The sequence below is a fragment of the Streptomyces sp. NPDC037013 genome (assembly GCF_055607265.1).
Genome location: NZ_JBVJRV010000005.1, coordinates 506,605 through 737,290, shown reverse-complemented (window position 1 = coordinate 737,290; position 230,686 = coordinate 506,605). Strand labels below are relative to the sequence as shown.

186 protein-coding genes, 2 pseudogenes and 1 riboswitch (2 of these 189 running past the window's edge) are annotated in these 230,686 nt (G+C 71.9%); of the genes and pseudogenes, 110 read left to right on the top strand and 78 right to left on the bottom strand.

Annotated elements, in window-relative coordinates:
- The 6 genes from ACZ7DY_RS22170 to ACZ7DY_RS22145 form a co-directional block, all read left to right on the top strand.
- On the top strand, positions 1 to 451 hold the 3' portion of the coding sequence (locus tag ACZ7DY_RS22170; RefSeq protein WP_471137667.1) for a helix-turn-helix domain-containing protein. It extends 455 nt beyond the left edge of the window; the window shows 451 of its 906 coding nt (coding positions 456–906); its start codon lies beyond the left edge, outside the window; its stop codon occupies positions 449 to 451.
- Positions 452 to 589: 138 nt separating this feature from the next.
- Positions 590 to 2,062 carry a 30S ribosomal protein S12 methylthiotransferase RimO gene (gene rimO / locus ACZ7DY_RS22165; protein WP_471137666.1) on the top strand — a complete coding sequence of 491 codons (1,473 nt, stop codon included), beginning with the start codon at positions 590 to 592 and terminating at the stop codon, positions 2,060 to 2,062.
- The gene (gene pgsA, locus ACZ7DY_RS22160) at positions 2,059 to 2,757 is read left to right on the top strand and encodes a CDP-diacylglycerol--glycerol-3-phosphate 3-phosphatidyltransferase (RefSeq protein WP_471137665.1); all 699 of its coding nucleotides are present in this window, start codon (positions 2,059 to 2,061) and stop codon (positions 2,755 to 2,757) included. The genes rimO and pgsA overlap by 4 nt, the downstream gene beginning before the upstream one ends.
- Positions 2,754 to 3,398: a CinA family protein gene (locus ACZ7DY_RS22155; RefSeq protein ID WP_471137661.1), complete on the top strand. Its 645-nt coding sequence runs from the start codon at positions 2,754 to 2,756 to the stop codon at positions 3,396 to 3,398. Before pgsA ends, ACZ7DY_RS22155 begins: the two co-directional genes overlap by 4 nt.
- Positions 3,399 to 3,507: 109 nt before the next feature.
- The gene (locus tag ACZ7DY_RS22150) at positions 3,508 to 3,882 is read left to right on the top strand and encodes a helix-turn-helix domain-containing protein (protein WP_055564110.1); all 375 of its coding nucleotides are present in this window, start codon (positions 3,508 to 3,510) and stop codon (positions 3,880 to 3,882) included.
- A 187-nt stretch (positions 3,883 to 4,069) separates the two neighbouring features.
- Positions 4,070 to 4,540 carry a Dps family protein gene (locus ACZ7DY_RS22145; protein WP_471137659.1) on the top strand — a complete coding sequence of 157 codons (471 nt, stop codon included), beginning with the start codon at positions 4,070 to 4,072 and terminating at the stop codon, positions 4,538 to 4,540.
- 584 nt (positions 4,541 to 5,124) lie between these two features.
- Here ACZ7DY_RS22145 and ACZ7DY_RS22140 read toward each other — a convergent pair.
- The 3 genes from ACZ7DY_RS22140 to ACZ7DY_RS22130 all read right to left on the bottom strand — a co-directional run bounded on the left by ACZ7DY_RS22140 (position 5,125) and on the right by ACZ7DY_RS22130 (position 11,684).
- Entirely contained in the window at positions 5,125 to 5,952 is an 828-nt protein-coding gene (locus tag ACZ7DY_RS22140; protein ID WP_471137657.1) for an SDR family NAD(P)-dependent oxidoreductase, read from the bottom strand.
- 78 nt (positions 5,953 to 6,030) lie between these two features.
- Positions 6,031 to 6,831, bottom strand: a complete 801-nt coding sequence (locus tag ACZ7DY_RS22135) for an Fpg/Nei family DNA glycosylase (protein WP_471137656.1) — start codon at positions 6,829 to 6,831, stop codon at positions 6,031 to 6,033.
- A 167-nt stretch (positions 6,832 to 6,998) separates the two neighbouring features.
- The gene (locus ACZ7DY_RS22130) at positions 6,999 to 11,684 is read right to left on the bottom strand and encodes an ATP-dependent helicase (protein WP_471137655.1); all 4,686 of its coding nucleotides are present in this window, start codon (positions 11,682 to 11,684) and stop codon (positions 6,999 to 7,001) included.
- A 79-nt stretch (positions 11,685 to 11,763) separates the two neighbouring features.
- Between ACZ7DY_RS22130 and ACZ7DY_RS22125 the strand changes: the two are divergent.
- The 3 genes and pseudogenes from ACZ7DY_RS22125 (at position 11,764) to ACZ7DY_RS22115 (ending at position 13,767) form a co-directional block, all read left to right on the top strand.
- Positions 11,764 to 12,656: pseudogene (locus ACZ7DY_RS22125) on the top strand (AraC family transcriptional regulator).
- A gap of 134 nt (positions 12,657 to 12,790) precedes the next feature.
- Positions 12,791 to 13,462: an AzlC family ABC transporter permease gene (locus tag ACZ7DY_RS22120; RefSeq protein WP_471137740.1), complete on the top strand. Its 672-nt coding sequence runs from the start codon at positions 12,791 to 12,793 to the stop codon at positions 13,460 to 13,462.
- A complete protein-coding gene (locus ACZ7DY_RS22115) occupies positions 13,459 to 13,767 on the top strand; it encodes an AzlD domain-containing protein (protein WP_471137654.1) in 309 nt (102 codons plus the stop codon). Before ACZ7DY_RS22120 ends, ACZ7DY_RS22115 begins: the two co-directional genes overlap by 4 nt.
- A 26-nt stretch (positions 13,768 to 13,793) precedes the next feature.
- Here the strand turns inward: ACZ7DY_RS22115 and ACZ7DY_RS22110 are convergent, their stop codons facing one another.
- Positions 13,794 to 14,759 carry a hypothetical protein gene (locus ACZ7DY_RS22110; RefSeq protein ID WP_471137653.1) on the bottom strand — a complete coding sequence of 322 codons (966 nt, stop codon included), beginning with the start codon at positions 14,757 to 14,759 and terminating at the stop codon, positions 13,794 to 13,796.
- 79 nt (positions 14,760 to 14,838) lie between these two features.
- Here ACZ7DY_RS22110 and ACZ7DY_RS22105 point away from each other — a divergent pair, with 79 nt between their 5' ends.
- The 6 genes from ACZ7DY_RS22105 (at position 14,839) to ACZ7DY_RS22080 (ending at position 22,504) form a co-directional block, all read left to right on the top strand.
- Positions 14,839 to 15,033 carry a DUF3046 domain-containing protein gene (locus ACZ7DY_RS22105; protein WP_471137652.1) on the top strand — a complete coding sequence of 65 codons (195 nt, stop codon included), beginning with the start codon at positions 14,839 to 14,841 and terminating at the stop codon, positions 15,031 to 15,033.
- 175 nt (positions 15,034 to 15,208) lie between these two features.
- Positions 15,209 to 16,486 (top strand): AI-2E family transporter, encoded by a 1,278-nt coding sequence (locus ACZ7DY_RS22100; protein WP_471137651.1) that lies wholly within the window; start codon positions 15,209 to 15,211, stop codon positions 16,484 to 16,486.
- 358 nt (positions 16,487 to 16,844) lie between these two features.
- A complete protein-coding gene (gene recA / locus ACZ7DY_RS22095; protein ID WP_471137650.1) occupies positions 16,845 to 17,972 on the top strand; it encodes a recombinase RecA in 1,128 nt (375 codons plus the stop codon).
- Positions 17,973 to 17,975: 3 nt separating this feature from the next.
- Entirely contained in the window at positions 17,976 to 18,758 is a 783-nt protein-coding gene (recX, locus tag ACZ7DY_RS22090; RefSeq protein WP_471137649.1) for a recombination regulator RecX, read from the top strand.
- 510 nt (positions 18,759 to 19,268) lie between these two features.
- A complete protein-coding gene (locus tag ACZ7DY_RS22085) occupies positions 19,269 to 19,961 on the top strand; it encodes an ArsR/SmtB family transcription factor (RefSeq protein ID WP_471137739.1) in 693 nt (230 codons plus the stop codon).
- On the top strand, positions 19,958 to 22,504 hold the full coding sequence (locus ACZ7DY_RS22080) for an FtsX-like permease family protein (protein WP_471137648.1): 2,547 nt from the start codon (positions 19,958 to 19,960) through the stop codon (positions 22,502 to 22,504). Before ACZ7DY_RS22085 ends, ACZ7DY_RS22080 begins: the two co-directional genes overlap by 4 nt.
- Positions 22,505 to 22,534: 30 nt before the next feature.
- On the opposite strand, the gene ACZ7DY_RS22075 is transcribed toward ACZ7DY_RS22080, so the two are convergent.
- The 8 genes from ACZ7DY_RS22075 to ACZ7DY_RS22040 all read right to left on the bottom strand — a co-directional run bounded on the left by ACZ7DY_RS22075 (position 22,535) and on the right by ACZ7DY_RS22040 (position 29,476).
- Positions 22,535 to 22,945 carry a rhodanese-like domain-containing protein gene (locus tag ACZ7DY_RS22075; RefSeq protein WP_471137647.1) on the bottom strand — a complete coding sequence of 137 codons (411 nt, stop codon included), beginning with the start codon at positions 22,943 to 22,945 and terminating at the stop codon, positions 22,535 to 22,537.
- On the bottom strand, positions 22,942 to 23,481 hold the full coding sequence (locus ACZ7DY_RS22070) for a cupin domain-containing protein (protein WP_471137646.1): 540 nt from the start codon (positions 23,479 to 23,481) through the stop codon (positions 22,942 to 22,944). The genes ACZ7DY_RS22075 and ACZ7DY_RS22070 overlap by 4 nt, the downstream gene beginning before the upstream one ends.
- A gap of 79 nt (positions 23,482 to 23,560) precedes the next feature.
- Positions 23,561 to 23,647, bottom strand: coding sequence for a putative leader peptide (locus tag ACZ7DY_RS22065; RefSeq protein ID WP_336621184.1), 87 nt, complete (start codon positions 23,645 to 23,647; stop codon positions 23,561 to 23,563).
- Between the two features lie 156 nt (positions 23,648 to 23,803).
- The gene (locus ACZ7DY_RS22060; RefSeq protein WP_471137645.1) at positions 23,804 to 25,471 is read right to left on the bottom strand and encodes an FAD-dependent monooxygenase; all 1,668 of its coding nucleotides are present in this window, start codon (positions 25,469 to 25,471) and stop codon (positions 23,804 to 23,806) included.
- Positions 25,472 to 25,954: 483 nt separating this feature from the next.
- Positions 25,955 to 26,965, bottom strand: a complete 1,011-nt coding sequence (locus tag ACZ7DY_RS22055) for an amino acid ABC transporter permease (protein ID WP_471137644.1) — start codon at positions 26,963 to 26,965, stop codon at positions 25,955 to 25,957.
- Positions 26,962 to 27,609, bottom strand: coding sequence for an amino acid ABC transporter permease (locus tag ACZ7DY_RS22050; RefSeq protein WP_471137643.1), 648 nt, complete (start codon positions 27,607 to 27,609; stop codon positions 26,962 to 26,964). The genes ACZ7DY_RS22055 and ACZ7DY_RS22050 overlap by 4 nt, the downstream gene beginning before the upstream one ends.
- A 119-nt stretch (positions 27,610 to 27,728) precedes the next feature.
- Complete coding sequence (locus tag ACZ7DY_RS22045; RefSeq protein ID WP_471137642.1) at positions 27,729 to 28,649, bottom strand: glutamate ABC transporter substrate-binding protein; 921 nt, start codon at positions 28,647 to 28,649, stop codon at positions 27,729 to 27,731.
- 47 nt (positions 28,650 to 28,696) lie between these two features.
- A complete protein-coding gene (locus tag ACZ7DY_RS22040) occupies positions 28,697 to 29,476 on the bottom strand; it encodes an amino acid ABC transporter ATP-binding protein (protein WP_471137641.1) in 780 nt (259 codons plus the stop codon).
- A 284-nt stretch (positions 29,477 to 29,760) separates the two neighbouring features.
- On the opposite strand from ACZ7DY_RS22040, the gene ACZ7DY_RS22035 reads away from it, so the two are divergent.
- Both ACZ7DY_RS22035 and ACZ7DY_RS22030 read left to right on the top strand, forming a co-directional pair.
- Complete coding sequence (locus tag ACZ7DY_RS22035) at positions 29,761 to 30,450, top strand: response regulator transcription factor (RefSeq protein ID WP_471137640.1); 690 nt, start codon at positions 29,761 to 29,763, stop codon at positions 30,448 to 30,450.
- A 16-nt stretch (positions 30,451 to 30,466) separates the two neighbouring features.
- Positions 30,467 to 31,870 carry a sensor histidine kinase gene (locus ACZ7DY_RS22030; RefSeq protein ID WP_471137639.1) on the top strand — a complete coding sequence of 468 codons (1,404 nt, stop codon included), beginning with the start codon at positions 30,467 to 30,469 and terminating at the stop codon, positions 31,868 to 31,870.
- Between the two features lie 46 nt (positions 31,871 to 31,916).
- Here the strand turns inward: ACZ7DY_RS22030 and ACZ7DY_RS22025 are convergent, their stop codons facing one another.
- Positions 31,917 to 32,912 (bottom strand): TAXI family TRAP transporter solute-binding subunit, encoded by a 996-nt coding sequence (locus ACZ7DY_RS22025; protein WP_471137638.1) that lies wholly within the window; start codon positions 32,910 to 32,912, stop codon positions 31,917 to 31,919.
- A 138-nt stretch (positions 32,913 to 33,050) separates the two neighbouring features.
- On the opposite strand from ACZ7DY_RS22025, the gene miaB reads away from it, so the two are divergent.
- On the top strand, positions 33,051 to 34,541 hold the full coding sequence (gene miaB, locus ACZ7DY_RS22020) for a tRNA (N6-isopentenyl adenosine(37)-C2)-methylthiotransferase MiaB (protein WP_471137637.1): 1,491 nt from the start codon (positions 33,051 to 33,053) through the stop codon (positions 34,539 to 34,541).
- Positions 34,542 to 34,708: 167 nt separating this feature from the next.
- Complete coding sequence (locus ACZ7DY_RS22015) at positions 34,709 to 35,455, top strand: class III extradiol dioxygenase subunit B-like domain-containing protein (protein WP_471137636.1); 747 nt, start codon at positions 34,709 to 34,711, stop codon at positions 35,453 to 35,455.
- Positions 35,456 to 35,719: 264 nt separating this feature from the next.
- Here the strand turns inward: ACZ7DY_RS22015 and ACZ7DY_RS22010 are convergent, their stop codons facing one another.
- Positions 35,720 to 36,016 carry an antitoxin gene (locus tag ACZ7DY_RS22010; RefSeq protein ID WP_471137635.1) on the bottom strand — a complete coding sequence of 99 codons (297 nt, stop codon included), beginning with the start codon at positions 36,014 to 36,016 and terminating at the stop codon, positions 35,720 to 35,722.
- Between the two features lie 25 nt (positions 36,017 to 36,041).
- A complete protein-coding gene (locus tag ACZ7DY_RS22005; protein WP_471137634.1) occupies positions 36,042 to 36,422 on the bottom strand; it encodes a hypothetical protein in 381 nt (126 codons plus the stop codon).
- Between the two features lie 182 nt (positions 36,423 to 36,604).
- On the opposite strand from ACZ7DY_RS22005, the gene miaA reads away from it, so the two are divergent.
- The 6 genes from miaA to hflX all read left to right on the top strand — a co-directional run bounded on the left by miaA (position 36,605) and on the right by hflX (position 44,692).
- Positions 36,605 to 37,543: a tRNA (adenosine(37)-N6)-dimethylallyltransferase MiaA gene (gene miaA, locus ACZ7DY_RS22000; RefSeq protein WP_471137633.1), complete on the top strand. Its 939-nt coding sequence runs from the start codon at positions 36,605 to 36,607 to the stop codon at positions 37,541 to 37,543.
- 107 nt (positions 37,544 to 37,650) lie between these two features.
- Positions 37,651 to 38,112 (top strand): hypothetical protein, encoded by a 462-nt coding sequence (locus tag ACZ7DY_RS21995; RefSeq protein WP_471137737.1) that lies wholly within the window; start codon positions 37,651 to 37,653, stop codon positions 38,110 to 38,112.
- A gap of 103 nt (positions 38,113 to 38,215) precedes the next feature.
- Complete coding sequence (gene dapF / locus ACZ7DY_RS21990) at positions 38,216 to 39,094, top strand: diaminopimelate epimerase (RefSeq protein ID WP_471137632.1); 879 nt, start codon at positions 38,216 to 38,218, stop codon at positions 39,092 to 39,094.
- Between the two features lie 142 nt (positions 39,095 to 39,236).
- The gene (locus ACZ7DY_RS21985; RefSeq protein ID WP_471137631.1) at positions 39,237 to 41,378 is read left to right on the top strand and encodes a RelA/SpoT family protein; all 2,142 of its coding nucleotides are present in this window, start codon (positions 39,237 to 39,239) and stop codon (positions 41,376 to 41,378) included.
- Positions 41,379 to 41,479: 101 nt separating this feature from the next.
- Positions 41,480 to 42,964 carry a M1 family metallopeptidase gene (locus tag ACZ7DY_RS21980; RefSeq protein WP_471137630.1) on the top strand — a complete coding sequence of 495 codons (1,485 nt, stop codon included), beginning with the start codon at positions 41,480 to 41,482 and terminating at the stop codon, positions 42,962 to 42,964.
- Between the two features lie 237 nt (positions 42,965 to 43,201).
- Positions 43,202 to 44,692, top strand: a complete 1,491-nt coding sequence (hflX, locus tag ACZ7DY_RS21975) for a GTPase HflX (RefSeq protein ID WP_471137629.1) — start codon at positions 43,202 to 43,204, stop codon at positions 44,690 to 44,692.
- Between the two features lie 100 nt (positions 44,693 to 44,792).
- On the opposite strand, the gene ACZ7DY_RS21970 is transcribed toward hflX, so the two are convergent.
- Both ACZ7DY_RS21970 and ACZ7DY_RS21965 read right to left on the bottom strand, forming a co-directional pair.
- Positions 44,793 to 46,004 carry a trypsin-like serine peptidase gene (locus ACZ7DY_RS21970; protein WP_471137628.1) on the bottom strand — a complete coding sequence of 404 codons (1,212 nt, stop codon included), beginning with the start codon at positions 46,002 to 46,004 and terminating at the stop codon, positions 44,793 to 44,795.
- A 212-nt stretch (positions 46,005 to 46,216) separates the two neighbouring features.
- Complete coding sequence (locus tag ACZ7DY_RS21965; protein ID WP_471137627.1) at positions 46,217 to 47,449, bottom strand: trypsin-like serine peptidase; 1,233 nt, start codon at positions 47,447 to 47,449, stop codon at positions 46,217 to 46,219.
- Positions 47,450 to 47,979: 530 nt separating this feature from the next.
- Between ACZ7DY_RS21965 and ACZ7DY_RS21960 the strand changes: the two genes are divergently transcribed.
- The 5 genes from ACZ7DY_RS21960 (at position 47,980) to ACZ7DY_RS21940 (ending at position 56,280) form a co-directional block, all read left to right on the top strand.
- Complete coding sequence (locus ACZ7DY_RS21960; protein WP_471137626.1) at positions 47,980 to 49,353, top strand: diaminobutyrate--2-oxoglutarate transaminase family protein; 1,374 nt, start codon at positions 47,980 to 47,982, stop codon at positions 49,351 to 49,353.
- A gap of 109 nt (positions 49,354 to 49,462) precedes the next feature.
- Positions 49,463 to 51,439 (top strand): IucA/IucC family protein, encoded by a 1,977-nt coding sequence (locus ACZ7DY_RS21955; RefSeq protein ID WP_471137625.1) that lies wholly within the window; start codon positions 49,463 to 49,465, stop codon positions 51,437 to 51,439.
- Between the two features lie 36 nt (positions 51,440 to 51,475).
- Complete coding sequence (locus tag ACZ7DY_RS21950; RefSeq protein WP_471137624.1) at positions 51,476 to 52,213, top strand: GNAT family N-acetyltransferase; 738 nt, start codon at positions 51,476 to 51,478, stop codon at positions 52,211 to 52,213.
- 58 nt (positions 52,214 to 52,271) lie between these two features.
- Positions 52,272 to 54,269, top strand: coding sequence for an IucA/IucC family protein (locus tag ACZ7DY_RS21945; protein WP_471137623.1), 1,998 nt, complete (start codon positions 52,272 to 52,274; stop codon positions 54,267 to 54,269).
- A 40-nt stretch (positions 54,270 to 54,309) separates the two neighbouring features.
- A complete protein-coding gene (locus ACZ7DY_RS21940) occupies positions 54,310 to 56,280 on the top strand; it encodes an ATP-dependent DNA helicase (RefSeq protein ID WP_471137622.1) in 1,971 nt (656 codons plus the stop codon).
- 92 nt (positions 56,281 to 56,372) lie between these two features.
- On the opposite strand, the gene lexA is transcribed toward ACZ7DY_RS21940, so the two are convergent.
- Positions 56,373 to 57,155, bottom strand: a complete 783-nt coding sequence (gene lexA / locus ACZ7DY_RS21935; RefSeq protein WP_471137621.1) for a transcriptional repressor LexA — start codon at positions 57,153 to 57,155, stop codon at positions 56,373 to 56,375.
- 496 nt (positions 57,156 to 57,651) lie between these two features.
- Here lexA and nrdR point away from each other — a divergent pair, with 496 nt between their 5' ends.
- Both nrdR and ACZ7DY_RS21925 read left to right on the top strand, forming a co-directional pair.
- The gene (nrdR, locus tag ACZ7DY_RS21930; RefSeq protein WP_471137620.1) at positions 57,652 to 58,197 is read left to right on the top strand and encodes a transcriptional regulator NrdR; all 546 of its coding nucleotides are present in this window, start codon (positions 57,652 to 57,654) and stop codon (positions 58,195 to 58,197) included.
- Between the two features lie 138 nt (positions 58,198 to 58,335).
- On the top strand, positions 58,336 to 61,230 hold the full coding sequence (locus ACZ7DY_RS21925) for a vitamin B12-dependent ribonucleotide reductase (protein ID WP_471137619.1): 2,895 nt from the start codon (positions 58,336 to 58,338) through the stop codon (positions 61,228 to 61,230).
- A 175-nt stretch (positions 61,231 to 61,405) separates the two neighbouring features.
- Here ACZ7DY_RS21925 and ACZ7DY_RS21920 read toward each other — a convergent pair whose 3' ends face one another.
- Entirely contained in the window at positions 61,406 to 61,981 is a 576-nt protein-coding gene (locus ACZ7DY_RS21920; protein WP_471137618.1) for a TerD family protein, read from the bottom strand.
- A 135-nt stretch (positions 61,982 to 62,116) separates the two neighbouring features.
- Between ACZ7DY_RS21920 and ACZ7DY_RS21915 the strand changes: the two genes are divergently transcribed.
- Both ACZ7DY_RS21915 and ACZ7DY_RS21910 read left to right on the top strand, forming a co-directional pair.
- The gene (locus ACZ7DY_RS21915) at positions 62,117 to 62,938 is read left to right on the top strand and encodes an arylamine N-acetyltransferase family protein (RefSeq protein WP_471137617.1); all 822 of its coding nucleotides are present in this window, start codon (positions 62,117 to 62,119) and stop codon (positions 62,936 to 62,938) included.
- A gap of 33 nt (positions 62,939 to 62,971) precedes the next feature.
- Positions 62,972 to 63,577: a YdbC family protein gene (locus ACZ7DY_RS21910; RefSeq protein WP_471137616.1), complete on the top strand. Its 606-nt coding sequence runs from the start codon at positions 62,972 to 62,974 to the stop codon at positions 63,575 to 63,577.
- Between the two features lie 76 nt (positions 63,578 to 63,653).
- Here the strand turns inward: ACZ7DY_RS21910 and ACZ7DY_RS21905 are convergent.
- Positions 63,654 to 64,265: pseudogene (locus tag ACZ7DY_RS21905) on the bottom strand (TetR/AcrR family transcriptional regulator); the annotation flags it as partial.
- A gap of 347 nt (positions 64,266 to 64,612) precedes the next feature.
- Here ACZ7DY_RS21905 and abc-f point away from each other — a divergent pair.
- From abc-f to ACZ7DY_RS21885, 4 genes are all read left to right on the top strand, one after another.
- Complete coding sequence (gene abc-f, locus ACZ7DY_RS21900; RefSeq protein ID WP_471137615.1) at positions 64,613 to 66,223, top strand: ribosomal protection-like ABC-F family protein; 1,611 nt, start codon at positions 64,613 to 64,615, stop codon at positions 66,221 to 66,223.
- A 34-nt stretch (positions 66,224 to 66,257) separates the two neighbouring features.
- The gene (locus ACZ7DY_RS21895) at positions 66,258 to 66,917 is read left to right on the top strand and encodes a histidine phosphatase family protein (RefSeq protein ID WP_471137614.1); all 660 of its coding nucleotides are present in this window, start codon (positions 66,258 to 66,260) and stop codon (positions 66,915 to 66,917) included.
- A 12-nt stretch (positions 66,918 to 66,929) separates the two neighbouring features.
- Positions 66,930 to 67,838: an ADP-ribosylglycohydrolase family protein gene (locus tag ACZ7DY_RS21890; RefSeq protein ID WP_471137613.1), complete on the top strand. Its 909-nt coding sequence runs from the start codon at positions 66,930 to 66,932 to the stop codon at positions 67,836 to 67,838.
- 568 nt (positions 67,839 to 68,406) lie between these two features.
- The gene (locus ACZ7DY_RS21885; protein ID WP_471137612.1) at positions 68,407 to 69,897 is read left to right on the top strand and encodes a DUF4153 domain-containing protein; all 1,491 of its coding nucleotides are present in this window, start codon (positions 68,407 to 68,409) and stop codon (positions 69,895 to 69,897) included.
- Between the two features lie 206 nt (positions 69,898 to 70,103).
- Here ACZ7DY_RS21885 and ACZ7DY_RS21880 read toward each other — a convergent pair whose 3' ends face one another.
- Positions 70,104 to 71,663, bottom strand: a complete 1,560-nt coding sequence (locus ACZ7DY_RS21880; protein WP_471137611.1) for an MFS transporter — start codon at positions 71,661 to 71,663, stop codon at positions 70,104 to 70,106.
- Between the two features lie 133 nt (positions 71,664 to 71,796).
- Here ACZ7DY_RS21880 and ACZ7DY_RS21875 point away from each other — a divergent pair, with 133 nt between their 5' ends.
- The 3 genes from ACZ7DY_RS21875 (at position 71,797) to ACZ7DY_RS21865 (ending at position 74,057) form a co-directional block, all read left to right on the top strand.
- A complete protein-coding gene (locus ACZ7DY_RS21875) occupies positions 71,797 to 72,411 on the top strand; it encodes a TetR/AcrR family transcriptional regulator (RefSeq protein WP_471137735.1) in 615 nt (204 codons plus the stop codon).
- Between the two features lie 151 nt (positions 72,412 to 72,562).
- Complete coding sequence (locus ACZ7DY_RS21870) at positions 72,563 to 73,264, top strand: ribonuclease HII (protein WP_471137610.1); 702 nt, start codon at positions 72,563 to 72,565, stop codon at positions 73,262 to 73,264.
- A 79-nt stretch (positions 73,265 to 73,343) separates the two neighbouring features.
- The gene (locus ACZ7DY_RS21865) at positions 73,344 to 74,057 is read left to right on the top strand and encodes a hypothetical protein (RefSeq protein WP_471137609.1); all 714 of its coding nucleotides are present in this window, start codon (positions 73,344 to 73,346) and stop codon (positions 74,055 to 74,057) included.
- A gap of 306 nt (positions 74,058 to 74,363) precedes the next feature.
- Here the strand turns inward: ACZ7DY_RS21865 and ACZ7DY_RS21860 are convergent, their stop codons facing one another.
- Complete coding sequence (locus tag ACZ7DY_RS21860; protein WP_471137608.1) at positions 74,364 to 75,002, bottom strand: hypothetical protein; 639 nt, start codon at positions 75,000 to 75,002, stop codon at positions 74,364 to 74,366.
- 300 nt (positions 75,003 to 75,302) lie between these two features.
- On the opposite strand from ACZ7DY_RS21860, the gene ACZ7DY_RS21855 reads away from it, so the two are divergent.
- The gene (locus tag ACZ7DY_RS21855; protein ID WP_471137607.1) at positions 75,303 to 77,462 is read left to right on the top strand and encodes a RecQ family ATP-dependent DNA helicase; all 2,160 of its coding nucleotides are present in this window, start codon (positions 75,303 to 75,305) and stop codon (positions 77,460 to 77,462) included.
- Positions 77,463 to 77,510: 48 nt separating this feature from the next.
- Here ACZ7DY_RS21855 and ACZ7DY_RS21850 read toward each other — a convergent pair whose 3' ends face one another.
- Positions 77,511 to 78,458, bottom strand: coding sequence for a methionyl-tRNA formyltransferase (locus ACZ7DY_RS21850; protein ID WP_471137606.1), 948 nt, complete (start codon positions 78,456 to 78,458; stop codon positions 77,511 to 77,513).
- Between the two features lie 283 nt (positions 78,459 to 78,741).
- Between ACZ7DY_RS21850 and ACZ7DY_RS21845 the strand changes: the two genes are divergently transcribed.
- The 8 genes from ACZ7DY_RS21845 (at position 78,742) to ACZ7DY_RS21810 (ending at position 99,054) form a co-directional block, all read left to right on the top strand.
- A complete protein-coding gene (locus tag ACZ7DY_RS21845; protein WP_471137605.1) occupies positions 78,742 to 80,115 on the top strand; it encodes a lysine N(6)-hydroxylase/L-ornithine N(5)-oxygenase family protein in 1,374 nt (457 codons plus the stop codon).
- A 120-nt stretch (positions 80,116 to 80,235) separates the two neighbouring features.
- Complete coding sequence (locus ACZ7DY_RS21840) at positions 80,236 to 81,294, top strand: FecCD family ABC transporter permease (protein WP_471137604.1); 1,059 nt, start codon at positions 80,236 to 80,238, stop codon at positions 81,292 to 81,294.
- Between the two features lie 65 nt (positions 81,295 to 81,359).
- On the top strand, positions 81,360 to 82,421 hold the full coding sequence (locus ACZ7DY_RS21835; RefSeq protein ID WP_471137603.1) for a FecCD family ABC transporter permease: 1,062 nt from the start codon (positions 81,360 to 81,362) through the stop codon (positions 82,419 to 82,421).
- A 69-nt stretch (positions 82,422 to 82,490) separates the two neighbouring features.
- Positions 82,491 to 83,330 carry an ABC transporter ATP-binding protein gene (locus ACZ7DY_RS21830; protein WP_471137602.1) on the top strand — a complete coding sequence of 280 codons (840 nt, stop codon included), beginning with the start codon at positions 82,491 to 82,493 and terminating at the stop codon, positions 83,328 to 83,330.
- A 111-nt stretch (positions 83,331 to 83,441) separates the two neighbouring features.
- On the top strand, positions 83,442 to 84,491 hold the full coding sequence (locus tag ACZ7DY_RS21825) for an iron-siderophore ABC transporter substrate-binding protein (protein WP_471137601.1): 1,050 nt from the start codon (positions 83,442 to 83,444) through the stop codon (positions 84,489 to 84,491).
- Positions 84,492 to 84,537: 46 nt separating this feature from the next.
- The gene (locus ACZ7DY_RS21820) at positions 84,538 to 86,340 is read left to right on the top strand and encodes an ABC transporter ATP-binding protein (protein ID WP_471137600.1); all 1,803 of its coding nucleotides are present in this window, start codon (positions 84,538 to 84,540) and stop codon (positions 86,338 to 86,340) included.
- A 56-nt stretch (positions 86,341 to 86,396) separates the two neighbouring features.
- Positions 86,397 to 97,352 (top strand): amino acid adenylation domain-containing protein, encoded by a 10,956-nt coding sequence (locus ACZ7DY_RS21815; protein ID WP_471137599.1) that lies wholly within the window; start codon positions 86,397 to 86,399, stop codon positions 97,350 to 97,352.
- Complete coding sequence (locus tag ACZ7DY_RS21810; protein WP_471137598.1) at positions 97,342 to 99,054, top strand: ABC transporter ATP-binding protein; 1,713 nt, start codon at positions 97,342 to 97,344, stop codon at positions 99,052 to 99,054. Before ACZ7DY_RS21815 ends, ACZ7DY_RS21810 begins: the two co-directional genes overlap by 11 nt.
- A 259-nt stretch (positions 99,055 to 99,313) precedes the next feature.
- On the opposite strand, the gene ACZ7DY_RS21805 is transcribed toward ACZ7DY_RS21810, so the two are convergent.
- Complete coding sequence (locus ACZ7DY_RS21805) at positions 99,314 to 100,435, bottom strand: alpha/beta hydrolase-fold protein (protein ID WP_471137597.1); 1,122 nt, start codon at positions 100,433 to 100,435, stop codon at positions 99,314 to 99,316.
- A 219-nt stretch (positions 100,436 to 100,654) separates the two neighbouring features.
- Here ACZ7DY_RS21805 and ACZ7DY_RS21800 point away from each other — a divergent pair, with 219 nt between their 5' ends.
- Positions 100,655 to 100,879, top strand: coding sequence for an MbtH family protein (locus tag ACZ7DY_RS21800; RefSeq protein WP_471137596.1), 225 nt, complete (start codon positions 100,655 to 100,657; stop codon positions 100,877 to 100,879).
- A 72-nt stretch (positions 100,880 to 100,951) separates the two neighbouring features.
- The gene (locus ACZ7DY_RS21795; RefSeq protein WP_471137595.1) at positions 100,952 to 102,583 is read left to right on the top strand and encodes an amidohydrolase; all 1,632 of its coding nucleotides are present in this window, start codon (positions 100,952 to 100,954) and stop codon (positions 102,581 to 102,583) included.
- 86 nt (positions 102,584 to 102,669) lie between these two features.
- On the opposite strand, the gene helR is transcribed toward ACZ7DY_RS21795, so the two are convergent.
- A complete protein-coding gene (helR, locus tag ACZ7DY_RS21790; protein WP_471137594.1) occupies positions 102,670 to 104,922 on the bottom strand; it encodes an RNA polymerase recycling motor ATPase HelR in 2,253 nt (750 codons plus the stop codon).
- A 326-nt stretch (positions 104,923 to 105,248) separates the two neighbouring features.
- Between helR and ACZ7DY_RS21785 the strand changes: the two genes are divergently transcribed.
- Positions 105,249 to 105,779, top strand: a complete 531-nt coding sequence (locus ACZ7DY_RS21785) for a GNAT family N-acetyltransferase (protein ID WP_471137593.1) — start codon at positions 105,249 to 105,251, stop codon at positions 105,777 to 105,779.
- A 136-nt stretch (positions 105,780 to 105,915) separates the two neighbouring features.
- Here ACZ7DY_RS21785 and argB read toward each other — a convergent pair whose 3' ends face one another.
- From argB to argC, 3 genes are read right to left on the bottom strand one after another with little or no spacing between them, the layout of a single operon-like run.
- On the bottom strand, positions 105,916 to 107,022 hold the full coding sequence (gene argB, locus ACZ7DY_RS21780; protein WP_471137592.1) for an acetylglutamate kinase: 1,107 nt from the start codon (positions 107,020 to 107,022) through the stop codon (positions 105,916 to 105,918).
- Positions 107,023 to 107,045: 23 nt separating this feature from the next.
- Positions 107,046 to 108,197, bottom strand: a complete 1,152-nt coding sequence (argJ, locus tag ACZ7DY_RS21775; RefSeq protein ID WP_471137591.1) for a bifunctional glutamate N-acetyltransferase/amino-acid acetyltransferase ArgJ — start codon at positions 108,195 to 108,197, stop codon at positions 107,046 to 107,048.
- Positions 108,194 to 109,234 carry an N-acetyl-gamma-glutamyl-phosphate reductase gene (gene argC / locus ACZ7DY_RS21770; protein ID WP_471137590.1) on the bottom strand — a complete coding sequence of 347 codons (1,041 nt, stop codon included), beginning with the start codon at positions 109,232 to 109,234 and terminating at the stop codon, positions 108,194 to 108,196. Before argC ends, argJ begins: the two co-directional genes overlap by 4 nt.
- Positions 109,235 to 109,510: 276 nt before the next feature.
- On the opposite strand from argC, the gene ACZ7DY_RS21765 reads away from it, so the two are divergent.
- Entirely contained in the window at positions 109,511 to 111,154 is a 1,644-nt protein-coding gene (locus ACZ7DY_RS21765; RefSeq protein WP_471137589.1) for a DUF4192 domain-containing protein, read from the top strand.
- A gap of 231 nt (positions 111,155 to 111,385) precedes the next feature.
- Positions 111,386 to 113,494, top strand: coding sequence for a glycogen debranching N-terminal domain-containing protein (locus ACZ7DY_RS21760; RefSeq protein ID WP_471137588.1), 2,109 nt, complete (start codon positions 111,386 to 111,388; stop codon positions 113,492 to 113,494).
- 78 nt (positions 113,495 to 113,572) lie between these two features.
- Here the strand turns inward: ACZ7DY_RS21760 and ACZ7DY_RS21755 are convergent, their stop codons facing one another.
- The gene (locus ACZ7DY_RS21755) at positions 113,573 to 115,018 is read right to left on the bottom strand and encodes an MFS transporter (RefSeq protein WP_471137587.1); all 1,446 of its coding nucleotides are present in this window, start codon (positions 115,016 to 115,018) and stop codon (positions 113,573 to 113,575) included.
- Positions 115,019 to 115,432: 414 nt separating this feature from the next.
- On the opposite strand from ACZ7DY_RS21755, the gene ACZ7DY_RS21750 reads away from it, so the two are divergent.
- The 5 genes from ACZ7DY_RS21750 to ACZ7DY_RS21730 all read left to right on the top strand — a co-directional run bounded on the left by ACZ7DY_RS21750 (position 115,433) and on the right by ACZ7DY_RS21730 (position 122,669).
- The gene (locus ACZ7DY_RS21750) at positions 115,433 to 116,194 is read left to right on the top strand and encodes an NUDIX hydrolase (protein WP_471076770.1); all 762 of its coding nucleotides are present in this window, start codon (positions 115,433 to 115,435) and stop codon (positions 116,192 to 116,194) included.
- Between the two features lie 232 nt (positions 116,195 to 116,426).
- Positions 116,427 to 118,637: an ATP-binding cassette domain-containing protein gene (locus tag ACZ7DY_RS21745; RefSeq protein ID WP_471137586.1), complete on the top strand. Its 2,211-nt coding sequence runs from the start codon at positions 116,427 to 116,429 to the stop codon at positions 118,635 to 118,637.
- Between the two features lie 162 nt (positions 118,638 to 118,799).
- Positions 118,800 to 119,684 carry a FadR/GntR family transcriptional regulator gene (locus tag ACZ7DY_RS21740; protein WP_471137585.1) on the top strand — a complete coding sequence of 295 codons (885 nt, stop codon included), beginning with the start codon at positions 118,800 to 118,802 and terminating at the stop codon, positions 119,682 to 119,684.
- A 467-nt stretch (positions 119,685 to 120,151) separates the two neighbouring features.
- Positions 120,152 to 121,696 carry an RNA polymerase sigma factor gene (locus tag ACZ7DY_RS21735; protein WP_471137584.1) on the top strand — a complete coding sequence of 515 codons (1,545 nt, stop codon included), beginning with the start codon at positions 120,152 to 120,154 and terminating at the stop codon, positions 121,694 to 121,696.
- Between the two features lie 142 nt (positions 121,697 to 121,838).
- Positions 121,839 to 122,669 carry a S1 family peptidase gene (locus ACZ7DY_RS21730; protein ID WP_471137583.1) on the top strand — a complete coding sequence of 277 codons (831 nt, stop codon included), beginning with the start codon at positions 121,839 to 121,841 and terminating at the stop codon, positions 122,667 to 122,669.
- Between the two features lie 165 nt (positions 122,670 to 122,834).
- On the opposite strand, the gene ACZ7DY_RS21725 is transcribed toward ACZ7DY_RS21730, so the two are convergent.
- Positions 122,835 to 123,065 carry a DUF7455 domain-containing protein gene (locus ACZ7DY_RS21725; protein ID WP_127911237.1) on the bottom strand — a complete coding sequence of 77 codons (231 nt, stop codon included), beginning with the start codon at positions 123,063 to 123,065 and terminating at the stop codon, positions 122,835 to 122,837.
- 441 nt (positions 123,066 to 123,506) lie between these two features.
- Here ACZ7DY_RS21725 and ACZ7DY_RS21720 point away from each other — a divergent pair, with 441 nt between their 5' ends.
- From ACZ7DY_RS21720 to ACZ7DY_RS21695, 6 genes are all read left to right on the top strand, one after another.
- Positions 123,507 to 125,630 (top strand): DNA gyrase/topoisomerase IV subunit B, encoded by a 2,124-nt coding sequence (locus ACZ7DY_RS21720; RefSeq protein WP_471137582.1) that lies wholly within the window; start codon positions 123,507 to 123,509, stop codon positions 125,628 to 125,630.
- A gap of 211 nt (positions 125,631 to 125,841) precedes the next feature.
- Complete coding sequence (locus ACZ7DY_RS21715) at positions 125,842 to 126,348, top strand: DUF1453 domain-containing protein (protein WP_471137581.1); 507 nt, start codon at positions 125,842 to 125,844, stop codon at positions 126,346 to 126,348.
- Positions 126,345 to 127,490 (top strand): sensor histidine kinase, encoded by a 1,146-nt coding sequence (locus ACZ7DY_RS21710; protein WP_471137580.1) that lies wholly within the window; start codon positions 126,345 to 126,347, stop codon positions 127,488 to 127,490. Before ACZ7DY_RS21715 ends, ACZ7DY_RS21710 begins: the two co-directional genes overlap by 4 nt.
- Complete coding sequence (locus ACZ7DY_RS21705) at positions 127,487 to 128,224, top strand: response regulator transcription factor (RefSeq protein ID WP_471137579.1); 738 nt, start codon at positions 127,487 to 127,489, stop codon at positions 128,222 to 128,224. The genes ACZ7DY_RS21710 and ACZ7DY_RS21705 overlap by 4 nt, the downstream gene beginning before the upstream one ends.
- 130 nt (positions 128,225 to 128,354) lie before the next feature.
- Positions 128,355 to 128,918, top strand: coding sequence for a DUF485 domain-containing protein (locus ACZ7DY_RS21700; RefSeq protein WP_471137578.1), 564 nt, complete (start codon positions 128,355 to 128,357; stop codon positions 128,916 to 128,918).
- Positions 128,915 to 130,507 carry a solute symporter family protein gene (locus ACZ7DY_RS21695; RefSeq protein WP_471137734.1) on the top strand — a complete coding sequence of 531 codons (1,593 nt, stop codon included), beginning with the start codon at positions 128,915 to 128,917 and terminating at the stop codon, positions 130,505 to 130,507. Before ACZ7DY_RS21700 ends, ACZ7DY_RS21695 begins: the two co-directional genes overlap by 4 nt.
- Positions 130,508 to 130,548: 41 nt before the next feature.
- On the opposite strand, the gene ACZ7DY_RS21690 is transcribed toward ACZ7DY_RS21695, so the two are convergent.
- The gene (locus ACZ7DY_RS21690; RefSeq protein WP_471137577.1) at positions 130,549 to 131,226 is read right to left on the bottom strand and encodes a response regulator; all 678 of its coding nucleotides are present in this window, start codon (positions 131,224 to 131,226) and stop codon (positions 130,549 to 130,551) included.
- Positions 131,223 to 132,977 (bottom strand): sensor histidine kinase, encoded by a 1,755-nt coding sequence (locus tag ACZ7DY_RS21685; protein ID WP_471137576.1) that lies wholly within the window; start codon positions 132,975 to 132,977, stop codon positions 131,223 to 131,225. The genes ACZ7DY_RS21690 and ACZ7DY_RS21685 overlap by 4 nt, the downstream gene beginning before the upstream one ends.
- Before the next feature lie 247 nt (positions 132,978 to 133,224).
- On the opposite strand from ACZ7DY_RS21685, the gene ACZ7DY_RS21680 reads away from it, so the two are divergent.
- Complete coding sequence (locus ACZ7DY_RS21680; RefSeq protein ID WP_471137575.1) at positions 133,225 to 134,148, top strand: hypothetical protein; 924 nt, start codon at positions 133,225 to 133,227, stop codon at positions 134,146 to 134,148.
- A gap of 33 nt (positions 134,149 to 134,181) precedes the next feature.
- Here ACZ7DY_RS21680 and ACZ7DY_RS21675 read toward each other — a convergent pair whose 3' ends face one another.
- On the bottom strand, positions 134,182 to 135,123 hold the full coding sequence (locus ACZ7DY_RS21675; protein WP_471137574.1) for a sucrase ferredoxin: 942 nt from the start codon (positions 135,121 to 135,123) through the stop codon (positions 134,182 to 134,184).
- 87 nt (positions 135,124 to 135,210) lie between these two features.
- Positions 135,211 to 136,497: a citrate synthase family protein gene (locus tag ACZ7DY_RS21670; protein ID WP_471137573.1), complete on the bottom strand. Its 1,287-nt coding sequence runs from the start codon at positions 136,495 to 136,497 to the stop codon at positions 135,211 to 135,213.
- A gap of 120 nt (positions 136,498 to 136,617) precedes the next feature.
- Between ACZ7DY_RS21670 and ACZ7DY_RS21665 the strand changes: the two genes are divergently transcribed.
- On the top strand, positions 136,618 to 137,823 hold the full coding sequence (locus tag ACZ7DY_RS21665; RefSeq protein ID WP_471137572.1) for a citrate synthase/methylcitrate synthase: 1,206 nt from the start codon (positions 136,618 to 136,620) through the stop codon (positions 137,821 to 137,823).
- 73 nt (positions 137,824 to 137,896) lie between these two features.
- On the opposite strand, the gene ACZ7DY_RS21660 is transcribed toward ACZ7DY_RS21665, so the two are convergent.
- The 4 genes from ACZ7DY_RS21660 to ACZ7DY_RS21645 all read right to left on the bottom strand — a co-directional run bounded on the left by ACZ7DY_RS21660 (position 137,897) and on the right by ACZ7DY_RS21645 (position 140,011).
- Entirely contained in the window at positions 137,897 to 138,598 is a 702-nt protein-coding gene (locus ACZ7DY_RS21660; protein ID WP_471137571.1) for a DUF6082 family protein, read from the bottom strand.
- Between the two features lie 126 nt (positions 138,599 to 138,724).
- Positions 138,725 to 138,976 (bottom strand): hypothetical protein, encoded by a 252-nt coding sequence (locus ACZ7DY_RS21655; RefSeq protein WP_471137570.1) that lies wholly within the window; start codon positions 138,974 to 138,976, stop codon positions 138,725 to 138,727.
- A gap of 125 nt (positions 138,977 to 139,101) precedes the next feature.
- Complete coding sequence (locus tag ACZ7DY_RS21650; protein ID WP_471137569.1) at positions 139,102 to 139,338, bottom strand: hypothetical protein; 237 nt, start codon at positions 139,336 to 139,338, stop codon at positions 139,102 to 139,104.
- A 97-nt stretch (positions 139,339 to 139,435) separates the two neighbouring features.
- Positions 139,436 to 140,011, bottom strand: coding sequence for a DUF6082 family protein (locus ACZ7DY_RS21645; RefSeq protein WP_471137568.1), 576 nt, complete (start codon positions 140,009 to 140,011; stop codon positions 139,436 to 139,438).
- Positions 140,012 to 140,325: 314 nt separating this feature from the next.
- On the opposite strand from ACZ7DY_RS21645, the gene ACZ7DY_RS21640 reads away from it, so the two are divergent.
- On the top strand, positions 140,326 to 141,453 hold the full coding sequence (locus tag ACZ7DY_RS21640) for a CobW family GTP-binding protein (RefSeq protein ID WP_471137567.1): 1,128 nt from the start codon (positions 140,326 to 140,328) through the stop codon (positions 141,451 to 141,453).
- Between the two features lie 14 nt (positions 141,454 to 141,467).
- Here ACZ7DY_RS21640 and ACZ7DY_RS21635 read toward each other — a convergent pair whose 3' ends face one another.
- Positions 141,468 to 143,921 carry a DNA gyrase/topoisomerase IV subunit A gene (locus tag ACZ7DY_RS21635; RefSeq protein ID WP_471137566.1) on the bottom strand — a complete coding sequence of 818 codons (2,454 nt, stop codon included), beginning with the start codon at positions 143,919 to 143,921 and terminating at the stop codon, positions 141,468 to 141,470.
- A gap of 223 nt (positions 143,922 to 144,144) precedes the next feature.
- Between ACZ7DY_RS21635 and ACZ7DY_RS21630 the strand changes: the two genes are divergently transcribed.
- The 4 genes from ACZ7DY_RS21630 to ACZ7DY_RS21615 all read left to right on the top strand — a co-directional run bounded on the left by ACZ7DY_RS21630 (position 144,145) and on the right by ACZ7DY_RS21615 (position 148,947).
- Entirely contained in the window at positions 144,145 to 145,506 is a 1,362-nt protein-coding gene (locus tag ACZ7DY_RS21630) for a M16 family metallopeptidase (RefSeq protein WP_471137565.1), read from the top strand.
- Positions 145,503 to 146,888 (top strand): M16 family metallopeptidase, encoded by a 1,386-nt coding sequence (locus ACZ7DY_RS21625; protein WP_471137564.1) that lies wholly within the window; start codon positions 145,503 to 145,505, stop codon positions 146,886 to 146,888. Before ACZ7DY_RS21630 ends, ACZ7DY_RS21625 begins: the two co-directional genes overlap by 4 nt.
- A gap of 217 nt (positions 146,889 to 147,105) precedes the next feature.
- Positions 147,106 to 147,268: riboswitch (cyclic di-AMP (ydaO/yuaA leader) on the top strand.
- A 12-nt stretch (positions 147,269 to 147,280) separates the two neighbouring features.
- Positions 147,281 to 148,084 (top strand): M23 family metallopeptidase, encoded by an 804-nt coding sequence (locus ACZ7DY_RS21620; RefSeq protein ID WP_471137563.1) that lies wholly within the window; start codon positions 147,281 to 147,283, stop codon positions 148,082 to 148,084.
- A gap of 170 nt (positions 148,085 to 148,254) precedes the next feature.
- The gene (locus tag ACZ7DY_RS21615; protein WP_471137562.1) at positions 148,255 to 148,947 is read left to right on the top strand and encodes a GntR family transcriptional regulator; all 693 of its coding nucleotides are present in this window, start codon (positions 148,255 to 148,257) and stop codon (positions 148,945 to 148,947) included.
- A gap of 145 nt (positions 148,948 to 149,092) precedes the next feature.
- Here ACZ7DY_RS21615 and ACZ7DY_RS21610 read toward each other — a convergent pair whose 3' ends face one another.
- The gene (locus ACZ7DY_RS21610) at positions 149,093 to 149,374 is read right to left on the bottom strand and encodes an HPr family phosphocarrier protein (RefSeq protein WP_030021209.1); all 282 of its coding nucleotides are present in this window, start codon (positions 149,372 to 149,374) and stop codon (positions 149,093 to 149,095) included.
- 155 nt (positions 149,375 to 149,529) lie between these two features.
- Between ACZ7DY_RS21610 and ACZ7DY_RS21605 the strand changes: the two genes are divergently transcribed.
- The 4 genes from ACZ7DY_RS21605 (at position 149,530) to ACZ7DY_RS21590 (ending at position 154,946) form a co-directional block, all read left to right on the top strand.
- Positions 149,530 to 152,352, top strand: a complete 2,823-nt coding sequence (locus tag ACZ7DY_RS21605) for a bifunctional acetate--CoA ligase family protein/GNAT family N-acetyltransferase (protein WP_471137561.1) — start codon at positions 149,530 to 149,532, stop codon at positions 152,350 to 152,352.
- Positions 152,353 to 152,465: 113 nt separating this feature from the next.
- On the top strand, positions 152,466 to 153,053 hold the full coding sequence (locus ACZ7DY_RS21600; RefSeq protein ID WP_471137560.1) for a DUF5998 family protein: 588 nt from the start codon (positions 152,466 to 152,468) through the stop codon (positions 153,051 to 153,053).
- Positions 153,053 to 154,240 carry an alkaline phosphatase family protein gene (locus ACZ7DY_RS21595; protein ID WP_471137559.1) on the top strand — a complete coding sequence of 396 codons (1,188 nt, stop codon included), beginning with the start codon at positions 153,053 to 153,055 and terminating at the stop codon, positions 154,238 to 154,240. Before ACZ7DY_RS21600 ends, ACZ7DY_RS21595 begins: the two co-directional genes overlap by 1 nt.
- Before the next feature lie 43 nt (positions 154,241 to 154,283).
- Positions 154,284 to 154,946, top strand: a complete 663-nt coding sequence (locus ACZ7DY_RS21590; RefSeq protein WP_471137558.1) for a thymidine kinase — start codon at positions 154,284 to 154,286, stop codon at positions 154,944 to 154,946.
- A 1-nt stretch (position 154,947) separates the two neighbouring features.
- Here ACZ7DY_RS21590 and ACZ7DY_RS21585 read toward each other — a convergent pair whose 3' ends face one another.
- Entirely contained in the window at positions 154,948 to 155,673 is a 726-nt protein-coding gene (locus ACZ7DY_RS21585; RefSeq protein WP_471137557.1) for a VOC family protein, read from the bottom strand.
- Positions 155,674 to 156,119: 446 nt separating this feature from the next.
- Here ACZ7DY_RS21585 and ACZ7DY_RS21580 point away from each other — a divergent pair, with 446 nt between their 5' ends.
- The gene (locus tag ACZ7DY_RS21580) at positions 156,120 to 156,947 is read left to right on the top strand and encodes a sulfurtransferase (protein WP_471137556.1); all 828 of its coding nucleotides are present in this window, start codon (positions 156,120 to 156,122) and stop codon (positions 156,945 to 156,947) included.
- Between the two features lie 141 nt (positions 156,948 to 157,088).
- Here ACZ7DY_RS21580 and sepH read toward each other — a convergent pair whose 3' ends face one another.
- A complete protein-coding gene (gene sepH, locus ACZ7DY_RS21575) occupies positions 157,089 to 158,189 on the bottom strand; it encodes a septation protein SepH (protein WP_471137555.1) in 1,101 nt (366 codons plus the stop codon).
- A gap of 463 nt (positions 158,190 to 158,652) precedes the next feature.
- Between sepH and ACZ7DY_RS21570 the strand changes: the two genes are divergently transcribed.
- Positions 158,653 to 159,909: a hypothetical protein gene (locus ACZ7DY_RS21570; RefSeq protein WP_471137554.1), complete on the top strand. Its 1,257-nt coding sequence runs from the start codon at positions 158,653 to 158,655 to the stop codon at positions 159,907 to 159,909.
- Positions 159,910 to 159,916: 7 nt separating this feature from the next.
- Here the strand turns inward: ACZ7DY_RS21570 and ACZ7DY_RS21565 are convergent, their stop codons facing one another.
- The gene (locus ACZ7DY_RS21565; protein WP_471137553.1) at positions 159,917 to 161,242 is read right to left on the bottom strand and encodes a D-arabinono-1,4-lactone oxidase; all 1,326 of its coding nucleotides are present in this window, start codon (positions 161,240 to 161,242) and stop codon (positions 159,917 to 159,919) included.
- Positions 161,196 to 162,440 (bottom strand): MFS transporter, encoded by a 1,245-nt coding sequence (locus ACZ7DY_RS21560; protein WP_471137552.1) that lies wholly within the window; start codon positions 162,438 to 162,440, stop codon positions 161,196 to 161,198. The genes ACZ7DY_RS21565 and ACZ7DY_RS21560 overlap by 47 nt, the downstream gene beginning before the upstream one ends.
- Positions 162,441 to 162,609: 169 nt before the next feature.
- Between ACZ7DY_RS21560 and ACZ7DY_RS21555 the strand changes: the two genes are divergently transcribed.
- Entirely contained in the window at positions 162,610 to 163,737 is a 1,128-nt protein-coding gene (locus ACZ7DY_RS21555; protein ID WP_471137551.1) for a ferrochelatase, read from the top strand.
- An 11-nt stretch (positions 163,738 to 163,748) separates the two neighbouring features.
- Positions 163,749 to 164,564 (top strand): inositol monophosphatase family protein, encoded by an 816-nt coding sequence (locus ACZ7DY_RS21550; protein WP_471137733.1) that lies wholly within the window; start codon positions 163,749 to 163,751, stop codon positions 164,562 to 164,564.
- 92 nt (positions 164,565 to 164,656) lie between these two features.
- Here ACZ7DY_RS21550 and ACZ7DY_RS21545 read toward each other — a convergent pair whose 3' ends face one another.
- Complete coding sequence (locus tag ACZ7DY_RS21545; RefSeq protein WP_165283794.1) at positions 164,657 to 164,830, bottom strand: hypothetical protein; 174 nt, start codon at positions 164,828 to 164,830, stop codon at positions 164,657 to 164,659.
- Between the two features lie 312 nt (positions 164,831 to 165,142).
- Between ACZ7DY_RS21545 and ACZ7DY_RS21540 the strand changes: the two genes are divergently transcribed.
- The 4 genes from ACZ7DY_RS21540 to ACZ7DY_RS21525 all read left to right on the top strand — a co-directional run bounded on the left by ACZ7DY_RS21540 (position 165,143) and on the right by ACZ7DY_RS21525 (position 168,698).
- Positions 165,143 to 165,796: a response regulator transcription factor gene (locus ACZ7DY_RS21540; protein ID WP_471137550.1), complete on the top strand. Its 654-nt coding sequence runs from the start codon at positions 165,143 to 165,145 to the stop codon at positions 165,794 to 165,796.
- Between the two features lie 6 nt (positions 165,797 to 165,802).
- On the top strand, positions 165,803 to 167,050 hold the full coding sequence (locus ACZ7DY_RS21535; protein ID WP_471137549.1) for a sensor histidine kinase: 1,248 nt from the start codon (positions 165,803 to 165,805) through the stop codon (positions 167,048 to 167,050).
- A gap of 396 nt (positions 167,051 to 167,446) precedes the next feature.
- Positions 167,447 to 167,743: a DUF4193 domain-containing protein gene (locus ACZ7DY_RS21530; RefSeq protein WP_030357326.1), complete on the top strand. Its 297-nt coding sequence runs from the start codon at positions 167,447 to 167,449 to the stop codon at positions 167,741 to 167,743.
- 13 nt (positions 167,744 to 167,756) lie between these two features.
- Positions 167,757 to 168,698 carry a hypothetical protein gene (locus ACZ7DY_RS21525; protein WP_471137548.1) on the top strand — a complete coding sequence of 314 codons (942 nt, stop codon included), beginning with the start codon at positions 167,757 to 167,759 and terminating at the stop codon, positions 168,696 to 168,698.
- A gap of 32 nt (positions 168,699 to 168,730) precedes the next feature.
- Here the strand turns inward: ACZ7DY_RS21525 and ACZ7DY_RS21520 are convergent, their stop codons facing one another.
- Positions 168,731 to 169,183 (bottom strand): DUF3093 domain-containing protein, encoded by a 453-nt coding sequence (locus ACZ7DY_RS21520; protein WP_471137547.1) that lies wholly within the window; start codon positions 169,181 to 169,183, stop codon positions 168,731 to 168,733.
- Between the two features lie 58 nt (positions 169,184 to 169,241).
- Between ACZ7DY_RS21520 and ACZ7DY_RS21515 the strand changes: the two genes are divergently transcribed.
- From ACZ7DY_RS21515 to ACZ7DY_RS21460, 12 genes are all read left to right on the top strand, one after another.
- On the top strand, positions 169,242 to 169,826 hold the full coding sequence (locus ACZ7DY_RS21515; RefSeq protein ID WP_471137546.1) for a PaaI family thioesterase: 585 nt from the start codon (positions 169,242 to 169,244) through the stop codon (positions 169,824 to 169,826).
- Positions 169,823 to 170,365, top strand: coding sequence for a dUTP diphosphatase (gene dut / locus ACZ7DY_RS21510; RefSeq protein WP_471137545.1), 543 nt, complete (start codon positions 169,823 to 169,825; stop codon positions 170,363 to 170,365). The genes ACZ7DY_RS21515 and dut overlap by 4 nt, the downstream gene beginning before the upstream one ends.
- 1 nt (position 170,366) lies before the next feature.
- Positions 170,367 to 171,137 carry a DUF3710 domain-containing protein gene (locus ACZ7DY_RS21505; RefSeq protein ID WP_471137544.1) on the top strand — a complete coding sequence of 257 codons (771 nt, stop codon included), beginning with the start codon at positions 170,367 to 170,369 and terminating at the stop codon, positions 171,135 to 171,137.
- Positions 171,138 to 171,287: 150 nt separating this feature from the next.
- The gene (locus ACZ7DY_RS21500; RefSeq protein WP_471137543.1) at positions 171,288 to 174,440 is read left to right on the top strand and encodes an FtsX-like permease family protein; all 3,153 of its coding nucleotides are present in this window, start codon (positions 171,288 to 171,290) and stop codon (positions 174,438 to 174,440) included.
- Positions 174,441 to 174,854: 414 nt separating this feature from the next.
- Positions 174,855 to 177,662, top strand: coding sequence for a hypothetical protein (locus ACZ7DY_RS21495; protein ID WP_471137542.1), 2,808 nt, complete (start codon positions 174,855 to 174,857; stop codon positions 177,660 to 177,662).
- On the top strand, positions 177,655 to 178,605 hold the full coding sequence (locus ACZ7DY_RS21490) for an ABC transporter ATP-binding protein (RefSeq protein WP_471137541.1): 951 nt from the start codon (positions 177,655 to 177,657) through the stop codon (positions 178,603 to 178,605). The genes ACZ7DY_RS21495 and ACZ7DY_RS21490 overlap by 8 nt, the downstream gene beginning before the upstream one ends.
- 126 nt (positions 178,606 to 178,731) lie before the next feature.
- Positions 178,732 to 179,964, top strand: a complete 1,233-nt coding sequence (locus tag ACZ7DY_RS21485; RefSeq protein ID WP_471137540.1) for an alginate lyase family protein — start codon at positions 178,732 to 178,734, stop codon at positions 179,962 to 179,964.
- 138 nt (positions 179,965 to 180,102) lie between these two features.
- The gene (locus tag ACZ7DY_RS21480; RefSeq protein WP_471137732.1) at positions 180,103 to 180,771 is read left to right on the top strand and encodes an ABC transporter ATP-binding protein; all 669 of its coding nucleotides are present in this window, start codon (positions 180,103 to 180,105) and stop codon (positions 180,769 to 180,771) included.
- Between the two features lie 144 nt (positions 180,772 to 180,915).
- Positions 180,916 to 183,462 (top strand): ATP-binding protein, encoded by a 2,547-nt coding sequence (locus tag ACZ7DY_RS21475; RefSeq protein ID WP_471137539.1) that lies wholly within the window; start codon positions 180,916 to 180,918, stop codon positions 183,460 to 183,462.
- 32 nt (positions 183,463 to 183,494) lie between these two features.
- A complete protein-coding gene (locus tag ACZ7DY_RS21470) occupies positions 183,495 to 184,178 on the top strand; it encodes a response regulator (protein ID WP_471137538.1) in 684 nt (227 codons plus the stop codon).
- A 106-nt stretch (positions 184,179 to 184,284) separates the two neighbouring features.
- Complete coding sequence (locus ACZ7DY_RS21465; RefSeq protein WP_355804503.1) at positions 184,285 to 184,683, top strand: OB-fold nucleic acid binding domain-containing protein; 399 nt, start codon at positions 184,285 to 184,287, stop codon at positions 184,681 to 184,683.
- A 3-nt stretch (positions 184,684 to 184,686) separates the two neighbouring features.
- Positions 184,687 to 185,415: a DUF3159 domain-containing protein gene (locus ACZ7DY_RS21460; RefSeq protein WP_471137537.1), complete on the top strand. Its 729-nt coding sequence runs from the start codon at positions 184,687 to 184,689 to the stop codon at positions 185,413 to 185,415.
- Positions 185,416 to 185,618: 203 nt separating this feature from the next.
- On the opposite strand, the gene ACZ7DY_RS21455 is transcribed toward ACZ7DY_RS21460, so the two are convergent.
- The 4 genes from ACZ7DY_RS21455 to ACZ7DY_RS21440 form a co-directional block, all read right to left on the bottom strand.
- A complete protein-coding gene (locus ACZ7DY_RS21455; RefSeq protein WP_062770899.1) occupies positions 185,619 to 186,296 on the bottom strand; it encodes a potassium channel family protein in 678 nt (225 codons plus the stop codon).
- Positions 186,296 to 186,964, bottom strand: coding sequence for a potassium channel family protein (locus tag ACZ7DY_RS21450; RefSeq protein ID WP_471137536.1), 669 nt, complete (start codon positions 186,962 to 186,964; stop codon positions 186,296 to 186,298). Before ACZ7DY_RS21450 ends, ACZ7DY_RS21455 begins: the two co-directional genes overlap by 1 nt.
- A gap of 257 nt (positions 186,965 to 187,221) precedes the next feature.
- Positions 187,222 to 187,461 (bottom strand): hypothetical protein, encoded by a 240-nt coding sequence (locus tag ACZ7DY_RS21445; RefSeq protein WP_471137535.1) that lies wholly within the window; start codon positions 187,459 to 187,461, stop codon positions 187,222 to 187,224.
- Positions 187,461 to 187,793, bottom strand: coding sequence for an ArsR/SmtB family transcription factor (locus ACZ7DY_RS21440; RefSeq protein WP_471137534.1), 333 nt, complete (start codon positions 187,791 to 187,793; stop codon positions 187,461 to 187,463). Before ACZ7DY_RS21440 ends, ACZ7DY_RS21445 begins: the two co-directional genes overlap by 1 nt.
- A 217-nt stretch (positions 187,794 to 188,010) precedes the next feature.
- Here ACZ7DY_RS21440 and ACZ7DY_RS21435 point away from each other — a divergent pair, with 217 nt between their 5' ends.
- From ACZ7DY_RS21435 to ACZ7DY_RS21425, 3 genes are all read left to right on the top strand, one after another.
- Positions 188,011 to 190,404, top strand: coding sequence for an MMPL family transporter (locus tag ACZ7DY_RS21435; protein WP_471137731.1), 2,394 nt, complete (start codon positions 188,011 to 188,013; stop codon positions 190,402 to 190,404).
- Positions 190,405 to 190,629: 225 nt separating this feature from the next.
- On the top strand, positions 190,630 to 192,714 hold the full coding sequence (locus ACZ7DY_RS21430) for an APC family permease (protein ID WP_471137533.1): 2,085 nt from the start codon (positions 190,630 to 190,632) through the stop codon (positions 192,712 to 192,714).
- Positions 192,715 to 192,828: 114 nt separating this feature from the next.
- Complete coding sequence (locus ACZ7DY_RS21425) at positions 192,829 to 194,172, top strand: class I SAM-dependent RNA methyltransferase (RefSeq protein ID WP_471137532.1); 1,344 nt, start codon at positions 192,829 to 192,831, stop codon at positions 194,170 to 194,172.
- Between the two features lie 193 nt (positions 194,173 to 194,365).
- On the opposite strand, the gene ACZ7DY_RS21420 is transcribed toward ACZ7DY_RS21425, so the two are convergent.
- From ACZ7DY_RS21420 to ACZ7DY_RS21410, 3 genes are all read right to left on the bottom strand, one after another.
- A complete protein-coding gene (locus ACZ7DY_RS21420; RefSeq protein WP_471137531.1) occupies positions 194,366 to 194,605 on the bottom strand; it encodes a hypothetical protein in 240 nt (79 codons plus the stop codon).
- 102 nt (positions 194,606 to 194,707) lie between these two features.
- On the bottom strand, positions 194,708 to 195,097 hold the full coding sequence (locus ACZ7DY_RS21415; RefSeq protein ID WP_471137530.1) for a hypothetical protein: 390 nt from the start codon (positions 195,095 to 195,097) through the stop codon (positions 194,708 to 194,710).
- A gap of 943 nt (positions 195,098 to 196,040) precedes the next feature.
- Complete coding sequence (locus tag ACZ7DY_RS21410) at positions 196,041 to 196,619, bottom strand: DUF5994 family protein (protein WP_471137529.1); 579 nt, start codon at positions 196,617 to 196,619, stop codon at positions 196,041 to 196,043.
- A gap of 828 nt (positions 196,620 to 197,447) precedes the next feature.
- Between ACZ7DY_RS21410 and ACZ7DY_RS21405 the strand changes: the two genes are divergently transcribed.
- From ACZ7DY_RS21405 to ACZ7DY_RS21390, 4 genes are all read left to right on the top strand, one after another.
- Positions 197,448 to 198,452 carry an acyl-CoA desaturase gene (locus ACZ7DY_RS21405; RefSeq protein ID WP_471137528.1) on the top strand — a complete coding sequence of 335 codons (1,005 nt, stop codon included), beginning with the start codon at positions 197,448 to 197,450 and terminating at the stop codon, positions 198,450 to 198,452.
- A 33-nt stretch (positions 198,453 to 198,485) separates the two neighbouring features.
- Positions 198,486 to 198,926: a DUF5994 family protein gene (locus ACZ7DY_RS21400; protein WP_471137527.1), complete on the top strand. Its 441-nt coding sequence runs from the start codon at positions 198,486 to 198,488 to the stop codon at positions 198,924 to 198,926.
- Positions 198,927 to 199,230: 304 nt separating this feature from the next.
- Positions 199,231 to 199,719: a DUF5994 family protein gene (locus ACZ7DY_RS21395; protein ID WP_471137526.1), complete on the top strand. Its 489-nt coding sequence runs from the start codon at positions 199,231 to 199,233 to the stop codon at positions 199,717 to 199,719.
- 143 nt (positions 199,720 to 199,862) lie between these two features.
- Complete coding sequence (locus ACZ7DY_RS21390) at positions 199,863 to 200,861, top strand: slipin family protein (RefSeq protein WP_471137729.1); 999 nt, start codon at positions 199,863 to 199,865, stop codon at positions 200,859 to 200,861.
- A gap of 478 nt (positions 200,862 to 201,339) precedes the next feature.
- Here the strand turns inward: ACZ7DY_RS21390 and ACZ7DY_RS21385 are convergent, their stop codons facing one another.
- From ACZ7DY_RS21385 to ACZ7DY_RS21370, 4 genes are all read right to left on the bottom strand, one after another.
- A complete protein-coding gene (locus ACZ7DY_RS21385) occupies positions 201,340 to 201,771 on the bottom strand; it encodes a hypothetical protein (protein WP_471137525.1) in 432 nt (143 codons plus the stop codon).
- The gene (locus ACZ7DY_RS21380; protein ID WP_471137524.1) at positions 201,771 to 202,397 is read right to left on the bottom strand and encodes a hypothetical protein; all 627 of its coding nucleotides are present in this window, start codon (positions 202,395 to 202,397) and stop codon (positions 201,771 to 201,773) included. Before ACZ7DY_RS21380 ends, ACZ7DY_RS21385 begins: the two co-directional genes overlap by 1 nt.
- A 92-nt stretch (positions 202,398 to 202,489) precedes the next feature.
- Positions 202,490 to 202,663 carry a CsbD family protein gene (locus tag ACZ7DY_RS21375; RefSeq protein WP_471137523.1) on the bottom strand — a complete coding sequence of 58 codons (174 nt, stop codon included), beginning with the start codon at positions 202,661 to 202,663 and terminating at the stop codon, positions 202,490 to 202,492.
- Positions 202,664 to 202,965: 302 nt separating this feature from the next.
- Entirely contained in the window at positions 202,966 to 203,148 is a 183-nt protein-coding gene (locus ACZ7DY_RS21370; protein WP_471137522.1) for a hypothetical protein, read from the bottom strand.
- Between the two features lie 401 nt (positions 203,149 to 203,549).
- Between ACZ7DY_RS21370 and ACZ7DY_RS21365 the strand changes: the two genes are divergently transcribed.
- The 4 genes from ACZ7DY_RS21365 to ACZ7DY_RS21350 all read left to right on the top strand — a co-directional run bounded on the left by ACZ7DY_RS21365 (position 203,550) and on the right by ACZ7DY_RS21350 (position 205,051).
- Positions 203,550 to 203,792: a hypothetical protein gene (locus ACZ7DY_RS21365; RefSeq protein ID WP_471137521.1), complete on the top strand. Its 243-nt coding sequence runs from the start codon at positions 203,550 to 203,552 to the stop codon at positions 203,790 to 203,792.
- Positions 203,793 to 203,880: 88 nt separating this feature from the next.
- Entirely contained in the window at positions 203,881 to 204,231 is a 351-nt protein-coding gene (locus tag ACZ7DY_RS21360; protein ID WP_471137727.1) for an ANTAR domain-containing protein, read from the top strand.
- Positions 204,232 to 204,276: 45 nt separating this feature from the next.
- Complete coding sequence (locus tag ACZ7DY_RS21355; protein ID WP_471137520.1) at positions 204,277 to 204,633, top strand: PRC-barrel domain-containing protein; 357 nt, start codon at positions 204,277 to 204,279, stop codon at positions 204,631 to 204,633.
- A 64-nt stretch (positions 204,634 to 204,697) separates the two neighbouring features.
- A complete protein-coding gene (locus tag ACZ7DY_RS21350) occupies positions 204,698 to 205,051 on the top strand; it encodes an ANTAR domain-containing protein (protein ID WP_471137519.1) in 354 nt (117 codons plus the stop codon).
- A gap of 238 nt (positions 205,052 to 205,289) precedes the next feature.
- Here ACZ7DY_RS21350 and ACZ7DY_RS21345 read toward each other — a convergent pair whose 3' ends face one another.
- Positions 205,290 to 206,633, bottom strand: coding sequence for a diacylglycerol/lipid kinase family protein (locus ACZ7DY_RS21345; RefSeq protein ID WP_471137518.1), 1,344 nt, complete (start codon positions 206,631 to 206,633; stop codon positions 205,290 to 205,292).
- A 125-nt stretch (positions 206,634 to 206,758) separates the two neighbouring features.
- Here ACZ7DY_RS21345 and ACZ7DY_RS21340 point away from each other — a divergent pair, with 125 nt between their 5' ends.
- A complete protein-coding gene (locus tag ACZ7DY_RS21340; protein WP_471137517.1) occupies positions 206,759 to 207,589 on the top strand; it encodes a DUF1206 domain-containing protein in 831 nt (276 codons plus the stop codon).
- Positions 207,590 to 207,676: 87 nt separating this feature from the next.
- Here the strand turns inward: ACZ7DY_RS21340 and ACZ7DY_RS21335 are convergent, their stop codons facing one another.
- The 4 genes from ACZ7DY_RS21335 to ACZ7DY_RS21320 form a co-directional block, all read right to left on the bottom strand.
- Complete coding sequence (locus ACZ7DY_RS21335; protein ID WP_471137516.1) at positions 207,677 to 208,393, bottom strand: GAF and ANTAR domain-containing protein; 717 nt, start codon at positions 208,391 to 208,393, stop codon at positions 207,677 to 207,679.
- Positions 208,394 to 208,477: 84 nt separating this feature from the next.
- Entirely contained in the window at positions 208,478 to 209,239 is a 762-nt protein-coding gene (locus ACZ7DY_RS21330) for an ANTAR domain-containing protein (RefSeq protein ID WP_471137515.1), read from the bottom strand.
- Positions 209,236 to 209,868, bottom strand: coding sequence for a hypothetical protein (locus ACZ7DY_RS21325; RefSeq protein ID WP_471137514.1), 633 nt, complete (start codon positions 209,866 to 209,868; stop codon positions 209,236 to 209,238). The genes ACZ7DY_RS21330 and ACZ7DY_RS21325 overlap by 4 nt, the downstream gene beginning before the upstream one ends.
- Positions 209,869 to 209,903: 35 nt before the next feature.
- Positions 209,904 to 210,341, bottom strand: coding sequence for an STAS domain-containing protein (locus ACZ7DY_RS21320; RefSeq protein WP_471137513.1), 438 nt, complete (start codon positions 210,339 to 210,341; stop codon positions 209,904 to 209,906).
- A 462-nt stretch (positions 210,342 to 210,803) separates the two neighbouring features.
- On the opposite strand from ACZ7DY_RS21320, the gene ACZ7DY_RS21315 reads away from it, so the two are divergent.
- Positions 210,804 to 211,478 (top strand): phosphatase PAP2 family protein, encoded by a 675-nt coding sequence (locus ACZ7DY_RS21315; protein WP_471137512.1) that lies wholly within the window; start codon positions 210,804 to 210,806, stop codon positions 211,476 to 211,478.
- A 44-nt stretch (positions 211,479 to 211,522) separates the two neighbouring features.
- Here the strand turns inward: ACZ7DY_RS21315 and ACZ7DY_RS21310 are convergent, their stop codons facing one another.
- The 16 genes in view from ACZ7DY_RS21310 to asnB are tightly spaced (at most 30 nt apart) and all read right to left on the bottom strand, a layout consistent with a single transcriptional unit that may run on beyond the window.
- Complete coding sequence (locus ACZ7DY_RS21310; RefSeq protein ID WP_471137511.1) at positions 211,523 to 212,887, bottom strand: glutamate-1-semialdehyde 2,1-aminomutase; 1,365 nt, start codon at positions 212,885 to 212,887, stop codon at positions 211,523 to 211,525.
- A gap of 7 nt (positions 212,888 to 212,894) precedes the next feature.
- Entirely contained in the window at positions 212,895 to 213,446 is a 552-nt protein-coding gene (locus ACZ7DY_RS21305; RefSeq protein ID WP_471137510.1) for a dTDP-4-dehydrorhamnose 3,5-epimerase family protein, read from the bottom strand.
- Positions 213,443 to 214,681, bottom strand: a complete 1,239-nt coding sequence (locus tag ACZ7DY_RS21300; protein WP_471137509.1) for a polysaccharide pyruvyl transferase family protein — start codon at positions 214,679 to 214,681, stop codon at positions 213,443 to 213,445. Before ACZ7DY_RS21300 ends, ACZ7DY_RS21305 begins: the two co-directional genes overlap by 4 nt.
- Entirely contained in the window at positions 214,678 to 215,625 is a 948-nt protein-coding gene (locus ACZ7DY_RS21295) for a glycosyltransferase family 2 protein (RefSeq protein ID WP_471137508.1), read from the bottom strand. The genes ACZ7DY_RS21300 and ACZ7DY_RS21295 overlap by 4 nt, the downstream gene beginning before the upstream one ends.
- Entirely contained in the window at positions 215,622 to 216,932 is a 1,311-nt protein-coding gene (locus ACZ7DY_RS21290; protein WP_471137507.1) for a hypothetical protein, read from the bottom strand. Before ACZ7DY_RS21290 ends, ACZ7DY_RS21295 begins: the two co-directional genes overlap by 4 nt.
- Positions 216,929 to 218,203, bottom strand: a complete 1,275-nt coding sequence (locus ACZ7DY_RS21285; protein ID WP_471137506.1) for a DUF4910 domain-containing protein — start codon at positions 218,201 to 218,203, stop codon at positions 216,929 to 216,931. Before ACZ7DY_RS21285 ends, ACZ7DY_RS21290 begins: the two co-directional genes overlap by 4 nt.
- Positions 218,200 to 219,225: an NAD-dependent epimerase/dehydratase family protein gene (locus ACZ7DY_RS21280; RefSeq protein ID WP_471137505.1), complete on the bottom strand. Its 1,026-nt coding sequence runs from the start codon at positions 219,223 to 219,225 to the stop codon at positions 218,200 to 218,202. The genes ACZ7DY_RS21285 and ACZ7DY_RS21280 overlap by 4 nt, the downstream gene beginning before the upstream one ends.
- 3 nt (positions 219,226 to 219,228) lie before the next feature.
- A complete protein-coding gene (locus ACZ7DY_RS21275; protein WP_471137504.1) occupies positions 219,229 to 219,876 on the bottom strand; it encodes a PIG-L deacetylase family protein in 648 nt (215 codons plus the stop codon).
- Positions 219,873 to 220,667 (bottom strand): sugar phosphate nucleotidyltransferase, encoded by a 795-nt coding sequence (locus ACZ7DY_RS21270; RefSeq protein WP_471137503.1) that lies wholly within the window; start codon positions 220,665 to 220,667, stop codon positions 219,873 to 219,875. Before ACZ7DY_RS21270 ends, ACZ7DY_RS21275 begins: the two co-directional genes overlap by 4 nt.
- Positions 220,664 to 221,914, bottom strand: a complete 1,251-nt coding sequence (locus tag ACZ7DY_RS21265) for a class I SAM-dependent methyltransferase (protein WP_471137502.1) — start codon at positions 221,912 to 221,914, stop codon at positions 220,664 to 220,666. The genes ACZ7DY_RS21270 and ACZ7DY_RS21265 overlap by 4 nt, the downstream gene beginning before the upstream one ends.
- Positions 221,911 to 223,155, bottom strand: a complete 1,245-nt coding sequence (locus ACZ7DY_RS21260; RefSeq protein WP_471137725.1) for a glycosyltransferase — start codon at positions 223,153 to 223,155, stop codon at positions 221,911 to 221,913. The genes ACZ7DY_RS21265 and ACZ7DY_RS21260 overlap by 4 nt, the downstream gene beginning before the upstream one ends.
- Before the next feature lie 8 nt (positions 223,156 to 223,163).
- Positions 223,164 to 224,390, bottom strand: coding sequence for an O-antigen ligase domain-containing protein (locus tag ACZ7DY_RS21255; RefSeq protein ID WP_471137501.1), 1,227 nt, complete (start codon positions 224,388 to 224,390; stop codon positions 223,164 to 223,166).
- A 1-nt stretch (position 224,391) separates the two neighbouring features.
- Entirely contained in the window at positions 224,392 to 225,924 is a 1,533-nt protein-coding gene (locus ACZ7DY_RS21250; RefSeq protein ID WP_471137500.1) for a right-handed parallel beta-helix repeat-containing protein, read from the bottom strand.
- An 11-nt stretch (positions 225,925 to 225,935) separates the two neighbouring features.
- Complete coding sequence (locus ACZ7DY_RS21245; RefSeq protein ID WP_471137499.1) at positions 225,936 to 227,885, bottom strand: alginate lyase family protein; 1,950 nt, start codon at positions 227,883 to 227,885, stop codon at positions 225,936 to 225,938.
- Positions 227,882 to 230,092: a bi-domain-containing oxidoreductase gene (locus ACZ7DY_RS21240; protein WP_471137498.1), complete on the bottom strand. Its 2,211-nt coding sequence runs from the start codon at positions 230,090 to 230,092 to the stop codon at positions 227,882 to 227,884. The genes ACZ7DY_RS21245 and ACZ7DY_RS21240 overlap by 4 nt, the downstream gene beginning before the upstream one ends.
- Before the next feature lie 30 nt (positions 230,093 to 230,122).
- On the bottom strand, positions 230,123 to 230,686 hold the end of the coding sequence (gene asnB, locus ACZ7DY_RS21235) for an asparagine synthase (glutamine-hydrolyzing) (RefSeq protein WP_471137497.1). The gene runs 1,365 nt beyond the window's last position; the window shows 564 of its 1,929 coding nt (coding positions 1,366–1,929); the start codon falls outside the window, past its right edge; its stop codon occupies positions 230,123 to 230,125.

Here is a 230,686-nt window from a genome sequence, read left to right as displayed (position 1 = left end):
GATCGTCGCGGTGATCGGCTTCGTCGGCTTCACCGCGTTCCGCGGCGGCGACGACGGCGACAGCTCGCAGTCCGTCGCCGAGGGCTCCACGCCCGCCCCGGCCAAGACCCCGCAGAAGCCGAAGCCGCCCGCCAAGCCGGCCGACCCCAAGCCCGACCCGTCGAACAGCGCCATCGCCGGCGTGCCGCGCGACAAGGTCACGGTCAAGGTCGTCGCCCCGGACGGCCGCAGCTGGATCTCGGCCAAGGACCACAACGGCCGCACCCTCTTCGACGGCGTCCTGGAGCAGGGTCAGGACAAGACCTTCCAGGACAAGCAGAAGATCGACCTGGTCCTGGGCGACGCGGGCGCGATCGAGCTGTACGTGAACGGCAAGCAGGTCGACAACGAATTCGAGCCCGGTCAGGTCGAGCGCCTGTCGTACACGAAGGGCGATCCGCAGGCCGGCTGACCAAGCCCCGCGGGGCGTCTGACCAGCGACGCTCCGCCGGGTGAGGGGACAGACGGATGAAGCGCCGCCGGCCCGGGGCCGACCGGCGGGTAACCCTGGCGGCCGGTGCCGGGGCGGGGACGAAGTAGTCTTGAGACCATGCCCGAACGCCGCACCGTCGCCCTTGTCACTCTTGGCTGCGCCCGTAACGAGGTGGACTCGGAGGAGCTCGCAGGCCGCTTGGAGGCGGACGGCTGGCAGCTCGTCGAGGACGCCGAGGACGCGGACGTCGCCGTCGTCAACACCTGCGGCTTCGTCGAAGCCGCCAAGAAGGACTCCGTCGACGCCCTCCTCGAAGCCAATGACCTGAAGGGTCACGGCAAGACCCAGGCCGTCGTCGCGGTCGGCTGCATGGCCGAGCGGTACGGCAAGGAGCTCGCCGACGCGCTCCCCGAGGCCGACGGCGTGCTCGGGTTCGACGACTACTCCGACATCTCCAACCGCCTGCAGACCATCCTGAGCGGTGGCAGCGTCGAGGCCCACACCCCGCGTGACCGGCGCAAGCTGCTGCCGATCAGCCCCGCGGAGCGCCAGGACGCCGGGGCCGGTGTCGCCCTGCCCGGGCACGCCCCCGTGGCGGCCCCCCAGGACCTGCCCGAGGGCGTCGCGCCCGCGTCGGGGCCGCGCGCCCCGCTGCGCCGCCGCCTCGGCACCAGCCCCGTCGCCTCCGTGAAGCTGGCCTCCGGCTGCGACCGGCGCTGCTCGTTCTGCGCCATCCCGTCCTTCCGCGGCTCCTTCATCTCGCGCCGCCCCTCCGACGTCCTCGGCGAGACCCGCTGGCTCGCCGAGCAGGGCGTCAAGGAGGTGATGCTCGTCTCCGAGAACAACACCTCGTACGGCAAGGACCTCGGCGACATCCGTCTCCTGGAGACGCTCCTGCCCGAGCTGGCCGCCGTCGACGGGATCGAGCGGGTGCGCGTCAGCTACCTCCAGCCCGCCGAGATGCGCCCCGGCCTCATCGACGTGCTCACCTCGACCGAGAAGGTCGCCCCCTACTTCGACCTCTCCTTCCAGCACTCCGCCCCCGGCGTGCTGCGCGCCATGCGGCGCTTCGGCGACACCGACCGCTTCCTGGAGCTCCTGGACACCATCCGGAGCAAGGCGCCGCAGGCCGGCGTGCGCTCCAACTTCATCGTCGGCTTCCCCGGCGAGAGCGAGTCGGACGTCGCGGAGCTCGAGCGGTTCCTGACGGGCGCCCGCCTGGACGCCATCGGCGTCTTCGGCTACTCCGACGAGGAGGGCACCGAAGCGGCCACGTACGACGAGAAGCTCGACCAGGACGTCGTCGACGAGCGGCTCGCGCGCATCGCGCGGCTCGCCGAGGAGCTCACCTCGCAGCGTGCCGACGAGCGGGTCGGCGAGACCGTCGAGGTCCTCGTCGAATCCGTCGACGAGGAGGAGGGCCCGCTCGGCAGGGCCGCCCACCAGGCCCCCGAGACCGACGGCCAGATCCGTCTGACGGGCGCCATCGCTGGGGGTGCCCTGGAGGTCGGCCGTATGGTCGTGGCAAAGGTCGTCGGCACGGAGGGCGTGGACTTGGTGGCCGAGTGTCTCGAGGAGGCCGGCAGATGACCGGAGTCCCGGCATCCGCGAGCGGCTCCGGCGCGCAGGGCGCTCCGGGCGCCACGCCGGTGCGGGGCGGGAAGCTGGGCGCCGCGGCGGTCAACCAGGCCAGCCTGTGGAACGTCGCGAACCTGCTGACCATGGTCCGGCTGCTGCTCGTGCCCGGCTTCGTCATGCTGCTCCTAGGCAACGGCGGATACGACCCGGCCTGGCGCTCCTTCGCCTGGGCCGCCTTCGCCGTCGCCATGATCACCGACCTCTTCGACGGCCACCTGGCACGCACGTACAACCTGGTCACGGACTTCGGGAAGATCGCCGACCCGATCGCCGACAAAGCGATCATGGGTGCCGCGCTGATCTGTCTCTCCTGGCTCGGTGACCTTCCCTGGTGGGTGACCGGCGTGATTCTCGGGCGTGAGCTCGGCATCACGCTGCTGCGGTTCTGGGTGATCCGCTATGGCGTCATTCCGGCCAGCCGGGGCGGGAAGATGAAGACGCTGGCGCAGGGCACGGCGGTCGGGATGTACGTCCTCGCCCTGACCGGGCCGCTCGCCTCACTGCGCTTCTGGGTGATGGGGCTCGCCGTGGTGCTGACCGTGGTGACCGGGCTCGACTATGTGAAGCAGGCCGTCGTGCTGCGCAGGCAGGGCAGGGCCGAGGCGCGTGCCGCGGCCGCCGAGGCCGCCCGGGAGGCGGCGAAGTGACGTCCCGCGGGCTCTCGTCCGGCGAGACGCCGGTGGCCGGTCTGCTGCACCTGCTCGCCGCGCGCGGCGAGACGCTCGCCGTCGCCGAGTCGCTGACCGGGGGCCTGGTGGCCGCCGAGATCACGGCGACGCCCGGGGCCTCGAAGGTCTTCCGCGGGTCCGTGACCGCGTACGCCACCGAGCTCAAGCGGGACGTCCTCGGCGTCGACGGCACTCTGCTGGACGAGCGCGGGGCCGTGGATCCCGAGGTGGCGCGGCAGATGGCGGCCGGCGTGCGCCGGGTCCTCGGCGCGGACTGGGGGATCGCGACCACCGGGGTCGCCGGGCCCGACGCGCAGGACGGCCGGCCGGTCGGCACCGTGTACGTGGCGGTTTGGGGGCCGGATTCGGCCGTTGTTCCGACCGAAAACGGGGGCAGGCGGCCGGAACTCGCGGTTTCCGGATCGAATCCCGAAAACATGCGCGGTTACGCCGATGGCGGAGCCGCCGGCAAAGTCGCTGCCCTGCGGTTGAACGGTGACCGTTCGGAAATCCGTAGGGAGAGCGTACGGAGCGTGCTTACGCTGCTTCTCGAGCAGCTGTCCGGCGAACGTGCCGAGAATGGGCGGGCACAGGATACGGAACAGAACGGGGGGAATTGATGTTTGCAGCCCTGAGTGAACACGACATCGCTCCCCGCACGGCCGCCGCGCGAGGCGGTACGGTGGGGCGTGAAGGATGCGGCTACGCGGTCCGAGGAGGGAGCCACCGATGATTCTGCTCCGTCGCCTGCTGGGTGACGTGCTGCGTCGGCAGCGCCAGCGCCAGGGCCGTACTCTGCGCGAAGTCTCCTCGTCCGCCCGAGTCTCGCTCGGCTATCTCTCCGAGGTGGAGCGGGGGCAGAAGGAGGCTTCCTCCGAGCTGCTTTCCGCGATCTGCGACGCGCTTGACGTACGGATGTCCGAGCTCATGCGTGAAGTGAGCGACGAGTTGTCGCTCGCCGAGCTGGCTGAGTCTGCAGCAGTCCCGGAGCCGGTGCGCGCACCGGTTCGCTCGATGCTCAATTCCGTCTCCGTGGCCGGCGTGCCACCGGAACGGGTCACGATCAAGGCACCCGCGGAGGCCGTGGACGTCGTCGCGGCGTGATGGCGCGCTGCTCTCAGGAGCAGCCTCCCGAAGTGTGTGGAAGCCCCGACCGGGTACTCGGTCGGGGCTTCTGTGTTGTTCGAGGTGGACCCTACGTGACCGCTGTTACACGAATCGACCTATTTGGCGCTTTTATGACATGGTTGGTGGGGATTTACCTCATTCGCTCGTGAGTTGGAGGAGACAGATGTACGTCGTGAAGAGCCCGCTGTCCGATGCGGATCTGAAGACGGTCTCGGAGGCCCTGCAGGGCGCGCTCGTGGACCTGGTCGACCTGTCGCTGGTGGCCAAGCAGATTCACTGGAATGTGGTCGGCCCGCGCTTCCGCTCCGTGCACCTGCAGCTGGACGAGGTCGTGGACACGGCCAGGCAGCACTCCGACACGGTGGCCGAGCGCGCCTCCACGCTCGGCGTCTCGCCCGACGGGCGCGCGGCCACCGTGGCGCAGAGCACCGGCATCGGCGCGGTCCCGGACGGCTGGGTCAAGGATGTCGACGCCGTCGGGGCGCTCGTGGACGCGCTCGGCGCGGTGATCACCCGAATGCGTGAGCGTGTCGACGCGACCGGCGAGGCGGACCCGGTCAGCCAGGACATCTTCATCGGGATCACGGCCGACCTGGAGAAGCACCACTGGATGTTCCAGGCCGAGAACGGCTGACCGGACGACGCGTCCGGGAGGGCGCTCCGCCGAGGGGCGCTCTTCGCGTTCTCACGGGGTGGTGCCGCCGTTCGTGCGCCGTGCGGCTTCCGGCGACGGCGGCACGCCCTCCCGTGGGGTGAACCCGGGCGCTTAGCGTCGTCCTCGCGTCGAGCGGGAGGTGGCATCTGTGGCAGCGGTGAGCGGGACGGTCATAGGGACGGTCATATCCTGGCGCACCGTGCGGTGGGTGCCCGCCCTCGTGTTCGGTGCGCTGTGGTGGTGGGGCGTGCTGCGGCTCGCCCTCGTACCTGAGGCGGGTGTTCTCGAAGGGGCGGTCGCGGCCGGGGGGTGGGGCCTGAGCGTATTGCCCGTCCACTGCGTCTCGAGGTCGCGGGCGACGGGGGTGGCGGGGGCGGATGGATCGACGGGATCGGTCGGGTCGGATGGATCGGCTGGGCAGGTTGGATCGGCCAAGCAGGGGGACCCGCGGGCGCGTGGCCTTCTGCGGCGGTGGGTGAGTGAGCGAGTGGTGCCGGCCTGGTGGGGGTCGGCGGACGCGGAGGCGGGGCCCGCGCGTGGGACGACGACCGCGTGGGAGCGGATCACCAGGGCATGGCGACGCCGCCGTTCGGGCGGAGGATCTGGCCCGTCGTGAAGGACGAGGCGTCGGACGCCAGGTGCAGCACGGCGTGCGCGACGTCTTCCGGTTCGCCCACGCGGCCCAGGGGTGACATGCGGGCCATGATCTTCTCGGTGTGAGGGCGGGGTTCGGGCGCGGTGGCGGTGGCGGTGTCGCTGGCTGTGGCGGTGTCGGTGTCGGCGCGGGACGTCATGGGGGTGCGGATCCAGCCCGGTGCGACGGCGTTGACGCGGATGCCGTGCGGGCCGACTTCCGTGGCCAGGGTCTTGGTGAGCTGGACGACGGCCGCCTTGGCCGCGCCGTAGCAGAGGAGGCCGGGGCCGCCGGTGTCCACGGCGCCCGATGCCATCGTGATGATGCTGCCGCCGGAGCCCGTCTCGATCATGGTGCGGGCCGCGGCCTGACAGGCGTACAGGACACCCTTGAAGTTGATGTTCAGGACGCGGTCGAGGTCCTCGTCGCGGGTCTCCAGGACCGGGCTGCTGTGCATGACGCCGGCGATCGCGGCCATGACGTCCAGGCGGGGGCCGGTGTTTCCCTCTGCCGCGGCGGCGCTCACCGCTCGCTCGACCTGACTCCTGTCCGCGACGTCCAGCGGATACGTGTGTGCGGTGCCGTCGGCCGCCTTGATGAGGGCGGCGGTCTCATGGAGTCCCCGCTCGTCGATGTCAGCGCAGTGGACGGTGGCGCCCGCCTGCGCGAGGAGCAGAGCCGTGGCGCGTCCTATGCCGCTGGCGGCGCCGGTGACGAATGCGGTGCGTCCGGTGAGGTCGTACGCGGGGACGGGCATGACGGGACGGTACGGCTACATCTGACGGGTCGTCAACTGGTCGGGGAGGGCACTGCGTCGGGGATGTGGGAGGCGGGATCAGGGGGTGGGCCCCTGCTGGCAGGTGGGGCACCAGTAGGTGGGGCGGCTGCGGGAGCCGTCGCCTTGTTCGCCGAGCCGGATCGGGGTGCCGCAGCGCATGCAGGGGCGGCGCGCGCGGCCGTACACGTACAGGCGGTGGCCGTTGCGGTCGCGGCCGGTGGTGGTGCGCGAGGGCCGTTCGCGGTTGGCCTCCAGGAGCTTCTTGGAGAGTGCGGGGACGCGGGCCGCCGTCTCCTCGGAGAGCTCGCCGACGGGGAGCCAGGGTGTGACGCCCAGGAGAAAGCAGATCTCGCTCTTGAAGACGTTGCCGATGCCCGCGAGATTGCGCTGGTCCAGGAGTGCTTCGCCGAGCGGGCGGTCGGGTGCGGCCAGCAGGTTGGTCAGCGCGCGCTCCGGGTCCCAGTCGGGGCCGAGGAGATCGGGGCCCAGGTGGCCGACGGCCTTCTCCTCTTCGCTGGTGCGGAGCAGTTCGAGGACGGGGAGGCGGTATCCGACGGCGGTCCGTTCGGCGGTGCCGAGGATCGCCCGGATCTGGTGCCCGGGGCCGCCGCTCCAGCGCTCGTCGGGGGCGTACAGCCGCCAGGAGCCGTCCATCCGGAGGTGTGAGTGCAGGGTGAGGCCGCCCTCGATGCGGGTGAGCAGGTGCTTTCCGCGGGGGGTGACGTCCAGGACGGTGCGCCCGGTGAGGTCGACGGTCGCCAGCTTGGGCACGCGGAGGTCGGAGCGCGTGAGGGTGTGCCCGGCGAGGGCGGTGTGCAGGCGCCGGGCCGCTTGGAGGACGGTGTCACCTTCGGGCATGGATCCAGAGTGGCATGACGTGGGGCGGGGCGGCGGCTTGGTGGCCGGCACGTCCGCCCCTGGGTGCGGTCACAGGCCGCTCACCGCTCATGCGGGATGGGTGCACGGTGGCATGGCAGCCCGGGTGTACGAGCGGTACGGGTGTACGCGCGGCACCCGCACCGGCGTCACGCGCGCAGGCGCAGGCCGCGCGGGGTGGCGTGGAAGCCGGCTCCTTCCAGGAGAGGGGCGAAGGGGGAGGTCAGAGCGGCGGTGCCGTTGACCCGCTCCACCGTGACCGTGCCCAGGGAGCCCGCCCGGGCCGCCGCGGCGAGGGCCTCGGCGGCGGCGTGCAGTCGGGGGTCATCGGCGATCGGGTCCTCCGGGGAGGCGGGCCAGGCCAGCAGTGTCTTGCCGCCGCGCTCCATGTAGAGGGTCAGGTCGCCGTCGACCAGGACGACGAGGGAGCCCGCCTTGCGGCCGGGCTTGTGTGTCGTGTCCTGCGGTGGTTCGGGCCAGGGGAGCGCGGCGCCGTACGCGTTGGCCGGGTCGGCGGCGGCGAGGACGACGGCGGCCTGCGCGTCGGTGGCGCGTGTGCCGTCCGTACGGTCCCGGGTGTTGGCGGTGGCGCGCAGCCGGTCCACCGCGCCGTCCATCGCGAACTGGGCGGCGCCCAGCCCTTCGACGACATAGCCGCGCCGGGCCTGGCCGGTGTCCTCGAAGGCCGACAGGACGCGGTACACCGCGGAGAAGCCGCCCTCGACCCCTTCGGCGGCGACCGCGCCGCGGGTCACCACGCCGTGCCGGTCGAGGAGGGTGCGGGCCAGGGCGTGGGCGCGCAGGGTCGGGTCGGGCTCCCGGGTGGGGAGCAGGGACCAGCGGCCCGCGGCCGTCGGGGGGCCGGTGCGGGAGGTGGGGCGGGCGGCCCCGGTCAGGCTGCCGTAGCGCCCGCGCGGGATGCTGCGTTTGGCGCGGTGGGCGGTGGCTCCCGCGGTGCGGCCCGAGCCGAGGAGCGAGCGCATCGGGGACAGCGTGTCGTTGGTGAGCCGGCCGGACCAGGCCAGCTCCCAGATCGCGTCGGCCAGTTGGGGGTCGAGCACCTCCGGGTGGGTGGTGGCGCGGACCTGGTCGGCGATCTGGCGGAAGAAGAGGCCGTACCCCCCGGAGAGGGTGTCAAGGACCGACTGGTGCAGGGCGCTGAGCTCCAGGGGGTGCGCGGGGGGCAGGAGCAGGGGCGCCGCGTCGGCCAGGTAGAGGGAGACCCAGCCGTCCTTGCCGGGCAGGGAGCCTGCGCCGGCCCAGATCACCTCGCCGGACGCGGTCAGTTCGTCGAGCATGGCCGGGTGGTAGCCCGTGACGCGTGACGGCAGGACGAGCTTTTCCAGCGCGGAGGCGGGGACGGTGGCGCCCTGGAGCTGTTCGACGGCGCGCACCAGGCCCTCGACGCCGCGCAGGCCGTGGCCGCTCACGCTCTGCCACTGGGGCAGGAACTGGGCGAGCGCGGGCGGGGGCACCGGTTCCAGTTCGTGCCGCAGCGCGGCCAGGGAGCGGCGGCGCAGGCGGCGCAGGACCGCGGCGTCGCACCACTCCTGGCCGATGCCCGCGGGATGGAACTCCCCCTGCACCACACGGCCGTTCGCCGCGAGACGCTGCAGGGCGCCCTCGGTGACGGCCGCTCCCAGGCCGAAGCGGGCGGCGGCGGTGGCGGAGGTGAACGGGCCGTGCGTGCGGGCGAAGCGGGCCAGCAGGTCACCGAGCGGGTCCTTGACCGGCTCCATGAAGGCTTCCGGCACGCCTACGGGCAGGGCCGTGCCGAGGGAGTCGCGCAGGCGGCCCGCGTCCTCGATGGCCGCCCAGTGCTCCTCGCCGGCGATGCGGACCCGGATCGCGCGGCGGGCGGCCGCGAGCTCCTCGGCCCACGCGGGCTCGGCGCCGCGTTCCGTCAACTCGGCGGTGGTGAGCGGGCCGAGGAGCCGCAGCAGGTCGGCGACGCCCTCGGCGTCCTTGACGCGGCGGTCCTCGGTGCGCCACTGGAGCTCCTGCTCCAGCTCGGTCAGGACCTCGGCGTCCAGCAGCTCGCGCAGCTCGGCCTGGCCGAGCAGCTCCGCGAGCAGCCGGGAGTCCAGGGAGAGCGCGGCCGCGCGCCGCTCGGCGAGGGGGGAGTCACCCTCGTACAGGAACTGGGCCACGTACCCGAAGAGGAGCGAGCGGGCGAAGGGGGAGGGCTCGGGGGTGGTGACCTCGACGAGGCGGACGCGGCGGGATTCGATGTCGCCCATCAGCTCGGTGAGCCCTGGCACGTCGAAGACGTCCTGGAGACACTCCCTGATCGCCTCCAGGACGATCGGGAACGAGCCGAACTCGCTCGCCACCTGGAGCAGCTGGGCGGCGCGCTGGCGCTGCTGCCACAGCGGGGTGCGCTTGCCGGGGCTGCGGCGCGGCAGCAGCAGCGCGCGGGCGGCGCATTCGCGGAACCGGGAGGCGAACAGCGCCGAACCGCCCACCTCGTCCGTGACGATCTGATTGACCTCGCCCTTGTCGAAGGTGACGTCGGCGGCGCCCACCGGGGCCTTCTCGGTGTCGTACTCCATGGGGGGAGCGGTGGGCTCCTGGTCGAGCAGGTCGAGGCCCATCAGGTCGGCGTCGGGCAGCCGCAGCACGATGCCGTCGTCGGCGTGCATGACCTGGGCGTCCATGCCGTACCGCTCGGTGAGGCGGGCGCCGAGGGCGAGCGCCCAGGGAGCGTGCACCTGGGCGCCGAAGGGGGAGTGCACGACGACCCGCCAGTCGCCCAGCTCGTCACGGAACCGCTCGACCACGATCGTGCGGTCGTCCGGGATGTGGCCGCACGCCTCGCGCTGTTCGGCGAGGTACGACAGGACGTTGTCGGCGGCCCAGGAGTCGAGGCCCGTGGCGAGCAGCCGCTCGCGCGCGTCCTCCCGCGAGAGCGCGCCGACCTCCCGGAGGAACGCGCCGAGCGCGCGGCCCAGTTCTAGCGGGCGGCCCAGCTGGTCGCCCTTCCAGAAGGGCAGCCGCCCCGGGACGCCCGGGGCGGGGGAGACCAGGACGCGGTCGCGCGTGATGTCCTCGATGCGCCAGGAGCTCGTGCCCAGCGTGAAGACGTCGCCCACCCGGGACTCGTACACCATCTCCTCGTCGAGCTCCCCGACCCGGCCGCCGCCCTTCTTGGGGTCGGCGCCCGCGAGGAAAACGCCGAAGAGGCCGCGGTCGGGGATCGTGCCGCCCGAGGTGACCGCGAGGCGCTGGGCACCGGGCCGTCCCGTGACGGTGCCCGCGACGCGGTCCCAGACCACGCGCGGGCGCAGCTCCGCGAAGGCGTCCGACGGATACCGCCCGGCGAGCATGTCCAGGACGGCCGTGAACGCCGACTCCGGGAGCGAGGCGAAGGAGGCCGCGCGGCGCACCACCGTCAGCAGGTCGTCGACCTGCCAGGTGTCGAGCGCCACCATGGCGACCAGCTGCTGCGCCAGGACGTCCAGGGGGTTGGCGGGGACGCGCAGGGACTCGATGGAGCCGGTCCGCATCCGCTCCGTGACGACGGCGGCCTGGACCAGGTCTCCCCGGTACTTGGGGAAGACGACTCCGGTGGAGACGGCGCCGACCTGGTGCCCCGCGCGGCCCACGCGCTGCAGCCCGGAGGCCACCGACGGCGGCGACTCGACCTGCACGACCAGGTCGACCGCGCCCATGTCGATGCCGAGCTCCAGGCTGGAGGTGGCGACGACGGCAGGCAGCCTGCCCGCCTTGAGGTCCTCCTCGACCTGCGCGCGCTGCTCCTTGGAGACCGAGCCGTGGTGGGCGCGGGCGAGGACCGGTGGCGCGCCCTTGGCGGCGCCCGACTCGGCCATCAGCTCCGCGGGGGAGTGGTCCTCCGGGAGGGCCTCGCCGGTCGCCCTCTCGTACGCGATTTCGTTGAGGCGGTTGCAGAGGCGCTCGGCCAGGCGGCGGGAGTTGGCGAAGACGATGGTCGAGCGGTGTGCCTGGACGAGGTCGGTGATGCGCTCCTCGACGTGCGGCCAGATCGAGGGGCGCTCCGCCTCCGCCGCGGTGCCGTCACCGGACTCGCTGACCGGGGAGCCGCCCAGCTCTCCCAGGTCCTCCACCGGGACGACGACGGACAGGTCGAACTCCTTGCCGGACTCCGGCTGGACGATCTCCACCTTGCGCTTGGGGGAGAGATAGCGGGCCACCTCGTCCACCGGGCGCACCGTCGCCGACAGGCCGATGCGGCGCGCGGGCTTCGGCAGCAGCTCGTCGAGCCGCTCCAGGGAGAGGGCGAGGTGTGCGCCGCGCTTGGTGCCCGCGACCGCGTGCACCTCGTCCAGGATCACCGTCTCGATGCCGGTGAGCGCGTCGCGCGTGGCGGAGGTGAGCATCAGGAACAGCGACTCGGGCGTGGTGATCAGGATGTCCGGCGGGCGGGTCGCCAGGGCCCGGCGCTCGGCGGCCGGGGTGTCACCCGAACGGATGCCCACCCGGACCTCCGGCTCGGGCAGGCCCAGGCGCACGGATTCCTGGCGGATGCCGGTCAGCGGGCTGCGCAGATTGCGCTCCACGTCGACCGCCAGGGCCTTCAGCGGTGACACGTACAGCACCCGGCAGCGCTTCTTCGGGTCGGCGGGGGGCGGCGCCGACGCCAGCTGGTCGAGTGCGGCGAGGAACGCGGCCAGGGTCTTTCCGGAGCCCGTGGGCGCGACGACCAGCACGTCGGAGCCCTCGGAGATGGCCTGCCACGCGCCGGCCTGCGCCGAGGTGGGCGCGGAGAAGGCCCCCGTGAACCAGCCGCGGGTCGCGGGGGAGAAACCGTCTAGGGCGCCGGGGACGCCATGGGCACTGGACGCGGAGCTGACCATGCCCCCATCGTGCACCCCGCCACTGACAACGGCGCCGACCTGCGGAAAAGAGGTTGCGGGCACGTCGCAGAATGGGGGCATGACGGGTAGGGCCGAACAGGCGCGGCACTGGAGGTACACGGAGCTGCCGGGCGTCGACCTGCTGCGGGCCCACTACATCCACCGGACGTTCGTGCGCCACACCCACGAGCACTTCGTCATCGCGGGGATCGCCGAGGGCGTCGACGTCTTCCACCACAGCGGTGCCGACCGGCATGCGGGCCCGGGGAGCCTCGCGCTCATCAACCCCGACACCCCGCACACGGGCCGGGCCGGGGACCCCGGCGGCTGGCGGTACGGGGCGGTCTACCCGGCGCCCGAGGTGGTCGCCGCCATCGCGGCGGAGACGACGGCGCTGCGCGGGACGCCCGGATTCATCCGTCCGGTCCTCGACGACCCGTACTCCGTGGCGCTGGTGCACCGGGTGCTGCGCGCCGCGGAGGAGGGCAACGCCCTCGCCGCCGACACGCTGCTGCGGGTGGCGGTGACCCGGCTGCTGCGGCTCAACGGCGGGCGGCTGCCCCGGCGCACCGTGCGCACGGCGGGAGCCAGGATCGCGGCACACGCGCGTGCCGTGCTGGAGGAGAGCCTCGCGGACCCGCCGAGCCTTGAGCGGCTCGCCACCGGCCTCGGCGTCAGCCCGTTCGCCCTGCTGCGGGCCTTCCGGGACGCGTACGGAATGCCTCCGCACGCCTGGCTCACCGACGCGCGCGTGCGCCGGGCCCGCCGCCTCCTCGACGCCGGCACGGCGCCCGCCGAGGTGGCCGTCGCGGTGGGCTTCACCGACCAGCCGCACCTGAACCGGCATTTCACCCGCGCCGTGGGGGTGCCGCCCGGCGCGTACCAGCGCGAGCGCAAGAACGTACAAGACCCGGCCGCGCCCCACTCGTAACGTTCGGGGCGTGGCAGAACAGACGACCCCCACGGGCATAGACCAACCGGACGGCAGACACACGCAGGGCAGGGAAACGGAAGGCAGGGAAACGGAAGGCAGCGATGCGCAGGGCGAAAGCACGGCGGGCGAGGGCGCGGAAGGCGCGCCCCCGGAGAAGGCGGACGGTGCCGTCGTGCGGGACGCCCTCGGGGTCGGCATCGCCGTCGGCCTCTCGGGCTTCGCCTTCGGGGTGACCTCGGCGGGGAGCGGGCTCACCCTCCCGCAGACATGTGCGCTGAGCCTGCTGGTGTTCACCGGGGCCTCGCAGTTCGCCCTGGTCGGCGCGCTCGCGGGAGGCGGCAACCCGTTCACCGCCGCGGCCGGCGCCTTCTTCCTGGGGGTGCGCAACGCCTTCTACGGACTGCGCCTCTCGCAGCTCCTCGCCCTCCCGCGCGCGGTACGGCCGTTCGCCGCGCACTGGGTCATCGACGAGACCACCGCCGTCTCGCTCGCCCAGCCCACGCGGCGCAGCGCCCGCATCGGCTTCACCGTCACCGGGCTCACCCTCTACGTGCTGTGGAATCTCACGACCCTGCTCGGCGCGCTGGGCGCCGAGGCGATCGGCGACACCGACGCCTGGGGTCTTGACGCGGCCGGACCGGCCGTCTTCCTGGCCCTGCTCGCACCGATGGTGCGCACGTCCACGGAGCGCGCCGTCGCGGGCGTCGCCCTCCTCCTCGGGCTCGGTCTGCTGCCGGTGCTGCCCGCGGGCGTGCCCGTCCTGGTGGCGGCCCTCGCGGTGCCGACCGTCCTCTACGTAGCGGGCCGAAAAGCGCGTAAGGACAGCAGGGGAGAGCTCCGTTGAACATCTGGATCGCCATCGGGGCGACCGTCGTCGGCTGCTATCTCGTCAAGCTCGTGGGGCTGCTGGTGCCCGCGGGCGTGCTGGAACGGCCGCTCGTGCGGCGCATGGCCGCCCTGCTCCCCGTGGCGCTGCTCGCGGCGCTCACGGCTCAACAGACCTTCGCCGAGGGGCGGGAACTCGTCCTGGACGCCAGGGCGGCGGGGCTCGCCGCGGCGGCCGTGGCGCTGCTGCTGCGCGCGCCGTTCCTCGTCGTCATCGCGGCGGCCGTCGTCGTGACGGCGGGGGTGCGGGCCGTGACGGGGTGACCGGAGACGCCCGTCGCCGCCGTTCGTCAGCCGATGTGCCGTCCGTACGCCCGGAGGGTGCGCAGCGCCTCGATGGTGACGATGGGGCGCGCCTCCAGGGCCGGGCCCGGCGCCCACTGCCGCCAGCGCACCGGCCAGCCGCCGTCCTCCTGCTGTTCCCGCGCGAGGAAGTCGAGTGAACGTTCCATCTCCGCGTCGGTGAACCACGCGCGTGCGAGCGACTCGGGGAGCTTGGCGAAGTCGTGCGGGAAGTGGTGCTCGCCCGGCGCGTAACCGGGCGCCACCGGATACGCGTCGAGGTCATCGGGGTCGAGCGCCGCGAGCCGCTGCTCGCGCACGAGGCGCCCGAGGCGGTCGGCGGCGGCCTGCGCGCGCGGGCGGTCGGGCACGCCGTCCAGGAAGGCGACGGCCGCCTGGACCTCGTACGGATGCGACTTCCCCAGCGTCTCGACGGCCTCCCAGCAGAAGTCCGTGGCCCGGAACAGCCAGGCGTGCCACACCTCGTTGCGGTGCAGCAGGCCCACCACGGGGCCGGTGGCCAGAAGTTCGCTGGGGGGATCGTCCACGATCGGCACGAACGGCGCCGAGGGGTAGCCGCGTTGGCCGGGATGGATCGCCGGAAGCGCCCCGTCGGCCGTCGACATCGCCGTCAGATACCGGCACACGCGCTCCACCCGCTGCCCGCCGCAGCGGCGGATCGAGTCCAGGACGCGCAGGGCGTGCCCGGTGTGCAGCGGCTGGCTGACGGGTCCGCGCAGATCCGGTTCGAGCGCGAAACCGTACCCGCCGTCCGCGGTCGCGTACGAGGTCAGGGCGGTCTCGACCGCGTCCGCTGCCGCGGCGCCGCCCGCGCCATCGAGGAAGTGGTACGCGAACCGTCGCTGCTCCAGGACGCGCGCGGTGAGCCAGACGAAGTGCTCGGCGCGGGCGACCGGGGAGAGCGCCGCGTCGGGGGAGGGCACAGCGTCGGGGGATGCTCCGGTTTCGGCCATGCACCGACCGTAGGGCGGAAAGCGTTCTCGGCAAGCCCCCCGCGCCCGGCTGCACTCTCAGGGGCGCGATACTGGAGGCATGCGGTTGACGGTCTTCTGGCAGCGGATGGCGGCACACTTCGGTGCGGGGTACGCCGACTCCTTCGCGCGCGATCACGTGATGGCGGAACTGGGCGGCCGCACGGTCCATGAGGCGCTGGACGCGGGCTGGGAGGCCAAGGACGTCTGGCGTGCGGTGTGCACGGCCATGGACGTGCCGGCCGACAAACGCTGACCACGGCCGGCCGGACACGAGGGATGAGCCCGCTGTGACCGGAGCGTCACCGGAGGGCTCCACGCGCGCGTGCAGCCGCCTCGGGGTGTCGCGCGTCCGTCCCGGGATGTCGCGTACCCGTCCCAAGATGTGAGGGTGGCGGTCGATTGTCGGCGGCGTGGGCGAGACTGGCTGCGTGGCACCGACAGAAGAGACCGCGCAGGTCACCCAGGACACCGCAGCATCCGGCACGACGCCGCCCGCACAGCCCCCCACCGGGGCCGAGGCAGGGCCCGGCGCCCGTATGCCGCGGTGGCTGCCGCGCGCCATGGTGCTCGCCCTCGCCCTCATCGCCTGCTTCCAGCTGGGCAGTTGGGCGTTCCACCAGCTGACCGGACTGCTGATCAACATCTTGATCGCGTTCTTCCTGGCGCTCGCCGTCGAGCCTGCGGTGAGCTGGATGTCCGCGCGCGGGCTGCGCAGGGGCTTCGCCACCTTCCTGGTCTTCCTGGGCGTCTTCATCGCCAGTGCGGGGTTCATCACCCTGATGGGTTCGATGCTTGCGGGCCAGATCGTCGACATGGTCGAGGACTTCCCCGACTACCTCGACAAGGTCATCAGCTGGATCAACCAGACCTTCCACACGGAGCTCTCCCGCGTCGAGGTCCAGGACAGCCTGGTCCACTCCGACTGGCTCCAGAAGTACGTGCAGAACAGCGCCAGCGGCGTCCTGGACGTCTCCGCGCAGGTGCTCGGCGGTCTCTTCCAGCTCCTGACGATCATGCTGTTCTCGTTCTACTTCGCGGCCGACGGGCCGCGGCTGCGGCGCGCGCTGTGCTCGGTGCTGCCGCCCGCCAAGCAGGCCGAGGTGCTGCGGGCCTGGGAGATCGCGGTCGACAAGACCGGCGGGTACCTCTACTCGCGCGGCCTGATGGCGCTGATCTCCGGCATCGCGCACTACATCCTGCTCCAGGTGCTCGGCGTCCCCTACGCGCCCGTGCTCGGCGTCTGGGTCGGCCTCGTGTCGCAGTTCATCCCCACCATCGGCACCTACCTCGCGGGCGCCCTGCCGATGCTGATCGCCTTCACGGTCGACCCCTGGTACTCGCTCTGGGTACTGATCTTCGTCGTCGTGTACCAGCAGTTCGAGAACTACGTGCTGCAGCCCAAGCTCACCGCGAAGAGCGTGGACATCCACCCCGCCGTCGCGTTCGGCTCGGTCATCGCGGGCACGGCGCTCCTCGGGGCGGTCGGCGCGCTCATCGCCATCCCCGCCGTCGCGACCCTGCAGGCCTTCCTCGGGGCGTACGTGAAGAGGTACGACGTCACGGACGACCCCCGGGTGCACGGGCACCGGCGCCAGGTCGGAGCGCCCCTCCTCGCGCGCGTCCGGCGGGCGCTGCGCGGCCCGAACAGGCCGGAGGCGCCCCCGACGTCCGGCGGCGCCCGGCCGAAGCCGGACGAGCGGCAGTGAGGGAGCGGGCCGGCCGACAGGGCTGAGCCCTCGGCGGCAGAAGGCGTCCCGCGCCAGGAGAAGCGCCATGCCGCGCGTGCGAACCGGCGCTCGGTCGGCGAGACCGCCGGTCCGCACCGACCGTGCCACCTGCGGCGTGCCACGCTTGACACTAAAATCGAACATCCATTCTTATGGGGTGTCCGGCGGCGATTTTCCGGGGGTTGCGCGGAGGATCCACCGGGACGCTCCAGAGGTTTTCGGAGAGGGATGACCTTGAGTTATCCACAGGCTGGACGGGCGTCGGGGCGGATTGTCAGTGGCAGGCGTTAGCGTCTTTGACGTGAAGCGATCGACTCAAGCAAATCGGGTGGAACCCATGGCAGGAACCGACCGCGAGAAGGCGCTGGACGCCGCGCTCGCACAGATTGAACGGCAATTCGGCAAGGGCGCAGTGATGCGCATGGGCGAGCGGCCGAACGAGCCCATCGAGGTCATCCCCACCGGGTCGACCGCGCTCGACGTCGCGCTCGGCGTCGGCGGCATCCCGCGCGGCCGTGTGGTGGAGGTGTACGGACCGGAGTCCTCCGGTAAGACGACCCTCACGCTGCACGCCGTGGCCAACGCCCAGCGGGCGGGCGGCGCGGTGGCCTTCGTGGACGCGGAGCACGCCCTCGACCCCGAGTACGCGAAGAAGCTCGGCGTCGACATCGACAACCTCATCCTGTCCCAGCCGGACAACGGCGAGCAGGCACTCGAGATCGTCGACATGCTGGTCCGCTCCGGCGCCCTCGACCTCATCGTCATCGACTCCGTCGCCGCCCTGGTGCCGCGCGCGGAGATCGAGGGCGAGATGGGCGACTCGCACGTGGGTCTCCAGGCCCGCCTGATGAGCCAGGCGCTCCGGAAGATCACCAGCGCGCTCAACCAGTCCAAGACCACCGCGATCTTCATCAACCAGCTCCGCGAGAAGATCGGCGTCATGTTCGGCTCCCCGGAGACGACGACCGGTGGCCGGGCCCTGAAGTTCTACGCCTCGGTGCGCATGGACATCCGCCGCATCGAGACCCTCAAGGACGGCACGGACGCGGTGGGCAACCGCACCCGCGTCAAGGTCGTCAAGAACAAGGTCGCGCCGCCCTTCAAGCAGGCCGAGTTCGACATCCTCTACGGCCAGGGCATCAGCCGCGAGGGCGGCCTGATCGACATGGGCGTCGAGCACGGCTTCGTCCGCAAGGCCGGCGCCTGGTACACGTACGAGGGTGACCAGCTCGGCCAGGGCAAGGAGAACGCCCGCAACTTCCTGAAGGACAACCCCGACCTCGCCAACGAGATCGAGAGGAAGATCAAGGAGAAGCTGGGCGTCGGCGTGAAGCCCGAGGCGGCCCCTGCCGACGAGCCGGCCACGGGCACGGACGCGGCGGCGGTCCCGGCCGACGACGCCAAGACGGTGCCCGCGCCGGCGGTCAAGACCACCAAGTCCAAGGCCGCGGCGGCCAAGAGCTAGTCCGTGACACGACGAACCGACTGGGCGGACCACACCGCCCCCGAAGACCGCACCGGCCCCACCGGCCGGGGGTACGGGGACGGTGCGGATCACGACGGCACAGGCCGGGACGACACCCGTGGCGGCGGCTTCGACGGCGGCGAGGACGGCGGGTTCCGTGACGGCGACCGCCAGGACGGTGACCGTCGAAGCCGTGGGCGCCGGCGACGGCGTGGCGGCTTCGGCGGCCATCAGGACAGCGGCCCCCCTTCCTCGTCGAGGGCCGAGAAGGGGGAGCCGCCGACGGGGGACCCGGCTGAGAGGGCGCGGGCGATCTGTCTGCGCCTGCTCACCGGCACCCCGCGCACGCGCAAGCAGCTCGCGGACGCGTTGCGCAAGCGGGAGATCCCGGACGACGTGGCGGAGGAAGTGCTCTCCCGCTTCGAAGAGGTCGGCCTGATCAACGACAGTGCCTTCGCCGACGCCTGGGTGGAGTCCAGGCACCACGGCCGCGGCCTGGCCCGCCGCGCGCTCGCGCGGGAGCTGCGCACCAAGGGTGTGGAGTCCACGCTGATCGACGAGGCGGTCGGGCAGCTCGACCCGGAGCAGGAGGAGGCGACCGCGCGGGAGCTCGTCGCCCGCAAGCTCCGCTCCACGCGCGGCCTCGACCGCGACAAGCGCCTGCGCCGCCTCGCGGGCATGCTCGCCCGCAAGGGCTACGCGGAGGGCATGGCGCTCCGGGTGGTCCGCCAGGCCCTGGAGGAAGAGGGCGAGGACACCGAGGACCTCGGGTACGAGGCCTTCTGAGCGGGCCGCCCCCACGGGGGTGGGGCGGCAGGCCAGATCGGTCCAGCACCTCAACTCGGGCTCCGCAGGGTGGGGTTGTCCCCCCTGCGGAGACGCCGGGTCACCGCAGTGCACAGAGACCTGTGCACAGACGACTGTGTACGCATGACACAGGAACCCGGCACCACCACCGCGACGACCTGGGCCGACGACGGCATCCGGGCTGACGGGGGCGCTCGGGCGGACGAGGGCGCTCGGGCGGACGAGGGCGCTCGGGTCGACGACGGCGCTCGGGCGAGGGGCATGGCGGAGATCGGCGCCCCGACTCAGCCCGGCGACCCGGGCCAGACCCGTGGCGCCGTTGCTCGGGTCGACGACGCCGCTCGGACGACGGACCCGGCGGGGAGTGGTGGCTCGGCTCAGCCCGGTGGCCCGGCCGAGACCGGTGGCCCGGCCCAGCCTGGCGAGCCGTCCCAGCCCCGTGGCGTCGATCCGACCTCAGCCGCCGATCCGACCCCGCCCACCAGTCCGATCCCAGCCACCACTTCGACCCCACCCGAAACTCCCCCCACGCCCCCACAGACGCTCCCGCCGCCCCCGCAGCCGCCCCCGCACGAACTCACCGACCTCCGCGCCCTCAAAGCGCTCGCGCAGCCGCGGCGGCAGCAGATGTTGCAGCACCTCACCCTGCATGGCCCGGCCACCTCCGCGACGCTCGCCCGGGCCCTCGGCCTCAACACGGGCGCGACCAGCTACCACCTGCGCGAGCTCGCCCGGTACGGCTTCGTCGAGGAGACGCGCGGTGCGGGGCACGGACGTGAGCGCTGGTGGCGGGCGGTCCCGGGTGACCGGCGCTTTCCTCCGCGCAGCCGGCAGAGCCCCGAGATGCGGCTCGTCATGGACGAGCTCAACCACCTCGCGTACGCCGCGGATCTGGAGCTGTTCGCGCGACTTCAGCGCGACGGCAGCGGTGAACTCGGCGACTGGCACGACGCGTTCCCCTCCTCGCGCGGCACCATCCGGCTGACGCTCCCGGAGCTTCACGACTTCTTCGAGGAGTACATCGCGCTGCTCAACCGCTACAAGCGGCCCGAGGCCGACACCCCGGACGGCGCTCGCACCGTCCTCACCCGGTTCCTGGCCTTCCCCGCGCCTTCCGCCGGCCCCGCACCGTCCGCCTTTCCCGCACCGTCCGACGACCGAAGAGAGAACGATCCCTCATGATGCTGCGCTACGCACTGCAGACGGTCAGAGACCGCAAGGGCGGATTCCTGGGCGCCTTCCTGGCGCTGATGTGCGCCGCGGCCCTCATCACCGCCTGCGGCACCCTCCTGGAGACCGGCCTGCGCGGCACGATCAAGACCGAGCGGTACGCCGCGGCTCCCGTGATCGTCTCCGCGGACCAGAACGTCCACCAGACCACGGTCAAGCACAAGAAGGGCAAGACCAAGGTCAAGCACAAGGCGAAACCGATCGCCGAAAGAGCCTGGCTGAGAGCCGACGAGATCGAGAGAAGACTCGAGAAGGCGCCCGGCGTCCACGCGCTCGTGTCCGAACTCACCTTCCTCGCACAGCCGTTGACGCCCGCCTCGGCCGGGGGTGCCGCCAAGCCGTCGTACGGGCACGCCTGGCGGTCCGCCGCCCTCACGCCCTTCCGGCTCGTCGACGGCCGGGCGCCGCGCACGGCCCACGACCTCGTGATCGACCGCGATCTCGCCGACCGCGCGGGGCTGCGGCCGGGCGACCGCCTCACCGTCCAGTCGACGCGGAGCCCGCGCGCCTACCGCATCACGGGTGTCGCCGCGCCCGACGGCGGCGCACTGGCCCACCAGACCTCGCTCTTCTTCTCCGCCGCCGAGGCCGAGCGGCTCGCCGCGCACCCCGGCCAGGTCACCGCCTTCGGTGTCGTACCGGAGCGCGGCACCACGGCCGCCGACCTCCAGAAGTCCGTGACCCGCGCGCTGGACGGCACGACGGCGCAGGTCAGCGCGGGGAGGGGACGTGGGCCCGTGGAGTTCCTCGACGCGGCGGGAGCCCGCGTCAAGCTGGTCAGCATGGGCGGCGCCATGGGCGGCACGTCCCTGCTCGTCGCGATCCTCGTGGTCGTCGGGACCTTCGCCCTCTCCGTGCAGCAGCGCCACCGCGAACTGGCCCTGCTGCGCGCCGTAGCCGCCACACCGAAGCAGATCCGCAGGCTCCTCGGACGTGAGGCCCTGATCGTCGGCGCCGGTGCGGGAGCCGTCGGGGCGCTCGCCGGCATCCCGCTCGGCGGCTGGCTGCACGGCCGGTTCGTGGACATGGGAGCCGTCCCCGCCACCCTCGAACGCACCGTCAGCGTCTTCCCGCCCCTCGCCGCCGTGGCCGCCACCGTGCTCGGCGCCTGGGCAGCCGCCCTCATCGCGGGGCGCAGGATCGTCCGGATCCGCCCGGCGCAGGCCCTCAGCGAGGCGCGGGTCGAGCGGTCCCGGCCGGCCTGGAGCCGTGTCGTCGCGGGTCTGGTGCTGCTCGCCGGTGGAGCCGTCCTGGTCGCCGTGTTGAGCGCGCTGCGGACCGAGGCGGCGTCGACTCCCGTGACCTTCCTGGCCGTTGTCGTCTTCGCCTGCGCCATCGCGCTGCTCGGGCCGTTCGTGGTCAGGGCGGCGGCAGCGCTCCTGCGGGGCCCGCTCCGGCTGGCGGGCCCCGGCGGCAAGCTCGCCCACGCCAACCTGCGCGGCAACGCGGCCCGGATGGCCGCCGTCGTCACTCCGCTCGCCCTCCTCACCGGCATGACCTGCACGGTCCTCTTCGCCCAGCCCACCCTGGACGATGCGGCCCGCGCCCAGACCCGTCAGGGCATCAGCGCGGACTGGGTCCTGACGGCCAAGGGCCCCGGCATCCCGGCGGAGGCGGCACGGAAGCTGCGGTCCGCCGAAGGGGTCGACGCCGCCACCGAGGTCGTCCGTACGACGGTGCGCGTCGGGCTCGACAAGTACCCGGCGCAGGGCGTCACCCCCGAGGGGCTCACCCGCACCTGGGACCCGGACGTCACCGCAGGGACCCTGGCGGGCTTCGACGAGGACAGCGTCGCCGTCAGCGGGCTCGCGGCCGACCGGCTCGGGCTGAAGCCGGGCAGCACGCTCAAGTTCACCCTGGGCGACGGCACGAAGACCGAACTGACCGTCCGCGCCGTGTACGCACGCGGCCTCGGGTTCGGCGATCTGACCATGGCGCACGACCTGGTCGCCCGGCACGTCGACAACCCGCTCGCCACCACGGTCCTCGTCAAGAGCGACCGCACACAGGAACAACTCGCGGCAGCCGTCGAGAAGTTCCCCGGCCTGCGCGTGCTCGACACCGTCGCCGCCGACAGCCTCCAGGCAGAGCTCCGGCAGACCAACGCCGAGGTGAACCTCCTGGCGATGGGCCTCGTCCTGGCCTTCACCGCCATCGCCGTCGTCAACACCCTCGCCATGTCCGTCTCCGAGCGCATACGGGAGTTCGCGATGCTGCGTCTCGCCGGTGCCACCCGCCGCCAGGTCCTGCGCATGCTGCGCACCGAGGCGCTCGCGGTCCTGCTCATCGGCGTCTCGCTCGGCAGCGGTGTGGCACTCGCCGTCCTGACCGCCTTCAGCGTGGGCATGACCGGCAGCGCGGCGCCGACGGTCGTGCCCCTGGCGTACGTCTCCGTGATCGCCGTCGCCGGACTGCTCGCTCTGGCCGCCACCGCGCTGCCGGGCCGCGCCGCCCTGAGGCCGCTCCCCGTCACGGTGGCGACCGCCAAGGAGTGAACAAGGCCTACGGGCGGGGCGGGGGGGCGCCTACCTCCCCGCGGCCGTCACCGGCAGTCCCGCCGCCCGCCACGCCTGGAAGCCACCGACCAGATCGGTGGCGTGGCGCAGCCCCAACTGCCGCAGGGAGACGGCCGCGAGGCTGGACGCGTACCCCTCGTTGCAGATCACGACGACGCGTACGTCATGGTCGGTGGCCTCAGGGACGCGGTGACTGCCCTGCGGGTCGAGCCGCCACTCCAGTTCGTTGCGTTCGACGACGAGCGCGCCGGGGATCAGCCCGTCGCGCTCCCGCAGCGCCGCGTAACGGATGTCGACGAGGAGGCCGCCACCCTCGGCGACCTCGTACGCCTCCTGCGGGGTGAGCCGGTCGAGGCCGAGCCGCACGCGCTCCAGCAACTCGTCGATGCCGACCGGGCGTTCTCCCTCGTCCCCGCTCACTGCCAGTCCTCCGGGCGCTCCACGGACTCCAGCCGCAGTACGTCGCCGGTACGGCTGTACCGGCGGATCCGCGGCAGGGGCGGGTAGTAGGCGTGGACGGAGACGGCGTGCTCGGTCGGGGACTCATTGAGCACCTCGTGCACGTGGTTGCGGCCGAAAGCGCGGCCCTCGCCCGCCGTCAGCCGCCGTTCGCGGTCGACGTCGTCGGAGAGTTCCAGGGTCTTCCACCCGTCGGTGGGCAGGCGCGCGGCGAGCGAGTTCTCCTTGAGGGTGCCCGCGGCGGTGAGGAAGGCGCCGACGGACTCCGCGTGGTCGTGCCAGCCGGTTCCGGTGCCGGGCGGCCAGCCGATCAGCCAGGCCTCACTGCCGCCGGGTCCCTGCAGACGCACCCAGGTGCGGCCCTCGGGGTCGAGCGGCAGGGAGGCGATGAGGTCGGAGTCGGCCGCGGTACGGCGGACGAAGTCGAGGAGTTCGGCCGAGGTGGGCGCCGAGGAACGCGCGGGCGCGGGCGCGGTGGAGGAAGGAAGTGCAGACACGGGTACCGTCCTGGAGGTTCGCGGAAGAGCGCGCGAGACGACCCGGGACGGGTGCTCGGCGCGCGAGAAGAAGGCGAATTCAGCAGGACGGGTGACACACGCAGCCTGCATAGCGGACGAGGTCCATGTGGACCCTCCGCCACAGGCGTACATCGGTGTCGGTCACGATCCGGAGTAGACCATGGGGGTCGGGGGCGGTCAACCCTGGCTCAGCATGCGGTCGGGCGATCTCGGCGGCGCGGCTGCGGGTCTCGGGCGCCCCGGTCGGGGTCTGCTCCCGGACCCGACCGGGGCCCTTCCTTCTGCGACCGGGTGCCCACGCTCACCCCCGTGGCCGAGCGGCCCCCGCCGCGTTCTCCTCCCGGCCGGCCCGCGCCGGTCGCTCCGGCCGCTCCGGACGCCCCGACCCGTTCCCCCGCGCCGTGGGCGCCGGACCGCCCAGTGCCGCTTCGGCCGCCGCGTACAGCTCGGCCGGGCGTACCCCGGCGAGCGCCGTGACCAGGTGGCCGTCGGGCCGTACGAGCAGGACGGAGTGGGCGGCGGCCCCGGGATAACTCTCCGCGACGAGCAGCTCGGCCGGGTGCGGCAGTGCCGAGACGGCCGCGGCGAGGCGCGGCATGATCCCGGCCGTCACCCAGTGCCGCCGCTCCCACACCACGGTGCCCGGCGCGACGAGGACGACGATCAGGTGGTCGCGTCCGAGCCGGTCGCGCAGCTGGACGAAGGAGCCGTCGGGCGCGGTCACCCGCACGTCGGCGACCGGCGCCCCGGGCTCCGTGCCGACCGCGATGACCGACTCGGAAGGGGCGGGCGCCAGCGGCGACTCGGCGTACGACGAGGGCGCGCCGAGCGGCCCGCGTCCCACATGGCCGTCCGTGAGGAGGGTGTCGTGCCCCCGCGCGGTGCCCGGCACGTACGAGCGCAAGCCCTTGCCGCCGCGCAGCACGGGCAGCGCCTGGTCGGCGGCGCGCAGGCGCGCGGCCACGGCGGCCCGCCGCTCGACCTGATAGCTGTCGAGCAGCGGCTCGCGTGCGCCGTGGTGCCAGGCGAGCGCCAGCTTCCAGGCGAGGTTCTCGGCGTCCCGCAGCCCTTCGTCGAGCCCTTGGGTGCCGAGCGCGCCGAGGAGGTGCGCGGCGTCCCCGGCGAGGAAGGCGCGGCCGACGCGCCACCGCCTGGCGAGCCGGTGGTGGACGGTGTGCACGCCGGTGTCAAGCAGCTCGTACGGCGGTGTGGAGCCGCCGCACCAGCCTGCGAGCGTTTCCCGGATGCGCGCGACCAAGGCGTCGGGCGTCACCAGCTCGCCGCGCGGCGGGAGCAGCCAGTCGAGCCGCCACACCCCGTCGGCGAGCGGGCGGCCCGTCACCTCGGCGCCCCCGCCGGGCCACGGGGGCATCCGATGCAACAACGCCTGACCCGGCCAGGGAAGTTCCGTGCGGAGCGCGGCCACGGCGTGTCGTTCGACGGCGGTGCGTCCGGGAAAGCGGACGTCGAGGAGTTTGCGCACCGTGGAGCGGGAACCGTCGCAGCCCACCAGATAACTGCCACGCCACCAGGTGCCCTTGGGGTCGCGCGTGTGTGCGGTCAGACCGGTGGGGTCCTGCTCCAGGGAGTCGAGTTTGCTCTCCACCGCGATCTTGACGAGGCGCTCGTCGGCGATGGCCTCGCGCAGCGCGCCGGTCAGCACGTGCTGCGTCAGGTGCAGCGGGGCGGGCGTCTCGTCGTCGAATGCGATCTCCCGCATCAGCTGTTTGCGCCGTACGGAGCGCCAGCCGGCCCATCGTGCGCCCGACTCCGCGTCGCCGAACGAGTGGCCCGCGAGCCGCTCCGCGAACGCCGCGGTGTCCTCCCGCAGGACGACGGTCCGCGCGGGCCGCTGCTCGTCTTTGCCGGGGCCCTCGTCGAGGACGACGGTGGGCACCGAGTGCCGGGCGAGGGCGAGGGCGAGCGCGAGCCCGACGGGGCCCGCGCCGACGACGATCACCGGGTCCACGGCGCACGCCTTCCGGCCCGGCGGGCTCCGAGGGTCCGGACTGCCCGGAAGCGCTGGACGTACGTACAGGAACTGGCAGTTGGAGCCCGGTGCACGATCACAGAATGTATGCAACCCATTGCTTGTGCCCGCGTCAAGCGACGGCGGCGTCGACGCGGCCCGCACAGCGGCCGTCACGTCCGATCGTCTCATCGGTCGTCAGTTCGCATCGCCGCGTGCCCAGGTGGGCGCTGGTCAGAGCCCGACCGGGACCGCGACCGAACCGGAGGGAGCCACCGCTCGCTGCCCGTGGGGTCCCGGCACCGCCTGCCGGTCCCCACCCGCGCCGGCACGTAACCGTCCGTGTCGTGCCACTCGCGCACGCGGAACGCACACGGAACGCATACGGAACGCATACGAAAACGGGGGAGGCAGTGGCGCTGTCGCCACTGCCTCCCCCCGGCACCACGAGTTCCCGTCGTGCTCTTCCGTTCACCCGCGCTCTCAGGTCGCCTTCGACGGCGGCTCGTCCGGGCCGTCCAGGCGCGGGGCGGGACCCTTGGGATCTGCCGGGGCGGCGTCGGCCGGCTCGCGGTCGCCGACGGCGGGGCCGAGCGGTTCGGACGGGTCGAGCACCCCGGGGGCCTCGGCCGGCTCGGCGGCGGCCGCCACGGCGATCCCCGTCTTGGTCCGCCGGCCGCGCCTCTCCACCCAGTTGGCGAGGCCGGACAGTGCCATGCACATCGCCACGTAGATCGTGCCGACGACCATGATCACCGGGACGTAGATGTACTGGCCGTTGACGAGCGTGGTGTTGGCCAGCTGCCGGGCCGCGTACAGCAGCTCCGCGTACGTGATGATGTAGCCGAGCGAGGTGTCCTTCAGCGTGACCACCAGCTGGCTGATGATCGTGGGCAGCATGGACCTGACCGCCTGCGGCAGCAGCAGCATCGTCATGACCTGCGTCTTGCGCAGTCCCAGCGCGTACGCCGCCTCCACCTGACCGCGCGGCACGGCGTTGAAGCCGGCCCGGAGCACCTCTGCCTGCACCGCGCCGTTGTAGACGGCGAGGCCGATGACGAGCGCCCAGAAGCCGTTGTTGGCCCCGACGGCGCCCAGGTCGCTCTTGTAGGTGAGGAAGAGCACCCACAGGGCGTAGATCGTGATCAGCAGCGGGATGGCCCGGAAGAGTTCGATGAACCCGGTGGCCAGCCAGCGGACCGGGCGGTGGTCCGAGGCGCGGGCGACCGCGAGCAGCGCGCCGAGCACCAGGGAGAGCACGCCGGCGAGGGCGAAGACCTTCAGCGTGGTGACGATGCCGTCGCGGATGATCGTCCGCACGTTGGAGTAGTTGAAGGTCTCCCAGACGGCGGAGTCGAAGTGGCCGCGGTCGGCGAGACGCATGATCACGACGGCGGCGAGGGCGAGGATGGCCGCCGTGCCGATGACGGAGTAGATGCGGTTGCGCATCCGGGCCTTGGGGCCCGGCGCGTCGTACAGGACGCTGGAGCTCATCGCGCGACCTCCAGGCTCCGCTCGAGCAGCCGGAACAGGCCACTGATGGTGAATGTGATGAGGAGGTAGCCGAGCGCCACCCAGAGGAACAGCCAGGCGATGGCGAAGCCCTGGTCGCTGAGGGTCTTCTGCCAGCCGAACAGCTCCGTGACGCTGAACGCGCCCGCGATGGCGGAGTTCTTCGTCAGGGCGATGAAGATGCTGCTCAGCGGCGGCAGGACGGTGCGCACCGCCTGGGGCAGGATGATCGTCCCGAGCGTCTGGAAGAACGTCATCCCCAGGGAACGGGCGGCCTCCGCCTGGCCGAGGGGCACGGTGTTGATGCCGGACCGGACGGCCTCGCAGACGAACGACGAGGTGTAGACGCTGAGCACGATCAGCGCCTTGGTCCACGGGTCGAAGCCGAAGTCGAAGACCTGCGGCACCGCGAACCAGATGGTGAGAAAGAGCAGCGTCAGCGGGGTGTTCCGGAACAGGGTGACCCACGCGGCGCCGAAGAACCGCAGCGGGGGTACGGGCGAGACCCGGAAGCCGGCGAGCACGACGCCGAGGAACAGCGCGAGCACGCCACTGGCCACGGTCAGCCAGATCGTGCCTATGAATCCCTCGCGGAATTCCGCCATATGGTCGAGCAGTACATTCACGGGGATGTCCTCGTGGGCGGCAGTGGTCGGGCAGGGGAGCCGGCCCCGTAGACACCGCCTGGGCGCCTACGGGGGGCCGGTCAACTCACTGCCGGGGAGTGGAACGGTCGATCAGAGGGTCAGTAGCGCTCGAGGGCCGGCGGCTCGGTGAACTTGGCGCCCGAGAGACCGAGCGTCGCGTCGTACGCCTTCTTGTAGTCGCCGTTCTTCTGGTGCGCCTCGATGGCGTCCGCGACCGCGTCGCGCAGCGCCTTGTCGCCCTTGTGCATGCCGATGCCGTACGGCTCCTTGGTGAACGGCTTCTCGACCACCTTCAGCGCCTTCGGCTGCTGCGCCGCGTAGCCCTTGAGGATGGCGTCGTCGGTGGTGACGGCGTCCACCTCCTTGTTGATGAGCTGCTGCACGCACTCGGAGTACTTGGCCAGCTCGACGGTCTTGGCGCCGTACTTCGGCTTCTTGATCTCCTGGAGGGGAGTCGAGCCGACGATGGAGCAGACCTTCTTGCCCTTCACGGAGTCCGGTCCCGTGATGGACTTCTCGTCGTGGCGGACGAGGAGGTCGGCGCCGGCCATGAAGTAGGGACCGGCGAAACCGACCTGCTTCTTGCGCTCGTCGTTGATCGTGTACGTGCCCACGTAGAGGTCGACGTCGCCCTTGGAGATGGTGGTCTCACGGACGCCGGAGTCGATCGTCTTGAACTCGATCTGGTCGGGCTTGAAGCCGAGGTCGGCCGCGACCATCTTGGCGATCTCGATGTCGAAACCGGAGCGCTTGCCGGCGCTGTCCTTGAAGCCCAGGTACGGCTGGTCGTCCTTGGCACCGATGACGATCTTGCCGGCCTTCTGGGCCTTCTTCAGGACATCGGAGTCGACCTTGACGCCGGACTTCACCTCGTACGTGGGCAGCTTCGGCGCGTTCTTCCCGCCGGTCGGGTCCTTCGGCTTGTCGCCGGCCGTGCCCTCCTCGCCACCACACGCCGTGGCGGTCAGTGCGAGAGCGGCGACAACGGCGGCCGTGGCGGCGGACTTACGGAGCTTCATGGTGAACATCCTCTGATTTGGACTGGAGTTGAGACGGCGTGGAAGCCTCAGTGCTTCAGGATCTTCGACAGGAAGTCCTTGGCCCGGTCGCTGCGCGGGTTGCTGAAGAACTGGTCCGGCACGGCCTCTTCGACGATCCGCCCGTCTGCCATGAAGACGACGCGGTTGGCCGCGGAGCGGGCGAAGCCCATCTCGTGGGTGACGACGATCATCGTCATCCCGTCGCGGGCGAGCTGCTGCATCACCTCGAGGACCTCGTTGATCATCTCCGGGTCGAGCGCCGACGTGGGCTCGTCGAAGAGCATCACCTTGGGGTCCATCGCCAACGCGCGTGCGATGGCGACGCGTTGCTGCTGTCCGCCGGAGAGCTGCGCGGGGTACTTGTCGGCCTGGGAGGCGACACCCACGCGGTCGAGGAGACCGCGCGCCTTGGCCTCCGCCTCCGCCTTGCCGATCTTGCGCACCTTGGTCTGGCCCAGCGTCACGTTCTCGAGCACGGTCTTGTGCGCGAAAAGGTTGAAGGACTGGAAGACCATGCCCACGTCCGCGCGGAGCCGGGCGAGTTCCTTGCCCTCCTGGGGCAGCGGCTTACCGTCGATCGAGATGTCACCCGAATCGACCGTCTCCAGGCGGTTGATGGTGCGGCACAGCGTCGACTTGCCGGACCCGGAGGGGCCGATCACGACGACGACCTCGCCGCGGGCGATGGTCAGGTCGATGTCCTGGAGGACGTGCAGAGCGCCGAAGTGCTTGTTGACGTTCTTCAGCACGACCAGGTCGTCGGCCCCAGACGGTATGGCGTCCTTGGTCACCGATACTTCGGTCACGGCTTGTTGCTCCATCCTCCTCGGTTGCGAGGACAGTAATAACCCAGTGCGACCAGCGTCATTACATCTGAGGGGAAATTGAGCATAACGATCCGGCCGCAACCGGACACTCCGTGTGAAGAGGCCCAGGGAGTGCGTACCGGGTGGGTAACGGAACGTGCCGACGACCTGAACCCCCTTGACGCGGTCCTTATGCATCGGCATGGATGCCTTGGTGCGCCGCGAACGGACCGGCCACCACTACCCGCCACGACGGAACGACGGATGAATCGGAGGGGGCCCCTATGCGACTGCTTCTCGTCGAGGACGACGATCATGTGGCCGCCGCCCTGTCCGCGGTCCTGGCCAGGCACGGCTTCGACGTCGTGCACGCCCGCAGCGGCGAGGAGGCGCTGCAGGCGCTGCTGCCCGCGCAGGCGGCTCCCTTCGGAGTGGTCCTCCTCGACCTGGGCCTGCCCGACCAGGACGGCTACGAGGTGTGCGGCAAGATCCGCAAGCGCTGCTCGATCCCGGTGATCATGGTGACGGCCCGCTCCGACGTACGGTCCCGGATCCATGGCCTCAACCTCGGGGCCGACGACTACGTGGTGAAGCCGTACGACACCGGGGAGCTGATCGCCCGCATCCACGCGGTCATCCGGCGGCCCACGCCGGCCGACGCGGTCACCCCCGGCGACAGCAAGCTGCGGCTCGGCCCGGTCCACATCGAACTGCCCACCCGTCAGGTCAGCGTGGACGGTTCGGTTGTCCAACTGACCCGCAAGGAGTTTGACTTGCTCGCCCTGCTGGCGCAGCGCCCCGGCGTGGTCTTCCGTCGGGAACAGATCATCAGCGAGGTCTGGCGCACCAGTTGGGAGGGGACCGGCCGCACCCTGGAGGTGCACGTGGCGTCCCTGCGGTCCAAGCTGCACATGCCGGCCCTGATCGAGACCGTGCGCGGCGTGGGCTACCGCCTCGTCGCCCCGGCCGCCTAGCCCGGAGCGAGAACAGGTGCGCTCCCGCCTCCTGCCGCTGCTGATCATCCTGATGGCGGGCGTCCTGCTCGCGCTCGGCTTCCCGCTCGCCGTCAGCGTCGCGGCGGCCCAGCAGCAGAGGGTGGTCGTCGACCGCATCGACGACACGGCACGCTTCGCGTCGCTCGCCCAGTTCGTCACCAAACGTCCCACCGGCTCGCGGGTGGCGGGCAGCAAGGACGAGCGCCGCGAGACGCTGCAGAAGGAACTCGACGACTACTTCGACGTGTACGGGATCCGCGCGGGCGTCTTCTACCGCGACGGCAGCCCCATGGCCAACTCCCCGAACGACTGGTTCCTGCCCCGCACCGGAGCGATCAGAGACGCCTTCGAAGAGGCGCTCCGCTCCCGCGGCAGCCACGACCCCGAGCAGGTGTGGCCGTGGCAGCGCGGACGGCTCGCGGTCGCCTCCCCGGTGATCAAGGACGGCGACGTCATCGCCGTCGTCGTCACCGACTCGCCGACCGGCCGCATGCGTTCCCGGACGCTGCACGGCTGGCTGCTCATCGTCGCCGGTGAATCGGCGGCCATGCTCCTGGCGGTCGGCGCGGCCCTGCGGCTCACCGGCTGGGTGCTGCGCCCGGTACGCGTCCTGGACGCGACCACGCACGACATAGCGACCGGACGGCTCAAGTCCCGCGTCGCGGCGGCGGGCGGGCCGCCGGAACTCAGACGCCTGGCCCGGTCGTTCAACGAGATGGCCGACAACGTCGAGGACGTCCTTGAGCAGCAGCGCGCCTTCGTCGCCGACGCCTCGCACCAGCTGCGCAACCCCCTCTCCGCCCTGCTCCTGCGCATCGAACTCCTCGCCCTCGAACTGCCCGAGGGCAACGCGGAGATCGCCTCGGTCCGCACCGAGGGCAAACGCCTGACCCAGGTGCTCGACGACCTCCTCGACCTGGCCCTCGCCGAGCACGCCGCGGCCGACCTGCACCTCACCGACGTCGGCGAGCTGGCCGCCGAGCGCGTCGCCTCCTGGCGTCCGCTCGCCGAGGAGCGGGGCGTACGGCTGACGGGCGAGTGTCCGGCCACCACCGGCTGGGCCGACCCGATCGCCCTCTCCAGCGCCCTGGACGCGGTGATCGACAACGCCCTGAAGTTCACGCCCGAGGGAGGCCCCGTCCACGTCGCGGTCTCCTCCGGAGACGCGACGACGTCCGTCGTGGTCACCGACGGCGGCCCCGGCCTCACCGAGGACGAGCTCGCCCGCGTCGGCGACCGCTTCTGGCGCAGCAACCGCCACCAGAACGTCAAGGGCTCGGGGCTCGGCCTGTCGATCTCACGCGCCCTGCTCGCGTCGGGCGGCGGCTCCATCGCGTACGCCCGGCACGAACCGCACGGACTGAAGGTCACGGTCAGCGTGCCGCGCAGCGAGCCCTAGGGGGACGCTCCAGGGGCGGTACGAGGGGACCGCGGCCCCTCCTGGGTCAGGGCTTGACCGAGCGGTAGTAGCGGCGAGCGCCCTCGTGCAGCGGGAGCGGGTCCGTGAACAGCGCGGTGCGCAGATCCACCAGCTGGGCGGCATGCACCTGATCGCCGATGTGGTCGCGGCTGTCGATGACCGTACGGGTCAGCCGCTCGGTCAGCTCGGGATCGGCCCGGTCCGTGGTGACCAGGAGGTTCGCCACGGCCAGCGTCGGCACGGCGGAACCCTGCTGCGCCTCGGGGTAGGCGTCGGCCGGCATCGTCGCGGCCCGGTAGTAGCGCGAGCCGCCGCCCTGCTTGTGCAGGGCGTCGACCAGGTAGCCGAGCTTCACCAGCTCGATGTCCATGTCCTCGGAGAGCTCGCGCACGGAATTGGTCGGAAGGCCGCCCGACCAGAAGAAGGCGTCGATGTCCCCGTGCTTCAGGAGGTCGGGCATGGTGTCGATCCCGGCGGCCACCGGTTCGATGTCGGTCACCGGGTCGAGCCCCGCGGCGTTGAGCACCCGGTCGGCTATCAGCCGCACCCCGGAGCGCTCCTGCCCCACGGCCACGCGCTTGCCCCGCAGGTCCTCGACGGTGCGGATGTCCGAGGACCGGCCCACCACGAGCTGGACATAGTCGTCGTACAGCCGCGTGCAGCCCCGCAGCCGGTGCCAGCCAGGGGCGCCGTCCAGGCGGTACGTCTCGACGGCGTCGGCGGCCGCGATGGTGAAGTCGGCCTTTCCGGTGGCCACCCGCGCGACGTTCTGCTGCGAGCCCTCACTGTTGAGGAGCTTCACGTCGACCTTCGGCATGTCCTGCGAGATCGCCGTCCGCAAGAGATTGCCGTACCGCTCGTACACGCCCTTCTGCACGCCCGTACTGAACGTCATCCGCCCGCTCGGGCTGTCGTCGCCCACGGGCAGCAGCCACCAGAGCAGCAGCCCGAACACCACGAGCGCCGCGGCCGAACCCTGCAGGGCGCGGCGGCGGCTGATGCGGGGGAGTGCCTTGAGCATGCGCGCGATCCTGCCAGCCCACTCACCGTGCTGACCAGGGCTGAGGCCACACTGTGCTGTTCCGGGGCGCTCGGCGGATACGGCCGCGGGGAATCCGCGGGCACGCGCGCGTGGCGACCCCGTACCCTGGGGGGCGAGATGAGCGCGAAGACTTACGAGGTGCGCACCTACGGGTGCCAGATGAACGTCCATGACTCCGAGCGGCTCTCCGGCCTGCTGGAGGACGCCGGCTACGTACGTGCGCCCGAAGGGGCGGACGGCGATGCCGACGTCGTCGTCTTCAACACGTGCGCCGTGCGCGAGAACGCCGACAACCGTCTGTACGGCAATCTCGGCCGCCTGGCGCCGATGAAGACCAAGCGTCCGGGGATGCAGATCGCCGTCGGCGGCTGTCTGGCCCAGAAGGACCGCGACACCATCGTCAAGAGGGCGCCCTGGGTCGACGTCGTCTTCGGCACGCACAACATCGGCAAGCTGCCGGTCCTCCTGGAGCGCGCCCGCGTCCAGGAAGAGGCGCAGGTCGAGATCGCGGAATCGCTCGAGGCCTTCCCCTCGACGCTGCCGACCCGCCGCGAGAGCGCGTACGCGGCCTGGGTCTCCATCTCCGTCGGCTGCAACAACACCTGCACCTTCTGCATCGTCCCCGCCCTGCGCGGCAAGGAGAAGGACCGCAGGACGGGCGACATCCTCGCGGAGATCGAGGCGCTCGTCGGCGAGGGCGTCTCCGAGATCACCCTCCTCGGGCAGAACGTGAACGCGTACGGCTCCGACATCGGCGACCGCGAGGCCTTCAGCAAGCTCCTGCGGGCCTGCGGGAAGATCGACGGCCTGGAGCGCGTCCGCTTCACCTCCCCGCACCCGCGCGACTTCACCGACGACGTCATCGCCGCCATGGCCGAGACGCCGAACGTGATGCCGCAGCTCCACATGCCGCTGCAGTCCGGCTCGGACACGATCCTCAAGGCGATGCGCCGCTCCTACCGGCAGGATCGTTTCCTGGGGATCATCGAGAAGGTCCGCGCCGCCATGCCGGACGCGGCGATCTCCACCGACATCATCGTGGGCTTCCCCGGCGAGACCGAGGAGGACTTCGAGCAGACGATGCACGTGGTCCGCGAGGCCCGCTTCGGCAGCGCCTTCACCTTCCAGTACTCCAAGCGCCCCGGCACCCCGGCGGCGACCATGGAGGGGCAGATCCCCAAGGAGGTCGTCCAGTCGCGCTACGAGCGTCTGGTGGCCCTCCAGGAGGAGATCTCCTGGGAGGAGAACAAGAAGCAGGTCGGCCGCACCCTGGAGCTGATGGTCGCCGAGGGCGAGGGCCGCAAGGACGGCGCCACGCACCGCCTCTCCGGCCGCGCCCCCGACAACCGTCTGGTCCACTTCACCAAGCCGGACACCGAGGTGCGCCCCGGTGACGTGGTGACCGTCGAGATCACCTACGCCGCGCCGCACCACCTCCTGGCCGAGGGCCCTGTGCTGAACGTGCGTCCCACGCGCGCGGGTGACGCCTGGGAGAAGCGGAACGCCGAGGCGGCCGCGAAGCCCGCGGGCGTGATGCTGGGCCTGCCGAAGATCGGCGCCCCCGAGCCGCTCCCGGCGGCCGTGGGCAGCGGCTGCGGCTGCGACTGACCCCGGAGAGGCCTGCGCTTATGCAGGGGCGGGCGCCCGTGTCGGCGCGGGCGCGTCGGGCGCTCGGGGCGCCCTTCCGTGCTCGTACCGCCTCTTGATCATCGGGATCGGACGAGATCGGGCGGGACCGGATCCGGCCGCCCGGGGGGCGCGTTACCCTGCGGATCATGCTTGTCGCCGCAGCCGTCTGTCCCTGTCCGCCCCTGCTCGTCCCCGAGGTCGCCGCGGGTTCGGCCCCCGAGATGGGTGCCGCGCGCGCGGCCTGTTCGGACGCCATCGCGGTGCTCGCCGCCGCCCGGCCCGACCGGCTCGTCGTCCTCGGCCCCGCCGAGCAGAGCGGCCGCGGCCCGCACCCCCAGGGCGCGCGTGGGTCCTTCCGCGGGTTCGGCGTGGACCTCGACGTGTGTCTCGGCCCCGCGCCGACGCACGAGGGCACCGACGCTGCCACGGCACCCGACGCGGCCGGGCAGCGGATGCTTCCGTCGTCGCTCGCCGTCGCGGGCTGGCTCCTCGAACGCGCGCGGTGGTCGGCCGCTCCGGTGGAAGGCCTCGGCGTGGGGGAACCACTTGCCGCCGAGCGGTGTATCCAAGTCGGAGGGGAGATCGGGGCGCGGGCGGACCGGGTGGCGATGCTGGTGATGGGCGACTCCAGCGCGTGCCGCACGCTGAAGGCCCCGGGGTATCTGGACGAGCGGGCGGCCGGTTTCGACGCGGAGGTGGGCCGCGCGCTCGGCACGGCCGACGTGGCGGCGCTCAAGGCGCTGGACGTGGGGCTGGCGTGGGAGCTGAAGGCGGCGGGCCGCGCCCCGTGGCAGGTGCTCGCCGGCGCGGCGGACGGCGCGGCACTGAGCGGCGAGCTGCTCTACGAGGACGCGCCGTACGGCGTGGGCTATGTGGTGGCTGCCTGGTCCTAGGCGGTACATGCGGGCGTGCGGCACGATCCGGTCGCGGCGGGCCCCCGGACTCCGCGGGGTGCGGGGCGGCGGCCAGGAGGGCCGTGCGCAGGCCGTGAGACGGACGGGGGCGCGGGGGCAGGGGGCAAGAGGACTCGACTGACGCGGGGGCTGCCTCGTGCGGCGGCCTCGGCACGGCACTGGGCCACAGAGCGCAGCGCGGGGCACACGGTGCACGGTGGCGGCCGCGAAGCCCGGTGCTTCGCGGCCGTCCGCCGTAGCGGCTCAGGAAGCCGGAGGGGGCGGCGGGGGAGACGGCGGCGACGGCGGCGTGGCACTGCCGCCCGCATCCTTGCCCGCGTCCCTGCTCTCGTCCGACCCGGCCATACGGTCCAGCGCGTCCTTCGCCTTCCCCGTACCCGCGTGGATCTTGTCGCTGTACTTGCCCTTGGTCTTCTCGTCGACGACCTTCGCCGCCTTCTCCAGACCCTGGTCGATCTTGTCCCCGTGCTGCTGCGCGAGGTCCGCGACCTTGTCCTTGGCAGGGGCGAGCTTGGCCTTCAGTTGGTCCAGGAAGCCCATGGGTTCACCTTCCCTCGCTGGGGAGCTATTTGCGGGCGCCCTCACCGGCCTCGCTGTCCGCGGCCGCGTCGGCGGACTGCTGCTTCGGGATCTCCACGCCCTCCGCGGCACCGGCTTCGGCAGCGGCCTCGGTGGACTCCGCGGTCTCCGAGGATTCCGAGGTCTCCTCCGCCGGCTCCTTCCCGGCGGCGCCCTCGGTGCCCGTTCCCGTATCCGTGTCCGTATCCGATTCGGCCTTGGCCTTGGCTTCGGCCTCGGCAGCGGGCTTCGCATCGGTGTCGGCCTCGGCCTCGGGGGAGCCCTCGGCCTCCGCCGGCTCGGCCGTGAGCGTGGCGGCAGCCGCTTCGGTCGTCGACGCCTCTTCGCTGTCCTTGGCCTTGCGACGGAACCGTGCAAAAACGCCCATATCTACTCCATACGTTACTCGTGTGGGCGAAATCCCGCCCCGCCCGGTGCGTCTCATTGCGGCGCCCGGGTGATCGGTCCTCGAAACCGGCGGCCGGAACCTCGCAACAGGCAACGACCCCGGAGCCGTGCCGTCACGTAGCTCGTTCGGGAAGGGGGCGCGCGGTTTGCGAGACTGGGGAGGTGAGCAGAGCAGCCCCCGCCCCGCGGGTCATCGCCGTCGTCGGTCCCACCGCGGCAGGAAAGTCCGATCTGGGCGTTTTCCTCGCCCAGCGGCTCGGCGGCGAAGTCGTCAACGCCGACTCCATGCAGCTCTACCGAGGGATGGACATCGGCACCGCCAAGCTGACGCCCGAGGAGCGCGGCGGCGTGCCCCACCACCTCCTCGACATCTGGGACGTCACGGAGGCCGCCAGCGTCGCCGAGTACCAGAAGCTGGCCCGCGCCGAGATCGACCGTCTCCTCGCCGAGGGGCGCTGGCCGATCCTGGTCGGCGGCTCCGGCCTCTACGTGCGGGGCGCCGTGGACCACCTGGAGTTCCCCGGCACCGACCCGGACGTACGGGCCCGTCTGGAGGAGGAGCTCGCGCTGCGCGGCCCCGGAGCGCTGCACCTCCGCCTCGCCGCCGCCGACCCCGAGGCGGCGCGGGCGATCCTGCCCAGCAACGGCCGCAGGATCGTGCGCGCCCTTGAGGTCATCGAGATCACGGGCAGGCCCTTCACCGCCAACCTCCCCGGCCACGACTCCGTGTACGACACGGTCCAGATCGGTGTCGACGTGGCGCGCCCCGAACTCGACGCGCGCATCGCCACGCGCGTGGACCGCATGTGGGAGCGGGGCCTGGTCGACGAGGTGCGCGCGCTGGAGGCGCAGGGGCTGCGCGAAGGGCGTACGGCGTCGCGTGCGCTCGGCTACCAGCAGGTCCTCACGGCGCTCGCGGGGGAGTGCACGCAGGAGGAGGCGCGCGCCGAGACCGTGCGCGCCACCAAACGCTTCGCGCGCCGCCAGGATTCGTGGTTCCGCCGCGATCCGCGGGTGAACTGGCTCAGTGGGGCCGAGGCCGACCGCGAGGAACTCCCGGCACGCGCACTGGCGTTGATCGAACGACCGGTCACAGCCTGATCACGTGATGGCATCGGGACGCTCAGGCGGTCATCCCGGCACCTGACACCGTGCCATCATCGACCATCGATCCACCGGTGGAGTCCGAAGTAGGAGGGCGCGTGGCGATGGAGGCCGGCCCTCGTGACACCGCACATGGCGGCGAAGAGCAGCTGAGTCCCGACGGTCCCGACGAGACCCCGGGCGGCGTCAGCGACGACGGACCCGGCGCCGACGAGATGTCGGCGGAGGCCGAGGTCGAGGTCGAGCTGCGCCCGCAGCGCCGGCTGCGCATCTGGCAGCTCGCGCCCATCGTCGTCCTGGCCGCGGTCGGATCCCTGATGTTCGCCTTCCCGCTCGCCTTCGAGTTCGGCGACGGCGGCGCGGTGGTCGCCATGCTCGGGCTGCTGATCAGCTGCTGCGCCGCCGGCTGGGGCATGATGGCCGCCCGCCGCGTCGGGCACACCTGGCCGGGGCTGCCCGAGCGCGGCTCCGGGCGCCGGCCGGACTGGCGGGTCGTCTCCGCGTACGCCCTGCTGTTCCTCGGCGCCGTCGCCCTCGCCGTGTGGCGGGTGGCCAGGCTCCGCTGACGCCCTTCGGAGGGCCGCCCGCCACGGCGGACGCCCCCGTGCGGCGGCAGGGACCACCACACCGCCCGGACCGAGTGTCGTGGCCACCCCGTACGATCGAGGAATGAGCACGCGGATCGCCTTCCTCAAGGGGCACGGGACCGAGAACGACTTCGTGATCATCCCCGACCCGGACAACGCCATCGAGCTGCCCCCGTCCGCCGTGGCCGCCCTGTGCGACCGCCGCGCGGGCATCGGCGGCGACGGCCTCCTGCACGTCGTGCGCTCCGCCGCCCACCCCGAGGCACGCCACCTCGCCGACCGGGCCGAATGGTTCATGGACTACCGCAACGGCGACGGCTCGGTCGCCGAGATGTGCGGCAACGGAGTGCGCGTCTTCGCCCGCTACCTCCAGCGCGCGGGACACGTCGGCGAGGGCGACCTCGCGGTGGCCACCCGCGGCGGCGTGAAGACCGTGCACATCGCCAAGGCCGAGGCCGGCGGCGAGATCACCGTCGGGATGGGCAAGGCGCTGCTCCCCGAAGGCGACGTCACCGTCGCGGTCGGCGACCACCGGTGGCCCGCGCGCAACGTGAACATGGGCAATCCGCACGCGGTCGCCTTCGTGGACGACCTCTCCGAAGCGGGCACCCTCTACGACCCGCCGCCCTTCAGCCCCGCCTCCGCCTACCCGGACGGGGTGAACGTCGAGTTCGTCGTCCCCCGCGGCCCGCGCCACGTCGCCATGCGCGTGCACGAGCGCGGCGCGGGCGAGACCCGCTCCTGCGGCACCGGCGCCTGCGCCGTCGCCGTCGCAGCGGCCCGCAGGGACGGCCTGGACCCGGCCGTGACCGGAGCCCCGGCCACGTACACCGTCGACCTGCCCGGCGGCCGCCTGGTGATCACCGAGCGGCCCGACGGGGAGATCGAGATGACCGGCGGCGCCGTGATCGTCGCGGAAGGCGAGATCACGTCCGAATGGCTCGAAACGGTACTCCCATGAACTGTCGCTCGAATGGGTGATCCGTTTCACGCTCGGCGAGAGGCGGTCAGCACCACGTGATGGGCTCGGTAGCATCAAGCACCGGCCCGGACGGAGTACGCCGCCGTCCGCTCACCGCCGGTCGACCCAGCCGGAGGTGCTCATGAGTGCGGAGGCCACCAACCCAGCCGCGCCCGGCCCCGTGACGCCCGGGGTCCAGCGCAGGCGCGGCCGCGCCCGTCTCGACCTGCGCAGGCTCGGCCGTGCCGCCCTGCTGGGATCCGGCACCCGGGACCGACTCCCCGACGCGATCGGCCATGTGGCCGAGGCCCACCGCGCCCACTACCCGGACGCCGACCTGGAGCCGCTGCGCCGCGCGTACGTCCTCGCCGAGTCCTCCCACCGCGGCCAGATGCGCAAGAGCGGTGAGCCGTACATCACGCACCCGCTCGCGGTGACCCTGATCCTCGCCCAGCTCGGCGCGGAGACCACGACCCTGACCGCGTCCCTCCTGCACGACACCGTCGAGGACACCGACGTCACGCTCGACCAGGTGCGGGCCGAGTTCGGCGACGACGTCTGCTACCTGGTCGACGGCGTCACCAAGCTGGAAAAGGTCGACTACGGAGCGGCCGCCGAGCCCGAGACCTTCCGCAAGATGCTCGTCGCCACCGGAAACGACGTCCGCGTCATGTCGATCAAACTCGCCGACCGGCTGCACAACATGCGCACCCTCGGCGTCATGCGCCCCGAGAAACAGGCCCGCATCGCCAAGGTGACCCGGGACGTCCTGATCCCCCTCGCCGAGCGCCTCGGTGTGCAGGCACTCAAGACCGAGCTGGAGGACCTCGTCTTCGCGATCCTCCATCCGCAGGAGTGCGCCGAGGTCAAGGCCCTGATCGCGGCCAACGAGGCGAGCGACAGCGATCCCCTGGGCGACATCGCGGGCGAGGTGCGCGGTGTGCTGCGCGACGCGGGCATCACCGCGGAGGTGCTCATCAGGCCGCGGCACTCCGTCTCCGTCCACCGCGTGCACCGCAAGCGCGGCGAGATGCGCGCATCGGACTTCGGCCGCATCCTCGTCCTCGTCAACGAAGACGCCGACTGCTACGGAGTCCTGGGGGAGCTGCACACCTGCTTCACCCCGGTCGTCTCGGAGTTCAAGGACTTCATCGCCGTACCGAAGTTCAACCTCTACCAGTCGCTGCACACGGCCGTGACCCGCTCCGACGGGGAAGTCGCCGAAGTCCTCATCCGCACGCACCAGATGCACCAGGTCGCCGAGGCGGGCGTGGTCGCCCTGCGCAATCCCTACGCTCCTCCTTCGGAGGAGCCCTCGGACGGCGCCGAGGACGAGCGGGTGGACCCGACGAGGCCCGGCTGGCTCTCCCGGCTCCTCGACTGGCAGCAGGCCGCCCCCGACCCCGACACCTTCTGGTCGACGCTGCGCGAGGACCTCGCCCAGGACCGTGAGATCGCCGTCTTCCGGCCCGACGGCGGCACGCTCGGCCTGCCCGCGGGCGCCAGTTGCGTGGACGCCGCGTACGCCCAGTACGGCGAGGACGCGCACGCCTGCATCGGCGCGCGCGTCAACGGCCGCCTGGCGACGCTCAGCACCGTCCTGCGGGACGGCGACACGGTCCAGCTGCTCATGGGCCAGGACCTCGTCTCCGGGCCCTCGCGCGAGTGGCTCGACCACGCGCGCACACCGGCCGCGCGGATCGCCATCCGGCGCTGGCTCGCCACCCACCCCGCGCCCCCCGCCCCCGCACCGTCCGTACAGCGACCGCCGCTGCAGGCCCCGGTCTCCGTGCCCAAACCGGAGACCTCCGCGGCCTCCCGGCCCGCCGCCGCGAACGCCGTCGTGGACCGCGAGGGCGCGACCGTGCGCCTCGCCGGCTGCTGCACCCCGGTGCCCCCCGACGACGTCACCGCCTTCGCCGTCCGAGGGGGCGTCGTCACCGTCCACCGGGTGGGCTGTCCCGCCGTGGCGCGGATGAAGGAAGTGGGGCGCCCGGAGATCGGCGTGCGCTGGGGGGACACCGCCGAGTGCCGCGTCACCCTGATCGCCGAATCGTTCGGCCGGGCCCATCTGCTCGCCGACCTCACCGAAGCGATCGCCCTGGAAGGCGTGGCGATCATCTCGGCCACCGTGGAACCGCCGACCCAGCAGCGCGTACGCCACACGTACACGCTGCAACTCCCCGACGCGGCACACCTGCCGGGCCTGATGCGCGCCATGCGGGCCGTTCCCGGCGTCTACGACGTGAACCGCGCCCAGCACCCGGCCGCAGCGGCGTACTGAGGCACCCCGCGCACCGCTGAGGCACCCCCTCGGCAGACTCGTTCGGGTGGCCCGGCGCGCGCCGTCACCTCCGGGAAGACGCGCGCTGATAGCGGTAGTTCATGCTGCTCACCCCTCGGGCAACGGCCTGTCGGCCGAAGGCCCTTCGCACCCCCCGTATCGCCGCCGCACTGATCGCGGCGACCGCCTCCGCCGCCCTCGTCGCGGCGAGCGCCCCCTCACCGGCCACTCCGCTCGGCATCGGCGACCCCCTCTTCCCGCACCTCGGCAACCCCGGGTACGACGTGACGGCGTACGACATCGCCTTCACCTACCGCGGTGACAACGGCAAACCCCTGGACGCCGTCACCAAGATCGACGCCGTGGCGAGCGCCCCCCTGGAGCACGTGAATCTCGACTTCACCCACGGCAAGGTGCGTTCCGTCGAGGTGAACGGCGAACCCGCACGCCACGAGAGCAGCGGCGAGGACCTGGTCGTCACGCCCGCCCACCCGGTCCAGCACGGCGAACAGCTGCGGATCACCGTCCGGCACACCAGCGACCCCGTCCCCACGAAGAACGGCGAGGGCGGCTGGCTGCGCACCGGGGACGGGCTCGCCATGGCCAACCAGGCCGACGCCGCCCACCTGGTCTTTCCGTGCAACGACCACCCCTCGGACAAGGCCGAGTTCACCTTCCGGGTCACCGCTCCGAAGGAGCTCACCGCCGTCGCCAACGGCCTCCCGGTCGACAGGACCCGGCACGCCGGTGCCACCACCAGCGTTTTCCGCACGCACCACCCGATGGCGACCGAGCTGGCCCAGGTGTCGATCGGCCGCTCCAGTGTGCTGTGGCGGGAGGGCCCGCACGGCCTTCCGGTGCGCGACGTGGTGCCCACGAAGGACCGCAAGGTGCTGGAGCGCTGGCTGAAGAGGACCCCGGGCCAGATCGGCTGGATGGAGGGGAAGGTCGGCCGCTACCCCTTCGAGGCCTACGGCCTGCTCATCGCCCACGCCCAGACCGGCTACGAACTGGAGACACAGACGCTCTCTCTCTTCGAGAGAGAGCTCTTCACCCGCCCCGAGTTCCCCGAGTGGTACGTCGAATCGATCATGGTGCACGAGCTCGCCCACCAGTGGTTCGGCGACAGCGTCAGCCCGCGGAACTGGTCCGATCTCTGGCTCAACGAAGGCCACGCCACCTGGTACGAGGCCCTCTTCTCCGAGGAGAAGGCGGGCAAGCCGCTGGCCACCCGGATGCGGGCCGCCTACGCGCAGTCGGACAGCTGGCGGGCGGCGGGCGGGCCGCCGGCCAGGCCGAAGGGACCCAAGCCGGGCAAGAAGATCAGCATCTTCCGTCCCGTCGTCTACGACGGCAGCGCCCTGGTGCTCTACGCCCTGCGCCAGGAGATCGGGCAGCGCGCCTTCGACCGGGTGGAGCGCGAATGGGTGCGCATCCACCGCGACGGCAACGTCGCGACCGAGGACTTCGTGCGGCTCGCGTCCCTGGTGGCCGGCCGTGACCTGAGCGGGTTCTTCGACGGCTGGCTGTACGGGAAGAAGACCCCGCCGATGCCGGGGCACCCGGACTGGAAGACCGCGAAATAACCCGGGTGACGAGACGGGCCGTGTCGTGCAACCATCTTCTGGTCGACGGCACGCCCGTGCTTTCCGGGGCACGCCCGTGCTTTCCGGTCCGGGACGTTCTCCGGGACATCCCCTCGGGGACATCTCAGGGACGGTCCCGGCGGGATCCGGGAATCTCCGGACGGGCTCCGGCGTTGTCGACTGTGACGGATCCCGCATCCGTCGCCTTTCCCATCCACGTATCGACGTAAGGACCAAATGACCTCCTCTTCTTCCCCTTCCCAGGACGCACAGAGCTTCGCGCAGAACTACCCCGAAGGTCTTCGGGCCGATGCCCTGATGGAAGAGGACGTCGCCTGGAGCCACGAGATCGACGGAGACCGGGACGGCGACCAGTTCGACCGCTCCGAGCGCGCGGCCCTGCGCCGCGTCGCGGGGCTCTCCACCGAGCTCGAGGACGTCACCGAAGTCGAGTACCGACAGCTCCGTCTGGAGCGCGTCGTGCTCGTCGGCGTCTGGACTTCGGGAACGGTCCAGGATGCGGAGAACTCCCTCGCGGAGCTGGCCGCCCTCGCCGAGACGGCGGGCGCGCTCGTGCTCGACGGCGTCGTCCAGCGCCGCGACAAGCCCGACCCGGCGACGTACATCGGCTCCGGCAAGGCCCTGGAGCTGCGCGACATCGTGCTCGAGACCGGAGCCGACACCGTCGTCTGCGACGGTGAGCTCAGCCCCGGCCAGCTGATCCACCTCGAAGACGTCGTCAAGGTCAAGGTGGTCGACAGGACCGCCCTGATCCTCGACATCTTCGCCCAGCACGCCAAGTCCCGAGAGGGCAAGGCGCAGGTTGCCCTGGCGCAGATGCAGTACATGCTGCCCAGGCTCCGCGGCTGGGGTCAGTCGCTCTCCCGTCAGATGGGTGGCGGCGGCGGTGGCGGCATGGCCACCCGTGGACCCGGTGAGACCAAGATCGAGACGGACCGGCGACGGATCCGCGAGAAGATGGCGAAGATGCGCCGGGAGATCGCGGAGATGAAGACCGGCCGCGACATCAAGCGCCAGGAGCGCCGACGCAACAAGGTGCCCTCGGTCGCCATCGCCGGTTATACGAACGCGGGCAAGTCCTCCCTGCTCAACCGCCTCACCGGCGCGGGCGTCCTGGTGGAGAACGCGCTGTTCGCCACCCTCGACCCGACCGTGCGCCGGGCCGAGACGCCGACCGGCCGGGTCTACACCCTGGCCGACACCGTCGGGTTCGTCCGGCACCTGCCGCACCACCTGGTCGAGGCGTTCCGCTCCACCATGGAGGAGGTCGGCGACTCCGACCTCATCTTGCACGTGGTGGACGGCTCGCACCCGGTCCCGGAGGAGCAGCTGGCGGCCGTGCGCGAAGTGATCCGCGACGTCGGCGCCACCGACGTCCCCGAGATCGTCGTGATCAACAAGGCGGACGCGGCGGACCCGCTGGTCCTCCAGCGCCTTCTGCGCAACGAGAAGCACGCGATCGCCGTCTCCGCGCGCACCGGTGCCGGTATCGCGGAGCTGCTCCAGCTCATCGACACCGAACTGCCGCGCCCCGCGGTGGAGCTCGAGGCCCTCGTCCCGTACACCCACGGCCAGCTCGTCTCGCGGGTGCACGCCGAGGGCGAGGTGCTCTCCGAGGAGCACACGGCCGAGGGCACCCTGCTCAAGGCGCAGGTGCACGAGGAGCTCGCGGCGGAGCTCGCTCCGTACGTGCCGGCCGCGCACTGAGTCCGACGCACCCGGCGGTTCGCCCACCCGTGGGCACGGCGAAGGCCCGCCCCCTTTCGCAGGGGGCGGGCCTTCGCGCGTCAGGCAGGTGTGCGGGCGGCTACTGCGAGCCGTACTTCTTGCTCATCATGTCGTAGACCTGCTCGGCGCCCCGGCCCAGCTGGGGGCCGGCGAGCCAGGTGTTCTCGGCCGGGCCGATCGAGGTGTTCGAGACGAGCTTCGTCTTGTCGCCCACCACCCGGAACCAGCCGCCGCCGGACGAACCGCCGGTCATGGTGCAGCCGATGCGGTACATCGTCGGCAGGGACGGCGACAGCGAGAGGCGCCCCGGCTTGTCGACGCACTTGTGCATCATCAGGCCGTCGTACGGCGGGGCGGCGGGGTAGCCCCAGGCGCCCATGGAGCTGACGGACGGTACGGAGGGGGTCGAGAAGTCGACGTCGAGCGCGTTGCCGACGGTCTCCTCCAGGGACTTGCCGCCCTGCTCCGGCTTCACGTGCATGACGGCGTAGTCATACGTCGCGCCGGCGCCGCCCGTCGGACCGCCGCCGTCGATCCACTCGTTGGAGGTCGAGACCCAGTCGGCCCAGTACTGGCCGTAAGGAGCGATCTCCTGGGGAGCCGCGTTGCGCAGCGCGGCCTCGGACTTGCCCAGGTCGTTGTAGGACGGCACGAAGGCGATGTTGCGGTACCAGCCGCCGTTCTTGCCCGCGTGCACGCAGTGGCCCGCGGTCCACACGAGGTTCGACTTGCCCGGGTTGCGCGGGTCCTTCACGACCGTGCCGGAGCAGACCATCGAACCCTCGGGGGAGTCGAAGAAGATCTTGCCGACGGGCGCCGCGTTCTCGTGGTACGGCGTCTTCTCGGGCTTGGCCCGCACCGGCGCCGGCTCGGGGTCGGTGGCGCCCTGGTCGGCGGCCGCGTCCTTCGCGGCGATGGTCTTGTTCGGGTCCTTGGCCTTCTTCATCCGCTCGGGCTTCCAGAGCCCCTTGATGACCGGGTTGGCGAAGTCCTTGGCCTCGCGCACCCAGTCGTCCTTGTCCCAGTTCCTCCAGGCGCCGTTCTTCCAGTCGTCCAGGTCGATGCCCTTCTCCTTGAGCTTGTCGGCGAGACCGCCGGGCAGCTCGGAGTCGGCACCGGAACCGGAACCGTCGGATCCCTGGGACGTCGTGGAGTCCGGCTTGTCGCTCGCCTTGTCGTCGCTCGGGCCGCAGGCCGTGGCGGTGAGCGCCAGGGTCGCCGCCAGCCCGGTGGCGGCGAGCGCGACCCGCCGTCCGCGGCTGCGCGCGAAGGGCGCACGAGTGGAACGCATGCTGCTGTTACCCCCGTTGGAACGTGTATTCGTCATGTACGTATGTGCCATGTACTTGTCATGTGTGGTCGCGGAGATCCGCGGGAACCGCGCGGTGACGCGACACCCCACTATGCCTGCGGGATGAGGGACGAACGGCGGCGGGGTGGTGAAGGTTTCCGGCGCCCCGCCGCCGCGGCGATCCATCGATCCGTCAGTCCATCTCGGTCGGACTACTGACCGGCGAACTTCTTGCTGACCGCGCCGTAGATGCCCTTGGCCTCCTTGCCGAAGCGCGGACCGGCGAGCCAACCGGCCGTCACCGGGCCGATGGAGGTGTTCGAGACCAGGGCGGGCTTGCCGTCCTGCCCCTGGGCGACCCAGCCGCCGCCGGACGAACCGCCGGTCATGGTGCAGCCGATGCGGTACATCGTCGGGTCGGGCTTGCTGAGCGAGAGCCGGCCCGGCTTGTCGGCACACTGGAACAGCTTCTGGCCGTCGAAGGGCGGAGCGGCCGGGTAGCCGGTCGCCGTCATGTTCTTGATCTGCGGCACGGCGGGCGCGTTGAAGTCCACCGGCAGCGCCGAACCGACGGTCTCCTCAAGCGACTTGCCCTCGCTGCCCTTCTCGGGCTTCACGTGCATGACCGCGAAGTCGTACGGGGCGCCCTTGCCGCCCGTCGGACCACCCTGCTCGATCCACTGGTCGGAGGTCTGCGCCCAGTCGCCCCACCAGACGCCGTACGGAGCGACCTCTTCCTTGGGGGCGTTCCGCAGTTCCGCGGCCGACTTGCCGCTGTCGTTGTACGACGGGACGAAGACCATGTTGCGGTACCAGCCGCCCTTGGCGCCGGCGTGCACACAGTGGCCCGCGGTCCACACCATGTTGGACTTGCCGGGGTGGGCCGGGTCCTTCACGACCGTGGCGGAACAGACCATCGAACCCTCGGGGCTGTCGAAGAACAGCTTGCCCGACGCGGGGGCCTGGCCGTGGTAGGGCGTCTTGACCGCCGCCGCCTCGACGGGCTCGGGCGTCGGGTCGGTCACGCCCTGGTCACTGGAGATGTCATTGTCGTCGACGCCCCGGTCGGGGTTCTTGTCCGCGTCCCGCATCCGGTCCGGGTCCCACAGGTCCTCGATGATCGGGTTGACGTAGTCGCCCGCCTCGCGGAGCCAGTCGTCCTTGTCCCAGTTCTTCCAGGCGCCGTTCTTCCACTCGTCCAGGTCGAACCCGTGCTCCTTGAGCTTGTTCTTCAGGTCGTCCGGGATCTTGAGCTTGTCGCCGCCGTTGCTGTCGCCGGGCTGCGAGGAGGACGAGTCGCCGCCGGCGTTGTCCTCGCCGGGGCCACAGGCGGTGGCGGTCAGCGCGAGAGTCGCGCCGAGCGCCAGAGCGGCCGCCACGGGGGAGGTTCTGGTGCGCACGCTCCTCCTATTGCGAACGGTGAAGAGCGGACGTATGGGTCGCATGGTGAGAATCCCCCTGGGCCTCGAAATCGTTCCAAAGTGCTGGACATCCGGGTGCGGAACACCCGTCGCCACCGGTGCGGCACCCCTTCGCTGGATTTGCTCCGATTTGCTCGGGGGAGCGGCGCACCTGTCGCTGATGAACGGCCCCCACACTATGCCGGTGCCGTTGGGGACGGCCGACGGAAGGGCAACGGTTCCGTCACGGCAAGGATCTTCTGTTGACCCGTGATCCTCCGCCGCCCTCGTCGTTGGTACGTACGGGGGAGCCGCGTCCTGCGTTCATCCCCCTGCCAACTCGCCCCCGTGTCCGCCCACATGGAGCTCCCCGGAGTCGCACCGGACGGACGCGCTCGTCCCCAGCGGGAGGACCAACAGTCGTGGCCGTGACCGAGCCTGCGCCCGCGGCGGTGTCCGCAGGACGTTCCGTGACGCAGCCCGCACCGCGTACAGCGCCGGACTCCGTCCCGAGTCCGGGACCGGAGCCCGATGGGCCTTCCCCTTCCGTGGCTCAGGAGGGCCCTTCCCGTTCCGTGGCTCAGGAGGGGATCCTGCGGCGCCAGTCGGCGCGGGAGTCGGCGGCGCGCACCTACGCGCGTGCGCTGCCGATCGTGCCGGTCCGGGCCCGGGGCCTGACGATCGAGGGCGCCGACGGGAACCGCTACCTCGACTGCCTCTCGGGCGCCGGGACCCTCGCGCTCGGCCACAACCACCCCGTGGTGCTCGAAGCGATCAGGAAGGTCCTCGATTCCGGGGCGCCGCTCCACGTCCTCGACCTGGCGACGCCCGTCAAGGACGCCTTCATCACCGAGCTGTTCCAGACGCTGCCGCAAGGCCTGGCGGACCGTGCCCGGATCCAGTTCTGCGGCCCCGCCGGCACGGACGCGGTGGAGGCGGCGCTGAAACTGGTCCGCGCGGCCACCGGCCGGGACGGCATGCTGGCCTTCACCGGCGCCTACCACGGGATGACGGCCGGAGCCCTGGAAGTCTCCGGCGGCGCACGTGACGTACGCGTCGCGCGCCTGCCCTACCCACAGGACTACCGCTGCCCCTTCGGCATCGGCGGTGCTCGCGGCGCGGAACTGTCCGCCCGATGGACCGAGAACCTCCTCGACGACACCAAATCCGGCGTACCGACACCCGCCGGCATGATCCTCGAACCGGTCCAGGGGGAGGGCGGAGTCTTCCCGGCGCCCGATGCCTGGCTCCGCCGGATGCGCGAGATCACCGCCGCACGCGGCATCCCGCTCATCGCGGACGAGGTGCAGACGGGCGTCGGCAGGACCGGCGCGTTCTGGGCCGTCGAGCACAGCGGTGTCACCCCCGACGTGATGGTGCTCTCGAAGGCGATCGGCGGCAGTCTCCCGCTGGCGGTCGTGGTGTACCGCGACGACCTCGACGTCTGGCCGCCCGGCGCGCACGCCGGCACCTTCCGCGGCAACCAGCTCGCCATGGCCGCGGGCGCGGCTACCCTCGCCTATGTCCGTGAGAACGGCCTCGCCGCACGCGCCGCCACCCTCGGCTCCCGCATGCTCACCCCACTCCGTTCCCTGGCCGCCGAACACCCCTGCATCGGCGAAGTCCGCGGCCGGGGCCTGATGATCGGCGTGGAACTGGTGGACCCGGATACGGATACGGTGCCGGTCGCCGCGGAGTCCGGACCGTCGGGCGACGCGCGTGCAGACGACCTTCCGACGGCCGCGCGGCCCTGCCCGCCGGCCCCCGAACTCGCGGCGGCCGTCCAGCGCGAGTGCCTGCGCCGGGGCCTGATCGTCGAACTCGGCGGCCGCCACTCCAGCGTCGTACGACTCCTCCCCCCGCTGACCATCACCGACGAACAAGCCGCCGCGGTCCTCGACCGCCTGGCCGACGCACTGGTGGCCGCGGCCCGCGCCCACCACGGATGACCAAGACCGGTCCCGGCCGCACCCGGCGGACACGCACCGCCGGACACGCACCTGACCTGTCGCCACACGGAGCTCCGAGCAACCTCACAAACCTCACAAGGAAGCCCTCTTGAACGCCACCCCCGCATCCGAAGGCCGCCCTCACCCCCACGCACCAGACGCGTGCGGCGCGCACACCTCACTGGTGGCGGAGTCCGGTACGGTCCCACGGCAGAAGGGTGGAGCCCAGGAGTCCGAGTGCCTGCGCGGCACCCCCAACGACCTGCTGGAGCACCCCGACGCGTACACCGCCGCACAGGCGGCGGCCGTCGAGAACCTCCTGCGCTGCTGGGTGAGGGAGAACAACCTCCCGGCACCGGACCGCGGAGTCCTGCGCATCCCTCTGGAGGCCAGCGGAACGGCCCTGCTCGTCCCCGTCCAGTACTGGTCGGCGACCGGCTGGCACCGCTTCAGCCTCCCCTGCCTGGAGGAAGGCCCGGCGGGTGCCCCGCCGGTGGACGCCGTCACCGTCGCGGCCCTCCTCAGCAGGGAAACCGCCCGCCGCGCCGCGACCACCCCAGAGGTGGGCACCGCCGCGACCGCGGAGACCAGCGCCGACGAAGCGACTGCGGCCGAAGCAGTCGATACCGTCGACGGCGCCGACCTGGTGGGCCGGGTCGCCGACTCGGTCCGGCGCACCGCCGAGTTCATCGCCGACCGGCGCAGCAGGCCCGACGACGAGCCCGACCTCTTCCTCGCCGCCGAACAATCCCTGCTCCTCGGGCACCCCCTCCACCCGACCCCCAAGAGCCGCGAGGGCCTGTCCGACACCGAATCCCGCCTCTACTCACCGGAGTTGCGCGGCGCGTTCGCCCTGCACTGGCTGGCCGTCGACCGCTCCGTACTGGCCTCCGACTCGGCCTGGACCGAGCGCGGCCGCACCGTCCCCGCCGACCAGCTCACCGCCCGCCTCGCCGGTGCGGACCTACCGCTGCCGGACGGCCGTGTCGCCCTGCCGGTGCACCCCTGGCAGATCCGCGAGCTGCGGCACCGCCCCGCCGCCGCCGAACTGCTCGATGCCGGGCTCCTCCAGGATCTGGGCCCGCATGGCGCCCCCTGGCACCCCACCTCCTCCGTCCGCACCCTCTACCGCTCCGGCGCCCCCGCCATGCTGAAGCTCTCGCTCGGCCTGCGCATCACCAACTCCCGTCGTGAGAACCTCCGCAAGGAACTCCACCGTGGCGTCGAGGTCCACCGCCTGTTGCGCAGCGGCCTCGCCGAAGAGTGGCAGTCGGTCCACCCCTCGTTCGACGTGGTCCGCGACCCCGCCTGGCTCGGCGTCACCGGCCCCGACGGCGCACCCGTGCCCGGGCTCGACGTCATGATCCGGCACAACCCCTTCGGCCCCGGCGACGACGCCACCTGCATCGCCGGACTCGTCTCACCCCGGCCGTCGGCGCTGCCCGCCTGCCAGGAGTACGGCACGGTGCGCTCGCGGCTCGCCGAGACCGTCACCCGTCTCGCCGGACGGACAGGGCGCCCTCGCGGAGCCGTGGCCGCCGAGTGGTTCCTGCGGTATCTCGAAAGCGTCGTACGCCCCGTGCTGTGGCTGGACAGCGAAGCGGGGGTCGCCCTGGAAGCGCACCAGCAGAACACCCTCCTTCAACTCGACTCCCACGGCTGGCCCGTCGGCGGCCGTTACCGTGACAACCAGGGTTATTACTTCCGCGAGTCCCGGCGTGCCGAACTCGAACGCCGGCTCGCCGGCATCGGCCGCGCCAGCGACACCTTCGTCTCCGACGAGGTGACGGACGAGCGGTTCGCCTACTACCTCGGCATCAACAACGTCCTCGGCCTCATCGGAGCCCTCGGCGCCGAACGGCTCGCAGACGAGCGGTTGTTGCTCGCCGCCTTCCGCCGCTTCCTCGGCGACGTCGCGTCCGGCCCCGACCGGTTGCGGACCCCGCTGCCCCGGATGCTGCTCGATTCACCCGTGCTGCGGTGCAAGGCCAACCTGCTGACCCGGCTGCACGGCCTCGACGAGCTCGTCGGCCCGGTCGACACCCAGTCCGTCTACGTCACCATCGCCAACCCCCTTCATTCCTGAGGAACATGCCCCCCTTCTCCTGACAGGAGCGTCGCTGTGACCCCCACCGATGCGAGCACCGACACCGATACCGGCACCGCCACCGCTGCCGGAAGCGATCCCGCCGCAGCCGGCGCCGACTGCGCGGACACCCTCGACCTGCGCCTGCCCGACGAGCTCGTCGCCCTGCTGGCCGAGGGCGACGGCCGGGCCGCCGCGTCGGACGACCTCCTGGACGGCGTCGGTGGATGGGGCCCGGCCACCACCGACGCCGGTGTCTTCCAACTCGTACCGGTGCGCATCGCCCGCGACCTCACGCTCATCAGCCGCTGGATGAACGACCCTGCCGTGGCCGCCTTCTGGGAACTGTCGGGTCCCGAAGCCGTCACCGAGACCCACCTGCGCGCCCAGCTCGACGGAGACGGGCGCAGCGTCCCCTGCCTGGGCGTGCTGGAGGGCGTGCCGATGAGCTACTGGGAGATCTACCGGGCGGACCTCGACCCGCTGGCCCGCCACTACCCGTCGCGCCCGCACGACACCGGAATCCACCTCCTGATCGGTGGCGTCGCCAACCGCGGCCGTGGGCTCGGCAGTTCACTGCTGAGAGCCGTCGCCGATCTGGTGCTCGACCACCGCCCCGCCTGTACACGCGTCGTAGCAGAACCCGACCTGCGCAACACCCCTTCCGTCTCCGCATTTCTGAGCGCCGGCTTCCGCTTCTCCGCCGAAGTGGAGCTGCCCGACAAACGCGCGGCACTCATGGTCCGTGACCGGGCCCTGCGCGCCGTCCTCTGACCCGATCACTTCTAGTACACCGCTCGACCCGATCCGGTTCCCTCACTGAGGAGTCCCCGTGCCGAATCCGTCCGCCCGTCACGTTTCCCGCCCCGCCGCCGAGCTGTACGACCCGCCCGAACTGAACCGGGACAGATGGCGAGGGGCCGGACGCCGCCTGCTGGCCAAGATGATCGGGGAGTTCGCGTACGAGGAGATCATCCGTCCCGTACCGGCCCCGGAAGACGTACCGGCAGGGGAGGAGGACACGGCCCCTCGCACCTACCGCCTCCACCTCGAACCAACAGGACCACGCGTCCGGCCGCCACAGCACGAACGACCGACGCAGCATCAAGAGCCGAGGCAGCATGAACCGGCGGCGCGACCTGAACATCCGCCGCTGACCGGAGCGGCGGAGCAGGACGGGGCCGCGCCGGAAGGGAACGAGGGCGTCCGCCTCACCTTCCGCGCCCGCCGCGGCTCGTACGGCAGCTGGTATGTGGACCCGGCCGGCCTGACCCTCACCGAGGGCGACGGGCCGGCTCTTCCGTTCTGCGACCCCGTGCGGTTCCTCGTGCTGGCCCGCCGCACGCTGGGTCTGGACGGAGCCACGCTCGGGCACCTCATCCGCGAGCTCACCGTCACGCTCGGCGCCGACGCCCGGCTCGACCACACGGCACTGAGCGCCGCCCGCCTCGCCGATCTCGGCTACGCGGAGCTCGAAGGCCATCAGACCGGGCATCCGTGGATCGTCCTCAACAAGGGACGCGTCGGCTTCTCCGCGGGCGACACCGACCGGTGGGCTCCCGAGGCCCGCCGCCACACGACCCTCCCGTGGATCGCGGTCCACACCGGCCTCGCCGCGTACCGGGGCGTCGCGGGACTGGAGACCGCCGAGCAGCTCTACGCCCGCGAGCTCACCGCCGACACCCGGGAGTGTTTCGCCGACTTACTGCGCGCACGCGACCTGGATCCGGAGGAGTACCTCTACCTCCCCGTGCACCCCTGGCAGTGGGACGAGATCGTGCTGCCGCTCTTCGCCTCCTCCATCGCCGATGACGCCATCGTCCCGCTCTGCAGCGACGGCGACCTGCGCCTTCCCCAGCAGTCCATCCGTACCTTCCTCAACATCTCCCGTCCCGACCGGCACACCGTGAAACTCCCCCTCTCGGTCCTCAACACCCTCGTGTGGCGCGGTCTGCCGACGGGCCGTACGGTCGCCGCCCCGGCCGTCACGGCGTGGATGCACGCACTGCGCGACGCGGACCCCTACCTGCGCGACGAGTGCGGAGTGATCCTGCTCGGGGAAGTGGCCTCGGTCGCTGTCGAGCACCCCGTGTACGACGGACTGCCGGAAGTCCCGTACCAGTACAGAGAGCTGCTCGGCGCGATCTGGCGCGAGCCCGTCAGCCGCTACCTCGCTCCCGGTGAGCGCGCCCGCACCCTCGCCTCCCTCGCACACACCGACCCCGACGGCCGGGCCTTCGTCGCGGAGCTCGTGGAACGCTCGGGACTCACCCCCGCGGTGTGGCTGCGCCGGCTCTTCGCCGCGTTGCTGCCTCCGCTGCTGCACTTCCTGTACCGCTACGGGACGGTGTTCTCCCCTCACGGGGAGAACACGATCGTGGTGTTCGACGAGAAGGACGTGCCCGTCCGGCTCGCGGTGAAGGACTTCGTGGACGACGTCAACGTCAGCTCCGTGCCGCTGCCCGAGCAGGACTCGATGCCGGACGCCGTACGCGACGTACTCCTCACGGAACCCCCCGGTTTCCTGACACAGTTCATCCACTCGGGTCTCTTCGTGGGCGTCTTCCGCTACTTCGCGCCCCTGTGCGAGGAGCAACTCGACGTGTCGGAGGCCGACTTCTGGTCGTCGGTGCGCGCCGAGATCCTGCGGTACCAGGCGCGCTTCCCCGAGCTGAAGGAGCGGTACGAGATGTTCGACCTGCTCACACCCCGTATCGAGCGGCTGTGCCTGAACCGGAACCGGCTCCACCTCGACGGTTACCGCGACCGGTCCCAGCGCCCGCACGCGGCTGTCCACGGCACCGTGGCGAACCCCCTCCACCAGCCTTGATCGCCGCGTTGTCAGTGGGGCACCGTAGGGTGGTCGCGCTATGACGAAGCCCTCCCTCCCCGAGCTCCTGCACGCCGCCGTCACCGCTGTCGGCGGCACGGAACGCCCTGGCCAGGTCTCCATGGCCGAGACCGTCGCCGAGGTGATCGACGACGGCTCCCACCTGCTGGTCCAGGCCGGTACCGGCACCGGCAAGTCCCTCGGCTACCTGGTGCCCGCCCTGGCGCACGGGGAGCGCGTGGTGATCGCCACGGCCACCCTCGCCCTGCAGCGCCAGCTCGTGGAGCGGGACCTGCCGCGCACGGTGGACGCCCTGCATCCGCTGCTGCGCCGCCGCCCCCAGTTCGCCATGCTCAAGGGCCGATCGAACTATCTGTGTCTGCACCGCCTCCACGAAGGCATGCCGCAGGACGAGGAGGAGGGGCTCTTCGACCAGTTCGAGGCGGCCGCTCCCACCAGCAAGCTGGGCCAGGACCTCCTGCGGATGCGGGACTGGGCGGACGAGACCGAGACCGGCGACCGGGACGACCTCACCCCCGGCGTGTCGGACCGTGCCTGGTCCCAGGTCTCCGTCTCCTCACGGGAGTGCCTGGGCGCCTCGAAGTGTGCCTACGGGGCGGAGTGCTTCGCCGAAGCGGCCCGCGAGCGCGCCAAGCTCTCCGACGTGATCGTCACCAACCACGCGCTGCTCGCCATCGACGCCATCGAGGGCGCCCCCGTCCTGCCGCAGCACGAGGTGCTGATCGTGGACGAGGCGCACGAGCTGGTCTCCCGCGTCACCGGCGTCGCCACGGGCGAGCTCACCCCCGGCCAGGTGAACCGCGCGGTGCGCCGCGCCGCGAAGCTCGTCAACGAAAAGGCGGCGGACCAGCTGCAGACCGCATCGGAGGGTTTCGAGCGGCTGATGGAGCTGGCCCTGCCCGGCCGGCTGGAGGAGATCCCCGAGGACCTCGGATACGCGCTCATGGCGCTCCGTGACGCCGCGCGTACGGTCATCACGGCGCTCGGCTCGACCCGGGACAAGTCGGTCCAGGACGAGGACGCCGTCCGTAAGCAGGCGCTCGCCTCCGTGGAGTCGATCCACGACGTGTCGGAGCGCATCACGAACGGCTCCGAGTGGGACGTCGTCTGGTACGAACGGCACGAACGCTTCGGAGCCTCGCTGCGCGTGGCCCCCATGTCCGTGTCGGGTCTCCTCCGGGAGAAGCTCTTCGCCGACCGTTCGGTGGTCCTCACCTCGGCCACGCTCAAGCTCGGCGGCGATTTCAACGGGGTGGGCGCCTCCCTCGGTCTCGCCCCGGAGGGCACCGAGTCCGAGGACGCCCCCGTCTGGAAGGGCCTCGACGTCGGCTCGCCGTTCGACTACGGCAAGCAGGGCATCCTGTACGTCGCCAAGCACCTGGCCCGCCCGGGACGGGAGGGCACCCGCGGCGACATGCTCGATGAGCTGGCCGAACTGATCGAGGCGGCCGGCGGCCGCACGCTCGGCCTGTTCTCCTCCATGCGCGCCGCCCAGGGCGCGGCGGAGGAGCTGCGGGGGCGCCTGGACATGCCCATCCTGCTGCAGGGCGAGGAGACCCTGGGCGAGCTGATCAAGGGCTTCGCGGCGGACCCGAAGACGTGTCTGTTCGGGACGCTGTCGCTCTGGCAGGGCGTCGATGTGCCCGGTCCCAGCTGCCAGCTGGTGGTCATGGACAAGATCCCGTTCCCGCGTCCGGACGACCCGCTGATGAGCGCCCGCCAGAAGGCGGTGGACGAGGCCGGCGGCAATGGCTTCATGGCGGTCGCGGCGACCCACGCGGCCCTGCTGATGGCGCAGGGCGCCGGGCGTCTCGTACGAGCCTCCGGGGACCGCGGAGTGGTCGCCGTCCTGGACCCCCGCCTGGCCACCGCGCGCTACGGCAGCTATCTCAGGGCTTCACTGCCCGACTTCTGGTACACGACGGACCGTAACCAGGCACGCCGATCACTGGCCGCGATCGACGCCGCGGCCAAGGCTGACGAGAGCTAGGGCCCGGGGCCTGGGGGCGGCCGCTTGGCGCGGACGCAGCAGGGCCCCGGAACCGGCGCAGTTGGTTCCGGGGCCCGGTCAGGGGCGGAGTCTCACACCCGCCGGAGCACCGCCACGACCTTGCCGAGGATGGTGGCCTCGTCGCCGGGGATCGGCTGGTACGCGGCGTTGTGCGGGAGCAGCCAGACGTGCCCGTCCTCGCGCTTGAAGCGCTTGACCGTCGCCTCGCCGTCCAGCATGGCCGCCACGATGTCGCCGTTCTCCGCGACGGGCTGACGGCGGACCGTGACCCAGTCGCCGTCGCAGATGGCGGCCTCGATCATCGAGTCACCGACGACCTTCAGGACGAAGAGCTCGCCGTCGCCCACGAGCTGCCGGGGGAGAGGGAAGACGTCCTCCACCGACTCCTCGGCGAGGATGGGGCCACCGGCCGCGATACGGCCCACGAGCGGGACGTACGAAGCGGCGGGCTTGCCCGTGGTGTCGGTGGGCTGGCTGCTGGGCTGGTCCGAGCCCCGCACTTCGTATGCCCGGGGGCGGTGCGGGTCGCGGCGGAGGAAGCCCTTGCGCTCCAGAGCCATCAGCTGGTGCGCGACGGAGGAGGTGCTGGAAAGGCCGACGGCCTGCCCGATCTCCCGCATCGACGGCGGGTAACCGCGCCGTTGCACCGAGTCCCTGATGACCTCGATCACCCGGCGCTGCCGGTCGGTGAGCCCCGAGCTGTCGGCACGGATGCCTGGAGGTCGGCCCGGCAGGGAGCGAGTGGGCTTGGGCCCCTCCTGGTTCGTGGCTGAGTCATTCATGGCATGCACCGGCTCGAGTCGGCTGGAGCGGTCCTGGGCAGTGATGGTGGCGCTGTCTGCGGTGGTGGTCACGTCGGTCGGCCCCTCTCGAGATGTTCTCTCCCTAGCTAGCCAACGGTAGTTGCTTTCGAAAGGTTGCGCCAAACACACGTTCGAGTGAAAAAGTGCAGATTGCCTGCCGCGATCATGTGTCCGGGTGTATGGCCAGCGCGCGGGCCGAACGGCAATTCGGTTCATTACGGTACGCTTCACCGCCGGGCCAGTGCCCCCCTCGGTGGGGCTCCCATACTGCCACCCGGCACCCCGTCAACCCGGCACCGGCCCCCGCGCCAGAGCGGCGCGAGTGACGGCCGCGTGCGTCCGGCGTGCGCTGAGGCGATCCGACACGCGCAGTGTCGAAAAAGCGGCCAAACCCCAGATCTAGTGGTTGGATTGCGGCAGCAGCCCAGAAGTTGTGGTCCCTGGTCTCTCAGGGGCTCAAGGATCGCCTATGCTTGGGGCTGCTTCGAGGGCCCCCAGGGCCCGTTGAGGCTTATGAGTCGTGCCGTGAAGGAGGGTTGGGAGTTTCATGCACTGCCCCTTCTGCAGGCACCCCGACAGCCGCGTGGTCGACAGCCGTACCACCGACGACGGCACGTCGATCCGCCGACGCCGCCAGTGCCCGGACTGCTCCCGTCGTTTCACGACCGTGGAGACGTGCTCGCTGATGGTGGTGAAGCGCAGCGGCGTCACGGAACCCTTCAGTCGTACGAAGGTCATCAACGGCGTCCGCAAGGCGTGCCAGGGGCGGCCGGTGACCGAGGACGCCCTCGCCCTGCTCGGCCAGCGGGTCGAAGAGGCGGTGCGTGCCACCGGCAGCGCGGAGCTCACCACGCATGACGTGGGGCTTGCCATACTGGGACCGTTGCAGGAGCTCGACCTCGTCGCCTACCTGCGCTTCGCGTCCGTGTACCGGGCCTTCGACTCGCTCGAGGACTTCGAGGCTGCCATCGGGGAGCTGAGGGAAAAGCGGCTTGACGCGGAGCCGTGCGACGCGGGCGGAGAGCGCGTCGTGAATGACCGCGGGGCCGGAGGGACTGTCGAAGTCCCGGTGCCCGCCACCGCCGCCGACTGACCGGCTGACCGACCGGCCGGCGGCGAACCAGACCTGTTGAGGGCGTCATCAGTGATGCCCTCGACACCAGACACACATCCGTGCCACGGGGAACATCGTGGCACTTCAGGGCGTTTTAGCCTGATACAGGGAGGCGGCATGACCGAGACGACGAGCGGCCCGGCACGAGGTTCCCGAGCCAAGGGATCCAAGGCCAAGGGTCTGCGTATCGAGCGCATCCACACGACGCCCGGCGTGCATCCGTACGACGAGGTGGTCTGGGAGCGCCGTGACGTCGTCATGACCAATTGGCGCGACGGCTCGATCAACTTCGAGCAGCGTGGCGTCGAGTTCCCCGACTTCTGGTCGGTGAACGCGGTCAACATCGTCACCAGCAAGTACTTCCGCGGGGCCGTCGGTACCCCGCAGCGCGAGACCGGCCTCAAGCAGCTGATCGACCGCATCGTGAAGACCTACCGCAAGGCCGGTGAGGACTACAACTACTTCGCCTCGCCCGCCGACGCCGAGATCTTCGAGCACGAGCTGGCTTACGCCCTCCTGCACCAGATCTTCAGCTTCAACTCGCCGGTCTGGTTCAACGTCGGCACGCCCCAGCCGCAGCAGGTCTCCGCCTGCTTCATCCTCGCCGTCGACGACTCCATGGAGTCGATCCTCGACTGGTACAAGGAGGAGGGCATGATCTTCAAGGGCGGCTCCGGCGCCGGCCTGAACCTCTCCCGCATCCGTTCCTCCAAGGAACTGCTGTCCTCCGGAGGCAACGCCTCGGGTCCCGTCTCCTTCATGCGCGGTGCCGACGCCTCCGCAGGAACGATCAAGTCCGGTGGCGCCACGCGCCGCGCGGCCAAGATGGTCATCCTCGACGTCGACCACCCCGACATCGAGGGCTTCATCGAGACCAAGGTGAAGGAAGAGGAGAAGATCCGCGCGCTGCGCGACGCGGGCTTCGACATGGACCTGGGCGGCGACGACATCACGTCGGTCCAGTACCAGAACGCGAACAACTCGGTCCGCGTGAACGACGAGTTCATGAAGGCCGTGGAGTCCGGCTCCAAGTTCGGTCTGCGTGCCCGGATGACCGGTGACGTCATCGAGGAGGTCGACGCCAAGTCGCTCTTCCGCAAGATGGCCGAGGCCGCCTGGGCCTGTGCCGACCCGGGCATCCAGTACGACGACACCATCAACGCCTGGCACACCTGCCCGGAGTCCGGCCGGATCAACGGCTCGAACCCGTGCAGCGAGTACATGCACCTGGACAACACGTCCTGCAACCTCGCCTCGCTGAACCTGATGAAGTTCCTGAAGGACGACGGCAAGGGCAACCAGTCCTTCGACGCCGAGCGCTTCGCGAAGGTCGTCGAGCTGGTCATCACCGCGATGGACATCTCCATCTGTTTCGCGGACTTCCCCACCCAGAAGATCGGCGAGAACACCCGCGCCTACCGCCAGCTCGGCATCGGCTATGCCAACCTCGGCGCCCTCCTGATGGCCACGGGTCACGCGTACGACTCCGACGGCGGCCGCGCCCTCGCCGGCTCCATCACGTCGCTGATGACCGGTACGTCGTACAAGCGTTCCGCCGAGCTCGCCGCGGTCGTCGGCCCCTACGACGGCTACGCCCGCAACGCCACGCCGCACAAGCGCGTCATGAAGCAGCACGCCGACGCCAATGCCGCGGCCATCCGCGTGGACGACCTGGACACCCCGATCTGGGCCGCCGCCACGGAGGCCTGGCAGGACGTGATCCGCCTCGGCGAGAAGAACGGTTTCCGTAACTCGCAGGCATCGGTCATCGCGCCGACCGGCACCATCGGTCTCGCGATGTCCTGCGACACCACGGGGCTGGAGCCCGACCTCGCCCTGGTGAAGTTCAAGAAGCTCGTCGGCGGCGGCTCGATGCAGATCGTCAACGGCACCGTGCCGCAGGCCCTGCGTCGCCTGGGTTACCAGGAGGAGCAGATCGAGGCGATCGTCGCCCACATCGCCGAGAACGGCAATGTGATCGACGCCCCCGGTCTGAAGCCCGAGCACTACGAGGTCTTCGACTGCGCCATGGGCGAGCGTTCCATCTCCGCGATGGGCCACGTCCGCATGATGGCCGCGATCCAGCCGTGGATCTCCGGCGCCCTCTCCAAGACGGTCAACCTCCCTGAGACCGCCACCGTCGAGGACGTCGAAGAGGTCTACTTCGAGGCGTGGAAGATGGGCGTCAAGGCGCTCGCGATCTACCGCGACAACTGCAAGGTCGGTCAGCCCCTCTCCGCCAAGAAGAAGGAGGAGGAGAAGGCCGAGATCACCGAGAAGGCCGAGGACACGATCCGTACCGCGGTCGAGAAGGTGGTCGAGTACCGCCCCGTCCGCAAGCGTCTGCCCAAGGGCCGCCCCGGCATCACCACGTCCTTCACGGTGGGTGGCGCCGAGGGTTACATGACCGCCAACTCCTACCCGGACGACGGTCTCGGTGAGGTCTTCCTGAAGATGTCCAAGCAGGGCTCGACCCTCGCGGGCATGATGGACGCCTTCTCCATCGCCGTCTCGGTCGGTCTGCAGTACGGCGTGCCCCTGGAGACGTACGTCTCCAAGTTCACGAACATGCGCTTCGAGCCGGCCGGCATGACGGACGACCCGGACGTGCGGATGGCGCAGTCGATCGTCGACTACATCTTCCGCCGCCTGGCGCTGGACTTCCTGCCCTTCGAGACGCGCTCCGCGCTCGGCATCCACTCCGCCGAGGAGCGTCAGCGCCACCTGGAGACCGGGTCGTACGAGCCCACCGAGGACGAGGTCGACGTCGAGGGCCTGGCGCAGTCCGCCCCCCGGCAGACCGAGTCCCTGAAGGCGGTCGCCACGCCGAAGGCCGAGTCCGAGGTGGTCAAGGACCTCCCGCAGCAGGCGCACACCAGCGCCGAGCTCGTGGAGATGCAGCTGGGCATCCAGGCCGACGCACCGCTCTGCTTCTCCTGCGGCACGAAGATGCAGCGCGCCGGCTCCTGCTACATCTGCGAGGGCTGCGGCTCGACGAGCGGCTGCAGCTGACCGACGCCGTGAGCCCGGGGCGGTGCCCCGCCGGACGCCACCAGCGTCCGACGCGGCCCGCGCGGGTGGCCGGTGGGTGGCTGATCAGTTGTTCGGTTGTTGTCGAAGGGGATCGGCCCGATGGGTCGGTCCCCTTCGGCGTGCGGCGAGCGTCAGCGGGCGCCTCGCCGATGTGTCAGCGCGCGCTGCCCATGAGCGCGGCGAACGAAGTCGGATCGGCGTCGAAGCCCCGGATGTACTCGCGGAAGGACCAGGTCCCGGACTCGTCCCGGGTGAACTCCGCGAGGGTCGACGCCGTGTACCCCGCGACCTCGGCCAGGTCGCTCTGCGCCAGGTCCGTGTAGCCCTCGCGGACCCGCACCGCGGTGTTCGCGATGTCTCCAAAGACCTGCGGCTCGTCCTGGCGCTGTATGGCCACTCCCACCACGACCCGTACGAAGGTGGGGGCGAGCCGGTCCAGTTCCAGCGTCATCACCTCGTCGAAACCGAACCCCTGGCCCGTCCGGCTGTCCCGGTTGAGGGTGATCGTCCCGTCGGGGGAGCGGCTGTCGAAGTGCACGAGGTAGACGGGAGCCCCGTACGGAGCGTCCGCCGCATAGGTCGCGGCGATGATGTCGAGGTCGTGGGGCGCGGTCCCGGCCGGGCTCGGATCCCACTTGAGCCCGATCTCGACCTTCTTGATCCCCTTGCTGACGCTGCTCATCGGAGTTCCCCCTCCTTGTGACCCGGCCGCGCTCCGTGCACCGGGCATCTCCGCACACACGCTACGTCGTACCCCTGACAACGGTGTAGCACCCCTGGTCAGAGGCGGAGAGCCAACGGAACCAGGTGTGGGGTGAGTTGGCGGCCCGCGTGATCGGCAGGGCCGCGGTGGGATCATGGGGCCATGACATGGAACGGGGAAGAACTCGACATCGACGCCTACTTGGCGAGAATCGGGCACAAGGGCGGGACGAAGCCGGACCTGGAGACACTGCGCACGCTCCACAGGGAGCACGTGGCGGCCATCCCCTTCGAGAACCTCGAGATGATGCTCGGCCGGCCCGTGCCGCTCGACCTGGCGGCGTTGCAGAGCAAGATGCTGCACCACCGGCGGGGCGGCTACTGCTACGAGCAGAACCTGCTCTTCGCGGCCGCCCTCGAACGCATCGGGTTCGACGTCACCGGGTTGGGCGCCCGGGTGAGGGCCGGGGCATCCGTCACGCGCGCGGTGACGCACATGCTCCTGAAGGTCGAGGTGGAGGGCGAGGCGTTCCACTGCGACGTCGGCTTCGGCGCCGACGGACTGCTCGAACCGATTCCGCTGCGCGCCGGTGTGGAAATGCGGCAAGGAGAGTGGCGTTACGGGATCCGGCAGGAGGACGAAGGCGTCCTGGTGCTGCGGACATGGACCAACGGTGACTGGCTCGACCTGTACGCGTACACCCTGGAACGTCGGCTTCCCGTCGACTACGTAGTGATGAACCACTACACGTCGACCCACCCCAAGTCGTCGTTCATCCGGCGCCCCGTGGTGCAGAGGAGCGCTCCAGGGGTACGCCGCATGCTGGCCGGCGACCAGCTGAAGGTGGTCCATCCCGACGGTACGGTCGACGAACGAAGCGTTCCTGTGGGCGAATTGACGGGCGTTCTCGACCGGGAGTTCGGTATCGAGCTGGACGCCGATGACTCGGCCGAGCTGATCCGGGTGCACTACGCCGGAGCGTGACCCGGGCGTGGCTCCGCGCCGTACGATGGCGCGGTGCTGGTCAAGTGGACTCGCTGCACCGTGGTGGACCGACGGGGGTTCGAACGAGGGCAGCGAAAGTGGGCGGGGCTTTTGGGGGAGCCGGGGTTCCGGGGACAGGGCGGGGGGTGGAGCCGGGGACGGCAGGGCGTCGCGCACGTCTTCGCCTTCTGGGAAAGTCGTGCCTTTTACGACTCCTTCATGGCGCGCTCGCACGATCGTCTCGCGACCGCCCAGGCCGGCACCTTCAAGAACGTCCAGGCCAAGCTCTTCGACCACCGGTTCGACGTGAAGACGGGGTTCGAGCCGCGCTTCACCGACGCGGACGTGGTGCGTGTCGCACACTGCCGGGTCAGGGAGGCGCGGGTCGAACACTTCGCGCTGATGCAGGAGAAGGTCTGGAACCCCGCCATGGCCGGCTCGCCGGGCATGGTGCGCGGGCTTTTCGGCGAGGCGCCCGGCCACGAGTTCCTGGTGCTCTCCATGTGGCAGTCGGCGGCCGAACACGGCAAGTACCGCGCCGAGCGGGTGGAGCGCCTGTCACTGCGGGCACAGACGGACGCCGACATCTCCGCGCTCGCCGGGGACATCGTGGAGTTGGAGCCGTCGTGGACGGTGTGACGCTGTGACAGGGTGGGCGCCCGGACCCCCGACCGACGGGTGACGGGCGCACGAGCGACGGGCGAGTGCAGTGCCGTCACTGCCGGGCGCCCCGCCGGGCGAAGGCGCCCGCCCGCGTGGCGGCGACGGCCGCCGCCGCCGATTGGTCGGCGAGCGCCGCGTCGATCGGCTCACGCGTGATGAACACGCGCAGCAACAGCGGGGCGGAGACGGCGCGGACGAGCGCGGCCGCGTCGGTGTCCGAGGGCGCCTCGCCGCGTTCGACGGCGCGCTCGACGACTGCCTCGCAGCGGCCGAACCGCTCGGCGTAGAAGGCGTGCAGGGCCTCGGCGGCCCGCTGCGACTGGAAGGCGGCGGCGACGAACGCCGTCGGTGCGGCCGCCGCCGTGTCGTCGGAGAAGGACTCGACCACCTCCCGGGCGAGCTCGCGCAGGTCGCCTTCCAGGCTGCCGGTGTCCGGCGGGGTCCACGTGTCCTCGCCCGCCATGGCGAGAGCGTCGGCGACCATCCCTTCGAGCCCGCCCCAGCGGCGGTACAGCGTGGTTTTGTGCACGCCCGAATGGTCGGCCACGTACTCGACGGTGAGCCCGGGGTACCCGTGGTCCGCGAGGCCGCTCAGCACGGCGTCCCGGACGGCTGCGCGAGTACGGGCCGTGCGGCCGCCGGGGCGGCGGGTGCCGGGGGCGGGGTCGGGGGTGGGGTCGGAGGCGGGGCCGGGTCCGGAGTGTGCGGTCGCGGTTTCGTCGGGCTGCCGGGGCGGCGCGGACTCAGCTCCTGACGCGAACCCGGCGGAGCCACGCCTCCCGCCTCGCCCGGCGCCTTCTGCACCACTGCCCTGACCAGCACCAACACGCTTCTCCGCCATGGTCTCGCTCCCTCGCCTCATTCGGGTCGGTACCTCCGCGTCATTGAGGCCGGCACCTCGCGTCGAGAAAATTATCGCTACTCGTGTTGCATTAGATCCGGCAGTCTGCCACACTCATCGTAATGCGACGCGAGTAGCGTTTGCTGGGTGCGGGTGAAGCGGGGGTGACCATGCCTACTCAGATCTCTCTGCGTGGTGTGACCAAGGCGCGTGGGGACCGGCTGCTTCTCGACGGGGTGTCCCTCGCGGTCCGGCCGGGCGAGCGCATAGGAGTCGTGGGGGAGAACGGTGCGGGAAAGTCCACCCTGCTCCAGCTGATGGCCGGTGAGGAGCTGCCCGACGAGGGTGAGGTGGTGACCGTCGTCGAGCGGGGAGCGGGGCTCCTGGAGCAGACTCCGCGCCTCCCGGCGGACCGACTCGTCTCGGACGCCATCGACGCGGAGTTGGCCGAACTGCGGTGCATGGAGCGGCGGTTGCGTGAGCTCGAAGGTCTCCTGGGTTCCGCGTCCGAGCGGCAGCTGAGTGAGTACGGCGACCTGCTGACCACCTTCGAACTGCGCGGCGGCTATGAGGCGGACGCGCGCGTCGACAAGGCGATGCACGGACTGGGGCTCGGACACATCGACCGGAACAGGGCCCTGGGCAGCCTGTCCGGCGGCGAACAAGCGCGGCTCGGGCTCGCCTGCCTCATCGCGGCGTCACCCGAAGTCATGCTCCTGGACGAGCCGACCAACCACTTGGACGAGAGCGCGCTGGACTGGCTGGAGAGCACCCTGTCCGCACATCGCGGGACGGTGATCGCGGTCTCTCACGACCGCACGTTCCTGGAGCGTGTGGCCACCGCGATCCTGGAAGTGGACGCGGACCGCCGCTCGGTGGTGCGACACGGCGGGGGCTACCACGGCTTCGTCGCGGAACGGGCCGCCGCCCGGCAGCGCTGGGAGCAGGAGTACGCGCAGTGGTGCGAGGAGACGAGCCACCTCCAGGAGTTCATGGCGGGCACGGCCCACTCCGTCGCCGGCGGCCGCGGCATGAAGGACAACAACAAAATGGCCTACGACCGGGCCGGAGGGCGAGTCCAGGCCTCGATCTCGGGGCGCGTACGGAACGCTCAGGAGCGACTCCGCCGACTGCGGGAACAACCGGTGCCGAAGCCTCCCGAACCGCTGAACTTCAGGGCACGCCCCGTGACGGGCGCGGCGGAAGGACCACTGGTGACCTTGCGGAACGTACGGGTCGGCGATCGCCTCGCCGTGGACACGCTCACGATCTCGGCCGGCGAGCGGCTGCTGATCCATGGAGGCAACGGCGCGGGAAAGTCCACTCTGCTGCGCACCATGGCGGGCGTCCTCGAACCCGAAGAGGGCACCGTCGTCCGCAGAGGCCGGATCGGCTACCTCGCCCAGGAGATACCGGTACGGCAGCCCGCCGAGCGCGTCCTCGAAGTGTTCGGCAGGGGCCTGGGGCTCACCGACGAGGAGAACCGGGAACTGCTTCTGTCGTACGGCCTGTTCCGACCCCGCGACCTGCACGTCCCGGTGGGGGCGCTCTCCGCGGGGCAGCGCCGGAGGCTGGCCCTTGCGCGGCTGCTCGCCAGACCCGCCGACCTGCTGCTGCTCGACGAACCCGCCAACCACCTGGCACTCGGCCTGGTCGAGGAGCTGGAGGCGGCGCTCGACCGGTGGACAGGAGCGCTGGTGATCGTCTCGCACGACCGATTGCTGCGTCGGCGCTTCACGGGCCGAATACGCCGGATGGAGGCCGGACGCCTACCCGACTGAGCCGCCCGTCGAAGACCCGATCTAGGGTTTCCGTATGGCACGTCCGCGGCGCATCATCCTGGTCCGGCACGGCGAGTCGGCCGGCAACGCCGACGACACCGTGTACGAACGCGAGCCCGATCACGCGTTGGCGCTCACCGAGACGGGCTGGTCCCAGGCGGAGGACACCGGCAAACACCTGCGGGAACTGCTCGGCAGCGAGCGGGTGAGTGTGTACGTCTCGCCGTACCGCCGCACCCACGAGACCTTCCAGGCGTTCCGGCTCGACCCCGAGCTGGTGCGTGTGCGGGAGGAGCCGAGGCTGCGCGAGCAGGACTGGGGGAACTGGCAGGACAGGGACGACGTACGCCTGCAGAAGGCATACCGCGACGCGTACGGCCACTTCTTCTACCGGTTCGCGCAGGGAGAGTCGGGGGCCGACGTCTACGACCGGGTCGGGGCCTTCCTCGAAAGCCTGTACCGGAGTTTCGAGGCCCCGGACCACCCGCCGAACGTCCTCCTGGTCACGCACGGACTGACCATGCGGCTGTTCTGCATGCGCTGGTTCCACTGGTCGGTCGCCGAGTTCGAGTCGCTGTCCAACCCGGGCAACGGAGAGATGAGGATGCTGGTGCTGGGCGAGGACGGCAAGTACACGCTGAACCAGCCGTTCGAACGCTGGCGAGAGCCGGAGCCGTACGGCGTCACCGGATAGAGTGGCAGGGCGATGATCGCTGACTCCTCTCCCGACCGGCGCCTCGAGCGCGCTCTGGCCAGCCTGCGCGGACTGGCGGTGGGGGATGCGCTGGGCTCACAGTTCTTCGTGCCCGCGCATTACCCCCTGCTCAAGCGTCGGCAGCTGCCCGACGCGCCCTGGCAGTGGACCGACGACACGGAAATGGCCTGCTCCGTGCTGGCCGTCCTCATCAAGCACCGCCGGATCGACCAGGACGCGCTCGCCCAGTCGTTCGCCGAGCACCATGACTTCGACCGCGGTTACGGCCCCGCCGTGAACCGGTTGCTGCGGCAGGTCAGGGAAGGCGGGGACTGGCGGGAGCTGGCCTCCGCGCTCTTCAAGGGGCAGGGCTCCTGGGGGAACGGTGCCGCGATGCGGATCGCCCCCCTCGGCGCCTGGTACGCGGACGACCCGGAGCAGGCGACACACCAGGCGGAGATCTCGGCATACCCCACGCACCAGCACCGTGAGGCGGTCGTCGGAGCGATGGCGGTGGCCGCCGCCGCAGCGCTGACGGCCGCGCCCTCGGGCCCGCCGACGCCGCAGGAGCTCCTCGACGGTGTCATCGCCCTGGTGCCGCGCAGTGCCGTGGGGGCGGGGCTGCGCCGGGCGCGGGACATGCTCGACTACGGCGACGCGGGGACGGTCGCGGCGGTGCTGGGCTGCGGCCGGCGTACGACCGCGCATGACACGGTGCCGTTCGCGTTGTGGTCCGCCGCCCGCGGGCTCGGTTCGTACGAGCGAGCGATGTGGGAGACCGCGCAGGTGGGCGGGGACATGGACACGACCTGCGCCATCGTGGGAGGCGTCATCGCGTCCGGCGACGGTGGGGCGCCGCCCGAGGAGTGGCTGGAGCGGACCGAGGCGCTGCCCGGGTGGCTTCCGGAGGGCGTGGCCTGACGGCCTGTTCCAGGGATCCGGGCCCGTCGTGGTGAGGCGGGCCTTGGCGTCACGGCATGGTTCCGGGGCGGGGCTGCCCGTAGGGGCCGGTTCGGGGCCAAGGCGCCACTGTCACTGTCACGGTCGTGCCACAGGCGTGGATCGGACGGAGAGGGCGGGGGCGGTGCCCGGATACGCTGAGGCGCCCGCCAGTTGATCTTGGCTCGCATGCGTTGAACGAGATGCCGGTCCTGGCAGACGCGTGGCACCCACCTGTTGGGCGCCGCGCACTGCGCGCGGGAGCCGGCCGGGGAGGGGTCCCGTGCCTGACACACCAGCCGGACGTGACAGATCAGCCGGACGTGACGGATCAGCCGGACGTGACGGATCAGATGTGCCCGGGGCGGCCGGCGGAGAGCCGCAGGATGCCGTGCCGGTGGGCGGGGAGCGGGTGCGGGAGGGGTCGCGGTCACATCAGGCTTCTCGTTCGAGACAGGAGAGCGGGGGTGGGCACAGCGGGCAGGACGGGCACAGTGGGCAAGGTGGGCGTGCGGCGTCGGGGGCCCAGGGCGGCTGGGGCTATCCCGTCGTGGCGGAGCAGCCGCCGTTGCTCGCTGATCTGCGAACGGATCCGCCCGGTCCGGTAACTACGGCGACGCTCTGTGCTGCGCTGGCGACCGGGTTGGCGAGCATGCTCCTGCTCGGTGACGGCGTGGCGCTGAATCTGCTGCTGGTGGCCGTTCCGGCCGTGCTCGCCGGCTACTTCGCGGGGCGGGGGAGCGGGCGCCGGCCTCGGCCCTGGTCGCTGGTGTGGGCGGGCGGGGGGCTCGCGCTGCTCACCGTGCCGGCGTTGCGGGACGCGGGGTGGCCGTCGTTCCTCGCGATCATGGCGGCGTTCACGCTCGGTTCGCTGGCGCTGCACGGGTGCCGGACCTGGATCGGCGTACTCCTGAGTCCGCTCGGCGTCTTCGAGGCGGTTCCGGCGGGGCTCCGGTGGGGCTGGCTCGGGGTGCGTGAGCGGGCGGGCGGTGCGCGGGGGGCCGCGCCCGTGCTGCGAGCCGTCGGGGTGGCGGCCGTACTGCTCCTCGTCTTCGGGGCGCTCTTCGCCGGGGCCGACGCCGCCTTCGCGGACCTGCTCGGCGAGCTCATACCCGACGCCTCGGTCGCGGGGAGCCCCTGGCGCGTCCTGCTCCTGATCGTCGGGGTGGTGGTGGCGCTCGCCGTGGCGCGGGCCGCCGCGTCCCCCGTGCGCTGGGACCGGCTCGTGGTGAACCCGGGCCGGGCTCGCGGCCGGGTGGAGTGGGCACTGCCGCTGATCGTGCTCAATGTGCTGTTCGCGGCGTTCAACGCGGTCCAACTGGCCGTGCTCTTCGGGGGGTACGACGCGGTCCTGGACGAGACGGGACTCTCGTACTCCGCCTATGCGCGGCAGGGGTTCTGGCAGCTGCTTCTCGCCACTCTGCTCACGCTGGCCGTCATCGTGTTCGCCCTGCGCTGGGCTCCCCGCGGCGGAGCGCGGGACCGCACGCTGGTGCGCGGTGTGCTCGGCACGCTCTGTGCGATGACGCTCGTCGTGGTGGCGTCCGCGGTGCGGCGCATGGACATGTACGTGGACGCGTACGGGTTGACCAGGCTGCGGATCTCGGTCGTGGCCGTGGAGCTCTGGCTGGGCGTGATCATCCTCTTGATCATGGCCGCGGGGATCTGGGGCGCCCGCTGGCTGCCGCGTGCCATGGCGGCGGTCGCGGCGGCGGGGGTGCTGGCCTTCGGGTTCCTCTCGCCCGATGCCATGATCGCCGAGCGGAACGTGCAGCGCTTCGAGGAGACCGGGAAGTTCGACCTGGAGTACGCGCGGCAGCTGTCCGCGGATGCCGTGCCGGCCCTGGACGAGCTGCCGGAGCCCCAGCGTTCCTGCGCGCTCAAGGACATCGCCGACGAGCTCGGTGCCGAGCCGGGGCCGTGGTTCGCGACCAGCCTGGGGGAGTCCAGGGCGCGGCGGATCATCGAGGAGCGGCCGCTGTCGGTGGACCCGGCCGTCTGCGGCGAGAGCCGGACCAGCACCTACGGCTCGTACGGATGACATGGCTGACATGGCTGACACGGCCCGGTGTACCGGCGAGGGCGTGGCCTTCCGAGCGGCAGGGGGAAGCGGGTGCCGGGCCGATTTCGCCGTCGTGGTCGGTCCGGCACCCGCCGTTCAGTGGTGGTCCGGCGCCCCGGGCCAGGCCGTCGGGGCGCGGAGCCGGCGTCCCGGCTCTCGCGCCCCGACGGGGTCGGTGCGGCCGGTCAGCCGGCCGCGGGTCCGGCGGCGCTCGCCGTGCCGGCCAGTGCGTCCAGGTCGCTCTTGCGTACGCGGATCACCAGCGCGGCGGTGGCCAGGGCGAGCACCGCCATGGCGACGGCCGGGATGAAGGCGGTCGAGATGCCCTCGGACAGCACCTCGTGGCCCCAGGGGGCGGGGAGTTCGTGGGTCTTGGCGAACTCCGCCTTCTGTTCCGGTGTGCCGTGTGCCATGAAGTCCGCCACCTGTTTCTTGCCTTCTTCACGGCTGGCCGTGCCGAAGACCGTGGTGAGGATGGAGAGGCCGAGCGAACCGCCCACCTGCTGCGTGACGTTGAGCAGGCCGGAGGCCGCGCCCGCTTCCTTGGGGGCGACTCCGGAGACGGCCGTCAGCGTCAGCGTGACGAAGTTCAGCCCCATGCCGAAGCCGAACAGGAGCATCGGGCCGAGCACCCCGCCGACGTACGAGCTGTCCGGGCCGAGCAGCGTCTGCCAGCCGAGACCCAGGGCGACGATGATCGAGCCCGTCACCATGAACGGCTTGGGGCCGAGGACCGGCAGGAACTTCTGCGACAGACCCGCGCCGACCGCGATGACGAGGGAGACCGGCAGGAAGGCGAGGCCGGCCTCGATCGGGGAGTAGTCCAGGACGTTCTGCACGAAGAGGACGACGAAGAAGAACATGCCGAACATCGCGGCGGCCAGACTCAGCATGATCACATACGTGCCCGAGCGGTTGCGGTCGGCGAACATCCGCAGGGGCGTGATCGGCTCCTTCGCCCGCTTCTCGACGAAGAAGAAAGCCAGGAGCAGGACGATTGCGGCACCGAACGAACCCAGGGTGACGCCGTCGCGCCAGCCCTCCTCCGCCGAGCGGATGAACCCGTAGACCAGGGAGGCCATGCCGAGCGTCGACGTCAGTGCGCCCAGGATGTCGAAGCGGCCGGGGTGGCGTTCGGATTCGTTGATGTAGAGGGGGGTGAGGGCGGCGATCAGGATGCCGATGGGCACGTTCACGAAGAGGACCCAGCGCCAGTCGAGCCACTCGGTGAGCATGCCGCCCGCCAGCAGTCCGATCGCGCCACCGCCCGCCGAGACCGCGGCGAAGACGCCGAACGCGCGGTTCCGTTCGGGGCCTTCGGGGAACGTCGTCGTGATGAGGGCCAGCGAGGTGGGCGAGGCGATCGCGCCTCCGACGCCCTGCAGGGCGCGTGCGGCCAGCAACTGCCAGGGTTCCTGGGCGAATCCGCCGAGGAGCGAGGCGAGCGTGAAGAGGAGGATGCCGGTCATGAAGACGCGGCGGCGTCCCAGGATGTCACCGGCGCGGCCACCCAGCAGCAACAGCCCGCCGAAGGTGAGGGTGTAGGCGCTGATGACCCATGTCAGGTCGGTCGTCGAGAATTTGAGCGCTCCCTGGATGTGGGGCAGCGCGATGTTCACAATCGTCGCATCCAGGACCACCATGAGCTGGCAGGCCGCGATGACGGTGAGGGCGAGGCCGGGGTGTCCCTCCCGGCGGGCCGCTCCGGGCTTCTGGTTCTTGGTCAGCTGAGAGGTCGTTGCCATGATCCCCCGCAAGTTCCTTAGTGAACGGTTCCGTTCACTGTGCACTACGACGGTAGTGACTCCACTTGAGTGAACGCAAGCGTTCACTCACCTTGGTTCAGAGACTTCCTGCTTGCTCAACGGAGAGAAACAGATGGCTACTTCGCGCTGGACGACCGTCCCCGCTCGGACGGTTTCCCCACGGCGCCGCGGCCCGGTCCTGGAGCGGGCGATCCTCGACGCCACCTTGGAGCAGCTCAGCACGGTCGGCTGGAGCGGGCTGACGATGGAGGGCGTGGCCGCGGGCGCGCAGACCGGCAAGGCCGCCGTCTACCGCCGCTGGCCGTCCAAGGAGGACCTCGTCGTCCATGCGCTGCGAGCGGGGCTGCCGCGCCTGGTCGGCGTCCCCGATTCCGGCAGCGTTCGGGAGGACCTGCTGCAGCTGTGCAGGCAGATGAGGGCGACGATGTTCTCGCGGCCCGGGTACGCCCTTCGCGCCGTGCTTCACGAGTGCGACACGGCAACGGCCGAGCGCTTCCATGACGTGATCTTCGAGGGTGTCATCGGGCCGAGCGTGAAGTTGATCAAGGAAGTCCTGCGCCGCGGGATCGAGCGCGGAGAGGTTCGTTCCGGTGGGGTGGACGCCTATGTGTGCGACGTGATTCCGGCGATGCTGATGTACCGCACGAAGGTGTGCGGCAGCGAATGGGGGGACGAGGAGTTCGAGGCCTTGATCGACCAGGTGATGGTGCCCCTGCTGCGTGTGTGAAGGGGTGCGGTCGGGGCTGGAGGACGGCCGTGCGGTCGGACAGGGAGGGTGGCCCGGGGGGGGGCTCCACGGCACCGAGGCGGCGGCTCGGCGGCGACTCGGAGGGCCTGGGTGTCGGGGGCGGCCCGCGGCGGCGTAGGCTGATGTCGCCATGCCGTACGAACCACCCACCCACACCGTCGAGCGCTCCCTGCGCGCCACCACCGGAGCGAAGATCGTCGCCGGTGTCGACGAGGTCGGGCGCGGCGCGTGGGCGGGCCCGGTCACCGTCTGTGCGGCGATCACGGGTCTGCGCCGGCCGCCCGAAGGGCTCACCGACTCCAAGCTGATCACCCCCAAGCGACGCCATGAGCTCGCGCAGGTGCTGGAAAGCTGGGTCACGGCGCACGCCCTCGGTCACGCCTCGCACGAGGAGATCGACGAGATCGGGATGACGGCCGCGCTGCGGCTCGCCGCGGTGCGCGCCCTGGAGGGGCTGCCGGTCCGTCCGGACGCGGTCATCCTCGACGGAAAGCACGATTACCTCGGCGCCCCCTGGCGGGTCCGTACGGTGATCAAGGGGGATCAGTCCTGTGTGGCCGTCGCCGCGGCTTCGGTGATCGCCAAAGTCCGGCGCGACAAAATGATGGCCGAACTGGGCATCGAACATGCAGACTTCGGTTTTGCGGCCAACGCCGGCTATCCGTCGCCGGTGCACAAGGCCGCGCTGGCGGAGCGGGGGCCCACCCCGTACCACCGGCTCACGTGGGCGTATCTTGATGCGCTGCCCCAGTGGCGGCACCTCAAGAAGGCCCGCAGCTGGGCGGACGGAAATGTTCCGGAAATCGAGGGTCAGCTCGGCTTTGAGTTCTGACGCTTTTCCGGCACTTCCGGTCGCACTCATGTGCCACCCGCCGACGCGACTCGCATCGGCGTTTGATAGACAACACTTCATGCCTCTCATTCCCGAGGAGCCTCAGATTCACGAGAGTGCCCAGGGTCCCCGCGCCACGCCGGCCAGCGGCCGTACCGCGCCGACCCCCCGCCCCGTACCCGGTCCGCGTCCCGCGGCTCCGCCGCGCCCCGGCCGTCCGGGTCCTGCCCGGCCGACGCCGCCGGCGCAGCGCGCGCCGCGCGACGCGGCCGTCAAGCCCGGGTCCACGGCCCCGGCTGCCACCGGTCTCACCGCTTCCGGACCCTCCGCCTCCGGTACCGCTCCCTCCGGGGCGACCGCCGCCGGAGCGTCCGCGGGCGGTGTCGCCACCGCTTCGGCCTCGGTCCCGCAGATCCAGCTGATCCCGGCCTCGGCCGAGGGCGCGCTGGACGCGGCCGAGGAGGCCGTCGACCTGCTCCTGGACTCCGGGCGTGCCCCCGGGGAGGTCCTGGTGATCACCACCGGCGACCCCCACCCGTGGGCCACGCACGAGCTGTCCTTCGGCGAGACCGCCTACTGGGCCCAGCACGACGCGGGCGACGACGTCTTCTATGCCGACGCCGCCGCCCTCACCCGTGCCGCGACCCGGCCCGTGGTCGTCGTCGCGGTCAACGGCGGCAGCGAAGAGACCGCGGTCGCGGCGCTGCCGGCGGCGCTCACCCGCGCCGGTGCCCTGCTGATCGTCTGCGGTGACCCGCAGCGGATCAACTCCATGCTGGGCGCCGGGGTCTGACGGCGACGTCGTTCGGCGGGCGCCCTCCGGCGCCGGCCGTTCGGTGTGCTGTTCGTGGTGGGTGCCGTGCGGTGGTCCCGTCCGGGACGTTGCCGCGTTTCGGCCGGTACCGCGCGGTGGTGTCATTGGTCCGTGCGGCGCAGGCCGCGCGGAAGCACGGTGCGGTGGTCGGCGTGTGCGCGTGTGCGCCGGGCCGGACCTTCGCGTACCCGGCGCGTTCTTGACCCATGCCGAACGCCCGCCGACGCCTGTCCGTCGTACGGACAGCGCCGCGACGTCCGGTGAACGCGGAGCCCGTGGAGTGGATCAGCGGGCCGCCGCGCGCCGCAGGACGTCGGAGGCCGCGCCTCCGGTACGCGGTGCCGGCGGATCGGTCCCGGCGAAGGCCTCGGGCCGTGAACCGGCGCTCGGCCGACGCCCGCCGCGCCCCTCGCCGAGCACCTGCCAGCCGTCGTGCGTCAGCGTGATGTACGCGCCGCAGCGCAGTCCGTGCAGGGTGCAGGCGTCCCGCAGGCCCCACATCCAGGCACCGTCCACCTGCGTCCAACGGGCGTCCCCGGTACGGCAGTAGAGCAGGACGGCGGTGCGCACCGGAGTGCGGCGCCGCAGGTCGTGCGGGATGATCCGGCGCAACTGCGCGAGCAGCGCGTTGCGGAAGACCCAGCCGTCCGTCGGGGGCGCCTGGTGGCTGAACGAGGCGCTCGCCCGCAGCCGTTCGTCCGGGTCGAGCACGGCCACGACGGCCGTCGCGGGACTCGGCCGGTGGCGCGTGTGGAGACCGGCGACGATCTCACGGGGGTTGCCGAGCAGGGGAATTCCCGCGGCCGACCACTCGGCGGGCTCCAGCATCCGGGCGGGACGGTGGGCGGAGCCGGCGGACAGCTCGGGCGACGCCGGGGGCTCCGGCACGGACGCCGCGGCGGACGAGGTCAATCCGGAGGTCACGGTCCTCCCTTCGGCTACGCGCCCCCGAGGGGGGCGGGGTCGGACTGGGGGAGCGCACCGCGACAGAGCCCTGCCGGACCAGCCGGTCGAGCCGGTTCGGCCGGAACACGGGAGCCGCACGGGAGCGGTTCCAATTCTTCCCTTCGCGGCCGCCCGCGGCAATGAGCCGGGGGCAATGCGCACCGCGGGCCCGGGGGAACGGTGCATCACCCATATTCCTGCCCCGAACGCCGGCCTTCGACGCGTGTGCCGACCGTGGCGGATTGGGCGATTGTCAGTGGCATCGGGTTGCATGGGTGCATGGACAACCTGGAGCTCCGCACCGAAGCCGACGCCATCCTCGCCGAGCTCGTCGGTGACCCGGGGGGCTCCGCGCGGCTGCGCGAGGACCAGTGGCAGGCGGTGGCCGCCCTGGTCGAGGAGCGGCGGCGGGCTCTGGTCGTGCAGCGCACCGGCTGGGGCAAGTCGGCGGTGTACTTCGTGGCCACCGCGCTGCTGCGGCGGCGCGGCGCGGGACCGACGGTGATCATCTCGCCGCTGCTCGCGCTGATGCGCAACCAGGTCGAGTCGGCCGCGCGCGCCGGCATCCAGGCGCGCACCATCAACTCCGCCAACCCGGAGGAGTGGGACGCCATCTACGGCGAGGTCGAGCGCGGCGAGACCGACGTCCTCCTCGTCAGCCCGGAGCGGCTCAATTCGGTCGACTTCCGTGACCAGGTGCTGCCCAAGCTCGCCGCGACGACGGGCCTGCTCGTGGTGGACGAGGCGCACTGCATCTCCGACTGGGGCCACGACTTCCGGCCGGACTACCGCAGGCTGCGGTCGATGCTCACCGAGCTTCCGGCCGGCGTGCCGGTCCTCGCCACCACGGCGACCGCCAACGCCCGCGTGACCGCCGACGTGGCCGAGCAGCTCGGCACCGGCGCCGGTGAGGCCCTGGTGCTGCGCGGCCCGCTGGACAGGGAGTCCCTGCGGCTCGGCGTCGTCCGGCTGCCGGACGCCGCGCACCGGCTGGGCTGGCTCGCCGAGCACCTCGGCGAGTTGCAGGGTTCCGGCATCGTCTATGCCCTGACCGTCGCCGCCGCCGAGGAGGCCACCGCCTTCCTGCGCCAGCGCGGCTTCGATGTGGCCTCCTACACCGGCCGCACGGAGAACGCCGACCGCCTCCAGGCCGAGACCGACCTCCAGGAGAACCGCGTCAAGGCCCTGATCGCCACCTCGGCGCTGGGCATGGGATTCGACAAGCCGGACCTCGGCTTCGTGGTCCACCTCGGCTCGCCGTCCTCGCCGATCGCGTACTACCAGCAGGTGGGCCGCGCCGGTCGCGGGGTGGAGCACGCCGACGTGCTGCTGCTGCCCGGCAAGGAGGACGAGGCCATCTGGCGTTACTTCGCCGACACCGCCTTCCCGCCCGAGGAGCAGGTCCGCCAGACCCTCTCCGCGCTCGCCGACGCGGGCCGGCCGCTCTCCGTGCCGGCCCTGGAGGCCCTGGTGGAGCTCCGCCGGACCCGTCTGGAGACCATGCTCAAGGTTCTCGACGTGGACGGGGCGGTCAAGCGGGTCAAGGGCGGCTGGATCTCCACCGGCCGCGAGTGGGTGTACGACGCCGAGCGGTACGCCTGGGTGGCCCGGCAGCGCCAGGCCGAGCAGCAGGCCATGCGCGACTACGTGAGCACCGACCAGTGCCGGATGGAGTTCCTGCGCCGTCAGCTGGACGACGAGGGGGCGGCCCCGTGCGGCCGCTGCGACAACTGCGCCGGACCCTGGACGGACTCCGCCGTGTCGGCCGAGGCGCTGACCGGCGCGGCGAAGGAGCTGGACCGCCCCGGGGTGGAGATCGAGCCGCGCCGCATGTGGCCGACGGGCATGCCCGCTCTGGGAGTTGACCTCAAGGGACGTATTCCGGCCAAGGAGCAGTGCTCCACGGGCCGGGCCCTGGGACGGCTCTCGGACATCGGCTGGGGAAACCGGCTGCGTCCGCTCCTGGCCGAGCAGGCGCCCGACGGCCCGGTGCCCGACGACGTCCTGCGCCCCGCCGTGGCGGTCATCGCCGACTGGGCGCGTTCGCCGGGCGGGTGGGCGCCGGACGTCCCGGATGCCGTGGCCCGGCCGGTGGGCGTTGTGGCCGTGCCGTCCCGGACCCGTCCGCAGCTCGTCGGGTCCCTCGCCCAGGGGATCGCGTCCGTCGGCCGTCTCCCCTTCCTGGGCACGCTCGCGTACACCGGGCCGGACGGCGCCCACGCGGCGCGCCGCAGCAACTCCGCGCAGCGCCTGCGGGCGTTGTCCGGTGCCTTCACCGTCCCCGACGACCTGGCCGCCGCCCTGGCCGGTTCGCCGGGGCCCGTCCTGCTCGTGGACGACTCCACCGACTCCGGCTGGACCCTCGCGGTCGCCGCCCGGCTCCTGCGCAGGGCGGGCGCCGAGCAGGTGCTGCCCCTGGTCCTCGCCGCGGCGGGCTGAGCCGGTCGCGGCGAGGAGACACCCGGCGCGCGGGGAACTGCCGCCGCGTCAGGGGCGGCTGGTCAGGTAGCCGCCCATGGAGGTGAAGTACTCCGTCGCGGGCAGCTCGCGGCCGTCCTCGGTCCGTACGCGCGTGATGGCCAGGCCGTGGTTGCGGCCGGTGCGCGCGTCGGCGCCGGCGACGATGACCACGCCCTCGCCCTCGCGGTAGAAGATGCGGCCGGGCGTACCGCCGTAGCGGTTCTCGGAGACCACGGCGGAGACGATCTCCAGGCGCTTGCCCTTGTGGAAGCAGAAGGCGCTGGGGTACGGCGCCGACTGGGCGCGGACCAGGCGTTCGAGGTCCTCGGCCGGCCAGGTCCAGTCGATGCGGATGTCCTCGGCAGAGCGCTTGTGGAAGAAGCTCGCCTGCGAGCGGTCCTGCTTGGTGAACTCCGTCTGCCCGGAGGCGATGAGGTCGAGCGCGCCGATGGTGACCGGGGCGATGAGGTCGACGGTCTTGTGGAAGAGGTCGGTGGCGGTGTCCTTCGGGCCGACCGCGACCGCCTCCTGCCGGACGATGTCACCGGCGTCGAGTTCGCCGTCCATCATGTGCGCGGTGACGCCCACTTCGGACTCGCCGTTGATCATCGCCCAGATGATGGGGGAGAAGCCGGCGTACTTCGGCAGCAGCGAGTCGTGGACGTTCAGCGTGCCGTGGCGCGGCAGGTCGAAGATGCGCGGGGGAATCCACGTACGCCAGTTGTTGGCGACGATGATGTCCGGGTCGGCCTCCTTGAGGCGCTGGAACAGCTCTTCGTCGTCAGGGCGGTTGCGGATCAGCACGGGGACGCCGTGCTCCTCGGCGAGGTCGGCGACGGAGTCGCTCCAGATCTTCTCGTACGCGTGCTCGCTCTTGGGGTGCGTCACGACCATCACCACGTCGTGCTCGGAGTCCAGGAGGGCTTGCAGGGTGCGGTGCCCCCAGGTCTGGTAACCGAACATGACGACCCGCATGGGGTTCCTCCTCAGAGCAGGGAATGGCCGACGACAAGTAAAGCAAGCCTTACCTTATTAGGCAACGCGTCCACTTGACGCCCCAGTTGAAAGGCCGGCCGGCCCGCCCCGGCCGCAGTCGATCTTCGCGCCCTGACCCCCGCTCGGTTCACCGGGTGGGTCGACAGCTTCGCAGGATTAGCTTAGGCTCACCTAAGTTCGAGTGGGTCGCTGTGTCGACGCGCCCACCATCTGTACCTTCCCCCACGCCTGACAGGCGGCTTCCCCGCACGATGGGAGTGACATGTCACAGGTTCTTCCTGGCGACGCACCACTGGTCCACGACCTCATTGGCATCGGCTTCGGTCCGTCCAATGTGGCGATGGCGATCGCGCTCAGCGAGCACAACGCAGGCGTCGGCAGGGAGGAGACGGTCACCGCCCACTTCTTCGAGCAGCAGCCGCGCTTCGGCTGGCACCGCGGGATGCTGATCGACGACGCGACCATGCAGGTGTCCTTCCTCAAGGACCTGGTGACGCAGCGGAATCCCACCAGTGAGTTCAGCTTCCTCTGCTACCTGAAGAGCAAGGGGCGCCTGACCGACTTCATCAACCACAAGAACCTCTTCCCGCTGCGGGTCGAGTTCCACGACTACCTCGAGTGGGCCGCGGCCAAGGTCGACGACCAGGTCTCCTACGGCCACGAGGTCGTCGGCGTCACGCCGTACGTGAGCGACGGCGTCGTGGAGTACCTGGACGTGACGGTCCGTTCGGCGGAGGGCCTCGCGGTCCACCGGGCCCGCAACCTCGTCGTCGGCACCGGACTGCGCCCCCTCATGCCCGAGGGCATCGAGCGCGGCGAGCGCGTCTGGCACAACTCCGACCTCCTGTCGAAGGTCGACGGTCTCGCGGCGGCCCACGAGGCGGCGGGCACCTCGCCCTCCCGCTTCGTCGTCGTGGGCGCCGGCCAGAGCGCCGCGGAGAACGTCGCCTACCTGCACCGCCGCTTCCCCGATGCCGAGGTCTGCGCCGTCTTCTCGCGCTACGGCTACAGCCCCGCCGACGACAGCAGCTTCGCCAACCGGATCTTCGACCCCGACGCCGTCGACGAGTACTTCGACGCCCCCGAAGACGTCAAGCGCCGGCTGATGGACTACCACGGCAACACCAACTACTCCGTGGTGGACATCGACCTCATCGACGACCTGTACCGGGAGATGTACCGGGAGAAGGTCCTCGGCACGGAGCGGCTGCGCTTCCTCAACATCTCCCGCCTCACGGGCGTCAAGGAGACCGACGACAGCGTCCGCGCCACCGTCAAGTCCCTCGTCACGGGTGAGGAGTCGGCGCTCGACGCCGACGTCGTGGTGTTCGCCACCGGCTACAGCCCCGCCGACCCCGTCGGCATCCTCGGCGAGGTCGCCGACCGCTGCCTGCGCGACGACACCGGCCGCGTCCGCGTCGAGCGCGACTACCGCATCGCCACCGACCCCGACCTGCGCTGCGGGATATACCTCCAGGGCGGTACGGAGCACACCCACGGCATCACGTCGTCGCTCCTGTCCAACATCGCGATCCGCGTCGGCGAGATCCTCGACTCGGTGCGCGCCCGCGACGCGGAGTCCGCCTCCACCGGTGCCCGTCCGGTGGCCGACGAGACCGGCAGCGCCGCCCGCTAGCCGGGCCGCCGGTCCGCCCACCGGACCACCCGCGGGGCCGGTTCTCCCCACCGGCCCCGCCCGCCGTCCCGTCCCACCGGCCGTGCGTCCCGGTCCGATCAAAGGGATAACGTACGTCGAATGAGCACGACTGCAGTTGAGCGCCCCGTAGCGAGGGGGACAACAGAGGCCCGCCGCCGCCGGGTTGCCGGCCTCGGCGCGCTGGCCGCGGCCCTGGTGATCGCGGCCGCGCTCTCCCTGGCCGTCGGCGCGCGCTCGCTGAGCCCCACCGAGGTCTGGCACGGCCTGTTCGACGCGCCCGACGCGGACCAGCGGCTCACCGAGATCCGGCTCATCGTGCGGACCGTGCGCCTGCCCCGGACGGTGCTCGCGGTCGTGGCGGGCATCGCCCTCGGCGTCGGCGGCGCCCTGATCCAGGGGTACACGCGCAACCCCATCGCGGACACGGGCCTGCTGGGGGTCAACGCCGGCGCCTCGTTCGCCGTGGTGTCGGTCATCGCCGTCTTCGGCCTCTCCAACCCGTACCAATACGTCTGGTTCGCGTTCGTTGGAGCGGCGGTCGCCGGCGTCGTCGTGTTCGGCCTGGCGAGCATCGGACGAGGGGCCGGCAACCCCCTCACCCTCGCGCTGGCGGGGCAGGGGATCACCGTCTTCCTCGCCGCGATGACCACGGCGGTGGCGCTCTCGGACCAGAAGTCGCTCAACGCGCTCCGCTTCTGGAACGCGGGCTCGGTGGCCGGGGTCGGCTTCGACGTCATCTGGCCGGTGACCCTCTTCATCGGGGTCGGCCTGCTCCTCGCGCTGACCAGGCTGCCCGCCCTCAACCTGCTCAACCTGGGCGAGGATGTGGCCCGCGGACTCGGGGTGAACATCGCGCTGAGCCGGACCATCGGCATCCTCGCGATCACCCTCCTCGCGGGGGCGGCGACGGCGGCGTGCGGCCCGATCGCCTTCCTCGGACTCATGGTCGCGCACGTGGCCAGATACCTGACCGGCCCCGACTACCGCTGGCTCGTGCCGTACGCGGGCCTGCTCGGCGCCCTCGTGCTGCTGGTCTGCGACATCGTCGGGCGACTCGTGGTGCGGCCCGGGGAGTTGGAGGCGGGCGTCGTCGTCGCGCTGCTCGGGGCGCCGTTCTTCGCGGTCCTGGTGTGGCGAGGAAAGTTCAAGAACGCATGAGCGGGACAGAGAAGCACGCGAGCGCGACACCGGAGCGCACCAGCATTAGTGGGGCACAAGAGCGCATGAACGGGACGGACGTGAAGCCCTCGGTGGCGCCGGGGCTGCGGCTCGGCCCGATGTCGTTCGTCTGGCGGCCCTGGCTCGTCCTCGTCACGCTGCTGCTTGCGGCGGCGACCTTCCTGGTGTTCTGCCTCTCCATCAGCGTCGGCGACTTCCCCATCGACATCTCCCGCGTGATCGCCACGCTCGTCGGCCGGGGCGAACAGGTCGACGAGTTCGTGATCATGGACCTGCGGATGCCGCGGGCGCTCGCCGGACTCGTCGTCGGCATCGCCCTCGGCGTCTCCGGGGCCATCACGCAGGCGGTCGCGCGCAACCCCCTGGCCAGCCCGGACATCCTGGGCATCACGGGAGGCGCCAGCGCGGTCGCGGTCTTCCTCGTGACGGTCACGGGCGGGACCGCCGCCGCGGTCGTCGACTCCGTGGGGCTCTCCGCGGCGGCGCTCGCCGGCGGACTCGGCACGGGCCTGCTCGTGTACTTCCTCGCGTGGCGGCGGGGCGTCGACGGGTTCCGCCTCATCCTCATCGGCATCTCCGTCAGCGCCGTGATGGAGGCGATCACGACCTGGTTGCTGACCTCGGCGGACATCAGGGACGTGGCCAGGGCCCAGGCGTGGCTGGTCGGTTCGCTGGACAACCGCTCGTGGGACGAGGTCCGGGTGGCGCTCTGGTGCTCCCTGGCCCTGCTGCTCGTCGTGGCCGCCGCCTCCTTCCAGTTCAAGCCGCTGCATCTCGGCGACGACGTGGCGGCCGGGCTCGGCGTCCGGTACTCGCGGGTGCGTGCGGTCCTGCTGCTGTGCGCGGTGCTGCTGGCCGCCGTGGCGGTGAGCGCGGCGGGCCCGGTGCCGTTCGTCGCGCTGGTGGCGCCGCAGGTGGCGATGCGTCTGACGCGGCACCCGACGCCGCCGATGGCCGCCTCCGGCCTGGTCGGCGCGTTGCTGCTGATCGGCGCCGACCTGACGGCGCGCACGGTGCTGCCCGGCTCCCTGCCGGTCGGTGTGGTCACCGCCGCGATCGGCGGGCCCTTCCTCGTCTATCTCCTGGTCCGGGCGAACCTCAAGTAGCCGCCCGGGAGCCGGGACGCCCCGTGGAGCTGATACAAAGGTGAGGCAAACCTAATATTAGGGGGGCTTGTGGTCGCTCAGTCCATCACCGAGATCGAGTCCGGGGTCGAGGACCCCGCACGGCTCGCCGCCAGGGGCGTCACCGTCGGCTACGGCAGCCGGACGGTCATCGACGGCCTCGACGTGGCGATCCCGCCCGGCGTGATCACCACGATCATCGGCCCCAACGGCTGCGGCAAATCGACCCTGTTGCGCACCCTGACGCGGCTCCTCAAGCCCGCCAAGGGATCCGTCGTGCTCGACGGCCAGGACATCGACAAGCTCAAGACCCGGGACGTGGCGAAGAAGCTGGGCCTGCTCCCGCAGGCGCCGGTCGCCCCGGAAGGGCTCACCGTGGCCGACCTGGTCGCCAGGGGCCGCCACCCGCACCAGAGTTGGCTGCGGCAGTGGTCATCGGACGACGCCGGCGTCGTCGAGCGCGCGCTGGCCATGACGGGCGTCTCCGACCTGGCCGACCGCCCCGTCGACTCGCTCTCCGGCGGGCAGCGCCAGCGCGTCTGGATCTCGATGACCCTGGCCCAGGGCACCGACCTGCTGCTCCTCGACGAGCCGACCACCTACCTGGACCTAGCGCACGCCATCGACGTCCTGGACCTCGTGGACGACCTGCACGAGTCGGGCAACACCGTGGTCATGGTCCTGCACGACCTCAACCTGGCCACGCGCTACAGCGACAACCTCGTGGTGATGAAGGCGGGTTCGATCCTCGCGCAGGGCCACCCCCGCGACGTGATCACCGCGGAGCTCCTCTACGAGGCCTTCGGGCTGCGCGCCAAGGTGGTCGACGACCCGGCCGCCGACCGCCCGCTGATCGTGCCGATCGGTCGTACGCACGTACAACTCGGCTGATCCCTTGGTGGAATGCGCTGGTAAGGCTAGGCTAACCTCACCTAAGCAGGTTAAGGTTTGGCTGCCCTGAAACTGGGGCTCAGCGTTCAGCGCGAAAGCAAGGGAATCCGGATGCTCCTCCATCGAACGACGCTCACGAAGCCCTGGCGGCGGCTGGCGGCGGCAGTGACCGCCGCGACCCTCGGCGTCGGCCTCCTCGCCGGATGCGGTTCCGGTTCGGAGGACTCGTCGAGCGACGACACGCAGGCGGCCGCGGGCGGCACGTTCCCGGTCACCGTGGAGCACGCGTTCGGATCCACCAAGATCACCAAGGCGCCCAAGCGGGTCGTCACCGTCGGCTACACCGACGACCAGGCCGTCCTCGCCCTCGGCACCAAGCCGGTCGGCATGGTCGACCAGTACCCGAACCCGTCGGGCAAGTCCCCCGACATCAACACCCAGTGGCCCTGGGTGAAGGACAAGTGGGGCGGCACCAAGCCCGAGGTCGTCATGGAGAACGGCGACTCCGGCCCCAACTACGAGAAGATCGCCGCCCTGCGCCCGGACCTGATCATCGCGGTCTACTCCGAGATCGACAAGGCGGGCTACGACAAGCTCTCCAAGATCGCCCCGACAGTGGGCCGCACCAAGGGCGAGAAGGAACTGTTCAGCGCGCCGTGGCAGGACAACACGGTGCACATCGCCAAGGCGCTGGGCAAGGAGGACGAGGGCAAGAAGCTCGTCAAGGGCATCGAGGGCAAGCTCTCCGCCGCGAAGAAGGCGCACCCGAAGTTCGCGGACCAGACCTCCGTCGCGCTCTCCTGGTACAAGGACGCCATCAACCCGTTCACCTCCAAGGACGTGCGCGGCCGGCTCCTGACGGGCATCGGCTTCAAGTACCAGACCAAGATCGACAAGATCGCGGGCGGCAAGTTCTCCACCGAACTCTCGCCCGAGCGCACGGACCTGGTCGACGTGGACCGCATCATCGTCATCAACGACAAGGCCGACACCGCGTCGTTGAAGAAGTTCGAGCTGTTCAAGAACCTGAAGGCCGTCAAGAAGGGCCACGTGTCCTACCTGCTCGACAGCGAGGGCCCGGCGGTCGGCGCGGCGATGTCCCAGGGCACCGCGCTCTCCCTCCCGTACGCGATCGACGAGCTCGTCAAGTCGGTCGAGTAGCAGTGCCGTTCAACCCGTCCCGTCCCCGCTTCGACTTGGCGTACGTGTGAGCACCACCGAGACCCGCACCACCGAGAACCCCGCCGCCCCGGCGACCCTGCGCACGGCGACCGGACGCGAGGCCACCCGGTGGGTCTCGAGACACTGCCGCGAGGTGCCCTGGCTCACGAGTGCCACCGTGCTCAGCACGGTGGCCGGGGCCGCGCTGCAAATCCTCCCCGTCCTCCTCCTCGGCCGGGTGGTCGACGGGGTGGTCGGGGGCGATTCGCGCTCGGTCCTCACCACCGTCGGCGTGCTGATGGCGGTCGCCGCGCTGCTCGGCGCGGTGGCCACCGCCCTGTCGACCTATCTGATCGGCCGGCTCGGCGCGGACCTGCTGGCGCGGCTGCGCGAGGGCGCCGTCCGCGCGGTCCTCGGCATGCCGAGCGCACGGATCGAACAGGTCGGCCGGGGAGACGTGCTCTCCCGGGTCGGTGACGACGTGGCCGTGCTCTCCAAGGGAATCCGCACGGCCATCCCCACGGTCTTCTCGGCGGGCGTACTGGTCTTCATCGCCACCGTCGGCATGTTCGGCCTCGACTGGCGGCTCGGCCTCGCGGGCGCCGGCGCGCTGCCCGCGTACGCGCTGGCCCTGCGCTGGTACCTGCCGCGCTCCGCGCCGCTCTACCGCAAGCAGCGGGTGGCCCAGGCGGACCGGGCGCAGGCGCTCATCAGCGGCCTGAACGGGATCGACACGGTCCGGGCGTACCGCCTGGAGGACTCGGTGCGCGAGAGGGTGAACAAGGAGTCCTGGCGGGTGCGCGACCTCGGGATCGACGTCTTCCGCTTCTTCGGCCGGTTCGTCGGCCGGGAGAACCGCGCCGAGTTCATCGGACTCGTCCTGATCCTCGTCGTGGGATACGCCCTGCTGGAGGCCGATGCCGCCACCCTGGGCGAGGTGTCGGCGGCCCCGCTGATGTTCCACCGGCTGTTCACCCCGCTCGGCGCCATCATGTTCACCTTCGACGAGGCGCAGAAATCCGGCGCGAGCCTGACCCGTCTCGTCGGGGTGCTGGGGGAGTCCGCGGAGGAACGCCTCGTGGGTGACGCCTCCGTCGAGGCGGCGGGCGAGGGGCCGCATCCGGTGACCGTGCGGGGCCTGACGTTCCGTTATCCCGGCGCCGACGAACCCGTCCTGAAGGACGTCGACCTGACGATTCCGGCCGGTGGTTCGCTCGCCCTGGTGGGCGCGACGGGCGCGGGCAAGTCCACGCTGGCCGCGCTGATCGCGGGCATCGGGACCCCGCAGGCCGGGTCGGTGCGCGTCGGATCGCAGGACCTGGGCGAGCTGGACGAGGCGGCGGCGCGGGCCCTGGTGAGCATCCTGACGCAGGAGACACATGTGTTCTCCGGTCCGCTCGCCGAGGATCTGCGGCTCGCCGCACCGGGTGCGACCGACGCCGAACTCATGGACGCCCTGCGGACCGTCGGCGCCCACGGGTGGGTCGACGCGCTGCCCGAAGGGCTGGACACCATGGTCGGCGAGGGCGGTGAGCGGCTGGACGGCACCAAGATCGCCCAGATCGCCCTGGCCCGGCTCGTGCTGGGCCGGGCGCCGGTGGTCGTACTCGACGAGTCGACGGCGGAGGCGGGCAGCGAGGGCGCCGCGGAGCTGGAGCGTGCCGTGCTGGCGGCGTGCGCGGGGCGGACCACGCTCTTCGTGGCGCACCGGCTGACGCAGGCGATGGCGGCGGACCGTATCGCCGTGCTCGACGCGGGGCGTGTGGTGGAGCAGGGCACCCACGACGAGTTGGTGGCCCTGGGTGGCCGGTACGCGCGTCTGTGGCGGGCCTGGCGAGAGGGTAGTTAGGCAACCCTAATTTAGGTTAGCCTAACTGCGATGACCTGGAAGGGACGCTGTCTTCGATGATGGAACCGAGCGCTCGCCTCGCACTGCTTTCCCCCGCCCACCTGGCCGGCATACGCCGGCGGGTCGGTGACCACGCCGACCGGACCATCGCCGAGGCGTGCGCCATCGGCCTGGACTACTGGGCCACGGCCCGCAGCCCCGAGGGCATCGAGCTCACCCCCGCCACCCTCTTCGCCGACGTCCTCGGCTGGGTCGACAACGGCGGTACCGGGCCCGGCAGTCGGGAGGCCGGCACGGACGGCTGGCACCTCCCCGTCCCCGACGGGGTCACCCCGGCCGACGCGCAGCGCGCACTGGACGACCTGGCCGACTTCCCGGACCGCCCGCTCGGCACCATCGCCCCGGTCGGCACCGAGGAGCGGCTGAAGACCCTGGCCGAGTGGAACGACACCCACGCCGACCGGGTCCGCCCGACCATCGTGGAGATGTTCCGCGAGCAGGCGCTCAAGAGGCCGGACGCCGTCGCCGTCGTCGACGAGCACCGGTCGCTGACCTACCGTGAGGCGGCCGAGCGGTCCGCCCAGTTGGCCCACCACCTCATCGACCGCGGCCTCACCGCCGAACAGGTCGTCGGCATCTCCCTCGGCCGCTCCGCCGACATGGTGATCGGCCTGCTCGGCGTCCTCCAGGCCGGCTGCGCCTTCGTGCCGCTCGACCCGCAGTGGCCCGCCGAGCGCCGGGCCGTCGTCATCGAGGACGCCCGCGTCGTCCTCCAGCTCAACGCCACCGGCGAACACGCCCCGGACGAACCGGAAGCCGTCGCCGTGGACCTCGGCGACTGGGCGTTCGGCTCGCTTCCCGCGCAGGCGCCCGACGTCACCGTCGCCGGCGACGCCCTCGCGTACGTGATCTTCACCTCCGGTTCGACCGGCCGGCCCAAGGGCGCGATGATCCGCCACGAGGCGATCAGCGAGCGCCTGCTCTGGCAGGTCGACGAGATCCTGGGCTTCGGCCACGACGACGCCTCCCTCTTCAAGGCGCCGCTCTCCTTCGACATCTCCATCAACGAGATCTTCCTGCCGCTGGTGAGCGGCGGCAGGCTGGTGGTCCTGCGGCCCGGCGGCGAACGCGACCCGCACCACCTGCTCGGCGTCATCGCCGAACAGCGCGTCACCTTCACGTACTTGGTCTCGTCCATGCTGGACGTGCTCCTGGAGATGGCCGGCGACTCCGGCCGCCTCGACAGCCTGCGGCACGTCTGGTGCGGCGGCGAGGTGCTGACACCCGAGCTCTACGAGCGGTTCCGCACCCGGCTCGACATCCCCATGTACCACGGCTACGGCCCGGCCGAGACGACGATCGGCGTCTCCCACGTCATCTACCGCGGCGCCGCAGAACGCCTGTCGACGTCGATCGGCAGGGCCAACCCCAACACCCAGCTGTACGTCCTCGACGACGAGCTGCGCCCGGTCCCCGTCGGGGTCGGCGGCGAACTGTACGTGGGCGGCTTCCTCCTGGGCCGCGGCTACGTCAATGCGCCCGGCCTGACCGCCTCCCGCTTCGTCGCCAACCCCTTCGCCTCGGACGGGTCGCGGCTCTACCGCACCGGTGACCTCGCCCGGTTCGCCCCGGACGGCTCCCTCGACTTCCTCGGGCGCGCCGACAACCAGATCAAGATCCGCGGCATGCGCCTGGAGATCGAGGACGTCGAGGTCGGCCTCGCCGAACACCCCGCCGTACGCCACACCTGTGTCGTCGCGAAGAAGAACACGGCGGGCGGCACCTACCTCGTCGGCTACGTGATCCCGGCCGCCGGCGAGGAGCGGCTGACCGCGGACGACGTCAAGGCCTGGGCCGCCCGGCACATGGTCGAGTACATGGTGCCCACCCACATCGTCGTGATGACGGAGTTCCCGCTCACCGCCAACGGCAAGCTCGACCGCAACGCGCTGCCCGAGCCCACGGCCACCACGGGCACGATCGCCCCGCCCACCACCGAGAACGAGCGCGCCGTCTGCGCCGCCGTCGCAGCGGTGCTCCAGCTCGACCAGGTCGGCGTCGACCAGGACTTCTTCCAGCTCGGCGGCGACAGCATCCTGACCATCTCGCTGCTGAGCGCCCTGCGCGACGCCGGCCTGTACGTCACGGCCCGCCAGATCTTCACCCACAGCGTGGTCGGCGCCCTCGCCGCGGTGGCCAGCCGTGAGGACGTCTCCACCGTCGACCACGGGGACGTGGCGACCGGCACCGTCGTCGGATCGCCCATCGTGCAGTGGCTCGGCGAGACCACCGGAGCGATCGACGGCTTCGTCCAGTCCGTGGTGGTGAACACCCCGGCGGAGCTGACGCCCGAGGCCCTGGACCGGATCCTCGCCGCCGTCCTCGCACACCACCCCATGCTCCGCGCCCGGCTGGTGCGCGGCGACCGCTGGAGCTTCGACATCCCGGACGCGGCCCCGGCCGGGCCCGCCTGGCAGGAGAGCGACCTGCCGCTCGACGCGTGCGTCGCGCTCGCCACCGACGGGCTCGCCCCGGACGACGGCGTGATGCTGCGCGCCGTCTGGCGCCGCGCCGACCGCCAGCTCGTCGTGGTCGTCCACCACGTGGTGATCGACGGCGTCTCCTGGCGGGTCCTGATGGAGGACCTGGCCACGGCCTGGCGCCGGTTCACCGCGGGCGAGCCGGTCGAACTGCCCCCGGTCGGCACGTCGTTCCGGCGCTGGACCCAGCTCCTCGACCGCGCGGACTTCACGGCGGACCTCGACCACTACCGGCGTCCCCTGCCGGGAGACGACCGGCCGGTGGGCCGACGCGCCCTCTCCGACGCCGACACCGTCGCCCGGGAACGGCTGCAGACCGTCACGGTCGGACCCGAGGTCACGGCCGCGCTCCTCGGCGAGATCCCCGCCAAGTTCCACGCGGGCGTCAACGACGTGCTCCTGACCGCGCTCGCCGTCACCCTGGCCCGGTGGCGCCGCGACCTCGGCCAGGACCAGGCGTTCGCCCACATCGAGCTGGAGGGCCACGGCCGCGAGGGACGCTTCGTGGCGGACGCCGCCGGCTTCGAGCCCGAACTGTCGCGCACCGTGGGCTGGTTCACCACCCTGTTCCCGGTGACCGTCGACCCCGGCACCGCCGCCGACCTCACCGCTCCCGAGTACCTCGCCGCCGCACTCAAGGCGGTCAAGGAAGACCTCGCCCGGGTGCCCGGCAACGGCCTCTCGTACGGCGCCCTGCGCTACCTGGGCGACGCCCGGTTCGACGCGCCCGCACCGCAGGTGCTCTTCAACTACCTGGGCCGCTTCGACGCCGGCGCCTCCGGCGACTGGCAGCTCACCGGCGCCACCGGCCAGCTGGGCGAGAAGCGCGACCCGCGGATGCGGCTGCCGCGCGCCCTGGAGTTCAACGCGATCGCCGAACCGGCCGCCACCGGCGGCGAGTACGAGCTGGTCACCACCATCTCCTGGCCCGACGGCATGTTCACCGACGAGGACATCGCCACGCTCGGCGGCTACTTCCGCACCGCCCTCGCCGGTCTCGCCGCGCTCGACCAGGGCGGCCACACGCCCAGCGACTTCCCGCTGGTCCCGCTCACCCAGGCCGACGTGGACGCCCTGGACGGCCCCGCGCTGCGCGACATCCTGCCGCTGACCCCGCTGCAGGAAGGCCTGTACTTCCACTCCGTCTTCGACGACGACTCGGCCGGCGCCTACGTCGAGCAGCAGCTCCTCACCCTCCGGGCGCCGGACGGCGACGTCGACGCCGACCGCCTCGCGGCCGCCGCCACCCGCCTCCTCGCGCTCTACCCGAACCTGGCCGCACGGTTCACCGCCCTCGCCGACGGCCGTGTCGTCTCCGTCCTGGAGAGCGGAGTCGAGGCGCCCTTCACCGTCCTCGACCGCCCCGGCATCACCGACGCCGAGATACGCGAACTCGCCGAGCGCGACCGCCGCGCCGGGTTCGACCTGGCCACCGGGCCGCTGATGCGGTACACGCTCATCCGTGCCGACGCCGGCCGCCACGTCCTGGTGCAGACCGTGCACCACATCATCGCCGACGGCTGGTCGGTGCCGCCGATGCTGCACGCGCTGCTCGCCGAGTACCACGCGCCCGGCACGGTCCACCCGATCGGCGGCTTCGCCGACTACGTCGGCTGGCTCGCCGGACGCGACGACGACGAGAGCGACCGGGTGTGGGGCGAGGAGCTCGCCGAACTCCCCGGCGCCTCTCTGGTCGCCGAGGGACACACCCCCTCCGACCGGTTCGCCGACACCGCCGTGCAGCCCGCCGACGACATCGATGCCGCCGTCCGGGCGGCCGGAGTGCCGCTGAGCGTGGCCGTGCACAGCGCCTGGGCCGTGACCCTGGGCGGCATCCTGCACGGCGACGACGTCGTCTTCGGCTCCACCGTCTCCGGGCGCGACGCCGATGTGCCCGGCATCGGGGACATGGTGGGCCTGTTCATCAACACCATTCCGGTGCGCGCCCGTTGGGCGGCCACGACCACGGCACGCGACCTGCTCGCCTCGGTGCGCGAGCACCAGAGCGCCGTACTGCCGCACCAGCACGTCTCGCTGGCGCGGATCGCCCGCCAGGCGGGGGCGGGATCGCTCTTCGACACGCTGGTGGTCTTCGACGTCGCCACCGACGTCGACGGCCTGCGCACCCCCGGTGCCGAGCTCGTCATCACCGACATCGTCAACGAGGGCGCCCCGCACTACCCCTTGACCCTGGTCGTGGAGCGCGCGCCCGACGGCCGCCCGCGCTTCAACCTCATCTACGACGGCGAACTCCTGCGCGAGGAGAGCGCCCAGGAGATCCTGCGGACCTTCGACCGCACCCTCACCGGCCTGCTCACGCGGCCGGACGCCCTCGTCGACGACCTGGCATCCGCCGGGGACCGGCTGCCCGCCCGCATCGAACCGACGACCCTGGGCGGCCTGTTCGACGCCGCCGCGCACCGCGACCCGGCGGCCACCGCCGTCACCCAGTGCGCCCTGGACGGCACCACCCGCTCCCTGACCTACGGCGAACTCGCGGCCGCCAAGGACGAGTTGGCCGCCACCCTGCGCGCGGCGGGGGTGGGCCCCGGCAAGCGGGTCGCCGTCGCCGTGCCCCGCTCCGTGGAGCAGGTCGTCGCCCTGGTCGCGATCGTCACGGCGGGCGGCGCGTACGTACCGCTGGACCTCGCCTACCCCGACGAGCGCCTGGAGTACATCCTCGCCGACGCCGCCCCGCAGGTCGTCCTCGTCGACCGCGACCAGCGCGACCGCTTCACCCGCCTCCTCGACCGGACCGGCACGACGGCCCGCGTCCTCGTCCAGGGCGACGAACCGCCGACGGACGCGCCGAAGACGCCCGCGGCCGGAGCGGGCTGGCACGACCCCGCGTATGTGATCTACACGTCCGGCTCGACCGGCCGGCCCAAGGGCGTCGTCGTCCCGCACTCCAGTGTGGTGACGCTGCTCGCCAACACCCGGCCCGACATGGAGTTCGGACCGCACGACGTGTGGGTGCAGTTCCACTCCTTCTCCTTCGACTTCGCGGTCTGGGAGCTGTGGGGCGCGCTGGCACACGGCGGTGAGCTGCTCGTGCCGGAGTACGGCCTGACCCGCTCGCCGCTCGACTTCCACCGGCTGGTCCGCGAGCGCGGCGTGACGGTGCTCAACCAGACGCCGTCGGCGTTCTACCAGTTCATCGAGGCCGACCGGCACGCCGGCGAGCCGGTCACCACGCTGCGGAAGATCATCTTCGGTGGTGAGGCGCTGGACCTCGGGCGGCTGCGCGCCTGGGTCGACCGGCACGGCACAAGCTCGCCCGAGCTGGTCAACATGTACGGCATCACCGAGACGACCGTCCACGTCACCCACCGGGTCCTGACCGACGACGACTTCCGCTCCGACGACGACGTCAGCCCCATCGGCGGCCCGATCCCCGGTCTCGTCACCTACCTGCTCGACGACCGGCTCCGGCCGGTCCCGCCGGGCCGGGTGGGCGCCATCTACGTCGCGGGCGACCAGGTGTCGCTCGGCTACCTCGGCCGGGCCGGCCTGACCGCCGGCCGGTTCGTGGCGAACCCGTTCGCGGACGACGGCTCCCGGATGTACCACACCGGCGACCTCGCCCGCCGCACGCTCGACGGCGAGCTGGAGTTCGCGGGCCGCGCCGACGACCAGGTGCAGCTCAAGGGCTTCCGCATCGAACTGGGCGAGGTGGAGTCCGCGGTCCGGGAACTCGACGGAGTGACCGACGTGGCCGTCACCGTCGCCGACGGCGGCGACCACCTCGTCGCGCACGTCGTGGGCCGGGTCCCCGGTGACCTCGCGGACCTGCTCTCCGCGAAGCTGCCCGTGCACATGGTGCCGGGCCGGGTGCTGCTCCTGGACGCCCTGCCGCTGACGGTCAACGGCAAGCTGGACCGCGCGGCGCTCACCGCGCGCGCCGCCGCCGTCCCCGACGGCACGGACGACCCGGCCGGCCACGACGCGCCGGCCGGTGCGGGCGACCGCGCGCTCGACCAGTTGGTCGGCATCTTCACCGAGACGCTGCCCGGCGCCGTCGCGGACGCCGACACCGACTTCTTCGCCGCCGGCGGCGACAGCATCGTCGCCATCACCGTGATCAACCGGGCCAGGGCGCTCGGCCTGCCGATCGCGCCCCGGGACGTGTTCCTCTTCCGCACGCCGCGCGCGCTCGCCGAGCACCTGGGCGAGAGCGCACCGCGGGCCGCCGCCGCGCCCGCACCGGACCGGCGTACGGACGGCCCGCTGCCGCCCACGCCGATCATCCTGCGCCAGCGCGAACTCGGCGGCTCACTCGACCGGTTCGCCCAGGCCAGGACCGTGCCGGTCCCCGAAGGCACCGGCTTCGCCGACATCCGGCGCGCCGCGAACGCCGTCGTGGCCGCGCACCCGGCGCTGCGGCTGCGGCTGCGCGTCGAGCACGGCGTGTGGGCGCTCGGCACCGAACCCGCCCGTGACGTCACCGTCGTACGCGACGAAAGCGCCGCGGCCGACCCGGCGGCGGCCGCGAACGAGGCCGCGGGGCGGCTCGACCCCGAGGCCGGGGACGTCATCGCGTTCTCCTGGCTCGAGGCGAGCCGCACCCTGGTCGTCACCGTCCACCACATCGCCGTCGACGCGGTGTCCTGGCTGGTCATCCTCGACGACCTGGCCACCGCCCTGAGCGGGGCGCGGCTCGCGCCGCCGACCACCTCCTACGCCGAGTACGCCGAGGCGCTGACCCTCCGCGCCACCGAGGCGAGCGACACCCTGGGGCACTGGATCGACACGCTGCGGGCGCCCGAACTCCTCCCGGCCGTCGGCGCGTTGCGCGAGACCACCGTCGTCCTTGCGCCCGACGTCAGCGACCTGGTGACGCGCACCGCGCCCGCCGCCCTCGGCGTCGGCCTCACCGAACTGCTCTGCGGCGCGCTGCGCACCGCGCTGACCCACGTCCAGCCCTCGCCCACCGACCTCGCGGTCGAGCTGGAGCGACACGGCCGGGTGCCCGCACTCGACCACCACGACTACACGCGCACCGTGGGCTGGTTCACGTCCATCGCACCCGTGCGGCTCACCGCGCACACCGACCCCGTCGCCGCGGCGCGCGAGGTCGCCGAGCGCCAGCCGGACGAGGAGGGGCACGTCGCGTACGGCAGGCTGCGGTACCTCAACCCGCAGACGGCCCCGCTGCTCACCGCCCGCCCGCAGGTCCTCTTCAACTACCTGGGCCGGGGCAGCGAGTCGCAGGCCGTGCACGTCACCTGCGGCGACCAGGGCAGCCCGTACGCCGTCGAGGTCAATGCCTGGACCGACGACGCCACCGGCAGCCTGCATGCCGCGTTCACCCTCGCCGATGGCGTCCCCGACGAGATCACCGAGTACTGGACGAGCGCGCTGGAGCGCGTCGCGGACGCCTCCGTGACCGCCGAGCGCACCGCGCCGGTCACCCCCCTCCAGCGCGGCCTGTTCTTCCAGGCCCAGCTTGCGGGGGCGGCCGGACACTACGTCGCGCAGAGCTGGTTCACCTTCGACAGGCGCCTGGACGCCGACGCGCTGGCCCGTGCGATGGAGTACGTCATCGCACGGCACCCGGTCGTCGGCGCAGGATTCACCACCGACGACGACGGGAACCCCGTCCAGGTCCTCAAGGCGGGCCGTCGCGTCGACGTCCGCACGGTCGAGCTGACCGGCGACGCCGAGGTCGAGGCGTTGCGCGCCCGCGACCGCGACACCGGCTTCGACCCGGCCGAACCGCCGCTGATCCGGCTGACCGTGGTCCGCCTGCCCGGCGACCGCGACGGCCTGCTGTTCAGCTACCACCTGCTGCTGTGGGACGGCTGGTCCCGCGAGATCGTGCTGCGGGACCTCTTCGACGCCTACGAGGCCGTCCTCGCGGGCGAACCGCTCGACGCGAGCCCGGCCACGCCGAGCTTCGAGGAGTACGCCAGGGAGCTGGACGCCAGGGACGCGGCCGTGTCGGAGCGCTTCTGGGCGGAGCACCTGGCCGAACTGCCGGGCCCGACCCTGCTCGCCGGACCGGCGCCGGCCCTCTCCCAGGAGCTGCCGCCCGCCCTCGTGCACACCCTCTCCGCCGAGCAGTCCACGCTGCTGCGGGAGACGGCCAAGGCCCACGGCGTCACCCTCAACTCGGTGCTCACCGGTGCCTTCGGCCTGCTGCTCGGCGCGCACACGGGTCGCGGCGACGCGGTGTTCGGCGTGACCGTCTCCGGACGCGACGGCGAGGGCCTGTCCGACATCGTCGGCGTGCTGCTCAACACCGTGCCCATGTGGACGAGGGCCCGCCCCGACGAGACCGTCGGCAGCTACCTGTCCGCCGTCCAGGCCGCCCGGGTCGAGGCGATGGAGCACGAGCACCTGGGGCTCGGCGAGATCCAGCGGGCCAGCGGCCACGACACCCTGTTCGACAACCTGTTCGTGCTCCAGAACTTCCTGGACATGGACGCGTTCGCCGAGATGAACTCCCGGCACGGCATCACGTCGGTGAAGGCCGACGACTCCACCCACTACCCGTACACCTGGGTCGTCACCCCCGGCGACCGGCTCACGGTGAAGCTGGAGCACCGCCACGGGGACACCGACGACGCCCGCCGTCTCCTCGACGACTACGTACGGGTCCTGGAGGACCTGGCCCGCTCCACCGGACCGGTCGGCGCCCTGCCCGGCCTCGGCCGGCGGCCCGAGCCCGCCCCGCGCACCGAGGTCGGCACCGACACCGTCGTCGACCGGTTCGACGCGGCGGCCGACCGCGACCCCGACCGGATCGCGCTCGTCGCCCACGGCTCGACCATGACCTTCGCCGGACTGCGGGACCGCAGCCGCGCCGTGGCGGGCGTGCTCGCCGCACGCGGCATCGGCCCCGAGACCAACGTGGGCCTCGCGATCCCGCGCTCCCTCGACTCCATCGTGGCGCTCTTCGCCGTGCTGCGTGTCGGCGCCGCGTACGTGCCGCTGGAGCTCGACCACCCCGACGAGCGGATCGCGGCGATCGTCGCCGACGCCCGCCCGGACGTGATCCTCACGGTGAGCTCGGTCTCGCCCCGGCTCACCCCCGAGGTCGCGGGAGACGGCGAACTCATCGAACTGGACGGCCCGTTGCCCGCCGCCGAACCGTACGTGACGTTCGCGCCGGACGACCCGGACCGCCTGCGGCACCCCGCGTACACGATCTACACCTCCGGGTCGACCGGAAAGCCCAAGGGCGTGGTGACCGAGTACGCCGGGCTCACCAACATGCTGATCAACCACCAGCGGCGGATCTTCGAACCGGTCCTCGCCGAGCACGGCCACCGGACCTTCCGGATCGCGCACACGGTGTCGTTCGCCTTCGACATGTCGTGGGAGGAGCTCCTGTGGCTCGCCGACGGCCACGAGGTGCACATCTGCGACGAGGAACTGCGCCGCGACGCGCCCGCCCTGGTCGCGTACTGCCTGGAACACGGGATCGACGTCGTCAACGTCACCCCGACCTACGCCCAGCAGCTGGTGGCCGAAGGCCTCCTCGACAAGCCCGAACGGCGGCCCGCACTGGTGCTGCTCGGCGGCGAGGCCGTCACCCCGGCGCTCTGGCGGCGGCTCGCCGAGACGGAGGGCACCGTCGGCTACAACCTCTACGGACCCACCGAGTACACCATCAACACCCTCGGCGTCGGCACCTTCGAGTGCCAGGACCCGGTGGTGGGCGTCGCGATCGACAACACCGACGTGTACGTCCTCGACCCGTGGCTGCGGCCTCTGCCGGACGGTGTGCCCGGCGAGCTGTACGTGTCCGGCGTCGGCATCGCCCGCGGCTACCTCGGGCAGCCCGCCCAGACCGCGCACCGCTTCGTGGCGTGCCCGTTCGGCGCGCCCGGCGAGCGGATGTACCGCACCGGTGACCTCGTCGTGCGCAGGCCCGACGGGAACCTGACGTACCTGGGCCGCACCGACCAGCAGGTCAAGATCCGCGGCCACCGGGTCGAACCGGGCGAGGTCGAGGCGGCGTTCGCCGCCCACCCGGCCGTGCGGTTCGCCGCCGCGGTCGCCCAGCCGGACCCGCAGGTCGACGGCGCCTATCGGCTCGCCGCCTACCTCGTGCTCGACGACGGCGACCTGGCCGACGTCGCCGCCGAAGTGGGCGCCGCGCTGCCGGACTTCATGCGCCCGACGCACTACGCCCAGGTCGACGCCATCCCGCTCACCGTCAACGGGAAGGCCGACACCAAGGCGCTGCCCGAGGCCAAACCGCTGGGCGCGCTGACCACGGCGGGGGAGCGCGGCCCGCGCACCGAGACCGAGACCGTGGTCTGCGAGTTCTTCGCCGAAGCCCTGGACCTCGACGACGACGAGGTGAGCGCGGTGAGCGATTTCGTCTCCCTCGGCGGACACTCCATGCTGGCGGTACGACTCATCGGGCTGCTCCGCCGCGAGTACGGCCCCGTGGTCACCATCCGTGACCTGTTCACCCTGCGAACCCCGGAAGCGATTGCCCGCCATCTCGATGACAACTGAGCCGACCCCCGACCCGCAGCGGCCCCGCAAGGGGTCCGACATCCTCAGGACCGCCCTGCGCCGCAACATCGGCGCCATGGCCCTTGGCACCCTCCTCATGGGCCTCTACCAGGCCGGTGAGACGGCGTTCCCCATCGCGCTCGGCCTCATCGTCGAGCACACGATGCGGGACGACCGCACGCTCGGCGCGCTCGGCCTCTCCATCGCCGCGCTCGCCGTGATCATCACGACGGTCTCGCTGTCGTGGCGGTTCGGCATGCGCGTCCTGCAGAAGGCCAACACGACCGAGGCGCACCGCTGGCGGGTGCGGGTCGCCGGCTGCGGGCTCCAGCCGGTGGCCCGGGACGTCGACCTGAAGTCCGGCGAGATCCTGACCATCGCCACCGAGGACGCCGACCAGACCGCCGACATCATCGAGGTGGTGCCGCTCCTGGTCAGCTCGCTGGTGGCGGTGGTGGTCGCGGCGGTCGCCCTCGGCATGGCCGACCTGCGGCTCGGCCTCCTGGTGATCGTCGGCACGGTCGCGATCCTCACGGTCCTCAGCGTCATGTCCAAGCGGATCGGATCGAGCACCCGCGAGCAGCAGTCGCGGGTGGCGCGGGCCGGCGCGAAGGTCGCCGACCTGATCACCGGCCTGCGCCCGCTGCACGGCTTCGGCGGCAACCACGCGGCGTTCCGCTCCTACCGGGCCGTCAGCGCGGAGGCCAGACACCAGTCGGTCACGGTCGCCAAGGTCAACGGCGTCTACGCCGGCACGGCCCAGGCCCTCAACGCGGTGCTCGCCGCGGCGGTGACCCTGACGGCGGGCTGGCTGGCCTTCGAGGGCGGCATCACCATCGGTGAACTCGTCATGGCCGTGGGCCTCGCGCAGTTCATCATGGAGCCGCTGAAGATGTTCTCCGAGATGCCCAAGTACGTGATGATCGCGCGGGCGTCGGCCGAGCGGATGGCGCTGGTGCTCTCGGCGCCGCCCGTGACCGAGCCGGGGCCTGCCCGCCCGGCCGCGGGCGGCGACCTGGAGGTCGACGGCGTCCGGTACGGCTCGCTGCACGACCTGCGCTTCACAGTGAAGGCCGGCGAATTCGTGGCGATCGCCGGGTACCAGCCGCGCGCCGTCGCCGACCTCGCGTCGATCCTCGCGGTGAACGTCCCGCCCGGCGCGTACGAGGGCGTGGTGCGCCTCAGCGGACAGGAGCTCGCCGACCTGTCGGTCGAGGCGGTCCGCGAACACATGCTGGTGAACCCGTACGACGGGGAGATCTTCGCCGGCACCCTGCGCACGAACATCGACCCTTCGGGGACGAGTGGTTCGGTCCCCGAAGCGGTTGAGGCGTCCATGCTGACCGACGTGGTCGCCCTGCACCGCGAGGGCCTCGACTACGCCGTCCGCGACCGCGGCGCCAACCTCTCCGGAGGCCAGCGCCAACGACTCTCTCTGGCCCGCGCGCTCGCCGCCGACACGGAGGTCCTCGTCCTGCACAACCCGACGACGGCGGTCGACGCGGTCACCGAACAACTCATCGCCCGCAACATCGCGAAGCTCCGCCGCGGCCGCACCACCCTGGTGATCACCAGCAGCCCGGCCCTCCTGGACACGGCGGACAGGGTCCTGATCCTGAACGACGGCAAAATCACAGCAGAAGACACCCACAGAAACCTACTGACCCACGACCCGTCGTATTGCGCGGCGGTGGCTCGCTGAGGGGGGAAGGGAGCGGGGGGCGCGCTGGATCCCCCGCGGGGCGGCAGATGACGATGGCGCTGGGGCCGGATAAGGGGCGCGGGGAACTGCGCGAATCCCCCGACGGGGTGGCAGACGACGATGGTGCTGGGGTCGGATTAGGGGCGCGGGGAACTGCGCAAAAACCCCCACGGCGTGGCAGACAACGACGATGCGGGAGGCCGGATAGGGGGCGCGGGGAACTGCGCAAACACCCCCCAAGCCCCCTGCAAGGCGTGCCTCAGCTCAACACCCACCCCACATCCCTGAGCACCGCCCCCCGCCACCCCACCCGATCATGCTCGGCAGCCCCCCGAGAAACCCGAACCCCCGCCCCCGCCTCACGAACCATCGCCTCCACCGGCTCACAGTGACGCAACATCGCCCCCTCGTGCTCCCCGACATCGAACGCGATCCGCACCCCGCCCAGATCCAGACCGGGACGCCGCTCCCGCAGGAGCGCGGCGATCGCCCCTCCGGCCGGACCGCCCAGCGGATCCGCCGAGCCGACCGCGCCGGGCGCCCACCAGAACGACGGCGACTGACAGGCGACGCGGGACACCAACTCCGGGAACTCCAGCGCCGCGTACACCGCGCTCAGCCCCCCGAGGCTCTGCCCGACGACGACCAGCCGGTCCACCTCCACAGGAACCCCGCACTCCGCCACGAGCGGCAGCAGTTCGTCGCGGACGGCCTCCCACAGAGCGGGCTCGCACGCGAACTCGGCCTCCCGGTCCTTGGCCGGGAGGAAGACGAGGGTGACGGGAGGCAGCTCGCCCGCGGCGAAGGCCGCGTCGAACGCGGTCATGGCCGGGTGCAGGTACAGCCAGTCGTCCCCGTCGAGCAGCAGGACCAACGGCCCGCCGCCGCCCACGGGATGGACCCGCACGGTGCGCCGCCCGCCGAGCCGTTCGCTGGCCCACCGGATCCGCGTGCGCGGCACGGGCAGGATGTCGTCGGCGCCGAGGAGCGGCCAGTGCGGCTGGGCGGGGGCGTCGGGGGTCGCCGCGATGGACCGGTCGCCGCCCGCCCCGGCGGGGTTCAGCGGATCGGCGTAGGCCGCGCCGTCGACGAGGAACTGGTAGGTCACCCGCAGCCGCGCGGGCATGCTCACCTCGGCGTACCAGCAGTCCGTGTCGCCCCACCGCCCCAGGGCCACCGGTTCCGACCAGCTCTCGAAGCCGATGGTCGCCGGGGAGCCGCGCCAGAGGAACAGGGTCGTCCAACCGCCGTCGTCCGCGGGCACCGACGCGGGCGTCCGGGCGTCCGCCCAGAACTGCTCGGTGCCCGGTACGCCGGTCAGCCCGTACTCGGCGAAGACGTTCTCCGTGCCGGCCGCGCGGCCGGGGGCGGTACCCGTCATGGCCGGCCGCCGAGGGGGCAACGGTCGATCAACAGGCGCATGCACGTCTCCTTGTGAGAGGGAAGGGAGAGAGGCTAAGCTCGCAGTAATTTAGGGGAGCCTAACCTAATCCGGTAGCTCTCTTCCATGGCAGCCATGGCTTCGGCAGCTTCCGTAACTTCCATGACTGCCATGCCTTCCTTACCGTCCGTACCGTCGCGCCCGAGGAGACCCCGACAGATGAGCACCAACCCCTTCGACGACCCCGAAGGCCGCTTCCTGGTCCTGGTGAACGACGAGGGGCAGCACTCGCTCTGGCCGTCCTTCGCCGAGGTGCCCGGAGGGTGGACGACCGTCTTCCCGGAGAACACCCGGGAGGCGTGCCTGGAGTACATCGAGACCAACTGGACGGACCTGCGCCCCCGGTCCCTCGCGACGGCCACGGACACCGCCACGGACAGCTGACCTCCGACAACCCGAGGGCCGCGACGGCCACGAAGGGCGCGCGGGCGCGGCGGGACACCCCTGAGGCACCCCATGCTCTGCACCAGACTGACGAACGCGCGTTTCCTCACGATGGATCCGGACCACCCCGTCGCCCACGACCTGGGCATCTGGCGGGGCCGGATCGTGGGCCTGGACGACGCCGTGACCTCCCTGCCCGCACGGGAGGTGGTCGACCTCCAGGGCGCCACCGTGCTGCCCGGCTTCATCGACGCCCATGTGCACCTGGCGTGGACCGGGCTCCAGCAGAACACAGTGAGCGTCGCGGGCCGCACACGCGTCGAGGACGTACTCGCCGTCGTGGCGGAAGCGGCCGCGGAGGCCGCCCCGGACGCCTGGGTGAGTCTCGCCGGTTACGACCAGCGCGCCCTGGGCCGCCACTTGACCGCCGCCGAACTGGACACGGCCGGCCGGGGACGCAAGGTCTTCCTGCTGCACGAGTCCGGACACGGCTGTGTCGTCAGCACCGCCGTCCTCGACCTGCTCCCCGACGACATCCCGCACGGCGACGGCGCCCCGCACGGGGAGGGCACTCCGCACGGGGAAGGCACTCCGCACGGCGACGGCTTCCTCGCCGAAGGTGCCATGGGTGCCGCCCGCGCCCTGCGCCTGCCGTACTCCCAGCGCGAACTCGCCGAAGCCATCGGCCGAGCCGCCCGGACCTGCCTGGCCGAGGGCGTCACCGCCTGCGCCGAGGCAGGTATCGGCGGCACCCTCTTCGGCCACAGTCCGGTCGAGCTGGGTGCCTATCAACTCGCCCGGGAAGAAGGCCTGTTGCCGCTGCGCGTCCAGCTCATGGTCTCCGCGGACCGGCTGCGCCAGGTGGCCGCGCACGAGAGCGACGGCATCCCGCGCGCCCTCGATCTCGGCCTGCGCACCGGGTTCGGCGACGACCGGCTCTCCGTCGGCGCGCTGAAGATCTATACCGACGGCGGGATGATGGCCAGGACCGCCGCGCTCACCGAGCCGTACGAAGGTCTCGACCACGCGAGCCACGCGGGCCAGTTGCAGGACGACCCGGACGTGCTCGCGGACACGATCGTCGCCGGCCACCTCGGGGGATGGCAGCTCGCGGTCCACGCCATCGGCGACCGCGCGGCCGACCTCACCCTGGACGCCCTGGAACGGGCCCAGCACCTGCGCCCCCGGCCCGGCGCCAGGCACCGCGTCGAACACGCCGGCCTGATCCGCCCCGACCAGCTCCCGCGCCTCGCGCGGCTCGGCGTCAGCGCGGTCGTCCAGCCCGGCTTCCTCCGCTCCTTCGGCGACGACTACGCGGAGGTCATGGGCGAGCGACGGGCCCCCTGGCTCTACCGCGGCCGCTCCTTCCTGGACCACGGCATCCCGCTGGTCGGCAGCTCGGACCGCCCGGTCGCGGACGGATCGCCGCTGCGAGCCATCCAGTTCATGGTCGAGCGGGCCTCCGCGTCGGGCCGGGTGATCGGCCCGCGCGAAGGCATCACCGTCGACGAGGCCCTGCACGCCTACACCGTCGCCGGCGCCTTCGCCTGTCAGCGGGAGGACAGCCTGGGCAGCCTCACGCCGGGCAAACTCGCCGACCTCGTCGTGCTCGGCGACGACCCGCGACGCGTCGACACGTCACGCATCGGCGACATCGAGGTGGTGGCGACCTACGTCGACGGCCGGACGACGGGGGAGGCGTAGATGGCTGAGCCGTACGGCGATGACGTACGGCCAAAGCGTCCCCGTCGTACGGCCAAAGCGTCCCCGTCGTACGGCCAAGGCCCCCCTCAGCGGCTCGTGAGGATGACGAGCTGCCGGGTGGCACGGGTCATCGCGACGTAACGGTCGACCGCCCCCTCGATGCCCTCGCCGAACGTCTGCGGATCGACGAGGACGACCAGGTCGAACTCGAGCCCCTTCGACAGTTCCGGGGTCAGTGACCGGACGCGTGGCCTCGCCCGGAACGTGGGATCACCGATGACGCAGGCGATCCCCTCGGCATGCTCGTCGAGCCAGGCGTCGAGGATCGAGTCCCGGTCCGCCACCTGCCCGTGGACGACGGGGAGGCCGCTGCTGCGGATCGACGTCGGCACGTTGGCGTCCGGGAGTTCGGCGCGGATGACCGGTTCGGCCTCTGCCATCACCTCTTCGGGGGTGCGGTAGTTGATGCCGAGCGAGGCCATCGTGACGCGGTCGAGCCCGATGCGGTGCAGGCGTTCCTCCCACGACTCGGCGAACCCGTGCCTGGCCTGGGCGCGGTCCCCGACGATGGTGAAGCTCCGCGACGGGCAGCGCAGCAGCAGCATCTGCCACTCCGCGTCGGTCAGTTCCTGCGCCTCGTCCACGACGACGTGCGCGAACGGCCCGGCGAGCCGGTCCGGGGCATCGGCGGGCAGGGCGCTCTCGTCGATCAGGCTCTCCTGCAGATCCTTGCCGCGCAGCATCCGCACCGCGCCCTCGCTGTCGTCGCCGGCCGAGGAGAAGTCGGCGGCCGAGAGGATCTCGTCGATGACACCGGCCATGCGCTCGCGTTCGGCCGCGACCGCGGCGTCGTGGCGCCGCTTGCGCCGCGCCGCCTCGGGGTCGCCGAGCCGCTGCCGTGCCGCGTCGAGGAGCGGCAGATCGGACACCGTCCAGGCCCGGGGCGCCTCCTTGCGCCCCAACTTCCTTACGTCGTCGGGGCCGAGCCAGGGCGCGCACATGCGCAGGTACGCGGGGACCGTCCACAGGTCGGAGACCAGGTCGGCGGCGTCAAGGAGCGGCCAGGCGCGGTGCAGCGTCGTGACCAGCTCCCGGTCCTGGCGCAGTGACCGCAGGAACAGCTCGGGAGAGACGCCGCGCTCATCCCAGCCCACGCCCTCCCCGTCCATGCCGTACATGTCTTGCCGGCCCATGTCTTGCCGGCCCATGTCCTGCTGGCTCATGTCCTGCTTGTCCATCAGGATCGTGGCCAGTTCCTCCCAGATCTGCTCGCGCGCCTCGTTGTGCGGGGTGCCCGGTCCCGGCGCCCGGAACGCCTCGGCCCAGTCGTCCGCGCTGATCCGCACCTCGGCCCAGGGGGTGGAGACCGTCATGGTCTCGGTGGGCGGCTCCTCGTAGAACCTGACGGCCTTTTCGATCGCCTCGACCATGGCGGCGGACGACTTCAGACGGGCCACCTGCGGGTCGGTCTCGGGGAGCGCCGAGGCGCCCTCTGCGACCAGGTCCCGCAGGGTGCAGGTCTGTACCCCCTCCTCGCCGAGGCTGGGCAGGACGTCCGCGACGTACCCCAGGTAGGGCTCGTGCGGGCCGACGAAGAGCACGCCGCCGCGCCGGTGCCCGAGGCGGGGGTCGGAGTAGAGCAGATACGCGGAACGGTGCAGGGCGACAACCGTCTTCCCGGTGCCGGGCCCGCCGTCGACGACGAGCGCGCCACGGGAGCCCGCGCGGATGATGGCGTCCTGGTCGGCCTGGATGGTGCCGAGCACATCGCGCATCCGCGCCGAACGGTTGCTGCCCAGACTGGCGATGAAGGCCGACTGGTCATCGAGGGCGGCATGGTGTTCGAGACCGTCGGCGGTGAACACCTCGTCCCAGTAGTCGCTGATCCGCCCGCCGGCCCAGCGGTAACGGCGGCGGCTCGCGAGGCCCATCGGGTTGGCGTGGGTCGCCGCGAAGAACGGCTCGGCCGCCGGGGAACGCCAGTCGACGAGCAGCCGACGGCCCTCGCTGTCGGTCAGCCCGAGCCGCCCGATGTACAGGGGCTCGGTGCCGTCGGCGGTGACGACGTGCCCCAGGCACAGGTCGAGGCCGAACCGGCGCAGGGCGCGCAACCGGCCGCTCAGCCGGTGGATCTCCGCGTCCCGGTCCATCGCCTCCCGGCCGATACCGCCGGGAGCCCTGCGCAGATCGTCGAGGCGGCCGGAGAGTTCGGCGATGGTCTGGTCGAGGCTCTCCGCGATGGCCGCGAAATGCCGCTCGTCGTCGGCGATGAGAGCCGGGTCGGCCTTGGCCGAAAGGTTGGCGGGAAGGTTGAAAGCACTGGTGGCCAGGGGATTCACGTCATCAGCTCCGATCCGAGGCCAGTGATTGTGCGGCACCACCGGGGCCTTGCCGCAAGCCCCCCGGTGCGCTATAAGTTGAAAGTGGCAAGAGGTGGGTACTTCCCTCTTGCCTTTCTTGTTGCCGGGATCTGGACGGGCCTGTTCGGGTCTGTACGGGCCGTAGATCCCACGGCCTACGGCACGCGCTGGAACCCTCTGAACTCTGGGGTACGCGGCCCGGCTGGACTGATCGAATTAGGTAAAGCTAACCTTACTTCGCTGGTCGTCGGGGAAGTGCACGGCGACGAGCCGTCCTTCGCCCGTGGAACCGAGGAAGGTAAGCCTTGATCACGGCTACGCCGCGCCCTGCCCCGCTGCCGCACACACTCCCCGCGCCGGCCCCCTGCGTGCGCTCCGCCCGCGAGGAGGACGCCGCCGCGCTCGTCGCCCTCTCCCAGCCCTTCGTGCGCTCGGGTGCGCTGCGGGAACGGCCTGCCGCGCTCTACGCCGCCCAAGCCGCCGACTTCCTGGTGGCGGGCGCCTCCGGAGGTCCGCTCGAAGGGTGCGTGGGCCTGCGCGTACACCCGGCCGACCCGGCCGACCCGGGGGAGCGCCGCGGGCCGACAGGCGTTCTCTACAACTTCTGCGTGGCCGGGCACCGGCAGGGACGCGGAGTGGGAGGCGGACTCCTGCGCGCCGTACTGGCCCTCGCGCGTGCCCAGTCGCTCGACGCGCTGTTCACGGCGACGACCGGCGGCGGCGACCTCTTCCTCCGTTACGGATTCACGCCCACGACCCCGCGCCTGGCGCCCCCGGCCTGGGCACAATCCCTCGACCCGCGACGCAACGCACAGATCCTCGCGCGCAGGGTGTGAGCGAGGAGTCCGCGGAGTCGGCGAAGTCGACGAAGCCGAGGAAACCCACCAAGTGGCCCGCGAGTTGTCCTCGCGGGCCACTTTCGCGTGCGCGGGCGCGTCGGGTGGAGGCCTCGGGCGGACACCTTCTGCGAAGTCAGACAGTGCACTCGTCGTGACCGGGCCGACCGCGAGGGATGACCGTGGTGCTGGTGCTGGTGCTGGTGCTGGTGCTGGTGCCGGTGCCGGTGCCGGGCTCCCCGGAACCTGAGTGGACGCTCGAACCGCCCCCGTCCGGGACCACGGTCGTCCCGGGGCTCGTCTCATCCAGTACGCCCCGCAGCACCGCATGCGGCACGCGTCCGTCGAGCACGTGGGCCTTGCGCACCCCGCCGCGCACCGCCCGCAGGCAGCCCTCCATCTTCGGCAGCATGCCGCTCGCAAGACCCGGCAGCATCTCGTCCAGCGCGTCCGCCGTCAGGCGTTCGATGACCTCGGTGCTGTGCGGCCAGTCCGCGTACAGGCCCTTGACATCGGTGAGCATCACGAGGCGTTCGGCGTCGAGGGCCACGGCGAGCGCGGACGCCGCGAGGTCGGCGTTGACGTTGTAGACCTCGCCGCCCCTGCCGCGGGCCACGGGGGAGACCACCGGTATGTGCCCCTGCTCCAACAACGTGCGCACCATACTGGGGTTGACGTCCACCACGTCCCCGACGAGACCGATGTCCACCGGCTGTCCGTCCACCCACGCCGGCCGCCGCACGGCCGTCATCGTGTGGGCGTCCTCGCCGGTCATCCCCACGGCGAAGGGCCCGTGGGCGTTGATGTGGCCGACCAGTTCCCGCTGGACCCGGCCGGTCAGCACCATGCGGACCACGTCCATGGTCTCCGGGGTGGTGACGCGCAGGCCCGCCTCGAAACGGGTCTCCAGCGCGAGACGGTCGAGCATCGCGCTGATCTGGGGTCCGCCGCCGTGCACGACGACGGGGCGCAGTCCCGCGTGCCACAGCTCCACGACGTCCCGGGCGAACGTCCGTTGCAGATCCGCGTCCACCATGGCGTGGCCGCCGAACTTGACCACGACCACGCCGTCCCACGGCTCCCCGTGCCTCTCCGTCGGGTGGAGAAGCGCGGTGGCGGAGGACGGCTCGACGTCGGCATGCCCGTGTCCGCCGAGGGTCGTCCGACTACCGAGGGCCGTCTGATCGCCGACGGTCGTCCCCATCTCTGCCCCTACCTCGTCCACCCGGTGTACCTCGTCCACGTCCTGTACCTCGCTCACCCCGTTCATGAGCTGTACGCGCTGTTCTCGTGGACGTACGCGGCCGTGAGGTCGTTCGTCCAGACCGTCGCCGACTCCGCACCGGAGCGCAGGTCGACGGTGACCGTCACCTGGCGCCCCGACAGGTCCACGGCGTCCCGTGACTCCCCGGCCGCACCGTCCCGGCACACCAGGACGCCGTTGATCGCCACGTCCAGGCAGTCGGGGTCGAAGGCGGCGGAGGTCGTGCCGATCGCCGACAGCACACGTCCCCAGTTGGGGTCCTCGCCGTGCAGGGCGCACTTGAGGAGGTTGTTCCTGGCCACCGACCGGCCCACTTCCACGGCGTCCCGCTCGGACGCCGCGCCGACCACCCGCACCTCGATCTCCTTCGACGCGCCCTCCGCGTCCGCGATGAGCCGGTGCGCCAGCTCCAGACACACGCCGTGCACGGCGTCCGCGAACGCGGCCGGGTCCGGGCGCACCCCCGAGGCGCCCGACGCGAGGAGCAGCACGGTGTCGTTGGTGGACATGCAGCCATCCGAGTCCACCCGGTCGAAGGTGGTGTGCACGGCTTCCCGCAACGTGGCGTCGAGTTCGGGCGCGCTCACGTCCGCGTCCGTGGTGAGCACCACCAGCATGGTCGCGAGGCCGGGGGCGAGCATGCCCGCACCCTTCGCCATGCCGCCCACGGTCCAGCCGGGACCGGCCGCCATCGCCGTCTTGTGCACCGAGTCGGTCGTCTTGATCGCCACGGCCGCGTCCTCGCCGCCGTCGCCCGACAACCGCGCCGCCGCGGCGTCGATGCCCGCCGTCACCCGGTCCATGGGCAGCGGGACGCCGATGAGTCCGGTGGAACACACCGCGACCCGGTCAGCCGCGGCACCGACGGCCCGTGCCGTGTGCCCGGCCATCGTTCGGGCGTCGTCCTCACCCGCCGGGCCGGTGCAGGCGTTGGCGCCACCGGAGTTGAGGACGACAGCGGACAGCGCGCCGTCGGCCACCGCGGCCCGCGTCCAGCGCACGGGTGCGGCCTGTACGCGGTTGGACGTGAACACCGCGGCCGCCGCGTCGGACGGCCCGCGGTTCACCACCAGAGCCAGGTCCCGGTCGCCGGAGGCCTTGATCCCGGCGGAGACTCCGGCGGCGACGAATCCCCGGGCAGCGGTCACGCTCACGGAGCCACTCCATTCATCGGCAGGCCCATCTCTTCCGGCAGGCCGAGGGCGACGTTCATGCTCTGCACCGCGCCACCGGCGGTGCCCTTGGTCAGGTTGTCGATTGCGCCGACGCATATGAGCCGGTGCGCCGCCTCGTCCACGGCCACCTGCACCTGGGCGGTGTTGGACCCGAGTACGGCCGCGGTCGATGGCCAGACGCCCGGCGGGAGCAGCCGTACGAACGGCTCGTCGCCGTAGGCGGTTTCGTACGCGGCGCGCGCGTCGGCCTCCGCGGCACACGCCGTCAGACCGGGGCGCAGGCGCGCCGAGCAGGTGGCGAGGATGCCCCGGGGCATGGGGGCCAGGGTGGGGGTGAAGGAGACGGTGACGCGTTCACCCGCGGCCTGGGAGAGGTTCTGGGTCAGTTCCGGTGTGTGCCGGTGACCGCCTCCGACGCCGTACGGCGACATCGACCCCATCAACTCCGCACCGACCAGGTGAGGTTTGGCCACCCGGCCGGCCCCCGACGCGCCGCTGGCGGCGACGACGACGGCCTCCGGCTCCACCAGCCGCGCCAGGAAGGCCGGGTACAGGGCGAGGGTGACGGCCGTCGGATAGCAGCCCGGTACGGCGATACGGCCTGCCCCCTTCAACGCGTCCCGGGCGCCGGGCAGTTCGGGCAGGCCGTAGGGCCAGGTCCCCGCGTGCGGGGTGCCGTAGAACCGCTCCCAGTCGGCCGCCTCGCGCAGCCGGAAGTCCGCTCCGCAGTCCACGACGAGGGTGGTGTCCGTCAACTGCCGTGCCAGTTCGGCGGACTGGCCGTGCGGGAGGGCGAGGAAGACGACGTCGTGGTCCCGCAGCTGCGCGGCCGTCGTCCGGCTCAGGACCCGGTCGGCGAGGCCGGGCAGCTGTGGCTGCACCTCTCCGAGCCTCCGGCCCGCGCTGCTGTGCGCGGTCACCGCGCCGATCTCGACCTCCGGATGCGACAGCAGCAGACGGAGGATCTCCCCGCCCGCATAGCCACTTGCTCCGGCCACCGCGGCCCGTACTGTCATGATCTCCGTCTCTCGTGGTGTCCGGTCATCTGCTGCGTCGTTGGGGCGCCAGGCGAGTCGACCTTAGCTTAGCCTAACCTAATTAACCATCGTCGGGATCTCTGCTCGCCCCCTTCTCCTCGCCTCGTGGATCGAGCCGCGTCAGGTCAACTGTGCGCTCGACCGAGGCGGTAGGTCGAGCGACCGCGATTTGCTGTGGATAACTTTTGGCGTGCTCCTGATCGGGGTTATCCACAGGGTCAACCGGAGTCGTGCGATCCGCGGGAGAGTCGGCGCATGACGAAAAACCAGAGCGAAGCAGCCGGCCCGATCAACCCCAACAACTCCGCCCGCCCCCGGGATTCGTTCGACGAGCCGGCGGTCACCCTGCGCACCCCTGCCGAACTGGCGGATGCCCTGCCGTATTTGCTCGGCTTCAAGCCCGAGGACAGCATCGTGCTCATCGCCTTGCACGGCGCGCGAGGGCGGTTCGGCGGACGGGTGCGCCTCGGTGTCCCCGATCGGACGGAGGACTGGCCGTGCGTGGCGGACCAGCTCGCCCAATGCCTGGTGGGCGGCTGCGAGAGGAGGGGCGCACGCCCGGACGGCATCGTGGCCTTCCTGTGCCAGGAGCCCATCGGCGTAGAGTCGGGGCGGCAGGTCATGGAGCGGCTGCGGCCGTTGGCCCAGGCGCTGCGCACGGCGTGCGGCCGCCTCGACGTCCCGGTGCTCGAAGTCGTGTGCGTATCGGAAGGGCTCTGCTGGACCTATTGCTGTCCGGACACCCGCTGTTGCCCGCCCGAGGGCATGCCCCTGCTCGCACCGGGTACGTCCGTCCTGGCCGCGGCGGCCACGTATATGGGCGTCCGGGCGAGCCTCTCGCAGAGCGAGATCAGGGGGCGGCTCACCCCCTGGGAGGCCGCTGCGGCGACGGACCAGGAGCGCGCCCTCGACGCGGCGGGCCTCACGCTCATCCCCAGGATGCTGAACGAGTTCGCTTTGCCCGGGGTGCACCTGCACACGGCAACCCTGAGCGGCGGCCCCATGAACGGCGGATCCCCGAACGGGGTGAATCCGGACGCCGAGAGCCCGGACAGTGAGGAGCCCGGGCACGAGGACCGGAGCACGGAAACCGGGGCGGTCGAGGAGGAGACGCTAGACCTGGCCCGCCGGATCATGGCGCGTCTGGCCGCCGCACCCCCGATCACGGACGCACTCGATGCGGACAGGCAGGACGACGAGTTGATCGCGCACGACGAAGCGGCCGCCCTCATCCTCGGCCTCCAGGTGCGGACGACCCGTGACCGTGCGGCGGAATGGATGGAGGGCGCCGAGGCGCTGCCCGCGTTGCGTCTCTGGCGGGCGCTGGCCCGCCGCTGCGTCGGCGCGTACGCGGAGCACGCGGCGGCCCCCTTGTCCCTCGCGGGCTGGGTGGCCTGGTCTCTGGGTGACCTCGCGGAAGGCCAGGAAGCCCTGGACATGGCCCTGTGCGCCGACCCCGGATACGCCTTCGCCCAGCTCCTCAACCGCGCCTGCAATGAAGACGTCGACCCGGAGTCGATCCGCCGCTGCCTGCGCAGGGAGCGCGCCGACCGTGAGAGGGATGCCGCGGCGGGGCGCGGAGAAGGCCCACGAGTCCGAGAAGGCGCAGACACAGACGCAGACACAGACGCAGACACAGACGCAGACACGGACGCAGGCACCGTCGGCGGCGAAGGTGAGGAGCGAGAGCCGGACAACGCCTCCGAGACGACATCGGACGGTTCTTCTCCCCGTCGACGCCGTCGCCGGCTGCCGCGCCCGGTCGGCAACGACCGCCACCGGCTCCGGAGCTCCGACGGCCCCAGGCCCTTCGGAGGCATGCGAATCCCCGGTACCCCGGGCACGGGCCCGCGGAACCGCCGTCGCACCATCCGGCGCGGCACACGGGACGACCGATGAGCGCCTGGTGGTGGCGGTGGGTCCGATGGATGGCGTGGCCGTGGGCGGCATGGCTGCGGTGGGGCCCGGCTCGCCGGAAAGGGCGCGGCCAGATGGTCGGCTTCCCGCCCGGGGAGCGTGACTTGGAGCCGGGTCGGCCCGTTCACCTGAGTGGCGGTACGCGCAGCAGGGTCGCGCCGCCGCACGTCCTCCGACTTCCCCTAGCGCAGACAACGCAGAAGAAGCTGCCCCATGTCTCTTCCCGTTCCGTCTTCCGTCTCCGACAGAGAGGGGCCCCGGCGGGCCGTGCAGGCCCGCGCGCCCCTGTCCGGTGGCCCGGCCCGGACGCCGGCTCCGGCCCCGCGCCGCCCCGTGGAGCTGCCACCCGCACACACCGTGCTGACCTGCGTCGCTCTGCCGGCGTTCGCGATCTCCCCGGAGCAGGGACAGTTGACCGGCCGCGGCCTGGAGGGCTTCTACCGCGCGGGACGCAGGGCCCTCTCCCGTTGTCAGGTACGGGTGGCGGGACGCGAGCCCGTCGCCGTGCAGGCCCGCATGCTGTCGGCCGACAGCGCACGGTTTGTCGCGACGCTGCGTCTGTCCACGGACGGCGGACCCGACCCGGAGATCGTCGTCGAGCGAATCCGTCACGCGGACGGCACCGAGCGGATCACCTTGCACAGCGCGGCCGTACGACCGCTCCGGCTGCCCGTCGAGGTCTCGCTCGGCACGGACCTCGCGGAGATGGGCGCGGTCGCCTCCGGCAGGGCGGGCCCCGAACTGCCCGCCAGCGTGTACGACTCCGGCATGCGGTGGTCGTCGGCCACGGCCCACTGCACGGTGACGGCCGACCCCGCACCCGACGACGCCATGGCCTCCGCGGGGCTGCTGCGCTGGGAGATCGAACTGCCGCCGGGCGGCTCACGCAGCGTCGAGCTGCGGGTACGGCCCGACGGTGCCGGGCCGGTCCGCGCGGGGGGACACGGCGGGATGCGGTCCGTCGCCGGGGCACGGGCGATCGGCGACGACCCCAGGGTCCAGCCGCTCCTCGCCCGGTCCGTCGAGGATCTGCAGGCGCTGCTGCTGCGCGACGCCGAGCACCCGACCGACATGTACGCGGCCGCGGGGGCGCCGTGGCGCTGCGGCCTCGCACCGGCCGAATCGCTGGCCGCAGCCCGTATGGCACTGCCCCTGGGTACGCGGATCGCCGCGGGCACGCTGCGCACCCTGGCCAGCAGCCAACTCACGGGCCCCGGACACCGGGCGGGCATGATCCCGGGCCCCTTGCGGGACGCGGGCCCCCACCTCCCACCCGGCTGCACCGGCACCGAGGCGACCCTCCTCTTCCCGGTTCTCCTCGCGGAGGCGTGGCGCTGGGGACTGCCCGCCCAGGAGGTCGAGGAGCTGCTGCCCGCCGCGGAGCGCTGCCTGCGCTGGCTGCGCACCGCCGTCGGCGACGGCGTGTTCCTCCACGACACCCACCCGGGCGCACACCCGTCCGGTCACGGCCCGCAGAGTGCCCTGCGGGCAGGGGCCGCGCGCGCCGAGGTCCAGGCGTACGCGCACCGGGCCGCGCTGCTCGGCGCCGACCTGCTCGACGCGCACGGCCGCAAGGACTCCGCCGACCTGCGGCAGTGGGCGGCACGCCTGCGGTCCGCCTTCCGGGAGGAGTTCTGGGTGGAGGACCGGGCCGGGGGCAGGCCGGCCGCCGCCCGGTTGCCCGACGGACGGCTCGTGCCCCACCTCACCGGGGGAGCGGCCCACCTCTTGGACACCGGGCTACTCGGGGCGGGCAAGCTGGCCCCCGGCCTGCTCGACAAGGTCAAGACCGAGCAACTCGCCAGGCTGCTCGGCGGTCCCGCCATGGACTCCGGCTGGGGGTTGCGCAGCCTGGGAGCCAAAGAAGCCGGGTACAACCCGTTCGGCCACCGGGGCGGATCGGTCCGCGTACAGGAGACGGCGGTCGCCGTCACGGGACTGATGGCCGCCGGGTACGAGAAGGAGGCGAGCTCATTGCTGCGCGGCCTGCTCTCCGCGGCCGAGACCTTCGGCCACCGGCTGCCCGAGATGTACGCGGGGGAACAGCGCACGGAGGGCGGGGCTCCACTGCCACACCCGGCCGCCTGCCGCCCGGCGGCCACCGCCGCTGCCGCCGGGGTTCACCTGCTCGCGGCGCTCGCCGGCATCCGGCCCGACGCACCCGCCGGCACGATCACGCTGAGCCCGGTCCGCAGTGCCCCGCTGGGGGAGCTGAGCCTGAGCGCGCTGAGCGTCGCGGGGGCTCCGTTCTCCGTCCGCGTCAGCCGACTCGGCCTCGCCATGGTCGAAGAGGCGGCCGACGGGCTGCAGTTGGGAGTGTGACCATCCGGCCTGACGTTCTCCAGCCCGGCGGGGGGGCGTTCCACCCCGCGCGGGGCGGGATGGAACGCCGACCGTGGGTCAGGCGGTCCTGGCCGGCCTGGGCAGACGGAACATCAGTGCCCACATCATGGCGAGCGCGGCGACGACGTACCAGACGCTGCCCGCGAACGCTGCGGTCACGGTGCGGCCGTGGCTGCCCGCGGGGGCGTACTGGAAGAAGACGACCGACGCCAGCGCGATACCGAGCGAGGTGCCGAGCTGCATGGCGGTGTTGAACAGTCCCGCGGCGGACCCGGCGTCCTCGTGGCCGACCTGGCTGAGCGTGAGCCCGGCCAGGCCCGCGCCGACCATGCCGAACCCGACGCCGACGAGGATCATCGGGGCGACGGCCGCCACGAACGGCACCTCGGTCTGCTGGGCGGACACCAGGAACTGGTAGCCCACCAGCGTGAGCGCGATGAGTACGGCACCGGCCTGCGGCACCCGCCGCAGGTGCGTATGCGCCTGCTTGGAGGCGAGCATCGCACCGGCCATGCCGCCGATGGAAATGGCGACGGACGCCGGAGCGAACTGCCCGGGCGAGAGTCCGAGGCCGGACTGCATGAACAGCACCCACGTCAGCAGGAACAGCCCGGAGACGAGCCCGAAGACCGTCTGGGCGGCGAGTCCAGCCGCGAACGCCCTGTTGTCGAACAGGGAGAGTGCGACCAGGGCGGAACCGCCCTTGCGGGTCTTCGCCCGCTGCTGGACCACGAAGCCCGCAAGGACCAGGGCGCCCGCGGTGAGCATGACGAAACTCCACGCCGGCCAGTGCTTCCCGCCGCCCACGGTCAGCGGGTAGGCGATCAGCAGCAGGCCCAGGGCCGAGAGCAGCATGCCCAGCGGGTCGAGGCGGCGGGCCTGCTGGTCGCGGGAGTCCGGGATGAACTTCAGGGCGAAGAGCACGGTGGCCAGGCCAATGGGCAGGTTGATCAGGAAGATCGCCCGCCAGCCGAGCCCGGCGATGTCGGCGGAGGTCAGGACGGCGCCGAGGACAGGGCCGAGGACCCCGCCGAGCGACATGATCATGCCGTACAGGCCGAACACCTTGGCCTGCGACTCACCCTGGAAGGTGACCGCCATGGTGGCCATGACCTGCGGGACCATCACCGCCGCACCCGCCCCCTGAAGAGCGCGCGCGGCGATCAGGAAGTCGGGGCCGGAGGCGATCCCGCACAGCAGCGACGCCAGCGTGAACACGACGGTGCCCACGACGAAGATCCGCTTGCGGCCGAAGAGGTCGCCCAGGCGCCCGCCGGTGATCAGGGCGAGCGCGAAGGCGAGGGTGTAGGCGGCGGGAATCCACTGCACCGCGGCGCTGGTGGCGCCGGTGTCCGCCTGGATGGACGGCAGGGCGGTGTGGACGATCGAGCCGTCGAGCGCGTTCATCAGCTCGGCGACCAGAATCACGGCCAGCGTGATCGTGGCGGCCCGGGCAGCCCCGGTGGGGCGCGGCCGGCCGGGGGTATGGGTGTCGGTTGACACGAGGAGAAGTCCTTGTCGTGCACGGAGAAAACGGGGACAGGGCAGGCCTGGGCATGCCCTGTGCGCCTACCGCGCGACAGAGGGAAAGAGGGTGCCATCAGCCCAGGCCATCGGGGACACCGCTGTGGAGGCATGCGTCAGCAGCCCGCGAACGCGGACAACCGGAAAGAGCGCCTCACAACGAGCGGCTACACGGCCTGGGAGATATGCCATCACCTCAAAACACAGCGCCGGGCCCCGGAACGGGCACCGGCGGAACCCTAGAAGGCTAAGCACTCCCGCAGACGCCCTGCAACGCAATATCGCCGCACAAGCGACGCCGCTGTCCGGCCCCGCGCACCGGCCTGCTCGAACGGACCTCGTGCAATAGGCGAAGGAGGTGTTTATCGTCAGGCAGACGACTATGATCGCGGCATGTCGCCCTACGACCCGTCGGCCTTCCCGCCCTTCGCAGTCACCGTCGACCTGGTCGTGCTGACCGTGCGCCGACACGCGCTCTGCGCACTGGCCGTACGCCGGGGTGAGCAGCCGTTCCAGGGGCGTTGGGCGCTCCCCGGTGGTTTCGTACGAGCCGACGAGGATCTGTCGGCGGCTGCGGCGCGCGAACTGAGCGAGGAGACGGGCCTCTGCGCCCACGACCCCGGCGCCCCGGCCCAGGCCAACGGGGCCCATCTCGAACAGCTCGCCACCTACGGCGATCCCAAGCGCGACCCGCGGATGCGCGTGGTCAGCGTCGCCCACCTCGCGCTCGCCCCCGACCTGCCCGCGCCCCGGCCCGGCGGTGACGCGCACAGCGCCCGCTGGGCCCCGGTCGAGGCCCTGCTCCACCAAGGGGGGTACGGCCGCGAGGGCGAACAGGCGGCCCCGCTCGCCTTCGACCACGCCCAGATCCTCGCGGACGGAGTGGAGCGCGCCCGCTCCAAGATCGAGTACTCCTCGCTGGCGACCGCCTTCTGTCCGCCCGAGTTCACCGTGGGCGAGCTGCGCCGGGTGTACGAGGCCGTCTGGGGCGTGGTCCTCGATCCGCGCAACTTCCACCGCAAGGTCACCGGCACCCCGGGCTTCCTGGTGCCCACCGGTGGCACGACCACCCGGCAGGGCGGCCGCCCCGCCCAGCTCTTCCGGGCGGGCGGCGCGACCCTTCTCAACCCGCCGATGCTGCGCCCCGAAGTCTGACGGTCGCGTCTGAAGGGCGCGTTCGACGGTCGCGGCCGCCGGTGCCCGCTCCGCCGGTCATGCCGGGGACGGGTGTTCGAAGGTCAGGGCGGGCCGGGTCGCCGCGCCCCGCCCTGACCGAAAAGCCGTAAATGTCGCGTTATCTTGCTGCAGTACCCACGGGGTTCGTCCGTCCCCGATCCGGTGGACGGACCCCGGCCGCCGCGCGGTCGCACATCCTGCGAGAGAAGCGATGATCCAGGCCATCGGACTGACCAGCAATCCCCGCCAGGAGCTCCCGCCCGCCGTAGACGACGTGTCCTTCGAGGCGCGCACCGGCCGTGTCACGGCGCTGCTCGACGCCGACACCGCCGGGCCGACCACGGTGCTGCGGCTGATGCTCGAACTCCAACAGGGCCGTGGCATCACGTACTTCAGAGGCCGCCCCCTGCACCGCATCGCCCACCCCTCACGTGAGGTGGGCGCTCTCCTGGGCGACGTCCCGGGGCATCCGGCACGCTCGGTCCGCGGACATCTGCGCATGCTCTGCGCCGCCGTCGGCGTGCCCGTCCTGCGCGCCGACGACGTCCTGGAGGTCGTCGGACTCGTCAGCCTCCGGGACCAGCGTCTCGGCACCCTCTCGCGCGGCATGGACCGCCGGCTGGGGCTCGCCTGTGCCCTGCTCGCCGACCCGCACACCCTTGTACTCGACCTGCCGAGCCACGGCCTCTCGGCCCGGGAAGGCGCGTGGCTGCACGGAATCCTGCGCGCCCACGCCGACCAGGGCGGAACGGTTCTGTTCACCACGGACGACCCCAAGGAAGCCGCACGCGCCGCCGACCGCGTGGTCACCCTGGACGCGGGGCGACTCGTCGCCGACCAGGAGGCCGCGGAGTTCGCGCGGACCAGGCTCCGCCCGCGCGTCGCCGTCCGGAGCCCGCACGCCGCCCGCCTCGGCGCGCTCCTTACCAAAGAGGCGCGGGCACGGCGACGCGCCATCGAGGTGGTCAGGGAGGACGGCACCAGGCTCTCCGTGTACGGCAGCAACTGCGCCGACGTGGGAGAGGTCGCGTACCGGCACGGCATCCTCGTCCACCAACTCGCCGACGAGATCGGCGACGCGGGACCGACACCGAACCGCCCCACCCCTCCGGTGCCGCCGGAACCCGCCCCGGGCCCCGGCCCCACGCCCCGCGCCGAGGCACCCGCCGCCTCTGACCACGCTCACCCGAACCCAGCCTCAACCCCAGCCCGGCCGCCCGAGCGCACCGAAGAGCCGGTCGGAACCACTGGCGAGGGCTCCGACTCGCCCGCACCGCCCTCATCCCTCGAAGCTCCGGTTCCGTTCTCTCTCCCTCTCTCTCCTCCTCCCGCACCCGGCGAAGCCTCGGTCGGCCCCACCGAAGCCCCCGTCACGGCATCCGTCGTGCCTCCCTCCCCACCCGCCCAAGACGAGACGCACACCCCCCCGTCACCGTCCGCCGACGGCCCGACCCCGTCCGGCCTGCTGGTTCCCCTGGCCCCGCTCGAAGTCGATGACACCGTTCCGCTCGAAGCCGTCACCAGGCCGCTGTCCACGCTCACGTCGGCCTCAGCCGCGCCGAGCGACACTCCGTCCAGCCCGAGCAGCGCTCCGTCCACCCCGCCGCGCGACGCTTCGTCCTGCCTCCCCCCGCCCATCACCGTCCGCCCCACCCGCAGCCCCCTGCGGCCCCTGCGCTACGAGGTGCGCAGGCTGACGGGTGTCGGCACCGGCTACTTCACCCTGGCCTGTGTCCTTGCCACTTCCGCCCTGATCGGCATCTTCCTCGCGCGGGCAGGACACACCCCGCAGGGGCGCCTCCTCGCGGCCTGGCCCGATGAACTTCCCTTGCCGCCCGCGGCCCTTGGAGCGGGCCTCCTCGGGGCGCTCGCCTTCGGCGACGAGTTCCGCCACCCCGCACTCGCGGCGGACCGGGGCACCGTGCCGCGGCGCCTCGGGATGCTCGGCGCCAAGCTGCTCGTGGCCGCCGCCACGGCGCTGCTGCTCGGCGTCCTCACGGTGGCCTCCGACGCCGCCGTGCTCCACCTTGTATACGGAGAGGAGCTCACGAAAGTTCCCGCGGACTGGCTTTCCCTGAGTGCCAGTTGGGTTTCCCTGGTGACGGGGTGCGCCTGGGCCGGGGTGCTGGCCGCGGGCGTCTTCCGGTCCACGACGGCGGGGCTCGCCGCGGTGCTCGCCGTGCCGATCATCGTCGTACCGCTCGTACAGAAAGCCGTCGAGGGACCGTCTGTGCGATCGGCGGCCGGGCTTCCGGGACGGCTGCGGGATCTCGCTCTGGTGCAGTGGCCGTTCGGTGCGGAGCGGTATCTGGCCGTCGTGGTGCGCATGATCGCCCAACCCGTGGGCGGTGCGCTGATGTTGTCCTTGACCGCTCTGCTCTGCGCATATCTGCTCACGGCGACGCGCGCGAGAGTCCGATGACGACCGCCCGGCGCCTTCCGGTGCCGGGCTGTGTGCCACCCCGTGGTTGACGTCCATTTCTTTCCGATAAGGCGTCAATTGCGACGGGGTAAGCGATCACCCTTTCGTGTGCTTTTCACCAAAGACCTCAAGGGAGTTGGGGGCGGAGCCGACAACTGATCCGTGAGTACCCTTGCGCACACCATGATGACCACCGCCCGCTCCGCCGACTCCGGTCTCGCCGGCCCGGGCGACCTCGACCGATACCCCTACGCAGAGCCCCCCGGCGGCGAGCGCGTCACCCCCGTATGGGACGGGCCCGACCAGGACCTGGGGCGTGTGGGCCGGCGCGCCGCCGGAAGCCGCGGCCGCGGACTGCACGGCCAACTCGTCCAGCAGCTCGGCCAGATGATCGTCTCCGGCGACCTCGGCGCCGACCGTCCGCTCGTCCCCGAGGAGATCGGCCAGCGTTTCGAGGTCTCCCGCACCGTCGTCCGCGAGTCCCTGCGCGTGCTTGAGGCCAAGGGCCTGGTCAGCGCCCGGCCCAACGTCGGCACGCGCGTGCGTCCCGTCAGCGACTGGAACCTCCTCGATCCGGACATCATCGAGTGGCGGGCCTTCGGTCCACAGCGCGACGACCAGCGGCGCGAGCTCGGCGAGCTGCGCTGGATGATCGAGCCCCTCGCCGCCCGGCTCGCCGCCGGGCACGGCCGCGAGGAGCTGCAGCAGCGCCTCGCCGACATGGTCGAGATCATGGGGCACGCGCTGACCCAGGGAGACGTGATCACGTTCTCCCGCGCGGACTCGGAGTTCCACTCGCTGCTCATCCAGGTCGCCGGCAACCGCATGCTGGAGCACCTCTCCGGCATCGTCTCGGCCGCCCTGCAGGTCTCGGGCGGACCCACCAGCGGCTGCGACCGCCACGGCGAGGCCTCCCTCGTGCACCACTCCCGCGTGGTCGACGCCCTCGCGGCCGGTGACGGCGCCGGCGCCGAGGCGGCCATGCGGCAGCTGCTGACCGTCCACCCCGAGGTGGAGCGCGTCGTGCCCGCCCCGCGCGAGCACTGACCGCGCGGCCGCCCCGACGCCGCGCTCGTGCACGCGCCCCGCGGCAGCGCTGAGCCGTCGCGTACGCCCATCCGTGCGCCCTCGGCGGCTCTGCCGCCGCTCCCCGTGTCGCCGGACCCCCAGGGGCTCATCGAGAGCCCGAAGGGGTCCGGCGACACGATCGTGGGGGTTTCTTTGCCGGGCATCGGGGGATCATTCGTGCATGTCTATAGGTCGCTTATGACCGTATCTAGATGCTTTTGACCGCTTACGGGGTGTGACTCGGGCCACGTAGATTGGGCGTAACGCTCCAAGGAACAGCGCGATGACCTAAGAGGTGATAGCCGAGGAAGGAATACAGACGTCGTTCGCGGCGCTGTGCAGCTCCCCGGCCCCGCCCGCGCCGTCGGCCCAATCCCCAGCCGCCGGTCGTCGGCTCCGGTCCACAATGGACGGGGCCGGAAGCCGTTTTCCAACGTTCCGAGAGGTTGTTCGTGTCGGCCAGCACATCCCGTACGCTCCCGCCGGAGATCGCCGAATCCGTCTCTGTCATGGCGCTCATCGAGCGGGGAAAGGCTGATGGGCAGATCGCCGGCGATGACGTGCGTCGTGCCTTCGAAGCTGACCAGATTCCGGCCACTCAGTGGAAGAACGTTCTGCGCAGCCTCAACCAGATCCTCGAGGAAGAGGGTGTGACGCTGATGGTCAGTGCCGCGGAGCCCAAGCGCCCCCGCAAGAGCGTCGCAGCGAAGAGTCCGGCCAAGCGCACCGCGACCAGGACGGTCGCGGCCAAGGCCGCCACGGCGAAGCCCACCGCCACCGCCGCCACTGAGGCGCCGACCGCGGACGGCACCGCCGAGGACGCGCCCGCGAAGAAGGTCGCCGCCAAGAAGACGACGGCCAAGAAGGCCGTCGCCAAGAAGACCACCGCCAAGAAGACGGCGGCCAAGAAGTCCACCTCCAAGAAGGATGCCGACGAGCTCCTGGACGAAGAGGCCACCGAGGAGGCACCCGCAGCCGGCAAGCCCGGCGAGGGCGAGCCGGCCGAGGAGGGCGCCCAGGGCTTCGTGCTGTCCGACGAGGACGAGGATGACGCCCCGGCCCAGCAGGTCGCCGCCGCCGGCGCCACGGCAGACCCCGTCAAGGACTACCTGAAGCAGATCGGCAAGGTCCCCCTGCTCAACGCGGAGCAGGAGGTCGAGCTCGCCAAGCGCATCGAGGCCGGTCTGTTCGCCGAGGACAAGCTGGCCAACGCCGACAAGCTCGCCCCGAAGCTCAAGCGCGAGCTGGAGATCATCGCCGAGGACGGCCGCCGCGCCAAGAACCACCTCCTGGAGGCCAACCTCCGCCTGGTGGTCTCCTTGGCCAAGCGCTACACCGGCCGCGGCATGCTCTTCCTTGACCTCATCCAGGAGGGCAACCTCGGTCTGATCCGCGCGGTCGAGAAGTTCGACTACACCAAGGGCTACAAGTTCTCCACGTACGCCACCTGGTGGATCCGTCAGGCGATCACCCGCGCCATGGCCGACCAGGCCCGCACCATCCGTATCCCGGTGCACATGGTCGAGGTCATCAACAAGCTGGCCCGTGTCCAGCGCCAGATGCTCCAGGACCTGGGCCGTGAGCCCACCCCGGAGGAGCTGGCCAAGGAACTCGACATGACCCCGGAGAAGGTCATCGAGGTCCAGAAGTACGGCCGTGAGCCGATCTCCCTCCACACCCCCCTGGGTGAGGACGGCGACAGCGAGTTCGGTGACCTCATCGAGGACTCCGAGGCGGTCGTACCGGCCGACGCGGTCAGCTTCACGCTCCTCCAGGAGCAGCTGCACTCCGTCCTGGACACCCTGTCCGAGCGTGAGGCGGGCGTGGTCTCCATGCGCTTCGGTCTCACGGACGGCCAGCCGAAGACCCTCGACGAGATCGGCAAGGTCTACGGAGTGACGCGTGAGCGCATCCGTCAGATCGAGTCGAAGACGATGTCGAAGCTGCGTCACCCGTCGCGTTCGCAGGTCCTGCGCGACTACCTCGACTAGGCATCGACGCTCGCCTGAGCACACCACGGAAGGCCCGAAGCCCGCGGCGCGCGGCTTCGGGCCTTTCCGCGTGCGCGGGTGCGCGGTGGGCGATAGTGGATCACCCTGGGTACGCCATGGCAACCCAGAGTGAGGAGATCGCATGCGACGTCCCTTTGCCCGAGCGTGGACGGGGGCGCTGGCCATCGCGGCCGGCGCCGCGTTCCTGCCGCTGGCTTCCCCGGTCCCCGCGACGGCCGACAGCGTGGTCGTCGGAGGCCACCCGGTGCAGGTGTCGGAGACTCCGTGGGTGGTGGCCCTCTCCAGTCGTGACCGGTTCGGGCGTGAACGTGCGGGACAGTACTGCGGCGGTGTGGTCGTCGGGCCCTCGACGGTCCTCACGGCCGCCCACTGCATGAGCAAGGATGTCCTGGGGGTGTCCCTGGGGCAGGTGTCGGACCTGAAGGTCATCGCGGGCCGCGACGACCTGCGGACGACGGCGGGATCAGAGATTCCGGTACAGGACATCTGGGTGAACCCGGAGTACGACAGCTACACGAACTCCGGGGACGTGGCGGCGCTCACCCTGGCCAAGCCGTTGCCCAAGGGGTACGCGATCCCCATGGCGGGGCCCGGGGACCCGGCGTATGAGGCGGGCACGGACGCGGCCGTCTACGGCTGGGGGGACACCACCGGATCCGGCGACTACGCCCGGACGCTGCATGCGGCACGCGTGAACGTCCTGGCCGACGCGGTGTGTGAGAAGGCGTATCCGGGCAGTGCCGACGGGCGGTACATCTCCCGCACCATGCTCTGCGCCGGGGAGCCGGAGGGGCGCCGTGACGCCTGTCAGGGGGACAGTGGAGGGCCGCTGATCGCCCGCGGGCGGCTCATCGGGCTCGTGTCCTGGGGAAGCGGCTGTGGGCGTCCTGGGAGCCCTGGCGTCTACACGCGGGTCTCCGACGTCGCGGGGAAGGTCTCCGCCCGCAGCTGAGGCGCTCATCCGTCCCGGCGGGGCCGCGGGGCGGACCGGGAGGGCCCAGAAAGGCCCTGGGTGCCCCTGTGACGAGAGCGGGCGGCCGTCCCTGCCTGTCGGCTGGGACGGCCGCCCGTCAACCGGCCTGGTGTGCCGGAGCTGGCTCGTCGTGGATGCGAGGTGTCAGCGTTCCTCTTCGGTGGTGCTCTCGGGAACGGCGGTCAGACGCTCCGTCTCGTCCTGTATCTCAGCGGCGATCTTCTTGAGTTCCGGCTCGAACTTGCGGCCGTGGTGGGCGCAGAAGAGCAGTTCACCGCCGCTCAACAGGACGACGCGCAGGTATGCCTGGGCGCCGCAGCGGTCGCAGCGATCAGCGGCCGTCAGGGGGCTCGCGGGGGTCAGAACAGTAGTCACGTCGCCTCTTCTCTAGCTCGACGAGCTGTCGTACCAGGGTCAACATCCAACCAGGCCGAAAACGTTCCCGCTCGTGGCTTTTCCTCGAACTTTTCTTTCGAGGTGGCTGTCCGTTGCCGGTTGGCGGCGAATGTGCCGTATTGCGTCTCTTACGTGTCTTACGGTTTCGCGCTGTCTGTCAGGTCAGGTCGTCCCCGGCTGGGTTGCCGGTTGTTCATGAGGACGTGCCCGGAGCCTAAATGGTTCATGCCTCGAAGGGAACGTGACGTGCGCTTCACTCCATCGAGGGATCGAACATGTATGCGAGCCTGGACTAGTCTGAGTTGAGACGAGGGTGGCGTGACAACGGCTCTACCAGGCCTCGGTACCCTCTGACCGGTAACCGAAGCCGCGTCCTTACCCCAAAGGACCCCCCTTGAAATTCAGCGAGGAGCGAACCGCGTGACCGCCGATACGTCCGTGCCGTCGACAGCATTGCTGACAGGAGCAGATCGGGACGGTTCCAACTACACCGCGCGGCACCTGCTCGTCCTGGAGGGGCTCGAGGCCGTCCGCAAGCGTCCGGGCATGTACATCGGGTCGACGGACAGCCGCGGCCTGATGCACTGCCTCTGGGAGATCATCGACAACTCCGTCGACGAGGCCCTGGGCGGGTACTGCGACCACATCGAGGTCATCCTCCACGACGACGCCTCCGTGGAGGTCCGGGACAACGGCCGAGGCATCCCGGTCGACGTCGAGCCCAAGACCGGCCTCTCCGGGGTCGAGGTCGTCATGACCAAGCTCCACGCGGGCGGCAAGTTCGGCGGCGGCTCGTACGCGGCCTCCGGCGGCCTGCACGGCGTGGGCGCCTCGGTGGTGAACGCTCTCTCCGCGCGCCTCGACGTCGAGGTGGACCGCGCCGGGCACACCCACGCGATCAGCTTCCGGCGCGGCGTCCCCGGCGCCTTCGCCAAGTCGGGCCCCGACGCGCCCTTCGATCCCTCGGCCAAGCTGAGCAAGGTCAAGAAGGTCCCCAAGACCCGCAGCGGCACGCGCATCCGGTACTGGGCGGACCGCCAGATCTTCCTCAAGGACGCCAAGCTCTCGCTCGACCATCTGCACCAGCGCGCCCGCCAGACCGCGTTCCTGGTGCCGGGGCTGACCATCGTCGTACGCGACGAGTTCGGTCTCGGCGACGGCGGCACGAAGGGTGAGGAATCCTTCCGCTTCGACGGCGGAATCAGCGAGTTCTGCGAGTATCTGGCCCAGGACAAGGCCGTCTGCGACGTGCTCCGCTTCTCCGGACAGGGCTCCTTCAAGGAGACCGTCCCGGTCCTGGACGAGCACGGCCAGATGACGCCCACCGAGGTCACCCGCGAGCTCGGCGTGGACGTGGCGCTGCGCTGGGGCACCGGGTACGACACGACGGTGAAGTCCTTCGTCAACATCATCGCCACCCCCAAGGGCGGCACCCATGTGAGCGGTTTCGAGCGTTCGCTGACCAAGACGATGAACGAGGCGATGCGCGCCCAGAAGGTGCTGCGCGTGGCCGAGGACGACATCGTCAAGGACGACGCGCTCGAGGGCCTGACGGCGGTGGTCACGGTGCGGCTGGCCGAGCCGCAGTTCGAGGGCCAGACCAAGGAGGTCCTCGGCACCTCGGCGGCCAACCGCATCGTCGCTAATGTGATCGCCAAGGAGCTCAAGGCGTTCCTGACGTCGACCAAGCGGGACGCGAAGGCCCAGGCCCGCGCGGTCATGGACAAGGCGGTCGCCGCCGCCCGTACGCGGATCGCGGCGCGCCAGCACAAGGACGCCCAGCGCCGGAAGACGGCCCTGGAGTCCTCCTCGCTGCCGGCGAAGCTGGCGGACTGCCGCAGCGACGACGTGGAGCGCAGCGAACTGTTCATCGTCGAGGGCGACTCCGCGCTCGGCACCGCCAAGCTCGCCCGGAACTCCGAGTTCCAGGCGCTGCTGCCGATCCGCGGCAAGATTCTCAACGTTCAGAAGGCGTCCGTCACGGACATGCTGAAGAACGCCGAGTGCGGGGCGATCATCCAGGTCATAGGAGCCGGGTCGGGCCGGACCTTCGACATCGACGCGGCGCGCTACGGGAAGATCATCCTGCTCGTGGACGCCGATGTGGACGGCGCGCACATCCGGATCCTGCTCCTGACGCTGTTCCAGCGGTACATGCGGCCGATGGTCGAGGCGGGCCGGGTCTTCGCGGCGGTGCCGCCGCTGCACCGCATCGAGCTCAGCCAGCCCAAGAAGGGCCAGGACAAGTACATCTACACGTACTCCGACCGCGAGCTGCGCGAGACGCTCCTTGAGCTGCAGCGCAAGAACGTGCGGTACAAGGACTCGATCCAGCGGTACAAGGGTCTGGGCGAGATGGACGCCGACCAGCTGGCCGAGACGACGATGGACCCGCGGTTCCGCACCCTGCGCCGGATCAACATCTCCGACCTGGACTCGGCCGAGCAGGTCTTCGATCTGCTGATGGGCAACGACGTCGCGCCGCGCAAGGAATTCATCACCAGCTCCGCGGCGACGCTGGACCGCTCGCGGATCGACGCGTAGCGCTCCGGCGGGCGGAGCCGAGGTCGGGTGAGATCAGGCGCCGCAAGGCGTTGAGCTGCGAGGGAGCCGGGTGCTCCACCCACGGGTGGAGCACCCGGCTCCACCCGTGTTCAACCCCTGCTCCGATCCCGTGCCCAGGCGATTTCCGTAGCGTCGAAGGCGTCGATCCTTCTGGGATCGGCCTCGTCCCACTCGTCGTGCGGAGGCTGACATGTCCGGGTTCACCAACGCGCTGGTGATCTGCGCCGTCGTGGTGCTGGTGGTGGTCCGCCAGTTCAAGGCGCAGCGGGTCGGCACGGACCGGAGCTGGTGGCTGATACCGGCCGTCCTGATCTTCCTGGCCGTGCGCGAGCCCGACCTGATCGACCCCCATCACCGCACGGCGTCCGTGGCGCTGCTCGCCGCCGAGCTGCTCGTGGGCCTCGCCATGGGCGCGGGCTGGGCGCGGACCTCGCATGTGTGGACCGAGCCGGACGGCACCGCGTGGAGCAAGGGCACCAAGGCCACCGCCCTGGTCTGGGCCGTCGGGATCGGACTGCGGGCCGGCCTCTTCGGCATCGGGGCGATACTGCAGGTGCGCCAGGGCAGTGCCACGCTGATGCTGGCCCTCGCGGCCACCCTGCTGGTCCGCAGCGGTCTCCTCCTGCTGCGATCCGGGCAGGTCGTGTACGGCCCGGTCGGCACGGCACACGAACCGATGCGGAAGGAACCCGTGTGAGCGCGGACCGCTGGACGAGATGGCCCTCCCGGGAAGCGCTCAGGTGGGCGGGGCTGAGCCTTGCCCGGCTGTGGTTCGTCAGGGTCCTGCGCGTGGTGATCCTCGCCAGCCTGCTGTGGGAGGCGTTCCACGCGGACCGCGGCTGGCGCCTGGCGGAGGGCGTGGCCATGGTCCTGGCCGTCACCTGGGTGGGCTGGGCGTTCTTCCGTATGTCGCTGGCCCACCGCCTGTGGCCCTCAATGGGGCTGATGGCCCTGCTGCTGGGGACCGCGTTCGCCGCGGAGAGCGCCGACTGGCGGATGCTCGCCCTCGTGCTGTGGTGCGGCTCCGCCTTCGCCGCGCTGGAGCGGCTGCCACTGGCCGCGGCCGTGCCCTGCGTGCTCGTCGCGATGACCGGATACGCGGTGTACAACGGCGACAGCTGGTTGATCACGGCCCTGACCGTCATAGGTCTCGTCCTGGCCGCGTACACCCTGCGGCTGGACGCCGAGGCGCGGGGCAGCGCCCATCGGCTGCTGGCCCAGGAGCGGGCCGCCCGCACCGCGGAGGCGGAGTCCGCGGCCCTGGCCGAGCGGGCCCGCATCGCACGCGAGATCCACGACGTGCTCGCGCACAGCCTCTCCGCCCAGCTCGTCCACCTGGAGGCGGCCCGGCTGCTGATCGAGGGGGACGCGACCAAGGAACAGGTCCTGGACCGGGTGGTGGCCGCGCGGTCCATGGCGAGAGAGGGGCTCGCCGAGACCAGACAGGCGCTGTCCGCGCTGCGGGGGGAGATGACCCCGGTCGAGGACTTCCTGCGCGAGCTGGTCACGTCGGACCGGGCGTCGGTCACCGTGTCGGGGGACCGCCGCGCACTGCCCGCCGAGTCGTCCCAGGCGGTGCGCCGCGTGGCACAGGAGGCCCTGACGAACGTCCGCAAGCACGCGCCGGGCGCCAAGGTCGAGGTGTGCCTGCGGTACGGGGAGGACGAAGTGCGGTTGGACGTGCGGGACTCGGGGGGCCGGTCGCCGGGGGAGCTGGCGGCCTCCGGAGCCGGGTACGGTCTGCTCGGGATGCGTGAGCGGGCCGAGCTGCTGGGCGGGTCCCTGGAGGCAGGACCGGGCGAGGAGGGGTTCGTGGTGACGCTGAGGGTGCCGGGATGACGAGGGACGACGGCGCCGCCGGGTTCGCGGGCCGGAGCGCGGCCGGGGCTGCCGCGGGCGGAAGCAAGCCACCCGCTCGGGTGATTGTGGTCGACGATCAGACCGTGGTGCGCGAGGGGATCGTGATGCTCTTGGGGCTGCTGCCCGGCGTCGAGGTGGTGGGGTCCGGCGCCGACGGCGAGGAGGCCGTTCGCCTCGTCGCCGAACTGTCCCCGGACGTGGTCCTGATGGACCTGCGCATGCCCCGCTGCGACGGAGCGGAGGCCACCCGGCGCATTCGCTCGGAGTATCCGGGGACACAGGTCGTCGTGCTCACCACGTATGCCGACGACGACTCGCTGTTCCCGGCGCTCAAAGCGGGAGCGCGCGGCTATCTGACCAAGGACGCCGGCGGGGACGAGATCGTCCGGGCCGTCGAGGACGTCCTCTCGGGCGACGCGGGTCTCGCGCCGGGGATCCAACGACGCCTGCTCGAGCGCCTGTCGGAGCCGGAGACCGTCACGACGGGGCAGCCTCCGGACGGCCTCACCACACGGGAGACCGAGGTGCTCGCCCTGATCGCCGAAGGGATGTCGAACCACGAGATCGCCCGGGCCCTGCACGTCTCCACCGCGACCGTGAAGACCCACATCAACAACCTCTTCGCGAAGGCGGGTCTCAAGGACCGTGCCCAGGCGGTCCGTTACGCCTTTCGGAACGGGCTCACCAAGCCGGAAGGGGGTTCCCGCCCCTGACGATGCCACCGGCACCTGACGATGCTTCACCTGATGGGGTGAAGAGCGGGAGGAGAAGAGTCAGGGATCTCCCCGTTCTGCCCATCCTTGGGCACGTGGCCGAACAGGGTCGCGGACTAAGGAGAGTTCGGTGGAGAAGCACGACGGGCCCGATGTGGTGCCGTCCCGGGCCGATGCCGGCCGAAGCGGGCCCGGCGACCTGAGGGACCCCTGGTACGACGCGCTCGCCTCCGGCTGGGGAGAGCTGGACGGCACGGGTGCGCCGGCTCCCGTGGTCGCGCCCCGGTCCGCGGACGCCCCGCAGCGGAGCGCGAGCCCGTCCGACATCTATCTGGAGGTGCAGCGCAGCGACGCCTTCCAGGAGGTGCGCCGCCGCTATCGGCGGTTCGTCGTCCCGGCCACGGCCGTCTTCTTCACCTGGTACGTGGCGTACGTCGTGGCCGCGACGACGGCACCGGGGCTGATGGCGCGCCCCGTCACCGGGGCCGTGAATGTGGCGATGGTGGCGGGACTCGGGCAGTTCCTCACGACGTTCCTGCTGACCTGGGCGTATACGCGTCACGCCCGGTTGCGACGGGACCGTGCCGCGCTCGATCTGCGCTGGGCCGTGTTCGAGCAGAAGAGGGAGCAGGACCAGAAGAGGGAGCGGGAGCGCGAGCGGGAGCGGGGAGCCGAGCAGGGGGTGGAGCACTGATGGGGGATCACCAGAACCTCGCGCTCCTGCTGTTCGGGGTGTTCGTGGCCGTCACGCTGGCCATCACCACCTGGGCGAGCCGCAACCGGCACGGCTCGGCGGAGGAGTTCTACGCGGGCGGACGACTCTTCTCCCCCATGGAGAACGGTTTCGCCATCGCCGGCGACTACATGTCGGCGGCCTCCTTCCTCGGCATCTCCGGACTGATCGCCCTCTTCGGGTACGACGGGCTGCTCTACTCGGTGGGGTTCCTCGTCGCCTGGCTGGTCGTGCTGTTCCTCGTGGCCGAACTGGTGCGGAACTGCGGGAAGTTCACGCTGGGCGATGTCGTCGCCGCGCGGATGAGGGAGCGGCCGGTGCGGATCGCGGCGGGAACTTCCTCGGTCACCGTGTCCGTTCTCTATCTGGTGGCGCAGATGGTCGGGGCGGGATCACTGGTGGCGCTGCTGCTCGGGGGCACGAGCGGGGCGGCGCAGGCATGGACGGTGATCGGCGTCGGCGCGCTCATGGTGATCTATGTGTCGCTGGGAGGGATGCGGGCCACCACCTGGATCCAGATCGTCAAGGCGGTCCTCCTGATGGGCGGGGCGATCGCGCTGACCGTGCTCGTCCTGGTGCGCTTCCACGGCGACTTCAACGACCTGTTGCGCTCCGCGGCGGACCGCAGCGGTCACGGTGACCGCTTCCTCGCGCCCGGCCTGAAGTACGGCGGGGACTGGACCGCGCGGCTCGACTTCATCAGCCTCGGGCTCGCGCTCGTGCTCGGCACCGCGGGCCTGCCGCACATCCTGTCCCGCTTCTACACCGTGCCGACCGCGCGGGCCGCCCGTCGCTCGGTCGTCTGGTCGATCGGGCTCATCGGCGGTTTCTACCTGATGACGATCGTGCTCGGGTTCGGCGCGGCCGCCCTGGTCGGCCCCGACGCGGTGCGTGGTTCGAATGCCGCGGGGAACACGGCGGTTCCGCTGCTGGCGCTCGATCTGGGCGGCGGCGCGGACTCCACAGGCGGAACGGTTCTGTTCGCGATCGTCGCCGCCATCGCCTTCGCCACGATTCTCGCCGTGGTCGCCGGCATCACGCTCGCCTCCTCCGCGTCGGTCGCCCACGACCTGTACGCGTCCCTGCGGCGTCACGACGCCAAGCCGCGCAGCGAGGTGGCCGTGGCACGCGTCGCCGCCGCCGGGATCGGGGTGGTCGCGATCGGACTCGGCCTGCTGGCCCGCGACCTCAACGTGGCGTTCCTGGTGGGCCTGGCCTTCGCGGTCGCCGCGTCCGCCAACCTGCCGGTGCTGCTCTACTCCCTGTTCTGGCGGAACTTCACCACGCGGGGCGCGGTGTGGTCGGTGTACGGGGGGCTGGTGCCCGCGCTCGTGCTGGTGATCCTCTCGCCCGTCGTCTCCGGCGGGCCCCACTCCCTCTTCCCCGGGGTGGACTTCCAGTACTTCCCCCTGGAGAACCCGGGCCTCGTCTCCATTCCGCTGGGCTTCCTGGCGGGCTGGCTCGGCACGGTGACCTCCCGCGAGGAAGCCGACGAGGCCAAGCACGCGGAGACGGAGGTGCGGTCGCTGACGGGCGCCGGGGCGGCGTAACGATTCCCGGGGTGTGATCGAGGGCCCGGGGGCTCGGGGCGTCAGATGCTGGCGGACCACTCGTAGCGGTGTTCGGGGCGGCCCGTGTCGCCGTACTTGAGGCTGAGTCTGACCCGGCCCGTGCGTTCCAGGAGCTTCAGATAGCGCTGGGCCGTCTGACGGCTCAGCCGCGTACGGTCCGCCAGCTCCTGTGCCGAGAGCGGCCCGTCCGCCGCCATCAGCGCCCTGCGCACCAGCTCCGCGGTGGTGGGGGAGTGGCCCTTGGGCAGTTCGGGCGCTGGGGTCGCCGAGAGGGCGCCGAAGATGCGGTCGACCTCGGCCTGTTCGGCCTCACCCCCGCCGTCCAGGGTGCGGCGCAGCGTGGCGTACGCGTCGAGCTTGGCGCGGAGGCCCGCGTAGGAGAACGGCTTGACCAGGTACTGGAGTGCGCCGTACCGCATGGCCGCCTGCACCGTGGCGACGTCGCGCGCCGCGGTCACCATGATCACGTCGGTCTGGTGGCCCCGCTCGCGCAGGCTGCGTACGACCGAGAGGCCGGTCTCGTCCGGCAGGTAGTGATCCAGGAGCACCAGGTCGACGGGTACATCCTCGATCAGGCGCAGGGCCTCGGCGGCGTTGTGCGCCTTGGCCGCCACGCGGAAGCCGGGGATCTTCCCCACGTAGGCGGCGTTGACGTCGGCGACGCGGGTGTCGTCGTCGACGACCAGGACCTCGATCATCGCGGCTCCTCCGGGGTTCTGACCGTCGAGGCGCCGGTGGCCGAGGCACCAGCGGCCGGTGCCCCGGCCGGCGAGGCACCCGTCACCGGGACGTTCGTGGCGTGGACTCGGTCATCGTGCTCCTCCGTAGGCGCCGGTCCGGGCTCCGTGAGCGCCTCGGGCAGGACGACGGTGAACTCCGCGCCCCCGTCCGGTGCCTCGCCGGCCCGCGCGCTGCCACCCTGCCGCTCGGCGAGCCTGCGCACCAGAGCGAGGCCGATGCCGCGCTTGCCGTGGGCCGGCGGCTCCTTGGTGGTCCAGCCCTCGGTGAAGACCGTCTCGCGCTGCCCTGCGGGGACTCCGGGGCCGGAATCGCGTACCTGGAGGACGACGGTGCGTCCCTCGGCGCGCACATCGACCTCCACGCGCGCGTGGAGGGTGCTCGCGGCGGCGTCGAGCGCGTTGTCGACGAGGTTGCCGACGATCGTGACCAGGCCGCCGGGGTCGACCAGCCGGTCCGGCAGCGCGCTGTGGCGCGGCACGGAGAGCGTCACGCCGCGCTCCGCGGCGACCGTGGCCTTGCCGACAAGGAGGGCGGCGAGCAGCGGATCACGGACCTTCTCGGTGATCTGCTCGGCGGTCACCCGGTGGGCGCCGGCCACCTCGCCGACGAACTCCGCCGCCTCCTCGTACATCTCCAGTTCGAGCAGGCCGAGGAGCGTGTGCATGCGGTTGGCGTGCTCGTGGTCCTGGGCGCGCAGGGCGTCGATGAGGCCGCGGGTGGAGTCGAGTTCGCGGCCGAGCTGCTCCAGTTCGGTGCGGTCGCGCAGGGTGGCGACGGCGCCGCCGTCGTCGGTCGGCATGCGGTTGGCGACCAGGACGCGCTGCCCGCGGACGGTCAGCAGGTCGGTGCCGGTGACCCGGCCCGCGAGCACGTCGGTGGTGCGGCCCGGGCCGAGGGCGTCGTCGAGCGGCCGTCCGATCGCCGTCGCGTCCAGGGCCAGGAGGCGCTGGGCCTCGTCGTTGAGCAGCCGTATCCGGCCGGCCCGGTCCAGCGCGACGACTCCCTCACGGATGCCGTGCAGCATCGCCTCGCGCTCCGCCAGAAGGGCGGAGATGTCGGAGAAGGCCAGGTCACGGGTCTGCCGTTGCACACGGCGTGAGATCAGGTACGCGGCGAGCGCGCCGACCGCGAGCGCCCCGCCCGCGTAGGCGAGCAACCCGGGGATCGAGTGCACCAGACGGGCTCGCACACTGTCGTACTCGATGCCTACGGAGACGGCGCCCACGATGGTCCCGTCCGCGTCCCGCAGCGGCACCTTGCCGCGGGCCGAGCGGCCGAGCGTGCCGTTGTCGATCTCCATGACGTCGCGGCCCGCGAGCGCGTCGCTGGGGTCGGTGGAGACAACGCGGCCGATCTGGCGGCGGTCGGTGTGGGACCAGCGCACGCCGTCCTTGTTCATGATCACGACGTACTCGGCACCGCTCGCCCGCCGGATCCGCTCGGCCGCCGTCTGGACGGGCCCCTCGGCCGTCGGCCGCGTCGCCACCAGCTCTTCGGCGATCTTCGGCTGGGCGGCCGTCGTCTGCGCGATGGCGAGCGCGCGGCGCATCGCCTGGTCGTCGAGCTGATCGCCCAGGGGCGCGAGGAAGAGGCCGGTGGCCAGTACCGCTACCCCCGCGGCGATGGCCAGCTGCATCAGCAGCACCTGCGAGAACACGCGCCGCGGCAGGCCGAGGCGGAGGCGTCGCGCAGGGGCGGTCGGGCTCATGGGTACGAACGGTACGGGCGTCGGCGGGGTACTTCGAAATCACTGTGGCGCGGATCTCGTACGGCGGCGGCCGCAGGGCATGTCTCCGGGCCGCATAAGAGTGCCTGGTGAGAGCCTGCGCGGACCGCCCGGCCCCGCACTGGGCGTGGTGGCGGCCGGAGTGCCCCCAGGTCTGCCCTTTCACTCCTCGTGCGTCCGGCTCCGACGTGCCTAGGGTCGGCGGGGACGACCGGAGGGTGAGGCGAGCGTGCGGGAGACAGAGCGGGCCGCGGAGCGGCAGACGGCGGCGCCGGTCGCCGCCGGGCGAGGGGCGCGCCCGACGGGCCTGGCCGCCCTGCAGCGGCAGGCGGGGAACGCGGCGGTGTCGCGGTGGGTGCAGCGCCAGACGGGCGACCTGAAGGAGCACTACGCCACGAGGCCCACCGAGCACCCCGAATGGGGGCCGTACCAAGAGCTGACGAAAGCCGCCGGCATCCCGCAGTCGCAGGCCGACGACGCCTGGCAGCTGCTGCTCGGCGGCGTCGACTCGCAGGGCGCGCTGAACGACGAGGCGAGGGCGAGGACCACCGTCCGCCAGGAGCAGCGCGAACTCCGCGCGTCGAACACGTGGTACCAGGAGTTCGTCCGGCTCATGACCGAGCACCTGGAGATCGGGACGCCCACCATGGCCCTGTGGTCGGGCGGCATCGAGACCAGCGACTACGCCTACGGGAAGGGGCACACGCCGCTGGAGCGGACCCGGATCGGCGGCGTGCTCAACGTGCTGGAGCTGCATCCGGACTGGAAGCTGAAGACCCCGATGTGGAACGTGCTCTCCAAGGCCTTCGTGGCGCGCGCGACCGGCCCCGTGCACATCTTCATGCGGGCCTACGGTCCGGAGAGCGTCCTCATCTCGCAGGAAATCCCCCAGCTGCGGCTGGTGCAGCGGCTGAACCCGGACGTGAAGCTCGTCTGGCACCCCGTCTACACGACCCCCGACGGGAAGCTGAGAGAGATCAGCGCTGACTACCGACTTGTCGACAACGCCGAGTACGAGGGACGGGACAAATGCGTGAGCGTCCTCTTCCAGTACCTCAGGAAGTTCCACGACGCGGGCAACGCCGAGGCCGCCCGGGCACATGAGGGCATGGAGCAGCTGATCGTCGCCAACGGGCACAGGGACGGCGTCTGAAGCGGCGCCGAGGAGCCGTCCCGGTGGGACGACTCAGGAAGCGTCCGGCGGCAGAGGCTCGTCCCCGGCGCCCGTGATCGCCCGCACCTCCGTGACGTCCATCCGCGCCGGCGACGCGAGGGCCGCGCCGCAGCTCTCGGGGCGGGGCGGGAGCGAGGTGCCCCGGACGACGCTGACGCGCCATCGGCGGCCGTCGGTGTGCGCGACGGTCACCTCCCAGTGCGGGGCCGTGCCGTCCGTCCGGATGACGCTCAACGCCCCGGCCGCGTTCTCGCCGGTGGCGGTGCGCACCGCCAACTCGGCGGCCTGCCCCGGGCGTTCCCAGGCGGAGTTTCCTCGGCAGCCGTCGGTGATGACACGACCCGCGCGGGCCGCGTCGAGGATCTCCTTGACGGCCGGTGCCCGCGTCCGGCCGTACGCATAGCCGTCGGGCAGCACCAACAGCGTGGGGGAGAACCGGTGGCCACCCAGATGAGTGATTTCCCAGGCGCCCTTCTCGCCCGAGGCGGCGAGTTCCGCGGCGAGCGGCCTGCCGAGCAGGGCGCAACAGCGGTCGCGCTTGCCGTTGGTGCAGACGAGCACCAGCGGGCCGCCCTTGTGTGCGGTGCCGAAGCCGCCGTGGTCGCCCGCGCCGAGCGCCGCGAAGTCGAGGTCCAGGAGGCGGCGCGGGTCGTCGGTCACCGCGCCGCGCAGCCAGGTGCGGCCGGGGACGGTGTGCCCGAGGTACACCTGGCGCCGGGTCGGAGCGTGAGAGTCCGCGTGACGGCCGGGGCGGCGGATGAGGGCGACGCGCACGCCGGTCCCCTCGGCGGCCGACTCCAGGGCGCGGCCGACGTCCGGGTCGAGATGGCTGGACTTCAGCGCCTTGGCGCCCCAGGGGCCGGGCTGTTCCAGCAGGAGCCATGTCCTGGCGGTGGCCGCGGTGCCCGCGAGAGGCTCACCCAGGTCCCGCGAGGCGGTCGCGCACGTACTCACACAGGCGAGCCTAACCCGCCCTGTCCCGGCCGGTGCACGCCGTCTCGAAGGTGACGGGGAGGGCGGGACGGGCGGGGGTGAAGGGGGTCAGTGTGACCGGGCAGCCGGTGCGGAGGGTGTCGACGGCGGGACCGGCATCGGCTGGGGCGGCCGGAGACCGACGTACCGGCCGCTGGGCCGCATGCGCAGCGGACGCTCCTCGTACTCCTCCAGGGCGTGGGCGATCCAGCCCGCCGTGCGCGCCACCGCGAAGATCGTCTCGCCCGCCTCGGCCGGCATCCCCGAGGAGGCCGTGAAGACGGCCAGGGCGAGGTCGACGTTGGCGTGCAGGTCGGTGTGGCGTGCGGTGGTGGCCACGACGTCACGGGCCGCGGCGAGGGCGGGGCCCGCCTGCGGCATCCCTTCGAGGAGCGCGAACAGCGCCCGCGCCCGCGGGTCCTCGCCGGGGTAGAGGCGGTGGCCGAGCCCGGGGACGCGGCGCCCCGCGCGCAGTTCGTCGGCGACGACGGGAGCCGCGCTGCCCCGGTCGAGCACGTCGAGGAGCATGCGGTGGGCCAGCCCGCTCGCCGCGCCGTGCAACGGTCCTTCCAGGACGCCGAGCCCCGCCGAGACCGCCGCGTAAGGGTGGGCGCGGGCCGAGGCCGCGACCCGGACGGCGAGCGTCGACGCGGCGAGGTCGTGGTCGACGAGGAGCGCGAGAGCGGTGTCCAGCGCGTGCAGCGCCGCCTCGTCGGGCTTGCTGCCGGTCAGCCGTGCCCACAGGTGGTGGGCCAGGGGACCTTCGGCACGGTGACTGGACAGGACCGGGGGAAGGGCCGCCACGAGGGTGGGGATCAGGGTGCGGCCGGTGCCGATGACCGCCTCTTCGGAGAGGTCGAAACGGAGCGGGTCGGCGGCCGCGGCGGAGATCGCCGCGACCCGCAGCCGGTCGGTCGGACCGCTGTGCTCCGGCAGCGCGTTGACGGCGCGACGGGCCGCGGCGACGGTCTCCTTGGGTGCGGTGAAGCCGACGCCGGGGCGCAGGACGCCGGTCCAGAGCCACTCGGCGACCTCTTCGTAGGAGTGGTCCAGGGCGAGCTGTGCGGCATCGACGCCGCGGAAGTAGTAGCGGTCCTTGTCGATGAGCGTGATGCGGGTGCGTACGGAGAGTTCGTCGGCCGTGGTCGGCGCGGCGGGCTCCCGCCTGTTCCTGCGGGCCAGCGCCTCGACCTCCTTCGCGTCGAACGTGCTGCCCCGTGCCCCCGGACCGCGGCGGCTGCTGAGCTGGCCGCGGCTCACGTACGCGTACACGGTCTCGGGCTTCACGCCGAGCAGCTCGGCGGCTTCCTTGGTGCTGAGCCGCCGACCTTCATGCGTGGTTCCTTGCTCCGTCATGGACGTCACCGTATCCGCATCCTGACACATGGATGTGTACATTGATTCAATCAATATTGACAGCGTATCAATCAAGGGTGGACAGTCGCATCAAGTCCAGGGAGGAAGTCGAGGAAGAACATGTCGATCAATGGCTCCACCACCGCCCCCGTCGAGCGCGTCGAGCCCGTCCAGGTCCCACGAGGGCTCGCGGGCGTCGTCGTCACCGAGACCGAGATCGGAGACGTCAGGGGATACGAGGGCTTCTACCACTACCGCCAGTACTCGGCCGTCGAGCTCGCGCAGAACCGCAGCTTCGAGGACGTGTGGCACCTGATGTTCCACGGCGACCTGCCGGACGCCGCAGAGGGTGCCGCCTTCGCAGCGCACACCGCGTCGCTGCGCCGCCTGCCCGACGCGGTGCGCGAGGCGCTGCCCGCCATCGCCCGCGCCTCCGTGCTCTCCGGCCCGCTCTCCGGGCTGCGCACCGCCCTCTCGCTCTTCGGCGCATCGAAGGGCTTCCGCCCGGTCTACGACATCGACGAGGGCCGGCGCCGCGCGGACGCCCTGGCCGCGGCCGCGGTGGTGCCCACGCTGCTCACCGCGTTGTACCGGCTCGGCCAGGGACTCGAACCCGTGGAGCCGCGCGAGGACCTGCCGTACGCCGCCAACTACCTCTACATGCTCACCGGTTCGGAGCCGGACGCGGCGCGGGCCCGGGCGATCGAGCAGTACCTGATCTCCACCATTGACCATGGATTCAACGCGTCAACGTTCACCGGCCGGGTCATCGCCTCGACCGGCGCCGACGTGGCGGCCTGCCTGGTGGGTGCGGTCGGCGCGCTCTCCGGTCCGCTGCACGGCGGCGCGCCGAGCCGGGCCCTGGACACCCTCGACGCGATCGGAACGCCCGACCGCATCGACGGCTGGATCCGCGAACGGGTCCTCGCCGGGGACCGCATCATGGGCTTCGGGCACCCCGTCTACCGCACCGAGGACCCGCGTTCGCGCATGCTCCGGGGCATCGCCCAGGAGTTCGGCGGCGAGCTGGTCGGGTTCGCGGTCGAGGTCGAGCGGCACGTCGAGGCGATCCTGGCGGAGCTGAAGCCGGGACGCGAACTGCACACGAACGTGGAGTTCTACGCCGGCGTCGTCATGGAGCTGTGCGGGCTGCCCCGCGAGATGTTCACGCCGACGTTCGCGTCCGCGCGCGTGGTCGGCTGGAGCGCGAACATCCTGGAACAGGCCCGGGATTCGAAGATCATCCGCCCGGCGGCGCGGTACGTCGGCGCGACCCCTCCGGTGCCGGTGCCACCCCGGACGCCGGCGCCCGGGTCGGGCGACTGACGGTTACGGCGGCGGTTCCGGCCCCGCGCGCCGCCCTGCCCCGCCCGGCACGCCGCCCCGGTCAGCGGCCAGGTCAGCGGCCCGTGCCCGGCGGCCCGCCCGGGTCCGGATCGGTGAAGGCCCGGTCGAAGAGGCGGAACACCTGCCCCTCGGGGCTCTCCGGGTGCAGCCGGGCCTTGTGGGCCCGTGTCGCGTTCCAGTACCGGCGGAACGCCCTGCTGCTCAGCAGGTTCCGCGCGTGCTCGATGAGGTCGTCCTCGGCGTAACTGCCCCAGCTGTAGGCGAGCACGTAGTGGTTGAAGGTGAGGTTGGCGAAAAGGTTCTGGCGCAGCGTCGTGTCCGGCTCCGCGCGGAAGTCGTTCCAGACGGCGGCCAGTTCCGGATCGTCCATGGCCATCTGGGTGAGCTGGACGTGGAGCGAGCGCATGTCGGCCTCCGCGCTGCGGTGCAGCTCGGCGCGGGACGCGCTCAGTTCCTCGCGCTGGAGGCTCAGTTCGTGGCGCTGCGAGCGCAGCTCGCGTTGCTGGAAGATCAGGGTGACCACCAGCAGGAGGAGGGCGACGCCGGAGAACACGGCGCTCACCCCGCCGAAGTAGTCCCCGAGGGAGCTGCGTTCCTCCGCCGTGCGCCGGTCGCTGTTGGTGGCTTCCACGCCACGGATGAGCCAGCCGCTGACGGCTATGGAGACGATCCCCACCAGGGCGATGCCCGCGGTGGCCACGGCGGTCCACGCGCAGACCGAGAGTGCGGAACGCCAAGCCTGCTGACGTGCCATCAATCCCTCCCCGGGTCCGCGGAATTCTTCCCTGGGGCCGAGGTGGGAAACGTGCCCGGCCCGTGTGGGGACCGGGCACGGGGGCGGTGCGGGAGCCGCCCCGGGCGGGTGGGCCCGGGGCGTCGGCTAAGCGTCCGGGATGTCGCGCTTGGCCAGCAGGAGGGTGTCGCGGCTGATCACGACGATCCGTTCGTCCGTGCGGCACTTGTGGCCCGGCGGCAGGTTGTGCCGCAGGGACTCGGTCGCGTCGGTGCCTATGACGGCGAAGTCCCCGTCAGAGAGCTCGAAGATGTCCGGGCAGGTTTCCCCGGAGAGGCTTCCGCGTTGGCGTGGGGCGGCACCCACGCGGCGTCGTATGAGACAGGTAGGAGCGGCCATGCTGGCCTCCTTGCAGCGGGCGGAGATCGTTAGCCTTCCACCGTGCGTGATGGAGTAATCGCACAGTGTGATGGAAAAAGGTTTCGGAACGCCGGGTCCGGGTGTGGCGGGGTTCCGTGTGCGGCTCAGGCCTCGGGGATGTCGGCCTTGGCTCGAATGAGGGTCTCTCGGGTGATGACGACGATACGTTCGTAGTCGGCACGTGCCGCATCCGTGGGCAGTTCGCCCTCGAGCGCCTCGGTCTTGTCCGTCCCGATGACGGCGTAGTCGCCGTTGCCGAGCTCGAAGATGTCGGGGCAGGTCTGGCCGGTTGCGCTGCCCCGCATATGGGGAGGCACGCCGATGCGGCGCACGATGTTCAAAGGGGATCCCTGTCCTTGGGGGTGAGGGGGCGGGCTGGGCGAGGAAAGGCTAAACCCTCTCCCGCTCAGGATGGCTCAATTTGTCCCTCAACCGGCCTCACTCGGCGGGTGGTTCACCCACCACCCACCAATCCTCGCCGTCCGCCTCCTGCAGTTCCCGGTCGAGACGGTCCGTCATCCGCCCGACCTTGGCCTCTTCGGACGAGCGGTCCAGGCTCGCGCGGTGGTGCCGGGTCGCGTCCCAGAACTCCCGGAAGATCGCGTTCTGGCACATGACGCGCAGGTGGCCGTGGAGCTCCTGGAGGGTCATGGCGCCGATGCGGTGGGCGTGCAACGCGTTGATGTACAGAGCGTTCGCGAACAGGAACTGCTGCTTCCGCTCAGGGGAGATGTGTCCTTCGTACGTGTCGAGGACCTCCGCCAGCGTGGCGTCCCCCATGGCCGTGCGCAGCAGGTCGAAGTGGAGCCGGTGCTGTTCGGTGAGCGCGGCCTGCTGCCGTTGGGCGGCCAGCGCCGCGCTCTCCTGCTCGGCCAGCCGTCGTGCGCGCTCCGCGAGGTGAGCCGCCTGGCGCCGCCCCTGGGAGCGGAGCAGCAGATACGTTCCTGTCGCGAATGAGAGCCCCGCCACCGCGGCCGGACCCACCCCCCGTATCGACATTTTCTGTGTGGTCATGTCAACCCCCGAATCGGCGACCGTCCGCCGGTCGTCGGGTGCGGGTCGACAGGGAGCGGACCGGCGAGCGGTGGGCGGGTGCGCTTGCCGTCTCCCAGGGTGCCGAGCGGCTCTGATCGGCGGGGAGGCGGAGAGGAGGCGCACGGAAGGAAGCGGAGGTCGCATGAACCGGCGCCGTGCCTGACGTGTGCCCCGCGAGCGCCGTTAGCAATCGTTCACTTCGCGGCCCGGGCGCGCCCACCTATCCTGGGGCCGTCGCCATCCGCCGTACGGGGTCCGCCGCGGTCCGTACCAGCCTCGACGAGAGGTCCGCGTTGAACAACCAGCAGATCCCGGTCGTCGTCCTCGCCGGCTTCCTGGGCTCCGGCAAGACGACCCTGCTCAACCACCTGCTGCACCGCAGCGGCGGCACCCGGATCGGCGCCATCGTCAACGACTTCGGCTCGATCGAGATCGACGCGATGTCCGTCGCGGGACAGCTCGGCGACTCGACCGTCTCCCTCGGCAACGGATGCCTCTGCTGCGCGGTGGACGCGAGTGAACTCGACGAGTACCTGGAGCGGCTCGCCCGGCCGTCCGCCCGTATCGACGTCATCGTCATCGAGGCGAGCGGGCTCGCCGAGCCGCAGGAGCTCGTGAAGATGCTGCTGGCCAGCGAGAACCGGCACATCGTCTACGGGGGGCTCGTCGAGGTCGTCGACGCCGCCGAGTTCGACGCCACCCGGGAGCGGCACCCCGAGCTCGACCGTCATCTGGGCATCGCCGACCTCGTGGTGGTCAACAAGACCGACCGGGTGGCGGAGGAGGATCGTGCGCGCGTCCTCGACGTCGTGCGGGGGCTCGCGGGGCGCGCGGCCGTCGTCGCCGCCTCCTACGGGCGCGTCGACGTGGAACTGTTCTTCGACCGCGCGCCGGTGGGGGAGCGGGTCGGGCAGCTCTCCTTCGACGACCTGCGCGACGACGCCGAAACCGCCGCCTCCGCCGAGGGCGCCGACGACGCCGCCGCCTCTGCCGACCACGCCGACTGCACCGGTGAAGGCTCCTGCGCGCGCGCCGGCCACGCGCACGCCGGCCATCTGCACTCCGCTTACGAGAGCCTCTCCTTCACCTCTGACGTGCCCATGGGGCCGCGCCCCTTGATGGCCCTGCTCGACAGCAGGCCCGAAGGGCTCTACCGCATCAAGGGATACGTCGACTTCGGCGCCGCCGACCCGCGGAACCGCTACGAGGTGCACGCCGTGGGGCGGTTCCTGCGCTTCTACCCCCAGCCGTGGGCCGCGGACGAGCCGCGGCTGACCCAGCTGGTGCTCATCGGGTCGGGTGTCGACGTACCCGCCCTGGAGAAGGATCTGGAGGCCTGTCGCGCGTACGCCCCACACGCCGACGAACACGGCATGTGGGGCGTCCTGCGCTACGTCCAGGAGCCGGACGAGGAGGGCTAGCCGGCCACCGGCGGCTACACCGGGCCCGCCACCGCGGCCACCGGCTTCTTCAGCGAGACGCCCGAACCGTCACGGCGCGGGTCGATCTCGGGCAGCTCGGCCGGGGTGCCGTTGCGCTGGGCCGCGCGCGGGGGCGTCGGGCCCGCCCAGGCGAAGCTCAGGCAGTCCTCGCCCTTCAGGAAGCGCTGGACGCGCACGCCACCCGTGGCCCGCCCCTTGCGCGGGTACTGGTCGAAGGGTGTGACCTTGGCCGTCGTCTGCACCGAGTCGTCGAGCGTGCCGCGCGAGCCGGCCACCGTGAAGACGACCGCGTCCACCGCGGGGTCCACCGCCGCGAAGGAGATGACCTTCGCGCCCGCGCCGAGCTTGATGCCCGTCATGCCGCCCGCCGGCCGCCCCTGGGGGCGCACCTGCGCGGCCTGGTACCGCAGGAGCTGGGCGTCGTCCGTGATGAAGACCAGATCCTCCTCGCCGGTGCGCAGCTCGGCCGCGCCGACGATCCGGTCACCCTCCCTGAGGGTGATGACCTCCAACTCCTCCTTGTTGGACGGATAGTCGGGCACCACGCGCTTGACCACGCCCTGCTCGGTGCCGAGCGCGAGGCCCGGCGAGGACTCGTCGAGCGTCATCAGGCAGATCAGCTTCTCGTCCTTCTCCAGGGCGAGCAGCTCGGAGACGGGCGCCCCTCCGGAGAGGTTGGGCGCGGAGGCCGTCTCCGGCAGCTGGGGGAGGTCCACCACGGAGAGCCGCAGCAGCCGTCCCTGGGAGGTGACCGCGCCCACTTCGCCGCGCGCCGTCGCCGGCACCGCCGAGACGATCACGTCGTGCTTGACGCGCTTGGCGTCGCCGTCGCCGAAGGGCTCGCCGTTCGCCGTACGCGCCAGGAGGCCCGTCGACGAGAGGAGCACCCGGCACGGGTCGTCCGCCACCTGAAGCGAGACGGTGGCGGCCGGGGAGCCGGCGGACTCCAGGAGCACCGTGCGCCGGTCGGTGCCGAACTTCTTGGCGACCGCGGCCAGTTCGGCGGAGACCAGCTTGCGCAGCTCCGCGTCCGAATCGAGGATCCCGGTCAGCTCGTCGATCTCGCCGTTGAGCCGGTCGCGCTCGGACTCCAGCTCGATCCGGTCGTACTTGGTCAGGCGGCGCAGCGGGGTGTCGAGGATGTACTGCGTCTGGATGTCGCTCAGCGAGAAGCGCTCCATCAGGCGCTCCTTGGCCTGCGCGGAATTCTCGCTGGAGCGGATGAGGCGGATGACCTCGTCGATGTCCAGGAGGGCGACCAGGAGGCCCTCCACCAGGTGCAGGCGGTCCCGCTTCTTGCCGCGGCGGAACTCGCTGCGGCGGCGCACCACGTCGAACCGGTGGTCGAGATAGACCTCGAGGAGCTCCTTGAGGCCGAGCGTGAGCGGCTGGCCGTCGACCAGCGCCACATTGTTGATGCCGAAGGACTCCTCCATCGGGGTCAGCTTGTAGAGCTGCTCCAGGACGGCCTCGGGGACGAAGCCGTTCTTGATCTCGATGACCAGGCGCAGGCCGTGCGATCGGTCGGTGAGGTCCTTGACGTCGGCGATGCCCTGGAGCTTCTTCGAGCCGACCAGGTCCTTGATCTTGGAGATGACCTTCTCGGGACCGACGGTGAACGGCAGTTCGGTGACGACCAGGCCCTTGCGGCGCGCCGTCACGTTCTCCACGGAGACCGTGGCGCGGGTCTTGAAGGTGCCGCGGCCCGATTCGTAGGCGTCCTTGATGCCGCTCAGCCCGACGATCTTGCCGCCCGTGGGCAGGTCGGGGCCCGGCACGTACTTCATCAGCGTCTCGAGGTCGGCCCCCGGATGCTTGATGAGGTGGCGGGCGGCGGCGATGACCTCGCCCAGATTGTGCGGGGGCATGTTCGTCGCCATGCCGACCGCGATCCCCGACGCGCCGTTGACCAGGAGGTTCGGGTAGGCCGCCGGGAGGGCGGACGGCTCCATCTCCTGGCCGTCGTAGTTCGGCTCGAAGTCGACGGTGTTCTCGTCGATCGACTCCGTCATCAGGGAGGTGGCGTCGGCCATCTTGCACTCGGTGTACCGCATGGCGGCCGGCGGGTCGTCGTTGCCGAGCGAGCCGAAGTTGCCGTGGCCGTCCACCAGGGGCAGGCGCATCGAGAAGGGCTGGGCCATGCGCACCAGCGCGTCGTAGATCGACGCGTCGCCGTGGGGGTGCAACTTACCCATGACCTCGCCGACGACGCGGGCACACTTCACATAGCCGCGGTCGGGGCGCAGGCCCATCTCGTTCATCTGGTAGACGATCCTGCGGTGCACCGGCTTCATGCCGTCGCGTGCGTCCGGCAGGGCGCGGGAATAGATGACCGAATACGCGTACTCGAGGAAGGAGCCCTGCATCTCGTCGACGACGTCGATGTCGAGGATCTTCTCCTCGTACGAGTCGTCGGGCGGCGGGGTCTTCGTGCTGCGGCGGGCCATCGCTGCTGCGGCTCCTTCACCAACAAGTGCGGGATCTGACGCCGACCATTGTGGACCGTCCCACTGACAACGCAGACCACGACCCGTTCGCCGGGGGCGTCGGCCGCGACTACGCCGAGGGCGGAGCGGGAACTTCGTCAGGTGCTGACACGCTTGCATACAGTGGCAGGACTGGCAGCAATTGTTCTGATCCAGCGATGATCCAGCGATCGAAGGGACGTACATGCCCATGGGTCACACGGCCACAGCCGGGGCCGGCTCCGGCGGCCTGACAGCGACCGAGCACCGGCTGGCCAACGGGCTGCGCGTGGTGCTCTCCGAGGACCACCTGACCCCGGTCGCCGCGGTCTGCCTCTGGTACGACGTCGGCTCGCGCCACGAGGTCAAGGGGCTTACCGGCCTCGCCCACCTCTTCGAGCACCTCATGTTCCAGGGCTCGAAGCAGGTGCACGGCAACGGCCACTTCGAGCTGGTCCAGGGAGCGGGCGGTTCGCTCAACGGCACGACGAGCTTCGAGCGGACCAACTACTTCGAGACCATGCCCGCCCACCAGTTGGAGCTGGCCCTGTGGCTCGAGGCGGACCGGATGGGCTCGCTGCTCTCCGCCCTCGACGAGGAGTCCATGGAGAACCAGCGCGACGTCGTCAAGAACGAACGCCGCCAGCGCTACGACAACGTCCCGTACGGCACGGCGTTCGAGAAGCTGACCGCCCTGTCGTACCCGGAGGGCCACCCGTACCACCACACCCCGATCGGCTCCATGGCCGACCTGGACGCGGCCACCCTGGAGGACGCCCGCGCGTTCTTCCGCACGTACTACGCGCCCAACAACGCCGTCCTTTCGGTCGTCGGCGACATCGACCCGGAGCAGACGCTCGCCTGGATCGAGAAGTACTTCGGTTCGATCCCCGGCCACGACGGCAAGCAGCCCCCGCGCGACGGCTCCCTGCCCGAGCGCATCGGCAAGGAGCTGCGCGAGGTCGTCGAGGAGGAGGTGCCGGCCCGCGCCCTGATGGCCGCCTACCGCCTCCCGGAGGACGGCACGCGCGCGTGCGACGCCGCCGACCTCGCCCTCACCGTCCTCGGCAGCGGCGAGTCCTCCCGGCTCTACAACCGCCTCGTGCGCCGTGACCGCACCGCGGTCGCCGCCGGATTCGGCCTGCTGCGCCTCGCCGGGGCGCCCTCGCTCGGCTGGCTGGACGTGAAGACCTCCGGCGACGTGGAGGTCCCCGTCATCGAGGCCGCCGTCGACGAGGAGCTCGCCCGCTTCGCCGCGGAGGGCCCCACGCCGGAGGAGATGGAGCGCGCCCAGGCCCAGCTGGAGCGCGAGTGGCTCGACCGGCTCGGCACGGTCGCGGGCCGCGCCGACGAACTGTGCCGGTACGCCGTCCTGTTCGGCGACCCGCAGCTCGCCCTCACCGCCGTGCAGCGCGTCCTGGACGTCACCGCGGAGGAGGTCCAGGAGGTCGCCAAGGCCCGCCTGCGGCCGGACAACCGCGCGGTGCTCGTCTACGAACCCGTGACCGTCGCCGACGAGCCCGCCGAGGCCGCCGAGGACGCCGACGAAGAGGAGGCGGCGAAGTGACCGAGGCCGCGACGATGCAGTTCCACCCGCAGCCCCAGGCGGGCACCGCCAAGCCCTGGGCCTTCCCGGCCCCCGAGCGCGGCACCCTGCCCAACGGCCTCACCGTCCTGCGGTGCCACCGCCCCGGCCAGCAGGTCATCGCGGTCGAGGTCCACCTCGAAGCGCCGCTCGACGCCGAGCCCGAGGGCCTGGACGGCGTCGCCACGATCATGGCGAGGGCCTTCAACGAGGGCACCGACAAGCACTCCGCCGAGGAGTTCGCCGCCGAGCTCGACCGGTGCGGCGCCACGCTCGACGCCCACGCCGACCACCCCGGCGTGCGGGTCTCCCTGGAGGTCCCGGTCTCCCGGCTGCCCAAGGCGCTCGGCCTGCTCGCCGACGCCCTGCGGGCCCCCGCCTTCGCGGACAGCGAGATCGAGCGGCTCGTGCGCAACCGCCTGGACGAGCTGCCGCACGAGGCCGCCAACCCGCCCCGCCGTGCCGCCAAGGAGCTGTCCAAGCAGCTCTTCCCCGCGACCTCGCGCATGTCGCGACCGCGCCAGGGCACCGAGGAGACGGTCGCGGCCATCGACTCGGCGGCGGTGCGCACCTTCTACGAGAAGCACGTCCGGCCCGCCACGGCCACCCTCGTCGTCGTCGGCGACCTGGCCGGCACCGACCTGGACGCCGTCCTCGCGGACACCGTGGGCGCCTGGACGGGCTCCCCGGGCGAGCCCCGCCCGGTCCCGCCGGTGACCGCCGACGACCGCGGCCGCATCGTGATCGTGGACCGTCCCGGAGCGGTCCAGACGCAGCTGCTGATCGGCCGCGTCGGCGCCGACCGGCACGACCGCGTCTGGCCCGCCCAGGTGCTCGGCACGTACTGCCTGGGTGGCACGCTCACCTCCCGCCTGGACCGCGTCCTGCGCGAGGAGAAGGGATACACCTACGGCGTACGGGCGTTCAGCCAGGTCCTGCGCTCGGCGCCGGACGGCACGGGCGCGGCGATGCTGGCCATCAGCGGCTCCGTGGACACCCCGAACACCGGGCCGGCGCTGGAGGACCTCTGGAAGGTCCTGCGCACCCTCGCCGCCGAGGGGCTCACCGACGCCGAGCGCGACGTCGCCGTGCAGAACCTGGTGGGCGTGGCCCCCCTCAAGTACGAGATGGCCGCCTCCGTGGCGGCCACCCTCGCCGACCAGGTCGAGCAGCACCTGCCGGACGACTTCCAGGCGCAGCTGTACCGCCGGCTGGCCGACACCGGCACCGTGGAGGCCACCGCGGCCGTCGTGAACGCCTTCCCGGAGGACCGTCTGGTGACGATCCTCGTGGGGGACGCCTCGCAGATCGAGGAGCCCGTCAGGGCCCTCGGGATCGGCGAAGTGAGTGTGGTCACGGGCTGACGGTGACGTGCGCACGGGCTGAGTGACAGTCAGGACATATCGGACCCCGGTGACCGCTTCGGCCGCCGGGGTCCTCATATGTCCGTATTCATACGGTGGTTGCCCGTCTGCCCTGTGGCGTGCGCTACAAAAGTCGAGTTCTGTTTGTGGATTGAAAGAGGCCCCGTTTAGCGTCGGTCCGGCTGTTCGTCGCGCAGTACGCCGCATCCGCGGCACCGGACAGTCATCGCCGAGTCCCCGTACGGCGCAAGCCAGGGGAGCCGGGGACCCACATGTCCCCTGGGGTGAATCGGGCACCTTGCCGCGAGGTGAGGGACCCGTAGGAGACCTTCCTGCTCCGAACCCGTCAGCTAACCCGGTAGGCGAGAGGGAAGGAAAGGAACACCCGCCACATGGCGTTCACCCGTGCCACCGGGAAGCACCGTCGTCCGAGCCGTCTCACGCGGACCACCGCGAACGTCGCGGGTGTCGCGGCGCTCACCACCACCGGTGTCATCGGAGGCCTTGCCGCCCCCGCGCTCGCCGCCGCCGACGAAGCGGCCGTGGAGCACACCGGCCTCACCCAGGCGATATCCGTCGGCGACTCGCTCGCCGACAGCGTCGACGCGCAGGCCGCAGCCCAGCGCCAGGCCGCCGACGACGCCGCTGCCGCCAAGAAGGCCGAAGAGGCCGCCAAGAAGAAGGCGGCCGAGGAGAAGCGCAAGGCGGAGGCCGAGGCCAAGGCGAAGGCCAAGAAGGAGCGCGAGGCCAAGGAGCGCGCCGCCCGCGAGGCCGAGCGCAAGCGCCTGAACACCTACGTGGCCCCGGTCTCCGGTTCGTACGTCTCCACGGGCTACCAGACCGGCGGCGCCATGTGGTCCTCCGGCAGCCACACCGGCATCGACTTCCACGCCGCCTCCGGCACCTCCGTCCACGCGGTCGGCTCCGGCACCGTCGTCGAGGCGGGCTGGGGCGGGGCCTACGGCAACAACGTGGTCATCAAGATGAACGACGGCACGTACACCCAGTACGGCCACATGTCGTCCCTCGGTGTCTCCGTCGGCCAGACGGTCACCCCGGGCCAGCAGATCGGCCTCTCCGGCTCGACCGGCAACTCCAGCGGCCCGCACCTCCACTTCGAGGCCCGCACCGGCCCGGACTACGGCTCGGACATCGACCCCATCGCGTACCTGCGCGCGCACGGCGTCAACGTCTGACCGACGCGTACCCCGCAGCACTGCACGAAGGCCCCGGCTCCTCACGAGCCGGGGTCTTCGCGTTCTCCACCGCTCCTTGGCCAAAAGACCTCCATGAATTCCGGATCTCCGTCTGAAATCGCGAAACTCTGCAATAGAGTCGTCGAAGACGAGAGGGCGGAGGTCCGTTCATGCGCATTCCCGCGCATTCGGTGTGCACGGCCATCCGGGACGACATCGTCGCGGGGGTCTTCGAAAGGGGCGGCCGGCTCGCCGAGGAAGTCCTCGCGCGCCGCTACGGCGTCTCACGCGTGCCCGTGCGCGAGGCCCTGCGCACCCTGGAGGCCGAGGGCTTCGTCGTCACCCGCAGGCACGCGGGCGCGTGCGTCGCCGAACCCACCGAGCAGGAGGCCGCGGACCTCCTGGAGGTCCGCACGCTGCTCGAACCGCTCGCGGCCGCCCGCGCCGCGCAGCGCCGCACGGAAGCGCACCTCAAGGTCCTGCGCGGACTGGTCAGGCTGGGCCAGCAGCGCGCCAGGAACGGCCTGGGGGAGGATCTGCGGTCCCTGGGCGGCTGGTTCCACGAGACGCTCGCCCAGGCGTCAGGCAGCCCCGGCCTCAGCGCGCTGCTCACCCAGCTCCGGCACAAGATCGCCTGGATGTACGTGGTGGAGAGCCCGGCGGCGCCGGCCCAGTCCTGGTCCGAGCACGCGGCGATACTCGACGCGGTGGCCCGCGGGGACGCGCCGCGGGCCAGGGCGCTCACCGCCGAGCACGCGGAACGGGCCGTGGCGGCCCACCGGCCGCGCCACGGACGCGGGTCCGGCGCCCGCCGCGTGAGGGATGCGCAACATGCCGTAAACACGGTGAGCCTCCGGAATTAACGGAGGCGCCGTATACAGGAAGAAGGAATTCTTCCGAACCCGAACCCGAACCCGAACCCGAACCCGAATGCGGGCCGCAGCGAAAACGTCGATGGGGTCACCCGAAATTCCGGGTGACCCCATCGACGTTTTCCAGGAATGTGTCCTAGACCGTCTCCGGAAGCTCCTCGAGCCCCTCCGCGACCAGCTTCGCCAGACGGTCGAGGGCGGCGTCCGCACCCTCGGCGTCGGAGGCCAGCACGATCTCCTCGCCGCCCTGGGCGCCCAGGCCGAGCACCGCGAGCATCGAGGCCGCGTTGACCGGGTTGCCGTCGGCCTTGGCGATCGTCACGGGGACGCCGGCGGCCGTGGCCGCACGGACGAAGATGGAGGCGGGTCGGGCGTGGAGGCCCTCGGCCCAGCCGACGTTGACGCGGCGCTCAGCCATGTGTTGCTGCCCTTCCAGGTGTCTCACACTTGTCTAGACCAGTGTCTCATGCCGTCACGGGTGCTCTGCCGGACGTACGTCCTGCTCCCGGCCGCCCTTCGACCCGTCCTAGCCTGCCCCGGCCCCGGCGGCCGCGCGACCCGTACCCTGGCCCCATGCAGACCCCGTCGGATCAGCAGGAGCGGCAGGACTATCCCTCCCACTGGGAAGCCGATGTGGTGCTGCGCGACGGAGGCACCGCCCGGATCAGGCCCATCACGGCCGAGGACGCGGACCGCCTGGTCAGCTTCTACGAACAGGTCTCGGACGAGTCGAAGTACTACCGCTTCTTCGCGCCCTACCCCCGCCTGTCCGCCAAGGACGTGCACCGCTTCACCCACCACGACCAGGTCGACCGGGTCGGACTCGCCGTCACGGTGGGCGGCGAGTTCATCGCCACCGTGCGCTACGACCGCATCGACGAGCGCGGCATGGCCGCCAGCGCACCCGCCGACGAGGCCGAGGTCGCCTTCCTCGTGCAGGACGCCCACCAGGGCCGCGGCGTCGCCTCCGCGCTCCTCGAACACATCGCCGCCGTCGCCAGGGAGCGCGGCATCCGCCGCTTTGCCGCCGAGGTGCTGCCCGCCAACACCAAGATGATCAAGGTCTTCACGGACGCCGGCTACCAGCAGAAGCGCAGCTTCGAGGACGGCGTCGTCCGCCTCGAGTTCGACCTGGAGCCGACCGACCGCTCGCTCGCCGTGCAGCGCGCCCGCGAGCAGCGCGCCGAGGGACGCTCCGTGCAGCGGCTCCTGACCCCCGGCTCGGTCGCGGTGATCGGCGCGGGCCGCGTCCCCGGCGGAGTGGGCCGCAGCGTGCTGAGCAACCTCCGTGAGTCCGGCTTCACCGGCCGCCTCTACGCGGTCAACAGCGCGTTCGACGAGGAGACCGGCGACGGCATCGACGGCGTGCCCGCCCACCGTTCCGTCACGGAGATCGAGGAGCCGGTCGACCTCGCCGTCGTCGCCGTCCCCGCCGACCGGGTCCCGCAGGCCGTCGCCGAGTGCGGCGAGCGCGGCGTGCGCGGGCTCGTGGTCCTCTCCGCCGGATACGGGGAGAGCGGCGCCGAGGGACGCGAGCGGCAGCGCGAACTGGTGCGCCAGGCCCGGTCGTACGGCATGCGGATCATCGGCCCGAACGCGTTCGGCGTCATCAACACCTCACCCCGCACGCGGCTCAACGCCTCGCTCGCCCCGCAGTCCCCCGCGCGCGGGCGGATCGGCCTGTTCACCCAGTCCGGCGCGATCGGCATCGCCCTGCTCTCCGGTCTGCACCGGCGGGGAGCGGGCCTTTCCACCTTCGTCGGCTCCGGCAACCGCGCGGACGTCTCCGGCAACGACCTGCTCCAGTACTGGTACGAGGACCCGGACACCGACGTCACGCTGATGTACCTGGAGACCATCGGCAACCCGCGCAAGTTCACCCGCCTCGCACGGCGTTCGGCCACCGCCAAACCGCTCGTCGTGGTGCAGGGCGCCCGGCACAGCGGCATCGCCCCGACCGGACATGCCGTCCAGGCCACCCGGCTGCCGCACGCCACGGTCTCGGCGCTGCTGCGCCAGGCGGGCGTCATCCGCGTCGACACCGTCACGGAGATGGTCGACGCCGGACTGCTGCTCGCCGGCCAGCCGCTGCCGTCCGGGCCCCGGGTGGGCATCCTCGGCAACTCCGAGTCGCTCGGGCTGCTCACCTACGACGCGTGCATCGCCGACGGGCTGCGCCCGCTGCCGCCCCGCGACCTCACCACGGGCGCCGTCCCCGCCGACTTCCGGGCCGCGCTCACCGAGGCCCTGTCCGACGACGGCTGCGACGCGGTGATCGTCAACGCCATCCCCTGGGTCGGCGAGGACGGCGCCACCACCGACCCCGAGACCCTCGCCACCGAACTGCGGGCCGCCGCGGCGGGCTGCCCCGCGAAGCCCGTCGCCGTGGTCCACGTCGAGCTCGGCGGGCTCGCCGAGGCGCTGGCCGCCGCCACCAGCACCCGCCCCGACGCCCCCGCCCCGGCCCCCGCTGCGGCCGGACCCTCCGGGGCCCCGGCCGAGCCCGCCCCCGAACCCTCGGAGCAGTACCGCATCCCCGCCTACCCCGCCGCCGAGCGGGCCGTACGTGCCCTCTCCGAAGCCGTCAAGTACGCGCAGTGGCGGCGCGAGGCAGCCGAGCCGGGGCGCGTGCCCGAGTACGACGACATCGACGAGAGCGGGACGGCCGGGCGCATCACGGAACTGCTCGCCGAGGACGGCGACCCGCGCGGGGCCACCCTCGCCCCGGACGACGCCCACGAACTGCTCAGGCGCTACGGCATCCGCGTACGGCGCGCCCTGCCCGCGCCCGACCCCGACGCCGCGGCCCAGGCCGCACGCGTCATCGGCTACCCCGTCGCCCTGAAGACCACCGCCCCGCACCTGCGCCACCGCGCCGACCTCGGCGGGGTGCGCCTCGACCTGACCGACGAGGAGCAACTACGCCGGGCGTACCGGGAATTGACCGACCTCTTCGGCAGCCCCGCCGAGCTGCGGCCCGTCGTGCAGGGCATGGTGCCGCGCGGCGTGGACACCGTCGTCCGCGCGGTCATCGACCCGGCGGCCGGAGCGGTGCTCTCGTTCGGTCTCGCGGGCGCCGCATCCGAGCTGCTCGGCGACACCGCGCACCGCCTCATCCCGGTCACCGACCGGGAGGCGGCCTCGCTCGTCCGCTCCATCCGGACGGCGCCGCTCCTGTTCGGCTGGCGCGGGTCCGCGCCCGTCGACACCCCGGCCCTCGAAGAGCTCCTCCAGCGGGTCTCCCGGCTCGTCGACGACCACCCCGAGGTGGTCGCCGTCTCCCTGGAGCCCGTGGTCGTCGCCCAGCACGGCCTCTCCGTGCTCGGCGCCTCCGTCCGCCTCGCGCCACCGCCGGCCCGCGACGACCTCGGCCCCCGCACCCTGCCCGGCTACTGAACCGGCCTGTGACGGGTACTCGGGGCCCCTTTTCGGGTACTGGTGGCCCCCGCGCGGCACCGGGGCGGCCGCGGGGCACCGTACGCCCCGCACCGGGCCGTAGGATGGACGGCATGGCAAAGACCGGTACGACGACCCAGGGGCTGCGCGCGGCGATCGAGCGCAGCGGCTACTACCCGGCCCTCGTGGCCGAGGCGGTGGAGGCCGCGATCGGCGGCGAGGCCATCGGGTCCTACCTGGTCCACCAGGAGACGACGTTCGACGCCAACGAAGTGCGCCGGCACGTCACCGTCCTCGTCCTGACCGGCACGCGCTTCATCGTCAGCCACACCGACGAGCAGGCGGCCGACAGCACGTCCCCGACGCCGTACGCGACGACCTCCACCGAGTCCGTCAAGATCGGCCGCATCTCCTCCGTCGTGGTCAGCCGCGTCGTCGCCAACCCCGAGAAGTACGTCCCCGGTACGCCGCCCCGCGAGGTCGTCCTGACCATCGGCTGGGGCGCCGTGTCGCGCCTCGATCTGGAGCCCGCGGCCTGCGGCGACCCCAACTGCGAGGCGGACCACGGGTACACGGGCAGCTCGACCGCCGACGACCTGAGCCTGCGCGTCAGCGAGGCGGGCGACGGCCCGGACGCCGTGCGGCAGACCCTCGCCTTCGCCCAGGCGCTGTCCGAGGCGACCGCGGACACCGCCCGCTGATGTCCCTGCCCTATTGGGACGACGTACAACCGCTCGCCCTCGACACCGCTCCGGTGCCCGCCTACGGCACGGGATCGCTGGCCGACCTGCTGCCCACGCTCGTCTCCCACCAGGGGGTCGACGGCTTCGCGCCCGCCATCCCCGAACTCGCCCCGGCCGACCGGAACTGCGTCTTCCTGATCGACGGCCTCGGCTGGGAGCAGCTCAAGGCCCACCCGGACGAGGCGCCGTTCCTGGCCTCGCTCCTGGGCAGCTCGCTGGGCGGCACGGGCCGGCCCCTCACCGCCGGCTTCCCCGCCACCACCGCGACCTCGCTGGCCTCGGTCGGCACCGGCCTGCCGCCCGGCGCGCACGGCCTGCCCGGCTACACCGTCCGCGACCCCGCCACCGGCGCCCTGATGAACCAGCTCCGCTGGAATCCGTGGACCGACCCGCACGCCTGGCAGCCGTACCCCACCGTCTTCCAGCGGGCCCACGACGCCGGGGTGCACACCGCGCAGGTCTCCTCCCCGACCTTCGAGCACACACCGCTCACCAAGGTCGCCCTCAGCGGCGGCACCTTCCGGGGCAGGCTCTCCGGAGAGGACCGCATGGACCTCGCCGCGGCGCAACTGGCCGCGGGGGACCGCTCCCTGGTCTACACGTACTACGCGGAGGTGGACGGCAAGGGGCACCGTTTCGGCGTCGACTCCGACGCCTGGCGCGGCCAGCTCATGTACGTCGACCGGCTGGCGCAGCGCCTCGCCGAGAAACTTCCGCCGCGCAGCGCCCTGTACGTCACCGCCGACCACGGCATGATCGACATCCCCTTCGACGAGCGGTCCCGGATCGACTTCGACGAGGACTGGGAGCTGCGCGCCGGCGTCGCCCTCCTCGGCGGCGAGGGCCGCGCCCGGCACGTGTACGCGGTCCCGGGCGCAGAGAACGACGTCCTGACGGTCTGGCGCGAGGTGCTCGGCGAGCAGTTCTGGGTGGCCTCCCGCGACGAGGCGATCGCGGCCGGCTGGTTCGGTCCACACATTGATCAACGTGTGTACGGGCGCCTCGGCGACGTCATCGCCGCCGCCCACGACGACGCCGCGATCATCGCCTCGGAGCGTGAGCCCAACGAGTCGGCCCTGGTCGGCATGCACGGCTCCATGACCCCCGTGGAGCAGTTCGTCCCGCTCCTCGAAGTACGCTCCTGACCGTCCCCCTGCCCATACGCCCCCGAAAGGTCCGCAACCCCCCATGCCCGAGCTGGTGTTCTTCTCCGGAACGATGGACTGCGGAAAGAGCACACTGGCTCTGCAGATCGAGCACAACCGTTCCGCCCGCGGACTCCAGGGGATGATCTTCACTCGGGACGACCGCGCGGGGGAGGGCAAGCTCTCCTCCCGGCTCGGCCTGGTCACCGACGCGATCGAGGCCGCGGACGACTTCGACTTCTACGCCCACCTCGTCGACCACCTCTCGCGGGGCGGCCGGGCGGACTATGTGATCGCGGACGAGGCGCAGTTCCTGGCCCCGGACCAGATCGATCAGCTCGCCCGCGTCGTCGACGACCTCGGCCTCGACGTCTTCGCCTTCGGCATCACCACGGACTTCCGCTCCAAGCTGTTCCCCGGCTCACAGCGCCTGGTCGAGATCGCCGACCGCGTCGAGGTGCTCCAGGTCGAGGCCCTCTGCTGGTGCGGGGCCCGCGCCACGCACAACGCCCGCACCATAGGCGGCGAAATGGTCGTCGAGGGCGCCCAGGTCGTGGTGGGCGACGTCGACCAGTCCTCGGACGAGGTGGGCTACGAGGTGCTGTGCCGCCGCCATCACCGGCGCAGGGCGACGGCGGCGACCGCCCGCGCGGGAGCCCTGTCGCCCGACGTGCTGCCGGTCGACACGACCCCCGCCCGGGCCTGAATCAGCCGCCGTCGGGCGTGTGCACGACGGCGAAGACCGCGCCGTCCGGGTCGGCGACCGTCGCCGACCGCCCGTGGTCGCCCTCGTCGGCCGGTTCGACGACGTGGCCGCCGAGTCCGACGACCCGTTCGACCGCCTCGTCCACGTCGGCGACCTCGAAGTACGTCATCCAGTGCGGGCCCCGGTCGCGCGGCAGTGCCTGGCCCACACCGCGCACCGACGCCACCGGCCGGCCGTCCACGCGCAGTGTCGCATGGTCGAAGTCGGCCGAGACATCGGCCTCTTCGGTGCAGCCGAAGACCGACTCGTAGAACTTCAGTACGCCCGCCGTCTCCCGCGTCACCAGTTCGTTCCAGGCCGGCGTGCCGGGCCTGCCGAGCACCGCGGTCCCCAGATGGGCCACCGCCTGCCAGATGCCGAACACCGCGCCCGACGGGTCGGACGCGATCGCCAGCCGCCCGGCCTCGCCCGCGTCGATGGGCCCCACGCCGACCGTGCCGCCGCAGTGCCGCACCGCGTCGGCCGTCGCGTCCGCGTCGTCCGACGCCAGGTAGGTCGTCCAGGCGATGGCCAGATGCCGGTCGGCGGGCAGCCGGCCGATGCCCGCCACCTCGCGCCCGTCGAGCAGGGCGCGCACGTACGGCCCGAGCTGCTCCGGTCCCGGCCGGAACTCCCAGCCGAAGAGCGCTCCGTAGAACTCCTGGGTCGCGGTCAGGTCGTGCGTCATCAGACTCACCCAGCAGGGCGTGCCGGGCTTGCGCCGACCGGTTTCCGCGCCGTCCCCGCGCACGTGCCCCAAGGACTCCGAGGAGCCCCGTCCAGGGGGGACCCCATTCGCCCGCGCCTCGGTCATCGTCACCCTCTCCTCGGCCGTCGTGACGGCCGGTCAGCTACCACTCTCGAATGCGCGCACGATCGCCGCGCGGACTCGCGCCCGTGCAGATGCTCGCACCGCCCACCGCGTCACGCGGTCCGACCGCGCCGCGCTGTCCGGCTTCCCGCGGAAGATGCCCGGTTTCGGGTTGCTCATCCGTGAACGCGCGATGGCCGCGCGATGTTCATCTGTCGTACAGGGCGTGCATGGTTCCATACGCCCCGTGTTCGGGCGTGGTCCGGCCGAGCAGGGTAGCCGCACCTTGGCGGCGCGACCACCCCGTACGCAAGGATGGGCCCATGAATCCCATCATCTCCGCATCGCAACTCGCGGGCGAACTCGCGGGCCAGAACCCGCCGGTCCTGCTCGACGTCCGCTGGGAGCACCAGGGCTCCCAGCGCTCCGCGTACGAGGAAGGGCACATTCCGTCGGCCGTCTTCATCGATCTCGATGCTGACCTGGCGGGTCCCGCGGGCGCCGGCGGCCGCCACCCCCTGCCCGACGTGGCCCACTTCGGTGCCGTGATGCGGGCGGCGGGGGTCTCGGGGGACCGGGACGTCGTCGTGTACGACGGTGGCCAGAACTGGGCGGCGGCACGCCTGTGGTGGATGCTGCGCTGGACGGGGCACGCGTCCGTCCGCGTCCTGGACGGCGGCATCGGACTGTGGACCGGACCGCTCGAACGGGGTTCGGGCACGACCCCCGAGGAGGGCTCTTTCGAGCCGGCGCCGAACAGCACCGACCTGCTGGACGCGGACTCCGCCGCCGCTCTCGCCCGCTCCGGCCTGCTCCTTGACGCCCGCGCGGCCGAGCGGTACCGCGGCGAGGTCGAGCCGATCGACAGCGTGGCGGGGCACATTCCGGGCGCGGTGTCGGCGCCGACCACGGAGAACGTCGCGGAGGACGGCCGCTTCAGGCCCGCCACCGAGCTCGCCGGCCGCTTCAAGGCCCTGGGCGCGTCCGAGACTTCGGAGATCGGCGTCTACTGCGGCTCGGGGGTCTCGGGCGCCCACGAGGTCCTCGCCCTCGCGGTGGCCGGGATCCCGGCCGCGCTCTACGTCGGCTCCTGGTCGCAGTGGTCGGCCGACCCCGCGCGCCCCGTGGCGACCGGCCCGGACCCGCAGTAACTCCCGGACCCGAAGTAACTCGCTGATCCGCGACGGCTTCCCGGCCCGCGGTGTTTTCCGGCCACCACGGAGAGGGGGCCCACACCGACCGGGTGTGGACCCCCTCTCCATGGCATCCGCCGGGCGGCGGGGTGCCGTGGGTCACTCCTGCTTCTTGCGGCGCGTGCCGAAGACGATCTCGTCCCAACTGGGGACCGCCGCGCGGCGGCCCGGGCGCACGCCGTCGGCCTCGGCCTGGCGGTCCGTGGAACCGACCAGGCGGTCGCGGTGGCTCGCCACCGAGCGCGGCATGAGGACGTCCGCGTAGGCCGCTCCGGCGCCCGCCGACGCCGCCGGGGGCTCCTCGGCGTCCGCTTCCTGCTCGGGCTCCTCCTGGACGGACGGCGGCAGTTCCGTGGTGGTGGAGACCACGGGCCGCTCCGGTACGACCATGTCACCGCGGAAGCTGGGCACCGCTTCCAGCAGGCTGGTCAGCGAGTCGCGCTCCTGTTCGGCGACCGCGGAACCCGCGCCGGTGCCCTCCTCCGGCGGATCGGCCGGAGGCGCGGGGATGCTCGGGCGGTCCAACTGGCGTTCCAGGGCACGGTCGAGCGGCCGGTCCGATGCCCGGTCCCTGGGCAGCCGGGCGATGCGCGGCACGAACGGGAAGCTCGGTTCGGGCGCGGAGATGTCGTCCGTCTCGCCGATCAGCGAACGGGCCTCGTCGTCCACGGCCTGGACGAGCCGCCGGGGCGGGTCGTACGTCCAGCTCGCGGAGTGCGGCTCGGTCGCGACGCGGTAGACGAGCAGGACCTCCCAGGTGCCGTCGTCCCGGCGCCAGGAGTCCCACTGGACGGTGTCCTTGTCGACGCCCCGCATCATCAGCCGCTCCTGCACGGCCTCGCCGAGCTGGGGCCCGGTGTTCTCGCCGGGACGGCGCACGGGGGTCTTTCTGGCACGCTCCGCCATGAACGCGCGCTCCGCGAGCACGGGTCCTTCGAAGCGGCGGACGCGATCGACGGGGATGCCCGCGAGCTGGGCCACTTCTTCCGCGCTGGCGCCGGCACGTATCCGTGCCTGGATGTCGCGCGGGCGGAGGTGGCTCTCCACCTCGATCTCGATCTGTCCGAGTCGGGGCCTGTCGCCGCGGACGGCCGCACGCAGCCGCTCGTCGATCGGAAGCGTGTACTCCGTGCTGTCCGCAGCCTTCAGCACCAGCCGTGTGCCGTCGTTGCTGACGGCCACGACACGCAGTTCGGGCATGGGGACCTCCCGGGTGGTGCCTGCCGACGTCACGTGCGTCGCTGCTTCCGCTAGTCGAGTGTGGCCTGCCCGGGTGCAGCCTGCCACAACCTTGCCGAGTTGCCCGGCGTGTCGGGCATGGGCCCTGGATCGCCGTTATGGCACGGTTACCATTTCGCAACGCTAAGTGACGACGTTCGTCACCCTGTGCAGCGAGCCCCCCACCCGGCGGTTCTGGAAGGCCCCGGGCACCCTGGCGGGAGACCGGACCCAGGGCTCGCAACAGTACTCCATTCGGGCCATGCGGGTGGACCGCCGCGCCGCCGAACTTCTCGTGGCGGAAGGGAGTTGGCGCCCGCCCCTGCCCCGGTACCCCCGCGCGCGGGTGGCGCACTTCACGGAAAGTCCCGAATCGGAACTAAACACTTCGCCCATACGTCCCTGTCTCGTGTAGTCGGTCGAGAAAGGCAGGCAAGGGTCGGAGATGCGTGAAAAGCCGGATTCCGGCAAGGAGTCGAAGGAGTCCAAGGACCAGGAGGAGTCGGGTGAGCAGCGACGGCTCGATCTGAGTCTGCCGCAGGTGGCGGGGAGCGCCATCGCCGCGGTCGTGGCGGCCAAGCTCGCCTCGAACCTCGGCGTCTACGGGACGATCCTCGGCGCCGGTGTGGTGAGCGCGATCGCGACCTGCGGCGGCACCGTCTTCCAGCACTTCTTCAAGCGCACGGGCGAGCAGATACGTGACGTCACCGTGCAGGTCAAGCCGAAGGCCCGGCAAGTCCCGGTGAAGGCGGCCGCTCAGGTGCCCGAGACGTTCAGGGCCACCGGCCACACCGGGGCCGTGCGGGCCACCGGGCCGGTGACCACGACGTGGGGAAGACCGCAGGGCACCGGGGCGGACGCCGACGCGACGACGGCGCTGCCGATCACCACGGACGCCGATCCCACCGCGGTGCTGCCCCACGCCGACGCCGACCCGGCCACGGTGCCGCCGCCCGCGGACGCGGAGGCCACCACGGTGCTGCCCTCCGTCGGGGGCGGCGCGGGCGACGAGGCCGAGCGGACCCAGCTCCTGGGCGCGGTCGACGCCACCCAGGCACTGCCGCGCGACGACGCCACGCGCGTGCTCCGCGCCGCGGGCCCGACCCCGGCGCCCGCCCCGACGACGGCCTTCGCACCGCCGCCGCTCTCGGACGAGTTCACCGAGGGCACCACGCACCGGGCGCAGATCCGCAGCTGGAAGCGGCCGTTGATCGCCGCGGCCGTCGTCTTCGGCGTCTCCATGGCGGGGATCACCACATACGAACTGGTCTCCGGCAAGGACCTCAGCGGCGGCCACGGCACCACGATCGGCAACGGCTTCTCGGGGCACAACTCCTCTTCGGAGAAGCGCACGCCCGACGACGAGCCGTCCGGCCAGCCCTCGGACCACGGCACGCCGGGCACCGGTGACGGCTCCGGACAGGGCGACGGCAACGCCTCCCAGGACCCGGACGGCACCGGGCGCACCCCGGGCGGCGGCACCGGCGACGGCACGGGCAACGGCACCGACTCCGGTTCGAAGGGCGACCCGGACGACGGCACGGGCAGTGACACCGGCAAGGACGACGGCACCGACTCCGGGGACGACGGCTCCAAGACGGACCCGACGCCCACCCCCACCCCGCCCACCCCGACGCCCACGCCGTCCACTCCCGCGGACGGCGGCCAGGACGCCAGGGACGGCGGGACGCCCACTCCGTAGCGGCGGGTCAGGCGCCCAGGACCCGGCGCAGGTAGTCGTTGCCGAAGAGGCGGTCCGGGTCGAGGCGGTCGCGCAGGGCGGTGAACTCGCCGAAGCGGGGGTACGCCTCGGCGAAGTACTCCGCGTCGCGCGTGTGGAGCTTGCCCCAGTGCGGCCGCCCCTGGTGCGCGGTGAAGATCCGCTCGGCGGCCGCGAAGTACGCCTGGTAGGGCGTGCCCCGGTACATGTGGACGGCGATGTACGCGCTCTCCCGGCCCGATGCCGTGGAGAGCGCGATGTCGTCCGCGGGCGCGGTGCGGACCTCCACGGGGAAGCTGATCCGCAGCGGCGAGCGGTCCACCATCGCCTTCAGCTCGCGCAGGGTCTCCACGAGGGCCTCGCGCGGCACCGCGTACTCCATCTCCATGAACCGCACGCGGCGCGGGCTGGTGAAGACCTTGTAGGGAATGTCCGTGTACGTCCGCGCGGAGAGCGCCTTGCTGGAGATCTTCGCGATGCCGGGGATGGCCGCGGGGACGGCCCGGCCCAGGGAGTTGACGACCTGGAAGAGGCCGTTGGAGAGGAGTTCGTCCTCCACGAAGGCGCTGATCCTGCCGGGGGGAGCGGCGGGGCCCGGGCTGCGGTTGTTGCGCTTGGTGTTGCAGTTGCCGGTGTGCGGGAACCAGTAGAACTCGAAGTGCTCGTTCTCGGTGACCAGCGCGTCGAAGTCGCTCGTGACCCGGTCGAAGGTCATCGGCTCCTCGCGGGCGGTGAGGTAGAAGATCGGCTCCACCGCGAAGGTGATCGCGGTGATCACGCCGAGCGCGCCGAGCCCTATCCGGGCCGCGGCGAAGACCTCGGGGTTCTCGTCGGCGGAGCAGGTCAGCACCGTGCCGTCCGCGGTGACCAGCTCAAGGCCCTTGATCTGGGCGGCGATCGAGGCCGAGTCGCGGCCCGTGCCGTGCGTGCCGGTGCTGACGGCCCCCGAGACGGTCTGCTCCATGATGTCGCCCATGTTCGTGAGCGACAGGCCCTCGCGGGCGAGCGCCGCGTTCAGGCGCTTGAGCGGGGTGCCGGCCTCCACGGTGACCGTGCCCGCCGCGCGGTCCACGGCACGGATGCCGGTCAGCAGGTCGGGGCGTATGAGGACGCCGTCGGTCGCGGCGGTCGCCGTGAAGGAGTGCCCCGTGCCGACGGGCTTCGCCCTGAGACCGTCCTCCTTGGCGCGGCGCAGCGCCGCCGCCAGTTCGTCGACCGACGCGGGCGTGGCCTCGCGGACCGGCCGCACCGTCACGTTGCCCGCCCAGTTACGCCACGTCGCTGTGGTCCTGCCGCTGCCCGTGCCCGAACTCATGGGTCCCTCCCCGTCGCGGAACCGGCCTCTTCAGCCGGCGGTAGCCCAGGAACCCGACCGCGACCGCGACGGCACCGGAGACGCCCGGCACCCCGTACCCGGCGTCCGGCCCCGCGGCGTCGATGACCCAGCCGGCCGCGGAGGAGCCGAGCGCGACGCCGACCGCGAGTCCGGTGCTCACCCAGGTCATGCCCTCGGTCAGTTTCGCGCGTGGTACGTGCTGTTCGACGAGGGCCATCGTCGTGATCATCGTCGGTGCGATGGAGAGGCCCGCCACGAACAACGCCACGGCCAGCAACGGAAGGTTCCCGACCAGTTGAAGCGGGATCATACTCACGGCCATCGCACAGACGCCCAGCAGCCACCGGGGGGCCGGCGCCCCCTTGAAGTGGAGCAGCCCGAAGGCCGCGCCGGCCAGGCAGGAGCCGAGGGCGTAGACGGCGAGGACCAGGCTGGCCGCGGACTTGTGGCCCTGGTCCTCCGCGTACGCCACGGTGACCACGTCGATCGAGCCGAAGATCGCACCGGTAGCGACGAAGGTGGCGACGAGCACCTGGAGACCGCCCGAGCGCAGCGCCGAGCCCTTGGTGTGGTGTTCGCGCGGGTGCGGCACCGGCTCGGTGGCCCGCTGGGCCGTCAGCCAGAAGACGCCCACGGCGAGGAAGACACCGGCGAGCAGCGGACCGGCCTCCGGGAACCACACCGTGGAGAGACCGATGGAGATGATCGGCCCGAAGATGAAGCAGACCTCGTCGACCACCGACTCGAAGGAGTAGGCGGTGTGCAGCTGCGGGGTGTCGCGGTAGAGGGCCGCCCAGCGCGAGCGGATCATCGAGCCGACGCTCGGCACACAGCCGACCAGGGCGGCGAAGAGGAACAGCGCCCAGTCGGGCGCCTCGAACTTGGCGCTGAGCAGCAGCCCGGCGACCGCGGCCAGGGAGACCAGCGTCGCGGGCCGCAGCACCCGGCGCTGACCGTGCCGGTCGACGAGCCGGGAGATCTGCGGCCCGATGGCGGCCGCCGACAGGGCGACCGTCGCCGACAGCGCGCCCGCGAGGCCGTAGCGCCCGGTCAGCTGCGACACCATGGTCACGATGCCGATGCCCATCATCGACAGCGGCATGCGGCCGAGGAACCCCGCGCCGGAGAAGGCCTTGGTGCCGGGGGCGGCGAAGATGGCGCGGTAGGGGCTGGGCACGTGGACTCCGCTGGGGCTCCGGCCGGCCCTCCGTCAGGCGGAGGGCTCCGGGTAAGGCGTAAAGGTGGCCTATACAGCTTACGGCTCCGGTGCCGCGGGGCGCACCGGGTTTTTCCGATCGGCGGAGGCCGTTTTCCGGCTGTCGGTGGCGGGTGGCAGGATCGGATGCATGTCCGACGCGCTGGATTCGACTCCCTATGACGCCCTGCTGCTGCTCTCGTTCGGTGGCCCCGAAGGCCCGGACGACGTCGTCCCGTTCCTGGAGAACGTGACGCGCGGGCGCGGCATCCCCACGGAGCGGCTCAAGGAGGTGGGGCAGCACTACTTCCTCTTCGGCGGGGTCAGCCCGATCAACGACCAGAACCGCGCCCTGCTCGACGCCCTGCGCAAGGACTTCGCGGACCACGGCCTCGACCTGCCCGTCTACTGGGGCAATCGCAACTGGGCGCCCTATCTGACCGACACCCTGCGCGAGATGGTCACCGACGGCCGCCGCCGCATCCTGGTCCTCGCCACGAGCGCGTACGCCTCGTACTCCGGCTGCCGCCAGTACCGCGAGAACCTCGCGGACTCCCTCGCCGTCCTCGCCTCCGAGGGCCTGGAGCTGCCCAAGGTCGACAAGCTCCGGCACTACTTCAACCACCTCGGCTTCGTCCGGCCCATGATCGACGGCGTCCTGAAGTCGCTCTCCGAACTCCCGGAGGACGTGCGGGACGGAGCGCACCTGGCGTTCACCACGCACTCCATCCCGACCGCCGCCGCGGACACCTCCGGCCCGGTCGAGGAGCACGGCGACGGCGGCGCGTACGTCAAGGAGCACCTGGACGTGGCCCGCCTCATCGCCGACGCGGTCCGCGCCGAGACCGGCGTGGAGCACCCCTGGCAGCTCGTCTACCAGTCGCGCAGCGGCGCCCCGCACATCCCGTGGCTGGAGCCGGACATCTGCGACCACCTGGAGGAGCGGCGGGCGGCCGGTGCCCCCGCGGTGGTCATGGTCCCCATCGGCTTCGTCTCGGACCACATGGAGGTCCTGTACGACCTCGACACCGAGGCCGAGGCCAAGGCGGCGGAGCTGGGCCTTCCGGTCCGCCGTTCGGCGACGGTCGGCGCCGACCCGCGGTTCGCCGCGGCGATCAGGGAGCTGGTCCTGGAGCGGGCCGCCGCGGAGAGCGGCGCCGCCGTCACCCCCTGCGCCCTCGGCACCCTCGGCGCGAGCCACGACCTGTGCCCGGTGGGCTGCTGCCCCGCCCGCGCCCCCAAGCCCGCCGCCGCGGGCGCCGACAGCCCGTACGCGTGAGCAACCCCGAGGTGACCGCAGTGACCGACGTGACCGCCCTCAAGGCCGAACTCCTCGACGTCGCCCTGGAGGCCGCGCACCGCGCCGGCGCCTTCCTGCGCGACGGCCGCCCCGACGACCTCGGCGTGGCCGCCACCAAGTCCAGTGCCGTCGACGTCGTCACGGAGATGGACATCGCCTCCGAGAAGCTGATCACCGGCTTCCTCGCCGAGCTCAGGCCCGACGACGGCGTGCTCGGCGAGGAGGGCGCGAGCTTCGAGGGCAGCAGCGGCGTGCAGTGGGTGATCGACCCCATCGACGGCACCGTCAACTACCTCTACGGCCGCCCCGACTGGTCCGTGTCCATCGCCGCCCGCAAGGACGGCGAGACCCTCGTCGGCGTCGTGCACGCGCCGATGCGCGGGGAGACCTACCGCGCGGTCCTCGGCGAGGGCGCCCACGTCAACGACCGGCCCGCCCGCGTGCGCCCCGCCCCCTCCCTCGACCAGGCCCTGGTCGGCACCGGCTTCGGATACCTCACCGAGCGCCGCGTCCGGCAGGCCGAGGTGGCCCGCCACCTCATCCCGCGGGTCCGCGACATCCGCCGGGGCGGGTCGGCCGCGATCGACCTGTGCGACGTCGCGGTGGGCCGCCTCGACGCGTACTACGAGCGCGGACTGAACCCGTGGGACTACGCCGCCGGCGACCTCGTGGCCCGGGAAGCGGGCGCGCTGACCGGTGGCCGCCCCGGAGAGCCCCTCACGGGCGAGCTGGCCCTCGCGGCCCCGCCCGCCCTCTTCGAGACGCTCCAGGGCCTCCTGGAGGACCTCGGCGCCTGGCACGACTGACGGCCGAAACGCCCCGCGCGCACGGAAGGGCCCCGCCACCTCGTCCTGCGGTGGCGGGGCCCTTCGCGGTGGTCTGTCGTGCCGGGATTCGGTCAGGCGTGCAGCACGCCCACCTCGACGCCGTGCTCGGCCGCCAGGCGGTGGAGGTCCTCCAGCTCCGCCAGCTCGACCTCGGCAAGGAAGTCGTCTCCCGTCTCACGGGCCTTCGTGAGGTCGGACTCCGTGGCCTTTATGCGCTGCAGGAGACCTGCGGTGAATGCGTCCATGGTTGCGCCCCCTCGGCTGGGTCGTGGGTCGATGGCACGGGGGTGTGCCTCAAGAAGGGGCGATCACGTCTCAAGCCGCTCTGCGGAAAGCAGTTTGTGGCGTGCCACATACAAAGCGTGATCGCGGGTGTAAGGCCGTCCTCCCCCCGCTCCCTTCCGCAGAAACCTCAACCGGCGGAGAAAATCCGGCATTCCCGGGCCCGGGGACCGATGACAGGCCGTCTTACAGCCGGTTTACGGCCGAAAGGGGCAGGATGGAGGCCCATCCCCTAGACAGACCTGCCCGCAGGGGCACACAGGAAGGACTACGACGTGCGCGTACTCGTCGTCGAGGACGAGCAGCTGCTCGCCGATGCGGTGGCCACCGGACTGCGCCGGGAGGCCATGGCCGTCGACGTCGTGTACGACGGAGCGGCCGCCCTGGAGCGCATCGGGGTCAACGACTACGACGTCGTGGTGCTCGACCGGGACCTCCCGCTCGTCCACGGCGACGACGTCTGCCGCAAGATCGTCGAGCTCGGTATGGCGACCCGCGTCCTGATGCTCACCGCCTCGGGTGACGTCAGCGACCGCGTCGAGGGCCTGGAGATCGGCGCGGATGACTACCTCCCCAAGCCCTTCGCCTTCAGCGAGCTCACGGCACGCGTGCGTGCCCTCGGCCGGCGCACCAGCGTGCCGCTGCCGCCCGTCCTGGAGCGCGCCGGGATCAAGCTCGACCCCAACCGCCGCGAGGTCTTCCGCGACGGCAAGGAGATCCAGCTCGCCCCCAAGGAGTTCGCCGTCCTCGAAGTGCTGCTGCGCAGCGAGGGCGCGGTCGTCTCCGCCGAGCAGCTCCTGGAGAAGGCCTGGGACGAGAACACGGACCCGTTCACGAACGTCGTCCGGGTGACCGTCATGACCCTGCGCCGCAAGCTCGGCGAGCCCGCCGTCATCGTGACGGTGCCGGGCTCCGGCTACCGGATCTGACCCCCGGTGGCCGCGACCCCGGCGCCACCAGCCGCGCCCCCCAAGCCCACGTGGGACCCGAGGAAGGTCGAGCCGCCCTTCCCGTGGCTGCGCCCCACGATCCGTATACGCCTCACGCTGCTCTACGGCGGAATGTTCCTGATCGCGGGCATCCTGCTGCTCTCGATCATCTACCTGCTGGCGGCGCAGGCCCTGAACGTCGGCAGCGACCTGCCGTTCCGGGTCACCGGCCGGTCCACGGTGAGCAGCCAGACCTGCGCGAGTTTCCAGGGACTGCCCCAGCACCCCACGGAGACGCAGCTCAACGACGCCTTGAACGAATGCGTCAACCAGGTGCGGCAGAACGCCCTGGACAATCTCCTCAGCCGTTCGCTGCTCGCCCTGCTCGGCCTCGCCGTGATCGCCTTCGCCTTCGGGTACGCGATGGCGGGCCGCGTCCTCTCGCCGCTCGGCCGCATCACGCGTACCGCGCGCAGGGTGGCCGGCACCGATCTGACCCGCCGCATCGAACTGGACGGGCCCGACGACGAGCTGAAGGAGCTGTCGGACACCTTCGACGAGATGCTGGACCGGCTGGAGCGGGCCTTCACCGCCCAGCAGCGGTTCGTCGGGAACGCCTCGCACGAGTTGCGCACGCCCCTGGCGATCAACCGCACGCTCCTCGAGGTGTCGCTCTCCGATCCCGGGGCGCCGCCGGAGCTCCACCAGCTCGGCAAGACGCTGCTGGCCACCAACGAGCGCAGCGAGCAGCTCGTCGAGGGCCTGCTGCTGCTCGCCCGCAGCGACAACCAGATCGTGGAGCGCAAACCGGTCGACCTCGCCGAGGTCGCCAACCGCGCCGTCGATCAGGTGCGGGCCGAGGCCGAGGCGAAGCACGTGGAGATCCGCGGGGAGCGCGGCCTGGCCGTCGTCCAGGGCAACGGCGTCCTCCTGGAGCGGATCGCCCTGAACCTCGTCCAGAACGCCGTCAGGTACAACGTGGCGGACGCGGGCTGGGTGGAGGTCACCACGGAGGCCCAGCACGGTCAGGCGGTCCTGGTGGTGTCGAACACGGGCCCGGTGGTGCCCGCGTACGAGATCGACAATCTCTTCGAGCCGTTCCGGCGGCTGCGGACCGAGCGAACGGGCAGCGACAAGGGCGTCGGGCTCGGCCTGTCGATCGCCCGGTCGGTGGCACGGGCCCACGGTGGCCGTATCATCGCGGAGCCGCGCGAGGGGGGAGGACTCGTGATGCGAGTCACCCTTCCTCTCTGAGATGCTGCCGCGGACGCGCCGCGATGTTCGCTTTGCGCGGAATTTTCGGGACCTGATCCAGGAAATTTCATGTGTGATCGATCACAGGGGCGAATTTACGGCCATCTACTCTCCGTGATCGTGAAAGTCGTCGGAAAGCCGGGAAAATCCGGGTTTTCAGGGGTCTTGATCACGGGAAGTACACGGGGTGGCGCCTGTGAAGTGCGACCTTCGGACCGTGTACGGTCCCGATCGCCATCCAAACCGATCGCCTCTCCGGAGGTGCGGTTGGGTGTCGATTGAGTAACAGACCTTGATGTGAGGCAAAATCTCCGCCTCAGGTCGGGCACAAGTCCGGCCTCTCACGCGTTACGTGCGCTGAGACACCGCAGACACCCAGAGGGGGAGAGGCGCGACATGGCAACGGACTACGACACCCCACGCAAGACCGACGATGACGTCAACGAGGACAGCATCGAGGAACTCAAGGCCCGGCGGAACGACAAGTCGACCTCGTCGGTCGACGTCGACGAATTCGAGGCCGCCGAGGGTCTCGAACTGCCCGGCGCCGATCTTTCCAACGAGGAGCTCGCCGTCCGGGTGCTCCCGAAGCAGCAGGACGAGTTCACCTGCATGAGCTGTTTCCTGGTGCACCACCGCAGTCAGCTGGCCCGCGAGAAGAACGGCCAGCCGATCTGCCGCGACTGCGACTGAGGCGGGGTCGGCCGTGACTGGCTCGACCCCGTTCAGGAAGCGCCGCTTCGGCAAGCGCGGAGCGGACAGGACCGGCGTCCAGGGCGCCGGTGCACGTGACGACGGGCGAGGCTCTTCCACCGACGGAGCAGCCTCGCTCGAACCGGCGAACGCCCTGGAGGCGAGGCCGGACCAGACGGCGGCCGACAAGGCGCCCAGGACCGCTCGGAGAGCCGATGAGGCCGGGTCCAGGGTCAGCCGCGTTGCCGCCGTCACGGGAAGCGTGGTGGAAGGCGTCCGCAAGGGCGGGCGCGGCGCCAAGGCCGGCATCGGCTACCTCGCCGACCGGCTCATCGACAACGCCCCGCGGATCCCGGTCCGCGATCTGGCGACCCTCCGCAAGCAGTTCCCGGGCCTCGGCCCCGAACAGCTCGCGGACAAGCTCGTCGCGGGTGCCGCCAACGCGACGTCCACCGTGGGCGCCGGCGTGGGGGCCGCCGCGATGCTCCCGGTGCCGCCCGCGATGCCCGCCGAGCTCGCGGCGGAGATCACCGGCGTCGCCGCCATAGAGCTGAAGCTCATCGCCGAGCTGCACGAGGTCTACGGCCGACGGCCCGAGGGCAATCTCAAACAGCGCAGCGTGGCGTATCTGAACTCCTGGTCCGAAGAGCGTGGCATCGATGTCACCAAGCCGACGACGTTCAACACGGCGCTCGGCGGCCAGATGAAGCGCGAGCTGCGCCAGCAGATCATGAAGCGGATGGTCCGCAATCTGCCGAACCTCATGCCCTTCATGGTGGGCGCGGCGGTCGGAGCGGTCATGAACCGCCGGGACACCAAGAAGCTCGCCGCACGGATCCGGCGGGACCTGCGCAAGACCCAGGTGCCGTGGGACGCGCTGCCGGAGCTGCCGCCCCTGGAGAAGCCGAGCGATCCTCTGCGGATGGGGGAGGTCCCCCGGGAGCTGGGACGCTGAGCACGCCCCCCGGCGTGCCCTCCCACATGCCTCTACGGCGCGCTCTGCCGTACCGAATCCAGCGCCGCGGCCAGTTCCTCCGGGTGCCTCGTCGAGATGTACGCGTACGGAGTGGGGTCCTCGGGATCGGTGATGTTCACCCGCAGCGCCGTGGGGATGTAGGCGCGCAGCAGCATGAAGGCGCGCGGGTCGGCCTTGTAGGTGCGCCAGGCGCGGGTCTCCTCGCCGCTGAGGATCTCCGCGTCACCCAGGGCGGAGACCGGGATCTTCGCGTCGCCCGCGACCAGCGAGCCCGCCACCACGCGGATCCGCACGGCGCCGTACGCGCTGGTGACCACCGCCGCCACAGCCGTGCCGCCGACCAGACCGCCGAGGAGCGGCAGCGTGCCGAACGGCAGCAGGATCAGGGCCATCGCGACACCCACCAGGACCGAGGCGAACCACCACGAACGGGGCGCCGTCAGGCGTTCTTCATAAGGCTGCATGGAACCAAGCTTGGCACGGTGCGGTCGCCGCGCTGACGCGGAGGTAAGGTCTGCGCCTGTGAGTGGTACATCTGCAGCTCTGACGCCCCCGGCCGACGCTATAACGCCCGTCCGCCACCCCGACGCGCCCGCCCCCGGCGAGCTGATCGGCGCCCACTACGAACACTGTTTCGGCTGTGGTGAGGGCCAGGCGCACGGACTGCACCTCGCGGCGCGGGCCGGGGAGGGCGTGGCCGTCACCGCCGAGTTCACCGTGCGCGAGGCGCACCAGGGTGCCCCGGGGCTCGCCCACGGCGGCGTCCTGGCCACCGCGCTCGACGAGACGCTGGGCTCGCTGAACTGGCTGCTGCGCGTGATCGCCGTGACCGGCCGCCTGGAGACCGACTTCGTACGGCCCGTGCCGCTGGGCACCGTGCTGTTCCTGGAGGCCGAGGTCACCGCCGTCGCCGGCCGGAAGATCTACTCGACCGCCACCGGCCGGATCGGCGGCCCCGACGGGCCCGTCGCCGTCCGCGCCGACGCCCTCTTCATCGAGGTGAAGGTCGACCACTTCATCGACAACGGCCGCAGCGAAGAGATCCAGGCCGCCATGAACGACCCGGACCAGATCCGGCGTGCCCGCGCTTTCGAGGTGAACCCGTGACGTCCCCCGCCGAACTGAACGTGCTGATCAGGCGCGTCGACCCCGACGTACCGCTGCCCGCGTACGCACAGCCCGGCGACGCCGGCGCCGATCTGCGCACGACGGAATCCTGCGACCTGGCCCCCGGTGAGCGGGTCGTTCTGCCGACCGGGGTGTCCATCGCGCTCCCCGAGGGGTACGCGGCCTTCGTGCACCCCCGTTCGGGGCTCGCCGCACGCTGCGGTGTCGCCCTGGTGAATGCCCCGGGGACGGTGGATGCCGGGTACCGTGGGGAGATCAAGGTGATCGTGGTGAATCTCGACCCGCGCGAGAGCGTGCGGTTCGAGCGTTTCGACCGGATTGCCCAACTGGTCGTCCAGCAGGTCGAGAAGGTTCGCTTCCAGGAGGTGGCGGAGCTTCCCGCATCGGCGCGGGCCGAGGGGGGCTTCGGGTCCACCGGCGGCCATGCCGCCGTGGGCAGCGGTCCGGGTGCGAACCCGGGCGAACAAACGGGTGGGAATCGATACGCATCGGTCGTATCCGACCGGGAAGGACAGTGACGTGTTCGGACGTCGCAAGAAGGACAGTGCCGCCGAGGACGCGGCGGGCGCGGACGAGCAGGTCGTCGACGGCTTGGGCAGCGATGACCCCGCTGACGCCAGCGCCGCGCGCTCGCGCGTGAGGCTCGAGCCCGAGCCCCGTCCCGACGGCCCCTGGGACCTCTCCGAGGTCCGTGAGCCAGGCGAGGGCCGGGTGGACCTCGGCGGACTCTTCGTGCCGGGCGTCGAAGGCATGGAGCTGCGGGTGGAGGTCGCCGGCGACGCGATCGTCGCGGCCACCGTCGTGCTCCAGGACAGCGCCATCCAGCTCCAGGGCTTCGCCGCCCCCAAGAAGGAGGGCATCTGGGGCGAGGTCCGCGAGGAGATCGCCACGGGCATCACCCAGCAGGGCGGTGTCATCGACGAGGTCGAGGGCCCCCTCGGCTGGGAGCTGCGCGCGCAGGTGCCGGTGCAGCTGCCGGACGGCACCGGCGGCGTGCAGGTCGTGCGCTTCATCGGCGTCGACGGGCCGCGCTGGTTCCTGCGCGGTGTGATCTCCGGCCAGGGCGCCGTGCAGCCGCAGACCGCCGGACTCCTGGAGCAGATCTTCCGGGACACCGTCGTCGTGCGCGGCGAGGGCCCGATGGCGCCGCGCGACCCGATCGTCCTGAAGCTGCCGGACGACGCCCAGATGGTCGCGGAGAACGTCCAGCAGGAGCAGCAGGAGGGCTCGCGCTTCTCGGGCGGCATGGGACAGCTCCAGCGCGGCCCCGAGATCACCGAGGTCCGCTGACCCCGGTCTCGCGCAAGGAGCGTCGCCCCCAGGGGTGACGGCTCCTCAACTGCCTTGTGGCCCGCGGTGGTTCCGGTTCGTCCGGACCATTGCGGGCCACATTTGCGTACGCCCATACTGTGCCGGGTCACTCGGGGGGAGACCGGTGCGGTGAGGGGACGACGCCTGCCCGCGGCGGTGCGGGCGAGCCGGCACCACGCGCTTGTGCTGGGGGCCGCCGGACTCGCCGTGCTGCTCGCCGCCACCGTGCTCGCGGCCCTGGCGGCGCTCTCCGAGAAGGCCGTCGAGGGCGGGGTGCAGCGGCGGCTCGCCGCGGACCGGGACGCCGTCGTCGAGGTCACGGCCCCGCACCGGCCGCGCGGCGCACGGCAGTTGGACCGAGACGTACGTGCCGCACTCGACCGCACGTACGGCGACGTGCCCCACCACACCTGGTCCGCGCTGCGGGCACCCGCCGCCCGCAACGACGAACTCGCCGTCACCGAGGCCGCGGGCCACCCGCGCGAGGACACCACCCTCTCCGTGGTCGCCCTGCCGGACGCGCGGCGCCACGCCTCGCCGGTGACCGGGCGGCTGCCCCGCCCCGGCCCCGGGCCGGTCGAGACCGCGCTGACCGAGGCCGCCGCCGCCGAACTCGCCGTGCGGCCCGGCGACCGGATCACGGCGCGGAGCGCGGACGAACGGCCGGTGACGCTGCGCGTCGTCGGGGTGTACTCCGCCGCGGGGCGCTCGCCCGCGGTCTGGACGGCGCTGAGCAGTACGTTCGGGACGGCCGATTCGATCGCCGTGGTGCCGCGCGAGGCCTTCGCCGGGAGCAAGGGGCTCGCCAGGGATGCGCGGGCGCTGTGGCTCGGCGTGCCCGACACGGGTGGGCTGCGGCTCGGGGACATCGCGGCGCTGCGGGAGCGGGTCAAGCGGTTCGCGGGCAGCGACGCGGCGCGCTCCGTGCTGCGCGCGGGCGGGCACGGGGACCGCGCGGACGGCACGGCGGTCGAGGCCGGGGACCTGACGCTGTCGGCCGGGCTGCGCCGGGCGCTCGACCGGCTCACCACACCGATCGCCGTGGCGCGGGCCGGACTCTACGTCCCCGCGACGCTCCTCGCCGCGCTCGCCCTGGCCGCCCCCTTCCTCGCCGGGCCGCTGCTGCGCGCCCTGCACGGGGCCGGGCTCGTCGAGGGCGACGTGCCCGGTACCGCGGTGACCGGTGTGGGGCAGGCGGCCGCCCTGACCGCCCTCGCCGTGCACGGTTGCGCGGTGCTCGTGCCGAGCGTGCGGATCGTACGGGACCGGCGGGCGGTCGCCCGGCTCCGGCTGCGGGCCGCGCGGTTCGCCGGGGCGCAGCGGGTCGGCGCGGATCTGGCGCTGGCGGGGGTCGCGGTGCTCGGCTGGCTGCAGCTGCGGCAGTACCGGTCGCCGGTGACCGCGGGCGCCGGCGTCGATCCGGTCCTCGTCCTCGCGCCGGTCGCGATGACCGTGGCGGCGGCGCTCCTCGTCCTGCGGCTCCTGCCGCCGCTGGCCCGCCTCGCCGACCCGCTCGCCCGGCGCGGGCGCGGCCTCGTGTTGCCGCTCGGCGGCTGGCAGATCGGCCGGCGTACGGCGCGGCACGCCGGGCCCGCCCTCGTGGTGACCCTCGCCCTCGCCGTTGCCGCGCTCAGCAGCACGGCGCTGGCCGTCCTCGACCGGGGCGACCGGGACCAGGCCGTGTTCCGGGTCGGCGCCGACCTGCGCGTGGAGCCGGGCGACGGGGTGCCGCCCGGCGAACGGCGCGCCGCCTACCGGGCGCTGCCCGCGGCCAAGGCTGTCACCCCGGTCATCACCTCCGAGGGGTACGCGGGCCAGGACGCGGTCGCCGTCACCGCGGTCGACACGGCGCGCGGCCCGGTGCCGCGGCTGCGGGGCGACCTGACGGACCGGCCGCTGCGGGAGCTGACCGCGCCGCTGGGCAGAGGAGTGCCCGAACACGGGCTGCCGCTGACACCGGGCGCCACCGGGACGGGCTCCGAACTGCCGCTGCGGGTACGGATGTCCGCGAGCGGGGGCGGCAACGTCGTCCCCGTGCGCCTCACCGTCTTCGTCGAGGACCGGGACGGGCTCGGCCACTCCGGTTCCGTACTGATCAGGGAGGGCGGCGCCCGGACCGTCCGGCTCGACGTGGGGGCGCGCGGGGCCGTACGCATCCTGCAACTCGACCTGAGCATGGTCGGCGAACGGGTGCGCAGGACCTACCACCTGACGGTGGATCAGGTCCCCGGGCTCACCCGGCCGGCCCGCTGGCACGACCTGCGGGCGGACCGGCCCGACCGGCGTGCGGCGGGCTGCCCCGGCGCCGGGCGCGAACGGGCGCGCGAGCACGGCCGGGGACGGCCGTCGTCCGGGGAGGCGCCCGGACCCGTCCTCTGCGCCGACCGGCCCGGCGGCGGCAAGCTCATCGACGCGGTGCTGCGCGGGCCCGACGGACGGCTGAAGTACCCCGCCTGGAGCGTACGGCTCGGCACGGACCGCGCGAAGGGCCGCCCGGCCGCGCCCGCCCTCGCCGACGACGCGTTCCTGAGGTCGGGCGCGGTGCGGGTCGGCGACACCGTGACGGTGCGGCGTAGCACGGGCGGGGACGCGCGGCTGAAGATCGTCGGGCGGATCGCGGCAGTGCCCGGCGTGCCGCGCGACCGGCCGCGGCTGCTCGCCGACTCCCGCGCCATGGCCGCCCAGTGGGCGCTGAGCGGGGCGCTGCCCGGCACGGAGAGCGCGTGGTGGGTGGATGTCCGCGGCACGGACGCGTCGGCGGCCGCGGCGGCGGTGCGGCACGATCCGCGCCTGGGGCACGCGGTCGACGTCCCGCAGGTCAGACGGGAGCTGGCGGACGATCCGCTGCGCCGCGGGGCCCGCGGGGCGTTCGTGCTGTGCCTGGTGCTCGCGCCCGCCTTCGCCGTCATCGCGTTCGCCCTGCACACGGTGGACTCCGCACGGTCCAGGGAGCGGGAGTTCGGCTTCCTGCGGGCGCTCGGGGTGCGGCGCGGGCAGCTCGCGGCGTACCTGTGGACGGAACAGGCGGCACCGGCCGCGGTGGCAGCGCTGCTCGGCACGGCCCTGGGCGCCGCCCTCGCCTCACTGATCATGCCCGTTGTGACGGTCGACGCGGAGGGAGCCCCGGTCTTCCCACCGCTGACCGCCTCGGTGCCATGGTTGCGGGTGGGGGCGACGGCCACGGCGACGGCGGCGGTGATCTGCGGGGTGGTGACGGCGGCGGCACGGCTCCTCGGCCGGGTGGACCTTGCGCGGGTGTTGCGGGCGGGGGAGGACGCGTGAGGGGGGGCGGGGTGGCGGGGGTGTGGGGGTACGCGCGTGTGGCCGCGCGGGGTCACGTGCGCGGGCACGTGCGTGTGGCCGCGTGGGGAGGCGCGGGGGTTCGGGGGTGTGGGCGGTTGGCGGCGTGCACTTCCGCGTCCGCCGACTTACGGGTGCGGGCAAGGGCGCGGGCGCTGCGGCACGTGCGTGTGGCCGTGCGGGGAGGCCTAGGGGTACGGGGGTGTGGGCGGCCGGCGGCGCGCGTTCCCGTATCCGCCGAATCGCGGGCGCGGGCAGGTGCGGGGACGCGGGCGCGGTTACGGGTGGGGGCGGGGGAGGACGGGTGAGACGGCGCCGGGCGACGGGGACTCGGAGGCACGTGCGCGTGGCCGCGCGAGGAGGCGTGGGGGCACGGGGGTGTGGGCGGGCGACGGCGTGCGCTTCCGTAGCCGCCGTGTCGCGGGTGCGGGCAAGGGCGTGGACGCGGGTACGGGCACGCGCGCGTGGGCGGGGGGCGTCGTGAGGTGGGCGCGGGCGTGGGGGCGGGTGTCGCTCGGTGGCGGGCTCGGGCTGCTGATCGCCGTCCTCGTGGCCGTTGCCGCCGCCGGGCCGGGACTCTTCGAGCGGCTCGGCGGGGAGGCGCTGGCGGGACGGTTCGCGCAGGCGCAGCGCGCCGCGCCCGGCGTGGTGCACAGCGCGCGGATCGACCCGGAGGAGCCGCGCGCCGGTGAGGAGAGCGACCTCGGCGCCGACCTCGCGCGCTATGCGACCGCCATCGAGAACGCCGCGCCCGGCCCGCTGCGCGGCAGCCTCACCCAGTCCTCCACCCGGATCGCAGTGCCCACCGTGTCGGCGGAGACGGCGGGCGGGGTCACGATGTCCCTGGTGTACGCCTCCGACGCCCCGAGGCGGCGCGCGTACGTCTCGGGGCAGGCACCCCGCGCCCGGGACACGGTGGTGGAGCTCGCGGTCTCCGAGCGGACGCGGGACACGCTCCGGCTGCGCGTCGGGCAGCGGATTCGGCTGCGGGGCGGCGCGCTGGAGAACGTCCGCGCCACCGGCCGGCTCGTCGGGGTCTTCCGGGCGACGGACGGAGAACGCCTGTGGAGCGAACAGCCGCTGCTGGCCCGGCCGTTGCCCGGCACGGGTCACAGCCCTCCGGACGCCGGCGCGCTCATCGCGCCCCGCGGGGCCGAGCTCCTGCAGAACCAGGCGGACGCCGAGCTCACCGTCGAGTGGCGCATGCGGCTCGAGCCCGCGCGCGAGGACGCGGAGCGGTTCGTGGGGGAGCGGGGGGAGCGGGAGTTCCGGCGGCTCATGACCCGCTATCCGTCCGCCGCCAAAGGCGCCTTCTGCGACACCGTCACCTACGGCGGCAAGTGGTGCCGGATCGGGGCGCATCCCGCCACCGAGCTGGAGACGCGCACCGAACTCCCCGCCACCTTCGAGGAGTTCGCGCGGCAGTGGCGGCAGGCGGGCGTCGTGATGTCGTTCGCGCAGGCCTCGCTGATCGGGGTCGGACTCGCCACCGCCGTCGTGACCTCGCTGCTGGTCGTGCGGAGGCGGCTCGGCGCGGACCGGCTGATGCGGGCGCGCGGCGCCTCGGCCGCCGGGCTCGCCCTGGCACGTGCGGCGGGGACCGCACCCGCCGCCATGCTCGGCTCGGGCCTCGGCTGCGCGGCCGCGTCGGCGGCGCCGGGGCGTGCGCCGGCGTACGGCACCGGGCTGCTGGTCGCCGCGGTCTGCTGGCTGCTGCTGCCGGTCCTCACCTGGTTCGCGGTGCGGGACCGGGCCCTGGCGCGGGGGCGGTCGCCGCGCCGTGCCGGGCGGCGCGCGGTGGCCGAGGCGCTGGTGGTGCTTCTCGCCGTCGCGGGCGTCCTCGCCTTGCGCGCCCGGGGCACGCAGGGCGCCGCGGGGCCCGACCCGCTGCTCGCCGCGGTGCCGGTGCTGCTGGGGCTCGCGACGGTCGTCGTGCTGGTGCGGTGCTACCCGTGGCCGGTGCGCGCGCTGGCGCACCGGGCGGGCCGGGGGCGCGGCACCGTGGCCCTGGTCGCCCTCTCCCGTGCCGCGAAGGAGGCCCCGGCGCGCGGCCTCGCGCTGCTCGTCCTGGTGGTGACGCTGGCCGGCGCCGTCTTCGCGGGCCTCGTCTCCGGGACGTTGGTGGAGGGGCGGCGCACCGCGGCGGCCTGGCACGTGGGTGCGGACGTCTCCTTCCTGGGCGCCGGCCGCGACCCCGCCATGGCGGGGCGGCTGGCACGCGCGCGTGGCGTGCGAGAGACGGTCACGGTGCGGCAGTTGAGGGTCGATCCGGTGAGCGGCACGGACGGGGGACGGTACGGGGTCTCCGCACTGGTCGCGGTGGACGGCGCGAACTTGCGCCGGGCGGCCGGAAGTTCGGCGGCGGCCCACGCGCTGGACGAGGCCGGCCTGGCCCGGGGCGGCGGCGGGCGCGACATCCGGGTGCTCGCCTCCGCCGGGCACACCGGCGACCTGCTCACCTTCACCCGGCACGGCGAACAGACGCGGCTGCGCGTCGTCGGACCGCTGCCCGACGGCGTGGAGCGCGACCCCGCGCTCGGCCCCCTCCACGGCACCGCAGAGGCCCGGCAGCACCTGCTCCTCACCGACAGCGGAGAGCTGCGCGGCTTCGCCCCCGAGGAGTTCGAGGAGACCGCGCTCCTGCTGTACGGGAAGCGGCTCGACACCACCGCGCTGCGGTCCCTCGTCCCGCGTGCCGCGCCCGGCGCGAGCGGCGGCGAGCTGCGCATCCGTGCCGAGGAGCAGGCCGAGGCCGCCGACGACCGGCTGATCGCCGCCATGACCGTGGCCCACACCGCCTGCACCGTCCTCGCCGTACTCCTGGCGCTCTGCGCCCTCGTACTGGAACTGCTCCTGTCCGCCGCCGCGCGCGGACGCACCACCGCCTGTCTGCGCACCCTCGGCCTGGGCGGGCGTGCCGTGTCCGGGCTGCACCTGCTGCAGCTCCTGCCCTTGGTGCTCGCGGCCGTCGCGGGCGGCACCGCGCTCGGGCTCGCGCTGCCCACCCTGCTCGGCCCCGCCCTGGAGCTGCGGGAGTTCACGGGCGGGCCCGCGGCACCCGCCCCGCACGTGGACGTGGCGTTCACGGCCGCCCTCGGCGCGGGACTTTGTCTCCTGGTCGCCGCGGCGGTGGGCGCGGAGACCTGGCTCGGGCGGCGCCGAGGGCTCGGTGCCGCCCTGCGACTCGGGAGAACCGATGACTGAACTGGCCGAACTGGAGGCGCGGGCCCGCGCCGCGAGCCGTCCCGTGGACGAGGAGGGCCTGGTCGTCTGCGACAACCTCGTCCGCGTCCACCGCGCCGCGAAGGTCGAGGTGCAGGCGCTCCAGGGGCTTGACCTGGTCGTCGCGGAGGGCGAGTGCGTGGCCCTCGTCGGCGCGTCGGGGTCGGGCAAGTCCACGCTCCTGTCGATCCTCTCCGGACTCGACCTGCCCACCGCGGGCCGCGCGAAGGTCGCGGGCCACGACCTGCTCGCCATGAGGCGCCGCGAGCGCCTGGCCTACCGCAGGCTCACCGTCGGCTTCGTCTGGCAGCAGGCCGCCCGCAATCTGCTGCCCTATCTGACCGCGCTGGAGAACGTGGCGCTGCCGATGAAGTACGCGCGCGTGCCCCGCCGTTCGCGTCGGAACAGGGCCGCCGAACTGCTCGGGGTGCTCGGTGTCGCGCACTGCCGCGACCGTCGGCCCGCCGAGCTCTCCGGCGGCGAACAGCAGCGCGTGGCCGTCGCGGTCGCCACCGCCAACTCCCCGCGCGTCCTGCTCGCCGACGAGCCGACGGGTGAGCTGGACACCGCCAGCGGAGAGGACGTCTTCGCGGCCCTGCGCCGTGCCAACGAGGAGCTGGGCGCGACCGTCCTGGTCGTCACCCACGACCCCCTGGTCTCGGAGCAGGTCCGGCGCACCGTGCGCATCCGCGACGGCCGGACGTCGACGGAGACCCTGCGCGAACAGGGCGGCAGTGGCGAGGAGTTCACGGTCCTGGACAAGGCGGGGCGGTTGCAGCTGCCGGGCGAGTACGTCGAACGGTACGGGCTGCGGGGCCGCGTACGGCTGACGGGGGAGCCGGACCACGTGGGCGTATGGCGCGACACGGCGAGCCGAGCGGCCGATACGCCCTCCGCCGCGGACAGTCCTGAGCAGGAGTTCTGACGTCACTCCTTGACGGAAGGCTGGTCCGTACTTATGGTCACGGCCCAACACGCGCGTTCAGAAAGGCGCTTGACGTTCACATACGAGAACCCTAGCTCTCTCAGACGAGAACGGATGGTCCCCCCCATGCCGTACGCTCCCACCCCCACACGCCCCCGGCACCGCCGCAGAGCATGCCTCTCCCTCGGGGCGGCAGCCGTCTCCGCGGCCGCCGCCCTCATCGCCGGACTCGTCGCCTGGCCCGGCGCCGGGAAGGCCGAGGCGGCGCCCTCACCCTTCGTCCACCCCGGAGTCACCGTCTCGCGCGGCCAGTTGGACTTCGCCCGCGAGAAGGTCGCCGCGGGCGCCCAGCCCTGGAAGTCCGCCTACGACCAGATGATGGGCAGCAAGTACGCCTCCCTCTCGCGCACCCCCAAGCCACGCGCGGTCGTCGAGTGCGGCTCGTACTCCGACCCCAACTACGGCTGCACCGACGAGCGCGAGGACGCCATCGCCGCGTACACCACCGCCCTCGCCTGGTACGTCACGCGCGACGAGCGGTACGCGAAGAAGTCCATCGAGCTCATGGATGCCTGGTCGGCCACCCTGAAGGACCACACCAACAGCAACGCCCCGCTGCAGACCGGCTGGGCCGGCTCCAGCTGGCCGCGCGCCGCCGAGATCATCAAGTACACGTACACCGGGAACTGGGCGAACTCCGGCCGCTTCGCCGCCATGCTGCGCGACGTCTACCTGCCCGAGATCATCAACGGCTCCAACTCCAACGGCAATTGGGAGCTCTCGATGATGGAGGCCGCCATCGGCATCTCCGTCTTCCTGGAGGACAAGGCCTCGTACGACAAGGCGATGGCGAAATTCCGCACGCGCACCGCCGCGTACGTCTATCTCGCCTCCGACGGCGCGCTGCCCAAGACCGTGCCCGGCCAGCACCTCGACACCCGCGAGAAGATCGTCAAGTACTGGCAGGGCCAGGCCACCTTCACCACCGGCCTCACCCAGGAGACCTGCCGCGACTTCACCCACACCGGATACGGCCTCTCCGCCATCTCGCACGTCGCCGAGACCAGCCGCATCCAGGGCCAGGACCTCTACACCACCGACGTCGGCGAACGGCTGCGCCAGGGCCTCGGCTTCCAGGCCACGTACGAACTGGGCGAGACGCCGCCCGCCTCACTCTGCGGCGGCACCGTCCACCGCGGCCTCGGACCCGTCACCGAGGTCGGCCACAACGCCCTCGCGGGCCGGCTCGGCCACGCCATGACCAACACGCGGAGGCTCACCGAACAGAACCGCCCCGCGGGCTCCAACAACCTCTTCGTCGCCTGGGAGACCCTGACGCACGCGGGCAATCCGCGCTGACCGCCCGCCGGCCCCGAACAGGACCCTGACCGGTCCAGACCTTGTCGGGCCGGGCGTCCGGTGACGATACTGACGCCCGGCCCCCTCGGACCCGGGGGCGTACCAGGGGAGCGGTCGGTGGCAGTGAGCGCGCGGGACATGGTCGTCGTCGAGGACCTCCACCGGACGTACGGCAGCGGAGCCGCGGCCGTCCACGCCCTGCGCGGCGTCTCCTTCACCGTCCCGCGCGGCGAACTCGTCGCACTGAAGGGCCGCTCCGGATCGGGCAAGACCACGCTGCTCAACCTCGTCGGCGGGCTCGACTCCCCGGACCACGGGAAGATCGCCGTGGACGGCGTGGAACTGGCCGGTCTCGGCGAGAGCGGCCTGCTGGAGCTGCGCCGGGACCGGCTCGGCTTCATCTTCCAGTCCTTCGGGCTCATCCCCATCCTCACCGCCGCGGAGAACGTCGGCGTCCCCCTGCGGTTGCGCAAGACCGACCCCCGCGCGCGGGAGGAGCGTGTCGCCCTCCTCCTCGCCCTCGTGGGACTCGCGGACCACGGCGGTCAGCGGCCCGGCGAGCTCTCCGGCGGACAGCAGCAGCGCGTGGCCATCGCCCGCGCCCTCGCCAACAAGCCCGCCCTGATCATCGCCGACGAGCCCACCGGCCAGCTCGACGCGGAGACCGGCCTCGCCGTGATGGAGCTGCTGCGCGCGGTCGTCCGCAGCGAGGGCGTCACCGCGCTGGTCGCCACGCACGACACGACTCTGCTCGACCTGGCCGACCGCGTCCTGGAACTGCGCGACGGCGAGATCCTCACGCACTGACCCGGGCGCGCGCCCCGGCCGGGCCCCCGCGCATCAGGGTTCTGTCAAGGACCGCCCGCCCGCACCCCCTCGTCCGTAATGCCGGAATTGTTGGCCGTAAGGTCGACGCTGCGTACACAGCAGTTTCCGAAAGACAATGGGGCCATGGCACGCGGCAAGCTTCGGATCTACCTCGGCGCGGCACCGGGCGTCGGCAAGACGTACGCCATGCTCGCCGAGGCGCACCGCCGTACCGAGCGCGGCACCGACTGCGTCGTCGCCTTCGTGGAGCACCACGGCCGGCCGCGCACCGAAGTGATGCTGGCCGGCCTCGAAGAGGTGCCTCGCAAGGAGCTGGAGTACCGCGGCACCATCTTCACCGAGATGGACGTCGACGCGGTCCTGGAGCGCGCCCCCGCCGTCGCCCTCGTCGACGAACTCGCCCACACGAACGTCCCCGGCTCGCGCAACGCCAAGCGCTGGCAGGACGTCGAGGAACTCCTCGCGGCCGGCGTCGACGTCGTCTCCACCGTGAACATCCAGCACCTGGAGTCCCTCGGCGACGTCGTCGAGTCCATCACCGGCGTGCGCCAGCGCGAGACCGTCCCCGACGAGATGGTTCGCCGCGCCGACCAGATCGAGCTGGTCGACATGTCGCCCGAGGCGCTCCGCCGCCGCATGGCACACGGCAACATCTACACCTCCGACCGCATCGATGCCTCCCTCTCCAACTACTTCCGGCCCGGCAACCTCACGGCACTGCGCGAACTCGCGCTGCTCTGGGTCGCCGACCGCGTCGACGAATACCTCCAGCAGTACCGCGGCGAGCACAACATCCGCTCCACCTGGCAGGCCCGCGAGCGCATCGTCGTCGGCCTGACCGGCGGCCCCGAGGGCCGCACCCTCATCCGACGCGCCTCCCGCATGGCCGCCAAGGGCTCCGGCAGCGAGATCCTCGCCGTCTACATCGCCCGCAGCGACGGCCTGACCGGCGCGTCCCCCAAGGAACTCGCCGTCCAGCGCACCCTCGTCGAGGACCTCGGCGGCTCCTTCCACCACGTCATAGGCGACGACATACCGGCCGCCCTGCTCGACTTCGCGCGCGGCGTCAACGCCACCCAGATCGTCCTCGGCTCCTCACGCCGCAAGACCTGGCAGTACGTCTTCGGGCCCGGCGTCGGCGCCACCGTCGCCCGCGACTCGGGGCCCGACCTGGACGTGCACATCGTCACGCACGGCGAGGTCGCCAAGGGGCGCGGACTGCCCGCCGCGCGCGGGGCCCGCCTCGGCCGCTCCCGGGTCATCTGGGGCTGGCTGGTCGGCGTCGCCGGACCCGCGCTCCTGACGGTCCTGCTCACGCATGTCGACTCCGACCTCGGCCTCGCCAACGACATGCTGCTGTTCCTGACCCTGACGGTCGCCGCCGCGCTGGTCGGCGGGCTGCTGCCGGCGCTCGCGTCGGCGGCGTTCGGCTCGCTGCTCCTCAACTACTACTTCACGCCGCCGCTGCACCTGTGGACGGTCTCCGACAACAACAACATCGTCGCGATCGCCGTCTTCGTGGGGGTCGCGGTCTCGGTGGCCTCCGTCGTGGACCTCGCGGCCCGGCGCACCGCCCAGGCGGCCCGGCTGCGCGCCGAGGCGGAGATACTCTCCTTCCTCGCCGGCAGCGTGTTGCGCGGCGAGACCAGCCTTGAGGCGCTCCTGGAGCGTGTCCGCGAGACCTTCGCCATGGACTCCGTGGCCCTCCTGGAGCGCGAGAGCGACACCGAGCCCTGGACCTGCGCGGGAAGCGCGGGCGACGGCCGCCCGCTTGCACGCCCCGAGGACGCCGACGTGGACATGCCGGTCGGCGACCACATGGCGCTCGCCCTCTCCGGCCGCGTCCTGCCCGCCGCGGACCGCCGCGTGCTCGCCGCGTTCGCCGCGCAGGCCGCCGTCGTCCTCGACCGCCAGCGCCTGCAGTCCGAGGCGGACCGGGCGCGCACCCTCGCGGAGGGCAACCGCATCCGCACCGCCCTGCTCGCCGCCGTCAGCCACGACCTGCGGACCCCGCTCGCCGGCATCAAGGCGGCCGTGTCCTCCCTGCGCTCCGACGACGTGGAGTGGTCGCCGGAGGACGAGGCCGAGCTCCTGGAGGGCATTGAGGACGGCGCCGACCGCCTCGAACACCTGGTCGGCAACCTCCTCGACATGTCCCGTCTGCAGACGGGCACCGTCACCCCGCTGATCCGCGAGGTCGACCTCGACGAGGTCGTCCCGATGGCCCTGGGCGGAGTACCGGACGGCAGCGCGGAACTGGACATCCCCGAATCCCTGCCGATGGTCGCCGTCGACAAGGGCCTCCTGGAGCGTGCCGTCGCCAACGTCGTCGAGAACGCCGTGAAATACGCCCCCGACGGCGAGCCCGTCAAGGTCTCCGCGAGCGCCCTGGGCGAGCGCGTCGAGATCCGCGTCATGGACCGTGGCCCCGGTGTCCCCGACAGCGCGAAGGACCGCATCTTCGCCCCCTTCCAGCGCTACGGTGACGCTCCGCGCGGTGCCGGGGTGGGCCTCGGCCTCGCCGTCGCCCGCGGTTTCACCGAGGCCATGGGCGGCACCCTCGCCGCCGAGGACACCCCCGGCGGCGGCCTCACCATGGTCCTCACCCTGCGGGCCGCGACCGGGCACACCGCGTCACGTCCCGAGCCCTCGGCCCAGGTCACCACGTGACCGGCGAACAGAAGCCAGAAAGGCAGGCAATCATGACCCGGGTGCTCGTGGTCGACGACGAGCCGCAGATCGTACGCGCCCTCGTGATCAACCTGAAGGCGCGCAAGTACGAGGTGGACTCGGCCCCCGATGGGGCCACCGCGCTGCAGGTCGCCGCGGCCCGCCACCCCGACGTGATCGTGCTCGACCTCGGTCTGCCCGACATGGACGGCGTGGAGGTCATCAGGGGGCTGCGCGGCTGGACGCGCGTGCCGATCCTCGTCCTCTCCGCCCGGCACAGCTCGGACGAGAAGGTGGAGGCGCTGGACGCGGGCGCCGACGACTACGTGACCAAGCCCTTCGGCATGGACGAGCTCCTCGCCAGGCTGCGCGCCGCCGTCCGCAGGGCCGAGCCCACCGGGCCGGGCGAGGGCGACGTGCTCGTCGACACCGGGGACTTCTCCGTCGACCTGGCCGCGAAGAAGGTCAACCGCGGCGGCCGCGACGTACGCCTGACCCCCACGGAGTGGCACCTCCTGGAGGTCCTGGTGCGCAACACCGGCCGCCTGGTCAGCCAGAAACAGCTGCTCCAGGAGGTCTGGGGCCCGTCCTACGGCACGGAGACCAACTACCTCCGCGTCTACATGGCGCAGCTGCGCCGCAAGCTGGAGTCCGACCCGGCGCACCCCCGGCACTTCATCACGGAGCCGGGAATGGGATACCGGTTCGAGAAGTGACCGGATTCCTTGCTTCAGCGGGTGCCCGAGCGGGTACTGAGCGGACATAAGCACAGATGAGCGCACCGCTTTCCCTCGTGTCGGTGGCCCCCGGTACGCTTCTTGCATGAGTGCTGTTCCTGGTTCCGAAAAGCCGGCGGGCCGCTTCCGGCGCATGCTCGACCGGCTCTCCTCCTCCCAGGAGGACCTGGAGTCGGAGGAGCTGCGCGAGGACGCGGAGACGGCGGGCTGCGTCCGCATCGGCGACTGCCAAGACCGCCAGATAGTCACCGTTACTGGTACCTTGCGCACGGTCACTCTGCGACCACGCGCCGGGGTTCCCGCCCTGGAGGCCGAGCTGTTCGACGGTTCGGCGGCGCTGGACGTGGTGTGGCTCGGCAGGCGCTCCATCGTGGGTATAGAACCGGGGCGCAAGCTGATCGCATCGGGCCGGATCTCCATGAGCCGGGGCCGCCGGGTGCTCTTCAACCCCAAGTACGAACTCAGACCCCTCGGACGGGAGTAACCGGTGACGTCCCTCGACAAGCCGACGGACCACGGGAGTGCCGGGCAGGACGCCGATTCCCGGGCCGTGACCGAGGCAGCGCTCTTCGAGGCCTTCGGCGGCGTGCGGGGCATGGTGGAGACGGTCGTCCCCGGCCTGCTCTTCGTGACCATCTTCACGATCAACAAGGACCTGCACATGTCGGCCATCGCGGCCCTCGCGGTGTCCGTGGTGCTCGTGGTGGTCCGCCTGGTCATGAGGGACACCGTCAAGCACGCGTTCAGCGGTGTCTTCGGTGTCGCCTTCGGCGTGGTCTTCGCGATGATGACCGGCAACGCCAAGGACTTCTACCTGCCGGGCATGCTCTACACCCTGGGCCTCGCCCTGGCGTACATGATCACGACCCTGGCGGGCGTCCCCCTGATCGGCCTCATCCTCGGCCCGGTCTTCAAGGAGAACCTCTCCTGGCGCACCCGCAACCCGGGCCGCAAGAAGGCCTACGCGAAGGCCAGCTGGGCCTGGGGCCTGATCCTGCTCGCCAAGTGCGCGATCCTCTTCCCGCTGTACTGGTGGGCGGACACCACGCAGTTCGGCTGGGTCCTGGTCGCCCTGAAGATCCCCCCGTTCCTGCTCGCCGTCTACCTCACCTGGGTCTTCCTGGCGAAGGCCCCGCCGCCGATCGACGTATTCGCGGAAATGGAAGCAGCGGAAGAGGCAGAAAAGGCCCGATCCAAGGAACCCCGCGACGCCTGACGCCCACCCACGGGCGGCACCCCTTAGGGCAGTGGACCCATCTGACCGAGCCGCAGGCGTCCCAGGGGCGCGGGGAACTGCGCGCCCAGCCAGAAAGAACCCGCACCCGCCCACCGACCGCAGGCGGCACCCCACAGCAAACGAGGGGGCACCCGGAACGCCAAGTTCCGGGTGCCCCCTCACCACCGTAAGCCGGGGCGGCCTCAGCCCACCGCATCCTCACGCCGCACCGAAAGCAGATCCTCCAGCTGCTCCTCACGCGCCTGTGCCGCGACGAAGAGCAGCTCGTCACCGGCCTCCAGCGAGTCATCCGCCGTCGGCGCGAGCACGCGCGTACCGCGGATGATCGTGACCAGCGAGGTGTCCTCGGGCCACTGGACGTCGCCGACCTGCGTACCCGCGAGGGCCGACTCGGGCGGCAGCGTCAGCTCGACGAGGTTCGCGTCGCCGTGGCTGAAGCGCAGCAGCCGTACGAGATCGCCGACGCTCACCGCCTCCTCCACGAGCGCGGACATCAGACGCGGCGTGGAGACCGCGACGTCGACGCCCCAGGACTCGTTGAAGAGCCACTCGTTCTTGGGGTTGTTGACGCGGGCGACGACCCGCGGAACCCCGTACTCGGTCTTCGCGAGCAGCGAGACGACGAGGTTGACCTTGTCGTCGCCGGTGGCCGCGATGACCACGTTGCAGCGCTGCAGCGCCGCCTCGTCCAGGGACGTGATCTCACAGGCGTCGGCGAGCAGCCACTCCGCCTGCGGGACGCGCTCGACGGAGATGGCCGTCGGCGCCTTGTCGATGAGAAGGACCTCGTGGCCGTTCTCCAGGAGCTCACCGGCGATGGAGCGACCCACCGCACCCGCTCCGGCAATGGCGACCCTCATCACTGACCGCCCTCCTCGGGGCCTTCGGCGAATGCCGCTTCGACCTTGTCGACCTGATCGGTGCGCATCATCACGTGCACCAGATCGCCCTCTTGCAGGACCGTCTGCGAGGTCGGCAGGACCGCCTCGCCCAGCCGGGTGAGGAAGGCCACGCGTACGCCGGTCTCCTCCTGGAGCTGGCTGATCTTGTGCCCGATCCAGGCCGCCGAGGCGTGCACCTCGGCGAGCTGGACGCCGCCGGTGGGGTCGCGCCACAGCGGCTCGGCGCCGGACGGGAGGAGGCGGCGCAGCATCTGGTCGGCGGTCCACCGGACCGTGGCGACCGTCGGGATGCCGAGGCGCTGGTAGACCTCGGCGCGGCGCGGGTCGTAGATGCGGGCCGCGACGTTCTCGATGCCGAACATCTCGCGGGCCACGCGGGCGGCGATGATGTTGGAGTTGTCGCCGCTGGAGACGGCGGCGAAGGCGCCCGCCTCCTCGATGCCGGCCTCGCGCAGGGTGTCCTGGTCGAAGCCGACGCCGGTCACGCGGCGGCCGCCGAAGCCGGAGCCGAGGCGCCGGAAGGCGGTCGGGTCCTGGTCGACCACGGCGACCGTGTGCCCCTGTTGTTCGAGATTCTGTGCGAGAGCGGACCCGACTCTCCCGCAGCCCATGATGACGATGTGCACCTGTCTATTACCCCGCACTCCTGGTCATCCCGCTGACCTGCGAAAACATCGTGCTCACTCTTCTCTCTCACTCTGCTGGCAACAACGGGGCAACAGCGTGCGGCGTTGCCAAGAGACGAGCTTAAGCCGCAACCAGGCCCTTGCACTCACCCACGTGGACGCGAAGGGCGCGGCGCGGGATGAGACCGACGCCCGCCGGATCCGGGGGAGACGACCCGGCGCCGCCACCGGAGGCCGGCCGGCAGGCCCGCGGCCGGTCAGTCCACGCTGCGGAGCAGTCCCTCGACGTTCTGCAGACGGTGGCCGAGCTCGACGAGCTGCAGCCGGGTCGCCTCCTGCTCGGACCTCGCGCGCTCGACGGCCTCGCGGTAGCCGTGCATGGCCTCGGCGTACTGGCGGTCCCGCTCGCGGTTGCGCTGCGACTGGAAGTACGCGACCGCGACGATCGCGCCGGCGAGTATCAGGAAAAAGGCGACCGGAATGATCACGTCTTCCACTAGGACGTCCCCCTTGGTGAGTGCTGTTCGTCCTCGCCCGTCTGGTCCTGCCGGAGGGCGGCCACGATCGTATCGATGTTCAACCGCACGTCGAACGGCGCCAGTTCGAAATACTTGAGCGCCTTGCCGTCGTCCGAGAGTTCCAGGCGGCCGACGACGAGGCCTGCCTTCTCCATGCGTTCGAGATGCATGTAGAGGAGGGGACGAGACACCCCGAGCCGCCGGGCCAGCTCACTGACGTACAGCTGGCCGGCCGAGAGCTCATTGATGATCCGGATGCGCTGAGCGTGGCCGACCGCCGCGAGAAAAGCCAGCAGCTCCTCGCTGTCCATGGTCCGCCTTCGCGCTGGTCCGAAACCTGTCAGTCAAGGCTTACGCATGACGGGATCAGCTGTCAATCCGGCCCGCACGCCCACCGCGCCGCCCGTCGGCCGACGCTTTCCGCACCTTTGAATGACAGTTGACGACTCAATCCTTCACCTGTCAGTCTCCACTTACACATGAAGGCGCGACGCAAGTGCGCCGAGGGACCGAGGGGTGGGAATGGGCATGGCTACGGGCGGCACAGGAACGAGAAAACGATCGGCCACGGTGCGCGTGGCCCGGTGGAGCGCGCTGCACCCGGGCCTGGCGATCATCGGCTGGCTGGTCTTCGTGGCGCTCTGCCTCGGGGGCGGGATCGCGGCCGGCATGAACAGCGCCACCGCGGAGGACTTCCGCGTCGGCGAGGCGGGCCGGGCCGAGGCCCTCGCGACCGACGGCGGCCTGCCGATGCGGTCCACGGAGCAGGTGCTCATCCGGTCCGGGAACGACTCCGGTCCGCTGGACAAGACGGCCGCGGCCGCAGCAGTCAAGGACATCACCGCCCGGATGAAGGCGCTGCCCGAGGTCGCCTCGGTGGCACCCCCGGTACCGTCCGCCGACGGCCGCGTCCTGCGGGTCCAGGTGGAGCTGCACGGCTCCGAGCAGGACGACCAAAAGAACGTCCCGCCGCTCCAGGCCGCGACCGAACGGGTCAAGAAGACCCACCCCGACCTGACCATCGAGGAGACCGGCGACGCCTCCGTGAGCAAGGGCGTCGACGACCAGCGCGACAAGGACCTGCAGTTCTCCGAGGCGATCACGTTGCCGATCACGCTGATCACGCTCGCCGTGGTCTTCGGCTCGGTCGTGATGGTCGGCGTACCGGTCCTGCTCGCCGTCACCTCGATCATGGCGACGATGGGCCTCGCAATGCTGGCCTCGCACCTGCTGCCCGACACCGGCGTCGGCATGAGCATGATCCTGCTGATCGGCATGGCCGTCGGGGTCGACTACACGCTCTTCTACCTCAAGCGCGAACGCGAGGAACGGGCCCGGGCCGGCGGCCGCCTCACCTCCGAGGCCCTGGTCGAGGCCGCCGCGGCGACGGCGGGCCGCGCCATCGTGGTCTCCGGGCTCGCGGTGATCGTCTCCACCACGGCGCTCTTCCTCGCCCGTGACGTCATCTTCGACTCGCTCGCCACCGGCACGATCCTGGTCGTCGCCGTCGCCGTGGTCAGCTCCGTGACCGTGCTGCCCGCGCTGCTCGTCAAGCTCGGCCGACGGACGGAGCGCCGCGCGGCCAAGCGCCTGGCGAAGGGCCGGCCCGCCCGGCGGTACGGCAGGTCGAGGACGGCCGGGGCGTACGCGGCCTCAGGGATGTCCCAGGCGTCCGTGACTTCAGGTATAGCCCAGGCGTCCGCGACTTCAGGGATGCCCGGGGTGAAGGAGACCCAGGAGGAGTCGGGCCGCGTCTGGAACGCCCTGCTCGCCCCGGCCCGCAAGCGCCCCGCGCTCACCCTGTGCGTCGCCGTCCTCGCCCTGCTGGGACTCGCGGTGCCCGCGCTGAACATGAACCTGAAGAACCCGGCGCGGGACAGCTTCTCGCGCGACATCGAGGCGATGAAGGGGTACGACCGGCTGCTCGACGCCTTCCCGGAGCTGCGCGTCCGGCACATCGTGGTGGTCCGGGCCGAGGCCTCGGACGCCGGTGACGTACGCAAGGCCCTGACGGACCTCGACCGCGCCGCTCAGTCCGACCGGCTCTTCTCGCACCCCTCCGGTGCTCCGCTCCTCCGCTCCTCAGAGGACCGGAGGACCACCACCCTGGAACTCAACTCTCCGCACCCCACGTACTCGAAGAACGCTGAAGTCTCACTCGAGCACCTTCGCGAGAAATACCTGCCCGCGACCGTCGGCAAGCTGCCCGGCGTCGAGACGGCCGTCACCGGCGAGGTCGCGCGCGGCGTCGACTACGTGGGCCACCAGAACGAGAAACTGCCGCTCGTCCTCGGCTTCCTGCTCCTGATGACCTTCGCCATGACGGTGTTCGCGTTCCGCTCCGTCGTACTCGGAGTGCTCGGCGCCCTCCTCAACCTGCTCTCGGTCGGATCCGCGCTCGGCCTGCTCGTCCTCGTCTTCCAGGGCGACTGGGCGGAGGGGCTGCTCTCCTTCGAGTCGCTGGACGGCATCTCCTCGCGCGTCCCGCTCTTCCTCTTCGTGATCCTCTTCGGACTGTCGATGGACTACCAGGTCTTCGTGGTCAGCCGGATCCGGGAGGCCGCGCTGAACGGCGTACCCACGCGGCGGGCGGTCCTAGACGGCATCGCGTCCTCCGCCAAGGTCGTGACCAGCGCGGCGATCGTCATGGTCACCGTCTTCGCGAGCTTCGTGATGCTGCACATCCTGGAGATGAAGCAGATGGGCTTCGTCCTCGCGGCGGCCGTGCTGCTCGACGCGTTCGTGATCCGCGTCATGATCCTGCCGGCGGCGCTGCTCCTCCTCGGACGCGCCACGTGGTGGCCGTCCGGCGCGATCCGCCGCGCCGAGGCCAGGCTCGCGGAACGGCACGCGGCTCCATACCTTGCGCCGCACTCGGCGCCGTACGAGACCGCGGCGGGAGGAGGGTACGACCGCGGGTGACCGGTGCTCAGGTCCTCAGGTCCTCGGCTCCTCAGGTCCTCAGACAACCGGAGGAGCACAGGAGCAGAGAACCGGCGGACCGGCGGACCAGACAGGCAGAGGACCAGAGGACCAGCGCACCGAAGGACCAGATGACCGGCGCGAAGGATCGCACAAGGCCGATAACCGGTGCAGTTGGGGGTGGTGGGTGGGCGCGCCCCCGTTCGAACGCTTACGATCCTCTGCGTGTCCAAACTGACCGACGTGCCCAAACGGATCCTCATCGGGCGCGCACTGCGCAGTGACCGGCTCGGAGAAACGCTCCTGCCGAAGCGCATCGCACTCCCCGTCTTCGCGTCCGACCCGCTCTCCTCCGTGGCGTATGCGCCGGGAGAGGTCCTTCTCGTCCTCTCCATCGCGGGTGTGTCGGCCTACCACTTCAGCCCGTGGATCGCCGTCGCGGTCGTCGTGCTGATGTTCACGGTCGTGGCGTCCTACAGACAGAACGTGCACGCCTACCCGAGCGGTGGCGGCGACTACGAGGTCGCCACCACCAACCTCGGTCCCAGGGCCGGCCTCACCGTCGCGAGCGCCCTGCTCGTCGACTACGTCCTGACCGTCGCCGTATCGATCTCCTCGGGCATCGAGAACCTCGGTTCCGCGGTCCCCTTCGTGGTCGAGCACAAGGTGCTCTGCGCGGTGGCCGTCATCGTCCTCCTCACGCTGATGAACCTGCGCGGCGTGAAGGAGTCCGGGAAGCTCTTCGCGATCCCGACGTACGTCTTCGTGGCCGGCGTCTTCATCATGATCGCGTGGGGCGCCTTCCGGGGTCTGGTCCTGGACGACGCGATGCGCGCGCCCACCGCCGACTACGAGATCAAGCCCGAGCACCAGGGCCTCGCGGGCTTCGCGCTCGTCTTCCTGCTCCTGCGGGCCTTCTCCTCCGGCTGTGCCGCGCTCACCGGCGTCGAGGCGATCAGCAACGGCGTGCCGGCCTTCCGCAAGCCGAAGTCGAAGAACGCCGCGACGACGCTGGCGCTCATGGGCGGCCTGGCCGTCACGATGTTCTGCGGAATCATCGTCCTCGCCATGGCGACCAAGGTCCGGATGGCGGAGGCCCCCGCGAAGGACCTGTTCCACAACGGCGTCCCGGTCGGTTCGGACTACGTCCAGAACCCGGTGATCTCGCAGGTCGCCGAGGCGGTCTTCGGGAACGGCAGCTTCCCGTTCATGATCCTCGCCGCGGCGACCGCGCTGGTCCTCTTCCTCGCGGCCAACACCGCGTACAACGGCTTCCCGCTGCTCGGCTCGATCCTGGCTCAGGACCGCTACCTGCCGCGCCAGCTGCACACCCGCGGCGACCGCCTCGCGTTCTCCAACGGCATCGTGCTGCTCGCCGGCGCGGCCGCGCTCCTCGTCGTCATCTACGGCGCGGACTCGACCCGCCTCATCCAGCTCTACATCGTCGGCGTCTTCGTCTCCTTCACGCTCAGCCAGATCGGCATGGTCCGGCACTGGAACCGCCACCTGGCCGCTGAGAAGGACCCGAACAAGCGCCGCCGCATGGTCCGCTCCCGCGCGATCAACACCTTCGGCGCCTTCTTCACGGGCCTCGTGCTGGTCGTCGTCCTCGTCACCAAGTTCACGCACGGTGCCTGGGTCGCGCTGCTCGGCATGTGCATCTTCTACGCGACAATGACGGCGATCCGCCGCCACTACGACCGCGTGGCCGAGGAGATCGCCGCCCCCGACACCCCGGGTGACGAGAGCGTGCGCCCCTCCCGCGTCCACTCGATCGTCCTGGTCTCCAAGATCCACCGCCCGACGCTGCGCGCCCTGTCGTACGCGAAGCTGATGCGCTCGCACGACCTGGAGGCGCTCAGCATCAACGTCGACCCGGCGGAGACCAAGGCCCTCAAGGAGGAGTGGGAGCGACGCGGCATCACGGTGCCGCTGAAGGTTCTCGACTCGCCCTACCGCGAGATCACGCGCCCGATCATCGAGTACGTGAAGAACCTGCGCCGCGAGAGCCCGCGCGACGTGGTCAGCGTGATCATCCCCGAGTACGTGGTGGGCCACTGGTACGAGCACCTGCTGCACAACCAGAGCGCCCTGCGCCTCAAGGGACGCCTGCTCTTCACGCCCGGCGTGATGGTGACCTCCGTCCCCTACCAGCTGGACTCCTCCGAGGCCGCGAAGAAGCGGGCCCGCAGGCGCCAGGAGTGGAACGCGCCGGGAGCGGTGCGGCGCGGCCCGGTGGAGAAGCCGAGGCGCCCCAAGGAGCAGAACAAGAAGGAACCGAGCAAGAAGGAACCGAGCAACAAGGCGTGACTCCCCATGAGTCCTCCGGGCTCATGGTCGGACGGCCGGACGACACCCACGTAGACTGGTGGGCTGTAGTCCGGCCGTTCCCCTTTTTCATTGACGTAGTGGAGTCACCCCGCCATGCAGGCAGAACCGAAGAATCCGCAGGCGGGGAACTCGCTGATCGGCCAGGAGTACGAGGTGGAGGTCGGCCCCGTCGCGCACGGCGGCCACTGCATCGCCCGTACGGCCGAGGGCCAGGTCCTCTTCGTACGGCACACGCTGCCCGGCGAGAAGATCATCGCCCGCGTGACCGAGGGCGAGGAGGGCGCGCGCTTCCTGCGGGCCGACGCGGTGACGATCCTCGACCCCTCCAAGGACCGGGTCGAGGCCCCCTGCCCGTACGCCGGCCCCGGCCGCTGCGGCGGCTGCGACTGGCAGCACGCGAAGCCGGGCGCCCAGCGCCGCCTCAAGGGCGAGGTCATCACCGAACAGCTGGCACGCCTCGCCGGCCTCACCCCCGAGGAAGCGGGCTGGGACGGCACGGTCATGCCGGCGGAGGGCGACAAGCTGCCGCCGGGCGAGGTCCCGTCCTGGCGCACGCGCGTGCAGTACGCGGTCGACGCTGACGGCAACGCGGGCCTGCGCCGCCACCGCTCGCACGAGGTCGAACCGATCGAGCACTGCATGATTGCCGCCGAGGGCGTCTCCGAACTCGGCATCGAGCAGCGCGACTGGTCGGGCATGGCCTCGATCGAGGCCATCGCGGCGACCGGCTCGCAGGACCGCCAGGTGATCCTCGCCCCGAAGCCCGGCGCGCGCCTGCCCATCGTCGAGCTCGACAAGCCGGTCTCGGTGATGCGGGTGGAGGAGAAGGACGGCGGCATCCACCGCGTCCACGGCCGCCCCTTCGTCCGCGAACGGGCCGACGGCCGCACCTACCGCGTCGGCAGCGGCGGCTTCTGGCAGGTCCACCCGAAGGCGGCCGAGACCCTGATGCTCGCCGTCATGCAGGGCCTCACCCCCCGCAAGGGCGACACGGCCCTCGACCTCTACTGCGGCGTCGGCCTCTTCGCGGGCGCGCTGGCCGACCGCGTCGGCGAGAAGGGCGCGGTGCTCGGCATCGAGTCCGGCAAGCGCGCGGTGGAGGACGCCCGCCACAACCTCGCGTCCTTCGACCGCGTCCGCATCGAACAGGGCAAGGTCGAATCGGTCCTCCCGCGCACGGGCATCACGGAGGCCGACCTGATCGTCCTGGACCCGCCCCGCGCGGGCGCGGGCAAGCAGACGGTGAAGCACCTGACAGGCCTGGGAGCCCGCCGAATCGCCTACGTGGCCTGCGACCCGGCAGCCCTGGCCAGGGACCTGGGGTATTTCAGGGAGGGCGGGTACCGGGTGCGGACGCTGAGGGCGTTCGACCTGTTCCCGATGACGCATCATGTGGAGTGCGTGGCGATTCTGGAGCCTGCCGAGAAGGGGCGCTGATCCGCAGTTCCGCTGATCGCGCGTTCTGGCAGTCTGTGAGGCTTCTTCCAGGGGCCGGTCGGGGAAGCCGGCCCATTCGAGGGAGTCGGGACCCTGTGTGTTTCGGTATTTGTCGTGATCTTGAATGAGTTGAACGGCATGCGGTGTCGGGCTCGGACCTCGGGTCGAACGCCCGCCAGACGCCAAGGCTGGTTCAGATCGGACCTGTCGCCGGGAGTGAGGCGATCGGGCGGGAACGCCAGCCGGTGATCTTTGCTTCGCCGTCGTTGAGAGTGCGGTACCAGGTCCAGTAATAGGCGGAGCTCGACTTGTTGTGCATGTCCCAGTCCTTGAGGGCCTCTTTTCCTTCGGCGGAGAGCCGGGCGAGCTTGCCCTCGTACTCCCGGCTGGTCTTCTGCCCCTTGTGCCGGGATGGGCGATCACGGGGTTGCACGGCTCCTTGTCCGGCCCGTCGGCGTGTGCCGCCGGGACGGGGGTGACCCTCAGGACGGTGCTCGAGGCAGCGCAACGAGAAGGGTGGTGAGCGGCTTGCGTCTCAAGAAATGTTCGTCTGGGTGGTGTCGTAGGTGTGCAACCGGGTTCCGTCCGGGCCGAATACGTTGAGCACGTAGCCCTGGTCCAAGCGGATGCCTTCGTCGGTCAGGAAAGTCGCCAGCTTGATGGCGAAGTCGTCAAAGGACGGATAGCCGGCCTTCTTACGGGTCCATACGGTCAGCACTGGGATGTTGTTCTTGTCCTCCGCGTGACGGATGCCGTAGATGCCGCGGTCTCCACCGGCCTTCTGGTAGCGATCGGCCAGGTCGCCGGCCGTTCGGTCGGGAGACGCGGTCAGGGTCGGCGGTCCGTCTCTGTCCACGTCGTTTGCGCTGCACCCCGGAAGAAGGAGGGCACCGGCTACGGCAAGGGCAGTCAGGGTTCGTCTCATCACGCCAGTCTCACGGGTGCGCGGCAGTTCCTGTGGGGGTTCGACCGAGCGGCAGTTGTCGCTGGCTACATCCCGGCATTCGAACGCACGAGCAAGCAACTCGCGCGTTCGTATCCGGGATGGGGATGAAACTGCGGCGGCGCAGAGGTGTGACGGCAAGAAGTTGTCGGGGTGACACAGAGGGCGATGGCGTGAAGTTGCGTGGTGGCCAAGAACTGCCGCGAGTGGATACGCGTGCCGTTGTCTTCCGGCGGGTAGCTGCCGGGCTCGTCCGTGGTGAAGGCCCGGCGCAGCAACCGGATGACGCGATGGGCCGCGACGACGCGGGTATGGGGCGAGTCCCTCCTCGGGCCAGTACGTGTCGCCGGTGTGTGCGGGTGGAGCCGTTACGGGGCATTCATGTACGTCCCCGTGCTCAGCCTCGGTCTCCGGCCGACGGGGCGTCGCGCGCCCTCGGGGGCGGTGACCTTTCGTCGCGCGGGTGTTGAGGTCGATGCGGTCCGTCTCCGTCTGTGTCTCGTCCGAGGCGCGTCGGCCGACTAAGGCGATGAGAGTGCTCAGAATCGGTGATGCCGATGCAATTGATACGGGCCGCTTGAGCGCTCCCTTGTGCGAAGCGCTTCGCGTTCAATTGCGGGCCGCAGGGCCGAGGTTGGCGCCGGTCGTGCTTCGGGTCGGCCTCGGCCGTGTGCTCGCTGGGTTCGGCGTCGCGGGCGCCGGCGTCCGCGGCCACCGTCGCGGTGGTCGCGGCGTTCGGGGACGGCGGGGGGCCCGGGTCGGCCCGGAAGCCGTCGCGTGGTGCTGTTCCGAGTGCCGTGGCCGTCGGGTGCGAACCGGCCGTTGCCGGGTGGTGACGTCCGTTCGGCGCGCTGCGCGTCGGGCCGCTGGAACTCACGTGCCGCGCCCGTGGTCATGATCGGCCCGGCGCTGGTGGTCATGACGGTCACCGCTCCATACCGGGGCGGCCGGTCACGGACATGGCGGCGGAGTGGGTCGGGGGCGCGCCGCCCTCGTACTCCCACGTCTCCTCGGAACCTCGTGCCCCGTCGGCGGGCGAGGCGCCGTGGCGGGCTTCCTCCGCGGCCATCAGCGCGCTCGCGGTCAGCGCCGGACCCGCGGGGTCGCTCGCGGCGGTCATCAGTCGTGCGGCCGCGTCGGCGTCGGTGCCTGGCGGGATCACCAAGAGGTTCCAGTTGCCGACGGTGTAGGAGAGCAGCAGGAGCTCGTGCGGGTCGAGTTCCGGCGTGAACCAGCCGGCCTTCACCACGTGCCCGTGGACCGGCACCTTGCGTGGGATGGCGGGCCAGTGGGCGGGATTGACGGCGATGCGGGTGACGCGGCCCCAGCGTGGGTCCAACACGTCGGTCAGATCGGGCAGTTCCCGCAGCAGGTCACGGGAGCGGGGCCACCAGGCGCCGTCCAGCAGGCCACGGGGCGAACCCGGGGCTTTCAGCGCGAGGCGGACGGCGTCGGCCGCGGGTTGGTGTGGGAGCGGTGGAAGAAGGCTGATGGTCGCGGACATGGCGCGAACCCGTCTCCGGGCGACCGTCCGTGGACGGCGGCCCGGCGTCTCTGCTCGCCGAGAACGACGTCGGCGTGGAAGCCAGTGTGCGAAATGCTCTCGGCACCTTCAGGCTACTCCCGGTAGCGGCTCAACGGACCACGCGGAGCCATCGGGTTCGTACACCGCTCCCGGGATGCGTGTCCCGACCCACCCACGGCATCGCACGGCCACGACCGCGTGGACACCGGGCGCCCTCGGCGAGATGCCGCCGACGGAGGAACTCCGCTCCCGAACGGCCGCCGTCCCCGAACGGCCGCCGTCCCCGAACGGCCGCCGTCCCCGAACGGCCGCCGTCCCCGAACGGCGACCGCGGCGCGAGGATGCGAGTCTCTCCTTCGCCGTGTCCCCTCGCGACTCCTCCGAACCGCGGTGGTCGCCAGTACGGCCCCAGCCGGTCTCGATGAACCGTCTCGGTGGGCGTCGACTGGTGGCGTCCACCGCACCACTCTGTCGCGCTGGAGCGGCCGTTCCGAGCGGCAGGGGTACGCTGACAACGTCGACGGCGCGTCGTACTCCGGCGTCCCAACCGGTCTCGTCCTCGTTTCGGCCCCTCAGGAACGGGCACTTGACTCAGGCACGGGTGCCTCGCGCGCCGCCGGTCCGCTCCGCCCCGCTCCAGCAGACCGCCCGCCGATCGCGCCCACCAGCGAGAGCGCCCGTAGCTCCCGTACCCACCATTCGTGCGACTCGCATCCGCTCCCAGCGTCGCGCTGACGCACCCATCGTCGAAAGAGGCGCAGCCCGAGACCCCGGCCGCACTGCCGTCAACGAGGTCAAGGACCGCGCATGTCTCTCCACACGCTCCGCTCCCCGTCCGTCGTCCCGCCGGAAGGCGCCGCCCCGCCGTCCCAGGGTTACGACGGGAGAGAAGCCTTCCCCTGTGCGGGAACGGCTGCCGAGCGCACCGGCAGTGAGCGGCTCTCCCTGGTGATCACGGCATTGATCGTCTTCCTCCCCTTCCTGGCACTCGGTCTGGGCATCTGGCTGCTGTGGGGCCGCCTGATCCATCCCCTCGACGTCCTGCTCGCCGCGGTGCTCTACACCGTCACGGGCCTCGGCGTCACGGTCGGCTTCCACCGTGGCCTGACCCACGGCAGCTACCGGGCCGCCCGGCCGCTGCGCACCGCGCTCGCGGTGGCCGGGTCCATGAGCTTCCAGGGTGACGTGATCGGCTGGGTCGCCATCCACCGCCGCCATCACGCCTTCACCGACCGGCCGGGCGATCCGCACTCTCCGTACCGCTACGGCACCTCTGTACGCGGTCAGTTACGCGGACTGGTGCATGCCCACGTCGGCTGGCTCTTCCGCAACGACCGCACCTCGGCGGAGCGTTACGCTCCCGACCTCCTGGCCGACCGCGACATCCGGGCCGTGTCCCGGGCCTTCCCGGCCCTGTGTGTCCTCACGCTCGCCCTGCCCTTCGCCGTGGGGTGGTTGATCGGCGGCAGCTGGGTGCCGGCCCTGACCGCCTTGCTGTGGGCGGGACTTGTCCGCGTCGCCCTGCTCCAGCACGTCACGTGGAGCGTGAACTCCCTCTGCCATGTGATCGGTGAGCGGCCGTTCCGTACCCGTCGTCACGACCGCGCCACCAACCTGTGGCCCCTGGCCCTGCTCTCGTTCGGCGAGAGCTGGCACAACCTGCACCATGCCGACCCCACCTGCGCCCGGCACGGCGTCGACCGCGGCCAGCTCGACCCGTCGGCCGCCGTGATCCGCTTCTTCGAACGCCTCGGCTGGGTCTGGGACGTGCGCTGGCCCACCCCGGACCGCCTCGCCGCCCGCCGCGCGTGAACCCCAGCGACCGCATCCCGTCCAGGAGTCCTCATGACACTTGCCCCGCCGTCCCCGCTCTCCTCCTCGTCGTCCGCCGTCCGCCTGAGCCTGATCTCCCAGCCCGTGGAGGGCTACATGCCCCGGCGCATCGACGGCGCCTGGTGGCCCCGCTCGCCCGATCTGGTGTCCGAACTGCCCAGGCTGCTTGCCGCACTGCCGCCCGCCTGGGGACGGGTGACCAGCGTCCTCGTGGACGAGTCCGTATGGTCCCCGTTCCCGGGCCGGCTGCTCGTCGCCGACCAGGTCGTACGCCTGCGCCGGACGACCACCCAGCACTCCACGTCCACCGTCTGTCTGCTGGCACCCGGCCGGGGCCGGTGGGACCTGCTGGTGGTGCCGCCTGCCGCCACGGAGGCGGAGGCCGGGCAGCTGATGGAGGGTGTGGCCACTGCCTTGAGGGACAGCGTGGGGTCGGGAGCCGCCGATCGGTGACGGCGGCCTTCGGGGCGCCGCCGCGGTCCGTGGCACCCCGGCCCGGCCGCCGGACCGCCGGGCAGGCGTACGAGAAGTCCGCTCGGGACGTCGGCGGAGTACGCTCGTGTTACCGAGGGTATTTCGTGCACCGGCGTCCATGCCGTTGACGCTTTCGGCGATCTGATCCCGCCGGGCCGGCACCGGCCGGTCCGGAGCAGGATTCGTTTGTCGACCGGCCGATGACGGACGCGGCGCGCCCGCGCACGGTGTCGGAGACCGAGCATCGAGGTTCCGCCGCTCTCGCTGAGGCAAGGGAGTCGCCATGAACACCGTCAGGCTCCTGTCGGACACGAGCGGCGAGCCGGTGCTTCCCGGTACCGCGGTCCTGCGGATGGAGACGACAGCAAGGCGTGCGGGGACGTTCGACGGCGCGTGGTGGCCTCGGACGCGCGACCTCAGGAGCGAGCTGTCAGGTCTCCTCACCGCGCTGACGGCCCGCCTGGGTCCCATCGCTCGTGTGGGCCTCGACGCGAGCGAGTGGGCCGAGACCCCGGGCCATCTGTTCGTCGAAGGGGACATGGTCCACCTCGACTGGTCCGCCGTGAGCGACAGCACCATGATCGTCACCCGGGGCGACCAGGACCACTTCCTGTTCCTGGTGGTGCCGCCGGGGGCCGGTCCCGGCCCCGCGCGGGCCGCGATGGTCATGGCCGTACGGGACGACAACGCCGTTTCGGCGGAGCGGATTCTGGCCGACACCGGAATCACCCCTGCCGATCGGACCGGCGCTTCCCCGGGGCGTCCCGGCTGAAGCGGGCCGGCAGACCGGCCACCGAAGACCCGACAGCAGCCCGAGACCCCGGCCGCACCTCAGACGACAGGCCGGGGTCCTCCCGTGCCGTGTGCCTCCCGGACCACGGGTCCGGGACCGTCATCGACGCAAGGAAAGTGGGAATCATGGGTGTGCTGATCGCCGTGCCGGCGGTGTGCGCCGTGGCCGGGATCGTCCTGCTCGCGCTGAGCCTGCGCAACGTGCAGCAGTACGAGAAGGGCGTGGTGTTCCGCTTCGGGCGGCTGCTGCCGGACATCCGCGGGCCCGGCCTGCGTGTCATCCGGCCGATCGGGGACCGGATGCGGAAGGTGTCCGTACAGACCGAGGTCCTGGGCATCCCGCCGCAGGGGGCCATCACGGCCGACAACGTGACGCTCACCGTCGACGCGGTCGTCTACTTCAAGGTCGTCGACCCCGTGAAGGCCCTGGTGAACGTGCGCGACTATCCGGCCGCCGTCTCCCAGATCGCCCAGACGTCGCTGCGCTCGGTCATCGGCAGGGCCGACCTGGACACGCTGCTCTCCGACCGTGACCACATCAACGCGGAACTCAAGAAGGTGATGGACGCCCCCACCGAGGAGCCCTGGGGACTGCGCATCGAGCGCGTCGAGATCAAGGACATCGCCCTTCCGGAGTCGATGATGCGCTCGATGTCGAAGCAGGCCGAGGCCGAGCGGGAACGCCGCGCGCGGGTCATCGCCGCCGACGGAGAGTTCCAGGCCTCCCAGCGGCTGACCGACGCCGCCGCGACCATGGCCGACACCCCCGGAGCGCTCCAACTGCGCCTCTTGCAGACCGTGGTGGACGTCTCCGCCGAGAAGAACAGCACCCTCGTGATGCCGTTCCCCGTGGAGATGCTCCGCTTCTTCGAGCGCCAGAGCCACCAGCACCAGGGCGGGGACGGTGGCGCCGAGCCCGAGGCGCGGCCCGCGCGCCGGAGCGACGGGCAGGCCGCGCTTCCCGCGGGGGGCGTGATCCCCGAGCCCGTCATCCCCGCACCGGCCTCCGCACCGTCGGCCTCCCTGCCCGAAGAGCCGGCCGGCGGCCGTGCCGAGGTGGCCCGGGAGCGGCGGGACAACTGGCCGACGCGGCTCGACGCCGAGGAAGCCTTGAGCGGTTGACCGTTCCGGACCGCCCGGGGCGGCGCGCTCGCCCGACGCGCGTGACCCACGCCTGACGCGAGTGACGCACGTCTGACACGAGTTCGGCAACTGGCCTGAGCCGGCCCAACCTGACGTCCTGTCAGGGAGCGCGAAACCGCTCCTGTTCCCGGGTCGCCCCGGGAACAGGAGCGGTTTGCGTGTGTGTTCGGCGAGGGACCTGACGCGCGCGTGCGGGAACTCCGCGAGAAGTACGGCATCCCCTCCGGCACCGGCCGGTTGTGGCGACAGTACGGCTCCTCCTGGGGACGCATCCCGCGCTTCGCCCTACCGAGGACGTGAAGTGCACGGACAGAACTCCCGTGACTGATCGGCGAGGTGAGCGCCTCGGGGAAGCCCGGGGCCGGGCCGGCCCCAGCACACGGCCGCCGCCTTCGCGGCCGGTGCGCGCTCGCGCACCGGTGCCGGGCGGCGGCCGTGCTTCACGCGGGAGGCAGTCTCACCGGGCGGACGGCTCCATGTGCAGCAACAGCTCCGTCGTCTCCCTGTACTGCCGCAGCGCGAGCCGCAGTTCCTCGGTCGGCACTTCGGTGTCCTTGTCCTGCCAGCTCGTGCGCAGGGCGCGGCGCCGGTCGGCGAGGGCTTCGGTCAGACGGGTCACGGCCTCGTCGAAGACGCTGTCGGCCTCCTCCACCGCCTGGCGGGGGCTCTCCACGAAGGTGCCGAGGGCCTGCTGGAGCCCCATGGTGAGCTTCTCCCGCTCGCCTGGGGGGAGCAGGGGGGAGCCGGGGGCGTGGCGGGGATCGTCGGCGCCGACGGCCGGATCGTGCCGCGGGCGGTCCGGTTCGCTGCGGGGCGGCTGCGGAGCGTGCCGCTTCGCGGGATCCGGGCTCTCGCCCCGGGGTTGCTGTGCGCGTTCCTGGTCGTACATCACCCTGTGTCACTTCCCTTCGCGTGGCGCCGGCTCAGTACCCACGGCGCGTGGCTGCGGTCGTCAAAAGATCGTGGATCGCGCCGGTCCGGCGCGTTCGGTCGCTCGGCGACCAGGGCCTCGAAGAGGGTGCGGGCTTCGATCATGGCCTGCCGCATCTCCTCTGTTCCGCTCTGGCCGCGGGCCGCCGCATGCAGGACACGGTGGCCATGGGAATGGTGGGCGTGGTGGACGGAGAGCGCGGCCATCCGCACCTCGAACTGCTCGCCGCCGGGGAAACCCCGGTCACCGGTGAGGCGCGACAACAGTGCGTCCGCCTCGATGACGGCCATGTGCGGCGACTCGGCGAACTGCTCCTGGGCGAGGGCCCATTGGGTCGCGTACTGCTCGCGGACCTCGGGTGACAGCGGTCGCCCCTGGAGGGATCCGTGACGACTCACACGTTCGGTGAGCTCCCGCTCGGCCGCCCGGACGTCGCCGTTGTGGAGGGCGACGGCGCGGGCGTACTCGGGCCCGAAGCGGCGCTTCAGGTCGCGTCCGCCTCCGCCTCGGGCCCGTCCACGCCCGAGCAAGAAGAGGGTTGCCGCCGCGATGACGAGCACGGTGATGATGACGACGGTGGCCATGGCTGCCCCCTTTTGGCCTTGAGCCGTTGCCCGCTCTGCCGCCTTTCCGGCAACCCCCTTCAGCGCGGGCGGTGTTGGCCCGGCCGGTCGTGTCAGCGCCTGAAGGCGCCCTTCGCCTTGTCGCCGGACTGCTTCAGACCTCCGGAGATCCGGTCGGCCCTGCCCCGCCTCCGCAGTCGCCCGTCGCCGGTTCTCCTGCCGAAGCGTTCCGTGATCCGGCCCGTGAAGGCCTGCGTCCTGTGCCTGATCGTCCGTCCCACGCTCATGGCTGTCCTCCGATCGTCCGATGGGTGGGCACCCGCGCGTGATCGCCGTGCGAGCCGCCGTTCCAGGGGGCCGGGCGGGTCACTGGGGTGAGGTGGGTCGGCCACGACTGCGGAGGGAAGACCACCAGGATCAGCAGAAGGAGAACGATCCATGTCATCGTCGGGGCCTCCGGTCCGCGGGGGCGTGTTCCTGTTGTCCGCGGGGTCCGGGCGAAGCGGGAAGGCGGAATGCCTCGCCCGATGGATCCGGATCGGCATGGCCTTGCACCGTGCCGTCAGTCAACGCCCGGTGACTTCCTTTGTCAACGGCCCTTGGATGCGTACGAGTCGGGGGAGCGTGGCCGGGCCGCCCGGGAAACCGGAGTCGCGGCGCGAGGTTCGGTCGGCTCGGCCGGCGGCAGGATGTGATCCTCCCACCAGGCCAGGCCCATGACGGTCGCGAGCAGGACGAAGGGGGCTGCGGCCGGAACGATCAGCGTGTACATGCGTACCGCCTGAGGTCGATGCGTGCGACGCGGCGGGCAGCGGATCGGTGCCCGCACGGGGCGCATCGAGGCCGCGCCGGAGAGGCGAGGGGCGGATGCGGGAGCGGTCGGGCTCGTGACGCGGCGGCTCCGGCAACGATGCGCGCGGTGCGTTCCCTGGGGAGCGCGAGGGCTGTTCGGTGCGGCCGGGGGCCGGGGCGGCACGCCGCACACTAGCCCCCGCCGCATTCACTGACCAGATGTCAAGGAGCCATCCGGAGCGGGCAGTACGCGGTGGAGCGGTGAGGTACCCGCGGTCTCCGGGAAGGACTACGCTGGGGAGCGAGGCCCCGGACCCCGGCAGCGATGTTCCGTTCCGCCCCGGGAGGCCCGCCGTGTTCGTGCTCTGGTTCATTCTCCTCGTGGCCTTGTTCGGTCTCGGATTCCTCGACGCCCTGTGGTGGGTGGCCGCGGCCGTGCTGGTCTTCGGCTTCGTCCACTACGGGCGCGGCGGCGGCAGGGTCTGGGGGCGCGGGAACGACTCGGAGTACGGGCAGTACCGGGAGTACCGGGACCGTCAGGAGCGGTGGGATCGCCGCTATCGCCGCCAGCGCCAAGGACGATGGATGCGCCAGGACCGCCGGGACCACGAGCACCACAGGTGACCCGCGACATTGCCTGCCCAGGCAGTCCGGAGCGGCGTCGGCCGGGCCGGACGGAGCGATTCGGCGAGAGGGGTCGGTCGTGCGGCGCATGATCGCGGTCCAAGAGGAGCGGCAGCAGCTGACGGCCCGCCCCGCCCGGGCAGGCGCGTCCCCGGGGCGGGACGCCGCCGCGCTGCGGGCCGAGATCGATCAGCTGCGCCGGATGATGGCCGGCCGAGCCGTCGTCGACCAGGCCTGCGGCATGGTGATGGTGCTGACCCCGTGCCGTCGCGGGGCGGCGCGGGGCCTGCTGGTGGATGTCGCGCGGCGATGCGATCTCAGGCTGCGAGAGGTGGCCGCGGCCGTGGTCGCCACTACGGAGGGCGAGCCGCTGCCCGGCCCGGTGCATCGGGCGTTGCGCCGCGCGCTGCGACGGCTCCACGCGGCGGACCGGACTTGAGCGTCGGTCGTACGGACGGGATGGGCCCCTCAGGAGGGAGACGTCATGATTCACGCAGCCGATGTCCGGGAGTGGCGCGACCTCGCGGTCGTCGACGCCGAGGCACACAAGATCGGTGTCCTCGAAGCGGTCTATGTGGACACCGCCACCGACGAGCCGGCCATGGCCACGGTGCGGACCGGGTTGCCCACCCGGCACCGCCTGCTGTTCGTCCCCCTCGACGACGCGATCGTCGGCCCGGACTACCTCAAGGTCACCTACGCCAAGGCGCTGGTGAAGACCGCTCCCTCGATCGGCACCGACGACGTCCTGCCCGCCGAGGACGAGGAAGCGGTCTTCAAGCACTACGGGTTGCCCTACGAGCCCGGTGCGGGCGGCGAGCGGAAGCTCGCCCGTCGCTGACCGCGGGCGGCGCCCAGGAGGGCGCAGGCCATGGCTCTCGTCACTGTGCTGTGAGGTAGGTGCCATGCGTCAAGCGACCACACCCGGTGAAGACGGGAGACCCCCGACGGCTGAGGCGTCGGCCGGGGTTGCGGATCCCGTCGTCGAGGTCCTCGAACTGCGGTCGGAGAATGCGCAGTTGGCCAGGGCGCTGTCGAGCCGAGCAGTGATCGACCAGGCGCGCGGCATGGTGATGGCCCTCGCGCCGTGCCCCGGCGAGCGGGCCTGGGAGGTGCTGGTGGACGTATCGCAGCACTGCAACGTCAAACTCCGGGATGTGGCCGCGTCCCTGGTCGCCACCACGGAGGGCGTGCCGCTTCCCGAGCGGATGCGGCGGGAACTGCGCCGCGCGCTGGGGCGCCTCGACGACCGGCGCTGAGGATGTGCGCGCGCTGCGGACGGCACCGGGAGCTGTTTCCCCAACCCTCCGGTGCCTTCGTCCGGTGCCGGCCGCCGAACGCCCTGCGCGGGTATCCCGCCCCGGGGGCCTCAAACGCGGGTCCGGCGGCTGCGCCCGGTCCACGCCACGGCCGGCCGGCGCGGCTATTAGGGCCGGAAGGTCCGGGCGTTGTGCGCGAGGCCGTCGGGGTGCTCTGCCGTGCGCTCTCCGCGTGGGATCACCGTCGGTCCGGCAGGTAGACGGTGAGGGCCCGGGCCCTCTTGTCGAGGACGAAGGTGTCGGAGGCGGGGCTGACTTCTCCGTCGCGGGTGTAGTCGCCTGCCTCGCCCACGCCGTCGATCCGCAGGCGGACGGCGGTGGTCTCCTGGTAGACGCGGGAGCGGGCGAGGGTGCCGGTGAGGAAGGCGGCCACGAGGCGGGTGCGGGCGAAGGGGTGCTTGCCGTCGACGATGCGCAGGTCGAGGAGGCCGTCGTCGAGGCTCGGGCGGGAGGAGGGGGCGAAGCCGGACGGATCGTAACGGCTGTTGCCGGCGAAGAGCAGCCACAGCCGCCGGGGCCGCCCGTCGACAAAGACGTCGACGGGCGCGCCGTCGGTGAGGACCCGGAGCAGGCCGATGGCGAGGGCGGGCCATTTGCCGAGGGACGTCTCGCGGGCCTCACGGGCCCGGACGAGTTCGGGGTAGACGCCGATGCTGAAGGTGTTGAGGAAGTACGTGCAGGTGCCGTCGCCGGTGACGCGGCCGAGGTCGACGGCACCGCCCCGGCCTGCTTCCACGGCCTCCGCGGTGTCCCGCAGGGTCGGCAGTCCCAGGTCGGCGGCGAAGTGGTTGAGGGTGCCGCCGGGGAACACCGCGAGCGGCAGGTGGCCGTCGACGGCCAGCACGGCCGCCGCGTTGACGGTGCCGTCGCCGCCCACGACTCCGAGCGCGCCGCCACGCGCCGATACGTGCGCCGCGGCCTTCCGGAGCACGGTGTGCAGGTCCTCGCCGGCCTCGCACAGCCGCACGTCGGCCTTGGGCAGGAGGGTGCGCAGCTCGACTTCGGCGGGTATCTCGTTGCCTGCGTCGCTGTTGACGACCACGACCAGTCCTTCGCCGAAGGGAAGGGCGGGCACCGGGAGTCCGGGCCGAGCGCTGTCGGCGGGCACGTCGCGGCGCAACGGCCACCAGCGGCAGGTCGCCGCCGCGACCCCCGCGCCGAGCACGACGTCGGCCAGGACGCGGCCGGGCGCATGCACGCCTGAGCGGGCGCGGGCGGCGGCGATGCCCGCCGCGACGGGGAGGAGGACGGCTCCCAGCCCGGGAGCCTCAAGGGCGGCGGCCGTCGCGAAGGCGGCGGCACCGGCTGTGCGATGGGACGAGGGCGTCGTCCCGCTCGGCGGATGCCGCAGCGGTCGGCGGCTGTCGAGCGCCTTGGCGGCGGCTTGGACGGCGGCGGAGACGAGGGCGAGCGAGCCGGCGCCGCGCAAGGCGGCCCGGCGTGTGCCACGGCCGGTGGTCAGGCCCTTCGCGGGCGCGCGGAGCTTCGTGGGTCCGCCGATTCGCGGTTCATGGGTTCGCATGCCGGTCGAGTACCCCTGCCCGGGGCGAACAGGCTGGCGGCCGCGCGGCGCTTCAGACGTTCGTGCGGGGGCACTCGGCGGTCAGGCGCGCATCGCGCGCACCATGCTGTGGGGAGGGCCTTGTGATGTCGTCTCGAGCACGGGGAAGGGGCCGGGGCGCGGGTTCCGCCGCCAGGTCCGCCGAGAACGAGACGCTGACCGCCGCTGGTCGGGCGGGCTTCGTCGCGCGTGGTGTCGTGTACGTCCTCATCGGTGCCCTGGCCCTGCAGATGGCCCTGGGCAGTGGCGGGGAGTCGGCGGACCGGCAGGGCGCGCTGGACCAGGTCGCGGAGCAGCCCTTCGGCAAGGTGATGCTGTGGGCGCTGGTCGTCGGCTTCGGCTGCATGGCCCTGTGGCGAGGCTCCCGTGCGGTGCTCGGCAGGGGGCCCGAGCGGAAGGCCGCCTCACGTCTCCTCGACGGCGGCCGGGCGGTCTTCTACGGCTCGGTCTGCTGGGGAACCGCGGTGTTCGCCGCCGGTGGCGGCCAGGGCTCCAGCGGTAACGCGAAGTCAAGGGACTGGACGGCGTCGGTCCTCGAACTGTCGTACGGCCAAGTGCTGGTGGGAGCCGGCGGCTGCCTTCTGATCGGCATCGGTGCGGTGCTCGCGGTACGGGCGGCGATGCGCAAGTTCCTGCGCCAGCTCGACCTGGGCGGGACGAGCCACCGGACCCGTCAGGTGGTCACCGGCCTGGGGGTGGGCGGGGGCGTGGCGCGCGGCCTGGTGTTCGCCGCGGCCGGTGTCTTCATCCTGATCGCGGCCATCCGCTTCGACGCGAACGAGGCCAAGGGGGTGGACGCCACCCTCCGCAGCTTCACCCACACGCCGGTGGGCCCGTGGCTGCTGGTCGCCGTGGCGATCGGCCTGATCCTCTTCGGGGTCTTCTCCTTCGCTTCGGCGCGCTGGCGCCGCCTGTGAGCAGGCTTCGGGCGTCGGGCGGGCCGGGCCCGGAGCAGCCTTGCCGGGAGGATCGGCCGAGGTCGTCAACCGGCGCGTCCTCCTTACTCAGAACGTCAGGCCGACGAGGGGATCCGTGTCGTCGATGAAGGCACGGGCCACGTCGGACAGGCGGAGCTGGTGGGAGCGGGCGTAGCCGCGCAGAGCGCTGAACGCCTGTTCCATGTCGATGCCCTGGCGTTCGGCCAGTTTGCCCTTGGCCTGCTCGATCAGTACGCGGCTGTTGAGTGCGGTCTGCAATTGCTCGTTGAGGACCGTGGTGCGCTCGGTGGAACGTTGCTGGAGGAGACTGATGGTGGCGACGTCGGCCATGGCCTGCGCGATGGGGATGTCCACCGGGTCGAAGGGGCCGGGAGCGGTACGGAAGAGATTCAGCGCACCGACGACCTCGTCCCGCAACCGCATGGGCAGGGCCTGGACCGCGCCGAAACCGTGCAGCTGCGCCTGGGCGACGAAACGGGGCCAGCGGGCGGTCTCCGTACTCAGGTCGGTGACGGCCACCGGGGTGCCCGTTCGGAAGCAGTCCAGGCAGGGGCCCTCGTCGTTCTGGAGCTGGAAGAGCTCGAGCAGCCGCACCTGTTCGTCGGAAGCGGCCATGACACGCAGGTCACCGTTCCGGTCGGCGAGCAGCACACCGGCGGCGCTCGCGCCGAGCATCCCGACGCAGCGGTCGGCCAGCAGGCGCAGGAAGTCGATCAGGTCGAAGTCGGCGACCAGGTTGTCCGCCAACTCGACGAACGTCTTGGCCAGGAGTTGCTCATTCATTTTCTACACCCTTTGTCGAGACTGGCTCTGCCTGAAGAGGGCCGGAGGTGCGGTGCCGTGCATCCACCGGACCGGGCGGGGGCGTCACGGGTCCTCGTCCCTCTGGGTCGGCTCCGCGTCGGGGGAGAAGCGGAGCCGTCGGGCCACCACGTCGGCGGCGACGACGGTGAGCCGCCGCCCATGGGCGTAGGCGTACGCGCGCAGCCGGACGAAGGCCTCGTCGATCCCCACGCCGAGCTGGACGGTGAGCATGCCGGTGGCCTGGGAGATCTCCGCCCGGTACCCGCCCAGGTCCTCGCAGTGCCCCTGGGCCGCGCCGTCGTCGGGTGGTGCGCCGGTCGTGTCGATCCGGGCGTCCAGCAGGACCAGCGTCGCGAACTCGGCGAACGCCAGGGCGTCGGCCAGCTCCTCCCCGCCCAGCCGGACCGGGGCCCGGGCGTACAGGTCCAGGACTCCGGGGTTGATCGCCCCGATCTGCAGGGGGAGCGCGAAGACGGCGTGCGCTCCGGCCGCCAGCGCCGTGTTCGCGAACACCGGCCAGCAGTCCTGCAGTTCACTGATGCGCAGGTCGGGCGTGAGGACGGCCGTGCCGTGCGTGAAGGCGTCCACACACGGCCCCTCGCCCAAGGTGAGCTGCAGCTCCTCCAGTTGCTCGCTGATGTCGTCGGTACTGCACAGCGGATGGCTTGCCGCGGTCCGGGACATCACGGAGAGCCCGGCCCCGTCGACCGGCAGCGCGGCCACCGCCGCGGCGCACACGTCCACCACGCCGACCCGGCCGCCACGCCGGGCCGCCTGCTCGGCGACCAGCAGGCGAATCCGCGACGACCGGCCGTTGGGGGTCACCCGGGCCACCGCGCCCAGGAGGGGTGGGTCGGCCCCTCCAGCCTCGCCACGGTTCGCTCTCCGAGGGGAAGCACCAGGGCGCGGAAGACCGTGTGGCCACGCGGCCGCCGGATCTCTCCGATGTCCTGCCACCCCCAGGAGCGGTAGGCGTCGCGGGACGGGCCATCGGCCCGGTCCAGCAAGGTGGTGCCGAGCGATGCCTGGTGATCGGCGAGCAGCCGCTCCTGGAGGCGGCGGGCCAGGTCCCTGGCCCGGTCCCGTGGATGCGGGCGGACCAGGATGCCGGTGACGGCGAAGACTCGGTCGGACTCGGTGAGTTGGCCGATGCCGGGCGGCAGTGCCCCGTCGAAGCCCAGCCACCATGAGCCGTCGCCGCGCACCGGGAACCCAAAGGCGCACCCCACCAGGCCGTCCGTCTCCGCGATCACCATGGCGAACCCCGGCAGGCGGATGTCACCGGCCAGACGGTCCAGGAACCCCGCCCGGCTGCCGCTGCGGTACTCCTCGGCGGCCTCGGTCTCGCAGGAGGCCACGTACAGATCCGCCAGCTCCTGGCGCAGGCCTTCCACCAGCCACCGGTTCACCTGACGCAGCCGCACCGCACCGATGTCGCACTTCTCGTCGCCCACGGGCTGCCGCGACCGCCCCCGCCGGGGCCAGCCCGTCACAGCACACCGCCGGGGACCGCGGGAGCGGGCCGACGCGATCTTTCGGGACGTGTCACGGGGAGTGGATCCAGCCCGGAGGGAAGGGAGTCCTGGACGGGTGGCGGCACGGGAGCGGCAGGCAGCCCCATGAGGACGAAGCCGCAGCCGGCCAGCTCGATCATCCATGCCAGCAGCGGAGGCGGGTGGTGCAGCCGCAGTGTTCCCCCCGCCGTCGTGGAGTCCAGGGACGCCTCGACGAAGGCGTTGAGGCCGCTGCAGTCGCAGAAGGTGACAGGGGTGAGATCGATGTCGATGGTGCGCATGCCGTCCTGGAGGCACCGCGCGAGCGCCGTACGCATCAGCGGCACCGTCTCCAGATCGATCTCACCGGCCAGCGTGATCAGGGCCCGGGTCTTCCTGTCGTGCCGGTAGACGTTCAACTGTGGTAGGGGCATGACGCCTCGGTTCCAGAGACCCGCCGGGCGGAGCCACGTGCGGAGCCTGACTCCAGGCTCCTCCTCGGGACGCTCCCGGCGGAGACATACATTCGGGGGAGGCGGGTGACCGGACCACGTGGTCCGCTCCCCGCGGCCATTTGTGCCGAGCAACAACAGGTCCGCCGGGGTCCAGGACGTCCGTACCTCAGGATAACCCCCATCCCGCACCGGAAGGCGGCCGGAAGCCACCCTTCTCAAGGGCTGGAACCTGGCCGGGGCCCGGCGGCGCCCGGTGCGCACATCCGTTGTGCCGCCCGGTACTTGGAGGTCGGCGCAGGGACGGCCACACGTGAGGCGCGGGGACGGCCGGGGTGCGGTGGCGCCACGCTGCGGCCGACCCCCGCGGCCGTATGGTGGGGCGAGCAGGCAGCGGCCGTCCCGGCCCTGTCGGCGTCCAGTTCTCGGGGGAGCGGGGGGCTTGTGAGAGACCGGTCGGGGGACGATGTGCTGGTCCCCTCGTTACGCCCATGGCTGGGGGCGGTCGCGGGGCTCGCCGTGCTGGTGGTCGGCGTGATCGGGGGCATGTACGCCGGGCACAGTCGGGCCGGTGCCGTGGATCGGTGGTTCGTGGAGCCGACCGCGGACAGTGTGGGGCCGCCGTGGCGGCGTGTCGCTCTGGCCGTGGACTTTCTGGGGGAGCCCGTCGGGTCTGCGTTCCTCGTCGTGGCCGCGGTGGTCGGGTGTCTGCTGCTGCGGTGGGTTCGTGGCGCCGTGCTCGTCGTGGCCGGCGTCGGCGTCACCGTCGTGACGGCCACCGTGCTCAAGTCGCTTGTGGGGCGCACCATTCACGGCGACGGCAATCTGTCCTACCCGAGCGGGCACACCGCCTTCCTCACCTCCCTCGCACTTGTCCTGGCGCTGCTTGCAGTCGGGCGGCTCGGTCTCGGCAGGGCGGCCGGCATCTCACTCGTGGCCGCCGCCGCGTTGGGCGCCGGGGTCGCCATGGGGTGGGCGCAGGTCGCCCTGGGCGCGCACTACCCGACCGACGCGCTCGGCGGCTGGTGCACCGCGCTCGCGGCGACACCGGCCACCGCGTGGCTCGTCGATCGGGTCGGAGGGGTAGGGCGTACGTCAACTCCCGCTGGCTCGGCGTGAGGTGACGTGACGTCCGTGCGTCGGTTCGGTCGGCCGCCTCCCGTTCACGCCTTGCGGCGGAACACCGGCTTCACCGGGCGGCCGCCCAGCCATGGGTTCGGGTCGCCCGCGTCCAGCGCCTTCCGGTAGACCGCGCACGCCTGGGCCACCACCTCGACCGTGGCGTCGATGTCCGCGTCGTCGAGCGCGCTGCTCACCACGAAGGAAGGGGCGAGCACCCCGCCTTCGAGGAGCCGGCGCAGGAACAGCGTGCGGTACGGCTGGGACGGGCGGCCCTGCTCGTCGAGGGTGGCGTAGACGAGGTTGCTGGCCCGGCCCCGGACGACCACGTGGTCGCCCACGCCCATCGCCGCGGCGGCCTCCCGGACACCGGCGGCCAGCCGTTCGCCGAGGGCGTGCAAGCGCGCGGTGATGCCCTCCTCGACGTAGGTGGCCTGCACCGCCATCGCGGCGGCCAGGGAGTGGGTCTCCGCGCCGTGCGTGGTGGAGAGGAGGAAGACGCGGTCGTCGGGGTGGCGCAGGCCGCCCCTTTCCATCAGCTCGCGGCGGCCGGCCAGCGCGGAGACCGCGAAGCCGTTGCCCAGCGCCTTGCCGAAGGTGGAGAGGTCGGGGGTGACGCCGTACAGGCCTTGGGCGCCCGCCTCGGACCAGCGGAAACCGGTGATCATCTCGTCGAAGACCAGGACGCAGCCGTGCCGGTCGGCGAGGTCGCGCAGGCCCGCGAGATAGCCGGCGGTGGGGTCCTCTCCGCCGGAAGGGGGCCGAGAGCCCCGGGCCGGCTCGTTGTGGGTGGCCGGTTCCAGGATCAGGCAGGCGACCTCGCCCTCGTACCGGGTGAGCAGCTCCTCGGTGGCCGCCAGGTCTCCGTACGGGAACGCCACGGTCAGCTCGGTGGTCGACGCCGGGATGCCCGCGGACATCGGTGTCCTGCCGATGAACCAGTCGTCGACGGAGAAGAACGGGTGGTCGGCGCAGACGGCCACCCGCGGGCGTCCGGTGGCGGCGCGCGCGAGGCGTACCGCGGCGGTGGTGGCGTCGGAGCCGTTCTTCGTGAACTTCACCATCTCGGCGGTCGGCACCGTGGCGAGGAAGCGTTCGGCGGCGTCGACCTCCATGACGGACGGCCGCACGAAGTTGCTGCCGCGGTCGAGTTCGCGGCGCACCGCCTCCGTCACGCGGGGGTGCGCGTGGCCGAGGCTGACCGAGCGCAGCCCCGATCCGTACTCGATGTAGCGGTTGCCGTCGACGTCCCACACATGGGCGCCGCGGCCGTGGCTGATGACCGGGGCCAGGCCCTCGGGGTACTGGTCGTCGCCCTTGGCGTACGTGTGCGCGCCGCCGGGGACCAGCGCGTGCAGGCGTTCGTTCGCCAGCCGCGACCGGGGCAGCCGGAACTCCTCGGTGTCCACGTCGGCCTCAACTCTCCTTCTGCTTCAGGGCCTCGGCGAGGCTCGGGGCCTCCCGGTCCCGCCGGGACATCGAGGTGACCGGCAGCGGCCACGGGATGGCGAGTTCCGGGTCGTCGAAGGCGATCGTGACGTCCTCGGCGGGGTCGTGCGGGCGGTCGATCCGGTACGAGGTGTCGGCGGTCTCGGTGAGCGCCTGGAAGCCGTGCGCGCACCCGGCGGGGATGTACAGGGTCGCCTGGGTGTCGCCGGACAGTTCGAAGAAGGCGCGGCCCAGGTGGGTCGGCGACTGCGGCCGCAGGTCCACGACGACGTCGAAGATCTTCCCGTACGAGCACCGCACCAGCTTGGCCTCGCCCGCGCCGGAGCGCAGGTGCAGGCCGCGCAGCACGCCGCGGACCGAGCGGGAGAGGCTGTCCTGGATGAAGGCGTCCGGGTCGAGGCCGACCGAGCGGACCACGTCGGCGTCGAAGGTGCGGCAGAAGAAGCCGCGTTCGTCGGCGTGCGGGGTCGGTTCGAAGAGGAACGCGCCCGCGATCTCCGGGACTTCGGTCACTTTCATGGGCTCTCCTGCCGGGTGCGGGCTCGCGCGTGGTCGGTCGTCGGGAACAGGGTCGCGGACAACTCGGTGAACTGGCACTCCAGTTGGCGTGCGGCGGTACGGTTTCGCTCGGCAAGCGTCCGCCGCAGTTCCGTCGCCCGCTCCTCCAATTCCCCGAACTGCTCGATCAGTTTGTCGGCGTCGACCTCGCGGGCCGGGTGGCAGTACGCGCCGAGGCCCATCCGGTCCATGAGGGCGTCGCTCTTGGCCGCGTAGCTGAGGGCGAGCGTCGGCGTGCCGGCCTTCAGCGCGCAGATCAGGTTGTGGTAGCGGGTCGCCACCACCGCGTCGGCGGCGGCCGTCTCCGCCATCAGGTCGGCGAGCGAGGCCGCTTCGGCCGCGGTGACCAGCGGCGAGTCCACCGCGGCCAGGATCGCCGCGACCACCGGCGCGTCGCACGCGTCGCCGGTGAGCAGCCGCACGGGCCTGCCGGCCTCGGCCAGCGAGCGGACGAACCGGGTCGTCCCTTCGAGGTAGCGGCGGTGGATCTCATCGGCCCTGGCGCGGTCGGCGTCACCGCCGTGGAAGTCCATGACGCCGACGCAGACGGTGCCCGGCCGCTTCGGCGGCATGCTCGCACGCGGGGCGGGCAGGGCGAAGGCGAGGTCGGGGTAGACCTGGTCGCGGGCGGTGTCCACCCCCATCGCCCGCATCGCGTCGCGGGAGTGCGTGTCCCGGTACGACCGGTACGCGGCCAGCCGCGCCGACCAGCGCACCAGGGCCCTGGTCGGCCGGACCGCGATGGGGTCCGCGCCGACGCCCACCAGCGCCACCGGGGTGCCCGAGAGGCGGCCCGAGGCGCAGAGCAGGAACAGCGCGTACGGGAAGCCCCACGGCCGCAGCGGCAGCGTGGCCTCGAGGACCCCCATGCCCGGCACGATCACCACGTCGTGGTCGCGCACCCAGAGGGCCGTGCGGACGACGTCGACGACCTTGCCGATGGCCTTGCCCGCGACGGCGCCCGCGCGCGACGCCGTCCGGTACTCGCCGCGGTACCAGTGCAGCCGAGTCGCGGGGATCCCGTACCGGGCGGTGACCGCCTCGGGCCCGCCGCACAGCGCGTCCACGAGCGCCTCGGGGTGCTCGGCGCGGAGGTAGCCGAGCACCGCTTCGAGCGACCCGTCGTTGCCGAGGTTGCCCGAGCCGAGCAGGCCGAACACCCCGACGCGCGGCGGGGTTCCGTCCACCACCGTCATGCCTGCCTGCCCTCGCGTCCCGCGACGAGGGCGTCGACGGAGACGGTGGTCAGCGCCGGGTCGGCCGGGGCGCGGTCCTCGACCCGCTCGCCCGCGCCCGGCCGGGCCCGGCTGGCCATCCAGGCCGCGAGGTGGCGGTAGCACGCGCCGCGGTCGGCCGAGGAGAGCGGCGCCCGCCGGATCGCCGACGCGAAGCCCCAGACGTACTCGGCGAGCAGCCGGGGCGTGGGGTGCAGCGGGCCCGCCCGGCGCGGGTCGAGGTTGACGCACCGGGAGCGCTTGGAGGGGTTGGCCCGCTCGGCGCGGGTGGGGTGGTCGCGGCGGAAGTACAGCAGCTCCGGCACCTGGTGGAACGGCCCGTTCAGGACGATCTCCGCGACGAACGTGCGGTCCGCGTGGTGGTAGCTGTCGTGCGGCCGCACCCGGCGCAGCACGTCGGCCCGCATCACGCCGTAGAAGTCGTCGCCGCCGGGCTCGAAGAGGAAGCTGCGGAAGCGCTCCGGCGCGCGCGGCGAGTCGGTGGCGATCCCGTACTCGTAGGGGACCTTGACCCGGCCCTCGCCGTCGATGACCGCCTGGCCGGAGTGGGCGAGGACCACGTCGGGCCGCTCGTCGAGCGCCTCCACGCAGCGGCGCAGCAGGTCGCGGGCGTACAGGTCGTCGTGCGACGCCCACTTGAACAGCTCGCCGCGGCACTGCGTGAACACGTAGTTGTGGTTCGGCGCCGCGCCGATGTTCCGGGCCAGGCGGAGGTAGCGGATCCGCGAGTCCCGGGCGGCGTACTTGCGGCAGATGTCCTGGGTCCCGTCGGTCGAGGCGTTGTCGGTGATGACCAGTTCGAAGTCCTCGTACGTCTGGCCGAGCAGGGCGTCGAGGGACTCGGCGAGGTACTCCTCGCCGTTGTAGACGGGCAGGCCGATGCTCAGCCGGGGTTGGGCGGTCATGACGTCCTCACTTCACGGATGGAGTTCTGGTGGCGCTCGCGCAGGGCGGCCCGCAGTTGCAGCCACCACACGGCCGAGCCGCAGGCGGTCGCGGCGGCGACGCCCCAGGCCGAGCCGACCGTGCCGGCCGCGGCGGCCCCGCCGAGTCCGCCTGCGACGTAGCAGGCTGAGGCGAACAGCTGGCTGCGCAGACTGCGCCGGGCGGCGGCGAGCGCGCGCAGCCCGGCCGCCGCGCCGGTGCCGAGGCCGGCGCCCGCGACGCCGAGCGCGGCCGGCACGATGAGCCGGGAGGCGGAGTCCCAGACGTCGCCGAGCACGAGTTCGCCTGCCCGGTCCGGCACGAGCAGCAGTGCCGCGCCCCAGAGCAGCGCGGCGACGGCCTGCCCGCCGCCGAGGGCGAGGCAGAAGGAGCCGAGGCGGTGCGGGGCCTGGCGCAGCACCCTCGCCGCCTCGGCGACGGTGACCAGGGAGAGACCCATCAGGATGGCGAGGAACGGGCCGAGCAGCAGCTCGGCCCCCCGGATCGCGCCCACCGCGCCGACCCCGACGATCGCACCGAGACCGTACGCCCGCAGCTGGCTCGCGCCGCTGACGCAGGTGTTCTCGACGAGGTAGCGGTAGCTGAGGTCGCGGTGTTCGCGCAGCCACGCGCGCGCCCCGGCCGGGCGCGGCAGGATCCCGGACTGGAAGCAGCCGTAGACCGCGGCCACGGCGGCGGACGCGCCCCAGGCGACCACGTACGCGGCCACGCTGCCCACGCGCGCCGCCACCACCATGGCGGGGACGAGCGCGACGCCCCACACCAGGTCGTTGACGAACGCCTTCCGCCCGGCCCCCGCGGCGAAGAACGAGTACCGCCAGGCGTCCTGCACGAGCAGCCCCGGCAGCACGACGCCGAGGCAGGCGAACGCGGGCCCCACGCGTCCGCCCAGAGCGAGGCCGGCCACCAGGCACGCCGCGCCGACGGCGGCGCCGACACCGAGCGCCGCGCCCGACGAGCGGGCCACCGCCCCGCGCCAGGCCGCCTCGGGCACCCCGCTGAAGCGCACCACGAGCGGGTCGGTGGCAAGGCCCCGGGAGACGCTGAGCACCACGCCGTACGTCACCCAGGCCAGGCTGAAGACGCCGAACGCGGCAAGGCCCAGCGAGCGGGCCACGTAGATCCCCACCGCGAAGTTGGAGATGCTGGACGCCGCCTGGTCGGCGAGCCCCCAGGAGAGCCGGCCGACCATGGCCCGCTTGGCGGTCCGCCCGGCCGGGGCCGTGCGGCCCTGCGCGCTCTCCCCCTCGGTGGTCATCGGCGTCATGCCTTGATCAGCCCGGCGGCGGCCAGGGCGTCGGCCGCGGTGGCGACGGTGTCGAACGGCAGCCCGGACCGCTCGGCGACGTCCAGCAGACCGTGCTCGCCGTCGGAGAGGCTCAGCACCCAGAGCATGGCCATCTGGGCCTGCTTGGTGTCGCTGCGGCCGCCGAGCGCGTCGTACAGCCCGCGCCGGCCCAACTGCGGTTCGCCGTACGGGCTGAGGTTGACGTACCGCCGGTTGCGGTCGAGGACGTCGAACGCCTCCCGGCAGACGGCGAGCGTGTCCGCCATCGCCTCGGGCGAGACGAAGTCCGGATTGTCCGCCGAGGTGTGGTACTCGGGGTAGCCCGCGTACGGGGTCCGGCTGAGCGAGCCCACGCCGAGGTCGAACCCGGGGGAGCAGTACTGCCGCTCGTCGTAGCCGTACGGGGTGAACTCCGTGATCCGGTGCGGGCGTTCGGAGGTGGTCAGGACGTGCCGCAGCACCCGGTCGATCTCCGCGTCGCCGCGCCTGCTCTGCTTGTACGTCAACTGCCCCCGGTCGCCGGCGCAGGCCAGCACGAGACCGTGCTTGACCTGATCGATCCGCTCCGCGTTGCGGGCCAGCCAGGTGATCGCCCCGATGGTGCCGGGGGCGAAGATGAATCGGTAGGTGTGGTACGGCGTCCGCTCGGCCAGGGCCCGGGCGAGGAACGTCGCCACCGCGATGCCGGCGAGGTTGTCGTTGGCCAGCGACGGATGACACACGTGGCAGGAGACGATCACCTCGTCGGGGACCCGGCCGGGGACCACGTGCTCGGCGTAGGTGAGGTGGCCGTCGGCGAGCGTGGAGTCGATCCGTACCTCGTACTCCCCGTCCGGCAGGGCGTCCAGGGTCTCCTGGGCCAGGCAGAACCCCCACTCCGGCTTGTAGTAGCTGGTGCGGTACGGCACCCAACTCGGGTGCTCCGGAAGGGTGTACAGGTGCTCGCGCAGCTCGGACAGGGGCATCGTCGCCGAGACCGGCACGCTGTAGCCGAGGACGTGCAGGCTGGACGCGGCGAAGTCGACGACCCGGCGGCCGGTGGCGTCGGCGATGTACGCGTCCCGGATGTTCCACTCTTGCGGCACCGTCCAGTCGAGCACCTGCGTCCCGGTCGGCACCTCGTGCAGCCGCAGCGGAACGTACTCGTCGACGATCTCCAGGGTGGCCCGCACGCCGTCGCCCGTGATGCTCCGGCAGAGCGGGTACAGCCGCTCCACCAGCGCGTGCATCTCCCGGCCCGGCCCCGTCATCCGCGCCGCCGCAGGCTGTCGTCGACGGTGCCCGCGCCGGACGCCGCGCGCAGCACGGCGAGCCGGGTGAAACGCTGCTCGAAGTCCTCCCGGGTCAGCCCGTGTTTCCGGTAGGCGTCGGCGAGTTCGAGCGCGCCCTGCCGCACCGTCCACTCGCAGTCGAAGCCGGGGACGGCGGCGCGGAACCGGGAGAAGTCCACCCGGTACGAGCGGGGGTCGGCGCCGTTCTCGCCGGTGATCACCACCTTCGCGCCGGCGACCGCGTCGGCGACCTGCCCGGCGATCTCGGCGACGGTGACGTTGTTGGTCTCGCTGCCGATGTTGAACGCCCGGTCGTGCACCGCTTCGCGCGGCGCGTCCAGCGCGGCCGTGAAGGCCCGCGCGATGTCCACGGCGTGCACCAGCGGACGCCAGGGCGTGCCGTCGGAGAGCACGAGCACCTCGCCGGAGAGCAGCGCGTGGCCCACCAGGTTGTTCAGCACGATGTCGGCGCGGAGCCGGGGCGAGTAGCCGAACGCGGTGGCGTTGCGCATGTAGACCGGGGTGAAGTCGCCGTCGGCCAGCGCGTGCAGGTCGTCCTCCACCCGCACCTTGGACTCCGCGTACGGGGTCACGGGCCGCAGCGGGGCGTCCTCGCCGACCAGGTCGCCGCCGCCCGCGGCACCGTAGACCGAGCACGTCGACGCGTACAGGAAGCGCCGCACCCCGGCGTCGCGGGCGAGCCGGGCCAGGCGTACCGACGCGTGGTGGTTGATGTCGTAGGTGAGCTCCGGCGCGAGCGACCCCAGCGGGTCGTTGGAGAGCGCGGCGAGGTGGATGACGGCATCCACCCCGGCCACGTGTTCGGCCGTGACGTCACGCAGGTCCACCCGGTGGCCGGGCGGGTCAGCGGGGGCCGGGCCGAGCACGCAGTCGGCGAACAGACCGGCGTCGAGACCGACGACCTCGTGTCCGGCGGCCGCGAGGACCGGGGCCATCACGGTGCCCAGATAGCCCTGGTGTCCGGTGAGCAGTACGCGCAAGGTTCATTCCCCCAGGTCGAGAGTGAGTTTGGTGACGGCGAACGCCTCGGCGTAGCGCGCGTGGCATTCGATGCCGCGGATCCGGGCGAGCCCGAGGAAGGCCTCCCGGTCGTACCAGGGCCGGTGGCGCTGCGACGGGTAGTGCTCCTGCAGCAGCCGCACCTTCCGCTCCGCGGTCTCCGGCGACAGCGGCTGGTACGCCGCCATGCGGCCGAGGTCGCCGTCCCACTTGACGATCTCGTAGCCGAGCACGAGGTGGTCGCGGAACGCGGTGGGGATCAGCTGCGCGAGGCCCCGGTGGTCCTGGTGCGCGTCATCGGTGCGCGGGGCCAGGACCAGATCAGGGTCGCCCTGCGCCCGCAGTTCCTCGACGGCGGCCTTGGCCTCGTCCCAGTGCACCGGTACCCGGCCGTCCGGCAGCTTGAGCACGGTCAGGCGCAGGTCGGCGCCCGGACAGAAGGCGGCGAGCGCGGCCCGCTCCTCCTGTTCCCGCTCGCCGCCACCGCCGGTGAGCACCAGCGCGTCGACGCGGATCCCCGGGTGCGCGAGGCACAGGGTCAGCAGCGTGCCGCCGGCGCCGATGGCGATGTCGTCGCAGTGCGCGCCCACCGCCACGACCCGTCCAAGTCGCCCCGCGCCGAGCCGGATCATGCCCGCACCCCCGCGCCGTCCCGCTCCCACACGGCCCACGGGCGGTCGCCGCGGGCGTAGGCCTCGTCGAGCGCGGCGCGCTCCTTCACGGTGTCCGTCGGCTTCCAGAAGCCGCGGTGCCGGTGCGCCACGAGCCGTCCCTGCTTGGCCAGTCCGCCGCAGCCGTCGGCGACCAGGTCGCCGTTGTCCGGGATGTGGTCGAAGACCTCCTGGCGGAGCACGAAGTAGCCGCCGTTCTCCCACATCGGCAGTTCGCTCACCGGGGTGATGCCCCCCACCAGGCCGTCCTCGCCCAGCTCCACGCAGTGGAACGAGGACTGCGGCGGCACCACCATCATCGACGCGCCGGCGTCGCGCCGGGCGAACCGGTCGATCATCTCCGGCAGCGGGGCGTCGGTGAGCACGTCGGCGTAGTTGGCGAGGAACATCTCGTCGCCGTCCAGGTGGTGGCGGACCCGGCGCAGCCGCTCGCCGATCGGGGACTCGATGCCGGTCTGCGCGAACGTGATCGTCCACTCCGATATATCGGTGGAGAGCAGCTCGGTCCGCCCGCCCCGCAGGACGAAGTCGTTGGAGGTCGTCTCCTCGTAGTTGAGGAAGAACTCCTTGATGTGGTGGGCGCCGTAGCCCAGGCACAGGATGAACTCCGTGTGCCCGAAGTGCGCGTAGTAGCGCATCACGTGCCAGATCAGCGGCCTGGGGCCGACCATCGCCATCGGCTTGGGCACGTCGTCGGAGCTGCCGTTGCGCATCCGCATCCCGTAACCGCCGCAGAACAGTACGACCTTCATGCTGTGACCTTTCGGGACGCTGCTTCGACGACGCTCAGTTCCGGGATGGGGAAGACGAGCCGGCCGCCCCACTCGTGCACGAAGGACAGCTGCTCGACCAGTTCGGCCCGCAGGTTCCAGGGCAGGACGAGGACGTAATCCGGCTTGTCGGCGGCGATCTGCTCGGGCGGCAGGATCGGGATGCGGGTGCCCGGGGTGAACCGGCCGTGCTTGTACGGGTTGCGGTCGACGGTGTACGCGAGCAGGTCGGGCCGGATGCCGCAGTGGTTGAGCAGGGTGTTGCCCTTGCCAGGGGCGCCGTAGCCGACGACCGTCTCGCCGCGCTCGGCCGCCGTGATCAGGAACTTGAGGAGGTCCCTGCGCACCTTGGCGACCCGCGCGGAGAACTCGGTGTACCCGGACAGCTCCTGGAGCCCGGCCGCCTTCTCGCGGGCCAGCACGTCGGTCACCTGCCGGCTCGGCTCGCCGGCCACCTCGGCGGGCCGCGCCCACAGCCGGATCGAGCCGCCGTGCGTCGGCAGCAACTCGACGTCCACGAGGGCGAGTCCACCGCTCGCCAGGGCCCGCATCGCGGAGGCGACCGTGTAGTACTGGAAGTGCTCGTGGTAGATCGTGTCGTACTGGTTCTCCTCGATCAGGGTCAGCAGGTGCTGCACCTCGATGGAGACCCAGCCGTCGTCGGCGACCAGGGCGCGCAGCCCCCGCGTGAACCCGACCACGTCGGGAATGTGCGCGTACACGTTGTTGGCCACGACCAGGTCGGCCGGGCCGTGCCCGGCGCGGACGGCCGCACCGGTCTCCGGGCTCAGGAACTCCGTGACCGTCGGCACCCCCGCGTCCCGCGCCGCCGCACCCACGTTCACCGACGGTTCGACGCCGAGGCAGCGGATCCCCCGGTCCACCACGTGCTTCAGCAGGTATCCGTCGTTGCTCGCGACCTCCACCACGAAGGCGTCGGCGCCGAGCCCCACCCGCTCGACGGCGTCGGCGACGAACGTGCGCGCGTGCTCCACCCAGGAGGTCGAGAAGGAGGAGAAGTACGCGTACTCGCTGAACGTCTCCTCCGGCGTGATCAACGGCGGTATCTGCGCGAGCCAGCACTCCGTGCAGACCCGCAGGTGCAGCGGGTAAGCGGGCTCCGGCCCGTCCAGTTGGTCCGCGGCGAGGAAGCTCTCGCACGGCGGCGTCGCCCCCAGGTCGACGACGCTCGCCATCGCTTCCGAGCCGCAGAGTCGGCATCGTGTCATCTGCTGTCCCCATCCCCCCTGCTCGCGGGCGTGTCCCCGCCGCGAGCCAGTGCTGACCGCCCCGCGATCGCGGTGCGGTACCCCTCCACCAGGCGGTCCAGGCCGACGGCCGGGCTGAACCCCAGCTCGTAACGGCGCCGGGCCGCCAGGCCCATCTCCCGGTTGCGGTCCTTCTCGACCGCGATCCGGCGTATGCGGGACGCGAGCGAGGCGGCCTCGCCCGGCCGGTGCAGCAGCCCGGTCACCCCGTCCTCGACCAGCTCGGCGAAGGCGCCGTGACCGGCGGCGACGGTCGGCACCCCGGCCGCCATCGCCTCCACGACCACCAGGCCGAACGCCTCCAGCCACGTCGAGGGGGCCACCACGGCGACCGACCGCGCGATGGCCTCCTGGCACCGGGCCGTGTCGTACAGGCCGACGTAGCGCACGTCGTCGCGGCCCGCCGCCCACGCGGTCACCTCCCGCTCCAGCGGCCCCGTGCCGGCGATCACCAGCGGCACCCCCACCCCGCCGTCCGCGGCCAGCTCGTCCCACGCCGCCATGAGCAGCCGTACGCCCTTGGCCTCGGCGAGGCGGCCCAGATACAGCAGGTGCTCGCCCTCGCCCGTACGGCGGGCCGCCGGGTCCGGCACGAAGTTGTGCTTGACCGCGAGGCGTTCGCCCGGCATGCCGGCCCGCACCAGGACGTCGCGCTGCGCCGCGGAGATGCAGAAGAACCGCTCCACGCCGGACCACCACCGCCGCCGGTTGACCGACAGGCCGACCGCGAGCGGCACGGTCGCCAGGCGGGAGTTCCGGTAGCAGCCGTGCCGGACGGCGGGCAGCGGCACCGTCGTCCCGACGCACTCGGTGCACGGCCGGCCGTCCCGCTGCAGGGTGCCGGGCGGGCAGACCTGCGTGTAGTTGTGGAGCGTGGCCACCGCGGGCACGCCCGCGTCGGCGCAGGCGGCGAGGACCGCGGGCGACAGGAGCGGGAAGACGTTGTGGACGTGCACCACGTCCGGCCGCCCGGCGCGCAGGCGGGCGGCGAGCTCCCGGCGGACCCCCGGATTCCACGGCACGAGGAACGGCACCGCGGCCTTGCCCGGCAGGGACCGGGCGGCGATGTCGTCGCTGCGCCGCTCGAACACCTCGACCCGGTGACCGGCCGCGCGCAGCAGCGCCACCTCCTGGTCGACGACCTTGTTCTCGCCGCTCGGCTGTGCCGAGCCGTAGCGGTTGTGCACCACGAGGACGTGCATGGGGGCGGTCACCTCCGTTCCTGGGCCCAGCGCGGGACACGTCGTCGGGCGGTCTCCGGGGCCGGCGGCCGCGTCGCGGCGGCGGGAGTCGCCAACAGCGAGGCGGCCAGGGCGAGATGGAGCAGATAGGGCGAGGCGTCGCCGAGGCCGGCCTCGGTGTACGACGCGATCGCGCAGTAGCTGATCAGGAAGATCGCGCAGGCCCGCTGGAGCGACGGCGGCCGCAGCAGCGCGACGGCGGCGAGGACGACGATGACCGTCGCCACGATCGCGGCACCCGTCAGGCCCTGCTCGTTGTAGACGGCGAGCCAGCTGTTGTCGATCGGCAGCCCGCCGAACGACTTGTCGCCGAGGCCCATGCCGAAGAGCTGCTCCGCCGTCGTACGAGGCGCGGCGAGCAGGGCGTCCCAGACCTTGGCCCGGCCGGTGAGGTTGGAGAAGTTCTCCTCGGTCTGCCCGCGCAGGAACCACGCCTGGAGGGCGGAGGCGAACCCCACCACGGCCACCAGGGCGCACAGCACCGTCCAGGCGAAGAACCGGCGGGCGGCCGCGCTGGTCAGGACGAGCGAGCCGATCGCAAGCGCGAGACCGATGAGCAGGCCGAGGGTGGCCGTACGGGTGTGGGTCAGCGCGAGCAGGACGAGGGACGGCACGATGACGACCGCCGCGCCGGCCCGGTCGGTCCTGCGCCCGAGGACGAGCAGCACCGTGAGCCCGATGATCACCGCGGCGTACTGGCCGATCTGCGGCGGCGTGAGCGGCCACAGCGCGCCGACCAGCCGCCCGCCGTAGAGGTCGGGCAGCGCCGTGCCCGGCGAGATGAGCAGCCCGGCGGCGACCGACCCGAGGACCGCGAAGTACATCCGGATGTGGTGCCGGACGAAGGTCAGGCCACCGTCCCACCAGCGGCTGAGCAGCCAGAGCGTGGCGATGAAGAGGGCCAGCCTGGCGCAGCGGAACAGCGCGCCGAACCCGGACTCCAGATCGGCGCTGGAGATCACGCTCGGCACCAGCAGCAGGGTGAGCAGGAACACGTAGGCGCTGGGCCGCACTTGCAGCCGCAGGTTGACGGCGAGCGCCAGCGCGAACGCGGCGACCAGCGCGCCCATGGTCACCATCTGGATGAGGGAGCGGGGCAGCGGCACGATGGTCACCGCCCCCGCGGAGCCGAGCGTGTTGAGGACCAGAAGGCCCCAGGCCGCCCCGACGGCCCTCGGTGTGCGTTCCCCGTCCATCTCAATCACCGGCCCGTGCGCGGAGGGTGCTCCCCGCGTCCTGCTGGTACGGCATGTTCTGCCACTGCCCGAAGTCGAGGAGCCGGCTCGGGTCGTGGGCGACGAACTTCCACGGGCCGACGTAGACGTTGTCGTGCCAGCGGTTGTGCTGCTTGCGGGTGATCGACTCGGCGATGCTTTCGCCCTGGTACGGCGACCAGTCCGGGTAGGTGCCGTAGTTGGCGAGGACCGCCATGCGGTCGCACTTCACCGTGCAGTCGACGACGGATTTGTCGAGGACGAAGCGGTTGTCGTGGATGTCCACGCGCTGGGTCTTCCACCGGCAGTCGGTGTAGAGCGGCGCCTTGGCGATCGCCGGGTCGGCGCAGCGCCCGGTCTTGCGCACCAGCAGGGTGCAGTCGCCGGAGGAGGTGTTGGCCGGGCTGTTGCAGAACCGGTCGGCGTTCTCCCACAGGGTGATCCCGGACCAGTTGTTCTCCAGCACGTTCCGGTAGATCTCGATCTTGCTGGTGCGGGCGCGGACCCGCGGTTCGCCGCCGGACTCGGAGAGATACACCGTCGCGAAGGGGAAGCTGTCGCCGCGCTCGGCGTACCTGCGGCCCTCGACCCAGTTGTTGCGCCGGAACGTGTTCCTGCGGATGACCGCGTTGTAGCTCGTCTCGTAGATCAGCGCGGCACCGTCGTTGGCCTCCAGGACGTTGTCCTCGATGCGGAAGTCGTTGTTGTTGGTGTCCGCCCACAGGCCGGTCCCGCGGTTGTCGTGCACCCAATTGCCGCGCACGTCCGCGCCGTTGACGGCCCAGAACTTCACGCCTCCGGTGCAGCCGCAGCCCTTCCTGCGCCGCTCCCAGTCGCCGGTGTTGTTGCCGACGATCTCGTTGCCCTCGACGACCAGACCGCTGATCCGGCCCTTCGCCTTGTACGCGTTCATGCCGTACTGGCCGTTGGCGCGCAGGCAGTTGGCGCGGACCCGCTGGCGGTCACCGGCCATCAGTCCGGCACCGGAGTTGTGCTGGATCGTCGCGTGCTCGATCAGCCAGCCGTCGGCCGAGTCGTGGTTGACCACGCCCTCGTCCGGCGGCGCCACGAACCGCTGCACGGTCAGGTGGGCGACGGTGACGTCGCGGGCGGTGCCGCCGAACGCGTACTGGTTGGTCTTGCGGCCGTCGAGCACCGCGCCCGGCGCGCCGAGGTAACGGTTGCCCTTCTTGGGGATGACCTGCGCGTACCGGTCGGGGTCGAGCCGGTGCTTGCCGGGACGGAGCCAGAACGTGGTCTTCGGGGGGTTCTTCTTGGTCTTCGCCGCGAGGTCGCCGACGACCCCCGGGTCGACCGTCACCGCCCCCGCCGGCGCCTTCGCGGGGCCGGCCGCCGGTTTGGCGCACACTCGGGCCACGGGCCGGGCCGCGGACGTGGAGGGCTTGCCGGTCGGCTCCGCCGCAGGGGCGTCCGACGTGCTCTCACACCCCGCAAGTGCCAGCAGGGCAAGGGTGAGCGGTGCCGCCACCCGGACCAGGTTCCGCCTCTTCGTCACCGCGCGTCCTCCTAGCCGTGGAACCCGAGCACGGTGGTGAACCCCGTGACTCCGTCGCAGAAGCCGGTGCCGACCAGCGTGGTGGCGGGCTCCTTGCGTCCGAAGCCGGGGGAGTACCAGCCGAGCGGCGGAGCGCTCTCGCCGCGGTGCGCCCGCCAGGACAGCTGCCCGGGCAGGTCGAGCACGGCGGAGCGCTCCTCGCCGTCCCGGGTCCAGGTGAGCCGTGCGCGATTCCCCTCCAACTCCGCGGTGATCGCCGGGCCGAGGTGGAACGCCAGGCGCGCGGCGCGGCGCTCCCCGCTCACCTCGTCGACGATCCTCAGCTCCCCGCTCCCGCCCGTCAGTTCCACCCGGCGGCGGTGCACGGACCCCTCATAGCCGTCGTGTTCGGCGGTCCAGCGGGAGTCGCCCGCGGCCAGGACGCGGGTCGTGGCGTGCCGGGTCCACAGGAACGGGCCGCCGGAGACGGACTGGTCGCCGCCGTCCAGTTCCAGGGTGTTGTGGCCGAGGGTCGACCGGAAGTAGCTCCGCCACTCGGGCTCTCCGTGGTAGCAGTACGTCCCCGGGTCGGCGAGGACGTCGACGCCGTCGTGCCGGACCTCCACGGAGAGGGCGTCGGCGTGGGCGTGCGCGGCGATGGACAGGAAGCCGTGCGGGCCGCCGTCGCAGCGGCACCAGATCTCCTCCGGGCCGCGCAGGATCGTCAGACCCGCGTCCGCGAAGTGGCCCGGCCGGCTCGCGGGCCGGGTCACGGCCGGCGCCCCGGTCCGCGCGTACGGGCGGACGAGCGCGGCGAGCAGCGGGGTGCGCACATCGGTGCCGGTCACCTCCGGCCACCAGGCGAGCCGGCCGAACACCGCCTCCCCGGTGGCGAGGAGCGAGCCCCAGCGGTCGGTGCCCGCGCCGTCCACGACCAGGCCGTGCCCGTCGTCCGCGTCTCCCTGGCGCGGCGGCCGCAACCGGTTGTCCACGACGGCGGCGAGCGCGTCGGTCATCCGCAGCAGCACGAGTCGGGTCACGCCGGGGACCGGCACGCCCGCGGCGTCCGCCTCGGCCACCGCGGCCAGGCCCAGTTCGAGGACGAGGCCGTGGTACTCGGTGGCCAGTTCGCGGTTGAGGCCGGACAGGAAGGTGTTGGCCCGCAGATGCCGCTCCAGGGAGCGCAGCGCGTCGTCCCGCCAGCGCGCCGACTCGGGGAACCACCCGAACGCGCAGGCCGCGGCGGCCTGTCCGGCGGCCTCGGCGATGACGTGGTTGTTCGCGGAGGAGCCCCGGCTGGGGAAGGCGGCCAGCCAGCGCTGGTGGTGCCAGATCTGGTCGAGCGCCACCGGGTTCTCCTCGAACAGCCCGGCCGCACCCGGCCAGCCGTCGAGGAGCCGGCGGATCCACACCCAGGACAGCAGCCTGATCCCGAGCTCGATGCCGCTGACCCAGTGCACGCCGCGCAGCGGCGGGTTGGCCGCCCACCACGACCGCAGGTGCCCGGCCACGCGCTCGGCGTACCGCTCGTCACCGGTGACCGCGTGGGCGGCGGCGAGCACGGTGAGGTACTGGTGGCGGGAGGGCTCCCAGATCTGCTTGATGTCCCCGACCGCGTTCTCGTCGCGGTACGGCACGTCGAAGGCGTACGCGTCCGGGGCCCGGCGGCCCGTCTTCGGGTCGAACCACCAGTCAGGGTCGGCCAGGTCGTCGCGGCCCACCCCGAAGAACTCGGCGTGCCCGGCCATCAGCCGGTCCGCCTCGGCGACGAGGCGCTTCGCGGCGTCCGGCGGCACCGCGGCGAGTGCCCCGGTGGGCAGCGCCGCCGTGAACCGGGCGCCGGTCACGCCGGGCCGCGCCGGGCGCGCGGTGCGCCACCGCCGCCTGCGCACCGCGTCACCCGCCCGGCCGCCGACCTCGCGCGGCCCCATCCGGGAGAGCCGCCGCAGGTACCAGCCGAGGCTTCCCGCGCTCACGGTCATCGGGCGCTCTCCAGCGTCACCGGCACGCCGCCGGCCAGGGCGGTCCGCACGGCGAGGGTGGCCGCCGTGGTGGCGACGAGCGACCCGAGCGGCACCGGCATCGGCCCGCCGGTCCGCACCGCCCTGACGAAGGCGGCCAGTTCGGCGTTCTGCCCCTTGTCCCTGGCCTTGGGCAGCCGCGAGCTGACCCACCGCTTGCGGCCGCCGTGGACCGAGGCGCGGACGAAGTCGTCGAGCCGCAGCACCTTGCCGTCCGCGAGGAGGTCCAGCGTCTCCTTGGGGAAGCCGGGCGCGCCGGTGGTGACGTAGCTGAGGGTGGCGGTGGACCCGTCCGGGTAGCCGAGGACGATCTGCAGGTCCTCGTTGCCGGGGGTGGCGAGCGCGTACACCGAGACCGGGTCGGTGCCGAGCAGCCAGCTCGCCGTGTCGATGAAGTGGCCGCCCTCACCGGCGAACCGCGAGCCCTCGCTGCCCTGTTGGAGGTACCAGCTGCCGTGCTGCAGCCGGCCCGCGTTGATGAGGTAGCGCAGGCTCGCCGGTCCCGTGCGGGCGCCGAACCGCGTCCTGGCCTCCTGGAGCAGCGGGGCGAACCGGCGGTTGAAGCCCACCTGCAGCCGGTCGTTGCCGGACTCCTCCACCGCCGCGAGCACACCGGCCAGCTCGTCCTCGGTGAGGGCCAGCGGCTTCTCCACGAACACGCTCTTGCCGGCGAGCAGCGCCTTGCGGGTCAGCTCGGCGTGCGAACTGTGCCGGGTGACCAAGAACACGGCGTCGACGGCCGGGTCGCCGAGGACGGCGTCGAGATCGGTGGTGGCGGCGGCGAAGCCGAACTTGCGCTTGGCGTTGGCCGCGGAGAGCGCCGTCGTGGTGACGACGGTCGACAGGGCGACGCCTTCACGCTGGGCCAGGTGCGGCAGCAGCATCGAGGTGGCGTAGTTGCCCGCCCCGACGAAGGCCAGGCGCACGGGTGTGCGGGCGGCGCGGGCGGGGCCCTGCCGCACGTTCACCGTGGGCACGGCGACGGCCGGGGCCACCGCCGGAGCCTCGGTCCCGGTCTCCGTTCCGGTCTCCGTCCCGGCCGCGGGGGAGGGGTAGCGGAACAGCACGGCGACGGCCTTGAGATCGCCGTCCTTCAGGCGCCGATACGTCTCGACGGCGTCCTCGAAGTCGGCGACGTGGGAGATCAGGGGCGCCACGTCGACGCGGCGGCGGGCCACGAGGTCGAGGAAGCACGCCAGGTTGCGGCGCTCGGTCCAGCGCACGTACCCGATCGGGTAGTCGCGGCCCTCCAGCTCGTACTCCGGGTCGTAGCGCCCGGGGCCGTAACTGCGGGAGAACCGGACGTCCAGCTCCTTCTCGTAGTACGCGTTCCACGGCAGGTCCAGACGGCACTTGCCGATGTCGACGACCCGGCCCCGGTCGCGGCTGAGCCGGGCGGCCAGCTCGACGGGCTGGTTGCTGCCGCCGCCCGCGGCCAGATACACCTGGTCCACGCCGTGGCCGCCGGTGAGTTCGGCGACGGTCGCCTCCACCGCCGTGGACGCGGGGTCGCCGCAGGCCGCGGCGCCCAGCCGCTCGGCGAGCTCGCAGCGCACCGGGTCGGGGTCGACGCCGACGACGCGTACGCCCGCGGCGGCGAGGAGCTGCACGACCAGCTGCCCGATCAGGCCGAGGCCGATGACCAGCGCCACGTCGCCCAGTTGGGGCTCGCCGCGGCGCACGCCCTGCATCGCGATCGACCCGACGGTGCCGAAGGCGGCGTGGTCCGGCGCCAGGCCGTCGGGCACCGGGGTGTAGAGGTTCTTCGGCACCCAGTTCAGCTCGGCGTGCAGCGCGTGCTCGTTGCCCGCGCAGGCCACCAGGTCGCCGGTCTTCACGTCGTCGACGCCCGCGCCGACCTGCTCGACGACCCCGCACAGCGAGTAGCCGAGCGGCGTGTAGGAGTCCAGCTTGCCCATCACCTTGCGGTAGGTGGCGGGCACTCCGTTGGTGGCCACGCTCTGCATGACCTTGGCCACCTGGTCGGGACGGGAGCGGGCCTTGCCCACCATCGACATGCCCGCCTCGGAGACCTTCATGAGCTCGGTCCCGGTGGAGATCAGCGAGTAGGCGCTGCGGACCAGCACACCCCCCGGCTTGCACCCCGGTGCCGGCACGTCGAGCACCGCCAGTTCGCCGCTCTTGTAGTTCTGTACGACCTGTTTCACCGAAGTCCTCTTGTCTATGTCTCTACGCCGTCAAGCCGCTCGACTCTGGTCGGAGCCAGAGGTCGCGCCGCGATACCAGTACTCGAGGGTCAGCACGTGCCAGAGATGCTTGGAGAAGTCCCGCTGACCGGCGGCGTCCTCGGCGACCATGCGGGCCAGCGCGTCGCGGCGCAGGATCCCGGACGTGACGAGGACGCCGTCGTTCACCACCTCGCGCACCAGGGGTGCCAGGTCCCGGCTCATCCAGGCCCGCAGTGGGGCGCTGAACAGGCCCTTGGGCCGGTACACGATCTCCCGGGGCAGGACCGAGACGGCCGCCTCCTTCAGGACGGCCTTGCCCTGCCGCCCCACGATCTTGCGGTCGCCGGGCACCGCGAACGCCGCCCTGACCACCTCGACGTCCACGTACGGCACCCGCACCTCGGTCGACGCGGCCATGCTGGAACGGTCCGTGTACGCGAGGTTCAGGCCCGGCAGGAACATCCGGGAGTCGCCCAGGCACATGCGGTTGACGAAGTCGTCGAGGTCGTTGTCCTCGTAGATGTCCGCGTGCTCGGTCAGCACGTCGTCGACCGTCCCGGCCAGATCCGGATC

Excerpts from the sequence above, each read along its gene's own strand:
- rimO (WP_471137666.1), top strand. The coding sequence starts at position 590 with ATGCCCGAACGCCGCACCGTCGCCCTTGTCACTCTTGGCTGCGCCCGT.
- pgsA (WP_471137665.1), top strand. The coding sequence starts at position 2,059 with ATGACCGGAGTCCCGGCATCCGCGAGCGGCTCCGGCGCGCAGGGCGCT.
- ACZ7DY_RS22150 (WP_055564110.1), top strand. The coding sequence starts at position 3,508 with ATGATTCTGCTCCGTCGCCTGCTGGGTGACGTGCTGCGTCGGCAGCGC.
- ACZ7DY_RS22145 (WP_471137659.1), top strand. The coding sequence starts at position 4,070 with ATGTACGTCGTGAAGAGCCCGCTGTCCGATGCGGATCTGAAGACGGTC.
- ACZ7DY_RS22140 (WP_471137657.1), bottom strand. The coding sequence starts at position 5,952 with ATGCCCGTCCCCGCGTACGACCTCACCGGACGCACCGCATTCGTCACC.
- ACZ7DY_RS22135 (WP_471137656.1), bottom strand. The coding sequence starts at position 6,831 with ATGCCCGAAGGTGACACCGTCCTCCAAGCGGCCCGGCGCCTGCACACC.
- ACZ7DY_RS22130 (WP_471137655.1), bottom strand. The coding sequence starts at position 11,684 with ATGGTCAGCTCCGCGTCCAGTGCCCATGGCGTCCCCGGCGCCCTAGAC.
- ACZ7DY_RS22110 (WP_471137653.1), bottom strand. The coding sequence starts at position 14,759 with ATGGCCGAAACCGGAGCATCCCCCGACGCTGTGCCCTCCCCCGACGCG.
- ACZ7DY_RS22105 (WP_471137652.1), top strand. The coding sequence starts at position 14,839 with ATGCGGTTGACGGTCTTCTGGCAGCGGATGGCGGCACACTTCGGTGCG.
- recA (WP_471137650.1), top strand. The coding sequence starts at position 16,845 with ATGGCAGGAACCGACCGCGAGAAGGCGCTGGACGCCGCGCTCGCACAG.
- ACZ7DY_RS22080 (WP_471137648.1), top strand. The coding sequence starts at position 19,958 with ATGATGCTGCGCTACGCACTGCAGACGGTCAGAGACCGCAAGGGCGGA.
- ACZ7DY_RS22055 (WP_471137644.1), bottom strand. The coding sequence starts at position 26,965 with ATGAGCTCCAGCGTCCTGTACGACGCGCCGGGCCCCAAGGCCCGGATG.
- ACZ7DY_RS22045 (WP_471137642.1), bottom strand. The coding sequence starts at position 28,649 with ATGAAGCTCCGTAAGTCCGCCGCCACGGCCGCCGTTGTCGCCGCTCTC.
- ACZ7DY_RS22035 (WP_471137640.1), top strand. The coding sequence starts at position 29,761 with ATGCGACTGCTTCTCGTCGAGGACGACGATCATGTGGCCGCCGCCCTG.
- ACZ7DY_RS22025 (WP_471137638.1), bottom strand. The coding sequence starts at position 32,912 with ATGCTCAAGGCACTCCCCCGCATCAGCCGCCGCCGCGCCCTGCAGGGT.
- miaB (WP_471137637.1), top strand. The coding sequence starts at position 33,051 with ATGAGCGCGAAGACTTACGAGGTGCGCACCTACGGGTGCCAGATGAAC.
- ACZ7DY_RS22015 (WP_471137636.1), top strand. The coding sequence starts at position 34,709 with ATGCTTGTCGCCGCAGCCGTCTGTCCCTGTCCGCCCCTGCTCGTCCCC.
- ACZ7DY_RS22010 (WP_471137635.1), bottom strand. The coding sequence starts at position 36,016 with ATGGGCTTCCTGGACCAACTGAAGGCCAAGCTCGCCCCTGCCAAGGAC.
- ACZ7DY_RS22005 (WP_471137634.1), bottom strand. The coding sequence starts at position 36,422 with ATGGGCGTTTTTGCACGGTTCCGTCGCAAGGCCAAGGACAGCGAAGAG.
- ACZ7DY_RS21995 (WP_471137737.1), top strand. The coding sequence starts at position 37,651 with ATGGAGGCCGGCCCTCGTGACACCGCACATGGCGGCGAAGAGCAGCTG.
- dapF (WP_471137632.1), top strand. The coding sequence starts at position 38,216 with ATGAGCACGCGGATCGCCTTCCTCAAGGGGCACGGGACCGAGAACGAC.
- ACZ7DY_RS21985 (WP_471137631.1), top strand. The coding sequence starts at position 39,237 with ATGAGTGCGGAGGCCACCAACCCAGCCGCGCCCGGCCCCGTGACGCCC.
- ACZ7DY_RS21980 (WP_471137630.1), top strand. The coding sequence starts at position 41,480 with ATGCTGCTCACCCCTCGGGCAACGGCCTGTCGGCCGAAGGCCCTTCGC.
- hflX (WP_471137629.1), top strand. The coding sequence starts at position 43,202 with ATGACCTCCTCTTCTTCCCCTTCCCAGGACGCACAGAGCTTCGCGCAG.
- ACZ7DY_RS21970 (WP_471137628.1), bottom strand. The coding sequence starts at position 46,004 with ATGCGTTCCACTCGTGCGCCCTTCGCGCGCAGCCGCGGACGGCGGGTC.
- ACZ7DY_RS21965 (WP_471137627.1), bottom strand. The coding sequence starts at position 47,449 with ATGCGACCCATACGTCCGCTCTTCACCGTTCGCAATAGGAGGAGCGTG.
- ACZ7DY_RS21940 (WP_471137622.1), top strand. The coding sequence starts at position 54,310 with ATGACGAAGCCCTCCCTCCCCGAGCTCCTGCACGCCGCCGTCACCGCT.
- nrdR (WP_471137620.1), top strand. The coding sequence starts at position 57,652 with ATGCACTGCCCCTTCTGCAGGCACCCCGACAGCCGCGTGGTCGACAGC.
- ACZ7DY_RS21925 (WP_471137619.1), top strand. The coding sequence starts at position 58,336 with ATGACCGAGACGACGAGCGGCCCGGCACGAGGTTCCCGAGCCAAGGGA.
- ACZ7DY_RS21920 (WP_471137618.1), bottom strand. The coding sequence starts at position 61,981 with ATGCCCGGTGCACGGAGCGCGGCCGGGTCACAAGGAGGGGGAACTCCG.
- ACZ7DY_RS21915 (WP_471137617.1), top strand. The coding sequence starts at position 62,117 with ATGACATGGAACGGGGAAGAACTCGACATCGACGCCTACTTGGCGAGA.
- abc-f (WP_471137615.1), top strand. The coding sequence starts at position 64,613 with ATGCCTACTCAGATCTCTCTGCGTGGTGTGACCAAGGCGCGTGGGGAC.
- ACZ7DY_RS21895 (WP_471137614.1), top strand. The coding sequence starts at position 66,258 with ATGGCACGTCCGCGGCGCATCATCCTGGTCCGGCACGGCGAGTCGGCC.
- ACZ7DY_RS21890 (WP_471137613.1), top strand. The coding sequence starts at position 66,930 with ATGATCGCTGACTCCTCTCCCGACCGGCGCCTCGAGCGCGCTCTGGCC.
- ACZ7DY_RS21880 (WP_471137611.1), bottom strand. The coding sequence starts at position 71,663 with ATGGCAACGACCTCTCAGCTGACCAAGAACCAGAAGCCCGGAGCGGCC.
- ACZ7DY_RS21875 (WP_471137735.1), top strand. The coding sequence starts at position 71,797 with ATGGCTACTTCGCGCTGGACGACCGTCCCCGCTCGGACGGTTTCCCCA.
- ACZ7DY_RS21870 (WP_471137610.1), top strand. The coding sequence starts at position 72,563 with ATGCCGTACGAACCACCCACCCACACCGTCGAGCGCTCCCTGCGCGCC.
- ACZ7DY_RS21865 (WP_471137609.1), top strand. The coding sequence starts at position 73,344 with ATGCCTCTCATTCCCGAGGAGCCTCAGATTCACGAGAGTGCCCAGGGT.
- ACZ7DY_RS21855 (WP_471137607.1), top strand. The coding sequence starts at position 75,303 with ATGGACAACCTGGAGCTCCGCACCGAAGCCGACGCCATCCTCGCCGAG.
- ACZ7DY_RS21850 (WP_471137606.1), bottom strand. The coding sequence starts at position 78,458 with ATGCGGGTCGTCATGTTCGGTTACCAGACCTGGGGGCACCGCACCCTG.
- ACZ7DY_RS21845 (WP_471137605.1), top strand. The coding sequence starts at position 78,742 with ATGTCACAGGTTCTTCCTGGCGACGCACCACTGGTCCACGACCTCATT.
- ACZ7DY_RS21840 (WP_471137604.1), top strand. The coding sequence starts at position 80,236 with ATGAGCACGACTGCAGTTGAGCGCCCCGTAGCGAGGGGGACAACAGAG.
- ACZ7DY_RS21835 (WP_471137603.1), top strand. The coding sequence starts at position 81,360 with ATGAACGGGACGGACGTGAAGCCCTCGGTGGCGCCGGGGCTGCGGCTC.
- ACZ7DY_RS21825 (WP_471137601.1), top strand. The coding sequence starts at position 83,442 with ATGCTCCTCCATCGAACGACGCTCACGAAGCCCTGGCGGCGGCTGGCG.
- ACZ7DY_RS21815 (WP_471137599.1), top strand. The coding sequence starts at position 86,397 with ATGATGGAACCGAGCGCTCGCCTCGCACTGCTTTCCCCCGCCCACCTG.
- ACZ7DY_RS21810 (WP_471137598.1), top strand. The coding sequence starts at position 97,342 with ATGACAACTGAGCCGACCCCCGACCCGCAGCGGCCCCGCAAGGGGTCC.
- ACZ7DY_RS21805 (WP_471137597.1), bottom strand. The coding sequence starts at position 100,435 with ATGACGGGTACCGCCCCCGGCCGCGCGGCCGGCACGGAGAACGTCTTC.
- ACZ7DY_RS21800 (WP_471137596.1), top strand. The coding sequence starts at position 100,655 with ATGAGCACCAACCCCTTCGACGACCCCGAAGGCCGCTTCCTGGTCCTG.
- ACZ7DY_RS21795 (WP_471137595.1), top strand. The coding sequence starts at position 100,952 with ATGCTCTGCACCAGACTGACGAACGCGCGTTTCCTCACGATGGATCCG.
- argC (WP_471137590.1), bottom strand. The coding sequence starts at position 109,234 with ATGACAGTACGGGCCGCGGTGGCCGGAGCAAGTGGCTATGCGGGCGGG.
- ACZ7DY_RS21765 (WP_471137589.1), top strand. The coding sequence starts at position 109,511 with ATGACGAAAAACCAGAGCGAAGCAGCCGGCCCGATCAACCCCAACAAC.
- ACZ7DY_RS21760 (WP_471137588.1), top strand. The coding sequence starts at position 111,386 with ATGTCTCTTCCCGTTCCGTCTTCCGTCTCCGACAGAGAGGGGCCCCGG.
- ACZ7DY_RS21750 (WP_471076770.1), top strand. The coding sequence starts at position 115,433 with ATGTCGCCCTACGACCCGTCGGCCTTCCCGCCCTTCGCAGTCACCGTC.
- ACZ7DY_RS21745 (WP_471137586.1), top strand. The coding sequence starts at position 116,427 with ATGATCCAGGCCATCGGACTGACCAGCAATCCCCGCCAGGAGCTCCCG.
- ACZ7DY_RS21730 (WP_471137583.1), top strand. The coding sequence starts at position 121,839 with ATGCGACGTCCCTTTGCCCGAGCGTGGACGGGGGCGCTGGCCATCGCG.
- ACZ7DY_RS21715 (WP_471137581.1), top strand. The coding sequence starts at position 125,842 with ATGTCCGGGTTCACCAACGCGCTGGTGATCTGCGCCGTCGTGGTGCTG.
- ACZ7DY_RS21705 (WP_471137579.1), top strand. The coding sequence starts at position 127,487 with ATGACGAGGGACGACGGCGCCGCCGGGTTCGCGGGCCGGAGCGCGGCC.
- ACZ7DY_RS21690 (WP_471137577.1), bottom strand. The coding sequence starts at position 131,226 with ATGATCGAGGTCCTGGTCGTCGACGACGACACCCGCGTCGCCGACGTC.
- ACZ7DY_RS21685 (WP_471137576.1), bottom strand. The coding sequence starts at position 132,977 with ATGAGCCCGACCGCCCCTGCGCGACGCCTCCGCCTCGGCCTGCCGCGG.
- ACZ7DY_RS21670 (WP_471137573.1), bottom strand. The coding sequence starts at position 136,497 with ATGACGGAGCAAGGAACCACGCATGAAGGTCGGCGGCTCAGCACCAAG.
- ACZ7DY_RS21665 (WP_471137572.1), top strand. The coding sequence starts at position 136,618 with ATGTCGATCAATGGCTCCACCACCGCCCCCGTCGAGCGCGTCGAGCCC.
- ACZ7DY_RS21660 (WP_471137571.1), bottom strand. The coding sequence starts at position 138,598 with ATGGCACGTCAGCAGGCTTGGCGTTCCGCACTCTCGGTCTGCGCGTGG.
- ACZ7DY_RS21655 (WP_471137570.1), bottom strand. The coding sequence starts at position 138,976 with ATGGCCGCTCCTACCTGTCTCATACGACGCCGCGTGGGTGCCGCCCCA.
- ACZ7DY_RS21645 (WP_471137568.1), bottom strand. The coding sequence starts at position 140,011 with ATGACCACACAGAAAATGTCGATACGGGGGGTGGGTCCGGCCGCGGTG.
- ACZ7DY_RS21635 (WP_471137566.1), bottom strand. The coding sequence starts at position 143,921 with ATGGCCCGCCGCAGCACGAAGACCCCGCCGCCCGACGACTCGTACGAG.
- ACZ7DY_RS21630 (WP_471137565.1), top strand. The coding sequence starts at position 144,145 with ATGCCCATGGGTCACACGGCCACAGCCGGGGCCGGCTCCGGCGGCCTG.
- ACZ7DY_RS21620 (WP_471137563.1), top strand. The coding sequence starts at position 147,281 with ATGGCGTTCACCCGTGCCACCGGGAAGCACCGTCGTCCGAGCCGTCTC.
- ACZ7DY_RS21615 (WP_471137562.1), top strand. The coding sequence starts at position 148,255 with ATGCGCATTCCCGCGCATTCGGTGTGCACGGCCATCCGGGACGACATC.
- ACZ7DY_RS21610 (WP_030021209.1), bottom strand. The coding sequence starts at position 149,374 with ATGGCTGAGCGCCGCGTCAACGTCGGCTGGGCCGAGGGCCTCCACGCC.
- ACZ7DY_RS21605 (WP_471137561.1), top strand. The coding sequence starts at position 149,530 with ATGCAGACCCCGTCGGATCAGCAGGAGCGGCAGGACTATCCCTCCCAC.
- ACZ7DY_RS21600 (WP_471137560.1), top strand. The coding sequence starts at position 152,466 with ATGGCAAAGACCGGTACGACGACCCAGGGGCTGCGCGCGGCGATCGAG.
- ACZ7DY_RS21595 (WP_471137559.1), top strand. The coding sequence starts at position 153,053 with ATGTCCCTGCCCTATTGGGACGACGTACAACCGCTCGCCCTCGACACC.
- ACZ7DY_RS21590 (WP_471137558.1), top strand. The coding sequence starts at position 154,284 with ATGCCCGAGCTGGTGTTCTTCTCCGGAACGATGGACTGCGGAAAGAGC.
- ACZ7DY_RS21585 (WP_471137557.1), bottom strand. The coding sequence starts at position 155,673 with ATGACGCACGACCTGACCGCGACCCAGGAGTTCTACGGAGCGCTCTTC.
- ACZ7DY_RS21580 (WP_471137556.1), top strand. The coding sequence starts at position 156,120 with ATGAATCCCATCATCTCCGCATCGCAACTCGCGGGCGAACTCGCGGGC.
- sepH (WP_471137555.1), bottom strand. The coding sequence starts at position 158,189 with ATGCCCGAACTGCGTGTCGTGGCCGTCAGCAACGACGGCACACGGCTG.
- ACZ7DY_RS21570 (WP_471137554.1), top strand. The coding sequence starts at position 158,653 with ATGCGTGAAAAGCCGGATTCCGGCAAGGAGTCGAAGGAGTCCAAGGAC.
- ACZ7DY_RS21565 (WP_471137553.1), bottom strand. The coding sequence starts at position 161,242 with ATGAGTTCGGGCACGGGCAGCGGCAGGACCACAGCGACGTGGCGTAAC.
- ACZ7DY_RS21555 (WP_471137551.1), top strand. The coding sequence starts at position 162,610 with ATGTCCGACGCGCTGGATTCGACTCCCTATGACGCCCTGCTGCTGCTC.
- ACZ7DY_RS21545 (WP_165283794.1), bottom strand. The coding sequence starts at position 164,830 with ATGGACGCATTCACCGCAGGTCTCCTGCAGCGCATAAAGGCCACGGAG.
- ACZ7DY_RS21530 (WP_030357326.1), top strand. The coding sequence starts at position 167,447 with ATGGCAACGGACTACGACACCCCACGCAAGACCGACGATGACGTCAAC.
- ACZ7DY_RS21520 (WP_471137547.1), bottom strand. The coding sequence starts at position 169,183 with ATGCAGCCTTATGAAGAACGCCTGACGGCGCCCCGTTCGTGGTGGTTC.
- ACZ7DY_RS21490 (WP_471137541.1), top strand. The coding sequence starts at position 177,655 with ATGACTGAACTGGCCGAACTGGAGGCGCGGGCCCGCGCCGCGAGCCGT.
- ACZ7DY_RS21485 (WP_471137540.1), top strand. The coding sequence starts at position 178,732 with ATGCCGTACGCTCCCACCCCCACACGCCCCCGGCACCGCCGCAGAGCA.
- ACZ7DY_RS21480 (WP_471137732.1), top strand. The coding sequence starts at position 180,103 with ATGGTCGTCGTCGAGGACCTCCACCGGACGTACGGCAGCGGAGCCGCG.
- ACZ7DY_RS21475 (WP_471137539.1), top strand. The coding sequence starts at position 180,916 with ATGGCACGCGGCAAGCTTCGGATCTACCTCGGCGCGGCACCGGGCGTC.
- ACZ7DY_RS21470 (WP_471137538.1), top strand. The coding sequence starts at position 183,495 with ATGACCCGGGTGCTCGTGGTCGACGACGAGCCGCAGATCGTACGCGCC.
- ACZ7DY_RS21465 (WP_355804503.1), top strand. The coding sequence starts at position 184,285 with ATGAGTGCTGTTCCTGGTTCCGAAAAGCCGGCGGGCCGCTTCCGGCGC.
- ACZ7DY_RS21455 (WP_062770899.1), bottom strand. The coding sequence starts at position 186,296 with ATGAGGGTCGCCATTGCCGGAGCGGGTGCGGTGGGTCGCTCCATCGCC.
- ACZ7DY_RS21440 (WP_471137534.1), bottom strand. The coding sequence starts at position 187,793 with ATGGACAGCGAGGAGCTGCTGGCTTTTCTCGCGGCGGTCGGCCACGCT.
- ACZ7DY_RS21435 (WP_471137731.1), top strand. The coding sequence starts at position 188,011 with ATGGCTACGGGCGGCACAGGAACGAGAAAACGATCGGCCACGGTGCGC.
- ACZ7DY_RS21425 (WP_471137532.1), top strand. The coding sequence starts at position 192,829 with ATGCAGGCAGAACCGAAGAATCCGCAGGCGGGGAACTCGCTGATCGGC.
- ACZ7DY_RS21415 (WP_471137530.1), bottom strand. The coding sequence starts at position 195,097 with ATGAGACGAACCCTGACTGCCCTTGCCGTAGCCGGTGCCCTCCTTCTT.
- ACZ7DY_RS21410 (WP_471137529.1), bottom strand. The coding sequence starts at position 196,619 with ATGTCCGCGACCATCAGCCTTCTTCCACCGCTCCCACACCAACCCGCG.
- ACZ7DY_RS21405 (WP_471137528.1), top strand. The coding sequence starts at position 197,448 with ATGTCTCTCCACACGCTCCGCTCCCCGTCCGTCGTCCCGCCGGAAGGC.
- ACZ7DY_RS21400 (WP_471137527.1), top strand. The coding sequence starts at position 198,486 with ATGACACTTGCCCCGCCGTCCCCGCTCTCCTCCTCGTCGTCCGCCGTC.
- ACZ7DY_RS21395 (WP_471137526.1), top strand. The coding sequence starts at position 199,231 with ATGAACACCGTCAGGCTCCTGTCGGACACGAGCGGCGAGCCGGTGCTT.
- ACZ7DY_RS21385 (WP_471137525.1), bottom strand. The coding sequence starts at position 201,771 with ATGTACGACCAGGAACGCGCACAGCAACCCCGGGGCGAGAGCCCGGAT.
- ACZ7DY_RS21380 (WP_471137524.1), bottom strand. The coding sequence starts at position 202,397 with ATGGCCACCGTCGTCATCATCACCGTGCTCGTCATCGCGGCGGCAACC.
- ACZ7DY_RS21375 (WP_471137523.1), bottom strand. The coding sequence starts at position 202,663 with ATGAGCGTGGGACGGACGATCAGGCACAGGACGCAGGCCTTCACGGGC.
- ACZ7DY_RS21370 (WP_471137522.1), bottom strand. The coding sequence starts at position 203,148 with ATGTACACGCTGATCGTTCCGGCCGCAGCCCCCTTCGTCCTGCTCGCG.
- ACZ7DY_RS21360 (WP_471137727.1), top strand. The coding sequence starts at position 203,881 with ATGATCGCGGTCCAAGAGGAGCGGCAGCAGCTGACGGCCCGCCCCGCC.
- ACZ7DY_RS21355 (WP_471137520.1), top strand. The coding sequence starts at position 204,277 with ATGATTCACGCAGCCGATGTCCGGGAGTGGCGCGACCTCGCGGTCGTC.
- ACZ7DY_RS21350 (WP_471137519.1), top strand. The coding sequence starts at position 204,698 with ATGCGTCAAGCGACCACACCCGGTGAAGACGGGAGACCCCCGACGGCT.
- ACZ7DY_RS21345 (WP_471137518.1), bottom strand. The coding sequence starts at position 206,633 with ATGCGAACCCATGAACCGCGAATCGGCGGACCCACGAAGCTCCGCGCG.
- ACZ7DY_RS21340 (WP_471137517.1), top strand. The coding sequence starts at position 206,759 with ATGTCGTCTCGAGCACGGGGAAGGGGCCGGGGCGCGGGTTCCGCCGCC.
- ACZ7DY_RS21335 (WP_471137516.1), bottom strand. The coding sequence starts at position 208,393 with ATGAATGAGCAACTCCTGGCCAAGACGTTCGTCGAGTTGGCGGACAAC.
- ACZ7DY_RS21320 (WP_471137513.1), bottom strand. The coding sequence starts at position 210,341 with ATGCCCCTACCACAGTTGAACGTCTACCGGCACGACAGGAAGACCCGG.
- ACZ7DY_RS21305 (WP_471137510.1), bottom strand. The coding sequence starts at position 213,446 with ATGAAAGTGACCGAAGTCCCGGAGATCGCGGGCGCGTTCCTCTTCGAA.
- ACZ7DY_RS21300 (WP_471137509.1), bottom strand. The coding sequence starts at position 214,681 with ATGACGGTGGTGGACGGAACCCCGCCGCGCGTCGGGGTGTTCGGCCTG.
- ACZ7DY_RS21295 (WP_471137508.1), bottom strand. The coding sequence starts at position 215,625 with ATGACCGCCCAACCCCGGCTGAGCATCGGCCTGCCCGTCTACAACGGC.
- ACZ7DY_RS21290 (WP_471137507.1), bottom strand. The coding sequence starts at position 216,932 with ATGACGCCGATGACCACCGAGGGGGAGAGCGCGCAGGGCCGCACGGCC.
- ACZ7DY_RS21285 (WP_471137506.1), bottom strand. The coding sequence starts at position 218,203 with ATGACGGGGCCGGGCCGGGAGATGCACGCGCTGGTGGAGCGGCTGTAC.
- ACZ7DY_RS21275 (WP_471137504.1), bottom strand. The coding sequence starts at position 219,876 with ATGATCCGGCTCGGCGCGGGGCGACTTGGACGGGTCGTGGCGGTGGGC.
- ACZ7DY_RS21270 (WP_471137503.1), bottom strand. The coding sequence starts at position 220,667 with ATGAAGGTCGTACTGTTCTGCGGCGGTTACGGGATGCGGATGCGCAAC.
- ACZ7DY_RS21265 (WP_471137502.1), bottom strand. The coding sequence starts at position 221,914 with ATGACACGATGCCGACTCTGCGGCTCGGAAGCGATGGCGAGCGTCGTC.
- ACZ7DY_RS21260 (WP_471137725.1), bottom strand. The coding sequence starts at position 223,155 with ATGCACGTCCTCGTGGTGCACAACCGCTACGGCTCGGCACAGCCGAGC.
- ACZ7DY_RS21255 (WP_471137501.1), bottom strand. The coding sequence starts at position 224,390 with ATGGACGGGGAACGCACACCGAGGGCCGTCGGGGCGGCCTGGGGCCTT.
- ACZ7DY_RS21245 (WP_471137499.1), bottom strand. The coding sequence starts at position 227,885 with ATGACCGTGAGCGCGGGAAGCCTCGGCTGGTACCTGCGGCGGCTCTCC.